The organism is Lapidilactobacillus salsurivasis (assembly GCF_054785215.1).
The window spans coordinates 1-230,686 of sequence record NZ_BAAABI010000001.1 but is presented as its reverse complement, the minus strand read 5'-3'; the positions used below and the strand labels follow the sequence as shown (position 1 = coordinate 230,686).

Here is a 230,686-nt window from a genome sequence, read left to right as displayed (position 1 = left end):
CGACTAAATCGTTATATTGACCGAGAATTATCCGATACATTCGAAATGAATAATTTCAAAGTGGAATCACCGTCACTGATCAATCATATTCAACGTTTTATTTTTAGGTATGAAAATAATATTCCGTTTCATGATTTAGATAGTGGTACGTTGATGGGCGAATATAAGAACCTATATTATGTTATTTTTACTGCGATTCAAACATTTCAGAACGGAATTTTTGAAGACGTTGAGGCATCAGAAGCAGCATTAATTACTTTGTATTATATTAATGAAATCGAGCAAAATGCACCGAAAGCCTTCAAATCGCCGCGGATTTTAATTATTTGTGGTGAAGGCCGTGCAATCTCCAGCGTGCTGAAGAGTAAGGTTAGCAATTTAATTGATTCTGATCATATTGATACAACTTCGGTTTTTAAATTTGAAGCACCGATGGTAGCACATTACGATTTGATCATTTCAACAGTGCGCTTGCCCGAGGTTGATTCTGAAAAGATTCTTTATTCGGATAAGGCGTTCTCGGACGACTTCTTCGTGCAGATCAAACACCGGCTTCTCGCGAATGGGTATTCATTCATTCCTCGTCGACTGGGGAAATTATCGCAAATCATGAATGCTATTTCTGAAGAAGTCCATGTTGAAATCAACATGACCAAGTTAGAGTCAAAAATTATTAAGATTTTAGCATCGAATTTACTGGAGGAAGATCAACCCAATCTACCCGACTTTATCTTTGATTCGACCATGCTAAAGTATCACCAGTCACAACAAACTTGGCAGAGTGCTATCCGGCTTAGTGCCAGTGAACTTCTAGCCAAGAAATCAATCGATCCGAAATATACTGAGAAAATAATCAGTAATATTGAAAGATTTGGTCCATACATGATTATTACACCAGGGATTCTACTGGCCCATGCTGGCGAGCAAGACGGGGTTATCAAGAATGGCTTCAGTATGCATGTGTTTCACAATCCGATTGCTTTTCCTGGGAAAAATGTGTTTCCTGTCAGTGTAATTATCACGATTGCAGTTAAGGATCATCGATCATATCCCGTGGTTGAGAAAATAGTTCAATGGGTCCTCGATGATGAAACAATCTTTTCATTAACTGATGAAGAAAATAGAAAGCGGATTGAGAATAAAATCAACAATATTCTGCGGATTCAAGAGGTGCAACATGGAAATGACGACTGAGGAAATTTCATTCGCATTGATTTCAAAAGCTGGAACTGCATTCACGATGCTGGTTGAGGCTTTGCAAGATGCGCGCGAAAAGGATTTTGAAAAAGCGGCGGTGAAAAAAGCCGAAGCGGAAACATTAATGAATGAGGCTCATAATCTTCAGACGGACTTAATGGTAAATGAGGTAAATGGTGAGGGTAATGAAATCAATGTTTTACTGATTCATGCTCAGGATACGCTGATGAACACCATTTTAATGTCCACAATTGTAGATGAATTCATAAAACTTTATAGGTTAGAGGAGAAATAATGGAAAATTTGTCGATTTGTTTAGCATGCAATTTAGGTGCTTCCACAAGTATTCTAGTAAAAAAAATGAATGAAGTTGCAGCAACTAGTAAAAAATTAGCAGCGGTCCAACTGAAAATCGATGCTATTCCAGCCGGAAATATCAGTATGGAGACAGCTAAGTCATATCAGGTGATCATGTTAGGACCTCAAGTTGGACATCGACATCAGGAAATTGAACAAAAGGTTGCCGGGTTAGATATTCCTGTGGTTGTAATTGATGCGGCAGATTACGGCAGTATGAATGCCGCAAATATTTTAAAAGAGGCAATCTATCAAATTAAAACTCATAATTAAGGACTGATAGCATGACCTTAGACAGACTAAATCGTTCAGTAAGCAAAATTCAAATCAAAATTATGCCAGTCTTAGGGAAAATTGAGAGTAATCAGTATTTCAGAAATATGAAAAATGCTTTTCTATATTTCAACTATATACTGTTAGTTTCATCAGTGATTGCAATTGCCAAACAGTTGAATCTGATGTTTATCCATAATCACTCGTTCGAGTTGCTGGTTTCAAAGGCTTTACTGTTATTGACTAATAATTGCGGTTGGTTATTTTTAGCCATTTTATGCTTTTTACTTTATCGCGAACACGGGAATCTGTATTACTATATTTGCAGCTCTGTAGTTTATCTATTGGTATCTGGAGAACATCTAAGTGATGCTAGAACAGAATTATTATTGCTACCGCTTCTGGCCTTATTAGTTGGTTTTGTACTGATTACTGGTTATCAATTTATACTAAAAAGTATCAAGAAAAGGCTGAATATTCCAATGAAGTTTTTAGACAACCTGTTGCTCATGCTTTATTTCGGTTTTGCCTTTCTCGGATGCTATCTGTTAACTAGATACTGGAGTCAATTAGGAATTAGGAACGTAATCAATGAAATCAATATTGATAATCCGTTTATGGTTTTCTTGATAGTTTTTCTTGAGACGTTCCTTTGGTACATCGGAGTCAATGGCTATGGGATCTTGGCACCAGTAGTATTATTGTTCGCGACCAGTAATTTGAATGCGAATTTTCATGCAATGGCACTTGGGGAAACACCGAAATATATTTTTACTCCTAACTTTTGGGATTACTTCTTAAGCGCCACTGGAGCTGGAATCACTGGTGCACTAGTCATCCTTACATTGCTAAGCAAAAAGGCTAAGTTGCGGCAATTAGGACGATCATCAATTGGTGGGGCCTGTTTTTCAGTATCTGAGCCAATTATTTTCGGTATCCCAGTTGTAATGAATCCCTACTTTTTCTTTCCTCTAGTAGTGGGAACACCAATATTAGGCGTTGTTCAGTGGTTTGTTTTCAAAATGGGATGGGTCGCACTCCCGACCTATTTTGTTGCGGATATGCCGTTGCCGTTTGCTGCTCTCTTAGCAACTTTGGATTGGCGGTCGCTAATCTTAACACTGGGAACGATTGGATTAGCGACATTAATGTATTGGCCATTTTTTAAAGCTTTTGAAGCAAATTATGTTGAAACAAAAGGTAGTCATAAATATGATGATTTAGATTTAGATTTTTAGATTCTCGGAGAATTAGAATAAATGACAAAATCATTTTTAAAGATCTTTTTTGGAAATTCCATACTGGGATTGGCATATGCAAAGTTAATGGTACCAAATAAAATTATAAATGGCGGTGTTACAAGCCTATCCTTGATATTCAGTAAACTAACGACTCTAAACATCACGATATTTACAAATGTGATCACAGTAATTTTACTAGTTGTTTCATTTGTCTTTTTGGGAAAATTTTTCTTTTTTTCATCGGTAGTCAGTAGCGTATCGTATCTCTTTTTCTTCAATCTCTTTTATCGGTTGCCATTCACTTTACACACTAACCTTGTGATAGATTTTATTCTGGCCGTATTAATGATTGCAACTGGCTATTATTGTTGCCTGTCAGAGGACTCATCTACTGCTGGATTGGACGTTTTTGCAGTTGTTCTGAATCGGCGGTTTCCTAAGTTTTCTGTGGCAGTTTATCTACGTTACATTAATTATTTAGTTTTGATTTTAGGATTGTTTTCTTATGGAATAAAGGAAGTACTTTTGGGTCTATTATTCAGTTATTGTTTTACTAAAGTGGTGGACTTTTTTATGAAGCGAGATAAGACACCTACTGATCTTGTTTCTTGAAAGAAAAATATTGGAGGAATCATCAATGAGTTTGTTCTATCTTAAAGAAAAGCTATCGGCTCGGATTGAAGAGCTGGCAGGATATCGGTTTTCAGAAGTCGAATCATTCTCTGACTGGACGGTACTTGAGGACAAGACGAAGGAAGAAAAATATCCACCGCATGATTTCTCTAAGGCAACACCATTTAATCTTGGAGACTCATGGGAGGGACGAGATTACTATCTGTGGGTTCGGCGGGAGATTGATTTTCCTGATCAGGATAACTTATTTCTAGTTCTTGATTTTGGTCATACGGGTGGAGGCTATAGCTCCGGCTTTGAATCGTTACTATTTATCAATGGCAAACCGTATCAAGGCGTGGATTCAAACCACAAAGAAGTTAAGATTTCTAATGAATTACGAGGTCAGAGGGTTGAAATAGTTTTGAAGCTTTGGTCTGGTCTGGAGGGGGGCGGGGAACCCCGGATTCAAACTCATGTATTTAAACAGGCCGCTATTTGTCGGAAAATGGTCGTTGTTGATCAGTTGTTTTATTATGCGGATGCAATCAACAAAACAATCAATCAGTTGAGTACAGACAACCCAATTAAGTATAAATTATCTGCCGTGTTGAATGAGTCCATCAATGAAATCAATTGGTCCCAACCAAAAAGTAAAGAATTCTACGAATCAATTGATCTAGCCTTTTCGAAGGTAAATGAAGGAATTGGAAATATACCAAAGGAAGAGATGGTTACAGTAACAGCGGTGGGTCATACGCATATTGACGTGGCCTGGTTATGGCGATTAAAACATACTAGAGAGAAAGCCGCGCGAAGCTTTTCAACGGTATTGCGGTTAATGGATGAGTATCCTGAATATGTTTTCTTACAGACTCAACCCCAGTTATACCAGTTCGTTAAAGAAGACTACCCAGAAATATTCTCTGAGATAAAGAAAAGGGTAAAGGAAGGCCGATGGGAAGTTGATGGAAGCATGTGGCTGGAAGCAGATTGCAATATTCCATCTGGTGAATCTTTGACACGCCAAATACTCCACGGCGCGAAATTTATTAAAGAGGAATTTAATCAGGACATCCACTACCTATGGCTACCAGACGTTTTTGGATATTCATGGGCGTTGCCACAAATCTTAACCAAATGTGGTATTCATACTTTTATGACCACTAAAATCAGTTGGAATCAGTTCAATCGGATGCCTCACGATACATTCAAATGGCGTGGCATAGATGGTTCAGAGGTTCTAACTCACTTTGTAACCACCCCGGAACCTGGAGAAGAGAATTCTTGGGAGTCAAATTGGTATTACACTTATAATGGCGAGTTAGAACCAGAGACCGTTTTAGGCGTATATGATAACTATCGGGACAAAAACATCAATAGTGAAATGCTGATTTCATATGGGTTTGGTGATGGTGGCGGCGGCGTGGGTCGCGATATGCTAGAAAAGCGACGGGTGTTGGATAAGATTCCTGGCTTACCAAACGTTAAAACTGGGAAGGCAGCAGATTATTTCGATAGATTACAGGAGACCTTCAAAAATACGAAAGAATATGTTCACACTTGGGATGGGGAATTGTACCTTGAGTATCATCGCGGAACATATACATCCCAGGCTTATGTGAAGAAAGCCAACCGCCGGAGCGAACTCATATTACGGCAACTCGAGATTCTATTTTCATTAATGGAAATGTCCGGGCAACAAAAATATCCGAAAGATGAAATCTTTTACATGTGGGAAGTAATCCTACGGAATCAGTTTCATGATATTATTCCAGGATCCTCGATCCATGAGGTATACCAGGACAATCATGTTGAAATGGAAGGCCTGTTCGAACAAGCAAGAAGCCTATTGGCCCCACTGCAGCCGACAAAAGATGATTTAGCAATCTTTAATCTGGCGAATTGGCAGCGCTCACAATTGGTGGAATTACCTAAGGTATCTTTAGGTCAAGTGTATGTTGATGAAGCAGGAAATCAGATACGATCTTATGAGAGCAATAATAAGCTGTTCGCACTGGTTGAAGCAGTACCTGCACTGGGTAAGAAAGTGTTAAAAGTAGTAAATGGTGAAAATGAGGCTAAGACTCCCCTACCTGTAGTGGCCAGTCATATGGGAATAGAAAACGATTCCTACTTAATCAGCTGGAATAAGGAAGGCCAACTTACTTCGATTTTTGACAAAAGGCTTGGCCGTGAAATTCTGAGTGGAACCGGAAATGTTTTTCAGTTATTTGAAGATAAGCCGATGAACTTTGACGCTTGGGATATCGATATTTATTATCAGGAAAAGTTTAAGGAGTTGGTTGCCGATCAGGTGACAATCAAACAGCCAAATGGCATTTTTCAGGCAGTTGAATTTTCGTTTAAATTTGGTCAGTCGATCCTTAAACAAGAAATGCGTCTATATCACCATACGCAGAGAATTGATTTCATTACCGATGTTGATTGGCAGGAGAGACAACAACTTCTCAAGGTCAAGTTTGATGTCGATGTTCGGTCGACGTATGCAACATATGATATTCAGTATGGAAATGTCCGGCGTCCAAACAATTGGAATACGAGTTGGGAGATGGCAAAGTTTGAGACTGTGGCTCATCAATGGATGGATCTTTCTCAACATGATTTTGGCGTCAGCCTACTGAATGATTCAAAATATGGTTGTGATGTTAAGGGTCAAAGAATGCGATTAAGTCTCCTAAAGGGCGCAATTTATCCGGATCCAACGGCAGATATTGGCAAACATCATTTTGTATATAGCTTATTCCCGCATCAGGGTGACTTTGTTGAGGGGAGAACTGTCCAGGAAGCGTGGGAAATCAATGAAGCACCTCTGGTATTGAGAAACACGACTGACCTACCGAAAATTGTAATCAGTGCTAAGGCCAACATTGTTGTCGATGCGTTAAAGAAAGCTGAGGATGGAAATGGATGGATACTGCGTGTCCATGAGTACGCAGGCGGGAGTGATGTTGTCTCAATGAATATTGAGACGCTAAAGTGGTGGAACGAAACAGACCTTTTAGAAAGAAACATTAGCGAACCCAGCGACTCGTCAATTGACCTAACTTTTGCGCCGTACGAGATCAAAACAATTCGCTTTGGATAATCCGTTCATCATTGTGCTCATAGTGTCACAGATATCTATTGAATTTAGGCGTTTTATTCGCGGAGCACTGAATGTTCATATGAGCGCATCAATAAACGTGAGTGGGTTTTCGGTGCGTTAAGTAGGGCTGATAACATAGAAGTTCAGGGTCTTTCGTAACGAGTGTCAGTCGTTGATGTCAGACCCTATCTTTTTGGAGAGGTGTAAACATGAATTTTTTAAAGCAACCGATTTTATTTCCGATAAATAGTAAAGTTCGTTTGGTTCAGTACATTTCAGGTGAAAACAGTGGGTTGAAGTATGTAGAATTCTCTGTTTATGAGATTGAACCGGGCGGTGAGGTTGATTATTTTGATTCTGGCAAAGAAAGTTGTGCCACTATTCTTTGTGGAAGGGTGACTGTTGAGACAAGCAGCGGAGAAGCATTTTCTTCCATTGGGACGCGTTCTTCTGTTTTTGACAAAAAACCGACCCATAGCGTTTACGTTGGAAAAGGGAACGCATACAAGATTATCGCTGAAACCAAATCTAGAGTGTTGATTGCGGCAACAAAGGCAAATAAGGTTCATCTAACACGGCTCATCAGTCCTGATGATGTCTTAATTGAAGTTCGAGGTGCGTATCAGAATAAAAGGTATGTACAGACGATATTGTCCGATCAAGATGCCATTAGTGAGAAGCTATTGATCGTCGAGGTTTATACGGAGGGCGGAAACTTCTCAAGCTACCCACCACATAAACACGACATTAGCAATCCGCCAGAAGAGTCTTTTTTGGAAGAGGCATACTACCATGAAATAAATCCGTCCCAAGGATTTGTGTTCCAACGTATTTATTCAGATGATCGTATGATCGACCAGACAATGTCGTGTACGAATCAAGATGTCGTTATTGTGCCGAGAGGATATCATCCTGTAGGAGTTCCCGATGGCTATACCTCGTATTACTTGAATATTATGGCTGGGCCTGATAAGCTCTGGCGTTTTCATGATGATCCGGAACATGAATGGGTAAAGAATCGGCAATGATGTTTCTCCAGTATGATCTGGATTGGTAATTGAGAGAGGAAGTTTATGAATGAGAAAGTTTGCTGTTGTCACGCTAGGAAGAGCCTGTGTTGATCTAAATGCTGTTGAAATTAATCGGCCGATGGAGGAGACAATTACTTTTAAGAAGTATGTTGGCGGATCACCGGCTAATATTGCCATTGGGTTGGCAAAATTGGGACAGTCTGTCGGGTTCATCGGAAAAATCTCGAACGATCAGCATGGCCATTTTGTAAAGGGATTTATGGAAAAGGCGGGTGTCGATACGACTCAAATGATACTTGATGATTCTGGTCACAAATCGGGTCTTGCTTTTACCGAAATCAAAAGCCCACAAGAATGTAGTATTCTAATGTATCGCGACAATGTCGCGGATTTATATCTTACTCCGGATGAAGTATCGGAGGAGTATATCAAAAACAGCGAGATGTTGTTGGTTTCAGGAACGGCTTTGTCACAAAGTCCATCACGAGAGGCGACTCTTTTGGCCATTGAGTATGCGCAAAAACATCAAGTGAAGGTTGTCTTCGAATTGGATTATCGGCCTTACACATGGAAGTCGAGTGAGGAAACGGCCTTGTATTATCGTCTGGTGGCCCAAAAAGCACATATTGTCATTGGTACTCGTGATGAATTTAATGTTCTCGAGCATAGTACCAATGGTAATAATCAAGAAACAGTGCGTAACCTTTTTCAGTATTTCCCAGAACTCATTGTCATAAAACATGGTGTTAAGGGTTCCTTCGCGTATCAAAGGAATGGAAGCATCACGCGTGGTTTTGCCTACAAGGCCAATGTTCTGAAAACGTTTGGAGCTGGAGATTCATATGCTGCGGCATTTTTATGTGCGTTGATTCAAAAGAAATCGATTGAACAGGCGCTGCAATACGGAAGTGCGGCCTCGGCTTTGGTTGTTAGTCGACATAGCTCATCTGAGGCGATGCCCAGTGAAGCTGAGATTGAACAGGTTATTGAAAATCAACCATGGGGAGATGCAAACGATGCCTAGAACAATCAGATTAACAACTGCACAGGCTTTAGTTAAGTTTTTGAATCAACAATATATTGTGGTTGATGGTCATAGGACCCCGTTTGTAAAAGGTGTGTTTCATATTTTCGGTCATGGGAATGTTCTAGGGATTGGTCAGGCTTTGGAACAGGATCCTGGTCATTTACAAGTTTTTCAAGGTAAAAATGAACAGGGGATGGGGCAAGCGGCGATTGCGTTTGCAAAAGAGAAACTCCGTCATCAAATTTTTGCCGTGACCTCGTCTGTCGGGCCCGGGGCGGCGAATTTGGTGACTGCAGCTGGAACTGCCCTGGCCAATAACTTGCCCGTATTGTTTCTTCCAGGAGATACATTTGCGAGTAGGCAACCTGATCCGGTTCTCCAACAGATTGAACAACCTCAGTGTCAAGGTATATCCACCAACGATGCTCTGAGGCCACTTTCACGTTATTGGGATCGGATTGAACGTCCTGAGCAATTAATGAGTGCTTTGACAAAGGCGTTCGAAGTCCTCACCAACCCCGTTAGCTCTGGGCCAGTAACACTTGCACTCCCGCAGGATGTTGAGGGGGAAGCCTATGACTACCCAGAGACTTTCTTTGCTGAGAAAACGTATTATAGTGATCGCAGGTCGGCCACGCAGAGAGAAATAGTAGAAGCCGTGAAATTAATTCGAAATAGTCAGAGACCAATAATTATCGTTGGTGGTGGTGCCAAGTATTCGGAGGCAGGTGATATTCTGCAGCAAATTTCTCAGACACACACGATTCCCTTGGTTGAAACACAGGCGGGTAAGTCAACCGTGTCATCGGAATACCATCTCAATTTGGGTGGTGTTGGGGTCACCGGGAGTGCATCAGCAAATAACATTGTTAGACATTCAGATCTAGTCATTGGGGTTGGAACAAAATATTCGGATTTCACCACTTCTTCTAAAACCGCATTTGATTCAAGCAAAGCCCAATTCGTTAATATCAATGTATCTCGTGTGCAGGGTTATAAGATGGGTGGAGTCGCAGTTGTGGCTGATGCGAGAACTGCGCTAATGCAGATTGAGAAAGAACTACCTGGGAGTTTTCATACACAGTATGGTGGTCTTTTAGAAGAAGAAATCCAGAATTGGCAGATTGAGCGAAATCGATTAGCGCACACCTCTTATGGCGCAGCAAATTACGTGCCAGAAATAAGTGAGCAATTTTCGAATGAAGTATTGACCGAATACGCAAAACGGTTACAGACTAATATTACGCAGACAGCTGCCTTAATCAAAATCAACCAAAGGATACCGCTTAATAGTGTCGTTGTTGGTGCCGCCGGTTCTCTTCCCGGAGATATGCAACGCCTTTGGCAGGCTCGAACGGTTAATTCCTACAATGTGGATTACGGTTATTCGACAATGGGATACGAAATTGCTGGAGCATATGGCGCAAAAATTGCACATCCGGATAAAGAGGTTTTTGCATTGCTAGGTGATGGTAGTTTTAATATGTTACACTCTGAATTGCTTTCAAGCATTCAGTATAAAAAGAAAATTAATGTTCTCCTATTTGATAATTCGGGATTTGGCTGTATTAATAATTTACAAATGGGGAACGGTATGTCTTCCTTTGGAACGGAGCTCAGGGACTATCAAGGCAAATTGATGACGGTTGACTATGCTAAAGTAGCAGAGGCATATGGCGTTGAGGCATATACCGTTGGCAGTCTGGACGATTTGGATGACGCGTTGGCCAAGATGATCGAGTCGGATCGAAGCACACTTGTCCATATCAGAGTATTACCTAAAACAATGTCCGATGGCTATTCCTCATGGTGGAATACTGGTGTCGCTCAAGTTACGGCCGACGGATCCACAAAAAATAGTCTACGGGAAAAAGGCGAGAAACTTACGGATGCCTTTGCCTATTAAATTACCTTAAGGAGACATTTAAAATGTATCAAATAACCATACCTCAAAAAATTATATATGGCGATAAAGCAATTGATGAAATTGGCAAGATCAGCGATTCGTTTGGTAGTAGAACGGTAATTATTACCGATAAATTAATCGTTTCATTGCATCTATTGGATAATATCTTAGCTAGTTTGAATGAGCAAAAGGTTCTTTGGAAGATATTCGATGGTGTCGATCAAGAACCGACCGATACCATTGTGAGTGAAGCATTGTCTTATTGCAAAAAGTACCGTTATGATTCAATCATTGCTGTTGGTGGTGGTAGTTGCATTGATACTGCAAAGGCAGTGGCAGTTTTACTTAATAATTCTGGCTCGTATGAAGAATTTGCTAATGGTAAAAAGGTTAATAATGCCCCAGTTCCATTAATCGCCATTCCCACAACCGCCGGAACAGGTTCAGAAGTGACAGATGTTACCGTGATTACCGATACTTCAGAAAATGTTAAATATATGATTAAACAGTATGCCTTCTTGCCTCAAGTTGCCATTGTTGATTCAATGATGAGTCGGACTAGTCCAGGTGCAGTTACTGCAGCCACGGGATTAGATGCACTGTGTCATTCACTGGAAAGCTATATTTCTAAGAAGGCGCAGCCAATCACTAAACTTTTTTCTTTATCGGCAACAAAATTAATTATGGAAAATTTGTTGATAGCCTATCAGAATCCAGATAATATCATTGCCCGAACAAATCTAGCAGAGGCAGCTTTGGAGGCCGGGATTGCTTTTTCAAATTCGTCGGTAACGTTAATTCATGGAATGTCCCGACCATTAGGAGCACTTTATCATATTCCACATGGTTTCTCGAATGCAATTTTACTCGAAGAGGTCATGAAGTTTACCAAACCACAGATAATTACGGAACTAGCGTCAATCGCACGGTATATTGATCCGGAAAATGATGGGACAGATGAATATTTGGCCGATTATTTCTTGTCAGAACTACACGATTTACTAGACAACTTGAAAGTGCCAAATTATCGAAATTTCAAAATTGATAAATCCGAGTTTCTGGATTCATTGGATAAGATGGCGAAAGATGCTATCGCCAGTGGTAGTCCTGCGAATAATCCATCGATACCTACGATCTCAGAAATAAAACAAATTTATTTGAAAAGTTGGAAAGATTAGCTAGGCCTTATTGCTTTTTGGGGAGGCATGTATATGGAAATGGGAATCGTAGTAGATTCACGCGGCTCAGAAGAATTAGCCAAATACCTGCTGACGATATTAGATCAGCAACAACAAGAGGCTTTTCCATCACATCAATCATTCAATCAAAAGGTTTCGATAACAGCCTGTTCAGATCATTCAATAATCGGTGGCTTAACAGGCGATATCGGTGATGAGAGTTTATATGTTTCGCTTCTCGCGGTTGATCCCGGGTATCAAAAGTGTGGTATCGGCAGTCAGCTGTTACGAGAGGTGGAGAAAGTTGCTCGCAAGTATCATGTTAGAAATATATTGTTATCTACGAGAAGTTATCAGGCTTTGGGATTCTATCAGAAAAATGGTTTCGAGATTTATGGAGAGCTTGCCGACATGCCTTTTTATGGTGTAGATACTTATTACTTGGTCAAGCGCTTGGCAGTTAAAGTGAGAAGATGAAATACGAATTTATGGATCGAGCTGAATATGATGAAATTCTATTAGTCGTTTGTATGATCCATGGTCGAGAATTGTGTGACACAAAATAACCCTGTTGAATTGTCGACAGGGTTATTTTATTAGGGCCTACAGCCCCAGTTGAGACCGCGAAATAAAAAACCACCTAGCAATAGGGTTCTCTCAAAGCGCCTATCCAAGATGTCGGTTGTACATAAGACGAAAATAGTGTTTCCGAATGTTGAATCTTTGCTTCAATCGTCCTGATGAGTCAGGATTATTCCAAGTATTCCGTATAATGTTAGATTGGAAATTTTCAGTCTATTAATTATAGGATCAGCCAAATATAATAAACAATTTAATAATCTGTCGATCTCAAATTCAAAATAAGTTAACAATTCTGCGTTGTTTGCCAATAATATTCTAGCATTAAGAGGAGTCTCCCTTTTTATCTTTGAATAATCTACCCACTTAAACTTTACGCCAACTGGAAAAATGGTTGTACCAGGTGGGTAGCTAATCAAAGTTTGCTTTGGCCGTTATTAGACTACTAAATTACCAAAAATTTTCGAAATATTGCTCTGAAGGAATTCGCTCAATGGAAGCGATCAGCGCTTCTTTTTGCTAAATATTCAAGGACAGAACTATGGACAGCTCGGCAATCTGTTGAGCGTGAATTTTTGCAGTCTGTTTATTGTGAGAAAACCAGTTTGAAATTTTGAACGTATCCAAGGCCAATTCTTCGTTCATTAAAACCTCATGCTTGATTGCTGTCATTCTCCATCAAAGCGCCGTTCCTGCAACCAACTAGCCAGCCGTAAATATTGGCGCTGACTGATGCGATTAGCGCGCCAAGATTCCAGAAGTTGGTAAGCAGCGTCAAAATTGTTTGTTTTGGTTTCTTGGAGGAGAGCTTGTTGATAGGAAACAAGACTAGTTTCGGCGTCGGGAAAGACGATGGTGACATCGTCGGCTCCGGCGCCTTTTTTCTTGGCTAGCATGTAGCCCAGTCCTTCGGCGAAGCTCTTGATTTGACGCATTAAAAAATCATTCTCATCGTTCATCGTGCAACATCCTGAGCTTGATTTGAATTTGCGATTAGCGGTAATTTTGTAATTCTTAACAGAGTAAGAATCACGAGATGTTGATTTAATAAGCCAATTATACCACTGAGGCGACTGGATGGATTCGGAGAGCGGGTTCCTTAGAGGTTGCTGCACCGATCAGTTCCTAGGAGGTAGTAGGTTATCGTTCAGGCCAGTTCAGGCATCTAGACCGCTGGGAAGATAATAATATTGGTCATCTCTGGCAATCAGCTCAACGTTGCTTTCAAAGTTGGCTAGATTTTGTTGCGCGGAGGAGTGGTCGCCGTGAAGTTGCGCTTGGATCGTCGCGCGCAATCCTGGGGCCAATGGCTTGTAGTTTAGATCTTCTTTAAAAAGACCTAGGGGTTTTGCGACTAAACCTTGAAATCCCGATTTGTTTAGACGGTTATGATCTAATTGAATCTTGAGGTGGTCAATCTGAGTTTCGTGCCAGTTGACAAGGGCCTGAGCGTTTGTCTGGGTGAGTTTGGTGTAGTCGGTCAACGCGGCTGTGGCCAATGCTTTGGAGACTTCACCTTGCCCCAACAGGTAATGAAGTTCCCCAATTTTCGCGATTAGGGCCATCAGCGCGTTTTGATAGCTAGTTAACGTAGCGAATTCGCTGGTTAGGGCTTGATATTGGTCGTAGTTAACTGTTGGATTCTGGGTGATTAAATCGGTGACGGTCAAATTGACTTGCTGGAGCAGCTGGGTTACCTCAGTTTCCAAGGTCTCCAAGACTTGTAATTTTCGTTGGGTCAAATTGCGATTACCGCTGATTTCCAGACTAAATTGCGAGATTTCGCCAGTCCGGGTAATCAAAGCCAAAATGTGGCTTTTGAATTCACGCTTTTGGAACTCGCTGACTTCCTGAAGCGTGTTGTTGATGTCCGTCAGTTTCGTATTGATTTCATCTAGATAATATTCGTTAACAATTAATGACCCAACAGCCATTACGGCGGCAAAAACATCGCCGGATGGTGTCAGATTCGTAGTTTGATTTATCGTCGTTGAGTCCACCTTTGTCAGCGTGGCCTGATGGGCGATTTTGCCATTTTTTCGGGTGAAACCGCGGAACGTGGTTGGATTATTCTTGACATGGGCAAGTTCACTGCCGGCGGGAATGTTGATCCGATAGAGGTCCCCGGTGTTCGAAAGTTGCTTGGCGCCGGTTGCACTAGCGTGTTGAGCGACAGTGATTAAGGCTGGAAAGGCAGCGTTGATCCGGGCGATGAGCATCGCATCCTTGATTGGCGCCAGTCGTTTTTCTTGTTGCTGAGAAAGTTGGATTTTCTCCACAGGCAGCGGTTCGCCATTGATCAGCGCCTTGATAGCGGCTGGGTTCTGTTTGTGTTGCCGCGGTGAAGTTTGGGGGTTGGTGACGTTGCCCCTATCCGATCGCCATTTGTACCATCCAAAAATGGCGGTATCAACAACGATGCCGATCAGAATAATAATGAGTGTATTTTCCATTTAATTCTCCTATCTGAGCCTGACCTTACCAAATCATTCGTTTTATTATAGCATGTTCAGTCAGTTAATCCCGTGAAAATTCTTGTTAACGAACATTGGCTGGACCAGCAAAACTGTTCGTATGCTAGCAAAAATCAAAATAGCCCGTCGTCCTCGAAATGAGCTCGCTGTGCGCTGTGTCCTTATTCGATTCGTTCTAACATTTGGTAAATGGCCCAAATAATTGCTAGGCTAATGCCCAAAGCCAACCCGTTGTGTTCCGCATTGAAACGTGTTCGCCGACCTAGCTTCTTCCGCTTAGCTACGCAACTATTCCGGAGGCACAGACCAGCCTCCAAAATAGTTGCTAGGCTAATGCTCAGGAGCTGCCCAGGTCGGCTCACACTCTGGCGTTGAAACGTGCTGCACACAACTGACTTTTCCGCTTAACTACGCCAGGCTTCTGGAGGCAAAGCCCAGCCTCCAAAATCCTGACTAGGTTAATGCTCAAAGTCAACCCGTTGTGTTCCGCACTCTGGCGTTGGTGGGCTGTTCATTTGTCAGGCGGAAGGTCGGGCTGGGGGTGAGTCAGCCGCGATATTATTCTTGGCGACTCTGCCGCCTAGAATAAGGCTCAGCTTTGAGATTCGCGCGGGTTTCGCGAAGCTCAAAGTGATGCCCGCCGCGTTCCACCACCCCCAGCCCGACCTGGAGCCCCACCACATCCGCCCGCCACCAACGCCCCGCGTAGCGCCAGCCGCGGTACCACATTGCAAGCAGCTACCTGGGATCATTTCAAGTCTAGGTGAATTTCCGCCTAAATTAGCTGGTAAGTGCTATAGTTAGTTTATCGATTTTTTTGCTGAGAGCTGAGAATGGAGGTCAACGATGACCAAAACAACGAAGCGAGTGCTGGCCGATAATTTGAAGATCATGATGACGCAGCAGCCACTGGCGCACATCACGATCGACGCGCTGACCAAGCGAGCGCATGTCAACCGCAATACGTTCTATTATCATTTCGAGGATATTTATCAATTGTTAGAGTGGACTTTCGATCAGGAGATCGTTACCCAGATCCAAACCAATTTGTCCGCCGCGAATTGGCAGGAGAAATATCAACAAATGTTGACTTATGTTCAGGATAACCGCGACTTTTGTTTGGCGGCGGCGAATTCGGTCGGGCGGCATTTTTTGGAAAACTTTCTCTATTCAGTTGGGGTTCTAGTGGTGCGGCCGGTGGTCAAGGATATTGATGATCACTTGGCGCCTGCGGTCGCTGACGCCATCGTCGATTTTTATGCGGGCGCTTTGGCGGCGCAATTACTGCGGTGGTTGGATGACCAATTGCGCGAGACCGAAGCGCAAATGTTGGCGCGGGCCAAGTTGATGTTGCAGGGGACGATCGAATTGATCGTTCAGAAATCGCTTGATGAAAGTGATTCGGCGGCGGATCACTAGAATGTTTTACGCTTGAATTTTTTGGGGGGAGCACTAGTGAGGCCCCTTAAGTGCGTCCGCTTTTCTACAGTTAGAGCACAATAAATTTCCTATCAAAAAACAGGTCGAGCGACGTTCACTCGATCTGCTTTTTAATTTAGGCGCCCAGTTTGGCGGTTATTACGGTTTAGAGACCTTGACCATTAGTTAAGGTCTCGCGAATATAAACGGGTTGCTCAGCGGCCGCCGAATTATTGGTCGCCGGGGCATCACCGCAGTGTTCGTTGATCGCGGCGGCGATGGTGTGACCGAAACGATGGCCAACATAAATACCAGCGGCCAACACGATGGGGACCAGGATCAAATTCTTATGTTTCATGAGAAAACCTCCTTCAAAATCAATACAGATAGCTACGAGCCAGCTTAAATCAATTTCGCGTCATGCAATAATTGTTCGATATAGGTGCCTTTGACTTTCTTCAAGAGGGCACTGACGCCCAGCTGTTCCGCTGAATTTAATGGTAATTCTTGCAGGGATTTGTGGTCGTTCAAATAATAAACGGCTCGCATCAAGACCCGCACGTCGAAGGATGAATCAAAGACTTCGGGCACGCCCCGATCCACATTCAATAATTGATAGACGGCTTCCATCGCGGTCCGGACGGAATACTCGGTAGTGAAAACAGTATCTCGTTCCGTTTCCGCAAAGTTACCAATAAAGGCCAGGTTGGTTGACCCAGTTGGCACAACCAGCGGCCGGTCACCTGTGGACCGTGGCATGAAGTAGCTGGTGATGTAAGGCATGTGTTGGGGAATCGAATTGGCATCGGCGGCGATGTCGGCGATGTCATCGGTTGGTACGCCGATATGGTACAGAAATTCCTCACAGATTTCCTGACCGGTACATTCGGTGATCTTCTTATGAATATAATTACCAGGTTGATCAGAGAACAGACCATATAACCAAACAATCAATTCATTGTCTTTTTGTTGTTGGAAATGGGGCTGGCGGCTGATGGAGATGCCTAACAGCCAATTAGAATCGCGAATAGTTAGGGGACCACTGGTGACGATCGAGCCACTGTGGGGATCTTTGCCAGTGATTTTCTGAATGTAAGGAACGATGCGATCATCGCTGAAGGTACAAGTGGCGGACATGACCCAGTTAGCCGCCGGGATGTTCCGATAAAACTTCTCTGGATGACCTAACGCTGGTTCCTGTTTGGCTAAGTTTTCCCACAATTGCCAGCTGGCGCCGACTTCGTGTTCCATTGGCGCCGGATGATCGTTGTCGCCATAAGTGGTACTCTCGGTGATCGAACCATTGGTGACGAAAACCAGATCGTTTGGTGTCAGCGGAATCGTCGTCGCTTTACCCGCAACGGTCAAGTCGATTTGGGTGGCGGTCAGGCCGTGATTGTCGTGATTCAATTCAATGTTGTTGACCACCGTGTCAAATTGGAAGTCCACGCCGCGATCTTGCAGGTACTTGATCATGGGCTTGACCAGCGATTCGTATTGATTATATTTCGTGAACTTCAAGGCGGACATATCTTGCAACGTTGCGACGTGGTGAACGAAACGCATCAGATAACGGCGCATTTCCGTGGCGCTGGCCCATGGTTCGAAGGCGAACATGGTTGACCAGTACAGCCAGAAGTTACTTTGGAAGAACTCCGGACCGAAAACATCGTTGATTTTAACATCTTGGAGATCAGCTTCCGGCGTCATCACCAAATCGATGATTTCTTTGATGGCTTGTTTGGATAAGGTCAACTGACCATCGCTGGCCAAACGTTGACCGCGATTTTCAATGACCCGGCAGGCGGACTTGCTAGGATCCTCTTTGTTGAGCCAATAAAATTCGTCCAGCACAGAAACTTTCGGGTCCTCCAAGGTCGGGATCGAACGGAACAAATCCCACAAGGTTTCAAAATGGGGCTCCATTTCCCGACCGCCACGAATGATGTAGCCGCGGCTGTTCAGAATACCATCCATGCTCCCGCCAGGTAGGCTGAGCTCTTCTAGAACGTGGATCTTCTTTCCTGCCATTTGACCATCACGAACCAGAAAAACCGCAGCGGCCAGTGACGCCAGACCAGATCCAACTAAATAAGCCGATTTTTGATCGACATTTTCCGGCTTTTTCGGCCGTGCAAAAGCTTCATAATTACCATTTGAATAGTACATATGTTGCCTCCTTAGTGTGATTCCTCGAATCACTTGCCTCTAGTCTAGAGCGATTTACCAGCAGCAACAATGGACAACTCAGCATGTTTGTCCAAAAATCAGCAGGGCAGCAGCTCTAATCACCACACCAATGAAGACCGCCACCACAACGAGATCTCAATTAAAAAATACCCCATAACGCCCAGTTCAAGCAGCGAATCCGATCAGAAAACGAGTCCCTAAGCCAAGCCCGTAAATCGACAAAGAAAATTTGAAAAAACACTTGCCTTCTACCTACTACAACGTTGTAGACTAAAATCAGAGTGTGAGGCGACCTGCACAGCTTCTGAGCATTAACCTAGCTAGGATTATGGAAGCGGGTTTCGCTTCCGGAATCCTAGCGTAGTTAAGCGGAGGAAGCTAGGTCGGCGAACACGTTTAAAATCAGAGTGCGAGCCACCCCGGGTAGTGCTTGAGCATTAGCCTAGCAACTGTTTTGGAAGTGGTTTTACTTCCGGAACAGTTGCGTAGCTAAGCGGAAAGCACTGGGGTGGCGAGCACGTTTAAAATCAGAGTGCGAGCCGACCTGCACAGCTTCTGAGCATTAACCTAGCTAGGATTATGGAAGCGGGTTTCGCTTCCGGAATCCTAGCGTAGTTAAGCGGAAGAAGCTAGGTCGGCGAGCACGTTTCAATAATGCCCACGGCTTGCACTGCGAGAATCGGGGTGAGCTCGCTGTGGGCGTCACTTTGAGCTTTTCGGAAGGACGCCGAAAATCTCAAAGCTGAGCCTTGGTCTAAGTGGCAAAGCCACTAAGACCAATTTCACGGCGATCTCACCCCGATTCTCTCCGCTCCAGCCGCTCAACGTTTTAATAGTCGTTTGAGCACTCACGCTAACTGGCAAACTATGGCCAATTGCTGAGGAACCACGCAATTAACTGCCGTGGCTAGTGGTTATTATCTTAAAATTGGCGACACAGGCAAAGCTTGTTTCGTGAATGTGGTCTGGGTTGTCCATGAAGTTAGTCAATCGTATGTTGCCCGCAGCTTACGGTATCCTATTCATTCAGGTGCTCACGCCGACTGACGATCTCTGTCCAATTGAGAAGCTCCATGCAATGGATAACCGTGATTAGTTGGTTTAATCAATAATTGCGTAGTTAAGCGGAAAGCACTGGGGTGGCGAGCACGTTTAAAATCAGAGTGCAGAGCGCAACGGTTTGACTTTGAGCATTAACCTAGCCTGACCTTTGGAAGCGGGTTTCGCTTCCGAAGATCAGGCGTAGTTAAGCGGAAAAGTCAGTTGCGCGGCGCACATTTAAAATCAGCGCTCACCCATCTTAGCGGTTAGGTCGGCGTCCATTTATCGAAAAGGAGTGTCTCAGATGAAAGCAGGAATTTTTGTTAAACCTGGTCAAGTTGCAGTTGCGGAGGTGGCCAAACCCGAATTGGAAAAGCCAACCGACGCGATCATCCGCGTCTTGCGGGCTTGTGTTTGTGGGTCGGATCTGTGGTGGTATCGGGGGATCTCGCAACGGGCCGCCAATTCGTTGATCGGTCATGAGGCGATCGGCATCGTCGAGTCAGTGGGGTCCGCGGTCAAGGCCGTTCAGCCTGGTGATTTTGTGATCGCGCCGTTCACCCATGGGTGTGGGCATTGTGCCGCCTGCCTGGCTGGTTTTGATGGGGATTGTTTGAACCGTGAAGCTGGTGGCAATGGTGGTTATCAAGGCGAATATCTCCGCTTCACTAACGCGAATTGGGCGCTGGTCAAGGTGCCCGGCCAACCCGCCGATTATACGGACGCACAATTGAATTCGCTTTTGACCCTGGCTGATGTGATGGCTACGGGTTACCACGCTGCCACTTCCGCCGAAGTCAAGGCTGGCGATACGGTGGTTGTGATGGGCGATGGCGCCGTAGGGTTATCCGGTGTGATCGCGGCGAAATTGCTGGGCGCTAAGCGGATCATCGCCATGAGCCGCCACGAAGATCGTCAAAAATTGGCCCGGGAATTTGGCGCGACGGACATTGTGCCTGAACGGGGCGATGCGGCAGTTGCTAAGGTGCTGGCCCTGACTGCCAACGCTGGCGCGGATGCGGTTTTGGAATGTGTGGGGACCGAACAGTCTGTTGCGACCGCGGTCAAGGTCGCGCGTCCCGGCGCTGTTGTTGGTCGTGTCGGTGTTCCCCAGCAAGCCGAGATGAATACCAATGATTTGTTCTGGCGTAATGTTGGGTTGCGCGGCGGGATCGCTTCCGTGACCAGCGATGACAAAGCCGTTTTGCTGGAGGCGGTGCTAACTGGAAAAATCGAGCCCGGCAAAGTCTTCACCCAACGCTTCGACTTGGATCAGATCCAAGCTGCCTATCAAGCTATGGATCAACGTCAGGCAATCAAATCCTTGTTGATCATTAGCGAAGCGTAACGATCCAGCGAGATTCGCGGGGTTCAATCTCAATCACGTTATTTTCCGGTCAGCACGTCGAACGCGTGCTGACTTTTTGTATCCATGGCCGTCTTGTGGCCTAGCAAAAACCGATTACCGCTGAAAGACCAGCTTTGCCTCGCGAAAATGCTGGCTTGACCAGTACGACTGAAATAAATTTTGAGAAAGCGTTGACAACCTGGCCGTAAGGGTTTATTCTATAAATGAAAACGGAAACGTTTCCAAAATCAATCGATCACAGCAGACTTCCAGTGGTATCAAGATTTCCACTTTTTTATTGGGTTAAAGTGGAAACGTTTCTAAAAGGAGGAGGAACTATTGGAAAACAGTTCAGAAATTCAGAATCAGCAATCGCTCAAGGCGACGTCTGGGGTCAGAATCAGTAAATGGACCAAGACGAAGAATCGACTTAAACGCGATAAATGGTTATACGTCTTGTTATTGCCCGGCGTGATTCTGACAATCATCTTTAAGTACTTTCCAATGTATGGCGCCATTATTGCATTCAAAGATTACAATCCGATGTTAGGAATCACGGCTAGTCCTTGGGTCGGCTTGCAACACTTCAAAGATTTCATTTTTTCACCAAATTTCAGTATGTTATTGACCAACACCTTGAAAATCAGTATTTATGGGCTATTATTGGGCTTTTTGCCGCCAATCATTTTGGCGATTTCGCTGAATCAGATCATCAGTAAGAAGATTCGCCAGAAACTGCAACTGATTCTCTATGCCCCCAACTTTATCTCGGTGGTCATCATCGTGGGGATGCTGTTCTTGTTCTTGTCCGCGAACGGTCCGATCAATAGCTTGATCACGAAGATAACGGGGCATCCGATCTTGTTCATGTCGAATCCTGGCTATTTCCGGTCGATCTATATTCTTTCCGGAATTTGGCAAGGCATTGGCTGGTCATCAATTCTGTACACGGCAACCTTGGCGGGGGTCAATTCGGATCTTTACGAAGCAGCCAATTTGGATGGGGCTAATATTCTTCAACGGATCTGGCACATTGATTTACCTGCATTAAGACCGATCATGGTCATTAACTTTATTCTTTCGGCAGGCAACATTATGAATGTCGGCTATGAAAAGGCGTTTTTGATGCAGACCTCAATGAATATTCCCACCTCTGAGATCATTTCCACTTATGTTTACAAAATCGGGCTGCAATCCGGGGATTACGCGTATTCAGCAGCAGTGGGCTTGTTCAATATGGTGATCAATGTTGTCTTGTTGGTCATCGTCAACGGCATTACTAAGAAATTAAACGACGGGGAAGGACTCTAGGTGAACGCACATGGATATGCAAACGTATACCAAATTTGATAAACGCATCATGCGGGTCAACCGCATCATTATCGCCTTCTTGGTTCTGATCACGATCATCCCGTTGATTTACGTTGTGATTGCCTCTTTTATGGATCCGGCGACGCTGATCAACAAGGGCATCAGTTTCAATCCGCGTGATTGGACCACTCAAGGGTACCGTCGGGTTTTCGCCGACTCATCGATTCTGCGTGGCTTTATGAACTCGCTGTTCTACTCGTTCACTTTTAGTTTCTTGACGGTCTTAGTGACGATGCTGACGGCCTATCCGTTGTCCAAAAAGGACCTTGTTGGCCGCAATGTGATCACGATGTTCTTTGTCATCACAATGTTTGTTGGGGGCGGTTTGATTCCAACCTACTTGATCATCAAAGATCTGGGTATGCTGGATACACCTTGGGCCTTGATCGTTCCTGGGGCCGTTAATGTTTGGAATATCATTCTAGCACGGACTTATTTCAACGGGTTGCCGAAAGAGTTGTCGGAGGCGGCGACGATCGATGGGGCGAATGATCTGCAAATCCTTTTCAAGATCATGTTGCCCCTAGCTAAGCCGATCATGTTCGTCTTGTTCTTGTACGCGTTTGTTGGGCAGTGGAACGCCTACTTCGACGCCATGATTTACTTAAAGAATCCCGACTTGCAACCTTTGCAACTGGTGTTAAGAAATATTCTGATCCAAAATCAGCCTTCCCAGGATATGATCGGCGCGAATACGGCTATGGCCGAAATGAAACAAATTGCGGAGTTGATCAAGTATTCAACGATCGTTATTTCCAGTTTACCGTTGATCGTGATGTATCCATTCTTCCAGAAATATTTTGATAAGGGCATTTTGGTTGGCTCGATCAAGGGCTAGACCAAAAAAAGGAGAGAGAAAAATGAAGAAAAGTATTCTTGCGTTATCATTACTTGTTGTTACGGCGCTGACCCTGACAGCATGTGGTAAATCTGGGGCTGCTGCGTCAAAATCCAGTCCAGATTATGAATTGACTAAGGTCAAATTACCATTGAAGAAGAAAGTAACGTTGAAAATGATTTCCCAAGGAGCAGCGTTGGCCCCTAAAGATCCTAATAGTAAACTGATCTTCAAACGCTTGGAAAAAGATACGAATGTGCATATCGACTGGACCAATTACAATGCGGATTTTGCAGAAAAACGAAACTTGGACATTGCCAGTGGTGATTTGCCTGACGCCATCTTTAACGCTGGCGCAAGTGATTATGATCTGTTGAATTGGGCGGATAGCGATGTCATTGTGCCGGTAGAAGGCCTGATCGACAAATATATGCCTAATCTGAAGAAAATATTCGCCGAGAATCCGGAATATAAACAGTTGTCCACTGCGCCAGATGGTCATATTTATTCATTCCCTTGGATCGAGGAATTGGGTAAAGATAAGGAATCGATCCATACGGTCAATGACATGGCCTGGATCAATACAAGTTGGCTAAAGAAATTAGGCTTGAAAATGCCGACCACGACAGCCGAATTGATGACGGTTTTGCAGGCTTTCAAGACCAAGGACCCTAACGGCAATGGGAAAGCCGATGAAATTCCGTTCTCCTTTATCAATAATGGTGGCAATGAGGATCTGAAATTCTTATTTGCGGCCTTTGGTCTAGGGGACAATGATGACCATTTGATCGTGGATAATAAGGGGAAGGCAATCTTTACGGCGGATAAACCTGGTTATCAAGCGGCAATTAAGTATTTTCACGAGATGTACCAAGCGGGCCTGATCGACTCGGAAGCATTTGAACAAGATTGGAATACTTACGTAGCCAAGGGTAAGGCTCAGAAGCTGGGGGTTTATTTCACCTGGGATAAGACCAATATCACGGGGGATAATGATGATTATGATGTGTTGCCAGTCTTGGCTGGCCCGAGTGGGGAAAAGCATGTGACGCGGACGAATGGGATGGGCTTCTCACGGGATCGATTTGTGATCACCAGCGCCAATAAGAATCAAGAATTGACCGCACGATGGGTCGACAAAATGTATGAACCGTTACAATCCGTTCAGAATAACTGGGGCACATATGGCGATAAGAAGCAGGCCAATATCTTCGAATTGAAGGATGGGATGTTACATCATTTGCCCCTCAATGGTACGGCACCCGGCGAATTGCGGCAAAAGACTGAAGGCGCTGGTCCGTTGGCTGTGCTGAACAGTTACTATGGTAAAGTGACCACAATGCCAGATGATGCCCAATGGCGCCTGAACTTGATGCATCAGACTTACACGCCATATATCACCAATGACAATACTTACCCTAAGGTTTTCTTAGATAAGAAGGATACCGACCGTTTGGCAAAAATCGAAACGGATATGTGGGATTATATTTATCGTAAGCGGGCTGAATGGATCACCAATGGCAAGATCGATAAGGAATGGCCAGCGTATCTCAAGGAACTGAAACGAGTTGGGCTTGATGATTGGTTGCAGATCAAACAGAAAGGTTATGATAAATTTGTGAAGGGGGCCAGTGCCAATGATTGAGCAGCATAATTTGCTGGCCCAAGCTAACAGCTTCGTCGAACATCAGCGCAATAAGGTCAATCCCCGATATCGGAATCACTATCACTTGATGGCGCCAGTCGGCTGGATCAATGACCCCAATGGTTTTATCTATTATCGCAATGAATACCACATGTTTTATCAGTATCATCCTTATTCGGCTGAATGGGGCCCGATGTATTGGGGACACGCGAAATCTAAGGACCTGATCCATTGGGAACACTTACCCATTGCGCTGGCGCCAGATCAATGGTACGACAAGGATGGTTGCTTCTCAGGCAGTGCCTTTGAGTATGAGCAACGGCTATATCTGATGTACACCGGTCACCGCGTGGAAGCTGGGGTAGCCTATCAAACGCAATGTCTCGCCGTTTCTGAAGACGGGGTTCACTTTGAGAAGTTGACTAGCAATCCAGTGATCAGTGGGACGGAATTAGGATCAGTCGGTGATCTTCATGATTTTCGTGATCCAAAGGTCGTTATTCATGATCATCGCTTTTACGCGCTGGTTGCATCAAAGACAGCAGATCAACGGGGGCAGGTCTTGCTTTTCACCTCAACGGATCTACTGAAATGGGACTATCAGAGTGTTTTGTTAGCGGGTAATGCTGACCAGGGTGTGATGTGGGAGTGCCCGGACTTCTTCGACTTGGATGGTCAGACGGTATTATTGGTCTCACCAGTCCAAATCAAGGCTCAGGGCCAAGAGTATCAGAATATTAGTTCGACCGTTGCTTTTATTGGCGCGATGGATTGGGCCAGCGGTCAATTTAGTCCGCAAACTTATCATGAGGTGGACCATGGTTTGGACTTCTATGCGGCCCAAACCTTGGTTGATAGTCGTGGCCAGCGGATCATGATGGCTTGGATGCAAATGTGGGGACGAACGATGCCCACCGCCGAGCTGGATCATCATTGGTCGGGGTCCATGACACTACCGCGCGAACTGCATATTCGCGATCAACGCTTATTACAAAAGCCGTTAACGACTATTTATCGTGATCTTGAATATAGCTACGGCTCAGAGAATATTGAAGTGACGACACAGCCGGTGACCTTTCATAAGTTGGTGCAAGAGAATACTTATTTCCAGGCCGTGATTGATTTGACTGCGGCGCAACGCTTTGAGATCGACTTTGCCAAGAGCCACAGCGGCTGCTTGAAGATGATCTATGACCAGTCCCTGGGCACCTTCACCCTTTCCCGGAAACAAATGGGTTATGTGATCACCGGAGACGAGCCAGGTGCTCATGATCAGCGGACCGTGACGGTGCCGTTAGTCAGTGAGCAGCTAGTAATCGAGGTCTTTCGGGATACGAGTTCCCTTGAAGTTTTCATCAATGGGCTTGAGACGATGTCGATGACCTTCTATGAAGTTGAGCGGGGCGAAGATATTGAATTCACCGCTACTGGTCAGGCACGAATTATTTCTTTTGAGATTGGACGGGTTAAATCATGACATTATATGGTGCGATCGAGGCAGGCGGAACTAAATTTGTTCTGGCCGTCGGTGACGAGAAATATCAAATCGTTGATCAGTTGACGATTCCCACTGAAACACCAGCAATTACGATGGCCGCAACGATTGCGTTCTTTCGAAAATATCGATTGACGGCGATCGGTCTGGGGACATTCGGTCCAGTTGATCTGAATCCGCAGTCCCCCACATACGGCTATATCACGAACACACCTAAGCAAGCTTGGGTCAATTATCCAATCGTCGCGACGTTGACCGCGGCGTTGCAGATACCGGTGATGGTCACCACCGATGTTAATGTTTCGTGTTATGGGGAATACTTTTTTGGTAATGCGCAGCAGCTCAAAAGTTGCCTGTACTATACTGTCGGAACAGGTATCGGTGCTGGGGCGATCAATCGCGGTCAAATCGTCGGCAACTTAGCACATCCGGAAATGGGGCATGTTGCGTTGGCAATCGATCCTCGGGATACTTTTGCTGGTTGTTGTCCCTATCATGGTAATTGTCTGGAGGGGATGGCTAGTGGCACTGCCTTGACGCAAAGAACCGGGCAGTCGGGCCGAGCGATCCCGGCAACTGATCCAGCTTGGGAGTTGATCGAAAACTATTTGGGTCAAGCCATTTACAATGCCAGTCTAACCTTGGATCCGGAAGTGATCGTTCTAGGTGGTGGTGTGATGAAGCAGCCGCGGGTCATCGAAGGCATCAGACGAAAGTTTCTCGCCTTGGATCATGGCTATCGAACCATTGCCATAACCGACTATATTCAACCAGCGCGCTTGGCGGATCAGCAGGGCATCCTAGGTTGCTTGGTCTTAGCCATGGGGAAAGTCAATTGACACTAGCTAATCTTTAAACCTTACATTATACTTTGGTTATGAATGTGAGGGATCGCGGATATGAAAGTAACGATGAAAGAGGTCGCCAGATTAGCAGGTGTCGGCGTAGGAACTGTTTCTCGGGTGCTGAACAATGGCTCAGTCAAGGCGACCACTAGGCAAAAAGTTGAAGCGGCCATTGCTGAATTGGGCTACCAACCTGATTTTTACGCCCGGGGGCTGAAGACCAACCGAACGCAGACCGTTGCTTTGATTCTGCCCAGTGTCTGGCACCCTTTCTTTGCTGAATTTGCTTTCCGAGTTGAGAAAAGCCTCGAAGCACGGCATTACAAAATGTATTTGTGTGATTCAGATGGTAATGCAGAGAAAGAAAAGGATTATATTCAGTTGGTTGCTCAGAACAAAGTTGATGGGATCATCGGCATTACTTATTCTGACATTGATAAATACATTTCGAGTAACTTGCCATTTGTGAGTATCGATCGTTATTTTACTGAGGATGTCATTTATGTCACGGCGGACAATTCCACCGGCGGCAGAATGGCGGTTTCGGAGCTGGTCGCGCGGGGTTGCAAAAATATCGCCTATATCGGTGGCTATCAGGAAACCCCCAATGAAACGAAAAGTCGACGCAAATATTTTGAAATCGAGTGCAACGAGCGCGGCCTCAACTACCATGTCCTCGATATGTTGGAGCCCATCACTTGGCCAAATCTAGTGACGCAAGTGGTGGCATTGATCGGGCAACATCCAACCATTGATGGGATCTTTACGATCAATGATGGGATGGCCTTAGATGTGATCAGGATTTTGCGCCGGCAGGGCTATCGTATTCCGGAAGACATACAGGTCATTGGCTTTGATGGTCAGCGGATCAATGATGGCGCTGATTATCTGGTTTCAACGATTGCACAGCCGGTCAAGGAGATGGCCGAGCAGGCGGTGGCGCGCTTGATCGCGGTGATCGAGGGTCAAACCGTCCCACAACGCACGGTCTTGCCGGTGCATTTCGAGGACGGGGGAACAACGAAACCACGGCAAATCGACCTGAAGTAAGGGGCAAGCGCCAACGATTACGGTTATCAATAGTGGCAACAGTAAAAGACCAGCTCATCTGAGCTGGTCTTTTACTCTCGGATTAAAGGGACTAGCGCTATTTCAAGCAAAATACGATCACCCTTTTGCGCTGGAGACTAATGAGGGCGCTTTGATCCGTGATTTCTCCGCGGGAACACCATGACGCCTAAGCCTAACAGGGCCCCACTAAGCAACAGCATGCCTAGTTGCTGATTCCGCCTGTTGCGGGTCTCGGCAGTCTGGGGCAGTCGATCGGGTGCGCCAGGTTCAGCCCCGGTCGCAGGCAAAAGTGGCCGTTCAGGATCCACCGTGGTTTCGTCAGGATCGGCCTGATTGTCCTGCTCAGTCCCGTCATCGCCAGAATCATTCTCGATATCTTGATCATCATCAGGCTCTGGTGCGATCGTGTCGTCGTCACCGTCGTCGCCGTCATCAGGTTGTTCACCGTTATTGTTCCCATCGTCACCATCATCGGGACTTTCGGAACCGCCGCCACCGGGAGTCTCGGAACCGTCACCTTCATCAGGCACTTGCCCCCAAGGCACATAGGTTGCTGCCCGTGGTGATTTGTTGTATAACGCCATCAATTTCTCATTGGTGAAAACCGCAGCGTCATCGTCAATTTGTTGCCATTTGCCGTCTCGTCCCGAGGATTCCGGCAGGCCAACCGCGGTCGTTAATTTGGTGGTTGCACCAAGCTTCAATTTTTTCAAATTAACGAGGCCAGTCAGCATCATATCCAGTCCATCGTCGTCTAGTTGCGTGGTGGTCAGCCCCGAAATGTCCAAATCTTCCAGTTGACTCAAGCCACTAGGCTCACCTGTGTTCAAATTTATCGATGCGAACATGCCCATCGCAGTGGTCAAGTTTCCCGTCTGGAAGTGGCTGAGGTCCAGTCGATGTAATGAATTGGTGTTTAAAAACATCGTGTCCATGGTTTTGGCATTGCTCGTATCCAGACCGGTCAAATTTATCGATTCCAAACTGGCGCAATCAGAGAAGGTATGTGACAAATCACCTAGCGGCTTATCCGCAAAGGGTCGAAGATCTAATGCGGTCAGGCTTGAGCACCCTGAGAACATTTGATCCAATGAATAGGAATAGGGTGGTTGTATCGGTGTGTCAGACAGCGAGGCAAAAGCACTCAAATCCAGGCTCTTTAGCTGTAAGCAATCGGTAAACATGCTATAAATCGCCGCAGCCTGACTGAAATTGAAATGCGTGATATCTAACTCTGTTAATTTGGAACACCCTTCAAACATGGCACTGAAGTTCGTGACCTGAGTGGTGGTCATTTCATCTAAACCAACAATTTCGGTTAGGGTCTTGGTCCCAGCGAACATACCAGGCATATAAATAGCGGCACTAGTATCCAAAGGTGAGACATCTAAACTTGTTAGGCTCGAACAACCCGAGAACATTTGTGAGAAATCGGTGGCGGCACTGGTTTCAAAATGGGTCAGGTCGATTGCTGGCAGTGACGCGCAATCGTTTAAGAGATAGCTCAGATCATTGACTTGGGCTGTTTGTAATTGCGAAATATTTTCAAGGACGGTCAGAGACCGCATATTATCGAAAAGGCCGGCTAAACTGCGAAAAGTACCCGTACTATCCGTTGTTGCCTGGGCAGTCACGGGACCCTCAAAAACAACTTTTTGAATCTTAGCTTGCTTGCTTAACCAAGGTAATTTGGAACGCTGGGATGGATCGGTGATATTGTAATCAAAAGCAATCTCGCCTAATTCACCGCCACCTAGGTAAAGCACCAATGTTCCAGCTTGATCCTCCAGACGCCAAGCGACCGTTCCGAAGGTGCCGTTCTCCAAAACTTGGTCTGTTTCCGAAGTTACTGGTGTGGGCGTTTCGGTGGTCTGTGATTCGGTGATCTCGGTGGACGCGGTGGTGCCATGGTCACCCTGATCGGCCTGTGCTTGTTCGTCAAGTTTTGCCACTGTCGCCGTAACTGAGGGGACCGGAACTGGGTCCGTTGTGATCGGTGTTGCCACCAGCTGATCGCTGCCAGGGATAGACTCAGCTGATTGTAAAGTGGCATTGCTACGAGGCTGGGTGTTGCTTGTTGCGCCCTCTGATGGCGATGTCGTGGCCGTCGCCGCCAAAATCGTGGCCGCTGGCACAGTGATCGGATTGGATAACATCAAGCCGCAAAGACAAAACCAGCCAGCATAAAGCAGTCGTCGTGGTTTGTTCACGGCGACCGTTTGCTGGCCAGCGAGTGGTGGTTGCTGTTTAGTTTTCATGGTTTCCCCCTGTTTGTGTCAAAGCCGATAATCAAATTCTTCCCCAAACTTTGCCGAAACATAGCTAGACATAATGCTTGCAAGCTAAACATAGCAGATGACCAGAAAAAAGTAAAGATTAATGCCGTGGAAACGCTGTGGGTGGACTTGCCAGCGAATGTGCGCGCGGCAAATCTTGATCGGTCCGCGCAGATCATAGAAGAACGGGCTGGATTGGCTGTAATTTGTTGGGGAAAGTTGTATAATGAATCTATTAATTTTTCTCATCAAATTATTATTATTGGAGGCAATCATGACAGAAACAACGCGTTTTTATCAGGCATTTCAACCAGACCATTACCAAGTTTATCTCGACATCGATCGCGGCACGAAGGTGATCAGCGGGAAAACCACGATCAGCGGGCAGGCGAGCACGGCCCAAATCGCGATCCATCAGAAGGATCTGGCAGTGACCACCGTTGTCGCAGACGGCGCGGCAGTGCCCTTTACCTTGGATCAAGCAAATGATGCCCTGCGGATCGCATTACCACAAGCAGGCGCTGTGTCCGTGACGATTACCTATACCGCGCCGTTGACCGACACGATGATGGGGATCTATCCTTCCTACTATGAATTGAACGGTGTCAAGGAACAGATCATTGGGACGCAATTTGAAACCAACGCTGCTCGGCAAGCCTTCCCCTGTGTGGATGAACCCGAAGCCAAAGCGACCTTTGATTTGGCCATCAAATATGATGAGCGACCAGGCGAAACCACTTTGAGCAACATGCCAGAACTGCGCGTGGAAAATGGCGTCCATTATTTTGCGACCACGGTTAAAATGTCGACATACTTGGTTGCCTTCGCGTTTGGCGAGTTGCAAAGTAAATTGACGACGACCAAGAGTGGCGTTCAAGTCGGTGTTTTTGGCACGAAAGCTCATGTGGCCAAAGAACTGGATTTTGCTTTGGATATTGCCAAACGGTCGATCGAATTTTACGAAGACTTCTATCAAACACCTTATCCACTGCCCCATTCTTGGCAGTTGGCCTTACCTGACTTCTCCGCCGGCGCGATGGAGAACTGGGGTCTGGTAACTTATCGCGAAGCCTACTTGTTGATCGATCCGGACAATACGGCCTTACAGATGAAGCAGTTGGTCGCGACGGTGATCGCCCATGAATTGGCCCATCAATGGTTTGGCGATTTGGTGACGATGAAGTGGTGGGATGATCTGTGGTTGAATGAAAGTTTTGCCAATATGATGGAATACGTGGCAATCGACGCGATCGAACCAGATTGGCATGTTTGGGAATTATTCCAAAAGTCTGATGTGCCGGCGGCTTTGACGCGGGATGCCACGGACGGCGTGCAATCTGTCCATGTTACGGTGGAGGATCCAGCCGAGATCGATTCCTTGTTCGACGGCGCCATCGTTTACGCCAAGGGGGCGCGGATGTTGGTGATGGTTCGGGCACTGTTAGGCGATGAGGCTTTGCGAGCTGGTTTGAAGAATTATTTCGCCGCCCATCAATATGGCAACGCCACCGGGGCTGATCTGTGGGCAGCTTTAGGCGCGGCTTCAGGAATGGATGTTGGCGCGATCATGCAGTCTTGGCTGGAACAACCAGGCTATCCAGTGGTCAGCGCCAGCGTGGTTGCTGGACAATTGACCGTTAGCCAGCAACAATTCTTCATTGGCGCTGGTCAAGAGTCTGGCCGCCAATGGCAAATCCCATTGAACAGTAATTATGACGCCGCCCCAACGATCATGACTGAGAAGCAAGTTGTGCTCGGCGATTATGCCACCCTGCGCGCCGCGGTGGGCCAGCCGTTCCGTTTGAATGTAGGGAATAATTCTCACTTTATCGTCAACTATGATCAGACGTTATTGGCCGATCTTTTGCAACAGGCGCCAGCAATGGACCCGATCTCACAATTACAGATTTTGCAAGACTTGCGCTTACTTGCAGAAGGACACCAGATTTCCTACGCTGACTTAGTGCCACTTTTACCAAAATTCGCCAACAGCGCCGCGAGCCTGACCAACGCGGCCTTGTACCGAGTGGTGAACAACCTCAAGAAATTCGTTCAACCAGACTCCGCCGCTGAGAAAAACTTACAGGCGTTTGTCGATCAGTTGAGCGCTGGGCAAATGGCGCGGTTAGGCTGGACGGCCCAAGCCGGTGAATCGATCGATGACCAAATGACCCGACCATTTATTTTGGACGCGGCTCAATACGCTAAGAATCGGCAAGCCATTGCGGCGGCACACGAGATTTTCAGCGCGAATCAGGCTGATCTGGGGTCCTTGCCGGCGGAAACACGGCCGTATATTTTGGCCAATGAAGTGGTCCATTACGGCTCGGCAGCACTCTTCGACCGCTTGTTAGCGGATTATCGTCATTCCGCTGACGCCAGCTACAAGAGCAGCCTGTGCTTCGCGTTGACCAAGACGCCGGATCCAGACTTGATTGCCCGACTGGTAACCGCCTTTGAAGATGCGGACACCATCAAACCTCAAGACCTACGAGCTTGGTACAGCAATGTTTTGAATAACAAAGCTGGTCAACAAGCGGCTTGGGACTGGTTGCGCAACGAATGGTCCTGGCTAGGAAAAACCGTTGGTGGCGACATGGAATTCCCAACCTACATCACGGTGACCACAAGCGCGTTCCGCACCCCAGAGCGGCTGGCTGAATTCAAGGCTTTCTTTGAGCCGAAAATCAACGAGTCCGGCTTGATGCGGGAGATCAAGATGGATACCAAAGTGATTGAAGGTCGCGTCGCCTTGATTGCTGACGAACAGGCGGCAGTCAATGCTGCTGTAGCAGCTGTTGTTGCTAAATAACATTGTTGGATAGTATTTGAGTTGCTTGCTTAGATTGCAGGTGTGGTGGGTTTGGATGGGAACGCAACCTCCTAAGGACGTTTGTCGTGGCTGGAACGCAGTGGGCATCGTTTGAAGCCAATCCGCAAGCCCAGCGGCTTGTCTTCAAATCGAGCCTTATTCTAAGCGATAAATCGCTAAGAATAATCTCACCGCTGAGCCACACGTCCTGAGGCGGTTGCTAGGCAGAATTGATCCTATCTGCAATTAAGGCGAAGGATTTGACGAAGTGGTTTCGCAAGCGAGAGATTAAAACAATCGCCAATTTTTTTGATGGTGCGACAATGCCAACCGATTCGGATCAGGAGTTCGGGATATTTTGCGTAGGCTGAGCATCTCTACTTGTTTCCGTAACAATCCGTGCATGGAAAACGACTGATTCGACTGATACATCAAGAACTTGACTTTGTTCATCAGACAGACTGTACCGGTGTTACCAATTTAAAGCTTGTAACCACTAACCATGGTCGCCAATTGCGTGGCTCCCCATCAATTGGCAATAGCTTGTTGCCAGACGGCGTGAGTGCTCAAACGGCTGTTAAAACGTTGAGCGGCTGGAGCGGAGAGAATCGGGGTGAGATCGCCGTGAAATTGGTCTTAGTGGCTGTGCCACTTAGACCAAGGCTCAGCTTTGAGATTCGCGGGTTTTGCGAAGCTCAAAGTGACGCCCACAGCGAGCTCACCCCGATTCTCGCAGCGCAAGCTGCGGCCAAGCTACTTTTGCTAGGCCAATGCTCAGAAGCAATTCAGGTCGGCTCACACTCTGTCGCGGAGCCAGATTATTTTTGGTGAAGGGGCTTTACAATTCAGACGAATCTGGTAAGATTAAATTCACAGAACAAAAAAACAAGAAGCAAGACAAGTAAAACTCGCCAGCCTGACAGTGAATTGGGAATAGTGAAAACCCAACCAGTGCCTGCCCCGTTTGAAAAACACTTGCTTAGTTGCTCGTCAAAATGATCCGCGGATCAAAGTAGGTCGAGCCGTTGCCGGTACGTTACCATCGGTGGTGTATGTTTGTACACTATTGAGGTGGTCTGTTCGTGAACAGGCAACTTGGGTGGTACCGCGAAGTCTTTCGTCCCTAGATTTAGGGATGAGAGACTTTTTTTTATGGAAAAATCGAGGAGGAAAATGCAATGAAATTAGTGATTCCCACGGCCTATGACCCCAAATTGTCGATACCAGAAACGCAAAAAGCGATTCGTTTTATTCGGGAGACTTTCCAGGATGAGTTTGGTCGGGAAATGAATCTGTCCCGGCTGTCGGCGCCGATGTTCGTTGACCAGGCGACAGGGTTGAACGATAATCTGAGCGGTGTGGAGGAGCCGGTCCATTTCACCATGGCGGATCTGCCGGATCGACGGATCGAGATCGTTCATTCGCTGGCGAAGTGGAAACGGGTCGCCTTGAAGCGTTATGGTTTCAAAATGCACGAAGGCTTGTACACCAATATGAACGCGATTCGTAAGGACGAGGAGCTGGATAATATCCATTCGGCTTACGTTGACCAGTGGGATTGGGAGAAAATCATCGCCAAAAACGAGCGGACCTTGACCACGCTAGAGGAAACGGTCCAGACGATTTTTAAAGTGATCAAGCATATGGAACACGAAGTTTGGTATCGCTATCCGCAAGCGGTCCATCATTTGCCTGAGCAGATCCATTTCGTGACGACGCAGGAATTGGCGGATCGTTATCCTGATTTCAATGATAAGGAACGTGAAAATGCGATTTGTCGCGAACTGGGGTGTGTTTTTCTCATGCAGATCGGCGGTCGCCTGCGCAATGGTGAACGTCATGATGATCGCGCGCCGGATTATGACGACTGGCAATTGAATGGCGATATTCTCTTTTGGTATGAGCCGTTGCAAATGGCCTTGGAGATTTCCAGCATGGGCATTCGGGTGGATCAGGATTCGCTGGTGTCGCAATTGCGGGAACTGAATTTGGAGGAACGGCTGCAATTTCCTTATCATCAACAGGTTTTGAATCACCAATTACCATACACGATCGGCGGCGGGATCGGCCAGTCGCGGTTGTGCATGTTGCTGCTGGGCAAAGCACATGTTGGTGAAGTCCAAGCGAGTATTTGGCCGCAAGCGATGTTGGATCAATGTGCGGCCAAGCGGATCCAGATCTTGTAAGTGAATCTAAACGTTGATTGGGGTCTGATGATCAGAATTTTGTAGCGATAGTGTCAAAATACGGTATTTTGAACGGGAAACTCGTTTGAAATACCGTATTGCGAATGAATGACGGTGGGCTTTTTTATTATTTAAAAATTTTCTGCCAAGCGCTTGCCTTCGTCTTACTCTAAGGGAGTAACCTAAGCTCATTGTTAAAGTGAAACAAAAACGATGGAGGCACATGAGATGAAAACAAGAGAAGTCATGATTGTAACTGGCGCTGGTCAAATCGGCCTGGCGATCGCCCGGCGAATGGGTGTGGGGAAGAAAATTATTTTGGGTGACAAGGTCTTGGCCCATGCCCAAGCGATGGCTAAAATCCTGAACGAGGCGGGTTTTGATGCGCTGCCGGTGGAATTGGATTTGGCGTCACGGACGTCAATCAAACAGTTGCTGGCTACCGCTCAAAGTTTTGGCGTGATCAAGTCCTTGGTGAACGCGGCTGGTGTTTCGCCAAGCCAAGCGTCGATCGAGACGATTTTACAGGTCGATCTTTACGGCACGGCGGTCTTACTCGAAGAAGTTGGCCAGGTGATCGCACCCGACGGTGTTGGCGTGACGATCTCCAGCCAATCAGGCCATCGCATGCCGGCGCTAACGGCGGCGGAGGATGAACAGCTAGCGTTGACGCCGACCGAAGAGCTCTTGGATTTGCCCTTGTTACAACCAGAACAGGTCCGCGATTCGTTGCACGCTTACCAATTGGCTAAACGATGCAATGAGAAACGCGTGATGGCCGAAGCAGTCAAATGGGGTCAACGGGGCGCGCGGTTGAATGACATCGCGCCGGGAATCATTGTGACACCGCTAGCCTTGGATGAGTTCAATGGTCCGCGTGGCGATTTTTACAAAAATATGTTTGCTAAATCGCCGGCAGGGCGCCCCGGCACCGCTGATGAAGTCGCGAATGTGGCCGATTTATTGATGAGTGAGTCGGGAGCTTTTATTAGCGGGTCCACTTTCCTGATCGATGGTGGCGCCACCGCCGCTTATTTCTATGGACCCCTGCGACCTGGAACAACGAATTAAGCGTGCTACTGCCTTATTGCGGAAAGAATCTCAGGATAAATTAGATACACGAAAGCATGATCGTCGGTTGGCGAGCATGCTTTTTTTGAACCTGTGCTTGATTGCGGGTGTAGTGGGTTTGGGTGGGGACGCAACCGCCTCAGGACGTTTGTCGTGGCTGGAACGCGGTGGGCACTGTTTTGAGCCAATCCGCAAGCCCGGCGGCTTGTCTCAAAATCAGGCCTTATTCTAAGCGATAAATCGCTAAGAATAATCTCACCGCTGAGCCACACGTCCTGAGGCGGTTGCTAGACAGAATTGAGCCTATCTGCAATCGAGGCGAAGGATTTGATGAAGTGGTTTTGCGAGGTAGAGGTCAAACCAATTGCCCACTTTTGGGGTGGTACGGTAACACCAACGGGTTCGGATTAGGAAGTCAGGACATTTTGCGTAGGCCGAACATCTCTATTTGTTTCCTTAATGATTCATGGGTGGAAACTGACTGATTCAGCTGATTCATCAAGAACCTGTCCCAGTTCATCAGACAGACTGGACTGGTGTCACCGATTTAAAGCTGGTGACCACTACCCAAGGTCGTCAATTGCGTGGCTCCTCATCAATTGACCATAGCCTGCCAGTAGGCGGGAGCGCTCAAACGGCTGTTAAAACGTTGAGCGGCTGGAGCGGAGAAATTCGGGGTGAGATCGCCGTGAAATTGTCCTTGGCGGCTCTGCCGCTTAGGACAAGGCCTGATTTTGAGACAAGCCGCGCACTTTGCGGATTGGCTCAAAACAGCGCCCACAGCGAGCTCACCCCGAATTTCGCAGCGCAAGCTGCGGACATCATAGAAACCATCAGAGTAACGTTGATCGCATTAAGGCAAACACCGGTTCGACATTATGTTACAATCATGGTAGCAATTGAGTGACGGTCAGGTTTTGATAAGTTAGGTGATTATAATGAAACAAGCGTCCTTGTTCGATGGCGCCAATGATAACAATACGCCTTTAGCCAATCGAGTGCGGCCAGATACATTGGCGGATTTCGTGGGGCAACAACAATTACTCGGTCCTGGCAAGCTGTTGCGCAAATTGATCGATGAGGATCAACTGAGTTCGATGATTTTCTGGGGGCCACCCGGTGTGGGCAAAACGACTTTGGCCCGGATCATCGCCCAGCAAACGGCTTCGCAATTCATTGATTTCAGCGCAGTTACCAGTAGCATCAAGGATATTCGTAAAATCATGGAAGAAGCGGAGCTCAATCGGGAGATCGGCCAGCGCACGATCGTCTTTGTGGACGAGATCCATCGCTTCAATAAAGCCCAGCAAGATGCGTTTTTGCCTTTTGTGGAAAAGGGCAGTATTATTTTGATCGGCGCGACGACAGAGAATCCCTCCTTTGAGATCAATTCGGCGCTGTTGTCTCGGTGTAAGGTTTTCGTGCTGAAATCATTGACGGTGCCGGATCTTGAACAGTTGCTCCAACGGGTGATCACCCAGCCGACCAGCTTTCCCGGTGTGACCGTGACCATGGATGCCGAGGCTTTGCGAATGTTGGCGGAATTTGCCAATGGCGATGCGCGCGTGGCTTTGAATACCTTGGAAATGGCCGTGCTTAACGCCGATCAGAGTCATCAACGAGTTCGGTTGGATAGCGCGGCGTTAGACCAGTTGATCAACACGAAATCCTTGCGCTATGATAAACACGGCGAGGAACACTATAATATTATTTCGGCGTTGCATAAGTCAATGCGCAACAGTGATGTGGACGCCGCGATCTATTGGCTGGCGCGCATGCTGGCCGGTGGCGAAGATCCCCTTTATATTGCCCGTCGCTTGGTTCGTTTTGCAAGCGAGGATATTGGGTTGGCGGACACCCACGCGCTGACCTTGGCCGTGACGGTGTTCCAGGCTTGCCAGCAGATCGGCATGCCGGAATGCGAAGTTCATTTGACGGAAGCGGTGATCTATTTAGCGACCGCGCCGAAATCCAATGCGGTTTACCTGGCCAATGCCCGCGCGAAGAAAGAAATCAAGCGGACGGGCAATCTGCCGGTACCTTTGCAGATCCGTAATGCGCCGACGAAATTAATGGCGGACTTAGGTTATGGCGATCATTATCAATATGCCCACGACAATGCCGACAAATTAACGACGATGAAAACAATGCCGCCGGAACTAGCGGGGCATCAATATTATGAACCAACCGAACAAGGCAACGAAGCGCGTTTCAAGAAGCGGCTGGCCTATTTGCAACAGTGGCACCAACAACATGACCAGCCGACACCGTAAACAAATGTCGAGCCATTAATGCTGGTGACGATTAAGCGCCGGCGCCGGTCTCGCTGAGGCGCTGAAGTGCCAACGAGAGTAATCACGCGTGAAGCCGGGTGACCAATCACAGAACAGAGGGAAAATATGGCGACAATCAGTGTTGAACAAACTTTATCGATCAGTAATCACCGGGTTTTTGCGGCGGATCTCAACGAACACGAAACCGTTTTTGGCGGTAAAATCTTGGCGATCGTTGACGACAACGCCTCGATCCCAGCCTCACGAGTGGCGCGAGTGGAAACCGTCACCGCGGCCATCGATCGCGTTGATTTCATCCAGCCCTTTCGCTTGCAAGACTCGCTTTGCGCCGAGTCTTATGTGACGGGGATCGGTCACCGGTCGATCGAAGTTTTCACCAAGATCATCGGCGAGCATTTACAAACAGGCCAGCGCTTCTTAGGGCTGACGTGCTTTGCCACCTTTGTGGTGACCGAACGTGATTTGGTTCTACCACAACTAGTTGTGGCTGGCGAAAATCAGGAGTATCAAGCACTTTGTCAAGGTTACGCGCAACGACAAGCGGCACGGCGCGTTCATTTACAAGCACAAGCGGCTTTCCGTCAACAAATCAGTCTAGATCTGCCCTGGCAGCGTTAAATTTACGTGCGCAATGGGCATTGTTACTAGGCAGTCAACACTCGAGGTCCTTATGAAAACAAAATTAACTTTACAACTAGAAGCAACCTTGTATCAATTTTGCTTGGAGCAGGGCGCCTATGTGGTGGAAGAAGTGGCGATGCCCGCGGATCAGGGCATTGTCGACACTCTAAGTTATCAACAGTTGGCCAACGGCGAGGTCCAGTGGCGCTGCTACGAATTGAAAGTGACCAAGGCAGACTTCCATTCGCAAGCCAAACTGTCCTTCATTGGTCACTATAATTACTTCGTCCTCCCGCAAAAACTTTACGAGCAAGTCGCCGGGGAGATCCCTAGCAAAGTTGGCGTCTTGATCTATCGTGCTTTTGACCAAGAAGCCGTGGCGCTGGCCCCACAAACCTTGCGGGCGCCAGGTTTCTTAACGGTGGCGAAAAAAGCACAGTATCAAGAACTACAGGTCGACGAACAGGAGCTGACCAGTCACTTCATCAGCTCGTTGTTTCGCGAGGTCGACAAGGCCAAACGGGTGGCCAAGGGATTGCAACTGTATTCTGATGACCAGTTGTATAAGGAGTTACGCAAGCGGTCCCAGGTGGGCTATGATGTTTACCAACCGGAGGCCAATTTGTTCGATCGCTTCAATGAAGAACTGGAGGATGAGAAGTTGACCGCGCTGCAAGAAGAGTTGGACGCGCGCAACGCGGAATATCAAGCGTTACAATTGCAGTATCGCCAACTACAACACCCAGATCTGGGCACGCAACTATGAGATATTTCCCATATTTACGTGGCCGCATGTATGATTTGCGCGGATTAAAAGCGTTGGTCACCAATGGCGAGCTGGCGCCGCAGATCGTTCCGATAATCGAACCAGTCCGTGATTCCCGCGAGTTGCAACAAACAGTGGCGGCCTTGATCACGGCCCGCCATCCCTTTAGTGTGATTGCTAACCCTCAAGTCAGTGTTTACGGTTTGAATAGTGAGAAACTTTATCCGCTGCCTGACTTTAGCCAATTGCCTTTTTACTACCCTAGCGCGATTTTAGCGCCGGACTTTAGCCATGACTTCTTGGAGACTGGCCCGAGACAGCGGAGTTTGTTGATCGCGCCGAATTACGAATTGTTGCGCGCTTATGCGGCGACCAATGTGTTCCAACAAGTCAGTGGTATTTTGGTGCCAGATGAAGCTCGCTTGCGTCAACTGGCGGGGACGAAGGCTTTGGCGCTGACCGACCCCATGCCGTTTGTGGGTCAGGTTGAGGACTACGCCACCTTGCCTGATGCTTTTTTCGCGCCGGCTAATTGGTGGCGCACGATCCCTGACCGTGAAGGCTTTGGTGACTATGGCATCAGCGGCAGTTATTATTTCGACAAGGGAATGCCGTCCCGCGCCATCGCCATCCACATCGTTTACGTCACGGCGGATGGCAGCTTGCGCGTCCACCATTTTATTTCCGACAGCAACGCCACCATGTCCGGGCAAAAGCAGAAATTCTTTGAAGCCTTGGCCAAGCTGGCTGTCTGGGTGCCGGAACATTTGCGTGGGTTGAATCAAACACCAGCCTTATCAGCTTTACTAGCCTACCACACTCAACAAAAGTTTCCTGGATTGGGCATCGTTAAGCAACTCAGTTTGATGCATCATTTGCAGCTGATGGGACGACTGTTGAACAGCTGATTAGTGTTAATGGGGGTTCTTTGTTGAGAGTTGGTCTTGTATAATTAACTTATAGAATGCTTTTTGGAGGACTGGAAATGACAAGTAATTTTGAGTTTCTAAATCAAGATTCAGATACGCAAGCCTTCTATAAACTCGCGGAAGAAGCCGAAGAACACTATTTGAACGCGTTTTTTGCTGCTGAATTTGTTGCAATTCGGAAGATTGGCGAGCAAGTAGTTCGCGATTATTTGGATTTATATTATGTCAATGTGCCAAGCATGGCGTCGTTTAATGATTGTCTCACATTATTGCGCGGTCGGACACAAGCTCCACGTGATATTATCGATAAACTATATGGAATCAAGCGCTTCGGAAATAGTGCTGCTCATACAATTACTCACGTTTCAAAAGCGGATGGACTGCAGGCGCTTAGGAATGTTCGGGATATTTTATTGTGGTTTGCCAGCTATTTGCAAGGCAGCGACGTGAATGTCTCGGAATTTCAAGAACCGAAAAACAAACTTTATCAGACTTCGGAACGAAAACTTATCTACGTTCAGAGCCCGGAGGATAATAAGAATCTGTGGCCGGCATATACCGGCTTGGAAAAAGTCGGTGATGCTTCAGTTGATGACTTTGAGGAAGATTCTCGACCGAATAGTGATTATTTACGATCTGAGGCGGATAAACGCGTTCGGCAGTATATGAACACTGCTGGAGTGCCCTATAAAATTTGGTGGGCTGAATTAGCCTACCGAAAAAAAGATCATAGCTGGTTTCGTGATTACGATGTCCATGATGTTCTTGAACGTTCAGGGGTTAAGCATACGGAAATAACCACAGGTAATGAATGGTTCAAAACCGATGTAGAGACGGTCAAGGCGGCTATTAAAGCCGTCAAGGAAGGCCGTCAATCAATTAATGCGGTAAAAAACAATTCTGAAGTAGTGATTCGACTTCGACCAGAACAACAAGAAGCGGTCAAGCAGACGAGAGAGGTCTTAAAAAAACATAACGAAATGTTGTGGAACGCTAAAATGCGTTTCGGAAAGACTTTGACAGCGCTACAGTTGATTAAGGAAGAACATTTTGCTCATGTCTTGATTATGACTCACCGTCCGGTTGTGAATGACGGTTGGTTTGAAGACTTTAATAAAATCGGTCTCAACTCATTGGGGTATGTTTATGGGTCGAAGTCAAAAGGAGAAACTCTAGAAACTCTGAGTAAGCAGACCTCACCTTTTGTTTATTTCGCCAGCATTCAAGATTTGCGTGAGTCGGCGGTATTTGGTGGTAAATATCCTAAAAATGAACTAATTACTAAGATTGATTGGAATCTTGTAATTATTGACGAAGCGCATGAGGGCACACAAACGGATTTGGCTCAAAAAGTCATTGATAGTGTCGTCAAAGAGCAGACCAAGTTGCTTGAATTATCGGGAACACCGTTTAATTTGCTCGATCAGTATGATGAGGATCAGGTTTACACTTGGGACTACGTGATGGAGCAAAATGCCAAAAAAATCTGGTCGCAAAATCACCCCAATGAGGTCAACCCCTATGAAGGTCTTCCGAAAGTTTCAATGTATACATTTGAAATGAAGAAGAGTTTCCAGGATGCTAATTTTCTCGATATTGACCATCAGTCCTTTAATTTTAAAGAATTCTTTCGTGTCGAAGAGAATGGTAGCTTTACTCATGAATCTAAGGTTAAGCAATTTCTTGATAATATTACAAATTCTGATCAACGGACAAACTATCCGTATTCCACGGAGCTCTTCCGTAGTCGGTTGCGACATACATTGTGGGTTTTACCAGGAATCAAAGAGGCCTGTGCGTTAGAACGATTATTGAAACAACATCCAATTTTCGGCAAAGAATATCAGATTATTAATATCGTTGACCATGATACGCGAGAAGAAGTTGAGGCCAGTGAAAATGATGTTCACCGGGTTCTCGCGGCAATCACTAAAAATCCAATGGCAACCAAGACAATTACCCTGACAGTCCGTAAATTGACGACTGGTGTCACAATTAAACCGTGGACAGGTGTGTTATTCTTAGCCAATACTAACAGCGCCATGCAATACCTACAGGCCGCTTTTCGCGCACAGACGCCCTATCAAGAAGAGCATTTTGGCCGCAAGACTAATTGTTATATCTTTGACTTTGCTCCAGATCGTGCCTTACGAGTCATGGCTGAATCGGCGCAAATGAATACAGGCGTGGGAAAACTCATTTCTGGCGCACGCAAGAATGCGATGGGCCGACTGCTGAATTTTCTGCCAATAATTGGTGAGACCGGTCAAGGTATGCAGGAATATCAAGTTGATTCCTTGCTGACGAAGTTGAAACGCGTTTATGCAGAAAAAGCGGTTCGGACAGGCTTTGATGATGACTCGATTTATAGTGATGAGTTATTGAAGCTGGACAAGCAAGATTTGAATGACTTCAATGACTTGAAGGCTCTTGTTGGCTCGACACCATCAGAGAAGAAAAAAATCAAAATTCCTGTTAATGAGCAGGGCTTATCCAATGAGGAATATGAACAAGCTGAGAATGCTAAAAATAAGAAACCGCGTGAGCGGACGCTAGAAGAGCAAGAAGCGCTTGAAAAACTAAAACAGCAGAAGAAACAACGGCGGGTCATGATTTCAATTCTGCGAGCGATTTCAATTCGTATTCCGTTAATGATTTATGGAATGGATATTGACTTGGAACAAGACGTGTCTTTCATTGATTTTGCCAAACGCGTTGACGATAAATCGTGGGCAGAATTTATGCCTAAAGGTGTTACCAAGGAGAAATTCCGCCGTTTTGCGAAATATTATGATGGCGAGGTATTTATTGAAGCGGGTCGCATTATTCGACGCCGAGTTAAAGAACTCGATACGCTAGATCCAATTGATCGGGTTGAGAAGATTGCTGCCTTAATGGGTACTTTCAAGAATCCTGATAAGGAAACAGTTTTAACACCTTGGCGTGTTGTTAACTTACATTTAGGCAAAACTATTGGCGGACTCTCCTTCTTTGATAGTGATTATTCGGACTCGACTCGCAACGGTCTCAGTACGCAGTCATGGGTGACAACAGATATAACTGATCGCGCCTTTGACCCAGATAGTCGTATTCTAGAAATCAATTCCAAAACAGGACTGTATCCGTTGTATGCTGCGGCATCGTTGTATTGGCGTGCCTTTGAACGGATGAATGAGGAACGTGCTGGCAAGTTTGATTTTGAGGATGAGCTCAATCTCTGGCAGGATATCCTAAAGAATAATGTTTATGTGTTGGCCAAGACCCCAATGGCCAAAACGATTACTGAGAAAACATTGTCAGGATACCGGAGTACAAAGATGAATATCGCCTATCTTGATAATATTGTTGAGGACAGTAAAAATAATTTGTCAGGTGTCGTGCAACAGATACAGGAGAGAATGAATCTTATGAAATTTGATGTCGTGATTGGAAATCCACCTTATCAGGAAGCTGCTAAGGGAGAAAGTACAAGATCTGAACCAATATATTATTTGTTTATGGAATTGGGGTACAAACTGGCCACCATTGCAACTTTTATCACTCCAGCACGCTTTCTCTTTCAAGTCGGGCAGACTCCTAAATCTTGGAATACTAAGATGTTAAAGGATGATTATTTTGAAGTTACATATTACGAGGAGGACAGTTCGAAAGTCTTTCCAAATAATGATATTAAGGGCGGTGTTGTTGTTACCCTACGAGACTCGAGTATACGAAAAAAGAGTATTGGTGTATTTGCTCGAAATAATGAGTTGAAGAGTATTCTTCCAAAGATCGATAGTGGGGGGCGTAAACCAAACATGGATTCGCTTGTATCTTCTAGAGGAATGTATCGCTTTACCACTGAATTCTTTGATGATATTCCTAATGCATCGAAGAAACTGGGGCGTGGGACAGGTAACATGATCGTGTCTAATGCATTACAAAAATTCCCAAAGGTATTTGAGGATGTGAGTGGTCACTATCCCCAATACAAGGTGCTTGGTCGATTAAATAGTACACGTGTATATAAGTATATTGACCAAAGATATGTACAAGATACTGATTATACGGATTGCTATAAAGTTGTTGTACCGAAGGCAAACGGAAGTGGAAAATTTGGGGAGAGGTTGGCCGAACCGGTAATTGAAGGTCCACAAGAAATTAGTACTGATTCATTCATAAGTGTTGGGAAATTCGAGAAAGAATCTGAGGCGAAATCATTACTGAAATATATTAAGACGCGTTTCTTAAGGACACTGTTAGGTACGTATAAAGTTACACAGGATTCCTCAAGGTTTGTGTGGGGAATGGTACCCCTTCAGGATTTTACGTCAAATTCGGATATTGACTGGAGCAAGTCTGTTGCTGAGATTGATCAGCAGCTTTATCGAAAGTATGGGTTAAATCAACATGAGATTGATTTTATTGAGACCAAAGTTAAGGCGATGGACTGATGGCGGAACGTTTAATTAAGTCTAAAGCACGTGTGCGCAGTCATGGCGAGGTATTTACTCCAAAACGGATTGTTAAACTGATGTTAGATCAACCTGGGGTAAGGGAAGCAAGCGAGACGTTAGATAAGACGTTCTTAGAACCATCTGCTGGGGAAGGCGCGTTTCTAATCGAAATCCTTAAACGCAAGACAAAAGTTGCCCTTTCTTCTAGTCACACTAGGTCGGAATATAATCAAAACGTCTTGATTGCGCTGAGCTCACTTTACGGAATAGAGTTGTTGCAGGATAATGTTAAGATGTTGGCAATGAACATGTACGCAGAATTCGAACAAGCCTATCAGAAGGGGTGCTTAAGTCTAGGTGTGCCACCAAACCCCCATGTATTACAGAGTGCTGAAACAATTATCCGAGCGAATATGGTTCAAGGAGATTCACTGAAACAAGTTAACAATTTGGGACAACCAATTGTGTTTAGCGAATGGAAGACACTTCCAACGGGGAAGAAAATTGTACAGGTACAGCGAACAGAATACACATTGGAGGCTATCTTAGAAGGTGGAGGCCCAATTGGGCAGGCATCCGCGTCAATTGATCGAGAAATCGATCTTTTTGCTGGCACGGGTGAATTTGATGATGCCGATGATCTGGAGACTCCCAATGAGGTTCCTCAAACTTTCTTGCCAGTCAAGTATGTTGACATCTATCGAGAATTGTTAACTGAACCTTAAAAATCGTAAAATTAAATTAGTCGGTGACAAAGCCTTGTGCGTCACTGGCTTTTTATTCAGAAAAGGAGTTGGGACTCAGTGGCAGTCACCTTCAATCAACTAGAATTTGACGACTATTTAACGGCGTTTACAGCAAGTCTGGATTATCGCGAATTACAGCGCAACGATCAAAAGCAAGTGGCTCAAATCGTGATGTTCCTATTTAAAGGTGCGCCGCAAAAATTTGGCTGTTCCTTTGACGCGCTGACGTTGGAGCAGCTACTTGAATTAGCGCTGAACCTCCAACCTCAGCCGTTGTTCCGCAAACAGGTCAAGGCTTTCCCCCAGGTGCTCAAGGCGACGTTGCGCTACCAGCAGTCACCCTTATTGGTTCCGATCCGTGATTGGTTAAAGACTAATAAACAGGAGCTAGCCGCCAGCCAACACTTGGCCGTGGATCGTCGGTTAGGAGACTGCTTGGCCACTCGGGTTCACCGGCAGAACGTTGATCCACTAGTGACCACGTATCTACCGAATTGGCTGGCCCAATTCGCCCAAGATCCCCTGATTGCTGCGATCCTACTAGACCAGCAACGACAAGCGACCACTGACTTGCAACGTTTCTTCCGAGAAATCCAGCGGCAGACAGGGTGCAACGCCTTGAAAGCTCCCAAGCAGCAAGTTAGCGCGGTGATTGAGAACCTGTACCCGGCTACCGCCGCTGAAACCCGGCGTCAGTTTTGTCTGAGTCTGTATTTGTTTCTCTATTTGATCAATGACAATTATAATTTGGCCGCGTCAGCCATGAGCGGCGCGGTAGCTGCCTGGTCCGCAGCCGTTAATCATGTTTCGAAAGATCACGGCGGGACCTGGGGGAACAAATTTTATCACGAACTTCAGGTAGGCTTGGCACAGGTCGGCGGCCTTCATCGCCTGCCTGCCAATCCTCGAACGGTCTTTACCCGCGCGGTCAAGAGAATTGAGGTTCGCGCTGATTGGTCAGATCATGATGACGAGTACGTTGACGCGGAAATACGGCGTTTAAGCGGAGAAGACAATGTCGAGCCCTTCCCGGCAGCGGAAACTCGTGATGAGGAGTTACCATTTTGAAGTGATGCAACTAGAGCCTTTGTGAAATCGAATGATTGTCCTGACCTCTCTCCCATCACCGTTTGAATCCGAAATACATCGGTCCAGATGCTTTTTTTGGGCGTTGGTCATTTGTCTTTTTGCTTGCAGTTACTTTGAACTAAGAAATTTTTGCGGTATGATATAGTTATAAGTTTGTGAGTTATCCGGCCATCATTTGAGAAATTGACCGGATTTCTGGGTAGGGGGCATTAATGGCATTGCCTGGGAGAAGCCAGCAATCTCGCAATGGCCAAAGTTGCGAAATAGTAACAACCGTTTGAGCAATAATGTGAATATCTATTTTTTCAAAATAATTCGAAGGATCAGTGAGAATATTATGCTAAAACCAGATTTTCAAACAGTCAATGATCAGTGGGAAGCATTCGCCCAGAGTTCTGAGTATGCCGGCCTTTATAAGTATGAGCAGCATGAGGCGGAGGAGATCATTGCCGCGCTATCGCTGACGGCGATGTTGAAATTCAACGAGCAATTGGATCTTCTTTCCGTTGAAGAAATGGATGCGCTTTGTTTCAATTACGCTCCGGATGGTGGAACGAAGAAAGCAGATGCCAAGGCGTTTCCTGGCTTAGTGTTGGCCTACCTGCGTTATATTCGCTGGCCGGCGCTCAATCAATTCACGGTGCGTTTGAAAGGTGAAAAGGACTTGCTGGCGGCGAGTCAGAGCTCTGGGGTGGACCTCAAGTTAGATGCGTTGGTGACGTCAACGCAGGCGCAAACCACATCAGATTCCGTTGAAAAAGGCGCCCAGCTGGCGAAACATTATTTACCGTTGTGGTTGACTCTGTTTGATGATGATTCGTTGATGCAAACCATGATGACAGAAGCGGAGCGAACTCACGCTAAGAAGAATTTAACTCAGTTTTTCCAATATTTCGCACAGCGCCCGGCGCAAACGCCTTTTCAAGCCAGTGCTGCAGAAGTTGAGGCCGCAATTCTTGCTGTAATTCCAGCAAAGTCACAGCCGAAATTAGAAAAATTTTGTCGGGCATTGTATCTGTTGCTTTATCTAGTTGGTCGTAATTATAATTTAAAAAAGCCATTGATTCGCCAGGTTTATGCCAATTGGTCGCAGGCGGTCGCCGCAGTGCTAGTGGATCAGGGGGCTCATTGGGACAAGAAGTTCTTCAAAGACTTGCAAAATGGGGTTGGGAGGGAACCGTTCCCCTATGAGCTCAAGCAAATCAAGGGCGTACCTGATAGTTCCCTAGATATGATCCAACTTTTCTACAGCCAGCTCCTCACGAACATTGATCTATCTTCTTTGCTTGACGAGTACGACGCGGATGACACAGACGATACAGATGACGAAAACGATTTTGAAATGCAGAGGCTACAACCGAATTTCCCACCGAAGTTGATGATCGATCAACTAACCGATCAATTGGATAAACTTATTGCTGATAACCATTTACAGGTGAGGGATGATGGTTACGGACGCAAGACGCTTAAAAAAATGCCGAAGAAACTCGAAACAACAATCATGGTTCTTGAAGACGAGCGCCGCTATTGGGTCCGTCAATATCTGGTTGATGAATTCTTGTTGTTCCTTCCAGATAACGGTTTGACACAAACGGAGCGTTCCATGGCGCCTGCGATGATCCAGCAGCTCGACACCTTAGTTAACCGGTATACCCAAGAGACCTTAGCGGGAATGAATGCCACTGGCTGGAATTTCTTTACCCACGTTTTGTTGCCGGTTGCCAATTTGAGCCCAGATGGGGTAAAGGCAGTTAGTCCAATTATGGCCGCGTTTTACGATTTTCTTGAAACAAATGATTTTAGTCCGAACGGCCGCCAAATAGCGAAAAACATCAAGCGCGATGCCACTAAGTTGACGGCCTATTTAACGGATGATGAGCAGCGATTGAAAGCGGCGCTGTTTTTGATGGTGGGACCTGTGGACTATGGAAATATCAATGATCCGCAGGTTTATCAAGATTATGAAGCCCAGCTTGGGTTGTTCCAAGATGACTTTGAAGATGAGGATGAAGAGCCATCGTCGTTTGTGCCCAAGTCGAATCCACACAAGATCGTTTCCTTCAAAAAAAATAAGAAATCGAAGAAACGGAAAAAGAAATAATGCCGCCAAGCCACCGCGTCTGCGGAAAAGCTTCACTGGGATTGATTGTTCTTTCCTCAGCAAATAAGGCAAAATAAAATAGCGTGACCGCTCTGAAGTCATCAAATGCGCATGACAGTGCACATGGCATGATAGAGCGGTGGCGCTATTTTTTCGTTCTGACGAGGGTTCTTGTCAGCTGGTTTTGACCGTGGTTCCTGGTTCGTTTTTTAGGAATTTTTGGTGATCAGGGCCGGATCCGACCCGTGCAGACGCTGTTACCAGCCGAAGAGATGGCTGAACGTGCCACTTTCCCACATGACATACAGACCTAGCAGGAGATACACGATCGCGGAGATCCAGCGGCCATATTTGGCCAGGACGGCGGCGATTCGAGGTAGGCGGACCAGTTCGTAGCCAATCAGGCAGAAGAGACTTAACATCACAAGAAAAGTGAGGAGGACCACGCCGATTTCTCCGGCTGAGAGGGGGACGAACAGGGGCACATAAATGCCGATATTATCCGCGCCGCAGGAACTAGCCGTGATCAAAATGACATTTAGCATCAGGCTTCGCTGGTGCTTGATTTTCTGCTGGATCGCATCTTGATCGTCATCGTCAGGTTCGATCAGGAGACGGATCCCCAAGTAAATCGGAACCAGCCCTAAGAAACCCAACAGCCAAGTCGCCGGGACGAAATGGAGCACGAAGGCCATGATCAAAGCGGTGCCGACGAGAATGCTGGTGCCGAGAAGATCACCCCAGTAAATGGTCCAACGGTCGCGCCGATTTTTGGCGCGGCCAAAGAGAAGCATCAAGATGATTAGATAATCGATACTGGTGGAAATGTAGGCAGTAGCGCCGGTAATGATTAAATTTAGCATTAGCTTTGCCTCATTTCTGCTGACTGGAACAGGCCAATGGAGTCGTGGCCGTCCAGTTCAAGGCTGCGCTGACTCGATCGATTTCCTGAAGAAGTACGGTGATCTCAGGTGAACTCAAACGGTAAAAACAGTATTTCCCGGAGCGACGTTGTTTGATCAAGCCGCAATCTCGCAGGCACGCTAACTGTTGCGAAATATTTGATTGACTAGTCGTGCCGATCTGTGCGGTCAATGTATTGACCGTGGCCTCGCCTTGGCTGAGTCGCTCCAGAATCGTTAGCCGCGTGGGATTGTTTAGTGCGTGGATCACTTTTTGTTGTAGGTTGGTCGTCATGATGTTACAGGTCAACTCCTTAAACCGGTTGCCGCTGAATCATGGTTAATTTGCGGCTTAAATTAGCATCAACATATTAACATTTATTAATATGTTCTGCAAGCTTACCTGCGGCCTTCAATTCCCAATCCACGGACTCATGAGCTTCCGCCTAACAAGTCCACCCTAACAAGCCCGAACAGGACGATCAGGCGTGCCAAGATCAAAGAAGCCTTTTTAGTATCAGTCCTGGCGGTGTCCGCGCTATACTAGCGATAGAAAAGGAGGGGGCAGCATGCTTGAAATTACCCTGAGGCCGGTTCAAGAAGTGGAACTAGGCACGGTTTGGCAAATGCAACAGCAAGTTTTCGCTACGCCTCGCCCGGATCAGTTGCCGTTCGTTGATTCCTTGGCTCAAATCCATTGGCGCTTTCGGCACCCACAAAATCACTACGATTTCATTTGCCTGGGTGGCCAGCGGATCGGTTATTTACAACTTCAGCGGGATAAAACCGGCCAACGCGTGCAAATCAGACCGTTGGTGCTGTTGCCAGCCTTTCAACGGCGTGGAATCGGGCGTCATGTTTTAACCTTGCTGGAAGAGCAAACCCCTGAAATTGAAATTTGGCGCGCCAGTTTGCCCTCGTCCAGCGCCGCCCTTGCTTTATTTGCAAAGCAAGGCTATCGGCAGTTGCGTCCGGGGCATTGGCAAAAAACACGGGATCAAATCTGACTCAATTACGACAGAAAATCATGGTTGCTGGAATTATGGGAGGCATCATCATGAAAAAAGAGCATTCAACGACAGATGATCAGGAAATGGCGGAAGTCCACCGGAAGTTACAGGAACTTCACCAAGATGATGGTCCCAAATTGAAAGATCATTTAGATGTTTTCGACGATGCGGTGATCGCCATCATTATTACCGTGATGGTGTTGGAAGTGCCGCTACCAGATCAGACAGTGGGCAGTTATAAGCTCTTCATGCGGGCTATTTTGATTTTTCTCATCAGTTTCTTCATGGTCGCCAATTTCTGGTACGAGAATCATCAAACCTTCGCGATCCTGCCGCGAGCGGACAAGAAATTTCTCTTAATGAACTTCGCGTTTCTGGCGGCGTTATCGCTCTTGCCACTGTTGACCAAGTGGCTCATGCAGCAACCGACGAATTTAGCGGTCGCCAATATGGGGTTGGACTATTTGGTCATTAATATGTTGCGGCGGTTGATGGTCAATCACACCAACCGCGAACTTTTCGGAAAAACCGGGGCGGCGCGCGCGTTTTTCGATCAAATCACCCGTTGGCGTATTATTGGTGGCTTTCTGTTGAACATCGCGTTGATCGGGGTGGCCTTCATTCAACCGGCAGTAGCGATGATTTTCTACCTGGCGTTGCCGATTATCTCATTTGTTTTTCCTAGTGATCGGGTCAAATAGAGCCGGAGTCAATCATTTTCGGAGTCATGTAACGCCGTTATAACGTCTAAAAAGCACAGCCGTCACGCGACTGTGCTTTTTAATGTTTGCTGTTCTTAAGTTAATTATTGACCGCTCGCGGATCAAGGCTAATTGATTTTTCGCTGCGGATTAAGTAGGTTCATGGGATCAAATAAGGCTTTGATTTGATGCTGTAGCAAATCTACTTCGGGACCAAGTTCCTCGTTGTTCCATTGATTTTTCAATAAACCGACCGCATGTTCACCAGAGATAGTGCCACCTAAGGCGAGCGCTTTGCGGAACATTAGTTGTAGCGCCGTTATAACGGCAGCGGGCACTTCGCTTTCACCCGTTGGCCAAACAATGGTGGGGTGGACATTACCATCGCCAGCGTGACCGGCAGTGTAAATCGTCAAGTCCAATTGGGTCGCAATTTGCTGGATATAGTCGATCATCTCGGCTAGTTTGGACAAAGGCACGGCCATATCTTCCATCACGTGTTGGCCATTAGCGAAAACCGCTGGCAACATATCACGGCGCAACTTCATGATTTGCGCGGCCTTGGTAGCGTCAGTCGTCAACTCTAAATGCTGTGCGCCGTTTTCCTCAAGAATCTGTTTCGTAGTTGCCAGGATCAGGTCATTATAGCTGTCCAGCCGTAAAATCAGCATGGCGCCACTGTTTTCCGCGTAGTGGGTCCCTTCATAACGGTCCAAAGCCGCCACGGTTGGCGCATCCAGAGCCTCCAGCATGGCCGGGTAAGCGCCGGATCCACGGAGTTTCGCGACGGCTTGAGCCAAGGTGGTCATATCTTTGAAGAAGGCCTGGCCAGTCATCGCACCGCCAAGGGGAATCGGGAACAGCCGCACAGTGATTTCGGTAATGATACCCAAGGTTCCTTCCGAGCCCACAAAGAGCTGGGTCAGGTCATAGCCGAAAGCTTGTTTCAACGAACGACCGCCTAATTTCAATTCCCGTCCATCGGCCAAAATAACGGTTAGCCCGAGCACCGAATCTTTCGTGGCGCCATAACGAACGGTACTCATCCCCCCCGCGTTAGTGGAAACATTGCCACCAATTGACGAGATCGGCTTTGAGCCAGGATCGGGCGCGTAAAAGAGGCCCTGCGCACGAGCGGCCTTGTCCAAATCTCCGTTGATCACACCGGGTTCAACGATTGCAATTTGGTCGATCGGATTGATTTCCTTGATCCGGTTCATTTTGGCCATTGAAAGGACAAAACATCCGGCAATCGCGTCAGACCCAGAAACGGTACTTGTGGCCGTGGTTTCGGGAACGATGGGAATATGATATCGCCGGGCCGTTTGTAAAACGCCTTGAACATCGGCGGCAGAAGTTGCCTCGATGTAAGCCAGCGGCAGACCGCTGGCAAGCTGGACCCCATATTGATCGTTCTCATGGGCCTTGAGTGTGGTCACGTCGCTGTGAACGGCGGTGGCGGTCACATGTTGGCGCAGATCACTGATGATTTCATCATCCGTATAAGCATTGAATTTAACCATTGAATTCCTCCTGAGCCAGGCAGGTTTCTGTCAGCTTATCATTAATTGATTATGGTTACTTTAGCACCATGATGTTGATTGTCAAGCATAAAAGCGCGCCAACCGCAGGGAGCTGCATGAAAGTAGATTGTCCGCAGCTTGCGCTGCGAAATTCGGGGTGAGCTCGCTGTGGGCGTCACTTTGAGCTTCGCAAAACCCGCGAATCTCAAAGCTGAGCCTTATTCTAAGCGGCAAAGCCGCTAAGAATAACGACACGGCGATCTCACCCCGAATTTCTCCGCTCCAGCCGCTCAACGTTTTAACAGCCGTTTGAGCGCTCACGCCGTCTGGCAAGCTATGGCTAATTGATGAGGCGCCACGCAATTGACGACCGTGGCTAGTGGGCACCTGCCTTAAATTGGTGACACCAGTATAGTCTTGTCTGATGAACTAGAGTAGATTCTTGACGACTCAAATAAATTGTCCAATTTCCAATCAACACACGCTTGAGGTTGTCAGGCAAGGTTTTTGGCGCTACCCGAAATGTACCGACTTTCTAGTCCAAATCCGTTGGCATTGCCGTACCACAAAAAGTGTGATGAGTTTTGACCACCACACTTGCAAAACCACTTTGTCAGATACGCAACTTCAATTGCAAATAGGCTCAATTCTGCCTAGCAACCGCCTCAGGACGTGTGGCTCAGCGGTGAGATTATTCTAAGCGATAAATCGCTAAGAATAAGGCTCGATTTGAAGACAAGCCGCGGCACTTTGCGGATTGGCTTCAAACGATGCCCACCGCGTTCCAGCCACGACAAACGTCCTGAGGCGGTTGCGTCCCCACCAAACCCCACCATACCTGCAATTAAGCGCAGGGTCAGAGAATCAAAACCAAACGCCTAAATCAATTTCACGCGGAGGATTTAGACTTTTTTGTTGCAATTACAACAAAAATAATTTAAACTAGAACTCAGCTTGGAAAGGCGGCGCGTGTAATGACGGAAGTATTGAGAAAAATTGGGGAAGTGGCACGGATTTTTGATGCTGTGGCGAATTTAGAATTCAAAACGCTTTCCCTAACGCGGGGGCAGTATCTTTATTTAGTGCGGATCGCTGAGAACCCCGGGATCATTCCGGAACGTTTGGCGACGATGGTCAAGGTCGATCGAACCACGGCGGCGCGGGCGATCCAGAAGTTAGCGCAAATTGGTTTGATCGAGAAAAGAAATGCCGCGAGTAATCAAAAGAACCGGCAACTTTTCGTCACTGAGGCGGGCCAACAAGCGGCTGATTTGATCCAGCGGGAGAATTTATTGTCGGAAACAACGGCACTCCAGAATTTCTCCGCAGAACAGACGGCGGTGCTGGAGGCTAGCTTAGATCAACTCTTAGAAAACGTGCGCCCCCTCTGGTTAGCGGCTAAGCAGGGGCAAACGCGTGACTATTAAGGAACGCAACGACTTGACATTGCGTTATTGCGTTATGACTACGAAAGCAGGTAAAAAGATGGCAACTTTGCAACAATGTACTTTAAATGATTTGAAGACGCTCCAACAATTGAGTCGCACGACTTTTACGGACACGTTTGCCGGCTCCAATGAGGTCGCGGACCTGAATGATTATTTGGATCAGGCTTACGCCACCGCCAAATTGACCGCAGAACTGACAAATCCGAATTCGTTCTTTTACTTCCTTAAAGTGGCTGGCGCGACCGTGGGTTATTTGAAACTTAATGTTGGCGCGGCTCAAACTGAACAAGTCGCCGAAAACGCTCTAGAGGTGGAGCGCATCTACATTTTACCAGCGTACAAACGTCATGGGTTTGGTCGCCAATTGATTGACCAGGCTGAAAAGCAGGCGCGCCAACTGGGTAAAACGGCGTTATGGTTGGGAGTTTGGGAGCACAATGAGGCCGCACGCGCCTTCTACGGAAAAATCGGCTTTCGTCAAGTTGGCAGTCATGTGTTTCAGTTAGGCGCTGATCCACAAACCGATTTGATCCTCGTCAAAACCTGGTAATCCCTGGCCTGAAAGCGGGCGTTACTGCTTGGGTGTGTACGGGGCGACCACCGGCGAAAGTAGCTGGACCAATCTGGCGGAATCTTTGCGCGACCCGCTGCGTCTGCGGCCGTGACCTAAATAGTGTATAATGGGATTGAGTTATTAATTGTTAGCTGCGCGAGTAGACCAATTTTCGCGCAGGGGATGACTACTTAGGAAAGGTGAGGTTATGGCAAGTCCAGTGAATAAACCATTGTATAAGATTGGCTTATACGAAGAGAACGAATTGAATAAGCATTTCCACGAGGATCAAGTTCTGCCGTTTTACTCCGAGTTGTTGGGACATGTGGTGCGGGGGCGGATCACCAAGAAATATCGTTATTCCTGTATGATCGATATTTCCCACTCAGAAAAGGCCTCGGCGTTTCAGAAGGAACAATATAATTCGCGCATCGTGGTCAGTTATCGTGATTTGCAAACGGACATGACGCGTTAGTCAACGGCGATCATCCGCGTCTTAGCGGTTTGAAATCAGTTTGGTACTAATAGTTAACAAGAGGGATGGATCGAATGGAATTTTATACATTACGAGACGGCTTACGTTTGCCGAAGGTTGGTTTCGGAACTTACCAGTTGAATGGCGCTAACGGCGCTAATGCCATGGTTTCGGCGTTACAGCAGGGTTATCGCTTGCTGGACACGGCTTACAACTATGAAAACGAAGGCGCGGTTGGCGCTGCGATCAAACGGTCGGGCTTGCCCCGTTCGGAAGTGCTGGTGACTTCTAAGCTGCCAGGGCGTTATTACAACACAGATCAAGCAATCACGGCGTTACAAGAATCGTTATACCGTAGCGGTCTGGATTATTTCGACTTGTATCTGTTGCACTGGCCGAATCCACAGCGGAACCAGTATGTGGAAGCCTGGCAGGCCTTGATCATGGCCAAGAAATTTGGGCTGGTTCGCTCGATCGGGGTCTGCAATTTCTTACCGGCACATTTGGACCGGCTGCAGGCAGAGACGAGCGAAATGCCAGTGGTCAACCAAATTGAATTGCATCCTTATTTCAACCAGGCTGAACAACGGGCCTATGACCAAGCCCATCACATTCTGACTGAGGCGTGGAGTCCCTTGGGCCGCGCCAGTATCATGCTTCAAGATCCACAATTGCAGACATTGGCGACTCAATACGGCAAGAATGTGGGCCAGCTGATTTTACGGTGGCAACTACAGCACGGCATTTTGCCGATTCCTAAGTCGGCTAATCCGGTTCGACAGGCAGGCAATCTGCAGGTCTTTGACTTCACGATCAGCCCCGCGGACATGGCGATCATCGACGGCTTGACACGTGCTGATGGCCGGAGCACCAATCAGGATCCGGCAGTTTATGAGGAGTTTTAACGGCAGGACCACCTTTGAAGTTTGACTAGAAAATCATCGTCAGGACTCGTTTCAGGCGGCGATTTGCGTTAAGATTAACTTATTGAAAGCAAGGGGGTTCTGGTCATGCTGATCTATATTTGTTGCGCTGGTGGTGCCACCTCCAGTCTGTTCTGTAGTCATATTGCCCACGCGGCTGACCCAGAAATGATTCATTTCGATGATTTAAAAACGTTGTTGGCTGATTATGACGCTTTAAGTCAACGCTACCCTATTCTGATCGGGTACGGTAGCGAGCAATTGGTGGATTGGCGCAATGTCGCGACCATGTTTCAACCTCATGTCGATCAGGTCTTCGTTTGTCCACAGGTCCGCTATCGGACGCCTGTATTGCGGAAAACGCTGGCGCCAGTGGGGATCCCCGTTGATGATTTGGATATGCGGATGTTTGGGACGATGAACGGTGAGCTGGCGTTGCAAACAATCATTCGCAACACAAAACCGCGACAATCAACGGCGGCTAGCACCCCACCCCAGCTTTGACCAGCGGGCACGACAAGTTTGCGATTTTTTTCATGACGATGTAGAAGGCTGCTCAGTTCAGCTTTCTTTTTTTCGGCCAGAACCAAGTTTTGTAGCGGCGGTGGGGGCCCGTCTTTCGCCCTCTCTTTCATAAAAATCGCCGATGCAGCTGCTTTCTCCCGAATGTGTTCCAGCTGGCCGCCTGGACTTCTTTGGCGCCAGCCGCTGGCGCAGTCATCGATGCTGATGTGCTATAATAATAACAAACTTGTGGAAGACATCGGATCATTAAAATGGAGGTCGCGTTCGATGAACCAAAACTGCCTTATTTGCCAGCGCATCGCTCTGATCGAGGCGCATAAGAATCCATATTTTGTTAGCGAAATGGCTACTGGTTATGTTGTGATAGGGGACACCCAATATTTTCCTGGATATACACTATTTCTGGCCAAGGAACACGTGACGGAACTTCATCTGATGCCCGAGAAATTGAAACTGCAATTTCTACAAGAGATGAGTTTGGTCGCCGAAGCGTGTTCGCTCGCTTTCCATGCGGATAAGATGAATCTGGAGCTGCTGGGTAATGGGGACGCGCACGTCCACTGGCATTTGTTCCCCCGACATAACGGCGATACACCAAAACCTGGGCCGATTTGGTGGGTCGATCCTGCGGTCATGTATGCGGATGAAGCCGCGCCGACAACCGCAGCCTTAGCAGAAATGAAAAGCAACTTACAAAAAGCGCTGGCCACTGTTGCAGCAAAATATGCAAAGTAAGTCAGCGGTTCCCGGAACCGAATAATCCTGCCCAATAAGTAACCGCGTTAGTTCTGCCGCTGCCTGACGTCCAGCCCGTGAATGATCATGGTAACGCGCAGTTGGTGGGTCCAGGTTTGGTGCGCGCCGTTTCGTCTCGCGGCGCTTATTTTTTTGAAAAAAATAGGTGAATCTCGTAGGGTCATCGCGAAATTTAGTGTAGAATGGCTGTATTATCATGTTCTGAGATAGGTGGAAAAATAATGACCAATCGATATCGCAGTGTCTTTGATATTATCGGCCCGATCATGATCGGACCCTCCAGCTCGCATACAGCCGGCGCGGTGGCGATCGGTCACGTGGCGAATCGGTTGTTTCACGCGCCGATCAAAACCGTCCGGGTGCGTTACTTCGAGTCTTTTGCCCAAACGCATCGGGGCCACGGGACTGATTATGCGGTGATTGCCGGTGTTTTAGGCTTTGATCCGGCCGATCGGCGCGTTCCCAACGCGGTGGATCTGGCGCGGCGCCAAGGAATTGAGATTACTTTCATTGAAGATCAACATCCTAGTCCGATTGGTCACCCGAATACGGCGGCAATCACCTTAGAGAATGGCGAGAAATACTTAACGGTTTGGGGTTGTTCCGTAGGTGGCGGCGCGATCGAGATCCGCAAAATCGATTTTAATGGTTTGATTTTTGAGCCGCAAGGAAGCCTGCCACTGATTTATGTGGAGGCGGAGCAGGCCATTGGTAAGGCGTTGGATCAGATTTTCGGCGCGAATTATCGGTTGCCGCGGGTGACCTTGACTCGCGGACGGCATCACATTTATCAGCTGGATCTGTTGGACAAGCCTTTCCCGGAACAACTGGAGCAGGCGCGGCGGATCAGTCAAGACTTGATCTCACTTTAAGGATAGGGCAAATATTATGTATGAAACAATTGCGGATTTGTTGGCAGCCGCGGCGGCGCAACAGCAGCCAATCTCAGAATTGATTATTGAACAAGAAATCAAATTGAGCCATAGTAGCCGCGAGATCATTTGGGCCACCATGGGCAAAAACCTGGAAGTCATGCACGAAGCGGCGATCAAGGGTGCCAGTGGTGCGGGAGTGACTTCAGCCACCGGGATCAGCGGTGGTGAAGCGGTTTTGTTGAAGAAATATCGGGAGAAAGGCCAGTCCTTATCTGGGGATACGATGTTGTTGGCCATGCAAAATGCGGTGGCGACCAATGAGGTCAATGCCGCAATGGGCATTATTTGCGCCACTCCTACGGCTGGTTCTGCCGGGACTTTACCTGGTGTTCTCAGTGTGGTCACCGAACGGTTACATTTACAGCGAGATGATCAGATTCGCTTTCTTTTCTGCGCCTCGGCGTTTGGAATGATCGTGGCTAATCAGGCGATGATCGCTGGCGCTACTGGCGGTTGCCAAGCGGAAGTGGGTAGCGCCTCGGCCATGGGTGCCGCGGCCGCCGTGGAGGTTGCTGGTGGCACCCCAGAACAGGCGGCTCAGGCGTTTGCGATGGCCATGTCTAACCTGCTGGGGCTAGTCTGCGATCCCGTCGCCGGCCTAGTTGAAGTGCCCTGCATCAAACGAAATGTGGTTGGCGCGGTCAATGCGTTAACGGCCGCCGATATGGCCTTGGCTGGATTGACCAGTCAGATCCCGGCCGATGAAGTGATTCTGGCAATGAAACGGATCGGGCAGAATCTGCCCGCTAGTTTGCGGGAGACTGGGTTAGGTGGCTTGGCCGCGACACCGACCGGAATCGCCTTGAAAATGAAGATTTTCGGTCAGGATGTTAGTATCCATCCCGATGACGAAAAAAACGACTCAGCCCGCGAAAGTTAGCCTAATAACCAGCGCCGGCCGCTTACCAGCGTCAGCTCCAAAACAGCCTTGTCCACGGATCATACCGGGGACAAGGCTGTTTTGTTTGATTTTCGGTGGTATTTTTCAACTGAAACGCCTCACTTGTTACGACCCAAAGCACAGTCAAGGGTGGGTGTCATGGTTCCTGATGGGGCGTGTCTGGCGGTTGTTTTGAGGTCGCCGCCAGTTGCTGTTGCCGCTTCGATTCATGATTTTGCCACCAGCCGATCATCCCAGTGGTCAACGGCACAATCAGCAGCACGCCAATAATCGATTCAAGCAGAACCAAGACTTCTTGGACGAACAGTTTATCGTTGAGCAACTTGTTCAGACCGTAGTTTAGCCGCAGGTACCAAATAAATAGCGCCAAGTTGCTCCCGAAAAAACCAAACAGAATCGTATTGATGGCTGTCCCGAGAATATCCTGCCCCATCTGGCGGGCGCTCCGTTGGTAAGCGGCAGGTTCGATCGTTGGCGTTTGTCGCAGTAATTCCAGTAAACCCGCGTTCATCGCCACCGCCGCCTCGGAAATCGCGCCTAGCGTGCTGAAAACCGCCACCAGCGCCGTGATCAGTAGGTAATCAATGCCTGGCGCCGTCGCTAAGCCGATCAAGTCTTCGTCATCTTGATCGCCTAAACCAAAGGCCTGACCCAGCCAGGTCAATCCTAAAATCAGCAGAACAATGATCACCGTGACCAAGAGGGAACTGAGGAAAGCTTGATCGGCCAACTTTTGTTCGTTGGTGCCCAGATAAACGATCGTCGCCAGTTTCAAGGGAATGAAAATCGCCGCGATCAGCCAAATATTCGCGCCGCCAGCGATCAACCAAGCGGCCATCAAAATCAGGCAGAAATTGATCAAGATACTTAGGTAACTTTTCAGCCCGGCCGTGCCACCCACCAAGACGATCAAGACTAACAAGACCAAAAGCAGCGCTGTCATCGTACTCATTGCGCCTGCGCCTCCTTGGTCAGTGGCCGTAGTAAGAAGCTAGCCAGCGTCGCGATCGGCACGGTCAAAACGATCCCGATCGCGGAGATCAGACTTTGCAGCACACCAAGAGACAGCGTGTATTCAAACGTGTAACTGATGGTGTTGTTGTCGCGCAAATAAAGAATTGTCATCGGCAGCGCCGCGGCCATGAAAATCAGGAAGAGTACATTGATCAACGGTCCCATGATCTCCCGCCCGATCGTCAAGCCGCTGTGCCAAAGCTGCCGTCGCGTCAGTTGAGGATTGTGTTCCCAGAGCTCACTTAGACTGGTTACGATATCCGTTGATTCGTCCATGACAGCGCCCAGCACACCCAACAACGTTTGTCCCAAGAAAAGCGAGCGTGGACTTTGCGTCGCGTAAGCAACGGCCATGTAGGTAATGCCTCGTTCGTTGGTCACACGCATGATCCCATAACTTAAGCCAAAGGCCAGCAACAGCGCGCCGATCGTACTAAGTAACATCATGACCATTTTGCGCCGCCAGCCTTGGTAAATAATAAAGGTCACCGTAGCGAAAACAATCGCTGCCGAACTGTACAGCAGAATCGTGGCCGTGCCATTACGCCAAATATCTAAGCGGAGCGTCACCAAGAATAGCAAGCAGTTGACGGCCACCGATAGTAAAATCAACCAACTTTTCTTGGCTAGGATCGCCACCAAAATCAAGGCGGTCAACGTTAGCGCCAGAATCAGGACCCAATCCCGTTTTGCGGTGAGAATATTCGCTTTACCTTGATGGGAAAATTGGACGTAGACACGCTGGTTGTGATAATAGCGCTGATTGATCAATTGCGAGGCGTCGTAATCATTGAGTACTTGGTAGGTCCGACCTTGATGGGACCCATTGAGAATCCTGAGTGTCAGCCGTTGTTCGAATTGGGTGTCTTTGTTCTGATATTGATCGGTCTCTGCCTGGTGGCTAACTGACTGGACCCGCGTTACTTGTGCTAACGTGCCCTGGCCCAGTGGATGCTGGTATGCCCAAAACGTGACGATGATTCCTAAAATGGCGATGAGCAACAACGCCGTTCGCTTCTTTGTTAATTTCATTTGCTCGTCCTATCTGATCTAGTGTGCATAAATCGTTCTAATTATTTCGTTATACGCCAATTGACAGGTACCTGCAAATCATCGCTTCGAAGTTTTGCAAAAATTTGGAATGATGTTAGGTTGGTCGTGGCTGGCACTTCGCAGATAAAAGTAGCTTGTCCGCAGCTTGCGCTGCGCGTGGCGTTGGTGGCGGGCAAGTGTGGTGGGGCTCCAGGTCGGGCTGGGGGTGGTGGAACGCTGCGGGCACGATTTTGAGCTTTTCGGAAGTGCACCGAAAATCTCAAAACTCGGCCTTATTGTAGGCGATAAATCGCCAACAATAATATCGCGGCTGACTCACCCCCAGCCCGACCTTCCGCCAACGAGTAAACGATCCACCAACGCCACGCTCCGCTCCAGCCGCTCAACGTTATCATAGTCGTTTGAGCACTCACGCCGACTGGCAAGCTATCGCCAATTAATGGGGAGCCACGCAATCCACAGCCATGGTTAGTGGTCACCAGCTTCAAATTGGTGACGCCAGTACAGTCGGTCTGATAAACAAAGCTAGTTCTCGGTAAATCAAATGAATTGGTCGGTTTCCACCCAGTGTTTGTTAGGGAAATAAGCAGAGACTATTCAGCCTACGCAAAATATTCCGCCCTCCTAACCGAATCAGTTGGCATTGCCGTACCACACCAAAAGTGAGCAGTTGTTTTGACCTCTAGCTTGTAAAAGCCACTGCTTCAAATCCTTTGCCTCGATTTCAGATAGGCTCAATTCTGCCTAGCAACCGGCTGGGACTGCGCGGCTCAGTGGTGAAATTGTCCTTGGCGGCTTTGCCGCTTAGGACAAGGCCTGATTTTGAGACAAGCCGCGCTTTTTGCGGATTGGCTCAAAACAGCGCCCACCACGTTCCAGTCCGCAACAGCAGTCCCAGCCGGTTGCGCTTACGCGCAACACCCACTACTCCCTGCAATTAGGCCAGAAATCCGCAACAGAAGCAGCGTCCTTTTAGCACCGGAACGCCCACTAAATTTCCTTTGCAATTCCGCGTAAAAACCTGTAAGGTGAGGGAGTAATCAAACAAATAATCTATGAATAAGTGAGGGATTCTTATGATCGTAACAACAACAACGTCTGTCGAAGGACGGACGATCACAGCCTACCGCGGTATTGTGTTTGGTGAGGTCATTACTGGGATCAACTTCATGCGTGATATCGGCGCCAGTCTCCGCAACGTTTTCGGCGGGCGGTCTCAAGGTTATGAAGAAGAATTAGCTGAGGCACGGACGGAAGCGCTGGACGAAATGGCACAGCGCGCGCGTGATATGGGCGCGGATGCGATTGTTGGAATGAAGATGGATTATGAGGTTTTGGGCGCGGATAATGGCATGCTGATGGTCACTTGTAGTGGGACTGCGGTCGAGCTCAGCAATTAAATCATGACGGTTCAGGATAAATATAGGCAAGGGGAGTTTTCGTAAAAGTGACACCGATTAAATTGATTGCTTCAGATTTGGATCGGACGCTCTTAACAGATGCCGGGGAGTTTCCTCCGCATCTTTTTCAGCGGATCAAGGAATTGAAGGCGGTTGGGATTGAGTTTGTCGCCGCCAGTGGTCGACCGTTGTATACATTGCAGGATATGTTTGCTGCCGAGGCGCCGGAGATGGCGTTGATTGCCGATAATGGTGGGGTGATCACCGTTGATGGTCAAGTCATCAGCAAAACATTATTACCGGTGGCGGCTTATCAGGAAATGGTGACGTTTGTTGAGCGTCAAGGCCTTGGGTTTCCGGTGATTTGCGCCTTGGAAGGGGCTTATTTGAATCGGCGCTATGAGGCCTATCGGGCGGAAATGGCCAAGTTCTATACGCAAGTTTTCTTCGTGGATGATCTGGGCGCGATTGCGGCGGAAGCCAATAAAGTCAGTATTTATTTCCCCAAGATGGATGCGGTGGCTCAAGTTAAAGCGATCTATCAGCCGACTTTCGGCGACCGTTATGCGGTCACAGTTGGTGGCCCTGCTTGGGTGGACATCATGCCCCAAGGTGTCGATAAAGGGGCGGCGATCGTTGAACTGGGTCAGCATTTAGGCATCACGCCGGCTGAAATGATGGCGTTTGGCGACACATTGAATGACGCAGGGATGCTAGCCGCGGTCAAATACAGTTATTTGGTGGCTAATGGCGATGACTTCATGAAAAAGTACGCCAATTATCGCACTGCCAGTAATAATGATTATGGGGTTTTGCAAGAGATCGATCGGGTTTTGGCGGCGGCTAGAGCTGAATAACCAGCTTGACCGTTTCAATTTGGGTCAACAAAAATAGATACCCCGGGGTATCTATTTTTTGTTGGCCTCAAGATCCTGGACGATTTGATGGAAGTCGGTGCCGGAATCGAGTTGGCTATTGTTATAAAAAGTCGCGGCGTAGTTACGCCGGTATTGACTGGGTGTGACTAAATTTCGTTGTTTGAAAACGCGGGTGAAGTAGTGGGCATCTGGGAAGCAACAAGTCCGGCCAATTTCTTCGACCAATTGATTGGTAGTCAACAGGAGGTATTTGGCCAGATCAAGCCGAGCATCGGTCAGGTAGGCCTTGATCGTCGTGCCAAATTCCTGTTTAAAAATACGATTGAGATAGTCCGGGTTGAGGTGGAAATGCAGGGCGATTTGCGGCAAGGTCAGCGTATTTTTCAAATTAACGCGAATCCATTCTCGGATTTGGAACAAGGTCGGTGCCAACAATTGTTGCTGTTGCAGGCGATAGTCATTGGCCAGTTCAATTAGGGCCAGGGTTGTTTGATAATCTCTTAGATCTGGGTGGTCGTTTCGCCGATGACCGCGGTCAAGTAGTTGTTGACCAGCCAGCAAGCTACGGGTCGGATCTTTCAGCTGAAATAAACGGGGCAAGGCAATGATTCTTGGTGTGGTGGCAGCCTTGGACACGATATTTGGGAGCTGACCGCTGAAATGGAACCAGAGAAACTGGGCGGTGCTCTCGCAGGGACGATCACCATCAATCTGTGTTTGGGGCGCTAGACAAAGAACCTGACCTGCCTTGAGCGTGACCGGTTGCTCAGCAATCCTGAGGAAAACCGTCCCAGCCAGACCGATCATGATCTCGGTGTTGTCATGCCGATTGGGCGTGTGGCGCCAGCCGGGCTGTGCCATAAATTTGCCGCTGTTCAGATAGTGAACGGGTTGAGTGATATCGAAATAATTGAGGTCGATCATGGGAAATCTCCTAAAGAGGTCGTTTTTGTCCTCTTTTTCTGCGTGATTGGTTGTATTGGTGAGCGGCAGGACTGATTATACTAAGGCTAACAGTGAAAGGTTAGGGTGATCAGGGTGCAAATCGAGCAAGTCAAGGTCCAAGACGAATTCTGGGATCACTATCGCCGAATTGTCCAAACGGTGGTGGTGCCATATCAGTGGCAGATCATCAGTGATGAAGCCACGGTCAAAATAGAGCGGGCCAATGGCAACTCGTCTGATATGGTTCAACAAAGTCACGCCATTCAAAATTTGAAAATTGCGGCCGGTTTGGCTCAGGGACATTTCTATGGCGAATGGTTTCAGGATTCAGATGTTTATAAATGGTTAGAAACGGTTGCCTATACTTTGCGCTATGCACCTGATCCTGACTTGGAGCAACAGGCGGATCAAGTGGTGGCCCTGATTGGTCAGGCACAGCAGGCCGATGGTTATTTGGATACCTATTTTCAAATCGAGCGTCCCGAGCGCCGCTTCAAGCATATTTCCAAAAGCCACGAATTATATTGTATGGGCCACTATCTCGAGGCAGGCGTGGCGTATTTTAAAACCACCGGTAATCAGCAAGCTCTGGAGATCGCGCTTAAAATGGCCGACTGTCTGGCACGCAATTTTGGCCCCGAGCCTGGGCAACTTCATGGCTATCCAGGCCATCCGGAGCTGGAACTAGCCTTAACGAAATTGGCAGAGCTGACGGGAGCAAGTAAATATCTCGATTTAGCGGCATATCTGATTCATCAACGGGGAACCAAACCGAGCTTTTTTGCTGGTCAAAACAAGCTGAATGTTGGGATTGACGAAGGCTACTGGCCGGGGGTCGAGCCGACTGCGGATCATTATCAGGATCGCGTTCCGTTGATGGCAATGACCCGTGGCGAAGGCCACGCTGTGCGCATGGCCTACTACTAGCTGGTGCAACTCGGGTGGCGTTACTGACGCATGACCAAGCACTTCTGACTGCGTGCCAACGGCTGTGCCGCCACATCAGCGAAAAGCAAATGTATCTGACTGGTGGCGTGGGATCAACGGCCAATGGTGAGGGCTATACGTTCGATTATGATCTGCCTAATGATACGATGTATTGCGAAACTTGTGCTTCCTGTGGCATGGCGTTTTTGTCCCAGGCATTGCTTCAAGCGGACCCAGAAGGCTGGGTGGCCGATCTCTTGGAAACCGAACTCTATAACGGCACCATCAGTGGGATGGCGCTAGATGGTCAACATTATTTCTACGTGAATCCCTTGGAAGTGGAGCCCCAGGCTTGTCGCTTTGATCCACAAAAGGCGCATGTTAAAGCGACTCGTTCAGCGTGGCTAGGGTGTGCTTGCTGCCCGCCCAACTTGGCTCGCCTGATTGCCTCTGTCGATCAATTTATTTATTCCATTAAGGATGAGACCATCTTTAGCCATTTGTTCATTGGAAATGAAGCACGCTTTTCCAATGGGGTGCTGATCAAGCAGTCGGGACACTATCCTTGGTCGGGCGAGCTTGCCTTCCTGATTGACAATCGGTCAGGAAAACAGGATCAAAAGGTGGCCATCCATGTCCCGGCTTGGGCGGCAGAAGACTTCGAAATTCTTAACGATGGTCCGGCCATCAGTTCAGAATTACAGTCAGGATATTTACGGTTCACTGTCCCGGCCGGCTGTTGCTGGCAGTTTGAATTGAAGTTAGCAATGCCGGTGAAGGCGTTACGGGCCGTGCCTCAGATCAAGGCTGATTTGGGTAAGGTCGCGCTCCAACGTGGGCCGGTGGTTTATTGTGCCGAAGAAGTTGATAATGGTCCCGCGCTGCAGCAATTACTGTTGGCAAGTCAGGCTGGGTTCGCCCATCACGCTGACCAGCAAACCTTTGGGATCAGAACCGAATTGATTACGGCCCAGGGATGGCGGCGTTCAGTTGACTCGCGTCAGCCACACCGGCCGTATCAATCTGACCCAATCCAGACAAGTGAACCGCTAACGTTGACCTTTATTCCCTACTTTCTCTGGGCCAATCGCCGCGTTGGCGAAATGACCGTTTGGCTCCCAGAGGCAAACACCACTTTATTTTCGACCGCGCACCAGCTGCATGACTAGTTTAAAAAATGATCAGTGGAGGCCAAGAAAACCTTCACCGATCATTTTTTTGGTTGCTGAATCGTGCTTCGTGCAACTGTCTTTTCTGCTTAACTTCGTCAGGCTTCTGGAAGCGAAGCCCGCTTCCAAAAGTCTGACTAGGTCAATGTTCAAAGTCAAACAGTTGCGCGCCGCGCTTTACGCCTCAAAGCCGTTGTTCTTGCTGGCGTCAGCGAACCAACGACCAGATTGTTTGATGGTTTTGACTTGGGTGTGGATGTTCGTTGAAATCAGGCCATAGCGGTTGCGATAGGCGTTGGCCCAAGACCAGCAGTCGATCGGGGTCCAAACGTGGTAGCCGAAGCAATTGGAACCAGCTTCGATGCCCTTGTGCAGCCAAGTCAGGTGATCGTGCATGAATTTGATCCGGTAGTCATCGTTGACCACCCCATTGGCATCCATAAAGCGTTCTTCTCGAGAAACGCCCATGCCATTTTCGGAAACGAACCAAGGAATATTGTGGTAGTCATCGCGAACGGTCAAGGCGATGTCATAAAGGGCCTTGGGATAGATCTCCCAACCTTTATCCACGTTCATCACCCGGCCAGGCATTTCATAGTTGTTGAAATACTTGGACGGCATCCAATCGGTTAGACTATCAGGCGAGATCTCAGGCCGCTGAACGCGGAAGGGATGGTAGTAATTGACCCCAAGCTGATCGATCGTCTGCTCCCTGATCAGTTGCAGTTCCGCCGGCGTCGCTTGCCAAAGAACGCCATCTTTCTTCAAGGTCGTGACTAATTTCTCGGGGAAGTGACCATTGATCGCAGGATCCAAGAACAATTTGTTGGTCCACAGATCGGCCATTTCAGCGGCGGCTTGGTCGGCGGGATCCGCGGAAGCAGCGTAGGCTGGGGTCAAATTCAGAATGATCCCGATTTTGCCATCGTTGTTGTGGTCCAGACCGCGATATTTCGCCATCGCCTTGGCTGAGGCCAAGGAGAGATTATAAGCGACTTGGACAGCCTTTTTCCCATCAACGATCTTGGGGTAGTGGAATTGATAGAGATATTCGCCATCCACGATGACCATCGGCTCGTTGAAGGTGAACCAATTCTTGACCCGATCGCCGAAGAGTCGGAAACATTGCTCGGCATACTTGGCGTAAAGGTCGGTGACATGCTTGGATTCCCAACCGCCATAACGGTCATAAAGTTCGACGGGCAAGTCAAAGTGATGCAGGTTGATCACAGGGGTAATGCCATTGGCAATGAATTCATTGATCACGTCATTATAAAAGCGAACCCCATCTGGATTGAGACTGGCCGTTTCGAAATCATCGATCAAGCGGGACCATTGGATTGAGGTCCGGACCGTATTCAACCCAACTTCCTTCATCAACTTGATATCCTCGCGGAAACCATGATAGAAGTCCGAAGCTGTATCGGGACCAACATAATTATAGAAATCCTCGGGGGTAATATCGTACCAATGATCGAAGACGTTCACATGTTGCTTATTGAAGCGGCCTTCGCTCTGCGGACCTGATGTGGCGGCACCCCACCAGAAATTATCTGGAAATGTTAATTTCATGTCAAAACCTCTTTCGATTAAATTTTAGGTGATGCTTGCGGATCAGCAACGGCCTTTATGGCGAATAGCTGGCTAGCAAAGTCGTGCGGTTGCGGGCGATTCCAATAATCTGCCGTCCGTTCACTATAATCTTCACTGAAAATGATCCCCAGGTTCATCAGTTCATCACCGTGCACGAGGATCGGCTGGCTGAGCTGGTAGTTGGCATCGATCCGAGCCAATTGATAGGTTTGTTCCGGAACTAGCCCCTGAAGACGCAAGCGGCGATAAGGTGGGTTGGCAGGACTGAGGATCTGGTAAGCGGCGATCAACCCTTGACCACTTTGGCGATCATAAACTTGCCAAGCTGGTTGGTTCGAGGTGAAAGGACTGGCCAGCCGCGTGAACTCCCCGGTCAGCAGTAAATGCTGTTGCTGCTTAACAAAAGCAATTTGACGTTTGATCTGAGCCAATTCCGCCTCACTTAACTTCGTGATATCCAACTCGTAACCGAAAGTCCCAAACATCGCCACATCACCCCGAGTTTGGAGCGGCGTGACCCGCCCAACTTGATGATTCGGCACTGCGGAAACATGGCTGCTGATTGCTTGAAGTGGATAACCTAGCGAGGCGCCATATTGGATCTTCAGACGCTCGATCGCATCGGTATCGTCACTGGCCCAAGCTTGGGGCGCGTAGTACAGCATGCCCGCATCGAAACGACCACCACCCCCAGCGCAAGATTCGATCATCAGTTCAGGGAAGCTCTGCGCCAGCAGACTGTAAAGATGGTACACCCCCATAATGTAACGATGGTAGAGTTCTCCTTGTTGCCGCGCCGACAGATAAGGAGAGAAGGCCTCGGAAATGTAGCGATTCATGTCCCATTTAAGATAGTCGATTTTTGTGCTGCGCAAGATCGCGGCCATTTGCTCGAAGATTGCCGTGACGACTTGCGGGTTGCTAAAGTCTAAAACATATTGATTGCGTCCGTGGGAAATTTTTTTGTCAGGATGACCTAAGCGCCATTCCGGGTGGGCCTGAAAAAGTGGCGTGTCGGTTGAAATCATTTCCGGTTCGAACCACAGGCCAAACTTCAAGCCTAATTGATGGATCGCGCTCACCAAATGAGGCAGACCCGCCGGCAGTTTGTGACGATCGACCGTCCAGTTCCCTAGCGAACCATTATCACTATCCCGCCGGCCAAACCAACCGTCATCCAGGACGAACAAATCGAGTCCCACCGCTTGGGCCTTAGTCGCCAGTTGCAACAATTTGGTTTCATTGAAGTCGAAGTAGGTGGCCTCCCAATTGTTGATCAAGATCGGTTTAGGCTGATCCGCCCAACGCTGATCGATCAAATGCCGCCGATAAAAGTCATGAAACTCATGACTCATCCCATTTAGTCCAGTGGTGGTACAACTCAAGACCACTTCCGGCGTTTGGAAACTCGTTCCTGGCGTCAGTTGCCACGTAAATTGTGTCGGTGAGATCCCCAGCGACAGGCGGGTAACCGCGTAATTATCCACTTCGACCTGCGCCAAGAAGTTGCCACTATAAAGGAGTGCGGCGCCATAGACTTGACCTTGTTGTTCGTCAGCGTTGGTGGCGGCTAAGGCGATGAAGGGATTGTGCTGATGACTGCTGGCGCCGCGATCACTGTCGATGCTCATCCGACCGACCATCAAGGGCCGCCGCTCGATCTGCATCTCTTTGGCCCAAGCGCCATGCAAATGAATCAAGTCATAATCAGCGCTAGGCAGATCAAGATTAACGCTCAAGGCCTTGGTCAGTTGGTAAGTCGTCTCACTTTGCAGTGAATTACTGAAGGTGCTACTGCGAATGATCAGCGCGTTGGTCGTGTTGATCGTGTAATGTAATTGCAAGGTGAGCGGCGAATTCTCATCGCGCAAGGTGATCGTCAAAGTAGCCGCAGTTTCATCATCGTAACGGGCGTGGGGCAGCTCACCAAGATCAGGATAACCTGGCGTGATTTGATAGCTGACATATTTAAAGGCCGTGATCTCGTCACCGTCAGGATAACGAATCGCGTAAGCCCCCTGACGGAAATCAGTCGTCCCAAAAACAGGATATTCTTGCCGGATCGCTTCCAGAGAGGTCGTATAATTACCCGTCAATAAATTGTTGCCCGGTCGGATCTCCCGCTCGTTCAAATGACCATCAAGGCTGGGTTGCTGGATCCGTGGACCATAATAGTAGTTTTCCAATTGACCGATCTTCGGAATCACCCGAAAAAGGTAGCTGATCTTGTCATTATGAAGGTGGAAAACCAAGTGTTGTTGATCTACTTGAATCAAATCAGTCGTCTGCATCAATAAAGAATCCTCGAATCTGATCGCTGACCTTCGGCAAATACTCATGCCCGTATTCTGGCAGAACAAGTAAATGCTTCTTAGCCGTGATCTTATTATAAGTTGCGAATTGGGTGATCGGTGGCACGGTGGTATCTTGGAGCCCCATGGACCAGTAAACCTCACCACGGATCCGAGACGCTAAGTTCTGAATATCGATATATTCCAAGGTGTGGAAAATCTCGGCTTCGCGCTGATGAAGCGGATCGCGAAATTGGAACCAATAAGGAATCTCCTCGAAGGCTGACGTTTGCGCGCCCATTTGATAGGCTTTGCGATAATCGGATAAGAACGGATAACTAACTTGGATCCGATAGATCTCAGGCACCAAACTGGCGCAAGCAATAGCGAGCCCACCACCCTGGGAAGCCCCCGTCGCATAAACCCGCTCGCGATCGACCCCAGGATAATTCATCAAGATCCGCGCCGCTTGGGCCGTATCCAAGAAAACACTGCGATAATACAGCGCCTCTGGACCGGCCTCCATCCCGCGAATGATCAAGCCTTTCATCGCGTCACCTCGAGGCACCGCCGCCATTTCCGACGTGCCACCTTGGCCCCGCGCATCCATCGCCAGAACCACATACCCTTCCGCGGCCCAACCGAACTTGTCTTGATAATCTCCAGAGTCACAATGATAACCGTGAAACATCACCATGCCCTTATGTGCTTGACGCGCGTCATAATTCTTGGGCAGAATCAGCTGACAGTGAATCCGCGCCCCTTGCACGCCAGCAAAATAAAGATCATAGGCCTGCGCGACCCGTGACGGAATCGCAACAGGCGCCGTCGAATAATCCAGCGGCAAAGCCTGCATTTCCGCCAAGGCCCGATCCCAAAAGTCATCGAAATCATCAGGCTTTTGCGCACTCCCAGCATACTTTTTACCCACTTCAAGATCGATCATCATTTAACCCCTTTTCAAATCCCATTTTGGTCAAGTTTTAGTTTCAAGAATAAAGTACAGCGTTTTCATTAATTAGTATAGACTATTAAAATGCGATGTCAATAAAATGTCTGAAAATCATCGATCCGAACGAGGAGGTATAAAAAAACCGTCAACATCAGGTCGGCGGTTTGGCGGCATAATTAGAAGGTCAGCAAAGCTTTTAGACATTTCCTTGATTGATATCCAAAACCGTATAACTGCGTGCGTCGTAACGGTTACGTGAAAATGAGTACTCAAAAGGAGTGCCATCTGAAAGCCAAGCAACCTGTTCAACCTCCAGAACCGGATCATTTGGCTCGCACAACAAATACTTGATATCATATTCATCTGCAAAAATCGCATGGATTTTTCGATAAGCACCACTTAACTTTAGGCCAACATCAAATTTCAGATAGTCGTAAATTGAATGATAGAGAATTTCTTCAGAAAGGTTTGGCATTAATTTTTGCGGCATGTAGGTATGCTCAAGCACATAGGGCTTATCGTCAATGAGTCTCAGTCGAATGATATCAAAAACAGGTTCGTTTTTGTTGAGCTTGAGGTGACTTTGAAGTTCTTCGTTCGGAAAGAGAATATCAAAACGAATAATCTGGCTGGAAACTCGATCTTGTCCGAAAAAAGCTGTTAGGCCACGGTGTTCATCAGCGGGAGAGTTGGTTTCAATTTTTAAGGAAATGTCGCCCATAACATGCGTGCCATCACCGCGACGAGTATATATCAATCCTTCCATAGCCAGTGTATCGAGCGCCTTCTTAATCGTCATTCGACTAACACCAAATTCTTCGGCAAGCGATACTTGATCAGGCATTAACTCGTTAGGTTGATAGTCTCCAGCATTGATACGTTTTCGTAGATGATTGGCAATCTGTTCGTATTTAGGTGTTTTCTTCATCGTGCTTGCTCCTGTATCTTTATTAGATTTTCATATTCGTGATAAGTGCAACTAAATTTATCATACCAGATTTGTTTATTTACCGTGATTGAAAAGCCTAATTCTTTTAGACATTTCAAAACACATCCTTGCTGTATGATATGGACCTTTCCATTGGTCACCAATTGGCAAAGGATGGCCAATTGAGTCCGTTCGTAACCCATTTGTCTCAGTTCGATAGGCAAACCACTCGCTATTGTCTCTAGAATCAACCAACCAACGCCTAATATAGGCCCAAGTTTCGGTGGCATCTTTTAAATACATTGTGTTAGAGGTGCGTTGATATTGCTGGTAGAAACCGGTTACTGCCTCTGCTTGAATCCACCATGTCTTTGTTCGATTCATTTTTCCCGATCGCAGGGTGTCATTTAGAGCACCGAAAGATGAGTCGCGTCCTTGCGCGGCGACATTGTGTGCGAGCTGCTGCAACGTTGCGCTTAACTTTTGGTCTTTGATATTGACTAAGTCTAGTGCCTCTGCCAAAAGCCAGCTGGTCTCAATGTCATGGCCGAACGAAATGTGATCATCAATGGGTTGCCAGTCGGAAGTGAATTCTTGATAACAAAATCCGTGATTGGTGATGATCACGTCGCGAAAAATGGCTAGTAGTGAGGTGACGGCGTTTTTGACTGCGGCATCATGTTCACAGCGATAGAGATTCGCAAAAGCTTCTAACAGGTGCAAATGGGTATTCGTCGTAAAGACCAAATTGGGTTGTGGTGTGGCCACCTGGCTGATTGCCTTAGGCTGCCAAGTTTTGGTGAACTCTTCGTGATATCCAGGCCTATCCTGGATGCTGGCATGATCAGTAATCAAATTAAAAGTTTGTTTCGCTAATGTTAACGCCTTAATGCTGCCGGTTGCTAGGTAGTACTCTGATAAACCATAGATGGCAAAGGCCTGAGCGTAAAGATGCTTGATAGGATTGATTGGCTTGCCCAGATAGTCGACTAACCAATAGATTCCGCCATCAGCCTGGTCCCAGAGGTGTTGCTCGATGAAGTCAAAGGCCTGATCGGCACATTGACGCCAGCGTTGATCCTTGGTTAAAGCAAATGCTCGAGCGTAAGTCCATAAGTAGCGACTGGTCATGACACCGCCCTTGACGGCATGAGGTTGTTTCTGCTGGTCGAAATCAATTTCGCCAATGAAGCCGCCAAACTTTGGATCGATCATTTGCGACCAGAAGGTTAGGATTCGTTCTGCTTCTAAACGGAAATCGAGGTCATTCATACTTTGAATCACTCATTTCAAAATAAATGTAAAGATCAATCTTGCAATTGTCTATATTTATTATATACTAAAGCTAGATTTTTGAAAGCGTTTTGAGTCATTTATCTTTTGAATGGCAAATCTGGGAATATTTGAAAGGAAGTGGTCTGATGGAGGCAATCAAAGGCGTGACATTTGGTTATATGAGTCAACGTGGTGAGTGGACTTCGGCTGCCGCGGCAGAATCATTAGCATTGATGCAAGCGCGAACTAGTTGTAATACGGTGATCCTACCAGTAGTTGTTGAACAGGCAGATCCGTTTAGCGTTGAGATCAATTGGCGGGATGAAACGGTTCTGGCCGATGCAGAGGTACTGGCGATGGCCCGATTAGCTGGAGGTCGCGGACTAAACGTGATTTTGAAGCCGATGGTCAATTTAACCGATGGCCATTGGCGGGCCTTGATTAATTTCTTTGATCATCCGGCACCGTGTGAACCTAGCTGGGATCAATGGTTTGCCGCTTACACTGAGTTTATGTTGCATTACGCCAACTTAGCCGAACAGATGCAGGCGCAGATGTTGGTGATCGGTTGCGAGTTGGTCAATACAGATCGCCGAGAGCAGGAGTGGCGTCAATTGATCAGCCAAATTCGCCAGATCTATCACGGATTGATTACTTATAACTGTGACAAATACCAGGAAGATGGTGTGCAATGGTGGGATGCGGTCGATGTGATCTCAAGCTCGGGTTACTATCCGATCAATGATTGGCCAGCCCAATTAGCGCGAATCAAGAAAGTTGTGGATCACTTTGATAAGCCGTTTTTCTTTTGTGAGGCGGGGTGTCCTAGCCGCCATGGTAGCGAATATCTTCCCAATGACTGGACGCTGGCAGGCGAAGTTGATCTCACCGCTCAGGCAGAATGGTATAGGTCAATGTTTGACCAGACCGCGCAGCAAACTTGGGTGCGTGGTTTTGGTCTTTGGGATTGGAAAGCGCAACTTTATCCCTTGAGTGAAGCAACCAGTAATGATGATTATGCCCTTTACGGCAAACCGGCAGAGCAACTTATCAAAAATAAATATGAACTTTTTAAATAAAAGACTACACAAATGAAAATCAATGTGCTATCATTTTACCTGAAAGCGATTTCCAATCATTAGGAGGATGTTAGAATGAAAAAGCGTTTAGCATTATTAGCAGGCGTTTCAGCAGCACTCGTTTTATTATTGGGCGCATGTGGCAGCAAAGATTCAGGCTCTGGCTCCGCAAAGGATAAGACAGAAACAATCACCTTCATCAACCACAAGACCGACTGGACCACTAACGGCAAGTGGAAGGCGTACATGAAGGAGTTTAACAAGAAATATCCTAATATCAAGGTTAAAATCGAAACGATCACGGATTACGCTGGGCAAATGAAGACTCGGATGAACTCCGATCAATATGGTGATTTATTCATGTTACCTGATACCATCAAGCCGAAAGATTATGCCCACTTTGTAGAACCTTTGGGTAAGAAAGCAACATTGGAAAAGAAATACCTAGGCTTAACGAATAAATCATATAATGGTACGACTTACGGGATCCCCTCGCAACTGAACGCATCAGGGATGGTCGTTAATATGATGGTCTTTAAAGATGCTGGGATCAAGACATTCCCAAAGACAACTGAAGGATTCATCAAGGCCTTGAAGACAATCAAGGAAAAAAATCCTGAAGTAACGCCGTTGTACACGAACTATGCGGCGGGTTGGACTTTGGCAAACTGGGATTTCACGCGCCCAGGTATCACTGGCGACAAGCAAGTTACGAATAAACTTTTGACTGATAAAGCACCGTTCACTAAGGGTAAAGTGATGTACACAATCTATGACACTTTATATCAAGTTGCTCATGACGGTCTGATCGAATCAGATCCGACGACCAGCGATTGGGAACAATCAAAAGTCGACATGGCCAATAACAAGATTGGTGTGATGGTCTTAGGCAGCTGGGCTGTTCCCCAAGTTCAAGATGCAAACAAAGAAAATGCGGATAATATTACTTTCCAAACCTTCCCAGCCACTGCTGAAGATGGTGATCAGTATATTAGTGTCGGCGCCGACTACAACTACGCAATCAATGTTCACAGTAAACATAAAGCTGCGGCACGGAAATTGCTGAACTGGTTGGTCAATGATTCTGATTACGCCAAAGATAATGGTGGTTTACCAACCTTGAAAGGCGCTGAGTATCCGGCAGCTCTGAAGTCAATGCAAGAATCTGGTGTGAAGCTGATCGAACCAGCCGCGGCACCAAAAGGTAAAGAATCTCTATTCTCCGAAATTGATGATGCTTCTGAGATCGGTCTTGATACTACAGATAAGACAAAACAACGGATCATTGAAGCAGCCGTCGGTAACTCTAAGGAAAGCTTTAACGATATTATGAAAGATTTGAATACGAAATGGGCGGACGCCATTAAAACCGTTGGCTCAAACTAATTGAAGCGATTGCTAAAAGTCGAGGTATTTCGATCGAGAATCGAGATACCTCGTTTGGGATAGTGGCTGATTGTCTGTTCATGACAGGGACACTAACATTAAAGATTTTCAGAACGGATTACCGCTCTAGAGATATACTGTTTCAATCAAATCGAGTATCAAGATAAGATTTAGCGCTCAAGTAACGTCACTATTTTTTGCTTGCGGCACTGTGAATGAAGGGTGTGTTTAGGTTGAAAAATTCAAAGTCAGGAAGTTTTGACTACCGAAAGCAGAAGAGACTGATTGTGGTTCTGTTTACTGTGATTCCTGTGATTCTGTTACTGGTTTTTTCGTATTATCCGTTGGTTAAGATGATTCAATATAGTTTGACAGACTGGGATGGGTTTTCACCTTCGAGTAATTTTGTGGGCCTGAAAAACTATAAAACGGTTTTTACTAATCCAACTTACTTTTCCGTATTCCGAACCAGTTTGTATTATTTCATCGCGACTTTCTTTCAATTAGGGTTCGCCCTGTTGTTTGCGACTTTGCTTTCGTTTAAAGTAAAGTTCGCTAATTTCTGGAAAGGGGTTCTTTTCTTCCCTTATTTGTTGAATGGGGTTGCGATTGGGTTCATTTTCCTATATTTCTACAAGCAACAGGGGACCTTGGACACTGTCATGAACTTCTTCGGATTACACAATCAGATCAAGTTATGGTTAGGCGACCGTTCGATCAATAATATTTCGCTGGCATTCACCTCGGTTTGGCGTTACACCGGATTCAACTTCTTGATTTTTCTGGGAGCGATTCAGTCGATCAATCCAGAGGTTTATGAGGCCGCGGAAATGGACGGCGCTAACCGGTGGAATCAATTCAAGTATATTATTATTCCAGGAATCAAAGAGATCCTGTTCTTGAATATTATTCTTGGAGTTAGTGGCTCCTTGAGCGTCTTTGATATTCCTTATATTATGACAAGTGGTTCCAATGGGACCAATACTTTTGTGATCCAGACCATTGATACGGCCTTTAAATATAACAAGCTAGGTTTGGCCTCGGCGATGGCAATCATTTTGTTACTGATCGTTATTGTTGTCACGGTAATTCAGAGAGTAGCTACGAGAGAAAGGAGCGCCAATTAAGATGAAAAAATTTACAGTATCAGCTTTCTTTAAATATCTGATCCTAGTTATTGGCGCGATTATCGCAATCCTCCCAATTTTAGTTGTCTTTATCGGGTCCTTTAAGTCGAACAATGAATTTTTGACTAGTGGTGTATTAAGTTTTCCGAAGCATCTGGATTTCAGTAATTACAAAACGGCCTTTGTTAATGGTCAGATGTTGGTTGGCTTCAAGAATACGGCGATCATCTTTGTTATCAGTATGGCCGGTAAATTATTACTAGGTTCAGCCTTCGCTTATGCGATCAATCGCTTCGATTTTAAGTTGAAAAAGCCAATCATGAGCTTATTCATGGTGGCGATGTTAATTCCTGCAATCACCAGCCAAGTTGCGACTTTCCAGTTGGTCAATAGTATGGGCTTATTCAATAAAATCTGGTCTGTGATCATCTTGAATCTAGGAACCGATGTGGTTTCGATTTATATCTTTATGCAATATTTGAATGAGATTCCTGTTTCACTAGATGAGTCGGCCTTCCTTGATGGCGCGAACTACTTTCAAATTTTTGGCAAGATAATTTTGCCCAACTTGAAGGCACCAATGGTTACTATTTTGATCATCAGTGGTGTGCAAATTTATAATGATTTCTATAATCCCTTCTTGTATATGCCTGATCCAAGTTTGAAAGTGATCTCAACGGCGCTGTTTGCCTTTAAGGGACCATATGGGACTAATTGGCCAGTTATTCTGGCGGGTGTGGTCATCGTGATCCTACCAATCTTAATTGTCTTCCTAGCCTTACAAAAGTACATTTATAATGGTGTGGTTGGCTCAGTGAAATAGATTTGTTTGCGAAGGGAGTTGCCTATTGTTGAAAAAGCCTAGTAAATTAGTTATCGCAGTCGAGAAGTTTTATCAGTTAGTCAAAACCTCCTGTTTATTTTGGTTAAATCTATTACGGGGGTTTCTGGTCTATGGCTGGTTACCAGCTGGCTTTTATGCAGGATGGTATTGGCAACGACCGGCCGAAGGTGCGAAGTATCAGCGACATGCTTATCATTTTAGCTTACCAAAGCAAAATCTGCTGTCGTTTCTAGCTACACTTTATCTGGGTAGTATTTTCTTTCTGGGCCATTTCTTAAAGCATGTCCGGCAAGTAGCTATCGGCTGGCAACTCTTGTTACTTGTTTGGATGTTAGCTGGTGCCTTATATCTTGTATACCTGACGGCTTTGGTCTGGTACTTACGGCAGAAGCAACGCATCGAAGGTCAGGAGTTTTTGCAGGCCTTAGTGATATTGGTGCAAAAGCCGCTAACAAGTCTAACCTTGCTTCTGTGTTTAACTGCTTTAGTGTTCCTCGCATACTTGAGCCTGCCACTATTTCTCTTGCTGGGTCCTGGTGGTTATGTAGCGTTGACTGACGCAATTCTTGCTCGGACCTGTGATTTGACAGTTGCTGCTTGAGCGAGGCTGTGAAAATGAAAAGAGCTTGTTTCGCCTTGGAGCGAGACAAGCTCTTTTCATACTTAGAAATATCAAGCGCGTCATCAGTGAAAACCGTAATTGCGAGGAGCGATTGAAGGTTGCTTGGCTCTGATGAAGCTTAATGCGAGTGGGTTGGGTGAATGGGGCGCAATTCCTTCTCGGTAGCGTCATTTTATGAAAAATGTCGAATGTGCGTCGGGCAATCTGCGATTAGAGGATAATCTCCCGAGATAAAGCCGCCAGTAAAGACTTGATAACCTTATTTGGCGATTAAGCAAATAGAGCTATCCTATTGGAAAAATAAGAATTGTCCCACTTATCCTTCTTAAAAATAAGCGAAAACATTCGCACTCGTAGGGCCCAAGTGCTAGAATAAGAATGCATTAGCAAAACGAATGGAGGAATTTCATGTCAGTTTTAACTGAGACTTATACATTAACGAACGGTGTCAAAATTCCTAAAGTTGCTTTTGGGACATGGCAGATTCCTAATGGTGATCCTGCTTATAATTCCGTCAAAGTTGCTTTGGAGAATGGTTATCGTCATATCGATACCGCCAAAGCATACGGTAATGAGAAGAGTGTCGGCCAAGCGATCCGGGATTCTGGGATCGACCGCAAAGATATCTTTGTGACATCGAAATTACCAGCGGAGATCAAGACCTATGAAGGTGCGTTAAAGGCTTTCGATGAAACAATGGCTGATCTAGATATTGATTATTTGGATCTTTACATTATTCATGCACCATGGCCATGGAATGAAATCGGCAAGAATTGCGATCAAGGTAATCTTGATGCTTGGCGGGCTTTAGAAGAGATTTACGCCAGTGGTCGTGTTCGTGCCATTGGGGTTTCCAACTTTGCAGTTCGGGATCTAGAGAATCTGTTACCTAACGCTAAAGTCAAGCCAATGGTCAACCAGATCCAATATTATGTCGGGTTTACCGAACCTAAGATCACGAAATATTCTGAGGATAACGGTCTGTTGATCGAGGCGTACTCACCATTAGCAACTGGTCGGATGTTGACCAATGAACATGTGGTGGCGATTGCTAAGAAATATGACGTTACCACAGCTCAATTGGCGATTCGTTTCTGTATCGAGAATGGCGCTTTGCCATTGCCTAAAGCGGTGACCCCAGCTCATATCGTCAGCAACAAGGAACTTGATTTTACCATTTCAGCCGAAGATATGGCTGTCTTGAACAGTTTAGCTGATACGACTAATGGTAGTAATCATAACCCAACACAAGGTTAGTCATTAAACAAGGTTAGTCATTAAATCATTTGCATGATCCATTTCAAAAGACCCAGTCGATCCACGAAGCGGCAAAGTTAGTCATAACTTTGGTGCTCAATGTGATTGACTGGGTCTTTTTAGTGTGTGGAACAGAGTTTGTAAAGAGATTAACGTTTTGGTTAATGTTCAGTTCTTAATGATTAGCTATAGTAAACATTAAACTTGATATCCTGATCATGATTGCCGAAGCCGCTACCGAAAAGTGTGACGCCACCTACATGGTTAGCGTTATCTTTGACTTGGATCCGAAAGTCCCAAATGTCATTTTTACCGTCGAAATCGTTGATGCTCACGTCAGATAGGGCGTCACCATCAATGTAAGTGCCGTTGTCCTTGGTTAACCGTAACGTCTTGAGTAAACCATACTGGTTAATGTTAGTTGGCCACCAATCAGGTGTGTATTTACCTCGAGCGTCGCCGAAATCACCAGGACTAGTCCAAGTGCCTAATTCCGTCCCATTCAAGGAGAAGGTGATATCGGAAGGCCATTCATTATTTGTAAACGGAAATTCAGAAGAGATCTCGAAACTGATGTCGATTTGTTCTAGACGCTCATCTGGCTTGAGCAGATTGGGCGTTTTATATTCAACGAAGCCTTTGGTGAACCAAAGAATCCCCGCATCCATCCGTTGCGCATCCATGAAGAATTTAGGCTCATCAACTTCGCCAATGAAGCTTTCGCGCGTGGCCAGACCACAAGTGGGGGCGACATTATAATCAACATAGTGACCAACCGGAATTGAGGCCGTATGCGTTTCAAATGAATGGTAGATTTTCTGAGGAAATTCCACGTCAATATGGTCAACCTTAAGAATTGAAATTTTCTGAATGCCTGATTTCCCGGGAACACGTTCGGTTTTGATAATGCCCGCTTGCTCCAATTTATTGACGTGTTTGGTGACGATCGCACTACTTAGCCCTAAGCTAGCAGCCAATTCCTTGATGTTCATCTTATTGGTTGAGAGCAGCTGGATGATTCTGAGCCGGACATCGCTGGCCAGCGCTTCATAGACAGGTAGGGAAGCTGAAGAGATATCTAATTGCATGATATTCACGTAACCTTTTCGTTTATTATTGCTTATGTAATTAATATAAACGCTTTGGTTACAGTTAGTCAAGCCAAAAGTAACGATTTCAGTTAACTTTATCGTTGATGTAATTATATGAATAAAAAACACGAATTACCAAAAGGTTATTGACAGCGATTTCAAAATGGGGTATATATAATGGTGTAGTTAATTAAAGGAGGCAAACAGATGAAAGGAAAACTTATCTTGGATACGCGAGCACGAGTAGCCAAGATTGATCCACGTATTTTTGGGTCTTTCATCGAACATATGGGTCGGGCGGTTTATACAGGTATTTACCAACCGGATTCACCATACGCCGATGAGGATGGTTTTCGCAAGGATGTCATTGAGCTGGTCAAACAGCTTAACGTACCGATCGTTCGTTATCCTGGTGGTAATTTCGTTTCCGGTTATAACTGGGAAGATGGTATCGGACCAGTTGCGGATCGCCCTAAACGTCTTGATTTAGCCTGGCGAACTGTTGAAACCAACGAATTCGGATTGCACGAGTTCATGAAGTGGGCCAAGAAAGTTGATACCGATGTGGCGATGGCCGTTAACTTAGGTACTCGCGGGATCGATGCCGCACGTCATTTAGTTGAGTACTGTAATTTCGATCAAGGTACTTATTATAGCGACCTGCGCCGTAAGAATGGTGCCGAGCAACCATTCAACGTTAAAACTTGGTGTCTGGGCAACGAAATGGATGGCCCTTGGCAGATCGGTCATAAGACGGCCGATGAGTATGGACGTCTCGCGGAAGAGACCGCTAAGGCGATGAAATTAGTCGATGAGAATATCGAACTCATTGCGTGCGGAAGTTCAGCCTTAGATATGCCAACATTTGGTTCATGGGAATCCACTGTTTTGGAACACACGTATGATCAAGTCGATTATCTGTCGTTACACCGCTATTACGGCAATCGGGATAATGACACACCTAATTATCTCGCTCAAAGTCTTGATATGGATGATTTTATCACCGGTGTTCTGGCGATTTGTGATTCGATCAAGGCCCGGAAACACAGTAAGAAGACCATCAATCTTTCTTTCGACGAGTGGAATGTTTGGTATCATTCGGATCAACAAACGGCTGATAATCAGCCATGGCAGATTGCTCCGCACCTATTAGAAGATATTTATAATTTTGAGGATGCCTTGTTGGTTGGGACTTTACTGATCACGTTATTGAAGCATGCAGATCGGGTGAAAATCGCTTGTTTGGCACAACTTGTCAATGTGATTGCGCCGATTATGACCGACGAGAACGGGGCTGCGTGGATGCAATCGATTTTCTTCCCATTCATGCAAGCGGCTCAATATGGTCAAGGCACTGTTTTGACTCAGATCCAAGATTCACCGGTCTATTCAACCAAGCAATTTGATCAAGTGCCATATCTGGAGAGTTTGGGTATTTTAAACGATGACGAAACTGAACTAACAATTTTTGCGGTCAATCGTTCAGATCAAGAAAGTCTTGAGCTTGATTTAACAGTTACTGACGGTTTCGTCATCGATCATCAATTGCTGTCCACCGAATTTACGGGTTATGGTATCAAAGAAACAAATGAGAATGGGCAAATGGAGATCCGGAATAACGACAATGTGACCCTTTCTCGGGAAACTGCACAGGCAACATTGAAACCATTGTCATGGAACGTCATTAGATTAGCAGTAAATAAAGCATAGGGAGTGCTGGAAATGAAGATTTGGAAAAAAATTGGGTTAACCATGTTAAGTTTAGCAACAGTATTAGCTTTAGGCGCATGTGGAAAAAAAGCAGAAGATAAAACAATCGTCTTCTGGAACCCATTGACCGGTGATGATGGGAAATATATGAATAACATCGTTGCCGACTACAATAAGACTAATCCTGAATACAAAGTCAAGGCAGTTGTTACCTCAGATATGTATACCAAGATTAATACAGTTATGAACTCAGGTAAGGGTGTACCTGATATGACAATCATCCATGCGGACCGGATTCCTGGCTACGTTAAGCAAGGACTCTTGGAACCAATCACAACATGGACCAAGTCTCAAAAGAGCTTGAAAGGTTCTAACTATTTGTCCGAGGCGTGGAATGCAGGAACAATTGACGGCAAACAATATTCTGTACCGTTGGATATTCACAGTAGCGCTATGTATTATAACAAAGATCTACTGAAGAAATATGGTGTTGAGCATTGGCTTGATGATGGCATCATTACAATCCCAGAAATGCTTGAATTAAAAGGTAAGATGAAAAAAGGCGATTATGTTGTCAATGACGCTTTGATTTCATGGGTAATCCTTGCCGAATTGAATAATGCTGGTGGCGATGTTAAGGATGCTGATGATAATCCAACCGTTAATACACCAGAAATGAAGAAGGCTATTGAAGCAGTTAAGTCGATTGCTGATGCCGGCTTGATGACCAAGTATGGCACAGACGGTTACTTGAAGTTCCAATCACAACACGTTTTACTTTCTACTGACGGTACTTGGACATCAACAGCGCATTCTGCGGTTAAAGGACTCAACTTTGGGGTAACCAATGTTTACTCACTTAATGCTGATAAATTTACCAACCGTGGTTCTTCTCACGAGTTTACCATGCTGAAGAAGTCGAAGGAAGAACGCTCAAATGCCAAAGAGAAAGGCATCGCTAAGTTTGTTGCCTACATGCGGAAACATTCTATTGAATGGGCAAAAGCGGGTCAGATTCCAGCAAGTAAGCAAGTCAATGAAAGTAAAGAATACAAAGATAATTATATGCAAGCGTTCTTCACCTCAACGCCAAAAGAAACAGAGTCTTTAAAGATCTATACCTATGTTTATTATCCAGAAGTTCAAGAATCATTGGATAAGTATGCTGCTGATATGGTTCATGGCAAGATGGACGTTGATAAAGGTTTAGCTAAAGCACAGAAATATGTCGATGATAAGGTCAAAGAGGCCGAAAAAACCGAAAAATAGTACCGACTGATGAACCTGAGGATGGTGCGAAGAAATTCGCACCATTACTTATTATTAGTGATACTCCATTCGAAGGAGGAATTATTGGATGAATAAGAAATTAGCTAGCTTTCTGAAAACGACAGCTTTTATCGGACCACATCTGATTCTATTCATTGTTTTTATCTTATTTCCAACTGTCTATGGTATCTATGCATCTTTCACCAAGTGGGATCTTGTCAATAGTCCAACATGGGTTGGCTTAGATAACTATCGGACAATTTTATTTAATAGTAAGTCTACGTTTCATTTCCAATTTACCAACGGGCTACGGAATACATTATGGTTTGTTGTAATCAGTGTGCCATTGCTGATCATCATTCCATTATTGATTGCCTTGGCTTTACAGAATAAGGGTGTTAAAGGAAAAGGCTTTTTCCAAGCTGTTCTCTATATTCCTGGTCTGATTTCAATTTCCGCGGCCGCTTTGATTTGGGCATTGATTTTCAACGAGCAGTTAGGGATTGTTAATAACGTTTTTCATTCGGGAAAGATATGGGCGGCCCAGCAACCCTATGCATGGCTCCTAATCTTTATTCTGACCATCTGGGGTGGCGTTGGTGGCAACATGATTATTTATCGATCGGCGCTGAACGGGGTCTCACAGGATCTGTATGAGGCTGCGGAGATGGACGGTGCTGGAAGTATTCGTAAATTCGTTAGTGTCACTTTGCCATCAATTAAATTCCCGTTGATCTATACATTTGTAATGACAACGGCTGGAGCCTTTAATGTTTTCGGTCAACCGCTGATGATGACAAAGGGTGGCCCAAAAGAAAGTACCAACGTTCTGATTATGTATATTCGTAATTTGGCCTTTGGATCAGGGATTCCAATTGCCGGAATGGCATCAGCTATGGCAGTTTTATTGGGCTTGATTATCTTGGTGGTTTCCGCCGCTCAATATTATGTCATGAACAAACAATCTTAGGAGGCAGTATTGATGAAAACAAAAAGTTATCGGATTACGCAATTCCTAAGCTATCTCTTTTTGATTGTGCTTTGTGTCATTTGGGTAATTCCAATCGTCTACGGATTTACAACATCATTTCGTTCGCAAACAGAAGTGGTTTCAACGGGGTTCCGGTTATTACCAGTTAACTGGGTTGTTGAGAACTACGTCGCTATCTTTCAAGATACGTCAACAGCGCCAATTGTCCGCTGGTTAGGTAATTCACTCTTTATTGCTACAGCACATACGCTTTTGGTGGTTGTAGTAGTTTCTGTGACCGCTTATGGTTATTCACGCCTTCAGTTCAAGGGCCGCGATGCATTATTCTTCACCCTATTGGGTATTTCGATGTTCCCTGGGGTTGTCAACTTAATCCCATCGTACAAAGTAATTGAGTCATTGAATTGGGTCAATACTGCATGGGCTATGATTATCCCGGGGTTAGCTGGAATGGGGAACATCTTCTTGACCCGTCAATTTATGAAGGGAATCCCCAAGGAATTCGATGAGTCGGCCCGAATCGATGGAGCTGGAGATTGGACCATTTATTCCCGCATTATTTTGCCATTGATCAGGCCAGTCCTGATTGTCTGTGCCCTGTTCTCGTTTACAGGCTCGTGGAATGATTTCCTGTGGCCAGTTATTGTTTACAGTGATGTTGATAAGATGCCTGTTACTGCCGGCCTTTTACTTTTGCAGGATATTTATGGTAATTATCGGATGATCGGACAACTGATGGGGTCAGCGTTCTTAGCAATTATTCCAACTTTCTTGCTGTTCTTGTTTGCACAGAAATATTTCTTGGAATCAATGAATCTGAACTCTGGTGTCAAAGGTTAGTTAGGAGATAAATCATGTCACGGAAATTAGAAAGAATATTACTTTATATCGGTTCCGGTTGGAATTTTGTGCTCTCAATCATTACGATCTTGGGCTACTCACTGTGGTTTCGGAGTGCGGGGTCAGCCAACATTCAGGCGAATGGCAAGAATGTTGCTTTCAATAGCAAGCTCCTAGATAATGTTACGACAGTTATTATGGTCTTCGGTCTGGCTATTTTGGTCGGCGCGCTGTTTAACTTTTACGTTGCGCGTCACGTTAAAGATGGTGTTGTTCAGAAGAAAGTAATGATTTGGATTGCAGTTTGGGGAATTCTTAATCTGGTTTCTAGTGACCCGATTGGTTTCGGTATTTATTTAATTACGTTTGTCATTTATTTTTCTAGAAATAAAGCTATCAAAATGACAAATGGTGTCACGGAATAGCTTGGAACTTGGGAGATTTAGTTAGTGTGAAAGAAGAGATTAAACAACCAATCGTCCTACAACGGGCGGATCCTTGGGTCTACCTGCACACAGATGGTTATTATTATTTTACCGGCTCTGTTCCGGGATATCAGGAAATTGAAGTTCGGCGGGCGCGGACCTTGGCTGGATTGGAAACTGCTGAACGGGTCGCTGTTTGGCACGCGCATTCGACAGGTTTGATGAGTCAGTTGATTTGGGCACCGGAAATTTTATACTTGCAAGGTAAGTGGTATATTTACTTTGCGGCTGCCGATCAAGATGGCGAACGGGATGCGCAACATCATCATCGCATGTTTGCGATCGAGTGTGATGAAGCCTCGCCAATGACGGCTCATTGGATTGAGCGTGGTCAAGTTGTGACGGATCAAGATAGTTTCAGTTTGGACGCGACGGTTTTTGAGTTTCAACAGGAACTCTATTATGTCTGGGCCCAACAAGATCCTGCAATTCCTGGTAATTCAAATCTGTATCTGCAAAAAATGACCAATCCATGGACGTTGACCGGAAAGAAACTATTACTGTCAATTCCTGAATTTCCTTGGGAGAAGATTGGTTTTTCAGTCAATGAAGGTCCCGCTGTTTTGATCTCCCACGGTCGCGTGTTCATCACTTATTCAGCCAGTGCCACAGACGAGAATTATGCGGTCGGCCTGCTCTGGGCAGATGAGCACAGTGATTTACTTGACAGTTATTCATGGCATAAGCTGGAGCACCCGGTCTTTAAGAGTTCTAGCAAGAATCATTTGTTTGGACCGGGACACAATAGTTTTACCAAAACACCTGATGGTCAGCAAGATGTGATCGTTTATCATGCACGTCCCTATGATAATGCGGGGATCGAAGGCGATCCTTTGGATAATCCTGACCGGCACGCCTACGCCCAGACGTTTACTTGGGATGCCCAGGGATTCCCGGTCTTCGGCGAGCCAGGTGACAATTAGCAAGATAAGGAGAGAAATATGTCTAAAATCATCGTTAATGATCAACGCCAACGCGGAAAAATCAGCAAATACCTGTATGGTCAATTCGCGGAGCATCTAGGCCGCTGTATTTATGAAGGCCTCTGGGTTGGTGAGGATTCGCCAATTCCAAACGTCAACGGGATCCGCTCGGATGTTGTTGCAGCCTTAAAGGACATTAAGGTGCCTGTTTTACGTTGGCCTGGCGGTTGTTTTGCTGATACTTATCATTGGCAAGATGGCATTGGTCCACGGGAAACGCGGAAGAAGATCGTCAATACGAACTGGGGTGGTGTCGTTGAGAACAACCATTTCGGCACTCACGAATTCTTCGAGTTGGTCAAGCAATTGGGAACTGAAGCCTATATCAATGGCAATGTCGGCAGCGGTACGGTTCAAGAAATGTCTGATTGGGTCGAATATATGACCTTCGACGGGATTTCGCCAATGGCAGATCTGCGGGCGCAAAACGGACATGAAGCACCTTGGGATGTGAAGTTCTTTGGTGTTGGTAATGAGAGTTGGGGTTGCGGTGGTAATATGCGGCCGGAATATTATTCCGACTTGTACCGTCAATATCAAACCTTTGTCCGCAATTATAATAATGACAAGCCAATTTACAAAATCGCTTCGGGACCGAATATCGATGATTATCATTGGATGGATGTGTTGATGCAAAACGCGGCACCATTAATGGATGGGATCAGCCTCCACCACTATGCATTAGCATCTGAATGGGAAGACAAGCGACCAGCGTTAGGATTCCCGGAAAATGAATGGTTCTCTTTGATCAAGAGCGCCCAGAAGATGGACGAGCTGATCAGTAAACATAGTACGATCATGGATAAATATGATCCAGAAAAACGGGTCGGGTTGATCGTCGATGAATGGGGTTCTTGGTTGGCAGTTGAACCAGGAACGAACCCAGGCTTCTTATATCAGCAAAATACGATTCGGGACGCGATGATCGCGGCAATCACTTTGCATATTTTCCAGAAACACGCTGATCGTGTTCAGATGGCGAACATTGCCCAAATGGTCAATGTTTTGCAGGCGATGATCCTGACTGACGGCGACAAAATGATCAAGACGCCAACCTACTATGTCTTTAAAATGTTTGTTGATCATCAAAATGCGACGGCACTAGATACCTTGGATGATTTGGCCGCGACAACTAGTGCCTCAGTTTCAAAATCAGCCAATGGCTACCTTGTTTCACTCTGCAATTATAGTCTGGATGCGGCCGATGAGATCAGTCTTGAGTTCGATCGTCCGGTCACTGCTTTGACAGGTGAGATTTTGCAAGGGGCAACGATGGATCAGCACAATGATTTCACGACACCTGATGCAGTCCACACAGTTGCCTTCTCAGCTGCGACACATCAAGCGCACACGGTCACGGCTACGATTCCGCCAATGAGCGTTGTGACCTTACATGTCCAGGCGTAACGGAAACTGTGTGCGTTGCGACTTGCTTGATGAACTGGCGAGTCAAGATGTTGCGGCCAATATCGCAGAGCAGTTAAGTTTGGAGGTTGGCAACCTGGTTGATCCAGAAATTCGAGATCAGCGTTTGGTAATTTGCCAATCTTGTCCCTTTTTCCAAAACGGAACCTGTTTGAAGTGTGGCTGCTATACACAATTTCGGGCCAGCTTAAAAAATAAAACATGTCCTGAAGGGCGCTGGTGACAAAGGCTTCATCGGCCATGAGCCGTTGCACCGGTGAGCAGCTCGGAAGGCGGAATGTCAATGTGCGGACTCAGGGATAAACCTGGGTCCGCTTTTTTATAAAAGAAAAATGAGGAGATTGAAATGTCAGAAAAACAACAAAATGATTGGGTCGACGCCCATTGGGGGACACGAGGCGTTCATGATCCTACTATCATTCAAGCGGATGGTCATTATTACATGTTCTCAACCGACACCCATGTTGCCGGCCAAGCGACGCATGGCATTCAAATTCGTGAATCAACCGATTTGGTGCAATGGCAGTTCGTGGGAACAGCCTTCGATCATGTGCCGATCGTGGCGGCAAATTGGGCGCAAGCGACCGGGCTCTGGGCACCCGAAGTAATTAAAGTGGGTGATCAATATCGGATGTACTATGCCGCGTCAACTTTTGGCAGCCAAGTTTCCTGTATTGGCTTAGCCACAGCCCCACGACCAGCCGGCCCTTGGACACCCCGTGACTTGGTGATCAAAACCGATGGTGGGCAAAATGGTCAAAACGCGATCGACGCTAATGTGGTGACCGCCGCAGATGGTCGCCAATGGTTACTTTATGGGTCGTTTTTTGGGGGCATTTTTCTAGTGGAGCTAGACAGCACGACCGGATTAACGAAGTATCCCGGTGACTTTGGACAACGGATCGCTCAACGGCCGCGGGCAGCACAAGATGGTGCCATCGAAGGTTGCTTTATTCAGTATCGTCCCGACCAAGGCTACTATTATTTGTTCATGTCCTATGATTCATTGACCTGGTCCTATCATGTGCGTGTAGCCCGTTCGCGACAAATTACAGGTCCCTATCATGACTTCAATGGTCAGGATGTTTTCTATCCTCAAGGTGAGCGATATCAGGAAATCGGGACGAAAATTCTGGGAAGTTATCAATTCGCAAATGAATTTCCTTGGTTCGGCCCAGGGCACAACTCGATTCTGACCAGTGGTGACCAAGATTTCATGGTGCATCATGTTCGTTGTCAACCAAATCAGAACGATTCCTATGGCATGATCCGCAAAGTATACTGGTTGGAAAACGGCTGGCCAGTGGTGGATCCAAATTACTATAAATCAACGACGGATAATCATCCACTAGCCGCCAGTCCGGCCGAAATTGGCGAAATCATCTGTTGGCCAAGCACCTCAGAACTGATTCCGAGCCATCAGATCCCACTGGATAGTGGCTTTTACGCTAATCTAGACAGCTATCGTTGGATCACCAGCTGGGATTGGGAGCAGCAGTGTGCAGCGACATATTTGATCGGCTTAACTAAAGCCGGCACCGGCCTTTGGGTCAAAGCCCACTAAAAAAATCAATCACCAAGGCTTCAGTTGCACGTGCAACCCGAAGTTAAGGTGATTGATTTTTTTACACCACTTTTTGATGGCTTCTGAAGTGGCCCTTATTTTTTCTTGTCCTAATGTTGATGACGGTACTCAGTGGGCGCGACGCCTTCCCGTTTCTTGAAGAGGTAGCTGAAATAATTAGGATCATTATAGCCAATGTCCATGGCAATTTCGGCCAATTTCTTGTTGGTGCCCGTCAAAAGAACTTTGGCCAGTTTGATCCGTTTATCGGTTAGATACTCGATGAAAGTTCGGGTCATTGATTGGGAGAAGATCGTACTGAAGTGAGCCGGACTTAGGGAAACGGCCTCGGCAACCACGGTCAGCGAAATGTCCGGATCGGTGTAATTCTCATTGATAAAACGAATGGCTTGGTTGACAACGCTTTGATATTTGGGGATGGCCGATTGGACTTTGTTGTCCAGCAAGTAATCGACCATTTCGCGGATCAGTTGTTCGAAGGCGTGATTATTACTAGAACTGGTCAGTAGATCATCTAAACTGGCGCTATCCTTGAACTTGGTCCCGATTTGATCCTGCTTTTTCTTGATCATGCCACTGAGTTCAGTTAGAACGAAGAAACGCCGCATTCTGGTGCGGTCATAATTGGCCTGAGGTTGCATCAATTTGGCGATCAATTTCTCCTTGTTGTCCTCGGTCAGATCGGCGATCTCATTGGCAAGGTCCATTTTGAAAGGGTGGGTGGGCGAAAGCTCGCCCTCACGCATGTTATCCTCATAGCTAATGATTTTCTCTACGCGGACTTGACCATAGCTGGCCAGCAATTCTTGGGCTTGCTCGAACGAAAAGGAGATATCACTTAGGCGATCAACGACGGGACCGATCCCCACGGCCAAGTCATCTTGGTCAGACCGGTCCAGCACGTGGATCAGTGTATTGGCGATTTGGTAACTCTTTTCCAAGACAGTTTCTTTTTGGGCGTCGAAAATCAGAAATTTGATGTATTTTGATGAGGAACAGGAGAAAATAATGCTCTTATCTTTGGCGAATAGATAACTGAGATAATCATTGAGCTGCTCAGTGTCTTGACCATCATGGGGTAAGCTGTTGGTTGCTAGCAGCACCACGCTTTTCTTACCGACGATTGAGCGGTCGAATCCTCGCGCAGTCGCAATTGCGTTTGGCATAGCCAGCTCACCTTTGAAAAGCTCGTTGAGGAAGAGATTCTTCTTGAGGTCGATCAATAAACTGCTATCAGAGTCCGGTTTCGGGGCTGTTTCGTGTTGCTGATCTAAGATTCGAACAACACGAGCTAAGGTGTCTTGAAGTTCTTGGGGTTTGATTGGCTTGAGCAGGTATTCATCCGCGTGGACTTGCAGCGCGACTTTCGCATACTCGAATTCATCGAAGCCGCTAATGAAGATGATCCGAGTCCAGGGCAGCACTTTTCTGGCTTCCTTGGCGAAGGTCAGTCCATCCATAAACGGCATGCGAATATCTGTCAAAATAATATCTGGTTGTAACTCCATAATGGCGGCCAATCCCATTTCCCCATCGCTGGCCTCACCAGCGAAGCTAAGGTTCAGGCGATCACCGAGTTTCATGATCTGTTGGCGCAATGTTTCCCGAATCAAATGTTCATCTTCGACAATAAAAACTTTATACATTTAGGTCATCTTTCTCCTTCTTGGGTACCGTTAATATGACTGTTGTTCCTTGCCGATAAGCACTGGTGAAGTTGATCCCGGCGGCATCGCCATAGTACAGTAACAACCGCTTGTTAACATTATACAGGCCATAACCAACACTGAAATCCGAATCCAAGCCCTTCGCTAGCTCTTGTTGGATCGTGTCAAGTTGGTCGGGCTTGACACCGATTCCATTATCTTGAACGGTGAAAATCAAATTTTGGTCGGTTTCACGGGCGCGCACACTGATGTGACCGACGCGGCGAATATACTTTGTCCCATGGTAGACTGCGTTTTCAACGATTGGTTGGAGAATCATTTTGAGGACTTGATTATCCTGCAGCTCGGTTGGAACGTCAATGTCATAGTCCAGCATTTCCCCGTAGCGGATCTTGAGAATGATCAGATAATCATGAACGTGCTGGATCTCCGTGGCAACAGTGATCCAATCACGGCCTTTACTTAAAGAAATCCGAAAGAAATCGGATAGGGCATAAGTTGTCCGCTTGGCTTCATCGTATTGTTCTTGCTCGATCAAGGAAACGATGGCGTCCAAGCTATTGTAAACAAAGTGCGGGGTGATCTGCGCTTGCAAAACACGGACTTCACTTTGGGCTAAATAGTATTGCTTCAGCGCATTTTCTTCTAGCAAGCGTTCCAAATTATCGGCCATGGTATTAAGACTCAGGGTTAAGGATGACAATTCCGGTGTTGGAGGTAAGGGGAGTCGGTAGTTGAAATTCCCTTTGGAGATTTCATTAGACATGGTGATCACGTCATCCAAGGGCATTTCGACCTTGGTTTTGAGGAAGCGGCGATTGCGGCGTGACAGATAGAGAATAATCAAGATGATCACGAACATTAGAACGCTTAAGAAAATCAGTGAATGAAATAATTCGTTATTTTTCTTACCGGCCAGCTTGATTTCGACACCCACATATTGTTGGAGGATATCAGAGAGCAGGCTAGTCACCGACTCCACTTGGACCATGATTTCTTTGTTCTTGTCATAGGCCTGATCATCATGTTTGATATTGTCGATGATTTCGTGTTGATGGTCGACCAAAGTATCAAGCACGCGCGACGTGACCTGTAAAATACTGACCTCTTCGCTGGTCGTTGTGTTGACCCGTAACTCGTTGGTTTCCCGGCGTAATTGCTTGATGATATTCTTCTTCTCGTATTGTTTCACGGAGATTTGGCCACTGACTAAATTCCAAAGTTCCTCACGCACACGGGTGTTGACACTGGCCGTGATCTTATTCGCGTTCTGGACATTGGTGATTGTCCGCTGGTAGATCAAGATCTGCTGCGAATACAGAATGACACTGGTGATCAACGGCAGGATGGCAAAGATCAACATCCATTTATTCACTTGACTAAAAATCTGCTTTAGGCTGGGATTCTTCTTATGATTATTTAGCATGGCACACCTAATAATTTCTCGTGGGCACTTTGTCCGCGTTTGATTCCGAGAAGGTTGTCTCTGGCATGTAGATTTCGTGAGGAACCTGTTGGCCGGCAAAATAACGGTTCAAGGCGTTGACCACATACCAACCTGCATCGGGATTACACTCGACAACACAATTGACCTCGCCAACCTGAAGTTTGCGAATCATGTTTTCCTGGGCGTCCACCGTTACGATGATCAGGTCCTTACCAGGTCGAATTTTTGTCTGCTTGATGGCTTTCAGTGCGCCCAAGGTCATTTCATCGCTATGGCTGAACAGGACATCAATTTGACTTAAGTCGTGGTTCTTAATGTAGTCTGCCATGACCTCCTCACCTTTTGCACGAGTGAAATCACCATTGATCGTAGCAGTGATATGCGCCCGAGGATCACGACCAATGGTATCAGCAAAACCCTCCTGACGCAGCTTGGCCGCAGAGGCGTCGGCAGTGCCATTAAGCTCAAGAATCTTGATCTGACGTTGTTTACTCTTAGCAAAATGGTTTGTTACATAGAGTCCGGCTCGCTGGCCTTCCGCCTTGAAGCTTGAACTAATATGAGTGAGATAGAGACTCTGATCATTGACCTCTAAATGGCGATCAACCACCACAACCGGGATTTTTGCCTTTTTAGCCTCTTTTAACACGGGTTCCCAACCATGTTCTGTTAACGGCGCCAAAATGATCAGGTCAACTTGGTAGGCGATAAAGGTCCGGACATCTTGAATCTGTCGTTCCTGATTCTGATAACCATTACGGTACATCACTTCATAATTATCACGTTTCAGCTCAGTCCGAATCGATTTGGTATGAAATTTCCGCCAGGAGCTTTCGGTTCCCGATTGCGAGAAACCAATCACTGGTGACTTGGTGACCGCTGTTTTGGGTTTGACCGCACAGCCTGCCAGTAATAGAAGCAACAAGATCAGCAACAGGGGAGAATAGTTTCTTTTTTTCATGATCATGCCGGCGCCCTTTCTTGATAAACGGTGACGATACCTCTAGTTTAGCAAAAAAAGCGCTTCAATTTTACTATTTATCGGATAAATTTTTTATTTCAGGAATTGGATAAATAAATTTAAGAGATTCGAAAAAAATTTAAGAAGATGACGCACTGACCAAACAATTTCAAGACGAATTCAAAAAAATAGTCAATGTAAGCGCTTTATGAATCAGCTATACTTAGAGACGAAGAAAAAATTTAGCACTTGGAGGTTTTGGGACATGAAGTTTAAGTTTAGTTTCAAAAAAATGATTGCCATGGCTGCACTGTTAGCAGTGGGCGTTGGTGCTTTGGCAGGCTGCAGTTCTAAATCAGATTCAGGTTCGGGGTCGAAATCCAGCGGCGATAAGGGCTATGTCGGGATTGCGATGCCAACGAAATCGGCAGAACGTTGGATCGCCGATGGGAACAACATGGTCAAGGAATTGAAGAAGTTGGGCTACAAGACTGACTTGCAGTATGGCGAGGACAAAGTCGAGAACCAAGTTGCCCAAATCGAAAATATGATCACGAAAGGTGTCGACACCTTGGTCATCGCTTCGATTGATGGCTCAGCATTGACTGACGTTTTGGAGAAGGCACATAAGGAAAACATCAAAGTCATCGCCTATGACCGGTTATTGATGAATTCCAAATATGTTGACTACTATGCAACTTTTGATAACTTCGGTGTTGGGGTGTTACAAGCTTCTTATATTGAGGATAAATTAGGCCTGAAAGATGGCAAAGGTCCTTACAACATTGAATTCTTTGGTGGTTCACCTGACGATAACAACGCTTTGATCAACTACAACGGGGTTATGTCAGTCTTCAAACCTTATATCAAGAGCAAACAATTGGTTGTTCCTTCAGGACAAACCAAGTTCAACCAGATCGCCACTTTGCGTTGGGACGGTTCAACTGCCCAAGCACGGATGGATAACCTGTTAAGTGCAAATTATACGGATAAGAATTTGGATGCGGTGCTTTCACCATATGACCCAATCAGCTTAGGAATCATTTCCTCATTGAAGGGTGTTGGTTATGGCTCCAGCAGCAAGCCTTTACCAGTTATTACTGGCCAAGATGCAACAGTTGCCGGTGTTAAGTCGATCATTGCAGGCGAACAAACCCAAACGATCTTCAAAGACACTCGGACATTGGCAAAGAACACGATCGAAATGATCAAAGCCATCTCTGCAGGTAAGAAAGTGCCAGTTAATGACACTAAGACTTATGATAATGGTGTCAAAGTCGTTCCTACCTATCTTGCAAAACCAGTTTCTGTTGATAAAGAAAACTATAAAGCTGAATTGATCGATACTGATTATTATACGGAAAAGCAGTTAGAAAAATAGCTGACTTAAGTCGGAAGGGATCGAATCTAATTCGATCCCTTCTCCTAATTTATGGCGATAGATCGGCAAAGGGTTGGCGCGATGTATCACTAAGTTGAGTAAGAAGGATGGGAAAAGATGGCAGATTATATTCTAGAAATGAAAAACATCATCAAAGAATTCTCTGGCGTCCGGGCCTTGGATAATGTTAATCTCCAAATCGAACGCGGGGAGATCCATGGTCTTTGCGGTGAAAACGGCGCTGGCAAATCAACACTGATGAATGTTTTGAGCGGGTTGTATCCTTATGGCACGTACGATGGCGACATTATTTATAACGGTGATACTTGCCAATTCAAGAACTTGCGCGATAGCGAGGACAAAGGCATCGTTATTATTCATCAGGAGTTGGCCTTGAGTCCGTATCTATCCGTCAAAGAGAATATCTTTTTAGGCAATGAACAAGCCAAACACGGTGTGATCGACTGGGACATTACGGAAAAGAAGACCGTGAATCTTTTGAAAACAGTGGGCTTGCATGTTAGCCCCAACACCTTGGTTTCACAGATTGGTGTGGGTCAGCAACAATTGGTGGAGATTGCCAAAGCTTTCTCCCGGTCAGTTAAATTGTTGATCTTAGATGAACCGACTGCGGCTTTAAACGAAGAAGAAAGTGCGAACTTGCTGGATTTGATTCGTGAGTTCAAGAAACAAGGGATTACCTCGATTATTATTTCGCATAAGTTGAATGAAATCGTTAATGTGGCGGATCGGATCACCATCATTCGTGATGGTCGGACGATTGAAACCTTGAACCAAGGAGAAATCAGTGAAGATCGGATCATTCGAGGCATGGTTGGACGTGAATTGACCAATCGATTCCCTGACCATCATCCGAACATTGGTGAGATCCATTTCGAAGTCAAGGACTGGGTCGTGCACCATCCGATCGATAGCAGCAAAGTTGTTGATCAAATCGATGAAATGAATATTCGTAAGGGCGAAATCGTTGGTATTGCCGGATTGATGGGTGCTGGCCGAACCGAGTTTGCCATGAGTGTTTTTGGGCACTCCTACGGTAGTAATATCAGTGGTCACGTCTATAAAGATGGTCAGGAAATTTCGGTGAAGGATGTGGCGACGGCAATCGACAACGGCCTGGCCTATGTTTCAGAGGACCGGAAAGCAGTCGGACTGAATTTGTTAATGGATATTCGGGAGAATACCTCGATTGCTAGTCTAAACAAGATCAGCCATCACGGCATTATCGATAAGGATGAAGAAATTCGTTCTGCTGAAAAATTCCGCGACAAAATGAGTACCAAAGCTAGTTCGATCAATCAAAACGTTGGTAGTTTAAGTGGGGGGAATCAGCAGAAAGTCGTGCTTTCGAAGTGGCTGATGACCGAACCGGACATCCTATTCCTGGATGAGCCAACCCGTGGGATCGACGTTGGCGCGAAGTATGAAATTTATACTTTGATTGAAGAAATGGCCGCCTCAGGCAAGAGTATCTGTATCATTTCCTCGGAATTGCCTGAAATCATTGGGATGTGTGATCGAATCTATACGATGAACAATGGGCGCTTTACCGGCGAAGTTTTACGGAAAGATGCAACGCAAGAAAGATTGATGAGTTTGATGACCATGGAAGGAAAGCGGGTACTAGCATAATGGAGAATACGACAAACGAGCTCAAAACTGAGAAGAAAAGTTTAGGTATCAAAGATAAAGTTATGGATGTTTTTAGTCGCTATAGCATGGTCATTATTCTGATCGTCCTACTGATCGCCTTTCAAGTGATGACTGGTGGGATCTTCTGGCGGCCTTTGAACATCACCAACTTGGTTTTACAGAACAGTCATATCTTGATCTTGGCCGCAGGGATGTTGCTGGTCGTTTTACTGGGACACGTTGACTTATCCGTCGGTTCCGTCATGGCCTTCGTTGGGGCCGTTGCAGGCTTGATGATGGTCAATAACAAAATAAACCCATGGGTGACCGTGGCAGTTTGTTTGGTTTTAGGCGCCGTTATCGGGGCTTGGCAAGGATTCTGGGTCGCTTATGTGGGTATTCCAGCGTTTATCGTTACGCTGGCTGGCTTGCTGATGTTCCGTGGCTTGACTCAGGTCGTGTTAGGCGGACAATCACTGGCACCATTCCCAACCGTCTTCCAAAAGATCTCGACGGGTTACTTGCCTGACTTTGTTGGTGGCGAGCACATTCATTATTTGACTATGTTGTTAGGTGCGATTCTGGCGGTTGTTCTGATCATTGGTCAATGGCGGACGCGGCAACATCATAAAGAGAACTTATTTGAAGTTGAATCAATGTTTGCCTTTACTTTGAAGGCTGTTTTCACCGCATTGGTGATCATTGGCGTTACTTATATCTTCGCAGCTTATTCAGGCTATCCGATCATTTTGGTCATCTTAGGGGTCATCGTGGCAGCCTATGGTTTCTTGACCAACAAAACAGTTGCCGGGCGACAAATTTACGCCACAGGTGGTAACCGCAAGGCTGCTGAATTGTCAGGGATCAAAACAAAGAAAATTACGTTCTGGGTTTTTGTTAATATGGGCGCCATGGCCGCTTTAGCTGGGTTGGTTTTGGCCGCACGGTTGAATGCCGCAACACCACAAGCAGGGACTTCGCTTGAATTGGATGCAATGGCTGCGGTTTACTTTGGTGGCGCTTCGACTTCCGGTGGTATCGGGACGATCCTCGGCGCGATCGTCGGTGGTTTGGTCATGGGTGTCTTGAACAACGGGATGTCAATCATGGGTGTCGGCGTTGACTGGCAACAAGCGATCAAAGGTCTGATCCTGTTGCTGGCGGTTGTCTTGGACGTTTATAACAAGAAAAAGAAGATTGCGTGAGGGTAGATAATGGCAGAGCATACGAAAAATATCTTATTGATCTGTACGGCTGGCATCACGACTGGTTTATTGGTCAAGAACGTTCAACGCTCCGCGGATGCCCGTGGGCTTGATGTTCACGTTTATTCTGCGCCAGCGATCTTAGCGGATCAGATTCTCAAGAACGAGCGGGTCGATGCCTTAATGATCGGACCACAATCCAAATATGAGATTGAACGCTTGCGAGATTATCTGACCTATCAGGCGATTCCGTATAAATTGATTTCTAACGAGGATTACGAAACACTGAATGGTGAAGCCGTTCTCCAAGAGAGCGTTAAGCTATTGAATATTGAAATCTAGTTGAGAGAGAACAGCTTAACTTGATTAAGGATCAACGGTTGTTGGAGCTTGAAGAGTCGCAAACTTGCGGCTCTTTTTTGCGATTTATCCGGACAAATCGCCAAATTATTGATTTATTGATTGTCAAAGGTTGGCCGGACAGTTATACTATGGCTATCTGCCCGTTATCTGTTCATTGCCTTGGCTGTCGAGCAAATTGGGCGTTCACCACGAAATAATTTTCGAGAAATGTAGGTCCATAATGGAAAATAAGTATGAGATCGTAAAAAAAAGTCTGTTAGAACAGATCCTAGCAGGAAAATATGCGGTCAATGATAAGCTGCCGACCGAGTCGGAATTGATGAAACGCTTTGAAGTTAGTCGTTATACGGTGCGACGTGCCGTTGGCGACCTGGAAAATGATCATTATGTTTACCGCATCCAGGGTGGCGGTATTTTTGTGGACGATTGGGTCCAACAACAAGAAAGTCGGCCACTGAAGAATAAGATGATCGGGGTTTTGACGACCCATATTGCCAACTATATTTTCCCCAATATTATTACGGGCATCGACCGGACAATTTCAAAAGCTGGCTATTCCCTGCTACTGAGCAACACGCAGAACAACCCAGAAAAAGAGCGAAAGAGTCTGATGAAAATGATGGAGAACAATCTTTCGGGATTGATCATTGAGCCGACCCAAAGCGCGTTGAATCAGACCAATTTTGATCTCTATGAGAAATTGGCGACCTTAAAGCTACCGCTGCTCTTCATCAACGCACACTACAATCAGCTGGATTTTCCTTATTTAGAAATTGATGATCAGGCTAGCGGCCGGGAATTGACCAATTATTTGTTTGAGCAGGGGCACCAACGGATCTTGGGTGTTTTCAAAACTGATGACTTGCAGGGCGTTCACCGAATGAATGGCTTTATCACTGCTTATCAGCAACAGGCCGGGGAACCTTACCTGAGCGAATCGATCATGTTTCGCACTGCTGATAACATGGCGACGGTGTTCAAGCGCGTCAAGACTGTGTTGGATCGGCCCGAGCGTCCGACAGCGATTGTTTGTTACAACGATCAATTGGCCATCCAATTGATTGCTTTCGTTAAGTCGCTGGGGTTCAAGGTGCCCCAGGATATTTCCATCGTTGGCTTTGATGACTATCAATTATCGGCCTATGTGGATCCACCACTCACTACCGTCGCTCACCCCAAGGAACAATTGGGACATGATGCTGGCACGGCCATCTTGGCGCTGATCAATAAGAAGACGGTCACACCGCTTGTCTACCCTCCACACTTGGTGATTCGCCATTCAGTCAGGGATTTGACGGCACGCTAGCCGCTGAGACCGCCACACCCAATGGTGACCGCCGGCCTAGGTCAGCTGGAGGTCATGCCGCGCTGCAACACGCCCGCAATTACAGCCACTTTCGTAGAAGTGCGGGTTGCCAATTTTAATAAATTTTGACGGATAAATAATTTTACTATTGACTTATACGGACAAAAATATTAAACTCATCTTGTAAGCAGTTACAGGATGAGTTTTTATTTGACATTGATTTGGTAATTAAGGAGGTTTTCCATTGTTAGAAAATCTAAAAAAAGAAGTTTATGAAGCCAATATGTTGTTGCCTAAGTATGACCTCGTTACGTTCACTTGGGGCAATGTCAGTGCGATCGATCGGGACAAAGGTCTATTTGTGATCAAGCCTAGTGGGGTAGATTATGAAACCTTGACGCCGGATGACATGGTCGTGGTTGACTTGGATGGCAACGTGGTTGAAGGCAAGTTGAATCCCTCAAGCGACACGCCGACGCATACCGTGCTTTACAATGCCTTTCCTGAGCTTGGCGGCATTGTGCACACCCATTCACCTTGGGCGGTCTCCTTTGCGCAGGCGGGGATCGATTTGCCAGCCACCGGGACGACCCATGCGGATACTTTCTACGGACCAGTTCCCGTTTCCGATGCGTTGACGAAAGCGGAAATCGAATCGGACTACGAAGAGAACACGGGTAAAGTGATCGTGCGGACTTTCGCTGAGCGGGGCATCAAACCGATGGATGTGCCGGCGGTCTTGGTTCAAGATCACGGTCCTTTCACCTGGGGCGCGACGGCGGCGAAAGCTGTTTATAACGCGAAGGTTTTGGAAGTTGCAGCGGAGATGGCTTACCATACCATGATGTTACAAGGACATGGCGATGTTTCCGTCCCACAATATTTGCTCGATAAGCATTATTATCGTAAGCATGGTGCCAACGCTTACTATGGCCAAAAGAAAAATTAAGTTACATTGAAGGAGTGTTTTTAAATGTTAGCAGTACCTGAATATCGTTTTTGGTTCATCGTTGGGAGTCAAGCGTTATATGGTGAAGACGACTTAAAGGCCGTTGAAAAAGATGCCCGCGAAATCGTGAAGAGTTTGAATGACAGTCAGGAATTACCTTATCCAGTCGAATTCAAGGAAGTGGCGATCGATGCCGCGACGATCACTTCAGCAATGAAGGAAGCCAACTTTGATGATAGCGTCGCTGGGGTCATCACTTGGATGCACACCTTCTCACCAGCAAAGAATTGGATCCGTGGGACGAAGTTGTTGCAGAAACCATTGTTGCATTTAGCGACTCAATTCCGAAATGATATTCCTTGGTCAACAATTGACATGGATTACATGAACCTGAACCAAAGTGCTCATGGGGATCGGGAATATGGCTTTATCAATGCCCGCTTGCGTAAGCATAACAAGGTTGTCTATGGCTTCTGGGGTGACCAAGAAGTTCAAAAAGAAATCGCCGCTTGGATGGATGTTGCCGTTGGTTACAACGAAAGCTTCAAGATCAAAGTTGCTCGCTTCGGCGATAACATGCGAAATGTTGCCGTCACTGAAGGCGATAAGATCGAAGCGCAGATCCAATTCGGTTGGACCGTTGATTATTTCGGGATCGGTGATCTGGTTGCCGAAATGAAGTTGGTTTCTGACGAAGCGATCGATGCTGAATATGAGGACCTGGAAGCACGTTATGACTTGGTTCCAAGCGCTGGCGACAATGATCCTGAATTCTTCAAGGAACATGTCCGTGAACAATTACGCGAGAAGATCGCCATGGAACGTTTCTTTGAACGCGGCGGTTACTCAGCCTTCACCACCAACTTTGAAGATCTTTGGGGGATGAAGCAATTGCCTGGCTTGGCAGTTCAATTATTGAACCGTGAAGGCTATGGTTTTGCCGGCGAAGGTGACTGGAAGACAGCGGCCTTGGATCGTTTGTTAAAGGTTGTTAGCCACAATAAAGAAACAGGCTTCATGGAAGACTATACCTTGGACCTGCGCCATGGCCATGAAGAAATCCTCGGCTCACATATGCTTGAAGTTGATCCAACCTTAGCCAGCACGAAACCACGGGTCGAAGTTCATCCATTAGGGATCGGCGATCGGGAAGATCCTGCTCGGTTGGTCTTCGATGGCTTGGAAGGTGACGCGATCGACGTGACCGTCTCTGACTTCGGCGACGAACACAGAATGATTGCTTATGAAGTTGAGGCGCGTAAACCTGAAGCACCAGCACCACATTTGCCAGTCGCCCGGCAAATCTGGGTACCAAAGGCTGGCCTGAAGCGTGGCGCCACTCAATGGATCGAAAATGGGGGCGGCCACCATACCGTCTTCTCACGTGCCGTAACTATCCAACAGCTAGCTGACTTGGCCAAAATGTTCGAACTTAAATTTATCAACATCGACTAATGACTTCTAAAAATCCTCCTAAAATTTAAAGTAGTTAACCCAAATCTGTTGATAAATGGACGAACATACACCTTTTGTCCATGAAGCAAGAAATACACCGGAGAAAGAGCTGGGACAAAGCTGAGCAGCTTTGTTTCCAGCCTTTTTTCTATTAAAACTTGATTATTTTGCCAACAGGTCATTGACCTGAACTTACGACTATCAAGACACTTAAGAATGGAGTGCTTTAATCATGACAACAATCAACGCGGATCTGCAGGCCGGCCGTACGGCTTTAGGAATCGAGTTAGGCTCGACTAGAATCAAGGCGGTTCTGATCGATTTGAACAACGAAACTATCGCCTCGGGCAGCTATTCATGGGAGAACCAGTTCGTGGATGGCTCTTGGACATATCCTTTGGACCAAGTTTGGCAAGGTATTCAGGCCAGCTATCGCCAGTTGGCCAGCAATGTTTACGAGCAATATGGCGTTTCGCTGACGAAGATCGGGGCGATCGGAGTCAGTGCGATGATGCATGGCTATTTGGCCTTCGACGATCAAGATCAATTATTGGTGCCGTTCCGGACTTGGCGTAACAACAGCACCGCAGAAGCGGCCGAGCAGTTGACGAAGCTGTTTGACTTCAACATTCCCCAACGTTGGAGCATCGCCCATTTATATCAAGCGATTCTCAACCAGGAAAGCCACGTGAAGTCCGTTAACTATTTGACCACGTTGGCCGGCTATGTGCATTGGCAATTATCTGGCGAGAAGAATCTCGGCATTGGTGATGCATCAGGTATGTTTCCGATCGACGAGCAGACCCATGACTATGATCAAGGCAAAATCGAACAGTTTGAACGTTATACCAATGTTTTAGGGTTCAACTTCAAGTTACATCAACTTTTGCCAAAGGTGTTGGTGGCCGGACAAGTTGCCGGGCATTTAACGGACAAGGGCGCGCATTTGCTTGATCCTAGCCAAACACTTGAAGCCGGGTCCTTGTTAGCGCCAGCTGAAGGCGATGCCGGTACGGGGATGGTTGCGACCAATAGTGTTCGCAAACGTACCGGGAATATTTCCGCAGGGACCTCGGCCTTCTCGATGATCGTGTTGGATCAGCCTTTGAAAGCCGTCCATCGCGATATCGACGTCGTGACCACACCTGATGGCGCGCCTGTGGCGATGGTTCATACCAATAACTGTACTTCTGATATCAACGCATGGGTCGGCTTGTTTCAAGAATTTGCCGCGAGCATTGGTCAAGAAATCGCGCCAGATCAGTTATACGCGACCCTCTTCAAAGAATCGACTAAGGGCGCGGCGGATTGTGGCGGTTTAGTCAATTACGCTTATCTTTCCGGGGAAAACATCACCAACGTGGAAGCCGGACGGCCTTTATTCGTGCGGACTCCCAATAGTCAATTCAACTTGGCCAACTTTATTAAGGCCCAATTGTATTCGGCTTTTGCGCCGTTGAAGATTGGTAATGATATCTTGATGAAGGAGGAGCAGATCCAAGCCGATACCATGATCGCTCAGGGTGGTATTTTCCGGACACCGGTGATTGGTCAACAAGTCTTGGCCGATGCGCTGAACACGCCCATCACCGTGATGAAAAACGCCGGCGAAGGTGGACCATGGGGCATGGCGGTGCTAGCAGCGTATCTGTTGACGAATTCTCAACTTGACTTGGCCGACTATTTGGCACAACAAGTTTTCGCACAACCGCAAAGCACGACGATCGCGCCTAATGCAGCTGGGGTCAAGGGCTTTGACGACTTTATCGCGCGCTATCAACAAGGCCTAAGCATCGTTCAAGGGGCCCAAGTTTTACCGGATCTGGAACGGAATTAAGTTTCGAAGCAGCACGATATCAAGAACAAATCAGCATTGTAGGAGTTGGGTAGTTTTGAGGAGAAAATTTAATCGTAAATGGACCGCGCTGATCGGGGTAGTTTTTAGTTTGTTAGTTCTCGTTGGTTGTCAGTCGAAGCCGGCAGCTGTTAAACAAAAGCTGACGGATCCGGACTTCAGCGATGCGGTCGTTCATGATCCATCGGTCATCAAGGCGGACGGGCAATATTACACGATCGGTTCGCACATGCAAATGGCTAGCACCAAGGATTTCATGCACTGGAAGCAATTGTCCACTAGTGTTAATGATCAAACTGCTTTTAAAGATATTCAAACTAATTTAGCTGATGTTTTTGAGGATGCTAGCACGGCGACATTATGGGCCGGCGACATTGAACGGTTAGCTGATGGTAAGTATTATATGTATTATTGTGCCTGCGAGGGGGATAATCCCACCTCGGTCCTTGGCTTGGCGGTCGCTGATCAAGTGACAGGTCCTTACAAGAACAAGGGTGTTTTCTTGCGGTCTGGCAATGCTATCAAAGATGACAGCGAATATGACGCGACGAAGCAACCCAACGTGATCGATCCCCACACCTTCCATGACAAGGATGGTAAGCTGTGGATGGTTTATGGATCCTATTCCGGTGGGATCTTCATTTTGAAGATGAATGAGACGACCGGTCTGCCAGAAAAAGGTCAAGGATACGGTAAACGACTTCTGGGCGGCAATCATTTACGCATTGAAGGTTCCTATGTGCTGTACAACAAGCAAACGGACTATTATTACTTATTCCTTTCCTTCGGTGGTTTAGCAGCCGATGGCGGGTATAATCTGCGCGTCGCACGCTCAAAGCAACCAGATGGGCCTTACAAGGATGCTCAAGGTCATAATTACCAAAACCTGCGCGGTGCCGACGGGACAACCTTTGACGATGACATCATCAAGCCCTACGGTGTCAAAATCATGGGCAATTACACTTTAGACACCAAAGAGCCTTATCAATCTGGCTATGTCTCGCCTGGTCATAATTCGGCGATCTATCGGCCTAGTGATCAGAAGTATTTTCTGATTTTCCACACGCGGTTCCCTAGTCAAGATGAAGTTTATGCGGATCGAGTTCATCAAATGTTCTTCACCAAGGCAGGCTGGCCGGTGGTGACACCATTACGTTATGCAGGTGAAACCAAGGCGAACTACGCTTTGAACCAAGTGATCGGTGATTATCAAGCCATTCAAATGAATAAAACGATCACGGCCGATGTGACGACCCCAACGAAGCTAACCATTACGAGTCGGGGCAAGATCAAAGGTACCAAAGCAACGGCAAGTCTTGACTTCAAAGACAATGGGCAGGAAAGCATGGTGACGCTCGGTCAGAAAGTTTATCATGGCTATTTCATTTCGCAATGGAATGAGTATGCTAATAAGCAGACCATGTGTTTCACTGGAACCGATCAAAATGGCGAACCACTGTTCCTAGTCCGCAAGTAAGGCAACGAAATCGCGATTGGCCACTGGTGCCAATGGCGATTTTAGCGGTTTGCGGCCCGGTTGATCAATCGTTGTCACAGAGAAAGTAGGTTAGTTATGTCACATTTAGATTTTGCAGCAACACCACCAATGGGGTGGAATTCCTGGGATTCCTATGGCGCCTCAGTTCGAGAAGATGAGGTCAAGGCCAATGCGGATTATTTGGCGGCCAACTTGAAAACATATGGCTGGGAATACGTGGTTGTCGACATTCAGTGGAGTGAACCCACGGCCAGCTCGATGGTGTATCATAACTTCGCCCCATTATGTATGGATGACTATTCGCGGCTGATCCCGGCCACCAATCGCTTTCCTTCCGCCGCGGACGGTCAAGGGTTTAAACCGTTGGGAGATTATATCCATGGGCTTGGCCTGAAATTTGGGATTCATATCATGCGGGGGATTCCCCGCCAAGCCGTTTATCAAAATACGGCCATCAAGGGCACTGATCTACGAGCCCGGGATATTGCCTTGAATAATATTTGTTTATGGAATCCGGATATGTATGGCGTGGATGTTAGCCAAGCGGCCGGGCAACGCTACTATGATTCCTTGTTTGAGTTGTACGCTTCATGGGGTGTTGATTTCATTAAGGTCGATGATATTTGTGACTCCCGCTTTAACCATGACGCGTTTAAGGCTGAGATCCAAGCCATCCATGATGCTATTGCCAAAACCGGGCGTGCCATCGTTTTGTCGTTGTCACCGGGACCAGCCGCGCTGAAAAACGGGACCTTCTTCCAAAATACGGCCAATATGTGGCGGGTCACCGATGATTTTTGGGACAATTGGGATTCGCTGCGGACGATGTTTGATCGAGCCGCCGAGTGGTCACCGTTTGTCCGACCTGGTAATTGGCCGGATTGCGATATGTTGCCGCTGGGGCACTTACGGGTACGCGCTGATGAGGGGGCCAATGATGATAATTGGACTCACTTCACGCCGGCAGAACAATACTTGTTGATGAGTTTGTGGACCATTAGTCGCTCTCCGTTGATGTACGGGGGGACGCTGCCCGACTTGGATGATTTCACCAAAGGTTTGTTGACCAATCGTGGGGTTTTACAAATGCATCATGAAGTGGTTGAACGGCGGGAAGTTTATCGGGATCCAGCTTGGATCGTTTGGCGGGCGAATAGTGCCACGGCCAGTTATCTCGCTTTCTTCAATATTTCAGAACAAACCCGCGACTTGCCTACTGCGCTTAAGCATTTGGCCACCACCGAGCAGGCCCAAGATCTCTGGCGGAACCAACCAGTCGATTGGCAACAAACGCAATCGATTGCCACTCACGGTGTCCTCCTAGTTCAAGAGTGAGCGCCGACCTGCATTGCTTCTGAGCATCAGCATGGCAATGCTCTAGAATGTGGTGGGAGTCGGTTAAACGGTGCTCATTGATTTACCTGATTGACAAAGATGTTGAGCAGATTTGGCAAGCAGATACTTGATGACGCGACGATCTGCACCTCGCCGCGCGTTTTGAACCAGAGCGAATATAGCGGGTTGCCTTTGAGCGTAGAAGTGAGTTGTGCGCCGCACGTTATAAAATAAGGGTTAGGTAGGCTAGCAGAATGATTACTAAGCTTCATAATTTAGATAAATACCTCGCGGAATTTTTAGGTACTTTTGTGATGATGATTATCGGCACGGGCTACTGCCTCTTTATTGGCAGTGACAATCCGTATTTCGTCGCTTTGGCCTTCGTCCTTCCGATCCTAGTCATGATTTTTGCGGTGGGCGATCTTTCTGGCGCCCATTTCAACCCCGCTGTTTCCTTGGCCTTTTGGCTGGTTCATCAGTTAAGTGGGCGCGAATTTGTGGGTTATCTAGTCGCTCAGTTTTTAGGCGCCACGGCTGCTTCTGGGCTGCTACGGAATTGGACCTTAGCCGCCGGGTTGTCAGCCCAACATTTGGGTGAAACCGATTTTTCAATCAATGCCGGGAGTGCTTTCTTGATCGAAATAACGATCACCTTTATCTTAGTTGGCGTGATTCTATTCGTCACCGACGCTGATTTTGGTCATCCTGAAGCTGGGCCTTGGGTGATCGGGGTCGTTTTAGGTTGCCTGATCATCCTTGGGCAGAAACTAACTGGCGCCTCCTTGAATCCGGCACGTAGTTTTGGACCGGCGATCTTTCTCGGCGGGCAGGTGCTACGTCACTATTGGCTGTATGCCTTGGCACCATTGGCCGGCGGCGCGCTGGCGGCGTTGGTTTATCAGGTGATCAAAGCCAATCGCGCCTAAAATAGGCGTGAACGGGTACCGGCGGGTCACCCACCGATCGGTGTAGGAAATTTGCCGGGGCCGGTTGCTTGACCGGTTTGTTGGTCGGCCGATTATTGAGCCAAGGACCATGGCAGTGATGCTGGGCCCAAAATGAAAAAGAAATATTGAAACATCCACAATAAAAGGTCTAGAATTCCTGGGTGAAATCATCTTTCAATACCCAAAATTCTAGACACAATAAAAGAACCATCGCGACTTGAAACCTTGAAGTCGTGATGGTTCTTTTCATTGGGGCGGTGGTTGGTGCTTTGAGTTAAGCTTGGTTCAACCAAACTCGCATTTCTCCAGCTTGGCGATTGGCCCAAGCAAAATAAGGAATCAAGGTAATTGCTTGGGGTTGGCGGCTGCGGGCTGACTTCCTGGCATAAAGCGGCGCGTCTGCTGCCGGTGCGCTCACTTTAGTTGCGGTTGTCGTTAAACTCTGCAGTTGTGGCAGTGCCAAACCCCGAGCGTCCGAGTGGATCCGGAAAGTTGGTTGTTCAGGCAGTGAAAGCCAGGCAAGGTTCTTCCCGTTGTCGGCTTCCTCAACGCAATAGACCAATGGACCACGTTGGACAGCAACTTTGCCTAAGTCGGCCGTCACGCGCGGATTGGCTTGGACGGTCCGCACGCTCATGTCGAGCTCAACCGTGATCGTGGTGGTGGCCGACCAAGTTTTAGTTAAGCAAAGGTAGCCTTGCTCCAAGGTGGTGGCGCTAGGCTGGCCGTCAACTTGGACCTGGAAGTTGGCCTGAGACCAAGCTGGAATCCGCAATGCCAGGGTGAAGCGTTGCGGCGTCGCGGCGGTGACTTGGTAAGTGATCTGACCGGACCAAGGATAATTACCCTGTTGTTCGATTTGCAGGCCATTGCCGAAATCCGCCCGGTTGGCGATAAATTGGTTGCTATAAATCGTTTCATCCTTGACGGTATAAATATACTGATCGACTGAGGCAATCAGGCGCGCCAGATTCGGTGGGCAACAAGCGCAGCCAAACCAGGCGGGCCGTTGCACTTTGACATGGGATTTCGTCGGATCTTGCGCGCTGGCCTGCGGGTCGACCTCGAGAGGATTGACGTAGAAGAAGTGTTGCGCGTCCAGGCTCATCCCGCTGATCGTGCCATTGTAAAGTTCGCGTTCCATGACATCAGCATAATCGCCTTGAGGTGCCATCTTCAGCATTTGTTGCGCGAAGAAAACCATCGCGCAAGAGGCACAGGTTTCACAATACATGGTGTCATTCGGCAAGTCATAATCATAAGTAAAGGCCTCCCCAGCCACCGTTGCGCCAATGCCGCCAGTGACATACATTTGTTTTTTGACAATATCTTGCCACAGCCGTTGACAAGTCGCTGCCAGTTCCTTGTCCTGAGTTTGGCGCGCCACATGGGCCATTCCCGTCAATAAATAAGTCATCCGCACAGCGTGACCTTCAGCATGGTCCAGTTCACGAACGGGACGGTCGTTTTGGAAATAACTTTGGGCTGGATCTGGCTGTTGTGGAAAGGGAAGCGTTAAGTGCTTGTGCTTATTTTGGTCGTTTTGTTCCGCGAAAAAGTTAGGGGTCTGTTGGCCACGCTGATCGATCATGTAGGCGGCCAAATCGCGGTAACGGGGCTCGTCTGTGACGTCAGCCAGTTTCGCCAGGGCCAGTTCGACCTCCGGGTGACCAGGATAGCCATGCAATTGTCCGGGTTTTGGACCAAAGTGACTGGCAATACAATCGGCCATCTTGGTGGCGATCGTCAATGCTAACTGATTTCCGGTCGTTTCAAAATAAGCGATCCCCGCCTCAATGTAATGCCCCATACAGTAAAGTTCATGACTAAAACTAATATGCTGAAACTTCTCGGCCGGTGCCTGCAATTGGAAAAAGGTATCTAAATAACCATCTGACTCTTGCGCTTGACCAATCAAGTCGATCAAGTCATCGGCGATGTTCTGTAAGTGTTGATCTGGCTCATAACGAAGTGCATAGGCCACGGCTTCCAGCCATTTGTAAACATCAGAGTCTTGGAACCAAAAGCCATAAAAGTCACCCGTTGCCTGCCCCGCGGCGATTTTTAGATTCTGAATGGCGTGGCTTTTTTCAGTGACGTTATATGAGTTAGCATTCTCTTGTTCGATTTGGACCGTCGCGTCGTCGTTGATCACCGACCACTGGTAGGGAATCATCACGGTCTTGACCAAATGACGATATTGTTGCCAAAAGGTGTCGGTTATTTTGATTTCAGGTTGTAGCATGGGGTGGAACTCCTTTCGATGGTAACTTCATTATTTAACTTCATTGTAATCGCTTTTCTTAACAAGAAAAACTGCTATAATCGAAGAGAAAGTGGACAAATCCGATATTGAAAATGGAAGGGGGATCAATTTGGCTGATTTACTGATCGATTGCCAGCGACCGGTGCGCTATTTGCAAAGTGGCCAATTTAGCGCTGAGTTAGGCTGGCGCCATCACTTATTTACCCACCAAGCTGATACCGAGGTGATCATTGGCTTGAGTGGCCGAATCCAATTGGCCATTGGTAGCGAACAATTCAAAGTTGAGGCCGGCGATGTGCTGACCGTTTTCCCTTTTGAAAGTATTGTTGGGACGTTGGCGACCGTGACCCCAAGCCAATTCATCTGGTTTCACTTTATCCAAGATGGTAGCTACCAAGTCGTCGCCTCCGGGAACACCGGTACGCAAAAGTCTCAGACTGTGGGCGGGCAAGCAGCGAACAATCAACCCACAGGACCCACGCCGTCTGAGCTAGCGGCGACCACGTTACGCATACCGCGATATTTTCATTTGGCGCAACAAGAAAAGGTCTTGATCGCGGCCAAACAGCTGTTAGATGTAGCGCACAGTCCATATTTCGCCCAAATGGCCGAAAACTATCAAGCAACGATGCTACTGATCGAGTTGGCCAATGCCAGTTGGCAAGAGCGCCAAGGCATTTCCAGCAACCAAACCTCCCTCAACGAAATCAAAGAATGGATTCGGGTGCGGATGGACCAAGACCTGCGTGTCGCCGCCGTGGCGGCGCACTTTGGCCTAAACCCCGATTACTTAACACGCCGGTTCAAGCAAGAGTTAGGGGTCAGCGTTAAGGCCTATATGAATTCGGTCAAACTGGATTGGGCCAAATATTTACTTTTAACCACGCGACTGAGTGTGGCTGAAGTCAGCCAACAAGCCTATTTCCAAGACGCCAAATATTTCATGCGCTTCTTTAAGCAACAAACCCGCTTAACACCGAGCCAGTATCGCCATGCCTACACCCATACTTTCTTGAATAACCAGCAAGTGGATCCTGGGGTGGACATAAGCGCCGCGCTGGCGCGTCAGGATTTAGAATAAATTCGGTTGTTGCGGATCATAGGCTTGACGGCTTTGTTCAGTGTTTGGACTGATTTAGTTGTTTGATTTCTATTCTTGAATCTGCGTTTGATTGCAGGCTTTTGGTGGGTGTTGCGCGTAAGCGCAACCGGCTGGGACTGCTGATGCGGACTGGAACGTGGTGGGCGTCGTTTGAAGCCAATTCCAAAAGCGGGAATTGGCTTCAAATCGAGCCTTGTCCTAAGCGGCAAAGCCGCAAAGGACAATTTCACCACTGAGCCGCGCAGTCCCAGCCGGTTGCTAGGCAGAATTGAGCCTATCTGCCATCGAGGCGAAGGATTTGACGAAGTGCTTTGGCAAGCTAGAGGTCAAAACAATTACCCACTTTTTGGGTGGTACGGCAATGCCAACTGATTCGGATTAAAAGGTCGTGACATTTTGCGTAGGCTGAACATCTCTACTCGTTTCCTTAACAATTCTTGGGTGAAGAACGACCGATTCAGCTGATTCAGCAAGATCCTGTACGAGTTCATCAGGCAGACTGCACTGGTGTCACCAATTTAAAGCTGGTAACCACTAACCATGGCCGTCAACTGCGTGAAGCCTCATCAATTGACCATAGGTTGCCAGTTGGCGTGAGTGCTCAAACGGCTGTTATAACGTTGAGCGGCTGGAGCGGAGAAATTCGGGGTGAGATCGCCGTGAAATTGTCCTTGGCGGTTTACCGCTTAGGACAAGGCCTGATTTTGAGACAAGCCGCGCACTTTGCGGATTGGCTCAAAACAGCGCCCACAGCGAGCTCACCCCGAATTTCGCAGCGCAAGCCGCGGCCAACATTGAAACATCTTCACCGCCAGCTTCGCAAGCACATTAGGCAGATGACGCCCCAGCAACACCAAGCCAATTTTGGGGAAATCAATGATTTACTAACGTTACTAAAATAACCTTGTTTTTTCCGGTGAAAAGGTTATCATTTGGTTAGTTGGTGTTACAAACAAACGCACTGAGAACACCACATTTATAATCTATTCAATTATGGAGGACCTGTAATGAAATATCATAATCCTATTATTCCTGGATTCCATCCGGATCCAAGTGTTTGTCGCGTTGGCGATACTTATTATTTGGTGACTAGCTCGTTCAATTATTTCCCAGGTGTTCCCTTATTTGAGAGTAAGGATCTGTTGAATTGGCATCAGATCGGACATGTGTTGAATCGAAAGGAACAATTACCTTTAGCGACCTCATCGACATCGGGCGGGATCTATGCGCCGACGATTCGTTATCATCAGGGTCGTTTTTATATGGTGACAACTAATGTTGATCATGGTGGCAACTTCTTTGTCTGGACAGATGATATTCATGGCGCTTGGTCAGATCCAATTTGGGTCGATCAGGACGGCATTGATCCTTCATTTTATTTCGAAGGGGATCATGCTTATTTCATGAGTAATGGCACCGATGATGACGGCGTGAATGGCATCGTTCAATGTGAACTCGACTTAACGACCGGGCGGAAATTGAGTCCGACTCGGTGTATTTGGCAGGGTAATGGGGGCCGTTATTTGGAAGGTCCGCACCTATACCAAATTGGAAAAACCTATTACTTGCTGGCATCTGAAGGCGGTACGGAATATGGGCATATGATGGTGATGGCTAAAAGTGATCAGTTAGCTGGTCCCTATCTCTCAGACCCACATAATCCGATCTTAACAAATCGTGATCTAGGCGGGTATCAGATTCAAGGTTGTGGTCATGCAGATTTGGTTGATGACCCGCAAGGTAATTGGTGGCTGATCCATCTGGCCTTTCGCCAATTGGATCAATACATTCAACACCACATTACCGGTCGCGAGGTTTACTTAGTGCCGGCGACATTCGATGAGAGTGGTTGGCTGCAGGCTGGTGATCAGGGGACGACGCGCGCTGAGATGACGGGTCCTGGTCAAGCGCTGCAACAAGATCAACATCGCCGCTTTGATTTTACCAACACAACCATTGGTCAGGAATGGGTTTATCTTCGCAATCCAGAGCTGGCAAATTATCGCGTCGATCAGCCCACCTGGCAATTGCGCGGAAATGAAGTGACGCTTGCCGATCCGCAAACGTCACCGACAGCCTTGTTTGTCCGTCAAGATGAACTGGATTTCAATTATGCGGTCACTTTAACTAGCGCGGCCCAAGAGGCGGGAATCACGGTTTATATGTCAGAAAATCAGCACTATGAGTTATTGTTGCGCCCGACTGACCATGGCATCGAGTTATTACGACGGTTATCCTTAGGTGACCTGGTACAAGAAGACCATCAAACAATTTTGGGACCAAATGCCCAGCCACAACAGGTGCGGTTGACCGTGACGGGAAGTAATTATCACTACGGTTTTAGCGCTACAGTTGCCGGAAAGCAATACGATTTGGGACAAGCTCAAACTAAGTATCTTTCAAGTGAAGTTGCTGGTAATTTCACCGGTGTGATGCTGGGCTTGTTCGCCCAAAAACCCGCGGCAACGTCTGTTTGGAGCACATTTAGTGATTGGCGTTATCAGTATTAGCAATTCAGTATTAGTAGTTCAGTGTTTGCAGTTCAATCTTAGCGATCATAAAGATGGAGGTAGTAATTTGAGTAACTCTTGGGCACGTCAGCAAGCAGAAGCCATTGTCGCACAATTGACTTTGACCGAAAAAATCAGTCTTTTATCAACTTCGCAATCTCCGATTCCCCGGTTTAATTTAGGGGAGTTCCATATCGGTGGCGAGGCCGCGCATGGTATCGTTGATCGGCAGAAGTATCAGACGACCTCATTCCCTATTCCGCTGACACTATCGCAGACTTGGAACCCAGCTTTGATGGAAAAAGTCGGCGCGGTCGTTTCAGATGAGGCGCGGGCGTTATACAACACCACCGGTCGTCAGGCATGGCTCATGCCATGGGCGCCAACGGTTGATTTGGAGCGTGATCCGCGCTGGGGCCGTAATGAGGAAGGCTATGGCGAAGACCCGTATCTGACGGGACAGGTCAGTGGCGGCCTGATTCGTGGCTTTCAGGGCTCCGATCATTTCTTGAAAATGGCGGCGGCGCCGAAACATTTCTTTGCGAACAACAATGAGATCAATCGAGGAAGTACGTCGAATACAGTCATTCCCACAATGAAACATGAATACTATTTGAAACCCTTTATTTTCGCCTTTCGGGATAATCACGCGCAATCAATGATGACCGCCTATAACGGGATCAACGGCATTCCCGCGATGCAATCACCTGAAATCCAGCGGCTGAAGGATCAGTGGCAAATGGATGGCTGTGTTGTGACGGATGGTGGGGCCTTGACCCTCAATCTTGAGGATTATCACTATTATGATCAGCCAGCCGCAGCGGTGGCCGATGCCTTGAAGAAGGGGATCGACTGTTTCGTTGATGATAAAGACAAGGTCGAGACCGCGGCACGTCAAGCGCTTGACCAAGGCCTGATCGATGAAACCGCGATCGATCGCGCAGTGACCAATACCTTGAAAGTTCGCTTAGCGTTAGGCCAAGACGGGGCGGCAACGCCGTATGATCGGCTGAATGCGACTGACATTGGCACCGCGGACCACGATTTATTGGTGCAAAAAACATATGCCGAAGGTACGGTTCTGTTAAAAAATCAAGGGAATTTGTTGCCACTGGATCCCCAACAAGATGTACTGGTCACGGGGCCGCTAGCCGACCGGTTCGTTCGCGATTGGTATGCCACGATTCCAGAAAATCGGGAAACTGTTCAAGCGGGGATCAGCCACTTATTAGGCGATCATTGCCGCTATGTTAATAGCAATGATTATGCCGAATTGACGTTGGCTGCGGCCTATCCGACCAGCGAGAAACTCAACGGGCATGTCTTTGAGATTGAACGTTGGAATCAAGGCTTGGTCTTCTTCCGTGATCAACAAAGCCAGCGTTACTTGCGTCTCAACGAACAGGGTCAATTAGAGTTAGGCAAAACCGAGGTTTACGATTGGGTCGTGCGGGAAGCCTTTTATCTGGACGGCGCTGGTCAGTTCTATGCCTTGGATCATAATTTCAATGCCAGTGATATCAACAGCATGAGCGCGGCGGGCATCCTGAAGCCAGCAGTCGGGACGGTCAAGATCGTTGAATCTGGGCTGGCTCGAGTTCGAGCCTTAGCCAATCAATTCCCAACGGTTATTTTGGTGGGCGGCAACCATCCCCTCGTGAACGCTCGGGAAACGGAAGATCGCAGTAATCTCGAATTGCCGGCAGAGCAAGTCCAATTGGCGCAAATGCTCGCCACAACGTCGGCTCAAGTGGCCACCCTGATTGTTGGCGGCTATCCTTTCCTGACCGACCAATTGCCGACCCAGGCACTGTTGTTTACAGGTTATGCGGGTCAATCCTTAGGCACCGCCATGGCCAAAATTATTTTTGGTCAGCTGGCGCCAACGGGCAAATTGTCGCAAACCTGGTATGGCCGCAACTGGCACATGCCGCGTTTAACTGACTATGATATTGAACAGACCCAGCGCACCTATCAATACGCGCCGATTGAACAGATTGCTTATCCCTTTGGCTTCGGGCTAACTTATGGGCAAATTCAATTGAAGCAGGTCAGCAGTCAGCGTCAGGGAACCGATTTGACTATCAGTCTAACCCTGACCAATCCTGACGCGAATGCTGTTACCGAAACGCCGCAGGTCTACTTGCAAGCCAGTGGCATTATGGGGCGGGCCAATCGTAAACAATTGTTGGCCTTTCAAAAGACGACGTTAGAAGCTGGCGCAACGAAGCAATTAGACTTGACCTGTGACCTGAATGACTTTGCTTGGTTCGACCCGCAGTCGCAGCAATTCTACTTCCCAGAGGCGTCTTATCACTTGGAAGTCGGGTTCGCGGCCACGGATGTTCAGTACCGCTTACCGCTTGATTTGGGCACGGCCAAGCCCGAACATCGCTTGACCAATCTGGCCGCCGTTAATTTCGACGCCTACCACAACATCTAAATCACTAGCAAAAAAACTCAGTATCAGCTACTGAGTTTAGGTCAAGATGGGTATGTGGTTTATCGGGATCTAGAGCTCCGCCGCGGGCATTTGGCGTTGGTTTTGTCCGCGCAAGCCAGTGGGACTCTGAAGTTAACGGATCTACGGACTGATCAAACACTGGGGATTCTGCATTTCCATGATCAGGAGCAAGAACAAACATTACGATTATTAATTCCGGAAAATAAAACGGTTGATTTAAAGATTGAGACTGCTATACCAGTCATTCTCAAAAGCTTAAGCAGTGAAAATCAATAAACTTTTAGCGGTGATCGGTAAATAGTTAGTAAAGTGTATTTACAAATCGAATTTTAAGGAATATAATAAGCCATGTTGATAGAACGCTTACATCAACACTCAGAAATAAAGCGGATCAGGCCGCATATTTCGTTAAAATTCTTTTGACGATGAACGACTTGATGTATACGACGAAAGCCACACCGAAGATGAGAAACATCACCCGCGCAAAGTTGGAAACGTAGACCAGCGCTAACGCTGAGGCATCGATCGCCAGTAACAAGAGTGTTTGGAAGAAATTGCTGATCGCAATCAAGAACGCATTCTGGTAAGTCTGGCGAATCGTGTTTTCAAAACGACCGATCAACGGGAAGAGCAATTCAGTTAGAAAAGCAATTAAGACCAAAACAATAATCAAAATGATGAAGATTGGTTGAGCGACAACTGAATTGAATTTCCGCCAGAAGGCGATGTTGAAGCCAATGATGGCGACAACGGCCGCCAGGATGATGAAGATCAACGAGCCCTTTTTGAAATTTTTCCGGAATGATTCCCAGTAGTTCTTGACTAAGGGGAGATCCTCATTATCAATGTATTTCAGCGTGGTGGCATAAAGAGCCGCTAACGCCGGGCCGATCGTAAAGATGGGAATACAGGTGATCAGGAACAAGACATTCAGACCGGTAAAACTGAATAAGGTTCCCATGAATCTGAAGAATGAGCTGTTGGTGTTGAATTTCATATTAAGCTTCCTCGCTTTGTTTTTGAGTAACGCATGTAACGGTCTATATCTTAACTTAAGTTTTTACGGTTTTGCAAGTGATTTTGTGCTAGGAGGATTATCATGCAAGAAGCATTGAATGATACTCAGGATTTGAAAAAACAGAAAAAAGAAAAGCAACGCGCCAAGAATCGTCGTGGCATACGGCTCTTCTTGCTGATCGTCCCATTCCTGATTTTAGTTTTGCTATTTTCTTATTACCCTTTATTCGGGTGGGTTTACGCGTTCTTTGATTATCAACCACCAATTCCGCTGCGCGATAGCCAGTTTGTTGGTTTGAAATGGTTCGCGATGATGGTTCAGAACAAGACGCAGTTGCATCAGATCGGCCAAGTTCTGGCCAATACGTTCGCCATGAGTTTCTTGAATATCTTAACCTCATTCTTGCCAGTGTTGTTCGCGATTGGCTTGAACGAGATTCGCAACAAGCATTTCAAGAACGTGATCCAGACTTTAACAACGTTACCTAACTTTATCAGTTGGGTGCTGGTTTACTCAATCGCGTTCGCCATGTTCTCTAGTAGCGGCATGGTCAACACTTTGTTGCAAAATGTCCACTGGATCGCCGAACCAATCAAGTGGTTGGACAGTGATGCGCACACTTGGCTGAAGATGCTTCTTTGGAACTTGTGGAAGGGTCTAGGCTGGGGTTCCATCATGTACTTGGCGGCGATTTCTGGGATCGATCCGGAACTTTATGAAGCTGGCCGGGTCGATGGCGCGAATCGGTTACAATTGATTCGCCATATTACCATTCCTGCCTTGATGCCAACATACTTCGTTATGTTGATGTTAGCTATTTCCAACTTCCTGTCAAACGGGATGGACCAATACTTTGTATTCCAAAACGCCTTCAACTTGAAGCATATCCAAGTGCTCGACCTTTACGTGTATAACGTAGGTATGGGGAACAATAGTTTATCACTTGCGACTGCCTTGTCGATGTTAAAGAGTTTAGTCAGCGTTGTCTTGCTCTATGTTGTCAATCTGGTTTCCAAGAAGACACGGGGCGCGTCGATCATCTAATTTTTTCGAAGATGTCAAGTGATATTAGGAGTGTGTGAATAATGAGTAATATCGAAAAAAATGAAGTGACCTCAGGTGAGCGCGTTTTCCGGGTACTGAATATCCTGTTCTTCGTGATCTTCACCTTGATCTGTGTCTATCCTTTCTACTATTTAATCATTAATAGTGTTTCCGCGAATAACTTATCCGCGGCCGGGGTCATCAACTGGCTGCCTAAGAAGATCCATTTCCAAAACTATGCCGAAGTACTGAAGCTCGAGGGCCTGCCCTTAGCTGCCTTGGTTTCTGTTGGTCGGACAGTGATTGGGACGGTCTTGACCGTGATTGCATCCGCCTTTCTGGGGTTCATGTTTACCCAGGAGAAGATGTGGCATCGTAAATTCTGGTACCGGTTCGTGGTTGTGACCATGTACTTCAACGCCGGGATCATCCCAATGTTTATTACCATGAAGAACTTGCACTTAACGAATTCCTTCTGGGTTTATGTTTTACCAGCTGTTGTGCAACCATTCAATATCATTTTAGTTAAGACGTTCGTTGAATCCTTACCGAAGTCGCTGGAAGAAGCGGCAGAGCTCGATGGCGCGACAACGATCCAAACGTTCTTTAAAGTTATTTTACCAAGTTGTACGCCAATCTTGGCTACGGTTGCGATTTTTACCGCCGTTGGTCAATGGAATTCATTTCAGGATACTTTAATTTATATCACAGATCAAAGTCTCTATTCTCTTCAATATTTGCTTTATCAATATATTAACCAGGCCAGTTCCTTAGCGGCTATGGTTAAGAATAGCACGGGAGGTGCACTGAATCTGGGGGCGATTGCCACGCAGCAAACGCCGACATCAATTCGAATGACTGTTTCGATCATTGTAGTTTTACCGATCATGTTTATTTATCCAATGTTCCAGAGATACTTTGTTAAAGGGATTATGCTTGGAGCTGTGAAGGGTTAGTATCATTAGGAGGTATAGGAATTATTATGAAGAAGAGCAAAATTGCATTATTGGCGACGGCGGCTGCTGCGATTGCCTTGATCTTGGGCGGATGTGGCAAATCATCAGAAACATCAAATAAAACTGCCGCAGAAAAAGACGATGGCAAATTAATGAAGATCACCGTCTATGATGATTTAGCAAACTACCAAGGCAATGCCAAGGGCTGGTTCGCTAAGATGGTTAAAGATAAGTTCAATATTGAAATGAACATCGTCGCGCCAAACGTGGCCGGTGGTGGGAGCACTTTGTTTGATACCCGTTCTGCGGCTGGTAACTTAGGTGATATCATCATCACCGGTTCTGGTAATGGTCGGGCAAAGAAGTTAGTCAAGGCCGGTTTGATTTCCGATATGACCCCTTACTTAAAAGGGATGAAGTATATCAAACAATATTCTGGCGCTACTGATGCTTTGCAGAAGGTCGCTGGTCAAACTAGTGGTGTTTGGGGCGTGCCTAGTTCCGTTAGTTCTGCGTCACCAACTTCCTCTTCAGAAGGGACCGAACCAACTTTCGGACCTTACATTCGTTGGGACTATTATAAGAAGATTGGCTATCCAGCAATCAACAACATGGATGACATGGTTTCTGTTTTGAAGGATATGCAGGCAGAGGCTCGTAAAGAGAACCCTGGCAAGAAGATTTATGCGTTATCTCTGTTTAAAGACTGGGATGGCAACATGATGAACAATGCCAAGCAACCTACTTGTTTCTATGGTTATGACGAATTAGGTTTCGTTTTGGCGAAGGCCAATGGGGATGATTTTCAAGATATCACCCAAACTAATGGACAGTATGTGAAGGCATTGCGCTTCTTCAACAAGGCTGAACAAGCTGGTTTGGTTGACCCAGAATCATCGACACAAAACTACGATACCATGTACGCTAAGTATCAAGAAGGTAATGTCCTCTTCTCCTTCTGGCCATGGTTGGGGCAAGCCGCTTTCAACACAACTGCGAATAAAGAAGCAGGTAAAGGCTTCATGATCGCGCCTTTGAAGAACATGAAGATCTTCTCTTATGGGAATACCACTAATGGGACGCAAACCTTTATCGCTATTGGTAGCAAGGCTAAGAACAAGCAACGCTTAGTTAAGTTCATCAACTGGCTCTATTCTCCAGAAGGTGTCGCAGCTGCTGGTGCTCAAACTGGTGGTACTTCCGGTCCTGAAGGTTTAACTTGGAAGATGAAAGATGGCGAACCTGTTTTAACTGATTTCGGTAAGAAAGTCTTCTTGGAAGGCGGCGCAAACGTTCCTGCTAAGTGGGGCTCCGGTAAATATACTGATGGTGTTTCGCAATTGAACTACCCTGCAGTCGCTCCTAATGACATTAACCCTGAAACAAAGTACTCATATAGCTACACGTTGTGGCCATCTGTATTGAAGGCGACTAAGACAGCGCTTGATACTGACTGGTCTGACCATATGGGTGGGGCAACCACAACAATGGACTACTTGAAGAAGAACAAGAAGATTTTGGTAGCGCCAGGCGCAAGCTATGTGACTCCAGAAGAATCCTCAGAAATTTCTTCATTACGTGGTCAAATCAAGACGCAAATCGTCAACGAATCCTGGAAGATGGTCTTTGCAAAGAATGATTCTGAATTCGATAGCATGTTGACTTCAATGCAGAAGACGGTCAAAGGCTTGGATTATGCTTCAGTTTTGAAAGTTGATATGAAGAATGCCAAGGATCAAAACAAAGAACGTGTCGCAATTAAGAAAGAATACGCTAACAAATAATCGTGATTGCTTAAGACGATTTTGGCCTTAACAGTTAGCAAACTTGAGGGTCAACACAATTATTGTGTTGACCCTCAGTTTATGAAGGAGATATTGTTCACCATGCTACTAGAAAAAAATTCGACAATTGTTTTTGCCGGCGACTCGGTCACTGATTGCGGTCGGACCTATGAGGCGGAGCCAGCTGGTTGGGGCTCGTTCGGCGATGGTTATGTTAGCCTGATCAATGCGGCGTTGGTCGCGCTCTATCCGGAATATCGGATCAAGGTGATCAACAAAGGCGTTAACGGCGACGATATTCTGAAGTTGGCGGCGCGCTGGCAAAAGGACGTCGTGGCCTTTCAACCGGATTATGTCTCAATTCTGATCGGGGTCAACGATGTTTGGCGTCACTTCGACGATGCCGCTTTTCAGCATCGCGCTGATTTAGTGGATGAGCAACGCTATCAGTCCACCTATCAGCAACTGATCGACCAGACGAAGGCGCAGGCGAAGCAGATTTTCATCATGAGTCCGTTCATGTTCGACTTGAACTTGCAAGATCCCATGCGCGCGCTAGTGCAGCGGTACGCCGCAATTGCCCGTGAGTTGGCAACTAAGAATGACTTGATTTACATCGATATTCAGGCCGCGGTCGATCATTTCCTTCAAAGCACTTCCAGTTACATCGTGACGGCCGATCGGGTTCATCCCAACCTCAAGGGACATATGTTGGTCGCTAATCAATGGCTGAACGCCGTTAACTATGATTGGAGAAGAAGCTAATGGTCAAAACAGTCGCAGAAATCAAGGCTATCAATGAAAAAGGAAAGTACCAGGCAACGTGGGCGTCCTTAAGCCAATTCAAAATGCCCCAATGGTTTATGAACGCGAAATTTGGGATCTTTACCCATTGGGGTTTGTATACCGTGCCTGAGTACCGCAACGAATGGTATTCGCGGAATATGTATATCCAAGGCTATCCGGAATATGAACATCATCGAAAAACCTATGGTCCTCAAGATCGATTTGGGTATCAAGACTTTATTCCCCTATTTACCGCTGAGAAATTTAACGCGGAGGAATGGCTGAAAATCTTTAAGAATGCTGGCGCCCGCTATTATTTCCCGGTTTCTGAACATCATGATGGCTTTCAAATGTATCAAAGTGAGTTGTCCCATTATAACGCTTACGAAATGGGACCGAAACGCGATGTGATCGGTGAGTTGCGGCAGGCGACGATTGGCGCTGGGCTGCACTTCTGTACGTCGAATCATCGGGCGGAACATTGGTGGTTCATGAGTCATGGTCGCGAATTCAAAAGTGATATCCACGAACCTATGAAAAAAGGCGACTTTTATTGGCCGGCCATGCCGGAACCGAATAATCAGGATCTCTTCAGTGAGCCATATCCGACGACTGAGTATTTGGACGATTGGTTGATGCGCGTGGTCGAGATCATTGATCGTTATCAACCTGAGCTGTTGTACTTCGACTGGTGGATTCAGCACGAGGCTTTTAAGCCATATATCAAGGAATTGGCCGCCTACTATTACAATCAAGGCGTGGCCTTGGACTACCCAACTGGGATCTGTTTCAAATATGATGGGATGGCTTTTGGCACCGGCATCCCTGACGTGGAGCGAGGCGGTTTCGCCGACGCGAAGCCGTTCCACTGGCAGACAGATACCGCGATCGCCAATAATTCGTGGTGTTACACCACAACTTTGGAATATAAAACGGCTAACGAGATCCTGATCAATTTGATCGACGCTGTCAGCAAGAACGGTAATCTTCTATTAAATGTCGGACCGAAAGCCGATGGATCGATCGCGGCCAAGGACCAAGCGTTGCTGGCGGCCGTCGGTGACTGGCTGCGGGTCAATGGTGAGGGTATCTATGACAGTGAAACTTGGAAGATCATGGGTGAAGGTGAGACCAATATTAGTGGCGGCATGTTTGAAGACCTGTCCAAGCTGAAGTATCACGCGAATGATATTCGTTACACCGCCAATCATGGCTCGGTTTATGCTTACGTGCTCAACCCAGAAGGTCAAGCTGAAGTTGTTTTACAGGCGTTTCACGCGTTCGATGAGAAAGATGAGCCCACTTTCCACGGGGTTTTGGCCGGAGTTGAACAGCTTGGCGTTGGCCCCGTCGATTGGCGGATCACCCCGCAAGGCATGGTCGTTAAAATCAAACCAAGCGCCGATGATCGTCCTGTTGGTCTTAAAATCATATTGGAGTAGGTAGAATAATGAAATTAATTGAAGAAACACTAAAAACTGATTTTTCAGATAGCGCCAAGTTTTATGGCTATATTTTAGATAATTCTGAAGAGATGGATCCTCAGCGGCAGCGGCCTAGCGTCTTGATCTGCCCTGGTGGCGGGTATGTGATGACCTCTGATCGTGAAGCGGAGCCAATCGCGATCAAGTTTCTCGAGCAAGGTTTCAATGCCTTTATTCTTCGTTATTCTGTCGCGCCAGCGCACTATCCCACGGCTTTGATCGAAGCGGCGACGGCGATGACGCTGATTCGGAATAACGCGGCCGCTTGGCATGTTGATCCGAACAAAATCATTATCGCTGGTTTCTCTGCCGGTGGGCATTTAGCAGCTAACTTGGCGACGGACTGGCAACGGGAATTTCTGGCGGGATCTGGTTTTGATCCGGAAATGATTAAACCTAATGGCTTGTTCTTAGGCTATCCGGTGATTACGGCGGGCAAGTACGCTCATGTTGATTCGTTCAAGAACTTGCTAGGAAAAGGCTATGATGATCCTCGTTTGCGTGATCGCGTTTCGTTGGAGAAGCGGGTCACAGCGGCGATGCCGAAGACGTTCTTGTGGCACACCTATACCGATGATACGGTGCCGATGGAGAACTCTTTGCTATTCGCGCAGGCGCTGCGAGAACAAAACATTCCTTTCGAATTGCACATTTTTCCAAATGGTGGGCACGGTTTAAGTCTGGGTATCAAGGAAACGGCGATTCCCAATGGCTATGGCGTCGAACCAGCGGTCAGTGTTTGGCCCGAACTCTTCAAAACATGGGTCGCCGAGAATATCTGATTGCGCGGCGGTTGCCAGTTAGTGCCCGAATTATATGAAACGAAAGTGGGAGCGTCATGAAATATCTTTGTTTTGATGTTGGTGGAACTTTTGTAAAATATGCTGTCTTTGACGAGCAAGCCAACTTTCTTGAAAAAAATAAATACCCAACAGATTGCTCAGAGCCAGAACGTTTCTTCGCGAAAATGGCGGGGATCGTCGCTCAATATAGCGATTTGAGCGCGATCGGCTTAAGCTTCCCAGGCTTCATCAATACTGTAACTGGAGTCGCTGTTCGGGCGGGAGCCTTATATCAACTTGATGGTCAGAATATCATTGCTGGTCTGCGGGCGCAGCTAAAGTCAGAGATTCCGATCGTGGTTGAAAACGACGCGAAATGTGCCGCTTTGGCGGAGAAACTCAATGGTAATGCCCAAGATGTCCATGATTTCGCGGTGATCACCCTAGGAACCGGTATTGGTAGCGGCATTGTAATCAACAATCAGATTCTCCATGGCGCTGGTTATCGGGCTGGTGAATTTGGGATGATGATCACCGATTATACGGCGCATGGGTTCGCGACCTTGCATGATTTGGCCTCAACCAGCGCTTTGGTTAAGCGCTATGCCGAAGCTAAGGGGCTGGCGGTCAAGGATGTTTCTGGTGAACAGATCATGAATGATCTTTGTGATCCCGAAACCAAACAAGTTGTTGAAGCATGGGCGCAGTATGTGGCCATCGCGATTTTCAACATGGTGGTCACCAACGCGCCACAACGAATCCTCATCGGTGGCGGCATCAGTCAGAATCCTCGGGTTTTACCGTTTATACTGGCGGCGCTGACCAAGATTCGTTTCTGGGAGGACTATCATGTCGAAGTCGCTACCTGCGCTCATCATAATGATTCCGGCCTATTAGGCGCGCTTTATTTGGCCAAAACAGCAGTTCAGGAGGCGTAAAATGTATTATCAAAAATTAGATGAATTCCCCCAGAACTTCCTCTGGGGCGCGGCGTCGGCGGCTTATCAGATCGAAGGCGCTTTTGACGAGGCTGGCAAAGGCAGGTCGATTTGGGATACTTATGCCCACACCCCTGGCAACACCTATCAAGGAACGAATGGCGATGTCGCGGTCGATCATTATCATCATATGGAAGAAGACGTGGCGTTAATGGGGAAGATGGGACTGAAAGCCTATCGTTTCTCAGTGGCTTGGAGTCGCGTGATCCCTGATGGTGAAGGTGCGGTCAACCAAGAAGGACTGGATTTCTATCGGCGGTTGATCAAGGCTTTGCGGGCCAATCATGTTGAACCGGTTTTGACCTTGTATCATTGGGATCTACCTCAAGCGCTCCAAGACAAGTATCAAGGTTGGGAGTCACGGGAAACAATCGCGGCTTTCAAGAAGTATTGCCAAGTTTTGTTTGCGGCGTTTAAGGATGATGTGAAGTATTGGGTCACCTTCAACGAACAAAACGTCTTCACCTCAATGGGCTATCGTTGGGGCACCCATCCACCCAAGGTAATGGACATCAAGCGGATGTATGCCGCTAATCATATTATTAACTTGGCTAACGCCGAAGCAATCAACTTGTTCCATGAAATGGTTCCCAATGGGCTGATCGGGCCCAGTTTCGGTTATGGTCCCGTTTATCCGCTAACTGGTGATCCGAATGATGTTTTGGCGTCGGTTAACGCTGATGACTTCAATAATAATTGGTGGCTAGATGTCTATTGTCGCGGTGAATATCCCTTCTTTATGATGAAGCAGTTGCAACGGATGGGAATCGCGCCGGTCGTCACTGCCGCGGATGACCAGTTGTTAAAGAGCGCGAAGCCCGATTTCCTCGGGGTCAATTATTATCATGGTGGCACCGTTCAAACCAATCGTTTACAGAAACCGGTCGCCACGGACCAGCAAGCCAAGGACTTCTCGGCCACTGACCCCTATTTGATGCAACCAAAGGCAGACCAAGCCCAGTCTCCAGAGATTCCAGCGTTCAATTCCGTTGCCAGTCCTTATTTGGCGAAAACAGAATGGGGTTGGGAAATCGATCCGGTGGGATTCCGCGTTGCCCTGCGTCAAGTCTATGAGAAATATCGTCTGCCGATTTTCGTCACGGAGAATGGGCTAGGAGCAGTCGATCAATTGGTCAACGGCCAGATCGATGACCAGTATCGGATCGATTATTTACAAGCCCATCTGTTGGCGATGAAAGAGGCCATCACTGATGGCGTTGCAATGATTGGTTATTGCGCTTGGTCGTACACGGACCTACTCAGTTGGTTGAATGGCTATCGGAAGCGTTACGGTTTCGTGTATATCGATCGTGATGACAATGGTCCCAAGGAATTGAAACGGATCCCTAAGGCAAGTTACTACTGGTATCAGCGGATCATCGCCGAGAATGGTCACCAAATCGTCGCGCGGCACGACTGAACAAAATCGTGTGTGTTCATACGCAAGGTTGGATTATGAATTGATATGTTTAGCGTGGCGTGATCAATCAAAAAGCAGGTGTAAGCGTTGTTTTTTTCCTGTTTTCAGGCATTAAGTAACGAACAGATGCAATTCTAGGTACTTCTGTTATATAATATTCAGAGTGAATGATATTCTTGCACAAACCCGAGCAAAACGTCAGGGGTTGGGCGAACAATGTTTTTGAATGACAGTTATCTTGATGATGACCGGGTTCAAGCAATGTTGTGATTCACTTATTCAACATTAAGACTGTCTGCGACAACGAGAATTACCGATAAACCGGTTTGGCTTTTTGTTAAGGGTACAAGCGAATAGAATTGAAACAAATTTAGAAATTCAGGATGACCTGATGAGGGCACATCGGGTCATCAGGTCGCGAGACGTTGATTGCCGTAACGACAATGATCTCAGTTTGGTTCTTTAAACTATAAGTTTGTATTTTTGCGGATGTTATTAGCTGTTGAGTGAATAGAACACTAATAAAGGACGTGTGAAATGCAATATAAAAAAAATCTTGTGCGCGTTCTTAATGAACAGCGTGTGCTCCAGCAAGCCTTTAACTTCGGACCGATCTCCCGTAGTCAGATCTCCAAGAATCTTAAGCTGAATAAAGTGACCGTCTCTGATATCGTTGCCAGCTTGATCGATCGCCGCTATCTGCTCGAGTTGGGTCAGGGCGATAGTACCGAGAATGGTGGGCGTAAACCGACGATTCTCGAGTTCAATGCCCAGCTGGGCTATGTCATCAATTTCGACCTAGGTTATGATTATATCGATCGGATGTTCAACCTGATGGACGGCCGGGTAATCAGCCTCGAGCGGTATCCAGCGAAGGATATGTCGATTGATGATCGCCTGGAGCTAATGACCAGTTTGATCCACACTGAACTGCTGGATGATCAGATTCCGTTGCGTGGTGTTTCGATCGCGATCCACGGGATCATTGATAAGAACCAGATCCTCTACGCGCCTTTTATCGATTTCAAGGGCTTGGATGTGGCTAAGATCATGGCGGATAAGTTGGGCGTTCCCGTTTTATTGGAGAACGAAGCGAATTTATCCGTGATTTATGAGCGTGACTTCGAAAGTAATGATGACATTGATAATATTATCTGTATCAGTATCCATAAGGGGATTGGCGCGGGAATCGTGATCAATAACCATCTTTATACAGGTAAGCATGGCGAGGCCGGTGAAATTGGCCATACAATTATCTATGATCACGAATTTCGTCGCCGGCGCGCGCCGAACACAATTGAGAGTTATTGTTCGGAAGACGCGATTTTGGATATGATCCGTGAGGTTAAAGGGCAGCCAACTTTAGGGACCAACGAAGTCGTGGCCTTATACGCGCAACATGATTCCGATGTGGTGCAGATCTTAGATGATTTCTGCTTCTATATCGCCAACATTATTTACAATACCATTGTTACATTGGATCCGCGTCGGGTCGCGTTGAACTCGAATTTGATCGCGTTGATTCCGGAGTTGTTAGGTAAAATCAAGGCGAATATCCCGCATTTGACCAACGATGAGACACAAGTTTACTTGGTTGATGATGTCCGCAACGCGACGCTGTTGGGTGGGTGCTCGTTGATCATTCAACACGTGCTGAAAATGCAAAGTGGCCAATTAGCGTTTCGCCGCTGAAATAATTTAGTTGAAATAGCCAAAGAAATTTGGCTATTTTTGTTGTGCTTTGTTTGGGAAAGCGCTATACTATCCTTGTAGGTAAGTTAGTTATACAAACAAACTAAAAGTAATCATCATCATTTGGAGGTTCTTTTCAATGACAAAAACATATTTCCCTAATGTCAACAAGATTCCATTCGTTGGAACTGGTGACTTGAAGTCTGGCTTTGGCTATCATTATTATGACGCTGACAAAGTCGTTGGCGGCAAGAAGATGCGCGACTGGATGCGCTTCTCAGTGGCTTACTGGCATACTTTCGGTCAACAATTAGATGATATTTTCGGTGCAGGGACCGCGATTCGTCCTTGGAATGGCTTGACTGGGATGGACTTAGCTAAGGCCCGGGTCGAGGCTTCCTTCGAGTTCTACGATAAGATGGGCGTTGATTTCTTCTGTTTCCACGATCGTGATGTTGCTCCTGAAGGCGACACTTTACGGGAAACCAACAAGAATTTGGACGAAATCACTGATATGTTTGTTGACTACCAGAAGCAAACTGGCATGAAGGTGCTTTGGAATACAGCGAACATGTTCACCAATCCACGGTTCGTTTCAGGGGCGGCATCATCACCATTCGCGGATATTTTCGCCTATGCGGCTGCGCAAGTTAAAGAAGGATTGGATACTGCTAAGAAGGTTGGCTCGTCAAACTATGTATTCTGGGGTGGCCGTGAAGGCTATGAATCACTGCTGAATACAGATATGAAGCGCGAACAAGAGCATTTGGCGAAATTCTTCCATATGGCGGCTGATTACGCCAAAGAGATCGGTTACGAAGGTCAATTATTGCTGGAACCAAAGCCTAAGGAACCAATGATGCATCAGTATGACTTTGACGCGGCGACGACGATTGCCTTTATGAAGACTTACGGCTTGGACGGCACTTATAAGTTGAACTTGGAAGGTAACCACGCTAACTTGGCTGGCCACAGCTATCAACATGAGATTCGGACAGCGCGGGAAGCTGGCTTATTAGGTTCATTAGACGCTAACCAAGGTGATAAGTTGATTGGCTGGGATCTGGATGAATTCCCTTCAGATCTTTATGAAGCAACTTTGGCGATGTATGAAGTTGTCGAAAACGGCGGCTTAGGCAAGGGTGGGTTGAACTTCGACGCGAAACCACGTCGGTCATCCTTCACACCTGAGGACATGTTCTATGCGCATATTGTCGGGATGGATACCTTCTCAGCGGGCTTGTTAGTTGCTTTGCGCCTGAAAGAAGATAAAGTCTTCGAAAACTTTATCGCTGATCGTTATTCAAGCTACGACGCTGGGCTCGGCGCTGACATTGAAGCAGGTAAGGTTGACTTCAAGACGCTCAACGACTATGCCATCGACAAGCCACAATCTGTTCTGTTGGCCGCAACGAAGTCTGGCCGTATCGAAGAACTGAAAGATACTTTGAATCACTATATCATTGACACCTTGAAATAAGCTTGGTGTCCACCAACCTAAATTTACCTAAAAAAGTTTGAAAACACCCTGAGAGTAAGGCAATGACGTTGCTTTGACGCACGAAAGCTGTGGCAAGAGCAGATTGAGTTAATCGGTCAATCATTGCCTTACTCTTTTTGTGGAGAAAAAGAGGTTGAATCATGAAATATGTAATTGGGGTCGACTTGGGCACTAGCGCCGTTAAGGTCCTGCTCGTCGATCAAAACGGCACGGTTACCGCCCAGGCAAGCGAAGCCTATCCGTTGCAACAACCAGCACCAGGCTATAATGAGCAAAATCCTGATGACTGGGTTCAAGGGACGTTGACGGCCATCAAGCATTTATTAGCCACTAGTGGCGTCACGTCCAGCGAGATCGAAGGGCTTAGTTATTCTGGGCAAATGCACGGGTTGGTTCTGTTGGATGCGGCGGGTCAAGTTTTGCGACCAGCAATTCTTTGGAATGACACGCGGACGACGAAACAATCCGAAGAAATCATGGCGAAAATGGGCCCGCGCTTTATTGAGATTACCCGTAACCGTCCCTTAGAAGGCTTCACGTTACCGAAAATTCTATGGGTCAAGGAAAATGAACCAGATATTTTCGCTCAGGCGGCGACCTTTGTTCTACCGAAAGACTATGTCCGCTATCGGATGACCGGTCAGTTGAACATGGAATTATCTGACGCGGCGGGGACAGTGCTCCTGGATATCGCTAAAAAGGAATGGAGCAGTGAAATTTGCGCGGCGTTTGAGTTGCCTTTGTCGCTGTGTCCGCCGTTGGTTGAGGCGACCACCAATGTGGGAACCATCACGGCAGAATTTGCCCAAGCATCTGGCTTATCCAGTCAAACCGCTGTTTTTGGTGGCGGGGCGGACAATGCTTGTGGCGCGATCGGCGCCGGGATTTTGCATCCTGATCAGGCAATGTGTAGCATCGGCACCTCTGGCGTTATTTTGACGTACGAGCCTGATACAACCACTGATTATCATGGCCAACTCCACTTCTTCAATCACGCGGTGCCTAATAGTTTCTATTCCATGGGGGTCACCTTGGCGGCGGGTTACAGCTTAAGTTGGTTTAAGCAAACATTCGCGCCGGACGCGTCGTTCAATGATTTCGTGGGGAGCGCGGCCACCTCAACCATCGGCGCTCACGGTTTGTTATTCGCGCCGTATATAGTTGGCGAACGGACACCATACGCGGACGCGAAGATTCGTGGGAGCTTCATTGGCATCGATGGTAAACAGGTGCGGGCTGATTTCGTGCGCGCGGTTTTGGAAGGAATTGTCTTCTCCTTTAAGGATATCTTGGATATTTACGAAGCCAATGGCAAGAACTTCAAACAATTGGTTTCTATTGGCGGCGGCGCCAAAAGTCCGTTATGGTTGCAGATCCAGGCGGACATTTTCAACAAGGATATTGTCCGCTTAGAAAGCGAACAAGGTCCCGGTTTAGGCGCGGCCATGTTAGCCGCCGTCGGTTTGGGATGGTTCGATAGCTTAGCGGCTTGCGCTGATTGCTTTATCGCGGTCAAGACGATCTATCATCCCGTCGCTGAGCACGTAGCTAAATACGCGCAACTGCACCAAATCTATCAACAAATCTACCCGCAAACGAAAGGCATTACCGGCGCATTGCTTGCTTATGAGGAACAACAATGAGTTGATTTGACCATATCGAAAAGAAGCCCAAATTCGATTTTGAATTTGGGCTTCTTTATTTTCATTTAAGTCGATTCTTAAAACCTAATCTGATACTTGGTTTGATAATGTTGCCGGTCGCCATCTTGCAAGCTGAAGTCGCCATATTCGTGGTCGAAAATCGCGTTTGGCGCGATTTGGGCCTCGAGGGCGACACCGACGTATGGTTGGCCAGTTTTAGAGAGATAAGGCTGATCAGGGCCAAAGCCGTTGGCAGTGAAGAGGACGATCGCGTTGCGTTGGGAGAAAATCGAAACGCTGATGTGATTCGTCGGGTGACTGAGCACGGCGATGGGGTCGTTGTCAGCGTGGCGGTCGATCAAGTAAACATCGTCGATGCCCTTTTCCGGAATGTCTTGAAGGCCATCAATGGCGGCTCCCAGTGTCTTCTGGGTTTCAAAGCCATAAGGTGTGTCGGTATTGACCAGCGTCTGTCCTGTGGGGATTTTTTCAGTGTCAAGAGCTAGGCGGTGGCTGCTCTTTAAGAGCAACGTCAGGTTCTTGATGTTCTCGTCGCCAGCGTTGAGATTGAAATAGGCGTGGTTGGTTGGATTGAAGACGGTCTCGCCATGACTGAGAACATTGTAATCCAGGAGGACTTGATTGTCGTCGGTCAAGGTATAAGTTAAGGTCACATCCAAGTCGCCAGGGAAACTATCGGCGGCGCTGGTAATTTTGTGCGTGAAGATGATTTGGTTGGCAACGACTTCACTGTCCCAATTGATTTGGTTGAAACCGTGAGGCCCACCGTGGAGGGTATTTCGGCCCTCGTTCGCCGCGACTTGATAGTGGTGGTCGCCAATCTGGAATTGACCTTGGCCGATCCGCCCGGCAACGCGGCCAATGGACATATTTAAATAGTCATTCGTCGCTTGGTAATCAGCAATCTTGGCGAAATTCAAAATCAGGTTCTGCGGACCAGCCGCGGTTGGGACCAAGAGTTCATACCAGTTAGCGCCATATGAGAGACACGAGATCGTCATTTTGTTGGCGTTAGTCAGTGATAATTTGTAGACCGGTTGGCCATCAACAGTATCAAACAGTTCTTTATTTGTAATCATTAAGATGTAACTCCTTTCATTCACAGTTAAGTCTAAGCAATGATTGGCGTGATGTCAACGCTTCCGCGGCGATTAGTCGTTGCTTTTTTCGTGACTGAAAAGCGGCTTAGCTCTGGAGATAAACCAATTTGTTAACGAACCAGGTCAATGATTTCCGCTGGTCGGGATAAGAAGTAGTCCATCTCTTGAAATTGACCATGATCATGGGCGCCCCAACTGGCTAGCGCGAACTTAACGCCAGCGCCGTGGGCACATTGCATATCATAGGCGGTGTCACCGATATACAAAGTCTCATGAGCAGGGATTTGGCTTTTAGCCAACATTTTCAACATGGGGTCCGGGTTAGGTTTATGCTTGGCGGTATCGTCGGCGGTGACAATTTGCGTGAAGTAGTCATCAAGTCCTCGCGACTTAAAGTCGATACTCATGTCGTATTGATTCTTCGAAGTGACCACGCCAATCGCGACATCATATTGTTGCAACGTTTTCAGCGTATTGATAATGCCTGGGAAAACTTGCACCAGGTCCTTGTATTTGGCAAAAGTCTGATGCCATTCATCGAGCAACCCGGGGACGTCTTTTTCCGGAAAACCTAGCTGAACGAGACCGTCATAACCCGGAATGCCGTAAATCGTCACAACTTGGTCGTAGGTGTAAGCCCAACCATGCTGCTGGTTCAAGACATCCAACAGGGCATCCATATATGCCCGTTCCGTGTCGATCAGTGTGCCATCAATATCGAAAACAACATTTTTAATCAAGGGGAGAACCTCCAAATTTATATTCAAACCTGATGCTATTGTAGCATGTTTTGCCGACGCTCGTAGCGATGAAATGGCGGCAGCGGAGTCGCAAAGTTGTTTGACGCCTGTTTTTTTGCTTTAATTGAAGCAGATGAAAAGTAAGAAAGTGAGTGGGATAGACATGAAAGGTTTAGTAGTAATTGATTACACCAATGATTTTGTGGCCAGTGATGGCGCTCTGACCACCGGCCAACCAGGACAGGCGATCGCGCCAGTGCTGCTTGCCACCACCCAGAATTTCATTTCAACTGGTGATTTTGTGGTGATGGCGGTTGACGGCCACGACCCCACTGATCAATATCATCCTGAGAATAAGTTGTTTCCACCACACAATGTCATCGGCACACCAGGGCGGGAGCTCTATGGTCAACTGGCTGTGCTGTATCGGGAGCAGCGGGATAAGATTTACTGGTTGGATAAACGTCATTACTCGGCGTTTTGCGGAACTGATTTGGATCTACGCTTGCGGGAACGACGCATCACTGAGCTACACTTAGTTGGGGTCTGCACCGATATTTGTGTGTTACATACAGCGGTGGATGCTTATAATTTAGGCTATCAAATCGTTGTCCACCAACAGGCTGTGGCTAGTTTCGATCCGGTGGGTCATGAGTGGGCCCTGCGTCATTTCCAAAATACCCTTGGCGCCGAAATCGTTTAGGCGATTCTGAATTGGATCGCAATCTTACTGGGTTGTCGGAAATGGCAGTTCCGGGTAAAAATAACCGCGCTGTCCGCGACTTGCACAGTGCGCTTCCGCCGAAGCGCGTCATCAGATCCATTCAGGTTCTTGAAAAAAGGTTAAGGGTTGTTTGCGAATCAACAATTACCCTACAGTTCTAGCACCGCAAATGATATAATTTAATCAAAATTGTAAATGAGGTTACTTAATGACAGATTGGTTACTACGCTTTGTTAAGGGCATCTTTATTGGCTCTGGTTTTATTTTGCCTGGGGTCAGCGGTGGTGCTTTAGCAGCGGTTTTTGGTGTGTATGAGCGCATTATTTCCTTTCTTGCCCATCTAACACGTGATTTCAAGAAAAACGTGCTCTTCTTTGTTCCCCTGGGGTTAGGCGGGATCGCCGGGGTTTTTCTGTTTTCCTTTTTAGTTAGTTACGCCTTTAAATTTGAAAACTTGATTCTCTGGTTTTTCGTTGGCGCGATTGTCGGGACCGTTCCAGCTTTATGGCAACAGGCTGGGCGTGAAGGACGTGGCGCCAAGCACTGGTGGATCATGGGAATCACCTTTGTTGTTTTCCTGATTTTCTTGCTATTTGGTAAAGAGTTATTCGGTGATGGTGTGGCCCAAAACTTTGGTACCTGGGTCTTGGCCGGAGCGCTGATTGGGTTAGGCGTGATCATTCCTGGCCTAAGTCCGTCGAACTTCCTGCTGTATATGGGCATGTACGACTCAATGGCGGATGGCATCAAGCAGCTGAACTTCAGCATCATCCTTCCTTTGGCGATTGGCGGAATCGCGTCGGTGCTGCTGCTGTCGAAAATTGCCGACTATATTTTCAAGAAGGCCTATGCGGAGCTCTTCCACTTCATTTTGGGCGTTGTCTTCGCGTCAACCATCATGATCATTCCCTTCGGCGCGAAATACACGGGCTCAGGAATCTTGATCGCAATTCTCATGTTTATTGCTGGAACCGCCCTAGCTTATTGGATGAGTCAGTTAGAAAATAAATATCAGGCGGATTAATCAGTGGATTGGCTGATTGGTATCTGAGTGATGACTATGATTTTTAAGGTAATGGTGCTATATTATAATTAAGTTTTAACCATTTTAGGGAGATGAGCCCATGCGCAAGCTACTGCTGTTTCTAATTCCTGTCGTCGCGGTCTTTTTCTTGTCAGCCGCCTTTGTTACGCGTGCAATCACCAAATTAGCTGATTACCCGAACTGATTGGTCTAGCTTGGCGGATCAATGATCATGAGAATAACGATTGCTTGAGATCAGTTTCTGATAACTGATCTTTTTTTGTTCAGAAAAAGCGCTGCGAATAATCGGTTCGCAACGCTGATAAGCGGAACTATTTTGGGTGATCATGCAAGATTCACTGAATCGGTCTTTCAGAAGCAATTTGTTCATTTGGGTTCGTCGCGCCTACGATCACGCTTTGATGGGGAACTTGTTGGTGAGATCCAGGTCTATTTCGCGACCTTCACGAGTTTGACGCCGTAACTTGGCAGGGTGATCTCGCCGGGCGCGACGGCCTGTTGGTTCAGCAGATCAGTGCCTTGATAGGGCCAAGCTAGTGTTTCTTGCGCCGGGCCATTGTTGATGACGAAATAGTAACGCGCGTCGGCTTGTTGGCGGCAAGTGATCTCAACGTTGGCCGGTGTGGCGAAATGTTCCCAGTCAAATTGATCGATCAGCTGACCAACTAGGTGGTCGATCCCCGCGGCTGCCAGTTGTGTGCCCACATAGTAAGCACTCCCTTGGCCAACTTGGTGATTGGTGACGACTGGCGTTTCAGCGTAGAATTCGCCGGCGCCATAATGGGCCAAGGCTTGCGCGCCTTCTAGATGCATAATGTCGCAGATCAATTCGCATTCATAAGTGCTTTGGTCGGTGAAAACGACTTGCCCGTGCTTTTCAGGTGGTAAAGCATCGAATTCTTCGACCCAAACACCCAATAATTCTCGTAATGGGCCAGGGTAGCCACCGATAAAGACGTTATCATTGCGATCAACCAGGCCACTCATGAAAGTGGTCAGGAAGTGGCCGCCATGCTTGACATAGGTGGTCAGATTCTCAGCCACGCCAGGCTTGACCATATATAAGACTGGCGCCACAACTAAATCATATTTGGCCAACGCTGCGGCGGAAAGATCGGTTGGAATCAGATCAACGGCGATGTTTTGGCGATAAAAGGCCGCGTAGTATTGTTGGATTTGGTCAACATATTTCAAACGAATGTTGGGACCACTAGCATATTCTAAGGCCCAATAATTCTCCCAATCAAAAATCAGCGCGACTTTGGCTTGGGTGCGCGCGCCAAGAATGTCGCCACCTAATTGAGCCAATTCATGACCCAGCGCGGCTGTTTCATGGAAGACACGGGTCTGATCAGTATCTGCGTGGCTAATCACGGCGCCGTGAAATTTCTCGGTTGCGCCTTTAGATTGCCGCAATTGGAAAAATTGGATCGTGTCAGCGCCATGGGCCATCGCCTGGTAGCTCATGGCACGCATTTGGCCCGGGCGTTTCAGCGAGTTGTAGGGTTGCCAATTTTGCTGTGAGGGTGTTTGTTCCATCAGCATGAAAGGATCGCCGTTCTTCAGTCCGCGCATCAAGTCGTGTGTCATCGCGGTGAAACTGCTGGGTGTATTGTAGGCAGGATAGTTATCCCAAGAAACCAGATCCATTTCCTTAGCCCATTTGAAATAATCTAGATCCTTGAAGGTGCCCATCAGGTTCGTTGTGATTGGCGTCTCGGGGTCAAAGCGACGAATCGCTTGGCGTTCGTCTTTGTAATTTTGGAGAATGCTGTCGGACATAAAGCGGCGATAATCGATCGAAAGTCCGGCCAAGGTTGAGTTATCGTAGCCAATCGCGTCACCAAGGTCGTTAGGCGGGAAAATTTCACTCCAGTCATAAAAGGTGTGACCCCAAAAATGGGTGTTCCAGGCCGCGTTGACCGCGTCTAAAGTCTTGTACTGGCGCTTGAGCCAAACCCGGAAGGCGGCGGCACAATTGTCGCAGTAGCATTGACCGCCATATTCGTTCGAAATATGCCAGCAAACAATATTGCGTAAATGACCGTAACGCTCGGATAATTTCGCGGCCAATTTCTGACTGTAATAGCGGAAAGTGGGGCTGTTGGGACAAGCGTTATGCCGACCGCCGAAACGGTGATGACGTCCTTCGAAATCAGTCCGCGTAACATCGGGATAGCGTTCTGCCATCCAGGCTGGTAAAGCCGCGGTCGATGTCGCCAAAACAATTTCAAAGTGGTTCTCGGTCAAGAGTTCGATAATTTGATCTAAAGTTGAGAAATCGTAACGTTCTTCTGATGGCTGCAATTGGGCCCAAGAAAAGACGTTGATCGTGGCCTCGTTGATGTCGGCCTTGGTCAACAATTGCATGTCCTGATACCAAACTTCTTTCGGCCATTGTTCGGGATTATAATCACCGCCGAATAAAATTCGACCGAATTTCTGTGATGCGCTCATGGCTTGCCTCCTAGCAATATTTGAACCTTAACTAGTTACGTCCGGGGATAATTGACAGAAATCAGCGAACCAATGACTAGTTAGACTCTTATTTCAGCTTTCATCCCAGATTCTAGCTGACAATCGTTCAGAAATGTCGTACAATTTGAAGATAAACTATCGGTATTTGAACATTTTTTGCAAAAAGTGAGGGACCCTTATGCGAGTTGTTTTCACGCAGATCAATGCGCACTTGCCGCTTTATTTAGAAAGCATCGGCTATGACTGGCATCAGGAAACGGTGATGCGCGCGCATGGTTATGGCTACTACCACTGGCTCCAAACAACGCGCGGTCAGGGAATTTGTCATGTGGGTGGTCAGACGTTGACGTTGACTCCTGGCGATGCGATTTTACTTGGTCCAGCAATTCCCCATGACTATTGGGCGGCTGAAGCCAATCAGTGGGACACACAGTATTTAACATTCGGTGGACCGGCAGTCGGCGCGATTTTGGGGCAAAACTTGGTGGATTACCAGATTTTTCGGCGGACGGCACCGGCCTTGCGCCATTTTATCGCCGATTATGGGCCACAAGTGACGACGACCACAGACCCCAATGAACTTTCGCTACTGATCTATCGGTTTCTCCTTTTATTAAAGCAAACACGCGAAAGTGGCCAACAGCTTAAACGTCAATATGCCGCTATCTTACAGGCGACCAAACAGTATTTAGACCAGAATTACCAGCAAAACCTGACCAATCAAGAGTTGGCGCAACACTCAGGTTTCTCCTCACAACATTTGAATCGCCTTTTCAAACAGGCGTATCATGTGACGCCGCTGCAATATCTCAACGATTTGCGTTTGCGCAACGCGCAGACGCTGTTGTTGAGTCAGCCGCAATTGACCGTTGAACAAATTGCGATTCAGACCGGCTTTAGCAGTGCCAGCTATTTCATTGCCCAGTTTCATCAGCAGTTACAAATGACCCCGCGGCAGTTTCGGCGCTTGCATTGATCCTGCGCTGGGACCGTAAATGTGGTATGATAGTAAATCGCTAAAAGTCTTTGGTGATTGGTTGCCATGCCGTGGTTTTGAAGTCACGGGCTCTATTTTTGAACTTATACTTGATTGCAGGTTTGGTGGGTTTGGTGGTGACGCAACCGCCTCAGGACGTTTGTCGTGGCTGGAACGCGGTGGGCACTGTTTTGAGCCAATCCGCAAAGACCGCGGCTTGTCTCAAAATCAGGCCTTATTCTAAGCGATAAATCGCTAAGAATAATCTCACCGCTGAGCCACACGTCCTGAGGCGGTTGCTGAACAGAATTGAGCCGATCTGCAATCAAGGTAAAGGATTTGACGAAGTGCTTTTGCAAGCTAGAGGTCAAAACAATCGCCTTTTTTGAGGTGGTACGGCGATGCCAACTGATTCCAGAGGCATGGACGCTATTCTTGAACCTGGGCTAGATTGCAGGTTTGAGGTGGTACGGCAACACCACGGATTTGGATTTGTTGGTTGGCACAGTTTGCATTTGTTTGGACATCTTTACCTGTTCCCTAATCAATCCTTATGTCGAAACCGGCCAATTCAGTTAGTTCGCTGAGAACTAGCTTTGTTTGTCAGGCAGACTTCGCTGGTGTCACCAATTTAAAGCTGGTGACCACTAACCACGGTCGTCATTTGCGTGGATCCTCATCAATTGGCGATAGCTTGCCGGATGGCGTGAGTGCTCAAACGACTGTTATAACGTTGAGCGGCTGGAGCGGAGCGTGGTGTTGGTGGTCCGTTTGCTTGGCGTAAGGTCGGGCTGGGGGTGAGTCAGCCGCGATATTATTGTTGGCGATTTATCGCCTACAATAAGGCCGAGCTTGAAGATTTTCGGTGCACTTCCGAAAAGCTTCAAGTCGTGCCCGCAGCGTTCCACCACCCCCAGCCCGACCTGGAGCCCCACCACATCCGCAATCCACCAACGCCACGCGCAGCGCAAGCCGCGGCCAAGCTACTTTTCATCAGGCAGTTCCAGCAAAGTTGTCAGCAGTCAGAATGATCAAAATCAGATAGGAGTGTCGCGAGTGTACGCATCGAAAGAACGACAAGCAGAAGAACAGCGGGTCCGCCAAGTAGCGGCTACGATCCAACGCGAACTTGAGCAGAATCAACAAAAGCTGACTAACGCCGCCCAAGAAACCCATCAAATTGAGTTGAATTATGGCGATACCGCTAAGATCAACACCTTAGAAGTCGATGACCGCATGGAAACCAACGCGGCCGTCCAACAGCAAAAGCAATTGGTGGCCTTAGCGGTTGAAAATCAGACGATTTTAGCTAAACGGCAGCAACGCCTGCAACGTTTGGCCCAATCGCCTTATTTTGGGCGGATCGATATTGCGGAAGGCACCGATCAAGATACTCTTTATATTGGGACCGCAACCTTGATGGATGATCAGGATGAGGATTTCTTGGTTTATGATTGGCGCTCGCCGGTGGCTGGCGTCTATTACAATGGCACCTTGGGTCCAGTGACCTATCCCACACCACTGGGACCGCAACGGGTGGAATTGCAACGCAAGCGGCAGTTCACGATCAAGGCGGATCGGATCACGAACATGTTTGATACGGATGAAACTGTTGGTGATGAGGTACTACAAGGTGTTTTGGGCGCGGCCGCCAGCCTGTATATGCAAAACATTGTCGCCACGATCCAGCGCGAGCAAAACGAAATTATTCGGAACACCAGCGCGGATGTTTTGGTGGTCCAAGGCGTCGCGGGCTCCGGGAAAACTTCGACAATTTTGCAGCGGTTGGCATATTTGCTTTATCATAGTCGGAAGCAATTGGCCGCGGAACAGGTCATCATGTTTTCGCCGAATCATTTGTTTAGCAATTATATTTCGCAAGTCTTACCCAGTTTAGGCGAGAAGAATATGCGCCAAGTTACCTTACATGAGTTCTTGGAAAAGCGGTTGTGGGAAGTTCAAGTTGAGCATCAATTTACTCGCTTTGAGAAAGATCAGCGTTCGTTACCAGCGGCGACGCGTAAGTTGCGGCAATATTTAGAGAGCACGACAATGATGACGCGGTTGCGCGCGGTGGTCCAGCAACCCAATTTCTGCCCGCGCTTTACCGACTTACTGCTGGCTGGAGAGCCGATCTTGACGCAAGAGCAGATGCAGGCGCTCTGGCAGCAGCTGCCAGCTTCTTTGACAGTGGCGGATAAGTATCAGCAGACGAAAAACAAGCTGATTCGTTTGCTCCAGCGTCGCGTCCGCCAAGCGATTGGGACGGATTGGCTTCAGGAACAGTTGGAGAGTTTGAGTGAGCTTGATTATTTATCATTAAGCGCTGGCGCAACGTTTACCAGTGATGCCGAGGAACGCTACACCCTGGGAAAGAAACTCGCGCAACAACATTTCGCGCCGATTTATGATGCGATTTATAATGATTTCTTTTTGGACCTGGAGCAACAATATTTAGTTTGCTTGCGGCAGGAGTGCCCCGCCGGAGTCAGCCCGGTCAGTTGGCAAGCGCGTACGGAGACTGTGGCCAGCAACTTTGAACGTCATCACGTGGCGCTAAGTGATACGGCGCCGCTGCTGTATTTGCGAGATCTAATCACCGGTGGGGGACAAAACCATCAGATTCAATATTTGTTTATTGACGAAATGCAAGACTATTCGCCGGCGCAATTGTTTTATATTCATCACGCTTTTCCCGTGGCGAAATTGACGTTATTGGGAGATGGCGCCCAGGATCTATTTGCCCATGAGACTCTCCGCGGTGAGCTTTTACCGGCGCTAAAACAACTGTTTCCGCATCAGAAAATCAAGGTTTACTCCTTGAATAATAGTTATCGCTCGACCCAACAGATCACCCACTTTGCCAGTGCTTTGTTGCCAGACGCGCCCCAGATTCTCGCGTTCAATCGTCCGGGACCGCGCCCGAAACTGCTGGTCTGCCAGCGGTTGCTTGACTTGAATCAGCAAGTTAGTCGGGCCTGTCGCGACCTCTTGACCCGGGAAACAATGGTGGCGGTATTGACCAAGACTCAGCAAGAGGCCGAACAGATTTACGCGACCTTACAGGTGGACGCGCCGGTGACGTTGATGACCGAACAAACCCACCATTTACAAACTGGGGTCATGATCATGCCCATCTATTTAGCCAAGGGCCTGGAGTTTGACGCGGTCATTGGCTATAACGTCTCCGCGGACTTGTTCAACGCCGCCAACGACGCTTATATCTTGTACACGATCGCTTCGCGGGCGATGCATGAGCTTTGGCTGATCTCCTTGGGGGCGCCGACGCCGTTGATTACCCAACTGGCCCCGGACCTTTATGAACGGACCAATGCTTGAAATGCCGACCAGACCGCCTGATGAACGGGTGGTAAGTTGTGTCAGCTCCTGCGCTGGTCAAGGATTGATTTATGAATTTTTCTACTAAAAAAACCACCTCCTATGAGATGGTTTTTTTAGTAGCTGTAACTTTTCAAGCGAATTTCAGGGGATCAACTTAGCCTAAGACAATGAATAAGATCGCACTGAAAATATTTAAGAAAATCGGGACGGTGAGATTGTTGGTGCGCAGGTAACTTAGGGCGAAAAGCCATCCAAAGGAGGCTTGAAGGAAAGCGGGCATGAACCAAGGTTGAAATTGCAATAAGGCGAATAAGAGACCACTGAGTAGCATACCTAAAACGATATTCAGGTGACTCTCAACCCGGAAAAAATAATTGAAGAAAAAGCCGCTAACCAAATATTGATTGACGATTGGCATCAAAATCCCACTCATGAGAATATTCAGCCAGAAACCCATGTCAACCACCTCGAAGCCCGTTGCTTCTTGACTGAACACTGGGAGTTTACCATCAACTTGAAGCCAGGCAATCAGTAAAGTAAGCCCACCTACCGCTAGAAACATCACGATCACGAAGCCAAAGGCATTGTTGAAAACGTCACTTAATGAATTGAGTCGATCGGAAAAGTAGCGCTTCTCCAAGTTGAATTGACGAATAAAAAAGAGTAGCGTCAAAGCCGCGATGCTAAAGAAAAGTAGTCCAAAAAGCCCGGATATTTTATTTTGGTCAAAGGTCATGTTGCGAAGCCAAGTGGTAACGATTGCTAAAGCAAAGAAGATAATGAAGCGGACACTGTTGCCTAATCGTGATGCTGGACTTTTCATTGTTTACCCATCCCCAACTTAATTGTTATCACCTAAAATCATACAATAGTCAGCGTCAGAATGCGACACTTACCACCATAATTAATGAAGAACAAAGATTTTGACCACGTTTATTGGGGCCGGTTGGCTGGTGGCACAATGGCAGCAGCATCAGGTTGTCGAACTGTCGAAATAGGCTAGGCGGGCTGCTTGTGGGGGGCGATGCGCTGAGCGGCGAGGTGTTCCTTAGGTAGTTTGAATATGGCGTAAATCATCGATCAGGAATTCATGGCCGTTGATCAGCACGCCAGCTTCTGTAAAGCCGGTCACGTTGCCGCTGATTTCTTCGACCTTGTCGTCGTTCAGCCGAATCGTATTAAGTTGCAGCGTCACAGTCAAATGTTGATTGAAGGCGGCCAAGAGCAACTCCGTTAATTCTTGGCGTGATTGCTGCGCTTGTTGGCTGACGATTTTCGTGGCTAAGTGCGCCTCTTTTTCCAGCTGTTGGGTATGGTCACTTAAATAAAAGCCGGCCCACTTTAGCATACCGCGGTCCTGATACTGCTTGAAGAAACTGGTCACCGTGCGGTCAAAATCCTCACTCATAACTGTTGCCGCCGTTATGACCGCCGACTAAGCCAGCGCGCTGGATCGCGGTGCCGCCTTGCATTAAACTACTGGCCTTGACGATTGTTTTAAAGCCATAACGTTGCCGTAATTGATCGACCACAAAATCCCGTCGGCGTCGTTGCACCTGTGTTTGCGTCGTTTCGAAGAAATTCAGTTGTTGACTGCGATCGGCACGCAACGCGCCATAACTGACGCTGAGATTGCGCAAAGGCGCCCCGTTCCAGTGAGCGCGAAATAGTCCCAGCACGACTTGAGTCAGTTCGGCGTTTAAATTAGTTGGGGTTATTTTCGCCTGATGGGAGGAGAAAGAACGCCCGGTTTTCGTCGACTTCTGCGCTTGACCCAGCGCGATCGTGACTAAGCCAGTTTGCAAGTGCCGCTTGCGGATACGCGCTCCAACTTGTTCAGCGATCTCCCGGAGGACGACCTCAATATCGGCGGCTTGATTGTAGTTGCGCGGTAGCACCTGCGAATTGCCATAACTTTTGCTGATGGGGTGGTACTTCTGAGCGATGATACTCCGATCGATCCCCCAAGCGGTGGCGAAAAGCTGCGCCCCAATGACCCCCATATTGGCTTGAAGGGCGTAGGGATCCGTGTGCGCTAGTTGATACATGTTGGTGATTCCCAGCTTGCCTAACCGAATTGCGGTCCGTTCACCGATTCCCCAAACATCAGTTAAGTTTTGAATCTGCCAGATCGTATCTGGCACCGTTTGATAGTGCCAAGTCGCCATTAGCGAGTGACTATGCTTGGCTTCAATGTCCATGGCCAATTTCGCCAAAAGCGGGTTGTCGCCAATTCCAACCGTGGTATAAACGCCGACTTTAGCGCGAATCTCTTGTTGGATCTTGCGGGCGGTTTCTTGCGGACTGCGCCCGTAAAGTCGCCAAGACTGGGTCAAATCCAGCATCGATTCGTCAATCGAGTAAACATGGATGTCTTCACGCGCCGCATATTTTTGAAAAATGGCGTTGATTTCCAAATTCTTCTTAATATAGAGATTCATTCGTGGCGGCACCTTTAATAACCGCGGATCATCGGGCAATTCGTAGTAGCGTGAAACATTGCTGATCCCATATAACTTCTTGGCCATTGGCGAAGCGGCCAGCACTAAGCCACCGCCGCCAGTATTGGGTGCTTGAGAAACAACAACTAGAATTGATTTAAGCGGATTGAGCCCGCGCTCCACACTCTCCACGCTGGCGTAAAATGACTTGCTATCGATCATCATGATCGTGCGGACAGGCTCCTGCTGATAATCGAACATGAGATGGCCTCCAAAATATACGAACATATGTTTGCTTTAATAACTCCAAATTACACCTTTTTGGCAGATTTTGCAAGTACCGATATTGTCAATGATGGATTCGATAGGATTAGAAGCAGTCGCTTGCTATTTTTGAATTGATGGGGAACGGATCGGTTGAGTCACTTGCGCCTGCAAAGCCAGCGCAAGTGACTCAAACAAACGCGGCAAAACCAAAAAATCACCACCAAAGAGTGATGATTTTTAGCGAGTTGCCAGGGACGATTATTTGTCGGCGGCGAGGTTTTCCGTGAAAAAGGCGGTGAATTTAGCGAAAGGAATCAAATCGCTTTGATCATATAGATCGGTATGTGTGGCGCCGGGGACAATGACTAATTCTTTAGGATCTGCTAGACGTTGATAAGATTCCTCAGCCATGTACCGGGAGTGGGCCTTCTCCCCAGTGACGATTAGCACTGGGCGCGGCGAGATTTGCTCGATGTGGGCCTGTAGCGGGAAATTATAGTAGCTGAGCGGGGTGGTAGCTGTCCAAGCGGCGGCGGAATTGATTGAGCGGGGATGGAAAGCGCGGCCGCGATAATAATTGAAGAACTCGGTTGTGACTGGGTCGGCATCAGCTGGTAGTTCTTCTGAGAACAGTTTATCCGCCTCAATGGGCTGATCATCAGCGGTGAAGGGTAACTCGTGGAGGCCTGGAGCCGGTTGCCCCTTTTCGGCGTCGCGCCAGCGTTGCTCAGCTAGCAATTGCTTTTCGATCGCGCGTTGTTTGGCTGTCTTGCTATGATTCAAACCAGCCCACATGGAATCGGCCATGTCGTACATAACAGAGGTGGCGACGGCTTTGATCCGCACGTCCACAGAGGCGGCGGTGAGGACATGGCTGCCCAGTCCGCAAATCCCTAAGGCGCCGATCCGTTCACGGTCAACGAAATGTTGAAGCCCGATGAAGTCGACGGCCGCTGAGAAATCCTCAACGAAAATATCTGGTGAAGCGACATTGCGGATCGAGCCAGAACTCTCGCCCGTCGTTGACTGATCAAAAGCCAGTGTAACGAAGCCGTTTTCGGCCAGCGTTTGAGCATACAAGCCACTTGATTGTTCTTTGACCGCGCCAAAGGGACCAGAAATCACGATGGCGGCGTAAGTTTGGCGCTCGTCAAAATGTAAGGGCAAATATAAATGCCCAGCTAAATTGAAGCCATAGCGATTATTGAAACGCACATTCTGGACGTCGATTTGGGGATTTATTTTGAAAACGCGGGTATCGTTCGCTAATTTACTCATGGGTGGGACTCCTTTATTTGTTTGGCAGGGAGGAAGCTTGACTAATTAGACGGTTTGTTCGATTGGACGAATGATCAACTCGTTCAAGTCAACGTTGGCTGGTTGGGTGAGGGCGAAGACCACGGCCTGGGCGATGGCGTTAGGATCGATGCCAATCTCATTTTCAGTTGAGATTTCTGCTTGCTGATATTCGGGATTACGGACGGATTTGTAAAGTTCAGTATTGACCGCCCCTGGGGAAATGAGCGTTGTCCGAATATGATTCTGATGTTGTTCTTGGCGGAGGCCTTCCATGATGGCGCGCACTGCGAATTTGGAGCCATTGTAAACGGCGTAGTTAGGGACGACCACGTGGCCGGCAACGGAATCAGTTGCTAAAATATGCCCAAACCCCTGTTTGACCATGATCGGTAAAACGGCGGCGATGCCATTCAAAACGCCCATCACGTTCACATCTAGAATCTGTTGCCATTCCGCACGGGCGCCGTTGATCAAAGGATTGACTGGCATGACCCCGGCGTTATTGTAGAGAGCGTCGACTTGGCCAAAGTTGCTGACAGCCAAGTCAACTAGGCTTTGGACTTCGGCAAAATTTGTCACATCTGTCTGTTGGATCAAAATCTGTTCGTGGGGAAATTCGGCCTTAAGTTGCTCCAGCCGATCGCGACGGCGAGCCCCGATCACGAGTTTGGCATGTTGCTGAGCTAATAGCCGCGTTGTGGCCGCGCCGATACCACTGGAGGCTCCGGTAATAATAACGACTTTATTTTCAAGTTTCATTCTTTTCGATCCTTTCTTGACTTGCTATGCCGCTGAGCTGATTGCAGCTAGTCAGCTGCTTGTTATCACTGAATTTGCAGGGATGTTGTGGCTAACGATCGCGCCAGCCATGATGATCGGCGCTGACCAACGTTGGGGCTGTCCCTGGGGATCCATCTGGTAGCCGGTGGTCAATAACATGGCGCCAGCGCCGATCTCGACATGGCTTTCAATAGTGATCAGATCCTGGTCGGCCAAGGTCACATTCTGCTCGATCAGTAGACAGCGTCCCAGTTTGAGATGACGCCCATATTCCGTATAAAATGGTAGCCGGATCTGACTAGTGGGATCTAACGGGTGACCAAGGATCTCACCTAGTAACTGCCGGATCTCGCCGGGACAAGCATAATCGTAATTTAAATGTTGCAATAAACGCTGATTTTGCGCGATCAGTCGGTCATCAAGATTGCTTTCTGATACTGCCAATATTTTCACCTGCCCTTGCTGGATCAACTGAACAAATTCAGTATAAGGGGACTTGATTTCAATGTAAAATACTTATAAAATATCGTTATAAATAACTTTTTGTTATATCTAGGAGGCGCTGTTAATGGAACTACGCGTTTTACGTTATTTCTTGGCCGTGGCGCAAACACGGAATATTACCCATGCCGCGCGGCAGCTCTTGATCTCGCAACCGGCCTTATCGAAGCAATTGGCCGATTTGGAAAAAGAATTGGGAACCACCTTATTCATTCGTGGACATCGCCAGATCACACTCACTTCGGCTGGAGAGTATCTCCAAGCGCGTGCGGTGGAGTTAGTCGGATTAGCGGATAAAACAATGGTCAATCTTCGCGCCGACCAAGTTATTAGCGGCGAATTAACCATTGGCGCCGGTGAAAGTCTAGGCATGCAGCGGATCATGCGGGTCCTCAGCCAGTTGACGCAAGATTATCCTGATGTGAAGATCCATTTGCGCAGTGGTAATGCCGCAGATACCGAAGCGCAATTATCCAAAGGGGTGCTTGACTTTGCCGTGATCATGGGCGAACGACCACTGGAACAATATCATTATCTACAGCTCCCGGAACGTGATCAGTGGGGCGTGGTCATGCGGCGAACAGATTCGTTGGCGCAACGAGCAGAAATTCGTCCGCAAGATTTGTGTCAGTATCCCTTAGTGCTCTCCGAACAAGCGGTAAACGCCCGTCGCTTTCAAAGTTGGTGGGGAAATCTAGGCCCACAAATGCAGATTCTGGGCACCTTCACCTTGGTCTTCAACGCGCAATTACTGGTGCGCAATAGCGGCGCTTATTTACTGACCTTCGATCACCTGATCGATACCTCTGCCCATAGCGAATTGGTCTTTCGTCCTTTAACACCACAGCTAACCGAACCAATTACTGTGATCTGGAAGAAAAACACCGTTCAGTCTAAAGTGGCGCAGTTGTTTGTGGAGCGGCTTCAAGCAACGTTGGCTTGAGTTGGTCGGGATTAGTGGTTCTTATTCTTGAACCTGCGCTTGATTGCGGGTAGGGTGGGTGTTGCGCGTGAGCGCAACCGGCTGGGACTGCTGATGCGGACTGGAACGTGGTGGGCGCTGTTTTGAGCCAATCCGCAAAGATCGCGGCTTGTCTCAAAATCAGGCCTTGTCCTAAGCGGCAAAGCCGCCAAGGACAATTTCACCACTGAGCCGCGCAGTCCCAGCCGGTTGCTGAACAGAATTGCGCCTATCTGCAATCGAAGTTGGGTATCTGACGAAGTGGTTTGGCAAGGTAGTGGTCAAACAACTGCTCCTTTTGAGTGGTATGGCAATGCCAACGGATTCCGGAAGTCTTGAAAGTGTGCTGGGAGTTGGTGGAGACGCAACCGCCTCAGGACGTTTGTCGTGGCTGGAACGCAGTGGGCGTCGTTTGAAGCCAATCCGCAAGCCCAGCGGCTTGTCTTCAAATCGAGCCTTATTCTAAGCGATAAATCGCTAAGAATAATCGGTTCTTTCTAAACTTTGGCGAAGACGTGATCAACACTGATATAGCAGCTTTCAAGACGACGAATAAATACTTCAACTAAATAAATTGGAGCGATAGGAAATAAATGGCCACATCAAGCCAACCTATTATTTAATGTTGAGTGTTGCAATTTCTCAAATTCTAGAAGCAAGGCTCTCGATTATCGAGAAAATTTAAGGCCATTCGCCAAACGTTAGAAAGAACCGAATAATCTCACCGCTGAGCCACACGTCCTGAGGCGGTTGCTAGGCAGAATTGAGCCTATCTGCAATCGAAGTTGGGTATCTGACGAAGTGGTTTTGCGAGCTAGAGGTCAAAACAATTGCCCATTTTTGGGGTGGTACGGAAACACCAACTGATTCGGATTAGGAGGTCGAGACACTTTGCGTAGGTTGAACATTTTTACTCGTTTCCCGAACGATTCATGGTTAGAAATCGGCTGATTCAGTTGATTCACTGAGAATCAGGCCTGTTCATCAAACAAACTGTACTGGTGTCACCAATTCAAGGATTGTAACCACTAACCACGGCCGTCAACTGCGTGGATCCCCATCAATTGGCGATAGCTTGCCAATTGGCGTGAGTGCTCAAACGACTGCTATAACGTTGAGCGGCTGGAGCGGAGAAATTCGGGGTGAGATCGCCGTGAAATTGTCCTTGGCGGCTTTGCCGCTTAGGACAAGGCTCAGCTTTGAGATTTTCGGCGCCCTTCCGAAAAGCTCAAAGTGACGCCCACAGCGATCTCACCCCGAATTTCGCAGCGCAAGCCGCGGCCAACATTGAAACGCGTCTAGCGTCTTCCGCTTAACTACTTCACCATCCCGCCGTAGGGCCCAATCCCCAGTTTTTCGCTTTTGCTCTTGACTTTTAACAAGTGGCTGGCTATGATAACCTTAATATCATGCCGATTCGGTCTAGAAAGTAGTAACTGACGTGGCGCGACAAACAGAGAGTGGTAGCATGCTGAGATTACCATAGTCGCGTATCAGTGAATGGATTCTAACGTAGTCAGCGGCGCAAGTCCTGACGGTGGTTGAAGCCTTAATTCAATCGAGTTGATCCTGAGTTAGCGGTTGCTGACGAGGATAATTTAGGTGGCACCGCGGAAGATCGTCCTATTGTAATTGGAATAGGACGGTCTTTTTCTATATCATCATGATAGGTTTTCCATGGCAACATCGAGGCAATAGGTCCAGCGCACATTAATAATTGGAGGTTTTCAAATGGCAAAGAAAGTTATTCTGACCGCAGATCGGCCGACGGGTAAATTACATATCGGACATTATCTTGGGTCACTCAAAAATCGGGTCGCCCTGCAAAATTCAGGTGAGTATCAAACCTATGTCATGATCGCGGATGTTCAGGCTTTAACGGACAACGCCCGTAATCCGGAGAAGATCCGGAATAGTTTGATCCAAGTGGCCTTGGATTATTTAGCGGTGGGGTTGGATCCGGCGAAGTCAACGATTTTGGTGCAGTCGCAGATTCCGGCTTTGAATGAATTGACGATGTATTATTTGGACTTGGTTAGTGTGGCGCGGCTTGAACGTAATCCGACGGTCAAGACCGAGATCAAGCAAAAGGCGTTCGGCCAATCGATCCCTGCTGGCTTCTTGGTTTATCCGGTTAGTCAAACCGCTGATATTACAGCGTTCAAGGCGGATACAGTGCCAGTTGGCGATGATCAAGAACCGATGATGGAACAGGCACGGGAACTTGTGCGGACATTCAATACCACGTATCAAACGGATGTATTAGTTGAGCCTCAAGGTTATTTCCCACCTAAAGGTCAGGGACGTTTGCCAGGGTTGGACGGCAACGCCAAAATGAGTAAATCGCTGGATAATGCGATTTATTTGGCTGATACCGCCGATGAATTGCGGCAGAAGGTGATGTCAATGTACACGGATCCTAACCATATTCATGTGAGTGATCCCGGTCAAATTGAAGGCAATATGGTCTTTACTTATTTGGATGTTTTCGATCCGGACAAGACGAAAGTGGCGGAGCTTAAGGCGGAGTATCAACATGGCGGGTTAGGCGATGTGAAGATCAAGCGTTACTTGAATGAGGTCTTGGAAACGGTCTTAGGGCCAATTCGGCAGCGCCGGGAGCAATATGCCCAAGATATTCCAGCGGTTTACGACATGCTCAAGCAAGGTAGCGCCCAGGCCAATGAAGTCGCCGAGCGTACTTTGCAAGAGGTTCGTGAAGCGATCGGGTTAAACTATTTTAAATAAAGCAACAGGTTCGGCAGGTTAACAGAGGTCCTTTCAGCATTAAGGCACATTCTGAAGTTTAAAGAGGTCAAGTTATGGCAAAAGAATTAGCGTCATTAATGAAAAACGAGTTGGCTGACGTGGAAGCGTCAGCGATTCTGCAATTTGATAAAGACATTTCCCAGATTCCTGGAATCGTGAAACTGACCCTGGGAGAACCGGATTTCAACACCCCCGACCATGTCAAAAAAGCTGGGGAGGCCAGTATTGCTGCCGATCATAGCCATTATACGCAGTCACCGGGGTTACCCGCCTTGCGTCAGGCCATCGCGGCTTTTCTGGCGAATAAATATCGGGCGCATTATGATCCGGAGACTCAGATCATTACCACGATTGGTGCATCCGGTGCTATTTATGCGTCGTTGACCGCGATTTTGAACCCTGGTGATGAAGTGATCGTCCCCATTCCGACATTTCCTCAATATTTACCGATCATTAAACTGAATGGCGCCACACCGGTGTATATCGATACGAGTGTGGATAATTTCGTGTTGACACCAGAGAAGTTGGCGGCGACCTTGGCGGCACATCGGGATAAGGTCAAGGCAATTGTTTTGAACTATCCGACGAATCCCACGGGCGTTACTTACCGGCGCGCCGAATTAGAGGCTTTCGTCGCAATTTTGCGGCAGTATGATATTTTCGTGATCAGTGATGAGATCTATAGTGAATTGACGTATGGCGCGCCCCATGTTTCACTGGGTGAACTCTTGCCAGATCAGACCTTGTTGATCAACGGCGTTTCTAAGTCGCATGCCATGACGGGCTGGCGCATCGGATATGTGGCCGGTCCAGCGGCGGTCATCGCCAAAGTTGGCTTGGTCCATCAATTGACGGCCACCGCGGCGGCGACAATGGCGCAAGAAGCGGCGCTGGAAGCCTTGCAAGCTGGCCCCGACGACGGGTTGAAAATGCAGGTCGAATATCAGTCACGGCGGGATTATTTGGTTCAGCAATTGAACGAATTGGGCTTTACGACGGCTAAACCGGCGGGAGCCTTTTATGTGTTCGCGCGGATACCAGAACGTTTCGGTCATGATAGCTTGGCCTTTGCTTATCGCTTGGCGAAAGAAGCGCAAGTGGCCGTCATTCCGGGTTCAGCCTTTCCGGCGGGAGAAGGATACTTGCGGATCAGCTATGCCGCCAGTATGACTAAGCTGGAAACGGCTTGCCAACGGTTAGCGGCCTTTGTCGCGGCTAATTGAGTGTTTGCTCTAAATCACAGACTCGAAATCAACTTACAAGGAGCGAGTAATCCTATGAAAATTCAAATGTATTCTGTTCGACCTGACGAACAAGCCGCCATTGAACAATGGGCCAATGCACACCATGCCGTGATTCGAACCACCACTGAACCTTTAAACGAAACCACGGTCAAATTAGCGGTCAAATGTGACGCGGTGGTGCCGGCGCAACATGGTGCGATCACTGCGCCTGTATACCGACAATTAGCGGCGCAAGGAATCAAAATCATCGCCCTGCGAATTACGGGCTACGATATTATTGATTTCGCCAGCGCTCAAGCCAACCAGATCCAAGTCACCAATGTCCCAGCTTATTCCCCTCGTAGCGTCGCGGAAGAGGCTTTGACGCACACCATGTTATTGTTGCGTCATTTGAAAGAAACTCAAATGCGCATGGTCCAAGGGGACTTCTCTTGGGGTGGCCTAGAAGCCTTTGAAATCCATAATTTGACGGTGGGCGTTTTAGGCGCTGGCAAAATTGGGGGCACGGTCGCGCGGATCTTTAAGGCGCTGGGTGCGCGAGTGATCGCCCATGATCTCGTCCAGCGGCCCGAACTAGCGGACACACTAGATTATGTCAGCTTCGATGAATTGCTAGCGCAAAGTGACGTGTTGACGATCCATACCAATTTGACCCCATTGACGACCAAAATGATTGACGCGGCCGCGTTGAAACAAATGAAGCCAACCGCGTTGTTGATCAATTGCGCCCGGGGACCGATCGTCGATCTAACGGCGTTACGCGCCGCCTTGGATGCCGGAACGATTGCGGGTGCTGGCTTAGACACGATCGAAGCAGAGACCGGGATTTTCGGCGTGGATCTGCGCGGGAAAAAGCACGACTTAGCCGCGGTCAACGATCTACTGGCACGACCTAATGTTTCCGTGTCACCACACATTGGCTTCTATACCGATCAGGCGGTGAAGAACATGGTAGAAACGGCCTTGAATGATGCGGAATTACTATTCCAAGGCCGGCCTTGCGCGCATTTGGTTAGCGGGGATTAACAACTTGGACCACTCTGAATAGAGCCACAGTCATGAGACGGTTGCTCGGCAGAATTGCGCCGATCTACAATCGAAGCGAAGAATTTGATGAAGCGATTTGGCAAGCTAGCGGTCAAAACAATCTCCTTTTTAGGGCTGGCACGGCAATACCAACGGGTTTGGATCAGGCGGCGGGACACTTTGCGTAGACTGAATATCTTTACTTGTTTCCTTAACAATTTCTGGATTGAAACCGACCGCTTCAGTTGATTCACTGAGAATTAGGCCTATTCATCAATAACTTGTCCCCGTTCATCAGACAAAATTGCACTGGTGTCACCAATTTAAAACTTGTAACCACTAACCATGGTCGTCAATGGCGTGGATCCCCATCAATTGACAATAGCCTGCCAGTCGGCGTGAGTGCTCAAGCGGCTGTTAAAACGTTGAGCGGCTGGAGCGGAGAAATTCGGGGTGAGATCGCCGTGAAATTGGTCTTAGTGGCTTTGCCACTTAGACCAAGGCTCAGCTTTGAGATTTTCGGTGCCCTTCCGAAAAGCTCAAAGTGACGCCCACAGCGAGCTCACCCCGAATTTCGCAGCGCAAGCTGCGGCCGACATTGAAACGTGTTCACCGACCCAGCTCCCTGCGCTTAGCTACGCCAGTGTTCCGGAAGCAAAGTACAGCTTCCAAAACACTGGCTAGGCTAATGCTCAGAAGCTGCCCAGGTCGACGAACGCTCTATTTTTTAAATGATCAGGCCAAGGTCGAGGACGCAATCGTTTTCGGCCTTTTCTGTTTCGTCAGGCGGTAACTTTTAGGCCTTTGGAAATTACCATAACGCCGTTACAAGCAAACGTAACGGTTAGGCTGAAAGGTAAGCTGGCGCTTTTTTATGGATTAAAGTATCCTTAATTATTCGGGCAAACCGCTTTCTTTTTTACAGTTACATGCTAAAATATGATACATGACATTAATACTGGATTTGCTCAATTACGGAGAGGAATTTATCTAATGAAGAAAAATAAAACAAAACAAGGGTGGCTAATTGGTCTAGTGATTGGACTAGTTGTGCTGATCGGCATTGTGGTCGGCATGTACAACAGTCTGGTTAAATCTGAACAGGCGGTCGAGTCTCAGTGGAGCCAAGTTGAAACGGTGCTACAACGGCGTTATGACTTGATCCCCAACTTGGTCAACGCGGTCAAAGGGAGCATGAAGCACGAAGATAAGGTCTTCAGTGAAATCGCCACAGCGCGGAAAGCTTATGGCAGCGCTAGCACCACTAGTGAGAAGATCAAGGCTAACGCCCAATTAGACCAATCTGTTGGCACCTTGGTCAGCGTGATTGGCGAGAATTATCCCAAGCTACAATCCAATGAAAATGTGCAAACTTTGATGACGCAGTTGGAAGGTTCAGAAAATCGAATTTCAGTAGAAAGACGGCGTTACAATCAAGCGATAGAAGCTTATAATAAGTCAGTTGCTACTTTTCCTAAGAATCTGATGGCGGGAATGATGGGCTTTGAAAAGAAGACTTACTTCAAAGCTGATACGAATGCCAGCAAAGCCCCGGTCGTTGATTTAGATGACTAGGGTGAGCGCGCGGAGCAAGATGGCGCGACAGTTTAAATTTTCAGGGTTATTCACGCTTGTTTTATTGGGCTTGTTCTACTGGTTATTACCGGCTAGCTCAGTTGCGGCGGCGCTACCGGCGAACCCTGATCAGAATTATTATGACCAGGTTGGTGTGCTGACAACGGCCACAAAATCATTAGTAACCCAGAAGAATGCGGTTTATGCGGCCTCAACGCAACGACCCCAGATCATGTTGGCCGTCATTAAAAGTACGGATGGCGATAGTATTGACAGCTACGCGCCGGACCTGTTCACCAAATGGGGTCTAGGTCAGAGGAGTCAAGATAACGGCGTTCTGATTCTGTATGCGGTCAATAATGGCCAGCGTAATGTGCGCATCGAAGTTGGTTATGGCCTCGAGGGTGAATTGACGGATGCGCTTTCCGGTCGGATCTTGCAGAAATCCAAAAGCAAGTTGAAGTCGAGCGACCCAGCGCAAATCAATCAAGGTTTGCAGCAAGTCTTCAATAGTGTTGCAACCGTGATCGACAAGAAGTACGATTTTAAAAAAGACAAGAATACTCTGACGAATCAAGAGTACCAACAACTGCGCCAGCAACAAAGCACTACCGGCGATTGGAGCGACCATCTGTGGACGATCATCGTGATCGTTGTCGCGGTGATTTTCCTCATGGGTGGCGGCGGCCGCGGTGGTCGTGGCGGTGGCGGTATGTGGTGGCTTTGGGCCTTACTCGGTTCGGGCAATCATAATAATCGTGGCGGCTTCGGTGGCGGCGGTGGTTTTGGCGGCGGTTCCGGTGGTGGGTTCTCCGGTGGCGGCGGCTCATCAGGCGGTGGCGGCGCATCGATTTAGCCAAGGGGTTCTAGGGGGATTTATTTTGCACGATTTAACAAAAGGCAAACCGATTAAACAGATTATCTACTTCACGATTCCGCTGCTGATCGGTAATATTTTCCAGCAGGTCTATACCTTATCTGATACGATCATTGTTGGGCGCACGATTGGGGTGAAGGCCTTAGCGGCGGTAGGGGCGACTGGGAGTTTGTCGTTTCTGATCATCGGGATCGCGCAAGGAGCGACCAATGGCTTTGCAATCATTGCCGCTCGCCGCTATGGTGCCGGCGATTTCAAGGGGATCAAGCGCAGTTTCGCGACAAGCATCGTGATCAGCGCGGGACTTTCTGCGATTTTGTCGGCGATCAGTATGACGTTTTGTGGACAGATCCTACGACTGATGCAAACGCCGGCGGATATCATCAATGATTCTTACACGTTTTTGGTGATCCAGTTTGCCGGGATCTTTATTATTGTCGCTTACAACCTGTTTGCCAATATGATCCGCGCCATGGGGGATAGCCGCACACCGTTAGTCTTTCTGGTGATCGCCTGCGTTATCAACATTGGCTTGGAATTATTGTTTATCGTGGTCTTTAAGTGGGGCATCGCGGGCGCGTCTTCCGCGACGCTGTTGGCCGAGCTTATTTCGGCCGTTTTGTGTTTGTTATACATTTATCGTCGTTTCCCGTTGCTCCAGATTCATCGGAGTGATTTCAAAATCTCCTTACAAGAGATCAAAGATCATTTACGCTTAGGCCTGCCAATGGGTTTTCAATCTTCAATCATTGCGCTGGGACAGGTGATCTTGCAATTGATGCTGAACACCTTAGGCTCAAACGCGGTCGCGGCATATACTGCGGCTGGGCGCATCGATGGGTTGGCGACCATGCCAGCCATGTCATTTGGGGTGACGATGGCCACCTTCGCCGCGCAAAACTTAGGCGCGCGTGAATTCGGTCGGATTCGGACAGGGGTACGGCAAACGTTGCTGGTTTCGGTGCTTTTCTCAGGCTTGACGGGCTTGCTGATTATTTACTTCGGCCGCCCCTTAGTTAATCTATTCATTGGCAACGGACAGCCCGTCGTGACCGCCACGGCGCAAACTTATTTCCACTTCAATAGCAGTCTCTACTGGCTGCTGGCGATCCTGTTCGTGGTTCGGTATACCTTGCAGGGCCTAGGTCAAAGTTTGGTGCCGACCTTAGCGGGGATCATGGAGTTACTGATGCGGGCCTTTGCCGGGTTAGTGCTAATTCGCCTATTTGGCTTTGCCGGCGCCAGTATGGCAAATCCACTGGCCTGGATCGGGTCGCTCCTGGTTCTAATCAGTTCGTACGTGCGAACGATGCGGCATTTGCGCAGTTTGGAACGCGAGCCCGAGCGGCAGAATGACTTGACCCGAACCTTACCTTGATTTTAAACTAAAAAGGACTGTTTCCCGATTTACCAGTGGGAAAAACAGTCCTTTTTTTACTTGCCGGTGGGCCAGCTTGCGTGGTTAGACGGCCGGGGTGGGCTATCCGTTTATCCGCCAATCCCAGTCCGGTCGCTTCTAGACCAGTCGATCTCAGTCCAGTCGATCCTAGTCCAGACTGGCTTAGTCCCGTTTAATCAGGCTGACCATTATCTTGGTCAAAGTAACTCAGGCTGAAGCGATCAGGAATGAAGCGACTTTGAGTATATTCAAACATTAAGCCATTGTCGCTGAAAACCAGGTCCTCCATTACACCAACGCAATTGTAGCTGCCTAGTTCAAGATAAGCGTAATCGTCTGGTGTCGCCGGCATGACCGTGAAACTCCGCTTAGCCGCGATGATCTTGAATTTTTCTTTGCGAAAGTAGTCGTAGATCGACCCAGCAACGATTTGCTTGGAAAGGGCCGGGACTTGATCGGCCCGGAAGAAACTGTGGTCCCAAATCATCGGATGCCCATCAAACACACGAATCCGATCAACCAGATAAAGAACCTCGTCGATCTCAAAAGGAAGTTCGGGGGCGTTCTCCGCGGTAACAATGATCTTCTTGAAATTCGCGATTTCGGTTGTCGCCATTAAGTGGTTGCTTTCTTTGATAGCCCGTAAACCGTTGAAACCGCGGGCGCCGAAAGACCAACGGGGACCGTTGAACGATTCCAGGATCACCACACCACTGCCTTTAACACTATAAACATAGCCACGGTCGCTGAGTAAGGCGATCGCGCGCCGAATCGTGTTTCGACTGGTTTGGAACTCTTGGGTCAAGACACTTTCTGTTGGTAGGGTATCTTGGTAGACTCCCGTGTTGATCCGCTGTTCCAGTTCTTGATAAATGTGATGAAATTTCCTTGCCGCCATCCTAAATCATCCTTTATGCGTTTATTTGAATTGAATCGCTTGATCGGACCAGCCAACGTCATTCGCCCCGTGCGCCAAGCCACTGGGCCGCCACGAAAACCATATTTAACAAAAAGTAAGTGGTTCCAATCAATAAGTCATGATAACATTGCTTGAATTTGGTGTCTAGTTGCGTTCAAGCGAAAAACCAGTTGTTTTATTAGAAACGCTGAAACCCAGCTCCCCGGAAAAATGGTTATTTTACCGGGAAAGCTGGGTTAACAACCCTAATCTTCTTGACAGCACTTGACCAATGTTGGCGCCAATTCTTGGGCTAATAACTGGCCGATTTTCGTGGCGCCGCTAGGTGAGAAGTGCAGGTGATCGCCACAATCATAGGCTGGCGCCAAGGTGGTCACATCTGAATTCAGGGCAACTTGACGCGCTAAGTCGAAAGCATTGGGCAAGGTGAGCAGGTAGCGATTGACGGTTTGCCGAATCGCTTCTTTCGCCGGCGTCCAGGAACTCACTTCGAAATTGCACGCGCCCTTGAATGGGGTGATCGTCAAAGGAATGAAACTGACTCCACGACGTTGACAAACCTGATAAAGCTGGCTGATCCCCCCGATCAGCGCAGCCGCAGTCGGCAGTTCACTTGGTGGCGCGCCGGCACCAGGATGGAACAAGTCATTGACTCCCTCGAGAAACACCACCACATCTGGACGGCTACAGAGCACATCACACATGAAGCGTTCTTTACCAGCTGGGCCGAAGCTGTCATTCCATGGCGATTGCGAGTCACCGGCGCGTAACAGGCGATTGCCGGAAATGCCCGCGTTGAACGTGGTGATTTGATTGGGATAATTCTGATAGAGTTGTTGCGTCAAGGCGCTGGTGAACAAGCCTTGATTGACCAGCGAATCACCGAAGAACGCGACGGTTCGCCGTGGTTGTGCCGTGGTCACTTGAATATTGTCCACACCATAGAAGTAGTTGCGCTCCAGCAAATTCGTGGCGCTGGTCACATTGACCAAGTAGTGGGCCAATGTACTGGCCAAGGAGTTGATGCGGTTGCGAGTATTAGTCGCCTGCAGTGCCAAGTAGAATGGTTGCCCCGCCCGGATGGGAAACTGTACAGGGTCACTCCACAAGGTTCGACCGGCCTCAACTAGCACTTGGCGTTGACCATTAAACGTGAGGTTGACGGCATCCTTGAGATCCGGGGTAGCCGCGATCTGCAAACCCTTGATTTGTAAGGGAACCTCATCGAAGCGATTATTGAGCTCAACACGCAATTCCTCCCCCGAGACATTGTGTTGATAGCACGTGATCTGTTGTGGCACTGGCCGATACGCTAAGTTGTGGAAATTTGAAAAGAGATGTTTCCAAACAATTGTTTGCGGCATCTACTCACCTCCTTGAAGGTCCAGGGTGGTTGACTTAAATCTGTTCCTCCGCCGGGATCGTGTCTTCCTCAGTCACAGTTCGCCGGGCTAAAACGCGTCCGTAAGCGTAGGTGGTTCCTAGGGAAATAACGAAGGCACCAGCCATGATCAAATAATGCCATGGCCAGAACTGCGCCGGAATGATTACGAAGGATAATGGGCCGCTTGGTCCTAAGGAGACTGCATACTCTTTGAAGACCATGATCATGGCGCCAGCTAATCCAGCGGTCGCGATCGAGCAAACGAAAGGATATCTGGCTGGAATCGTGACCCCAAACATGGATGGTTCTGTGACGCCGAGTAGCGCGGAAGTCCCCGCGGAAACGGCGATACTCTTTTGTTTCTTGTTCCGGGCCAGCATCGCCATGGCAAAGTCGGCGCCAGCTTCAGCGACACAGACGATGGTAATGATTGCCAGCATCGAGCTTTGTTGTGTGGAAGCAATCAGCTGGATATTGACGGCGATAAAGGCATAGTGCATCCCCGTGACCACCAGCGGCTCCCACAATAGACCGAACAATAACCCCGCCAAGATCGGGCTAGCGTTGAACAACGCCATGACGCCATCTGTGATCCAAGTGGCGATTTGGTTCATGACTGGTCCAATGACCAAGAAAGTCAAGAATGAGGTGATCAGGATCGCTACTGGCGCGACCACAATCAATTGGAGCACATCCGGAACGACCTTCTTCAACCACTTCTCTAGGAACACCAGCACCCAGGAAGCGACTAGCGGTGGCAGCACAGAGTTTTGGTAGCCTAATTTCATAATGTTAAGGCCAAAAATGTTCCAGTATTCTGGTTTGACCGCGCCTGAGATGACACTGGCCATTTGTGTGCCGGTCAGCAGCTCAGCGTTGATCAACACCAAACCTAGCAAGATCCCGAGCATCGGATTTCCGCCGAAACGCTTGGTTGCGGACCAGGCGACTAATACAGGAATATAGGTGAAGGCGGTATTGGCCACCATCAGGATCATATCGGCCAGACCTTTGATTTGCGGGTAGGTCACCACCAGCGCCTTTGGTCCAAAAATCCCAGAAGCGGTCAAAATATTGCCGACACCCAGCAAAATCCCGGCGCCAACGATTGCTGGCAGCAACGGAATGAAAACATCAGAGAAAATTTTGAGACCACGTTGGAGAAAGTTCTCTTTGGATTCTTCAACTTTCTTCAATTCTTCCTTGTCCGCTTGTTGCAGTCCTGTTTGTTGTTGAACAACATCGAACAGTTTATCAACTAGACCTGGGCCAATCACTACTTGGAATTGCCGCCCGGCTTTAAAGCAGCCCTTGACCAGGTCAACATTCTTGAGTGCCGTCTCATCGACCTTGCTCTCATCCTTTAATACAAAACGCAGACGGGTAACACAGTGAGTCAGTAGTTCAATATTGGCACGCCCGCCGATTGCCGCAACAATCGCTGTTGCCGCAGGTTGTAAATTTTGGGCCATTTTTCTCCCCCCTTGGGATAAACGCGACCAACTAGAAAAAATAAAGGCAATATTGAAAACAAATAAGAAAAATTGAATAAAGGGTTAAACAAGTAATATCACTTGTTTAAACAAATAATACAATCAATCGCTTTTCTTGTCAAAGAAAACGCTTTATTGTTTTCTAAAATCCAACCGACCGCGAGCTGGCAACGGTGCTGGCAAGTGCTTCCGTGCTGGTCGCAAACAGGTTGCCGCCCACAAAAAAACCGCCACCGCCAAAGAATTTGGTCGCGGTGGTTAGATTAACCAGGGGCCAGGCGTTAGCAGTAGTCGGTTTGTTTTGCGCATAAAAGAAAAAATATTTGGCAGAGATTAAAGGGGAAACTGCCGCGTTGGCGTATTTACCATTTAGGCGCTCAAAATCGCCTAAATGGATGGTTAAGGCAGATCGTTGCCAGCTGCTAAATAAAGATCATACCATTCTGTCCGCGTCAATTGAACTTGGTCCGCTTCACAGATCTCAGCCAGACGATGAGGATTGGTGGTGCCGGCGATGACTTGCATGCTGGTTGGCAGCCGCAAGATCCAGGCCGCCGCAACCGCATTGACATTACTGTCATATTTCGCGGCAAGTTTTTGGAGCATTTCATTCAGTTTCGGGAACTTAGGATTATTGATGAAGACACCTTCGAAGAAGCCATATTGGTAAGGGCTCCAAGCCTGGATGGTCATATTGTTCATGCGGGAATATTCATACAAGCCACCGTCATGATCAATACTGCGAGCGTCGGCCATGTTGGTATGGAAGCCAAAGTCGATCATTCCAGTGTGCATCAAACCAAATTGTAACTGGTTGATCACCAATGGTTGTGCCACGGCCTGTTGCAACAATTCAACTTGTAACGGGTTGAAGTTACTGACCCCGAATTCTCGGACCTTGCCTGCTTTTTGCATTTCGAAGAAGGCATCAGCGATTTCGTCTGGTTCCATTAAGGCATCAGGCCGGTGCAAAAGCAAGAAGTCAACGTGATCCAAGCCCATCCGTTCCAGACTTCCATCGAGGGCTTCGACTAAATGAGTCTTTGAGAAATCATATTGATTTTGACCAATGCCCGCCTTCGTTTGCACGAGAATATCATCACGGTTGATCGAGGAAGCGGCCAGCGCATCGCCAAAGCGACGTTCTGAATCACCACCACCATAAATATCCGCATTGTCGAAGAAGTTGACGCCATGGTCAACCGCCGTTTCCAAAAGGGTCACCACTTCGGCAGTTGTCTTCTCGGGGATCCGCATCAGACCTAGGGCGATTTCTGAAGCGTTGATGTTATCTAAACCAATACTAACTTGACGCATGATATAAGTTCCTCCTTATTAAGCGCGACTAGGAATGAGTAATTTAGCCGTGGTAATCACTTGTGTTTGAGCCAATTGCCTAAATTCGTTGTACCAATAACCCGCTTGCAGCGGCAATGTTTGCCGCAACGCATATAAAGTCAGTTCATATTGGTGATCTCGGTCAGGTGGCTGAGGTCCAGTATAACGCTGATTGGTGCGCGGGTCTAAATTATGCACGAGGCGCCCGGCGGTACTATTACGTCCCTGGACAAAGTCGCCGCCGATTTGGCTGGCATTCTCGGGGATCCGCGCCAAATCTGGCGCGAAATTGGCGGCCAGCCAGTGGATCCAAACAAATCCACCAACGGGCACCGCGTCAAAATCCAGCAAGGTCAAGGCCAAGCTGGCCGTACCCGCGGGAACATCACTGACGGTGATCTCCGGTGAGATTATCGGATAGCCAGCAATCATTTCGTTGGCGGCAGCGTATTTTCCATAGCGGTCAGGCAAATAACCCTGCGCTGTTAAAGATACTGATATTTTCATGAGGCGCTCCTTACTAACGCTGACAGATGCGTTATAATGAGAATAATGACATAAAACCCACAAAGGATGAGTGAATATGAAACCTGAAGAACAATTAAGTGCAACAGTCCAGACGTTATTGAATCAGTGCCGGGAGCAGATTGCGCCGCATACGTTGAATTTGTTAATTAGCGGACCGGACTCGTTAACGTTGAATCCAACTGCTTCGCAAATCGTTAAAGATCAAGAAGGCAATTATGTTTTGACGGTCCCCAATCCACGCTTTGCTAACTTCATTGTAGCGCATGAATTGTTACATTTACAACAGGAAACCAGTCAAAGTATTCAAGTTGGTCCAGTTGATGATACCGATAAGCAAATGGCGAACTTTTTGGCTGTGTTTGGTCAAATTATCTTGGAAACAATTCTGCACCAAGCCATGTTACCACGATTGAAAGCAATGGGTGTTTTGGATCAACCGGCCCAAAACGCCATTCGGGAATATGCCAGCGCTAATTTGATGCACGATGATGACTTGCCGGCTGGGAGTGAGGGCTCTACAGTGACTGGCAACGTGTTACAGATTGTGGGCGCGCGTGTCCTCTTAGACGCAGAAACTCTTGCGGACACTAGCTGGAGTGCTGATTTCCCTCGAGCTTGGTCGTTAGCGCAAACCTTGCAAGAAACTTGGCTGGAGAAACCCTTAACGACCAATCGCCAATTGCGGGCAGCGTTGATGCGGGTTTTGAATCTGTTCATGGATAAGAAATTAATTGACGAGCAAATCGATTTAGGCCGTCATTTAACCGTGACCGCGGTTCTTTCTCCCCGAGAATTAAATCTGAAGGTCAGCCAATTATTCCACTTCTATCATCAACCTGAACCTGAGTTGGCCGATTTATATTTGCTGCTGGGTGATAAAGATGAGCAGTGTGTTGGCACCTTCAAAATCCCAGTTGATCAGCAAGGCTCAGAGGCGATGCATGAGCGTTACGAACAGCGGGTCGAAGATTTCCTTAACGAGCATCAGATCGAATACGCCCAGCGCGACGGCCACTATTTACCGGAGCAATTTCCCGGTGAGCAGCATGAATGAGTTGATTGCGGCGATCAAACAGGCGCAACGGATTACTTTCTTGACTGGAGCGGGCGTCTCGACACATTCGGGCATTCCCGATTACCGCTCCAAAACCGGCCTGTATGCTGGCGCTGCCAATCCGGAATATTTGCTGAGTCATGAGAACTTGACCCAGCATCCCCAAGCCTTTTATGAATTTGTGACTAAACGGATGTATTTTCCCGCGGCGCGACCAAATTTGATTCACCAAGAAATCGCGGCGTTGTGTAATGAGAAAGGGACGCTGGTGACGCAAAATGTTGATGGTCTGGACAAACAGGCAGGTAATCAACATGTCATCGAGTTTCATGGGAATCTGTACGATTTGTATTGTCAAAAGTGTGGTCAAGCGGTTAGCTATGAGGACTTCGCCCAGGACTATCATCATCAAATCGATGGAGGGATCATTCGGCCGCACATCGTTTTATACGGGGAGTCGATTGCGTCGGAAATCTTGATGAAGTCGGCTCAGGCGATTGCTAACGCCGATTTGTTATTGATCGTGGGGACGAGTTTTCGGGTCTATCCCTTTGCCCAACTGATTCAGTATCGTCAAGCCGAGACGCCGATTTATGCGATCAATCGTGAGAGTATTGCCGCACCAGCGTCCGTTCGCCTGATCCAAGACGATGCGCTGACGGTTTTTGAAGAAATTCGGAAGGGGTTGGAAACATGTTAGAGCAAGAACGTGCCGAAATCGACCAAATCGATCAGCAATTGATGCCGTTGTTGGCCCAACGGTTACAGGTGGGCCAACGTATCGCCGCCGTTAAGCACCAGCATCAGCTGCCACTAGTTGATCGGCGGCGCGAGGCCCAAGTTTATGAGCAAATTGGACAACGCGTTCCCGCCGAACAGGCCGAATATGTTCGAACGCTGTACGCCGATATCTTATTAGTTTCCAAGCAGTATCAGGCTCGATTGATCAAGGCGTGGCAGGATGAGGCAGATGGTCAGTCGGCTCCTGACGCCGACCAATCCAAGCTCAAGTGAGTTGGTCCGATCAGCTCCTGACTAAGGCTTAATTGCGGTCGTGATGACACGAACGCCACCCCAATTTTTCGGGTCAAATTGCCCGCCGGCCATCAAAAAAACGCAACCCCAGCCAAAGGGAGTTGCGTTTTTGATTTGCCTGGCATCCAGAGCACGTTTCGAGCGTGGGCGCTTAGGCGTCATAAAAGCCTAAGATCGCAATGGCGACCATGATGCCGCCCACGACGATATATTGTTTGGTACTGAGTTTCTCCTTCAGGAATATGCGCGCCAGAATGATCGAAACGATACTGTACGAAGCAATCATTGGCGCGGCGATGATCGACTTAGAAGCCATCGCGCCAACGTAGAAGAATTGACCTAAAGTTTCGAAAATCGCAGCTAGACCACGATATTTTTCCTTGAAAACATTGACGGTTTCCTTCTTGACGAAGTGCAGGTAAAGCCAAACTAGGATCCCCACGAACAAGAAAGTCAGTTCGTAGCTCATGTTGGCCTGATCTTCAGGCAAGATCTTCTTGTAATCTAGGTAAACCCCATCGAGGTATGTGCCCATCGCATCTAGCAAGGCATAGATCACGGGGAAAATAATCGCAATGGCACTGATGCGGTACTTCTTATCGACTTTCTCACCGCTGGCTTTTAGCTCAGCATCTGCGGACTGTTTCTCAAAGATCCCTAGCAAAAGCATTCCCAAGATGATCATGAACACGGCGACCCATTCTAGAGGCGCCATATTGCCATGCATAAAGAAGAAGGAAAGTAAGACGACAAAGGCGCCAGAAGAATTGCTGATCGGGCTGGAAATCGACAATTCAATATAACGCAAGCCGAAATAGCCAACCGCCATTGATAAGATATACATGGAAGAAACAGGCAGATAAACAAGCAAGTTCCGCCATTGATAATCGATGCCCTGATAAACGCCGTAATAAAGGATCGCGTGAAGCCCCATGACTAAACCGACCATGATCACGGTTTTCAAGGCACTATTTTGCTCCTTTTCGTTGTTGCCGATTTTGTAGAACAGGTCGGCAGTTCCCCAAGCAAGCAAGGTAATCAGTGCTGGTAAAAACCACATAAATGAGTTGCCCCTTTTCATTTCATTAACTTTTTGTCAACGTCTAGAATAGAATAGCGAATCTGGTGGGAGGCGTCAATGGTCTATCGCCTTTTTTTGCTGAAAATATGGCAAGTTATTGATTGTTGTCAGGCGCGCCTAATTATTGGCCGACTGGAAGTAGCTTGCTCGTGGCCGGTGTCATAATTGCGACACTAGACGAAAAGTAGCTTGGCCGCAACTTGCGCTGCGCGTGGCGTTGGTGGAACGCTGCGGGCACGATTTTGAGCTTTTCGGAAACCCGCCGAAAATCTCAAAACTCGGCCTTATTGTAGGCGATAAATCGCCAACAATAATATCGCGGCTGACTCACCCCCAGCCCGACCTTCCGCCAACTAGTAAACGATCCACCAACGCCACGCTCCGCTCCAGCCGCTCAACGTTATAACAGCCGCTTGAGCATTCACGCCGACTGACAAGCTATGGCTAATTGATGAGGAGCCACGCAACTGACGACCCTAGTTAGTGGTTACAAGCTTTAAATTGGTGACACCAGTACAGCCCATCTGATGAACAGAACTAGTTCTCAGCGAATCAACAGAATCGGTCGATTTTCATCGGGGATTGTCTAGAGAGCAGGTAAAGATGTCTAACGAATGTAAAGTGTCCCGACATCCTAATCCGCATCCGTTGGTGTTGCCGTACCACCTCAAAACTAGTCGATTGTTTGACCTCTAGCTTGCAAAACTACTTCGTCAAATTCTTCGCCTTGATTGCAGATAGGCGCAATTCTGTTCAGCAACCGCCTCAGGACGTGTGGCTCAGCGGTGAGATTATTCTTAGCGATTCATCGCTTAGAATAAGGCTCGATTTGAAGACAAGCCGCCGGGCTTGCGGATTGGCTTCAAACGATGCCCACCGCGTTCGAAACAGAGTGCGCAGCGCAACGGGTTGACTTCGAGCATTAGCCTAGCGACGGCTTTGGAAGCGGGCTTCGCTTCCGAAACCGTTGCGTAGCTAAGCACAGAAGTCAGTTGCGCGGAGCACGTTTCCAGCCACGATAAACGTCCTGAGGCGGTTGCGTCCCCATCCAAACCCACTCAAATCTGCCATCAAACGAAAAATCATGAATAGGACCCGGTTGCGCTTACGCGCAACACCCGCGCGAACCTGCAATCATGCGAAAAAACAGCGGCCACTCCACTGAGTAGTCGCTGTTTCGTATATTGTGTGGTTAGCTCGAACTGGTGGGTAAGCTTGCGCTTAAGCCAGTTTCTTAAAGACGGGAATCTGGTTCAATGGGGCCGCCGCCATGATCGTTTGTTCACCGCTGTATTCATGTTGGTCGTTAACGTTCACCCAACGACCAGCCGGCAAGTAAACTTCGCGTTCGCTGATGCCGGCGCGAAGAACGGGCGCGACGAGGTAATCGGAGCCGAACATATATTGATCTTGTAATTCCCAAGCATGAGCATCATCAGGGAATTCATAAAACATTGTCCGCAATAGTGGCGCGCCTGTTGCGCTGGCTTCTTGGAACAATTGCTCGATATATGGCTTCAAACCGTCACGAATCTGCAACTGATCCTTCATGATTGCAAAAGCGTCCTCGCCATAGCTCCAAATTTCGTTGTCATGACCGGTGTAAAGACTGCCACCACCATGATCGGAATCAGATAACGCCGGAATATCATGGGGGCCGCGATCACCATGCATTCGTAGGAATGGAGTGTAGACCGCAAATTCGAACCAACGGATCAGCAATTCCTTAAAGGCGGGATCATTGACGTCATCGGTCATAAACCCACCAATGTCGGTGGTCCACCAAGGAATTCCGGCCAGTCCCATATTTAAGCCGGCGGATAATTGATCTTCTAGGGATTCAAAGGTACTAGGAACATCGCCTGACCAGATCAAAGTGCCATATTTTTGGCTGCCGGCCCAACCGGAGCGCACCAAGTGTAGTTGTTTCTTAGCGGGATCGTCGGCGGTGATGCCATCTTCAAAGGCTTGCACATATAATTGAGGGTAAATATTGGTAACTTCAAGCGCTGGTCCTAAGTAGTAGCGGTAATTATCGTAGTCATAGACCGCGTAGTCTGGCTCGGCGTTATCCAACCAGAACATATCGATGCCGTAATCATAGTAATTAGCCTTGCATTTCGCCCAAATAAAGTCACGTGCAGCTGGATTGGTTACATCGATCTCCAAGCAATCGCCTTGGAAATCATAGGTTTGGATTGAGCCGCGTTCGGTCCGAATCAGGTAGCCCTTTTCAAACATTTCTTCGAAGTTCTCGCTCTTGCGGTCAACTGATGGCCAAACGGAAACCACAACCTTGGTGCCCATGGCGTGGAGTTCGTCACACATGGCTTTAGGATCTGGCCAGTATTCAGTATCGAAATGCCAGTCGCCTTGGCGCGTCCAGTGGAAGAAGTCAATGACGATCACGTCCAGCGGTAGCCCCAATTCCTGATAATGACGGGCAACTTTGAGGACCTCAGCTTGGGTGCGATAACGTAATTTCGATTGCCACAAGCCTAACAGACCATCAGGTAAGGCAGGGGCGCGACCGGTCACCGCGGAGTAATTCTCCACGATTTTAGCTGGCGTATCAGCCACGGTGATCCAATAATCCATTTGTTTCGTGGCGTCCGCGTGCCATTCAGTCATGTTCTTACCGAAGTTGACTTGGCCGATACCTGGGTGGTTCCACAAGAAGCCATAGCCTAAGCTAGAAACGGCGAAGGGCACAGTGACTTGCGAATTACGTTGAGCCAGCTCTAAAGTACAACCTTTGAGATCCAAATATTTCTGTTGGTATTGACCCATTCCGAAGAGTTTCTCGCCATCATTGGGGTCGAAACGAACGGTCAAGCCATAATCGCCGCCGATAATTGGTTTCCAATCGCGACCGATGATCTTCAAACAACGGCTTTCATTGCTTTCAGTGCCAAAATAGGAGCGGAAGTATTCGCGAAGAATCAGTTGACCATCGCGGAAAAAGGACAAGACTCCCGCCGCATTGACTGTTGCCTGTAAACGGCCATTGACGATGTTCGCGGTGCCGTCGTTTTCATTGATTTCAATGTCAGCTTGTCGTTGCGCTGGCGCAACTGGTTGGCTTAAAGCCCAATCGTTCGCGGTGAATTCAGGGTATTCGGTTGCTCGGATCCGCAACGCATCCTGACCCCAAGCTTCTAAACGCAGTGTTTCATTTTGGTGACCAACGATCAGGGCACCATCTTTGATTTTGTATTGCATGATTAACCTCCCGTGAGTTAATGACGATTAACACAATGATGACGTAACTACTTGGCACACGTTTACGCCTCTAAGGTTAATATAGCTATCTTATCGCTAAAAGGCTATAATAAAATTGACTTAAAGTAACACAATATTGCGCAAAAAGGATAAATAAATGTACGGAGAAGAACTGAAAGAACTCGAACCACATGGCACCAAGTTGTTTCCGTTACGGGTCCATGATTTTTGCTCGGATCCCACGGTTATTGAGCGGGTCGCCACTCATTGGCATTCAGAATTTGAGATTCTCGTCGTAGTCAACGGACAAGGGGAACTGCATTTGAATGGCGCTTCTTATCCACTCCAAGTGGGGGATGTGGCGGTCATTCAACCAGATCAATTACACGCGATGAGCGCGCCCATGGCGGTCCCGTTTGATTTCTACGCGGTCGTTTTTGATCCGATTTTGTTACAATCGGCGGTGCCGGACAGTATTCAGCAGCAATATTTAAGTGCCCCGCTTCAAGTGCCACCGGTCTTGCCACCGACCGCACCGCTAGTGTCGCAACTAAAGGCGGAATTGGCAGTGATCCAGCACGACTTCGATCAAAGCGCGCCGGCTTATATGTTACGAATTAAGGGCCACCTCTATTTGGTTTGGGCAATTCTGGCACAGTTGGCGGAAACCGCCCACGTTAAAGTTAATTCTGGCGGGATCGCCGTGGAACTCACGAAAACAGTGATCGCCTTTATTCAAGCAAATTATGAGCAACCGCTGACGCTGAGTTCGTTGGCGACGCGCTTTAATTTGAGCAAAAGTTATCTCTGTCGTATCTTCAAACGGACAACCAAGATTGCGTTGACCGATTACATCAATATCTTGCGTATTACGCAAAGCACGATCCTGTTGAAGACCACCACCGATTCAATCAGCGCGATCGCCAGTCATGTCGGCTTCAACAATGTTTCTTATTTCAACAAGATTTTCCACCGCCGGTTGCAACTTACGCCAACCGAGTACCGCCGGGCCGCCATCGCGCCAACGTTAGGCGAATGACTCGAGTGATCAACAGTTGCAGCTGTCGTGGTTGGATCACAGGACAACAAAAAAACAGACGTGGTTAGCGTCTGTTTTTTTGCTTTTTTAGGGGAGGAAGCAAATTAAGCGTTTTGATCAACCCGTTGTTCGTCTTTAGCTTTTTGCACAATGGATAAAGTTGTATCTTTATCGAAGAAGTGCGCTTTGTTCAAGTCGAACCCGAGTTGCATTTCTTCGCCAGGTTTGTGGTAATCACGCGCGTCAACTTTCGCAACGTATTCAGTATCACCTGATGTGACGTAAAGCATTGATTCAGCACCAAGTAATTCAGAAACGACAACTTTACCTTTAACAGTTGCATCAGGGAATGTTTCTAGGAAGGCACCTTCAGTATGGATGTCTTCAGGACGAACACCTAAAGTCAAGTCCTTACCATTGTAACCATCTGCGTCCAAGATCTTAGCGCGACCTTCTGGAACGTTTAAGCGTAAGCCATCACTATTATCAGTCAAAACACCATTTTCATAATGGACTTCGAAGAAGTTCATAGCAGGTGAGCCGATGAAACCAGCGACGAATCTGTTCTTAGGCGTATCGTAAACTTCAGCAGGAGTCCCGATTTGTTGAACTTCACCCATTGACATAACAACGATCCGGTCAGCCATGGTCATCGCTTCTGTCTGGTCATGGGTTACGTAAATCGTAGTTGTGTTCAAGCGTTGGTGTAATTTAGCGATTTCAGCACGCATTGTGACACGTAACTTGGCATCCAAGTTTGATAAAGGTTCGTCCATCAAGAAGATAGGCGCATCACGGACGATCGCACGACCTAAAGCGACACGCTGACGTTGACCACCTGACAAAGCAGCTGGTTTACGTTCCAGATAATCAGTCAAGCCTAAGATTTGTGCAGCTTCGTCAACACGTTTCTTGATGTCAGCTTTTTCGTATTTACGTAATTTCAAGCCAAAAGCCATGTTATCGAAAACAGTCATATGTGGATACAAAGCGTAGTTCTGGAAGACCATGGCGATATCACGATCCTTAGGAGCAACGTCGTTCATGACTTTGCCACCGATCTTTAAGTCGCCTTTCGTAATATCTTCCAAGCCGGCAATCATCCGCAATGTTGTTGACTTACCACAGCCTGAAGGCCCAACGAATACGATAAACTCGTGATCATCAATGTGTAAATCAAAGTCGGATACGGCGAAATTATCTTCTTCAGCATTTGCATAACGTTTGTAAATGTGATCTAAGTCTACTTTAACCATTTAGAAAAACACCTTTCTTTTTCGAGTACGCTTATATCATAAAAGAAAACGATTTCCTAGACCACCCTATTTCGCACAAAAAAGCGTTTTTACCATTGTGCAACATGACCAAAGGCGCCGTGGCACTAGTTGAAATGGCTTAACCACGGCGCTTTGATGACATGTGGACCGTGTTCGTCATTGAAACACGCCTGCCAATCAGTTGCCGCGTTCTCTTTCATAAATAGTTCGCTTGAAATTAGCTCGGTTCCGCCAGATAATCATGTTAGAACAGCAAGGCTGTTGGCAAGGGCAGGAGCCCCATGAAAGTAGGTGGAAAGATTGGATTTGATCGGTTTAACAACCTGGACAGAACATCCCCGGCTGTTTCCCGGTGTCAAGAAACCAACTTTAACAGAATATAGTCGCGTTTTTCCCGTGGTTGAGTTGGATACGTTTTTCTATGGTTTGAAAGACGTCAAGATCGTCCTGAATTGGCAGACTCAAGTTGCGCCGCAGTTTCAGTTCATTGTCAAGCCACCGCGCGAACTAACGCTCCATGAAGCGCCGGCCTCCGGTGTCAGTCTGGCCCAAATCTATCAGCAGTTCTTGGCGACGATTGGGCCATTACAGGAGCGTGGGCAATTGGCGGGTGTTTTGATGCAATTCTCGCCGAACTTTGGGTTGTCAGGTTCAGCACTGGATTATTTAGCGTTTGCGCGCAAACACTTGCCTAGATTGCCGATCATGATTGAGTTCCGTCATCGTAGTTGGTATGATCCCCGTTACTTCGATCAAGTGGTGGAACGGTTCCGCGCCTTACAATTGACTTTAGCGATGATCGATCAGCCTGATATTGGCGCTGACAGTGTGCCGTTGCGGCCAGTGGTGACCACCCCACAACTGGGCTTTTGGCGGTTTCACGGTCGTAATGGTGTGAACTGGGCCAAGAAAGGGTTTGGCGGTAAGACGGGACGAACGTTATATCATTATTCTGAAACCGAGTTACAAGAATTGGCCACATTGGTGAAAGAGTTTTCGTCCCAAGTCGCGCGTAATTACATCATTTTCAATAATAACTCTGGCGGTGATGCCGCAGAAAACGCCTTACAATTTAGTCAAGCATTGGGGCTGAACTATCAACGTCCAGGGGGGCAACAGTTGGATCTGTTTGAGTGAAAGTAGCGGTCACCTTTCTGAAAAATCAAGATCGGCTAGGTCATTATTTCCAACGCGTTATATGCTATAATAAACTCTGAATATGCTTCGGCATGTTAAATTCGAACTTAGAGCAGTTGGAGGTTTTTTTCGTGGCAAAACCAACCTATTATATTACAACACCGATTTATTATCCTTCAGGAAAACTAACGATCGGTAATTCCTACACCACCATCGCGGCTGATTCTTTAGCACGCTACAAGCGCTTAAAGGGTTACGATGTGTTCTTCCTGACCGGAACAGACGAGCACGGGTTGAAGATCGAACAAAAGGCGGAGGCTCAGGGGATTTCACCTCAAGCTTACGTTGACAAGATGGCGGCGGACATCAAGCAGCTTTGGCAAAAACTGGAAATCACCAATGATAAATTTATTCGGACCACGGATGATTATCACGTCAAAGCCGTCCAAAAAATCGTGGAGCGCTTGATTGCGCAAGGCGATGTTTATTTGGGTAAATACACCGGTTGGTATTCTGTTTCTGATGAGGAATATTTCACGGAATCTCAATTGGCTGAAGTTTATCGCGACGATCAAGGCCGGGTTATCGGCGGCAAGGCGCCGTCCGGTCACGAGGTCCAACTGGTCAGCGAGGAATCGTACTTCTTCAAGATGAGTAAATACGCGGATCGTTTGTTGAAATATTATGATGAGAATCCCCAATTTATTCAACCGGAGTCGCGGAAGAATGAAATGATCAATAACTTCATTAAACCGGGCTTGGAAGATTTGGCGATGTCACGGACAACGTTTAATTGGGGTGTGCCGATTCCTAGCAATCCGAAGCACGTGGTTTATGTTTGGGTCGATGCGTTACTCAACTATATTACCGCGCTTGGTTATGGTTCAGATGATCAGACCTTGTTTGACAAATACTGGCCAGCGGATGTCCATTTCGTCGGCAAAGAAATCGTGCGGTTCCACACGATTTATTGGCCGATCATTTTGATGGCGCTGGATCTACCTTTGCCTAAACAGGTCTATGGTCATGGCTGGCTGTTGATGAAAGATGGCAAAATGTCCAAGTCCAAGGGGAATGTGGTTTATCCGGAAATGTTGGTGGAACGTTACGGTTTGGACGCGTTGCGCTATTATTTGATGCGGGCTTTTCCTTTTGGTCATGATGGGATTTTCACCCCGGAGGATTATGTCGATCGGATCAACTTCGATTTGGCGAATGATTTGGGGAATCTCCTGAACCGGACCGTGGCGATGATCAACAAGTACGAGGCTGGGCATGTCCCAACGGAATTAAGTGATACCACCGGCTTTGACCAGAGTTTGCGGGAGACGGCCAATGCCACGATCACCGCTTATGACGAGGCGATGACCCATTATCAATTCCCAACGGCGCTAGAGAAGGTTTGGCAACTGATCAGTCGGGCCAATAAGTACATTGACGAGACTGAGCCTTGGGTTTTGGCGAAAGATCCAGCTAAAGCTGCCGAATTGGCTAACGTGATGGGCCATTTGGCGGAAAGCTTGCGGATCATTGCGCTTCTGATTCAGCCGATCATGACCCATGCTCCGAAGAAGATTTTCGCCCAATTAGGGTTGCAGGATGCTGAGTTGGCGGAAACCAGTCCAATCTTCGGTCAATTCCCAGCAGGGCGTGTCGTGGTTGAAAAGGGGACACCGATTTTCCCACGGCTTGACCGTGACGAAGAAATCGCCTATATCAAAGCCCAGATGAGCAAGGAACAAAAACAACCGGCCGCGGCTAAACCGGCCGCGCCAGTTGCTGAACCAGCGGCGAAACCAGAAATCAAGTTTGACCAATTCGATCAAGTTGAGATCAAGGTTGCGCAGATCTTGGCCGTTGAGAAAGTCAAAAAGGCTGATAAATTGTTGAAGTTCCAATTAGATCTAGGAAACGGAGAGCAGCGGCAGATTCTATCCGGCATCGCGGAATTCTATCCCGAATTCGATCAATTGGTTGGGCAGAAAGTCTTAGCGGTAACTAATTTGGCGCCCCGGAAGATTCGCGGTGAAGTCTCCAACGGGATGTTACTTTCGTCAGAAGACAGCCAAGGACAGGTGCAACTGGCTTTGGTTGGCGCGGAGCATGCCAACGGCGCGTTGATTGGTTGATCAACCAGCGAGCCATCAGTTGATAAAAGGTAGCGGATCGCTGAAATCAAGGGGTTACAATGGTTAAAATTTTTGATACACATACACATTTAAACGATACGCCTTTTGCTGGTCAAGAGGCGTCTTTTGTGCGCCACGCCGCGGCATTGGGTGTGGTCAAACTGGCCAATGTTGGTTCTAACCAAACATTAAATGAAGGGGCCTTACGGTTAGCGGCGGAATTTCCCAATGCTTACGCGATCATTGGCTGGCATCCGGATGACGCGAAGGATTATGATACCGCGGCGGCGGCTTGGTTACGCGCGAATTGCCAGCGATCAAAAGTAGTGGCGATTGGCGAAATCGGGTTGGATTATCACTGGGATGCGTCACCGCGACCCGTTCAGCGGCAGGTTTTCGCCGCGCAACTGGCTTTAGCTAAAGCGCTTGATCTGCCAGTATCGATCCATTCTCGTGATGCTTTGGCGGACACCTACGCCATCTTAGCGGCGGCGCAACTGCCGCCCCAGCGAATCATTATGCACAGCTTCAATGCGCCACCAGAATGGGTGCCGAAGTTTCTAGATTTAGGGGCCTATCTTTCCTTTAGTGGGGTGATCACGTTCAAAAACGCCGCCTACTTGCGGGAAAGTCTGGCGCAAGTTCCCTTGAATCGTTTATTAATTGAAACAGATGCGCCATACTTGACGCCAATGCCCCATCGCGGACAGCAAAACGAACCTGGTTATACGCGTTATGTGGCAGCAGGAATCGCGCAAAGTTTGAGCTTACCGCTGGCAACGATTGCCCAGCAAACATACCGGAACGCGTTGCAAGTTTTTGGTTTGGAGGATAGCGAATGATTCAAGAAGTGATCATCGTGGAAGGACGCGACGATACGCGGCGACTGCGGGAGGTTTTTGGCGCGGTGGACACCATTGAGACACGGGGATCAGCGGTTCCGCCTGCGATCTTGCAAGAAATCAAAGCTGTCGCGGAGAAACGGCCACTAATCGTGCTGACCGATCCCGATTTCAATGGTGAACAGATCCGTAAGAAGGTGCTGGCCGTGGCGCCGAACGCCAAGCAAGCGTTCTTGCCACGCAGTCAGGCTCGGCCACAAGGAAAAGGAAGCTTGGGCGTGGAACATGCCAGTGCGGCGGATCTACGGGCTTGCCTGGCCCACGTTCTGACCACGGATCAGACATTTGTGAGTCAGCTTAGTCGCCGTGATCTGGTGGCGGCGGGGTTGATTGCCGGACCGGCGGCGAAACAGCGGCGCGAGCGGCTCGGTGATCTGTTGCACATCGGTTATGCCAATGGCAAACAACTTTTGCCGCGGCTTCAGATGTTACAAGTTTCCGCCGCGGATTTCCAACAGGCCTTGCGACGATTGGAGGACAATGATGACTAATCAACCACAGCGACTTGATATCGCCGATCCAATCCGGACCAACGCGATTTTGCATCAGTACCATTTTGAATTCAAGAAGAGTTTGGGCCAGAATTTCCTGACCAATCGGCCCGTGATCGCGGGGATCTTGGCGGCGGCGCAGCTTCAGCCAGATGACTTGGTAATCGAGATCGGTCCCGGGATCGGTTCGTTGACCGAACAGTTGGCACGTGAGGTTCAACAAGTGATTGCCGTGGAGATCGATCAACGCTTGATCCCGATTCTTGAAGCAACCTTGGCGCCTTATGACAATGTGACAGTGGTCCACCAAGACATTCTGCAGACGGATCTGGCGAGTCTAGTGGCCGCCCACACTCAACCTGGCTATGGCCAAATCAAGGTTGTGGCCAATCTGCCCTATTATATTACGACCCCGATCATGTTTAGCCTGATCAATGGCGTGACCCAACCAGATGTGTTGGTGCTGATGATGCAAAAAGAAGTGGCGCAACGCATTATTGCCCACCCTGGTCACAAGGATTATGGTCCCTTGAGTATCAGCACCCAACTGCAAATGCAGGCGGAAATCGACCAAATCGTTCCGAAAACGGCCTTCGTGCCCCAGCCTAATGTGGACTCGGCCGTCTTGCGGCTACATCGTTACGCGCAGCCACCTTATCAAATCGTGGATCGTCAACGTTTTGACCAAGTGGTTCAGGCCAGTTTCCAACAACGGCGCAAGAATTTGCAGAATAATTTATTACGGCTGGTCGGGAAAGACCAGAAAAGTGAGTTATCTGCTGTTTTTAGTCAACTGGGGTTAGTGGGCACATTACGGGCCGAGCAGTTGGCGATTCCGGATTTCATTGAATTGACCGCGGCGCTGGCTGATTTTCGCTGGAGCAAATAAGGGTGATGCGCTTTCCGTTCTGGCGAGGCTGAGAATTTAATTTTAATCTCATTTTTTAATAAACTTGAAAAAATTCACAATTTGTGCTATACTTAAGCCCAAGGAGTGAGGCCAATGCCAATGTCATTATCAAGCATCAAGCATCAACTTGACGATCATATCGGTCAACGGTTGACGGTAGTTGCCCAGGCAGGACGGAAAAAGATTACCAGACGTCATGGCACTTTGAAGGAAACTTATCCGGCAGTCTTTATCGTTGACTTGAATCAGGATGAGAATTCTTTTGAACGGGTTTCTTACAGTTACACCGATTTACTAACCAGATCGATTGAGATCGAGTTCGACAATAGTTCTCTTACAGCTGAATAGTTACTGGTCGTCGTATTTTCATTTGGATTTACAAGCAGTCAAGTCGGGCACGCAGGTGTTCGGCTTTTTTTCTAACCTTTTTTTAAATGATTGCGGTGGCGGGGACATTCGTGGGTCGCGACTAGGTGGGTGCTGGTCGTTGGCGGACGGTCAGTGACAGTGGATCCGGCGCGCTCGTGGTACAATGACGACAATAGAGAAATGTGGTGAAAACATGGAAATCAGTGAACAGGCGCCAGCTAAAATCAATCTGGGGCTGGATCTGCTCTACCGCCATCACAACGGCGCCGAAGAATGGCGGATGGTTTTGTTGGCAGTGGGTCTGGTGGACACAGTACGAATTCAACCGGATCCAACTGGTCGCATTCAAGTGACGACCAATCGAGATTTCTTGCCGGTGGATCAGCGCAATTTAGCTTATCGCGCGGCCCAGTTACTGCAGCGGCGCTTTGATTGTCGCCAGGGCGCGAAAATCGAAATCATCAAACGGATTCCGGTTTCGGCTGGTCTGGGGGGCGGGTCAGCGGATGCGGCCGCGGTGCTTCGGGGTTTGAATCGGTTATGGCACCTACAACTATCTTTAGCGGAATTGGCCCAGTTGGGGGTGGAATTAGATGCCGATGTCCCTTTCTGTGTGTACGCGACGCCTGCTGTGGTCAGCGGTCAAGGTGAACGGGTCGAACCTTTGGGACTGGTGCCGAATTTTTGGTTGGTCTTGGTCAAGCCCCAGGTCAGCGTCTCAACGACTAAGCTATTAGCCCAAGTGTCATTGACCCAATTGACTCATCACCCAGACATTGCTGGGATTTGCGCGGGATTGCGTCAGGGGGATTGGCCGATGGTGGCGCGGGGGATGGCCAATAGTTTAGAAGAAGTCACCAGCACTCAACATCCGCAGTTATTGGTGATCAAGGAGCGTATGCTGCGAGCGGGCGCACTGGCTGCGCAGATGAGTGGCACTGGTCCAACGATGTTCGCGTTGACCGCCAAGCAGTCCCAGGCTAGGCGGATTTATAACGCGATGCGGGGATTTTGCGAGGAGGTTTACTTGGTTCAACCGCTGAGTTTATTACCCTTCCCAATAAAAAGCGAACGATTTAGCAAAAAATAAGTAAATTGTCTAGAAATTTCAACTTATTATCGGTATAATTGAGCTAATAATTCGAGGAGAAGATAATAATGAAAGTAAGGCGTAGTGATCGGTTGATCGACATGACCAGTTATCTGTTGGACCACCCCCGGGAATTGATCTCCCTGCCGTTTTTCGTGCGGCGCTATGATTCGGCTAAATCGTCGATCAGCGAGGATCTGGCCATTATTAAACGAACTTTTAACGCGCGCGGTTTGGGGCGTGTACAAACACTTCCTGGCGCGGCTGGTGGGGTGCAGTATCTGCCTGGTGTTAGTCAGAGCGGCGCAACGGATTTCCTGGGAATGATGGCCCTGAAATTAGCCGAAAAAGAGCGACTATTGCCCGGCGGCTATCTCTATTTGTCCGATTTACTTGGTAATCCAACTTATTTGCGCATGATCGGGCGGTTGATCGCGGCGCTTTATGTTGATCAACAGGTCGACGCGGTGATGACGGTGGCCACTAAGGGCATCCCCATCGCGCAAAGTGTGGCCACTTGCTTAGGTGTTCCTTTTGTGATCGTGCGGCGCGACGCGAAAATTACCGAAGGCGCCACCGTCAGCGTGAATTACGTCTCTGCATCCTCCTCACGAATCGAGAAAATGGAGCTCTCCAAGCGTAGTCTGCCCGAGGGCGCGAATGTGGTGATCGTCGATGATTTCATGAAAGGCGGCGGGACGATTCACGGAATGCATGATTTGCTCAAGGAGTTTGAGGCCGAGTTAGTCGGTATTACCGTTTTTGCTGAAGCGACTTTTGCGGGGCAACGGGTGGAAACAGAGTACACCTCACTGTTGAATGTGGTGGCCGTGGACACGCACGCCAGCGAGATCAAAGTGGAGTTAGGTAATTATCTGGACAAATTGGCCGCGGTCACTTCGGATCAGGCCTGAATTCAGCCCTGGGTTGAAGGCTAGGGTGGTTAGTAAGTTTTGGCTGTTAAAGTTGTTTCTGGGAGTTTGGAAATCGTGGCAGATTTCCAAACTTTTTTTACAGTTATTTTGATCGAGCGTTAGGAGAGCATCCTTTTGCCATTGTCAGTTTTTGGGATAGCGGTCATCAAACTGATTTGGAGCAGGCGGTCGGTAAAATTCAGGTAGCGTCAAAAACCATGCCTTAAAACTTAAACGAAGGTTGACTTGAAATCGGCCAATCTGTTTGCGCCATCAAAAACCTACGCCAGTTCATCAAACAGACTGCGCTGGTGTCACCAATGTAAAGGTGATGACCACTAACCACGGTCTTCAGTTCCGTGGCTCCGCATCAATTGACCATAGCCTGCCAGTCGGCGTGAGTGCTCAAACGACTATGATAACGTTGAGCGGCTGGAGCGGAGCGTGGCGTTGGAACGTGTTCGCCGACCTAGCTTTTTCCGCCTAGCTAGGTTAATGCTCAAAGTCAACCCGTTGTGTTCCGCACTCTGGCGTTGGTGGCTGTTTATCCGTTTGGCGGAAGGTCGGGCTGGGGGTGAGTCAGCCGCGATATTATTCTTGGCGGCTTTGCCGCCTAGAATAAGGCCGAGTTTTGAGATTTTCGGTGGGCTTCCGAAAAGCTCAAAATCGTGCCCGCCGCGTTCCACCACCCCCAGCCCGACCTGGAGCCCACCACATCTGCAATCCACCAACACCCTGCCTTTTTCCATTGAGTTTATTTTGCGATTAAGTTATGATTAACATGATTCAAGAGTCAAAAATCTCTAAATTGGTTTACTGAAGGGAAGCTTATTATGTCAGGGCGTTATACCGTTATTTTAGCAGCTGGTCAAGGAACACGAATGAAGTCGAAGTTGTACAAAGTATTGCACCGTGTTTGCGGCCGGGCCATGGTCGATCATGTATTGACGCAGGTCGAACAAACAAATCCAGAGAAAATCGTGACGGTCGTGGGTCATGGGGCTGAAGCGGTCGAAGAATTATTAGGTGCGCGCAGTGATTATGCCTTTCAAGAAGCACAGTTGGGGACTGGACACGCGGTTTTGCAAGCGGAGGCGAAACTAGGTGCTTTGGCCGGGATGACGTTGGTGGTCAATGGCGACACCCCGTTATTGACGGCGCAAACCTTTGAGAAATTATATGCTTATCATCAAGCGAAGGGCGCCAAGGCGACGATTTTGACCGCCCATGCCAGTGATCCCACTGGTTACGGTCGCATCATTCGCAATGAATTAGGCATTGTCGAAAAAATCGTCGAACAAAAAGATGCTACTAAAGAAGAGGCGGCAGTGACTGAAATCAACACCGGCGTTTATTGTTTTGATAATCAAACCATGTTCAAGGCCCTGCACCAAGTGACCAATCATAATGCCCAAGGTGAGTATTATTTGACCGATGTGATTCAAATTTTGAAGGATCAAGGCGAGATCGTCGCCGCTTACCAAACGCCTGATTTCAACGAATCGCTGGGCGTGAACGATCGCGTGGCGTTGGCGCAGGCCACAAAATTGATGCAACGGCGGATCAATGAAGCTCATATGCGCGCGGGTGTGACGCTGATCGATCCTGAAACTGCCCACATTGACGCGGATGTGCGGATCGGTAACGATACGATCATTGAAGGCCAAGTCAATTTGAAGGGCAAAACAGTGATTGGGTCCGATTGTTATATTGGCGCGAATTCTGAGCTGACCGATAGTATTTTGGCTGATCATGTTCACGTGACCAGCTCAACGCTGGAGCAGGCGCAAATGGCTGCTGGTTCTGATATTGGCCCGAACAGCCATTTACGGCCCCAGGCAATCATTGGCGCGGATGTGCACATCGGTAATTTCTGCGAAGTCAAAAACGCGACGATTGGCGCCCGTACTAAGGTCGGCCACTTGAGTTATGTTGGCGACGCGACCCTGGGCAGTGATATCAATGTTGGCTGTGGTGTGGTTTTTGTTAACTACGATGGTGTCCACAAATTTCATAGTGAAGTTGGCAGTCACAGTTTTATCGGCAGTAATTCCAACATTGTCGCGCCAGTTAAATTAGCGGATCATAGTTTTGTGGCGGCGGGTTCAACCATCACCGATGACGTGCCAACACGGGCTTTGGCCATCGCGCGGGCGCGCCAAACGAATAAAAATGACTATTGGCAGAAATTACCCCTTGCTCAGGACCCCGAATGGCATTAGAATTTAGGTAGTGTGTAAAAATAGGAGGAAACAATGACAAGTAGTTGTGCTGATTCAAAACTGAGGATTTTTTCGTTAAATTCCAATAAGCCTTTAGCGGAAAAAATCGCGGCTGCAGTTGGTGTACCCCTGGGTAAGTCATCCGTAACACGTTTCTCTGATGGTGAGATCCAAATCAACATCGATGAGAGTATTCGTGGTGCCGATGTTTTCCTGATTCAATCGACCTCAGCGCCGGTCAATGATAATTTGATGGAATTGTTGATCATGATCGATGCGTTGCGCCGGGCTTCAGCCAGAAATATCAATGTGGTGATGCCTTATTACGGCTATGCGCGTCAAGATCGTAAGACGCGGGCACGGGAACCGATCACGGCGAAATTAGTCGCTAATATGTTACAACGCGCTGGCGCTGATCGGATTTTGGCATTGGATCTCCACGCTCCCCAAATTCAAGGCTTCTTTGACATTCCGGTTGATCACTTGGTTGGCTCGCCGTTATTGGCGGATTATTTCCTGGCGAATCACTTGGATGAGAATGCCGTTGTTGTTTCGCCAGACCATGGTGGTGTTGGCCGAGCACGGAAATTAGCGCAGTTCTTAAAGGCGCCGATCGCGATCATTGATAAGCGTCGGCCACGGGCGAACGTGGCGGAAGTCATGAACATCATTGGGAAGGTTTCCGGTAAGCGGGCCATCATTATTGATGATATGATCGACACTGCCGGGACAATCACTTTGGCGGCGCAGGCCCTCATTGACGCTGGCGCTAGTGAAGTTTATGCGTCTTGTACCCACCCAGTTCTATCTGGACCAGCAATTGAGCGGATCACCAAGTCACCAATCAAGAAATTGATTGTGACTGATTCGATCAATTTACCGCAAGAGAAGGTCATCGATAAAATGGTTCAAGTTTCAGTTGGGCCATTAATGGGCGATGCGATTCGCCGGATTTATCATGATGAACCGGTGAGTCCATTGTTCATCAATCGTTATCAGGGCCACAACCAAAATCAATAAGTTTTCGACCACAAAAGGACCACAGCCAAGAAAAGGCTGTGGTCCTTTTGACTCGAGATTTTGGGTCTAAAATCCTAGCGCAAGTTTTATCGGCTTCTTGGTAAAATCAATCTAGTTGGACCCTTGTATATTTACTAGAAATCCATTGCTGGCCACCAAGATTATACCAGATTTCTGCGCCGTTGCTGGCCTGGGCGAAAACGCGCCAGCGCGATTGATGGGGGAGTTTGTTCCAGGTGGCCAGCTGCCGGTGGGCGCCATAATGATTCCAAAGCGCGATACCGTAACCTGGCAGATAGTTGATAGTGGCGACGCCTTTTAACTGCGTGATGTGATAATTATCGCGGGGTGGCTCTGCTAATTTGAGATACTTAGCTTGAACCCATTGCTGACCGCCAAGATTGTACCAAGTTTCGTCTGCGCGGCTGGCCTTTTCAAATATCTGCCAACGGGATCGATGAGGGAGCCGTTTGACTTGTCTTCGACCGTAAACCAACTGACGGGTGTCTCGAAAATCGTCCCAGACAGCAATCCCATAGTTGGGATGATATGCGACGGTGCCAATGGCATTCATGGGATCAACTTGCCAAGTCGTCGTTTCGCGGATACGCTGATACCGATAAATGATCACCACTGTACCTGAACGGAATGTCCCGGTCGCGTTGCTGGGATTCGCTGTCAAGGTATAACCGGCAAATGATGTCGCCTTGGTTTGATAAGCGGTGCCCACGATACCTCGAAGATGGGCTGGGGCTTGAAGATCTTGACCGTCTGGATCTAGGTACTGAACTTGGACATCACCCATGTTGCTTGGATGTGGCGGTGTTCTTTTCTGGTAGTGATAAGTAACGGTCGAACCCACTTGATCACTAAAAGTGCCGCTAGCATTGGTTGGGCGAGCCACTAAAGAGTAGCCGGGAAATTGTTTGCCTATTGTTGTATACGGATCGCCATAGAACTTGCCTGCGGGTGAAATTGTTTCTGTGTCCAGTAGCGTGTGCGCTTGATCATCGACTTGATAATTAACGGTAATAGCAGCTGCAGGATTGGCGTCGTAGTAGTAATAAATGTCACCCCGATCCTGGTTGGAACCCGTCAATGGCTCGGTATCGGTGACAGTCTTGCCAGCGCCGTCGATCTTCGTGGCGTCAACATGATGCGCTTTAGAAACGGTGTAACCGGGGATCTCCCGATCGACTAGGCTGGAAAGATCATAGGTGCTAGGAGTGGTTGTATTTTGCTTGAAATCAATGTATTGATTGAGAAAAGGAATCTGAGCCAGTTCTTTTCTGGTGGTCGTATTGTGTGGATTGGCGATGAAGTGAATCGTTGTAGCTGGAATTGCCTGCTTTAAATCGACCTCTGTACCTGCAAACATGACCTTTTTAATGGCATCAATGGGCGCTTCCGAACCAAGCATATCATTGTGAACAACACCACCTAGTTGCAAACTGATCCCATAAGAAATAGATATTCCAGATCGATAGGAAGAGCCGAGTTCCAATGACATCTTGCCGTTGATGGTATCGTTATAAGGAAAGTTACTGGGATTTTCGCTATACTTACCAATGGTCCCCTGATTACCGTGCCAAAAGAATTGGTCGACAAAATATCGTTGTGGATAGTGACTAACGTGATCATAGTGTGGAGAAAAAACTGAGGCGAAAATATATTTCTTAAAGATTTCAGCCATTTTCGGATAGGGCTGACCATTGGCGTCAAGAATCTCATTGATTCCGTAAGTCGTTGTTTCTATATTGGGATCAGTATTGTCCTCGCTGAAATAGATGCTTAGTCGCGTGTTAATTTGTCTGCCTTGAACTTGAATATTTGGCGCTGCTACCAATGCGCCTAGTAAAAGCGCAATCCCTAAACTTAAACAGCGCCAGTGACGTTTACCTAACTTCAATCGTCCCACCCCTAAGTTTTTTTGCAACGTGGTCTCCACCCCAGCGGTTTCCACTTAACTACGTCAAGCTTCTGAAAGCGAAACCCGCTTCCAAAATCCTGGCTAGGTTAATGCTCAGAAGCTACCCGGGGTGGCTCACACTCTGCTTTGAATACGCGCTAATAATAGCATGGTCTCGTGATGAGACAAATACTTATTCCCGCTGATTTATCAACTTATCTGACGACTTTTTGTCAGATAAAAACGTAACAAAAAACTGATGATCATCAAGCTGCTTGGCTTGATGATCATCAGTTCTTTGCGAGACATTTCTCAATTATAGTTGACGGTGTTCCGATGCTTGCTCATCTTTGGTGGCTTGTTGCGCCGCCAATAAATCGCGGATTTCTTTCAAGTATTGTTCATCAGCAGGAATGGCTTCTGGCTCTGGCTCGGCTTGTTTGGTGGTCAGATCTCGTAATTTGTTAAATGATTTGACGATCAGGAAAATCACGAACATCATGATCAGAAATTGAATCACATCATTGAGGAAACTGCCAATGGTAAATTTGGCGGCGCCAACTTGAAAGGAAATTGAGGACAAATCAACGGATCGAGTAAAGATCCCAATCAAGGGACTGAGAACGTTTTTGGTTAGGGAAGCGACTAGACCGTTAAAGGCGCCCCCGATCAAAACACCAATGGCCATGTCGATCACACTGCCACGAGAGATAAATTCACGAAATTCTTTGATCATTGTTATTTGCTCCTTTGAAAGTTAAATTTACGCGTGTGGGTCAACTAGGCAGTCGTTGCGTAAGAAGGTTTGAAATTCCTGATATAGTGGTTCGAACAGTTGCAGCTCTTCAGGATGGATCATTTCTCGAGGGAAGAAGAAGCGCTCGTCACCGGTACTTTTTCCCGTGATTGCCGCGACGATCGGACTGACCGTGGAAAGTTCTTCCAAGGTGCCGTCCGGTTCCATCAGCTCGATTTGCGTTTTCGGCTCCTTGGAAGAAGGATCATAGGCGTCATAGGGCAAGTCGTAGCTGTCATTGACGGCTGTGTAATATTGGGGATTGAATCCAGCCGCCTCGATCAATTCTTGCAGATGAGGCAGCAAGTCACGGGTCTCTGGGGTGAAGCGGACCGACTTCAATGGCCGCCGATCGAGAAAACGAGAGGTCAAGTCGCGTAGGATATCATCAGGATGGTCTCGCCACAAGGTGAAGTAGGTGGTTAAGACACCGTCATCTAACCGCAAATAGTCTTGCAAAGTGAAGTCATCTTCGAGGAACGGAACTAATAGGGTAGGGGTCTGCTCGTGGTTTAGCTGACCGTGTTCGTAAAGATATTTGGCTCGATGGAGTAAGTGGTCGAGAATTACTTCCATTGAGCGACTGACCGGATGGAAATAGACCTGCTGGTACATTTGAAACCGACAAACAATGTAGTCTTCCACCGCGTGCATCCCACTGGCCTCGAAGGCGATGCCATTCCGATACGGACGCATCACCCGTAAAATTCGGGTCAAATCGAACATGCCGTATTTCGTGCCGGTATTATAGGCGTCGCGCAACAAGTAATCCATCCGGTCGGCGTCGATCTGACTGCTGATCATTTGGACGACTTGGGGATTGGCGTATGTCTTGCCGATCACGCTGGCGACCTTTTCTGGGAAATCTGGGCCGATGCCGCGCAAAACCTGGTTGACTTCTGTTTCAGGAGAGGTCAAGATTTGGCGAGTGATCGCCTCGTGATCCGTCCCGAAAATGTGCTCAAAAGTATGGGAATATGGACCGTGACCGATGTCGTGGAGCAGGGCCGCGCATAAGGCGACCAGACGTTCCTCATCGTCATGCCACAAATGATCTTCAGGAGTCTTCGAAGGATAATTACGCTGGAAATTGTTACAAATCTGCCGCGTGATTTCATAAACGCCGACACAGTGAGTAAAGCGAGAATGCTCCGCCCCATGAAAAGTATACGAGGACGCGCCTAATTGCTTGATGCGCCGTAACCGTTGAAACTCCGAGGTATTGATCAAATCAAGAATGACTTGATGGGTCACATGAATGTAATTGTGAACGGGATCGCGGAGAACCTTTTCCCGTGGTAACATGATTGGTTTTTCCATTGCTGACAACTCCTTCATTTAATCGTGTTCGCCGCCCCAGCGCTTTCCGCTTAGGTACGCCCGGCTTCCAGAGGCAAGGCCCTGCCTCCAAAATCCTGGCTAGGTTAATGCTCAGAAGCTCCCGGGGTGGCTCACACTCTGATTTGAAACGTGTTCGCCGCCCCAGCGCTTTCCGCTTAGCTACGCCATTGTTCCGGAAGCAAGGTGCGCTTCCAAAACAATGGCTAGGCTAATGCTCAAGCGCAACCCGGGGTGGCTCACACTCTGGTTCATGCGGATTGTTTTTCACTGGATCGGCTGATTGAGTTCGACCAGCGCTTGTTGTGCTTGGTTAAAGTAAGTTTGATATTCTGGTTCCGCAAGTAGGTCCATGAAACGCAGTGGGTCCAATTCGGTGTCTTGAGTCTGCAGACCCTTTTGGATCATTTGCAGGGTTTCGTGAACTTTCAATCCCGGAAGGAACGCCGCTAACGTGGTCATGACTTGCGGGTCGACCGCTGGGAAAAGTGGCGGTTGCCCACCACTAGCCTGATAGAAAGTACGCATCAATTCACCGCGTTGAGGTTGATCGCCGTTGACTCCTAAATAGGCCATGATCGCGGTCGCTCCGCGGCTGCGTCGTTGGGCGATGCCGGCGACTTTTTGCGTGCCCAGACTGAGATCGAACGTTCCTGGGCAATATGACGTGGCCACTTCGCCAGGAACCAGCGCCAACTTCTCGGCGGTGAAGCCGGCTTGTAAGAGCGCGGTCATCATTTGATAGCCTTGGTTGATCGTCACTTGGTAATTGGGTGGTAGAATCAGCGAGATGTTTAGGATACCTTGATCACTGGGGATCCCCAGGCCACCTGCGTTCCGGAAGAAGTAGCGCCAGCCCGCCTGATCAAGACCTTGCAAACCTGCGGATAATTGGGGCAGTTGCCGATCACGTAGCCCTAAGATCACGGTCTGTTCAAGGGTCCAGTAATGAAGTAACGGGCGGCGCGTCCGTTGTACCAAGCGCATAAACGCTTGCGTATCCGCAAAAGCGTCTAAACTTCTGTCAGGTGGATAATGGGACTGCAGGACATCGACGACCGGTGTCGGATTTTCAAAAATGATGATGGTCACCTCACAAACTAAGCTAGCCTTAGTATAGCGTAAACCCGGTCTTCAGGGCAAAAAACATGCTATTTTTTTGGGTAATTGTGGTCTAGGCAATTGCTCGGTGGTTAAGCACAGCAGACAGTTGCGCGCAGCACGTTTAGGTAGAGTGCGGAGCGCAACGGGTTGACTGCGAGCATTAACCTAGCTAGGATTTTGGAGGCTGGTCTTCGCCTCCGGAAGCCTAGCGTAGTTAAGCACAGCAGACAGTTGCGCGCAGCACGTTTCAATAAAGTGCGCACGACCGGTTGATTTGCTATATAATTAAAGCGATGGAGAAAAGAGGCGGTAGTATGCTTGATTTAACAGCACCAATGCCTGTGCACTTACAAATGTCGACCCGGATCGAACAGGCAGGTGAGATCACGGCCCATCATTTCGATGAACCAGGTCAATTGGTCCAAATGGGGTCGACCTTGTATTTGCGTTATCAGGAACGCGATCCGGAAACTGGCGCCCAAACGCCGGTCACGATGAAGATCCAGGGAGATGGGTTGGTGATTTTGACCCGGGGGCAAGCGGATCTGCGGTTACAATTACATTTTCACCCGACGGAGCGAATGACCACGGCTTACAAAACGCCTTATGGCGAGATTCCAGTCACGACAGCCACCACGCTGATGGAAAGTCGCATCAAAAGTGAGCCATTACATGGCGAAGTCGCGATTGATTATCAACTTTTTTCTGAAAAAGAACTGTTGGGAAAATATCAATTACGATTGATTTTCAAGGCTTAGTCGAGTATTATTAAGGATAGACTGCTGAAAGGATGTGTCCCCCCAAATGGAATTAGATGTTTTTGCGGGCCAAAAAAAATCCGAATTGTCACTGATCGAAGTTGCGCATGCCATGCTGGAAGTGCAAGGTGAAGCGATGCCTTTTGCGGATATTGTCAACCAAGTCCAACAGTACTTGGGTAAGAGCGATGAAGAAATTCGTGATCGGTTAGGACAATTTTATACTGACTTGAATATGGATGGCAGCTTTATTTCTTTAGGCGAGAACGTTTGGGGGCTACGGGAGTGGTATCCATACGAATCCGTAGACGAAGAAGTCAACCATCCTGAAGATGACGAGGAGCGCCCACGTAAGAAGCGTCGCCGCAAGGTCAATGCCTTCTTGGCCGATGTTTCTGACGATGATGACGTGATCGATTACAACGATGATGACCCAGAAGATGAAGATGATTCTGACGACGACGATGACGACGCCATCGAGGTTACTGACGAAGATGACGATGACGACAGCGAAGAAAGTCATCCCGCTGACTTCAAGCCAAGCCTGACCGATCTTGACGACCCTGACGATAATGATGACAGTGATGAGTTGGATGATGGGATCGAAGGACAATTATCTGAATTCAACGATGATGAATTGGTTGACGACGGTGATGCTGACTTCAGTTCTGACGATGACAGCGCCGATGACGATGATCATCACGACGATGCCGATGATGATGACACCGACAAATAATTGAACTTGAGTAATTTTTAAATCGACCCGTGCCAGTAAGCTAGTTCTTGCTGACACGGGTTTTTTGTGCCACCAAAAGCGGGTGACGTCAAGGTTCATCCTGACCAGCTCTACTTAGTAATAAATAGTAGTTGACAGAATTGATCGCGCGCACTATACTGGTTCAGTACTTAGTAATACTAGGTAAGGGTGGCAAGCCTTTTTAAGAAAGGAAGACGAGGTTGACAGGAATGACCGAATTACTAAAAGGGGTCCTTGAGGGCGTTGTCCTGCAAGTGATCCAGAATAGTCAGGAAACCTATGGCTATCAAATTACCAGCACCTTGATCGAGTTGGGCTTTCAGGATATTGTCGAGGGGACAGTATATACCGTTTTACTCCGGCTAGAAAAGAAAAATCTCGTGACCGTTGAGAAAAGAAAATCAACTGTGGGACCCGCGCGCAAATTTTATCGGTTGAATGACGCCGGGGTCGCTTACTTGGCTGACTTCTGGCGGAAGTGGGCCTTCCTGGTAGCTCAACTGGTCAAAATCAAACATTAGCCCAGTGCTCGCTGGTGAAAATAGAAGCCTGATTGAAACATGATGATGGAGGCAGTGAAGAATGAATTTTTATGATAAAGTCACAGGTCATGATATGACGAAGTTACAGCTGGCGTATGATCAACGGATCGCCCAATTACCTCAGGATTACCAAAGTGTTTGGCGCGAGCTGAATCAGGAGATTTGGCAGTTCACCGATTTCTCCGGTCGTAATCTCTATCCAATCTTGGCCGATGTGGTCGGATTGTTCGAAGAAAGCGCGGCGGAGGGGCTGGCGGTCAGCGCGGTTATCGGGTCCAGTCTCAACAACTTCATGACGGAGTTGGCCCACGTTGAAGGCGCTAAAGATTATCGCGATAAACTGCGCGCTCAGCTCAACCAGACAATCGCCAAGAAATTAGCCAAGGAGGAAACACGATGAGTTTGAAGCAAGTTTGGGCGGAAAAGAAAGAATGGCGCGATCTCCAAAAGCGCGCCGCGGCGTTACCCACCCGTTACGCCATCGTCTACCAAGAAATCCAGAAATATCTCATGAAAGTCGATCCAATCAATCTGGCGAATGATTTTCAACCCTTGAATGAGCTGTTGGATTTGTTTGAGGATGGCGCCCGCCGGCAAAAAGATGTCCTGGCGGTGACTGGTCAGGATGTGGCGGCCTTCGCTGACGGTTTGATTCTGACGGATCATCCGTTCTTGGACGAGTGGCGGCAACAAGTGAATGATCGCCTTTGAAAGAACCCAATTTCGGTTTGCGAATTTCAGCTTTATTGCAAGTGTTGCAGTTGTGAGCGTGATATTCCCAAGGAATAGGGCAGCTTTCCCGACGAACCGACACTGGTGATTCCTCCAGGAAAATAGGAAGTTGTCAGTTTTCCTTGACGAACGGGGAAAATGTTTGTAGAATATCTTTTGGGCGCCTTACATTTCGTAATGCCAATTGACCAAGCTCCCTATTCAATGAATAGGGGGCTTGTTTTATATTATTTCCCCGATCAGGATGAAAAGGAGCGTCAGTATGACCAAATATATTTTTGTTACCGGTGGAGTTGTTTCATCGCTTGGAAAAGGGATCGTTGCCGCCTCACTAGGCCGTTTACTGAAGAATCGTGGCTTGAAGGTGACCATGCAGAAGTTTGATCCCTATATCAACATCGACCCTGGCACCATGAACCCCTATCAACATGGGGAAGTTTTCGTTACTGATGACGGGGCGGAGACCGATCTTGATCTCGGCCATTATGAACGTTTTATTGATAATGATTTGAATAAATACTCTAATGTCACAACTGGTAAAATTTATTCCGAAGTTTTGCAAAAGGAGCGCCGTGGTGATTACAATGGCGCGACTGTTCAGGTCATTCCGCACATTACCAATATGATCAAGGAGAAGATCATGCGGGCAGCAACCACGACCGACTCCGACGTGATCATCACGGAGGTTGGCGGGACCGTTGGTGACATTGAGTCCTTGCCATACTTAGAAGCGTTGCGGCAAATGAAATCTGAGGTTGGCGCGGAGAATGTTGTTTATATCCACACGACTTTAGTGCCATACTTGCGCGCAGCTGGTGAAATGAAGACCAAGCCAACCCAACATAGTGTGAAGGAATTACGGGGCTTGGGGATCCAACCCAACATTCTTGTGGTCCGCACGGAGGAACCAATTTCCCAAGATATGCGGAATAAGATCGCGCTTTTCTGTGATGTGGACCCAGAAGCTGTAATCGAATCGTTGGATGTGGAGACGCTCTATTCGATCCCGTTGAATCTGGAGAAGCAGAAGATGGATCAGATCGTGTGTGACTATCTCCATTTGACCACACCGGCGGCCGATCTCAGCGAGTGGCGCGAGTTGGAACACCGGGTGCAAAATTTACATCATCACACCAAGATCACCTTGGTCGGGAAGTATGTTGAGTTGCAGGATGCTTATATTTCCGTTTCCGAGGCCTTGAAACACGCAGGCTACTTGTATGACTCAGAAATTGAGATCGAGAAGATCCAGGCCGATGACGTGACCGCTGAGAATGTAGCGGAACTCTTGGGCGACACTCAAGGAGTCATCGTGCCCGGTGGTTTCGGTAATCGTGGGTTGGAAGGCAAGATTCAAGCAATCAAATACGCGCGCGAAAACAATGTTCCCTTCCTGGGCATTTGTTTGGGGATGCAACTGGCCTGCGTAGAATTCGCCCGCGATGTCTTGGGTTACGCTGACGCTGATTCGACCGAGGTTGACACCAACACCAAACATAAGATCATTGATTTGATGCCTGATCAAAACGATGTGGAGAATATCGGCGGCACCTTGCGCTTGGGTCTCTATCCATGCAAACTGAAGCCAGGGTCCGTGGCCGCGGCGGCTTATGATCACCAAAGTGTGATTCAAGAACGCCACCGGCACCGTTATGAATTCAACAATCAATATCGCGAAGAAATGGCGGCTAAGGGCTTTGTTTTCTCCGGCGTTTCGCCAGATAATCGGTTGGTTGAGGTAGTGGAACTTCCTGAAAAGAAATTCTTCGTGGCGGCTCAATACCACCCAGAATTCCTTTCCCGACCAATGCGACCAGAAGGACTCTTCAAAGCCTTCATCAAGGCTGCCTCTGACTTACCAGAACAGCCTTGGTAGGCTGAAAATCAGCTAAACGCAAGCCTGATTAACGGGTTGTCTTGACCGCTAGGTGGCTGATTGTCGAATTTCTGTTGGGATATCGCGACCACGCGCTTGCGTAAGAGTGGCGATGATGATATTTTTATAGGCTATTTTGACCCTGATGCTAAGGTCAAAATAGCCTATTTGTTTTCAGAAAATAAAAAACGCCGGCTCACTCAGGCTGGGCAAATTGCACAGTTATTTCCGAACCCCTTCAGGCAAACTGACAAATAATAAGGGCGTTGTTTTCACCGTTACAGCGTTATATTAATTTAATAACGGAAGTGGTGACCCCTTGTAATTTCAACGATAATTCTTTATGATAGGTATTGATGACTTGACTAGTAAAAAAGTCATTGAACCATTTCTTTGTGAACGCAATCAATTGAAAAAGTACTGAAAAAAACTTAAAAAAACATACTCAAGACGATAAGGAATCAGCTATAATGAAAAAAATGATTATCCACGGTGGAAAGCGTCTAACCGGTGAAGTCGTTATCGGTGGTGCTAAGAATAGTACAGTCGCGATTATTCCTGCTTCGATTCTTTCAGAATCAAAAGTCACACTTGATGGCGTACCCGGCATTCAAGATGTTGATAACTTACGTGATATTTTAACTGACATGAACGTCACTTCAGAAGTAACCGAGCAAGGCCTGGAGATCGATCCGACCCAGATCATCTCCAAACCGTTGCCCAACGGTAAAATCAAGAGTTTACGCGCTTCTTACTATTTCATGGGGGCATTATTAGGTCGTTTTGGGCGGGCGATCGTCGGGTTGCCCGGTGGCGATGACATTGGACCACGACCGATCGATCAGCATATCAAGGGCTTTGAGGCATTAGGGGCCACCGTTAGTAATGAACACGGGGCCATGTTTATCCAAGCGCCAGATGATGGGCTTCACGGCGCTAAAATTTATTTCGACATGGTATCCGTTGGCGCCACCGTCAATGTTATTTTGGCTGCAGTTCGCGCGACGGGCACGACGATTATTGAGAACGTGGCTAAGGAGCCGGAAATCATTGATCTAGCGACGTTCTTGAACAATATGGGTGCCAAAATCCGGGGCGCGGGCACCGATACGATCAGAATTGAAGGCGTGCCCCATTTATATGCGCGTAATGCGCACACGATCATTCCCGATCGAATCGAGGCGGGAACTTATTTAGCGATGGCTGCGGCTTGTGGCAACGGCGTGACCGTCCGAAATATTATTAGCGAACATTTAGATTCATTTCTGGCCAAGATGGAAGAAATTGGGGTTCGATTTGACATCGTGGAAGATAGCATCTATGTCTATCCCACTGGCGACCTGCAAATGGTGACGATTAAAACCATGCCCTATCCTGGGTTCGCCACTGATCTGCAACAACCGATCACCCCACTATTGCTGAAGGCTCAGGGTGAAGGGATGATTGTTGACACACTTTATCCGCGGCGGGTTCGCCATGTCCCTGAATTAGTGCGCATGGGCGCCAACATTTCCGTGGAAAATGACGTGATTTTGTTACACCATACTGATCAGCTTCAGGGGACCGATGTAACAGCTGATGAGATTCGGGCCGGGGCGTCGTTGATGATCGCTGGCTTGATGGCAGAAGGAACGACGACGATCCATAAGGTGGAAAACATTTTGCGGGGCTATGACCGGGTGATCACCAAACTTCGCGGTCTTGGGGCTGATGTGGAAATGGTTGACGAAGATGAGCCCAATAGCACGTTGACCAGCGCCGAAGTTTTTCAGAAAAAAGCATTGTAATGAATCCCTTTCCGTGCTAATATCTTATATTGTCAGACTACTTACGAATATGGACTCTAGGTTAGCAAATAACTTAGGGAAAAGGAGCTAATTATAATGAAAAAAGGAATTCATCCAGATTTCCACGAAGTTGTTTTCATGGACTCAGCAACAGGTTTCAAGTTTCTTTCAGGTTCAACTAAATCCTCAAAAGAAACTGTCGAATTTGAAGGTCAAGAATACCCATTGATCCGGGTTGAAATCTCATCAGATTCACATCCATTCTATACTGGCAAGCAGAAGTTTACTCAAGCCGATGGTCGTGTAGACCGCTTCAACAAGAAGTATGGCTTCAAGGATACTGGCGCTGGCGCTAAGTAATCAAGAATCGGTTTTAATGTGGAACCACACCGCGTTTAGCGGTGTGGTTTTTTGTGTTTTTCGGCACCTAGTCGACTTATGGTGGAAAGAATAAAAAAATAAACCGCGGCTGCGGTTTATTTAGAAGGAGTGTGGGCCAAAACGGGTTAGCTCCTGAGCATTAGTCTAGCAAAAGTAGGTTGCGCTACGCGTGGCATTGGTAGATGGCAGATGTGGTCGGGCTCCAGGTCGGGCTGGGGGTGGTGGAACGCTGCGGGCACGACTTGAAGCTTTTCGGAAAACCACCGAAAAGCTTCAAGCTCGGCCTTATTGTAGGCGATAAATCGCCAACAATAATATCGCGGCTGACTCACCCCCAGCCCGACCTTCCGCCAACGAACGAACGGACCACCAACGCCATGCTCCGCTCCAGCCGCTCAACGTTTTAGCAGTCGTTTGAGCACTCACGCCGACTGGCAAACTATGGCCAAAACCACGCAATTGACGACCGTGGTTAGTGGTATAATCTTTAAATTGGTGACGCCAGCACAGTCTAACTGATGAACAAACCTAGTTCTCGGTGAATCGACAGAATTGAACGGTCTTTACCCATGATTGTCTAGGGAGCAGCAAAGATGTCCAACCCACTTGATGATCACAGCGTTGCAGATGCCCATACCAACAGATTACTTTTCTCGTTGAGAAATAGCATGAATGATTCAAGCTAATGCTATTTCAGCAGCAATCACTGGTTCTGATGTTGAAAATAGGCATCGACGATTTCCTTGATCTTACCAACCTGACCAGTAACGAACAACGTCGCCGGTACTTTGATTTCAGGAAGCTGCTTCTTGTTGTCGAAGTTGGCGATTTGGTCAGGGACGACTAAGGCATCTAACGATTCCGCTGTATCGGGATCGAAACCGATCTCATACTCATCATCGAATACTTGATGGAGCTCTTGGCTCAGTTTCTTATCGAATGGACTGGCGAGATTGGCATAACCCAATGATTGGTAACTCGCGTATAAGACAAAAACAATTTTTTTCATTTCTTTCTGCTCCTTACTTGATTTTTGACCCCAACAGCTACGCGAAGCGGGCAGAGATAACAATGGTAGCGCTTGAATGACTACTTAGCTTCTCGTATACTGATCATATAACCATCACAAATTATAGCATGCGGATTTGCGAAGCTTTGAATTTGTTAAGTCTTTTGACATGGAATGACGTTTCAGGTAGCTAGAGGGGAAGGCAACGATCATGACTCATGGTGAATTGATCAAAAAACTTCGGGTTGAACGGGGGCTCACCCAAGCAGAACTGGCTGAAGGAATTTGCAGTCGGACGACATTATCTGTTTTCGAAAATAATGGGACGTACCTTAGCGCCGAGATCCTATTCAAATATTTAGACCGTTTAAATGTCCTGCCCAATGAATATATGGCAATGATCGCGGCCAATGATCAAGTTGGCCTGCCTGAGCTTCCCGCTAATAAAGACTATCTGCTCCGGAAAATCGAGAGTTTGATCTATCAAGGGAAAAGCTTATCCCTGCATGAATCTATTAGGGGATTTTACGCGGCGTACGCCTCTGATCATGATGTCTTTTACCTATACTTATTGATTCAAATCGAAAGCGCACGTTCGTTGCAGGTAACTGGCCGGGTACAGCTCAATCCAGAGCTGATCGCTGATGCGAAATCATATTTAACTCGGAGCGAGAGTTTTCACAGCTTTGACTTGTTGCTCTTTACCAGCGTCTTGCACACTTACACGGCCGAACAACAAGCGGAGTATTATTCTCAGATCATCACGAAACGACTGCTCAGTGCCTACGATCGACCTGAATACAGCGCCCTAACCAAATTTATCATTCGAGCAATCACGTTGCGCCTGGGCAATCAGGATTATGAACGGGCTAGACAATATTTAGGTGACTTACGGGAAATCACCAGACGATTCCCCGACATGGACTGTCACTTGCTTTTTATGATTCTCGATGAAAAGTTAAATCAAGGCAATCAGCAGTTGGCCCAACAGCTTTTTGAGACACTAAGAATGATCGCAGTTAATGATCAACTTGATCCTGATATAGAGATTATTGGCTACTTACTTAACAATGATGGGTCCGGTGATGGAGCAAACAGGCGCTGTTCCGTCTTCAACTAGAGCGCCTTTTGTTTTAAGCCGCCAACTCAAGCCAGCTTAGCTTCAAAGGATCCCTGCTATCTTTTTTGGAAAAATTTTCTAGATTTTATTTTGTGCAACGATTTCATCGGGATTCGTGGGAAAAGGTCTTTTTGCAGATTCGGATTGGGTTAGGTGCTAACTAGAAAGCTGCAGTGGGTATCCAATCAAATGGTGCCCTGAACCGAATAAAATCGCATCTCACGGGTAAGGCTCCCGTTCAAATTGATTATTGATAAATGAAACAATAGAAAATTTTGTCCGCTTCTCAACGACCTTGCCCCGGTATATTCATCCGGGGAAGGTCGTTTCTTGGGTCTGAACGATCATGATGATTGAAGTGTGCGATTTCCATGTCAAAAAACAGTCATAGCAGGGATTTTCAAATCAATTCGGCTAAAGCTGGCTTTTTCTGTTTATTCATCTAAAATTTGCCCAATTTTTTTGATGTTGGGGACTAGGTCAGCCCATAATAAGTAGGTATGGCCACAAACTTTGGTCGTCATACCCATTGGACATAGCTCGTCAGTCAGCGGGAGTGCTTTAACGATTACGATAACGTTGAGCGGCTGAATGGAGCTCTCTGCGAAGCGCGTAGTGCAAGTCGCGGACATCATCAAAACATGTAGAGTACAACTGCTTTCTGCGCTGATACGCAATTTGTCACAGATTGTCTAGCGCCAATCTGCAACAAATCGCTAGTCGTGCTCAAAAGCAACCCGTTGAGCACAGCACTCTGATTTGAAACGTGCTGCGAGGTGCAGACCGCTGCGCCTTAAAGTATCTGCTTGCCCAATCCGCTGCGCGGCTTAGTCAATCAGATAAATTAATGCTCACGGTCTAATCGCACCTCTCCGCACTCTGATCTGAAACGTGCTCGCTGGCCCAGCTCCCTGTGCTTAGCTACGCAATTGTTTCGGAGGCAAAGTGCAGCTTCCAAACCAATTGCTAGGCTAATGCTCGGGAGCTACCCCGTTGTGCGCTGTATTTTAATTTGAAACGTGCTGTGCGCAACTGACTTCTGTGCTTAGCTACGCAATTGTTTCGGAAGCAAAGACCGGCTTCCAAACCAATTGCTAGGCTAATGCTCGGGAGCTACCCGGGCCAGCTCGCACTCTTTATATTTTTTGCTTTCTTTTCTGGTACTTTTCTTTTATACTTAAGGCTTGAGAATCAGATTAGCTGTATTCTGGCGGAAGCTTCTGCTGGGGGCAAGCTTGAATTTGGGTGGAACCAAAAGGAGGACAATAAGATATGAAACTTTACCTCATGTATGGTGGTCGGACCGTTGAGCACGATGTGACTGTCATGAGTACTCGATCTGCGTTGAGCGCGGTCGATTACCAAAAGTACGAGGTTATTCCGATTTATATCACGCGTCAAGGTTTGTTTTTGAAGGGGTTGACCCTCACCGCACCGGTCGCGGCTGAGACTGCATTGAAACTTGATGCGGCTGAGCAAGCGGCATGGCGCCCTGAGCCGGATCACTCTTTAGGCACTAAGTTTGATTTCGCTGAGTTGGCTGGACAAAAAGATTGTGTTGTTTTTCCAATGATCCACGGAACTTGGGGTGAAGACGGCACGATCCAAGGTTTGCTAGAAGTTTTGGATGTCCCTTATGTTGGCTCGGGTATTTGCGCGTCAGCAGTGGGCATGGACAAGATCATGGCTAAAATCGTCTTTGATGAATATCAGATCCCACAAGTGCCATATCTTTCGGTCTTGGCGGTTCATTATCGTGACGTGGACAAAGCGGCGCAGATCCGGGAACAGATCGCAACAGAAATGGGTTTCCCAGTTTATGTCAAAGCGGCTAACGCTGGCTCTAGTATTGGGGTCAGCAAAGCTGAAAACAGTGAAGAATTAGTCGGCTGCTTAGCTGATGCTTTTACCTATGATGATCGGGTCGTGGTCGAAAAGGCGGTGCCAAAAGCGCGGGAATTAGCGGTCAGCTTGTTAGGAAATGATGATCCTAAGGCATCGATCGCTGGTGAGATCGGGAAGAAGCAAGACTTCTATGATTATGAGTCGAAGTTTATCGATGGCTCGACAAAGTTGATCATTCCGGCGCCGATCACGGCGGACCAATTGGCTGAAGTTCAGAAGTACGCGGTGATGGCTTTTAACGCGGTCGGCGCGGCGGGCTTGACGCGGGCTGATTTCTTCCTTGATCAAGCAGGTCAAGTTTGGTTGAATGAGATCCAAACGATGCCTGGCTTTACGCAATTTTCGATGTACCCATTCTTGTGGCAAGCGAGCGGTGTCCCTTACCCAGAATTAATCGATCAATTGATCCAGCTTGGTCTGGAACGCTACGCTAGCAAGAAGCAAACAGTGGCGAACAAATAGTTTCAACGATTGAAACAGGCGATTGAAGCGTGCGCATTTTAATTGGGTTGTTCTAAAATATGAGGTTTGAATTGAGAGGTTCCAAGCATAAATGAAAATGACATTATCTGAGATCGTTCAGGCAATTGGGCTGGATGTTTCAGAAACTCAGCAGCGTCAATATCAAAACACGGTTGTAACGAGTATTTGCATTGATAGTCGCCAAGCGCGGCCCGGCAGTCTGTTCGTGCCGTTGGTTGATCAGCGTGATGGCCACGATTTCGTGGGGCAAGCGCAGACAGCGGGCGCCGTCGCGACTTTCTGGCAAGCGGGTCATCCAGGTCGACCAACCAATCTCCAAGTGATCGAGGTTGCCGAAGTTTTACCTGCTTTGCAGAAATTGGCCCATTATTATTTATTGAAGGTCAATCCAAAGGTGGTCGCGATTACCGGAAGCAACGGCAAAACGACCACCAAGGATATGATCGCGGCGATTCTGGCCAAGCAACATAACACGGCCAAAACCCAGGCCAACTTCAATAACGAAATCGGCGTGCCCTTAACGATTTTGGGGATGGAAACCAATACCGAAGTGTTGGTCGTGGAAATGGGGATGGATCGTCCTGGACAATTGCAATTTCTCAGTGACTTGGTCGAGCCGGATGTGGCTGTGATCACCATGATCGGGGAAGCGCATATCGAATTCTTCGGCACTCGTGATAAAATCGCCGATGCGAAAATGGAGATTACCCATGGTCTGAAAGAGGACGGGTTGTTGATTATCAATGGTGATGAGCCATTGTTGACGACGCGCGCGGCGACGTTTGCGCCGCGGACTTTCGGATTCAAGGAAGAAAACTATCTTTATCCGACTGCCATGACCTTGACCAAGAATCATAGCGAATTCTCAGTCAATCGCTGGCCAGAAGTTAGTTTCACCGTGCCGATGATTGGCGAATTCAATGTTTTGAACGCATTAGCGGCGCTGCTAGTTGGTCGTCATTATCACGTTTCACCGGACGAAATGGCTCAGGCCTTAGCGCACTTCCAGCCTACTGAGAACCGGACTCAATGGTTGACAGGCGATGCTGGCGAGGAGATCTTGAGCGATGTTTATAATTCAAATCCAACGGCTGTTCGGGAAGTCGTTGAAAGTTTCATCAAGGTTGCTGCCAAGGGTCGTCATGTTGCGGTTCTAGGGGATATGCTGGAATTGGGCGAGCAAGCCGAGAAACTCCACGCCAATCTGGCCAGTGAATTAGATCCGCGTCATATTGAAGAAGTTTATCTCTATGGTGATCTGATCAAGTCTCTGGATCAGCGGTTACGTGGCGTTTACCCGCCAGAAGCCCTGCACTATTATCCTTTGGGTCAACAAGAAGCCTTGATTGCCGATTTGAAAAATGATTTACACTATGGCGACATGGTTTTGCTTAAGGGCAGTAACGGGATGAAATTGAAAAAAGTTGTGCAGGCTTTGTTGTAAGCGCAACTTCATTGCAGAAAAAGACAAGAAAGCGTTGTTCGCTTTCTTGTCTTTTTCACTATGCTGGCTTTTTGAAACGTGTTCGCCAACCCAGTGCTTTCCGCTTAGCTACGCCATTGTTCCGGAAGCAGGGCGCGCTTCCAAAACAATGGCTAGGCTAATGCTCAAGCACTACCTGGGTTGGTTCACACTCTTTTTTCTGAAAACAAGCGGTTTACTTCCTTGTGGTTTCCAAATGAAAATGGTAAGATATGTAGAACACTGATTAGAACAGTGTGATTGAAAAAAGTGATTACAAACAGTTATGAAAGTTGAACGGATGTCTCCTGCTGTGATGTGATTGTTTTTTTCGAATCCAGAGGAGGACATTTTTTGAAATTTTCAGAACTTAATTTAGAACCAGATTTACTCGAGGCTGTTGAACGCGCTGGCTTTACCGAAGCGACACCGATCCAAGCTGAAACCATTCCCTTGGTCTTAGCTGGTGATGATGTTTTGGGTCAGGCCCAAACTGGTACCGGTAAAACAGCGGCGTTCGGCTTGCCATCTTTGCAACACGTTGACATGGACGATCCGCAGATCCAAACGCTGGTCATTTCCCCAACCCGGGAATTGGCGATCCAAACTCAAGAAGAAATGCAACGTTTAGGCGCGGCTAAACATGTTAAGGTGCAAGTCGTTTATGGTGGTTCCGATATCAGCCGGCAAATTCGTAATTTGAAGAAGAAGCCGCAGATTTTAGTGGGAACACCTGGTCGTTTGCTTGATCACATCAATCGTCACACCGTTAAACTTGATGGCATCAAGACCATCATTTTGGACGAGGCTGACGAAATGTTGGATATGGGCTTCGTGGAAGACATTGAAAGCATTTTGAGCCATGTGCCTAATCAACATCAGACGTTACTTTTCTCAGCGACCATGCCGAAACAGATCATGGGCATCGCTGAACGCTTTATGCACGATCCGAAAATCATTAAGATCAAGTCAAAGGAATTGACTGCTGATTTGATCGATCAATATTACATCCGTTCAAAAGAATTCGAGCGTTTCGATATGATGACGCGCCTCTTCGATGTTCAAAATCCAAAGCTGGCCTTGATCTTCGGCCGGACCAAACGCCGGGTCGACGAATTGACCAAGGGCTTACAGGCTCGTGGTTATAAAGCCGAAGGGATTCATGGCGATTTGACCCAACAGAAGCGGATGAGTGTGTTACGTCAGTTCAAGAGTGGCGAATTACAATTCTTAGTTGCAACCGACGTGGCTGCCCGGGGCTTGGATATTTCCGGGGTGACTCATGTTTACAACTACGATATTCCCCAAGATCCTGATGGCTACGTCCATCGGATCGGACGGACAGGTCGTGCCGGTGCGGCTGGCGTTTCCGTTACTTTCGTCGCTGGCAGCGAAATGGGTTATCTGCACGCGATCGAAGATTTGACTCGGGTTCGGATGACGCCATTGAAGCCAGCGACGGCTAAAGAGGCATTCCGGGGCCAACTGCATGCGGCCTATGCGGAAGTTGATCAGTTGATCGACACTGCTGACCTGGAACGTTTCGCTGGCCCAGCGCAAGAATTACTCGAAAAATATACTCCAGAACAATTGGCGGCGGCTCTATTGCGGTCCCAAGTTAAGGATCCAAGCCAAGTTCCTGTGCACATCGCACCAGAGCGGCCATTGCCATCACGGAAAGTCTCCAAGCCGCATTATGGCAACAAGCGGGGCGGCGGTTCCCGCTCCAGCTACAATCGTCGTGGCGATCGCAGTCATGGTGATCGTGACCGTTCTCGCGGTGATCGCGGCGGTGACTCTCGTGGTCGTCGCTCCGGTTCCGGTAACGGTGGCAGCCGTCATCAAGGCAGCAACAATGGTGGCAAACGTAATTTCACCATTCGTAAGAATCCAACTGCATAAATCAAGCCATGTAAGCCCGTTACCTGACGCTAGCGGGTCAACTGGGAAAGTCTGACAAGGTCAGGCTTTTTTTGTTGGAGGGAAATGCAACTTGTCATGAACAATTCTCACCTTTCATTTAACTAAAGTGAATCAAATTAATGCGGATCAATGGTATAATAAAAAAAGCATCCGTTGATTGCTGGCACCTGATCAGTTGGACTGGGCAAAGGGCTTTAACGCGGATGCGATAATTAGGCGAATAAAAAAGTCCCCACCTTCGCGGTATGAGACAGCGGCGGTGAGGCTGGGGAACAGGGTCAAATCATTCGCTTTTTGGCGTGTGGATGGTTAGACTAACAGTGAAGGTGGCGATCGAGATGATTGCAGGTTTAGGTGTTGATATTACAGAAATCGCGCGAATCGCGGCGGCAGTCGAGCATAATCCTAAGTTTGTGGACAAGGTTTTGACGGCGGCGGAAATTGCCCAATTTGACGAATTACGCGGTCAACGGCAGCGAGAATACTTGGCGGGGCGCTTCTCAGCCAAAGAGGCCTTCGCAAAGGCAATGGGCACTGGGCTGGGGCAAGTCAAATTGCATGATGTCACCATTATCAACGATAATTTAGGCAAACCTGTGATCAGCGAACATCCCTTTGCTGGACGGGCCTTGGTTTCGATTTCCCATACCGCAACTTTAGTAATGACAGAAGTAATTTTGGAAGAAGAATAGAGAGGATTTCCCGTGCAAACATCATATTTACGACCAACTTATTTAGAAATTGACCAACAAGCAATCTATGACAATGTGCATCATGAGCGGGAACGATTACCGCAATCAAGCGAGCTCTTCGCCGTGGTCAAGGCAGATGCCTACGGTCACGGCCTGGTTCCCGTGGCTCGTGTTTGCCGCGCGGCTGGGGCTAGTGGTTTTTGTGTAGCAACCTTGGATGAAGCCTTGGTCTTGCGCGAAGCCCAGATCGTGGAACCAATTTTGGTGTTAGGGGTGACAAGTGTCACAACCGCGGCGATTGCTGCCAGCCAACATATTTCGTTGACTGTCGCCGACCGCGACTGGCTGGCCGCTGCCGCACAGACACTGGCGGACAAAAATAATTTACCACCATTGGCGCTGCATTTAGCGACAGATACGGGCATGGGCCGGATTGGCTTCACGGAACCAGCCGAGCTCCAAAAGGCGGCGGCGTTTGTCTTGGACCACCCAGAGACGTTCGTTTTCGAAGGAGTCTTTACCCATTTCGCCACGGCGGATCAAACGGATTTGACGCACTTCCAGCAACAACAAGCGAAGTTCAAGCAAATGCTGGCAGTCTTACCAGCAAAACCACGCTACATTCATTGCGCTAATTCGGCGACCAGTCTTTGGCACGAAGAGTTGGCGATGAACATGATCCGTTTCGGTATCGCTTTGTATGGCCTAAATCCGTCAGGAACGGTGATTCCAGCGCCGTATCCACTAAAACCAGCTTTGGCGCTCTATAGCGAACTGGTTTTCGTCAAGGAGATCCACGCTGGCGATACGGTGGGCTATGGCGCCGCCTACACAGCACCGGCAACGGAATGGTTGGGCACCATCCCGATTGGTTATGCGGACGGCTGGTTACGCCGCATGTCGGGAATGGCCGTGTTGATCGAAGGCCAACGTTGCCCGATTGTTGGCCGGGTCTGCATGGATCAAATCATGGTCAAAATGCCTGAGAAGTTTCCGGTTGGTAGTAAAGTGACCTTGATTGGCCGTGATGGCGCTGATGAAATCACGATCCAGGAAGTCGCCACCTATGCGCAAACCATCCATTACGAAATTGCCTGTGGTCTGGATAATCGCTTACCCCGGCATTATTTACCCTTTGATCCCGATTAGCGGTGATTTGATTCGTTACTGATTCGCGGTTTGATCTTGCTGATTAGAGCACCATTACCCCAGTCGAACTTTTCCCAGTTCAATGCCGCCAACAAGATACCTGGCTTGGCGGCGTGACAGCACCATGGTCACTGTGAAATCAATTGAGTCGGTTCGTCGACCTGATTTGAAGCTGGGGCGGTGACTGCAGTCAGCGCGAACAATAATAAACACGCGGCAATCAAGCTGTGTTACAATAGTAACAACATGAAGACCTGATCCTGTCTGAACCAGCGCGTGTTTGCGTGTTGGCGCTAGGCGGGATCGTTTTTAGAAAAGTTGAGTGAGCGTATGGAACAAGAAATTAAACGCGGAGACATTTTCTTCGCCGATTTGTCGCCGGTCGTCGGTTCGGAACAAGGCGGTTTGCGACCGGTTTTGATTATTCAAAATGATACCGGCAACCATTTCAGCCCCACGGTGATCATCGCCGCGATCACCGCCAAAATCAGTAAACCTCGATTACCAACTCATGTGGGGCTAACGCCTGATCCTGATGGCGTCGAGCGGGATTCGGTCGTGCTACTCGAGCAAGTGCGCACGATCGATAAACAACGCCTGCGGGCTCAAGTTTCCCACCTAGAACCAGCGCGAATGGCGTTAGTTGATCAAGCGCTGTTGATCAGTCTAGGGTTGACACCAATGGCATAACTACATAGTATCGGAATAGTGTTGTGATCGATTTACGGTTTGATCAGTCTAGGGAAATTGACCTAGGCTTTTTTGTTGGTGGCAGGTTATTTGGTCCTGATTGGGAAAACTCATGAACTTGAGCGGGGGCCTGTTGCGTGCCGCACTCTGAAACGTGCTGCGCGGTGCAGACCGCTGCGCCTTAAAGTATCTGCTTGCCCAATCCGCTGCGCGGCTTAGTCAAGTAGATAAATTAATGCTCACGGTCTAATCGCACCTCTCCGCACTCTGATTTGAAACGTGCTGCGAGGTGCAGACCGCTGCGCCTTAAAGTATCCACTTGCCCAATCCGCTGCGCAGCTTAGACAAGTAGAGAAATTAATGCTCACGGTCTAATCGCACCTCTCCGCACTCTGATTTGAAACGTGCTGCGCGACCTAGCTTCTTCCGCTTAGCTACACAACTATTCCGGAGGCATAGGCCGGCCTCCAAAATAGTTGCTAGGCTAATGTTCAGAAGCTGACCAGGTCGGTTCACACCCTGGTGTCAAAACGTGTTCGCAACAATTTATCCCACTCCCTGATCAATTTCTGGGTGGCAATCGGTCGATTTAGCCAATTCATCAAGATGCTGTCTCAGTTCATCAAGCAGGTTGTACTGGTGTCACCAATTTAAAGCTGGTGACCACTAACCACGGCCGTCAATTGCGTGGCTTTCCATCAATTAGCAATAGCTTGCCAGTCGGCGTGAGTGCTCAAACGGCTGTTAAAACGTTGAGCGGCTGGAGCGGAGAAATTCGGGGTGAGATCGCCGTGAAATTAAATGAGAGCGTGGAACACAACGGGTTGCTTTTGAGCACGACTAGCAATTTCACTGGATTGATGCAGTCAATCCAGTGAAATTGCGTATCGGCGCAGAAAGCAGTTGTGTGAAACGCGTTTTTGGCGGCTTTACCGCTTAGGTCAAGGCCTGATTTTGAGACAAGCCGCGCACTTTGCGGATTGGCTCAAAACAGCGCCCACAGCGAGCTCACCCCGAATTTCGCAGCGCAAGCCGCGGACATTATCATTCACCATAAGCTCCAGCAAAAGTCCCCCAAGGCAGAAAAGGGGGGCTGACGCTGGGCAAGGCAAATGCTACAATGGTAATGGTCCCAGAAGAGAAATAAATATTTTTGGTAGAGATAAGGAGCAGATAAAATGGTAGAACGCTTGATCAGTGCGCAATCATCAGAGGTATTAGCAATGTCCGCGGCAGAATTAAAAACAGCCATCCAGGCCAGTGAAGGTCGGGTCATGTTATCCGAGGATGTGGTCACGGCACAACCGCTAGCGGAGACAATTACCAATGCGGAGGTTGCCAGCGCGTTTGGTGCGGATTTGATTCTATTGAATCTGTTTGACGTGGAACGGCCATTTATTTTAGGCTTGAATGAAGGCGAGGACTCCTTAGCCAATGTTCAGCCTGATCCTGAATCAGTTCATAAATTGAAACATTTGATCGGTCGGCCGGTGGGCTTGAACTTGGAACCGGTCAATCCGCACGCGGCCATGTTGTCGGATCAGTTCGAAGTCAGCCAGGGTCGGCAAGCAACGGCGGCTTCCTTCCAGAAAGCGGCGGCGTTAGGGTTCGACTTTGTTTGTTTGACGGGCAATCCTGGTAGTGGGGTCGATAATGATGCCATTATTAAGGCGCTCAAGGTCGCCAAGGCCAACTTCCCCGGGCTGATTATCGCCGGCAAAATGCATGGTGGCGGCGTTAACGAGCCAATTATTGATGAGGCTGTTCTCAGTGCCTTGATTGAAAATGGCGCGGATATTATTTTGGTTCCAGCGGTGGGGACGGTCCCCGGGTTCACTGACGCGGAATTGTTGCAAGTGGTTCGTCAAGCTCACGCTGCTGGCGCCTTGGTAATGTCGACGATCGGAACCAGCCAAGAGAGTGCCTCAACCAGTGTGATCGAACAATTGGCGATCCGCAATAAGATTTGTGGCGTGGACATCCAACATTTAGGTGACGCGGGTTACTCTGGCGTGGCACCGGTGGAGAACTTTATCGCGATGAGTAAAGCGATTCGTGGGCAACGCCATACCCTGAACCGGATGGCACGTTCGGTTAACCGTTGATTTCAAAATGATGACGGGGCAATGATTGTCTGATTTCCGAATAAAAATAGGAGCCGCATCGGTCAAAATCGACCGTGGGGCTCCTATTTTTTGAAAACATTGCTGCAATTGATTGCGGGACTTATTTGTTGGCTTGGCGTTTGTTCTTCACAAAGAAGAACAGGCCCAGACTGATTCCCAACAGGACGATTCCTGAGAGAACAATTGTTTTCACCATTGACTGATTTTCATGTTCATCAGCTTGTGGGAGGTTATCTGTATTTTTTTTGGATGTTTGCGACTTGCCCGTTGCTGAGGAAGCTTTCTTGCTGGAAGTTTCCTTGCCGGTCGACTGATTGCCAGCACTGCCTAAACGTTGATAGATCAAAATCGTGGTCTTATCTTTGGCGGAACCGCTACCTGCTGGTTCCGGGCCGGTGAAACGCAGGTATTCATAGCCAGGAATGTTGAATAAATTACCGGTATAAGGCTGTCCGTAGGCTGGTCGAGTTGTGTAATCAGCGTGGATCGTTTTGCCTTTGGTGTCTTGATATTTCAAGGTGATCAAGCCACATTGGCGGTTCATCAAGGTCCAGACTGATTCACGTGCGGCGTCGACTTCGTTAGGTTTAGCTTGGTTTTGGGCCAACAGGTTTTGCAGCTTCTGTGTCGCTGTTTTAACTTCAGCCTTGGCCTGAGCAGACATTGTAGGGTCAACGGCGAATTTATCGGCGTAATCAAGCGCGCCTAAAGCCTCTTCAACGGCCATCGCTAATTTCGGTTCAGCCGTCATTATGGCTAGGGGATCATAGTCGGGCAGGCTGGCGGTGCTGGCAACACCAGCGGCGCCCAGGAGAACTTGGTTGACGGCTAAAGGAGACGTGGCTTGATCGATTGCTTTCCGTTTGGTAGCTAACCAGCTGCTCCCTAGTTGTTGAGAATGTTGATAATAATAGCGAGTGGCTGCGGTCGTTGCCCAACCCTGAGCAGTATCTAACATGCTGTCACCAAGTCCGGTTTGGAGGCAATAGGCGGTGAACAGATCGGTTTTAGTGATCAGGAAATCACTGGCAGTAGCCTGAGTCAGTTCTTTAGTGGTATCAGCATTGGCAGCAGGACCCACAAACAAAGTCTTGCCTGCCTTGGTGAAAGCTGCTTGCAACAGTTTGACCGTTTGAGCTTGCGTGCTGGTCAATTTGGTGCCAGCTGGTAAAGCTAAGCCGGCCAGCGTCGTTGGTTGTACTTCAGTCTTGATCAGTTCCTGCGCTAAAGCCGTCACGACAGTTGCCGTTGGAATTTCAGTAGCGGTGGCCCAATCGCCTAATAATTGCTTTAGCGTCACGGCCTGATAAACTTGCGTCCCTTGTGCCGCCCATTTGGTGATTTGACCAGATGTTTGCAACTGTTGCTTGAAACTGGTTTGTTGCGCAGCAGTTAGCGTATCCAGCGGGTTCAAGACAATTTGTTGATTGCCCACTGGTAATTGGTCCAAAGTAAGCCAACTACCCGAAACCGCCTTATCTTGTGCCACTGGATAATAAAGTGTTGTCCCAGTGACTGTTGCTGCCGATCTTGCTTGTAAGACATGGGTTGGTTGAGCCCGCAACCCTAATGTCATGATGACCGCTAACCCAATGGCTAGCAGTGCCCGTGTTTTCTTCATTATGCCCTCCCGTAATGCTTCTGAAATATTTGTAACATAATTGTAACTAAAGTATAGCATACCGGTTATCTGAATGAAAGGGCTTATTCAGATAGTAACAAATAATGTTACCAGAAAACCCTGGTGTCAGCTTGCGGGGCGCTTCTTCTAGTGACGATATCAAAAAAACGAGCCTCGCGGTTTTACGCGAGACTCGTTTGTCTGGGTCTGAGTGTGGCTATTGTTCGCCAGCGGCAGGGTACTAAAGCGCGTTCTTCTCGTTGCGGATCGTTTCCCCAGTTTGCAGGTCATCGATTTCGACGACGCGATATTGCTTGCGCTCCAAACGGTCAACGATTTCGGCCAAGGTTTTTGGCTTGAGGCCTGCCGGTAGTGTGATCAATGTTCGCCGAACAAAGGTGCCTTTTTTCGCATCTAAAGTTAGGATACCGGCGATCGAAGTATACTTGGAAATGATCTTGGACATTTCAAAGAGGTCGCCTTGTTGTCCCGTCGACATAATTGTCAAAACATAACTGCCGATATTCAAATTCCATGCTTCTGATAACATCCCTAGTAATTTCGCGTGGGTTAGGATACCATAGAAATTATGGTTTTCGTCTAAGACCGCGATGTACGGCAAATCCTTGATATTGAAAAAGACCTTAAAGAAAGGTGAATCGATATCAATGGTTTTCGTGGCATTCTTGAGTAAGTAAGTCACAGGTAGTTGCATATTGCCGCCTTGAGATTTATGGCGGTAGATATGCATTTTATAAATATTCCCGCGGAAAATACGGCCGCTTTCATCGAGAATCGGCACGCACCGGAAACCAGAATCTTCGAGGATCTGTAGCGCTTCCTCTAAGGTGGCATTCTCCTTAACAGTGGTGAGTTGATCTTTCTTCAAAACTAAGGTCTTGATTAACATGGGACTCCTCCTCAAACAAACGTCTTATCGCTGTAATCATAACATAAAAACGGAAATTTTAAAATATATGAGAAGTTTATTATACCACTAATCGGCAGTTTAATGTGAGGTAAATGAGAATATGCGCAATGAAATGATGGATCAACCAGTAATCGCGTCTGACGTACTGAAATTTATGCGGATGCAGCCTTTGCCACTGAGCCCACAACTAGAACGAATCGAGCAGGATGCAACCACTAGTCGGATCCCGATCGTGCCGCGAGAAACAGCGGTTTATTTATATCAAGTTGTTCAACAACATCAGCCACAACGAATTCTGGAAGTGGGCACGGCCATCGGTTTTTCCGCCGCGTTATTTGTTGAGGCCAGCCAACGGCGCGCTCAGGTGACCACAATCGACCGCTTCCCAAATTTTTATGAGCAGGCGCAAGCCAATTGGGCAGCATTGGGTTATCAGGAGGATATTGATTTACTGATTGGCGATGCCGCCGATATCTTGCCAACCCTGACTGGGCCTTATCAACTGATTTTTCTTGATGCGGCCAAGGCGCAGTATATCAAATTCCTACCAGAAGCCCTGCGTCTCCTGGCACCAACGGGCATGCTTTTGATCGATGACGTGCTCCAAGGTGGCAGTGTTTTTGCCGCCGATAGTACGATTCGTCACCGAAATAAGGGGATCCATCGGAATCTGAATCGCCTTTTTGACAGCGTCTATCAAGATCCGCGACTGTTGGTCAGCATGTTGCCATTAGGTGATGGGGTCTTACAAATTACCTGGCGTGACTCGACCGACGTGGCGGCATCACGTCACGCTTAACATAAGTTACAGACCGACAACAACGAATAGTATGCAGAAAGATAAGGTGCTTTCATGGTTAAATATTTGGCGCTGTTCCTTTTGATTGCACTTATGCTGATACCTATTGGCGTTAAGAAACACAATAAAAAAGTGTTTATCACTGTCCTCACAGTTGATAAGCACTTTTTTAGTCATGAAATTGATTTAGAAAACGATGACGGCTGTTCCTTTAGGCACTAGTTCGAAGACTTGCGCCATGACCTTGGGTGGCGTGTTGATACAGCCATGGGAGCCATGAGTCTTGTACCAGTCGCCACCATACTTCGGTTGCCAAGAAGAATCGTGGATGCCAACGCCGGTGGTATCGATTGGCATCCAATAGCTAACGGGTGAGGCGTAACTACTGCCATCATTATTCTTCCCTTTGAGGGTCGAATTCCGTTCCTTAGCCCAAACGGACCAGACGCCGACCGGAGTATCCTGCCCGGGCTGGCCAGTGACGATATCTGTGCTAACCTTCAATGCGCCATTGATATAGACATACATGTGTTGGTTGACTTTATCAACTTCGACATACGTATTGCCAATATCTGTGCCATCTTTAGAGTAGCCACTACCTTGAATCGTTGGTGTCCGCGTAAAGTCTTTTCCAGCTAAAACCACGCTGGTCAAATTAGCGGTCTCGGCGCTGACGTTGATACTCCAGCCGTAGATTCCTGCAGGAACTGAAACGATCCCCCGTTTAGTTGACTGGAAACGTCGGGTCTTATTATAGGTGGCATACTTGCTATTTAATTCCCGAAGATAATTACCGACGGAGGTCTGATCTAAGGTTGGTTGCCCATTCTGATAAGTCAACCAAGTACGGATCATGCTCGAGGTGATTTTTTCGGTCTGCCCAGCAATCGTATAGGTCCCGGAGACCTTTTCGATCTTAGCGACTTGCTTGAGTGCTGTTTGCATCTCGCTGGAGCTCTTGGTAATGGCTGGTTTGATGTAAACACTAGTTGCCTGAATCTGACGTTGCCCTTTGCTGATGGCGGTTTTCATCGAGCTCATCAGTTTCTCCGCGTCGATTTGATTACCTTGAACTTCCGCCTTGATCTTGAACCCGTTATCGGTTTTGATCAGCGTCGCATTCTTGGTCACCGAACGATTCTGGTTCAGGGATTGCGTGGTCTTATTGACGAACGCCTGAAGATTTGCCGTACTGTATGTGACGTTATTCTTCGTTTGGTCTGTCCCGGCTTGGACTTTCGAACTCAAGGCCCATGAATTCTGTTGGGCCATGATCTTCTTCAAGGTGGTGCCAGTTTGCTGGGTCAACCCCAATTCCTTGCCACTGATCGTCGCCAATTCTTTCTTGTCATCGAGCAGTTGATATTGAGAATTTTGCAATTCGTCGGTCAACTTTTGCTTGGCCTCAGCGTAAGTCAATTTACTGATATTGACATTTTCCACTTCTGTTTTGGGCAGAAAATGATCCTGATAGTAAACCCCATGATGGATGTAAAGCCCACCAAAAAGTAAAACAAGACCGAAACTCGCAGCCGCTAGAATGATTTTGTTTTTCTTTCGCATCAAGAAACACCTGCTTTTTCATTTACTTGTGATAAGTCTATTGTAACAGCTTTTTCGGCGACACCCTAATATTCCTGCTTCCCGACGACATTATGTCTACTGTCGAAAGCGGTGCGAAAGGGCGCCACATCAGAGTTACAATGGTCTATAACGAGATTGTAACACATGTAATATATTTGTAAAGGTTCGATTTGAACCATTGCTTTCTTCGTTTCAGTAAAAACGATGTTCAGACGAATAAAGGCTGAACCAAAACATTAAAGTTTTGATTCAGCCCGATATTGCAATATAAGCGCAAGTTTCTAACGCGAAGAGATTATTGACGAGTTTCGATTTCGCCCTTAGCGAAAGCGTCATCCAAAATCTTCTTCAATTGTTTAGCAGATGCTTGCATTGATTCTTGTTCGTGGTCAGTTAATGGAATTTCCAAGATGTTTTGGATCCCATCACGGTTGATCACGGCAGGACTACCGATATAAATATCGCTTAAGCCATATTGACCATCCATATAAACAGACAATGGCAAAACAGCGTTCTCGTCATCGAGGATCGCCCGAGTGATCCGAGCTAAAGCCGTAGCGATACCATAGAAAGTAGCGCCCTTCAAGTTAATGATCGTGTATGCCGCGTCACGAACTGATTCAAACATATCAACCAATTTAGTTTCATCGATCTCAGGATGTTGCTTGACCCATTCAGCAATCTTGATCCCAGCGATGTTAGCGTGTGACCAAACTGCGAATTCAGTGTCGCCATGTTCGCCCATGATGTAGGCATGGACGGAACGCGCGTCAACGTTGACCAATTCAGCGATTGATTGACGTAAACGAGCAGTATCCAAAGAAGTACCAGAACCAACGACACGTTCTTTAGGGAAGCCTGATAATTTCCAAGTCGCGTAAGTTAAAATATCAACTGGGTTAGCAGCAACTAAGAAGATGCCTTTGAAGCCAGACTCAACGATTGGATCAACGATCGACTTCAAGATCTTCAAGTTCTTGTTGACCAAGTCCAAACGAGTTTCGCCTGGTTTTTGAGGAGCGCCGGCAGTGATGACAACAACGTCAGCGTCTTTAGCGTCTGAGTATTCAGCAGAATAGATTTGTTTAGGTTGGGTAAATGGTAATGCATTAGAAAGGTCAATCGCATCACCCTTGGTCTTGTCCTTAGCGATATCGACAATTCCGATTTCTTGGGCGATTCCTTGTAATACTAACGCGTAAGCATAACTAGAGCCGACAGCACCGTCGCCGACCAGCAATACTTTTTGGCGTTCTTTGATCTTTGCGTTTGACATGTATAATTCATCCTTTCGTGTGTGAACGTATTTACTTTGTAAGTATAACACATTTACGACTGTTTGGTAGAGAAAATTACCCACAATCATGAAAAAGATTAAATGGCGGTTTCCGTTATTGCTATCACAATGTTTCAGCTCTGGTGAAAAATATAAAAGATAATCAGAAAACGTTTTCAGTAAAATTTCACAGTTTGGTTAGTACACTTTATTGTCGCTGTATCAACAAACTGACCCGCCACCTCCTTACCTGTATAGCTATTTCTGTTGGCCCAAACCGCACATTCACCCACATTATACCGATTCTCGCGCGATAAGTGGAATAGAACGACTTATTCAAATTACCAAGAAACAGTCATCGACCTGCTCCTATCATTCGGGCCTGCAGTTATTTGAAATCAACTTTGATGGCGCATTGATATTTGAGCCTGATTGCTGTGGGGGTGTGTTGGTTGGGTTCAGGTGTGACAGATTCAACAGATTCAGTGGATTCACAATTTTGTCTTATTTCTTCAGGTAAGCTGTGCTGGTGTCACCAATTTGAAGATTGTAACCACTAACCACGATCGTCAATTGCGTGGCTCCTCAGCAATTGACCATAACTTTGCCAGTTGGCGCGAACGCTCAAACGACTGTCAAAAACTTGAGCGGCTGGAGCGGATCGTGGTGCTGAAACTTGTTAACCTGCCTATCTGGTTGCTAGGCAGAATTGAGCCTTTCTGCAATCAAGGCGAAGGGTTTGGCGAAGTAGTTTTGCAAGCTAGAGGTCAAAACGATGGCCCACTTTAAGGTGGTACGGCAATGCCAACTGATTAGGATCAGCTGGTTGGTACAGGTTGCGTTGGTTGAACATCTTTACCTGCTTCATAGACAATCATTGGTGAAATCGACCGATTCGGTTGCTTCATCAAGAACCTGCCCCAGTTCATCAGACAGACTGCCCTGGTGTCGCCAATTTAAAGCTGGTGACCACTAACCACGGTCGTCAATTGCGTGGCTCCTCATCAATTGGCCATAGCCTGCCGGATGGCGTGAGTGCTCAAACGGCTGTTATAACGTTGAGCGGCTGGAGCGGAGAAATTCGGGGTGAGATCGCCGTGTCGTTATTCTTAGCGGCTTTGCCGCTTAGAATAAGGCTCAGCTTTGAGATTCGCGGGCTTTGCGAAGCTCAAAGTGACGCCCACAGCGAGCTCACCCCGAATTTCGCAGCGCAAGCTGCGGACAAGCTACATTAATCAAGTTCCGCCTCCAAAATCTTTGCTAGGCTAATGCTCAGAAGCTACCCGGGGTGGCTCGCACTCTGTTATTGAAACGTGATGCACGCAACTGACTTTTCCGCTTAACTACGCCAGACTTCCGGAGGCAAAGACCAGCCTCCAAAACTCTGGCTAGGTTAATGCTCAAAGTCAACCCGTTGCGTTCCGCACTCTGTTTTTGTGGGCGAGTTGTGCTATAATTTTGTTACGGAACTGGGGTTTGCCTAAAAAACGCCAGCTTTTTGTGATGTGGCCACTGGATCATTGCAGTGGTTATTTGTGGTTAGTGATCACAGCGGCCGTCATCAACATGAAAGACGAGGTAGAGAAATATGAAAATGATCGTTGGGTTAGGCAACCCAGGTAGTAAGTACGCCCACACCAAGCACAATGTTGGTTTCGATACGCTGGATCAGTTGGCGCAAGCGTTGCAGGTATCAGTTAGCAAGAATGAATTCTCGGCGTTAACGGGCACCTTGAAGGTTGGTTCGGAAAAGATCATGCTGGTCAAACCGCTAACTTATATGAATGATTCAGGTCGGGCGGTTGGTCAATTGGCCCAATATTATCAGTTTTATCCCGAGGAAATTGCGGTGATCCAGGATGATCTTGATTTGGCCTTGGCCAAGCTACGTTTACGGACCCATGGTGCTTCCGGTGGGCACAACGGGATCAAGAGTATTATCAGCGCTTTGGGAACTGATCATTTCAACCGGGTCAAGATCGGGATCCAACATCCCCAGCGGCAGAAAGTGGTTGATTGGGTTTTGTCGCCTTTCACCGGGGATGAACGGATCGCGATTGAACAAACGATGGATCGCGCCACCACCGCGCTTAGCAAATGGAGTGTGGATGATGTTGACTTTGCGGCGTTGATGAACGAATTTAATTAGGCGGCCGGAAATTAGCCTGGCCGCTGATGGATTTCTACTGGTAAACCACAAAGGAGGCAGTCATTTGTGGATCTGATCGATTATTTCCAAACTCAAACGAAAATGGCGACGCATTTCACCGATTGGGCCGCGCCAAAACGTCGCTTGGTGACCGGTCTTAATGGCTCGGCGGAAGCTGTTTATTTGGCGGCAATGGTTCGTAGCCAGCAAGCGCCGGTTTTGTTTGTGACCGATAATGGGTTTCACGCCAATCAATTTGTCGATGATCTGACCGCCTTATTGGGGGACGATCAGGTCTATTATTTTCCTGTTGAGGAAGTTATCGCTGCGCAGGGGGCGACAAGTTCGCCGGAGTTTCAAAGCTTGCGGATCGAGGCCTTGGCTTTTTTGTTGAGCCAGCGGCCGGGAATCGTGGTGACGTCGGTGGCGGGGGCTCGCTATCAGTTGCCTGTGCCAGCAACTTTTGCGGCGGCGAAATTGGTCTTGCGCCAAGATGAGGATTTAGATCTGACCCAACTACCGGAGCAATTGGTACTGATGGGTTATCGGCGGGAGAAGTTGGTCGCCAATCCTGGGGAGTTCGCGATCCGCGGGGACATTATCGATATTTACCCGTTGATGGCCGCGGATCCGGTCCGGCTGGAGTTGTTTGGCGACACAATTGATGGCATTCGTTATTTCGACAGTGCCAGTCAGCGCAGTATCGAGAATCTAAGCGAGCTGACGGTTTTGCCAGCGACAGATCTGCTGGCCGATCAAGCGACCCGCCAAGCTACCGGGCGCGCCTTGGCCCAGGCGGTCACTCAGGCCACTGCGGCATTACCGAAGAATAAAAAGAAGGAACGAGCCGCCTTAACGGAGCATTTCGCGCCGACAATCGCGCAGTTCAATGAAGGCATTTTGCCGGAGAATGCGGGCCTGTTCGTCGACTTCCTATATAAAGAGACCACGACCATCAGCGCTTACTTGGCGACAACCGGCTTTGTGGTCTTTGACGACTATGCCCGGTTACTGGAGAAAACCGATGCGATGGACGCGGAATTAGCCAGTTGGCAAACGGATCAGCTGGCCTTGCAGCATTTATTGCCCGACCAGCAGTTTCGCCCAGATTTCCGTGAGGTCAACCGGCAGCTCCAACAACGCCAGCTCCACTTGGCCCTGTTTCAAAAAGGGCTAGGCAGTCTGCGCTTTGAACGGATCGAGCAGGTCCAGATCCGCACGGTCCAGCAGTTCTTCAGTCAAATGCCCCTGATCAAAACCGAAATGGATCGGTGGCATAAGCAACTGCGGACTGTGCTGGTCTTGATTCCCGAGGCTGGCCGCCGCATTCGCTTGCAACAAACCTTCGCTGATTTTGAAGTTCAGATCGCTTTGACCGAGCAGGACCAGATCCAGCCCCAGGCACTGCAATTGATCGCCGGCAGTTTGCGAAATGGATTTGAGGTGCCAGACGCAAATCTCGTGGTGCTCACGGAGCGGGAGCTGTTCAATCGCATCAAGAAGAAGACCCCACCGCGTCGTCAGACAATGGCCAACGCCGAGCGACTTCGGAGTTACAACGAGCTGAAGCCTGGCGATTACGTGGTTCACGTCAATCACGGGATCGGTCGGTTTGAGGGCATGCAAACCATGACCGTGGATGGGGTTCATCGTGATTATTTATCGATTGCTTACCAAGATAACGCGAAGCTCTTCATTCCCGTCGATCAGCTGAATTTAGTTAGCAAATATGTGTCGGCTGAAGGTAAGGAACCGCGGATCAACCGGCTTGGTGGTAGCGAGTGGCAGAAAACTAAGCAGAAGGTGGCCAGTCGGATCGAGGATATCGCGGATGACTTGATCCAGTTGTATGCGCAGCGCCAAGCGGAAAAGGGGTTTGCTTTTGCTGCGGATGATGATTTGCAGCAGCAGTTTGAATCGGAGTTTCCTTATGTGGAAACGGCCGATCAATTACGGAGTACGGCGGAGGTCAAGGCCGACATGGAGCGGGCGCAACCAATGGATCGGCTTCTAGTCGGCGATGTGGGTTTTGGTAAAACAGAGGTCGCGTTGCGCGCGGCCTTTAAGGCGGTCATGAGTAACAAACAAGTGGCCTTTCTAGTGCCGACAACGATTTTGGCGCAGCAACATTTCGACACGATGAAGGATCGGTTTACCGATTTCCCAATCAGAGTGGCGATGATGTCCCGCTTCCAAACCGCGGCGGAAAATCGCGAAACGATCAAGCGGTTGAAGAATGGTCAGGTCGATATTGTTGTGGGCACCCATCGAATCTTGTCCCAAGATGTCCGCTTCGCTGATTTGGGACTTTTGATCATTGACGAAGAACAACGCTTTGGCGTCAAACACAAGGAGAAGCTGAAGCAGTTGAAGGCGTCGGTGGATGTTTTAACGCTGACGGCCACGCCAATACCGCGGACGTTGCATATGTCGATGTTGGGCGTGCGTGATCTATCGGTGATCGAAACGCCGCCAACCAATCGCTATCCGATTCAGACCTATGTGATGGAACAAAACGCCGGGGCGATTCGTGAGGCGATCCAGCGGGAAATCGAACGCAACGGGCAGGTTTTCTATTTGCACAATCGGGTGGATGACATTGAGCGGACGGTTGATCAACTGCAAGCCTTAGTCCCGGAAGCGACGATCGCCTTCGCTCATGGGCAAATGACTGAAAATCAATTGGAAAACGTCATTTATAACTTTATCAACGGTGATTATGATATTCTAGTAACAACCACGATTATTGAAACTGGCGTCGATATGCCCAATGCCAATACTTTGATTGTGGAGAACGCGGATCGTTATGGCTTATCACAGCTATATCAATTGCGCGGGCGAGTAGGCCGTTCCAGCCGGATTGCCTACGCGTATTTTATGTATCAACAGAACAAGGTTTTGACCGAGATTGGGGAGAAACGCTTGCAGGCAATCAAGGACTTTACTGAATTGGGCTCCGGCTTCAAAATCGCGATGCGCGACTTGTCAATTCGTGGCGCCGGTAATTTGTTAGGCAAGCAGCAACATGGGTTCATCAATTCGGTCGGCTTCGATCTTTATTCGCAAATGTTGAACGCGGCGGTGCGGCAACGCCAACATCAACCGACTGCGCCGCAGACAGATGCGGAACTGGTTTTGGATGTGGAAGCCTATCTGCCTGAGGATTATGTTGAAGATAGCCGGCAGAAGATCGAGCTGTATAAGCGGATCCGTCAGGTGGAGTCAACCGACGAATTAGCGGAGATCCAAGCTGACTTGATTGACCGGTTCGGTGATTATCCGGAGCCAGTGGCCAACTTATTGCTGATCGGTCATTTGAAAATGCTGTCCGATCGGTTGTTGCTGCAAACGATCAAACAAGATGGTCGCAAAGTCATCGTGACCTTTAGTCCAGCGGGGACCAAGCGGTTAAATGGTGAGGAACTATTCGCCACGTTCGCGGTCTTGAATTACCATGTGGATGTTAAAATCACGGAGACCAAGTGCTATCAAATCACGATTCAACTAGACCGACCGTTACCACCAGCGGCTAAGTGGGTGGCGGATCTCATCAAATTTCTCGAAGCAGTGCAAAAAACAGTTTTACTGAAAAATAAAGGAGTCGATCAACATGCGTCTTGATAAATATTTAAAGGTTTCTCGTCTGATCAAACGACGGACAGTTGCTAAGGAGATTGCCGATAAAGGGCGAATCACGATCAATGGTAAAGTGGCTAAATCATCCAGCGACGTGGGAATTGGCGATGAACTTAGCTTGTTGTTTGGCAACAAGACCCTGGTCGTCCAAGTGACCCGCATCGTCGAGACCACTAAAAAGGCTGATGCGGAAGAAATGTATACGGTCATCAGCGACACACCGCGGGTCTAGATTTCAATCTGAGCAGGTTTAAGGTTGATGCTGTGGTTTTTCAGTTTTTTGGCGGATCGGGCGCAACTTTTCGTCCGGCGTATGCTATACTCAAAGGTAGATGTCGTCGCACTGTGGTCTGAGGGAGTGAGCACATGGAAGCACCAAAACGTCGCTTTGATTCGAAAATCACCAATCTCAATAATCAGTATATTCAGGAACAACAGGAACAAGAAGCGTTGGCCAAACATCAACGTTTCGTTCGCCGGGTCCATCGCCGGCGCCTGCTGTTTTTAGGCGTGCTGGTGCTGATATTCGCAGCTTTGCTGGGTAATCAGTGGTTGCGTTCGCAGCGGACCCAGCGGACTTTACAGGCGAATATTGCAGTGCAACAGCAGAAGCTGAAGAAGGCACAGCAGCAGCAGGAGGATTTGCAGATCCAGGTCGATCAGTTACACGATGCTGACTATTTGGATAAGCTGATCCGCTATAAATATGATTATTCGAAAAAAGGCGAGGTTATTTTCACATTGCCTGATAACGAAGGACAGACCACGTCGTCAAATCCCAAAAATTAGTTTTAAATGGATTTGTTCGGTGGTATACTAAGATAACAATAAGTGGTATCCAAGGAGGATTTTGGGGTATATGGCAGTTGAAATTGGGTCGAAAGTTACTGGTAAGGTAACTGGGATCACCAACTTCGGAGCATTCGTCGATCTAGGTTCTGGTAAAAGCGGGCTGGTTCATATCAGTGAGATCTCTAATCAATATGTTAAAGATATTCATGACGTGTTGAGCGTTGGCGATGTTGTGACAGTAAAGGTTGTTTCAGAACAGAACGGAAAGATTGGTCTATCGATCAAGCAGGCTAGTGAGGAACAACCTGCCGCCGCCACCCACGCGAAGCCGGTCCATCATGATCGGCCGCGCCGTGAGCGACATGAATCAGAAGGTAGCAACAATAATTGGCGTCGGAACAACAATAATAACAATGGTGGTCATCCAGGCCATCAGGATTTCGATAGTATGTTGTCTGGTTTCTTGAAAGACAGCGAAGATCGCCTGACTGCGATCAAACGTAATACTGAGGGCAAACGTGGTGGCCGTGGCGGTCGCCGGAGCTAATCAGGATGTAATGGGTAAAGATAAGACGTGCCCCGCTATTTTGGCGGATCAAGGTCGACTTGTTTTTACCTTTTTTGATTACAGTGAAAACGAAGAGAAGGGGAGCGGTTCATTGCAAGCATCATTGTCAACTCGGTTTGCGCGCCATTGGGCAACGATGACGGCGAAGTTATCGCCGCTACCATCGGTTGTGGTGGCCTTTTCCGGTGGGGTTGATTCGGTGGTATTGGTTGAATTGTTGCGCTCCTTGCCCGCGGCTCAACGGCCCCACCTGAAATTGGCGTACTTCAATCATCAGTTGCGCGCCGACAGCGAGCATGAAGCGGCTTTTGTGCAACAGTTTGCCCAACAGCGCCACTTGCCGTTGGTCACAGGTCGCTGGCAGCGTGAAAAATCAACGCCAGTGACCGAGGCCAATGCCCGGGCGGCCCGTTACCAATTCTTGACTGCAACTTTAGCGGCAGAGGATCATCCGGTATTACTGACGGCTCATCATCAGGACGATTTGTTCGAGTCGATCTTGCTGCAATTGATTCGCAGCGGTGGTGTGGCCGAAATGCCCGGGCTGCAACCGCAGATGCCCTTTGCCGGTGGGCTCTTATTACGGCCCATGTTGCCCTTTAGCAAGGCGGAAATTCGGGCATACGCGCAGGCCGGCAAGTTGACGCATATTGAAGATGGCACCAATCAAACCATGTTTACGCAACGGAACCGGTTGCGGCTTACGGTAGTTCCAGAGTTGAAGCGAGAAAACAACCAATTATTGGCTCATGGCAGCCGCTTTGCGACGGAATTAGTCGCGCTGCGGGAACTGGCTGCCCAGACCACAGCCAGCGTGATTGATGCCATGGCGGTCATGCTGACGGAAACTGGCTTACGCGGTCAATTGCCGCCAGCGTTGACTGGCTTGTCTCCAACGGCGGCGCAGATGGTTTGGCAAGCTTTCTGGCAACGGTATTTTCCACAGCGACCGCGGCTCAAGCAAGGGGTGCTGCAAGCATTAACGCGGCTGACCCAGGCGGCTCAAGGTCATCATCAGGTGGATCTGGGACAAGGGTGGCAGTTGCAGCAGTCTTACCAGAAGTTCAGGATTTTAACGCCAACGGACCCAGTGGCGCCTGGCACGACCGCGGCCGCCGCAAGTCAGGCGGCGCCAACTGGGCAAGCACTACCACTAGATCAGTGGATCCAGGTTGCCGGTGGGGCGTTGGGCGCTTTTACTTCCAGACCCGACGTCGATATTGATCTAGCCGGCTCACATCAGGCGATTATCCAAGTGCCCCCAGCGACCACAACCTTGTGGTGGCGGTATTCCCAGCCCGGCGATTGCTTAGAGTTGGCTCAAGGTCAGCATCAGAAATTACGGCGGCGTTTGATCGACGCGAAGGTTCCTTTGGACCGCCGTGCGCAGCTTTGGCTGTTGACAGCGGCCAATAAAATCGTCTGGGTTGAGAATATCTTCAATTATAAATTGTCGAAAGCCCCAGAAACTGCTAAAATCATTTATGTATTGTGGCGACACGATCAGTAGCCAAAACAAATACCCATTTTAAGGAGAACGAGATGCGCGAAGATATTGAAAAGGTCATTGTTTCCCAGGGGGAGATCCAGGAAGCAGTTGCTCGACTTGGTAAAGAGATCCAAACTGATTATGTTGGAAAGGTGCCGATTTTCATTTGCATCTTGAAAGGCGCGGTGGTCTTTATGACGGATCTGATTCGCGCTTATGATGCGCCAGCGGAAATCGAATTTATGGATGTATCCAGCTATGGTGATGCTTTCGAGTCCAGTGGCGAAGTCCGGATCTTGAAAGACTTAGATATTCCTGTCAACGGTCGTGATTTGATCATTGTGGAAGATATCATTGATACTGGTCGGACCTTGGAAGCGCTGATCAAGTTGTTGAAGACGCGCGGCGCTAGCTCGATCAAGATCTGCTCATTTCTTGATAAGCCAGCGCGCCGTTTGATCAATGTTCATGTCGATTATACCGGCGTGCTCGTTCCCGATGAGTTTCTGGTCGGCTATGGTCTTGACTACAAGAATCAGTATCGTAATCTGCCTTATGTGGGCGTTCTGAAGCCAATCATCTATTCTTGATTTTTTGGACAAATCAAGGTCTTAGTTATTGGTCAAAAATGGTCAAATATGGTATGATTACAGCATTCGATTATGCTCAATCAATCGATTTATTCAGGAGGTCATAAATGAAAAATAACCGTAATCGCCTATTAAATAGCGGTTTGTTTTACATTTTGATGTTTGTTGCCATCGTTGCGGGGATCAGTTTCTTCTTTAATCGCGGGAACAGTGGCAATACCCAAAATGTCAGCACGACCAAGTTCGTGACAGAATTGAAGTCAAATAAAGTCAAAGAGTTCACAGTTCAACCTGCCAATGGGGTCTACTCGATCCGTGGCGAGTATAGCAAGCCGATTACCAAGAAAGCATCAAGTGGTGCGCTTTTTGGTGGCACAACCTCGACTGTGGTTACTGGCTTTACGACATCTTTACTGCCTAATGATGGGTCGTTGAAGCAAATCACTGAATTGGCGCAAAGTGAGGGTGTGACGATGCACGCCCAAGAAGAGTCACAATCCAGTGTTTGGATCAGTTCGCTCTTCATGCTGCTCCCAACGATTTTGCTCTTCGTTTTCTTCTATTTCATGATGAATCAAGCTGGCCAAGGTGGCGGCGGTGGCGGCAATGGCCGTGGCGTCATGAGTTTTGGCAAGTCTAAGGCTAAACCAGAAGACCCCCAGAAAAACAAAGTTCGTTTCTCTGATGTCGCTGGCGCTGAAGAAGAGAAACAAGAGTTGGTCGAAGTTGTTGAATTTCTGAAGAACCCGAAGAAGTTCAGCGCCTTAGGAGCACGAATTCCCAAGGGTGTTCTGCTTGAGGGGCCTCCGGGTACTGGTAAAACATTACTTGCCCGCGCGGTTGCTGGCGAAGCAGGCGTGCCGTTCTTCTCGATCTCTGGTTCTGATTTCGTCGAAATGTTCGTCGGTGTTGGGGCTTCACGAGTGCGGGATCTGTTTGATAACGCCAAAAAGAATGCGCCAGCAATCATCTTTATTGATGAAATCGATGCTGTCGGTCGTCAACGTGGCGCCGGCATGGGTGGCGGTCATGATGAGCGGGAACAAACCTTGAACCAATTACTGGTTGAAATGGACGGGTTTACCGGCAATGAAGGCGTCATCGTCATCGCGGCCACGAACCGTTCTGATGTTTTGGATCCGGCCTTACTACGTCCTGGTCGTTTTGACCGGAAGATTTTGGTCGGGCGTCCTGACGTAAAGGGTCGCGAAGCCATCTTGAAAGTTCATGCCAAGAATAAACCATTGGCCGATGATGTTGACTTGAAAGTGATTGCCCAACAAACACCAGGTTTTGTCGGGGCCGATTTGGAAAACGTTCTGAACGAAGCTGCCTTAGTTGCTGCGCGGCGGAATAAGACCAAGATCGATGCTGCCGATGTTGATGAAGCCGAAGATCGGGTGATCGCGGGACCGGCGAAACGGGACCGGGTCATCAGTACGAAAGAACGCACGATGGTGGCTTACCACGAAGCCGGCCATGCTTTGGTTGGGTTAGTGTTGAGCGATTCCAGGGTCGTTCGTAAGGTGACGATCGTGCCGCGTGGCCGCGCTGGTGGTTATGCGATCATGTTGCCGCGTGATGATCAGTTCCTTTTGACGAAGAAGGAATTGAACGAGCAAATCGTTGGTTTAATGGGTGGCCGGACGGCGGAAGAGTTGATTTTCAACTCGCTATCGACCGGTGCGTCGAATGACTTCGAGCAGGCAACCCAAATCGCCCGCGGGATGGTCACTCAATATGGGATGACTGACCGTTTAGGGACGGTTGCCTTGGAAAGCGAAGGTCAGCCATTCGTTGGTGCCGAATACGGCCAACGACCACCATACTCGGAAACAACAGCGGCGGCGATTGACGATGAAGTGCGCGAGATCATTAACGCGGCTCATGATGAGGCGCGCGAGATCATCAGCAGCCATCATGAACAACATAAGCTGATTGCTGAAGCGTTGCTTAAGTATGAAACCTTGGATGAAAAGGAAATTCTTAGTTTGTTCAACGATGGCAAGATGCCGGAACGGGATAGCAATTTGTATCCTAGCGAGCACGCGCAGACGTTTGAAGAAGCCAAGCGTGCCTTGGAGCAAAAGGACGCGCAATCTGATCAGTCAGAGAGCGCGGATCAGCCGAAGGACGGCGACGCGAAAGCGGCCGACCAAGCGGACCAATCAGCGAAGAGTGAAACCGATCAGCCTAAGCAGGACACACCGGCTGCAGAGCAGGAGCCGACCGAGCCTCATACCGAGGCGGCCGCTCAGTCTGAACCGGCGAAACCCGCTGACTCAGCTACGGCAACTACAAGCTCTGATCCAAGCAGTGAAAGTGATCAGACAGCAGATAAGAATGCTGACTCAAAGCAAGATGAGCCTAAATAGTTTTCGTTTGAAGCCTGAATGGCAACATTCAGGCTTTTTTGATCGGCCGGTTCTGGGCGATCCATTTGCAGTTGCTAGCATTCTGTGAAAAATGAATGAATCGAGTTGACTGGTATTTTTTGTGAAAATACGCTAATATACTAAGTTAGAGTTTTCAGAAATGAGGGATTGAATTGGCAGATCATCTTATCAAAGCAATTACCACTGACGGCGCCTTTCGAATGTTGGCGGTTGATGCCAGCGCCTTAGTCGGTTCGGCTCAGCGGCGTCACGATACTTGGCCCGCTGCGACCGCTGCCTTGGGGCGGACCTTGACGGGCACGTTGTTGCTGAGTAGCGCCTTGCTCAAAGAACCTGAGACAATGACGGTTCGGATCCAAGGCGACGGTCCCGTGGGCATGATCGTGGCGGATGGCAACGCCAAGGGGCAAGTGAAGGGGTACCTTAGCCATCCCCAGGTCAATTTGCCCGCGACGCCATTAGGCAAAATCGATGTGCGTCGGGCGGTCGGTACCCAGGGATCATTAAGCGTGACCAAAGATCTTGGGTTGAAGGAACCTTTCACCGGGCAAGTACCCTTGGTTTCGGGCGAAATTGCCGAAGATTTTACGTATTATCTGGCCAAGTCAGAACAAATCCCGTCGGCCATGGGGTTATCGGTCTTTGTTGATCCCGACGGCAGTGTGGCAGTGGCTGGTGGCTTTCTGATCCAGACTTTGCCCGCGGCGACGGCGGAACAATTGGCGGCGTTGGAAAGCAGGTTGCAACAATTGCCGCTAGTTTCCGATCTTCTACGCCAGGGACAAACACCAACGCAATTGTTACAGCAGATTTTTGGCGTGACGCCGATCAAGGTGTTGGCTGAGATGCCGGTTAGTTTCCACTGTGATTGTAGCAAGGACCGTTTCAGTCGAGCCTTGGCGACGCTATCATCTAGCGAATTACAAGCGATGATCACCGAAGATCATGGCGCTGAAGCGGTTTGTAAGTTTTGCGGGGCCCACTATCAGTTTAGCGAAACCGAACTACGACAAATCATTGCAGCAAAGACGTCATCAAAGTAATTGTCAATTAACCGGACTGCTTTGCGTTGGTAAATGAGTCTTTCTCGAAAGTAAATTGGCGATCAGTTGGTTCTGGCGAAGTTAATGCTTGGATTTTAGCCTTTTTTCGAGGGTGAGGTTGCGTTCACCCTGGTTTTTTTGCTAAGATTAAGCGAATCTAGATTAGGAGCGTTAAAAGTAATGGAATGGCAGATCGGAAATGTGACGATTCCTAACCAAGTTGTTGTCGCCCCAATGGCGGGGATCACCAACTCGGCGTTTCGAATGGTTGCCAAAGAGTTCGGCGCGGGCTTGGTTGTTTGCGAAATGATCAGCGACCGCGGCATCATGTATCACAATCAGAAAACATTGGATATGTTGTTCGTGGATCCGCAAGAACATCCCATCAGTATTCAGATTTTTGGTGGCACGAAGGAAACCTTGGTCAATGCGGCGAAGTTTATTGATCAGAATACCAAGGCGGATATCATTGATATCAACTTGGGCTGCCCGGTTCCCAAAGTCACGAAAACAGACGCCGGGGCCAAGTGGTTATTGGACCCGGACAAAGTTTATGAGATGGTGGCAGCTGTCGTGGCCGCCGTTGACAAACCGGTCACGGTCAAGATGCGAACAGGTTGGGATGATGATCACATTTATGCGGTCAAAAACGCCCAGGCGGTTGAGCGGGCTGGGGCAGCGGCCTTGGCGATGCACGGGCGAACCCGGAAGCAGCTTTACATGGGGCACGCCGATTGGCATATTTTGGCGGAAGTGCGGCAGCATTTGACGATCCCGTTCATGGGCAACGGCGATGTCCGTACCCCCGAAGATGCCAAAAGAATGTTAGATGAAGTTGGCTGTGACGCGGTCATGGTCGGGCGTGCGGCGCTAGGAAATCCTTGGGTGCTGCGGGCGATCGAGCATTATTTGGCTAGTGGTGAATTATTACCGGAACCGACACCCCGGGAAAAGATTGCGACGGCTAAGGAACAGTTGGCCCGGTTGGTCGCGCTTAAAGGTGAGCAGATCGCGGTTCCCGAATTCCGCCAACAGGCTGCCTATTATTTGAAGGGGATCCCCCGGGCCGCCAAAACCAAGGCGGCCGTAAATGAAGTTTTGACCCAGGCGGAAGTCGATCGGATTTTTGATGATTTCGTTGTTAGTTATGAAGCAAGAGAAGCCGAAAAAGCGGCGCAATAAGGATAGAGAGAGGTAGTATCAGTGGCAAATCAGGGAAATAAGCTTAGCAAAGCCGATAAGGAAATGAATGATCAATTGGTCGTACGGCGGGAGAAAATGGAGGCCTTAAGGGAACAGGGAATCGATCCTTTTGGCACGGCCTTCAAACGGAGTCACTTGGCTGAACAACTGCACACCGAGTTTGGCGACACCGCCAAAGAAACGTTGGAGGCAGAAGTTCCGGTAGTGACGATCGCTGGGCGCATGGTCTCTAAACGTGGTAAAGGTAAGGTTGGCTTCGCGGATCTGCGCGATCGGAGTGGCCGGATCCAAATCTATGTCCGCAAAGATGTTGTGGGTGAAGAGAACTACCAAATTTTCAAGAAGGCGGATTTAGGCGACTTTCTTGGCGTGACCGGTGAAGTCATGAAAACCGATACCGGCGAATTGACGATCAAGGCAAGTCACGTGACCTTTTTGACCAAGGCCCTCCGTCCGTTACCCGATAAGTATCATGGACTCAGCAATGTTGAGCAGATCTATCGGCAACGTTATTTGGACCTGATCGCCAACGAGGATAGTTTCGACCGGTTCATCAAGCGGAGTAAAATCATTAAAGCTGTGCGGGAATATTTGGATAATCATCAGTTTACCGAAGTTGAAACCTCATCTTTGCACGTGCAGGTTGGTGGCGCCAATGCCCGGCCATTCATTACCCATCACAACGCGCTAGATATTGACCTTTATTTGCGGATCGCCCTTGAATTACAGCTGAAGCGGCTGATTGTTGGGGGCATGGAACGCGTTTATGAAATCGGTCGGGTCTATCGTAATGAAGGAATCGATACCCGCCACAACCCTGAGTTCACGATGTTGGAGACTTACGCGGCTTATTTCGATTTCCGTGATGTCATGGACGAAACTGAAGGAATTTTCCGTTACGCGGCGCAAAAAGTTTTGGGTAGTGGCAAGTTTACGTATCAGGGCCAGGCAGTTAATTTGGATCAACCTTTTGACCGTATTCATATGGTTGATGCGATCAAGAATCAAACCGGGGTCGATTTCTGGCAACCGATGACTCTAGCGCAGGCTCGCCAAGTGGCTGACGAGCATCATGTCCACTATGAGGCTTATTGGGAAGTTGGTCATATTATCAATGAATTCTTCGAACAGTTCGTGGAAGAGACCTTGCAGACCCCGACTTTCGTTTATGGTCACCCAATCGAAGTCTCACCATTAGCGAAGAAGAACGTTGACGATCCCCGCTTTACGGATCGGTTTGAGCTCTTTATTTTAGGCACGGAATATGCCAACGCCTTCTCCGAATTGAACGATCCAATCGATCAACGGGCCCGCTTTGAAGCCCAGGAAGCAGAACACGAGGCCGGTAATGACGAGGCGCATGGCGTCGACTACGACTTCATTGAGGCGTTGGAATACGGCATGCCACCAACAGGCGGATTAGGAATTGGTATTGATCGTTTAGTGATGCTCTTGACTGACGCGCCATCGATCCGTGACGTGTTACTCTTCCCAACGATGCGGCCTACCGCAGAGTAAAGCATGATTTAAGGGCGGTTTTGCGCCTGAATGCTCTATTTTCAGAAAAAACAAAAAAGATTTATCACCGATTTTGGTGGTAAATCTTTTTTATTGTTCAGGAATCAAGCAATCTTTTAGTGGGTAACGTGAGGCAAATAATCCGGCGCCGGCTATTGACGAACTTAATTTCAAAAGGAGCCATTTAAGTTCGTATTTGCGGCTAAAAAATAAGTGTTGACGAATCAGCTGGAAATTGATAAGATAGTTTTTGTTGCGAAATAGCGATTATCGAAGCGCTTCATTCATTGTTCTAACAACCTTTTCTGAAAAAGTTGTTGACAAGGAATTGACCGCGTGCTAAGATATAAAAGTTGCTTTTGCGACAAGGTAGACCTTTGAAAACTGAACAAAGTTTCGATAAATGTGCAGGGTCGATAACGATTTCGGTCGTTATCTACAAAGAACATTTGCGAAGTCAATTCGCTAGTTAATGGATTTAAAATTGAGTCTAACTCAAACTTTTATATGAGAGTTTGATCCTGGCTCAGGATGAACGCTGGCGGCGTGCCTAATACATGCAAGTCGAACGAGTTTCGACATTTACGGAAGATGCTTGCATCGGAAGAAAATG

Annotated in this window: 208 protein-coding genes and 1 rRNA gene (1 of these 209 cut by a window edge); 154 read left to right on the top strand and 55 right to left on the bottom strand. The window is 47.8% G+C overall.

What is annotated here, in order from left to right:
- The 11 genes from ACYVSB_RS01045 to ACYVSB_RS00995 all read left to right on the top strand — a co-directional run.
- A protein-coding gene (locus ACYVSB_RS01045) for a PTS sugar transporter subunit IIA (protein ID WP_461218079.1) crosses the window boundary here: on the top strand, window positions 1-1,194 show its 3' portion. Its footprint begins 834 nt before the window's first position; 1,194 of the gene's 2,028 nt are visible here — the last part of the coding sequence; the start codon falls outside the window, past its left edge; the stop codon is at window positions 1,192-1,194.
- Complete coding sequence (locus tag ACYVSB_RS01040; RefSeq protein WP_461218078.1) at window positions 1,178-1,492, top strand: PTS lactose/cellobiose transporter subunit IIA; 315 nt, start codon at window positions 1,178-1,180, stop codon at window positions 1,490-1,492. The genes ACYVSB_RS01045 and ACYVSB_RS01040 overlap by 17 nt, the downstream gene beginning before the upstream one ends.
- Window positions 1,492-1,827, top strand: coding sequence for a PTS sugar transporter subunit IIB (locus tag ACYVSB_RS01035; RefSeq protein ID WP_461218077.1), 336 nt, complete (start codon window positions 1,492-1,494; stop codon window positions 1,825-1,827). Before ACYVSB_RS01040 ends, ACYVSB_RS01035 begins: the two co-directional genes overlap by 1 nt.
- 11 nt (window positions 1,828-1,838) lie before the next feature.
- A complete protein-coding gene (locus tag ACYVSB_RS01030; RefSeq protein ID WP_461218076.1) occupies window positions 1,839-3,065 on the top strand; it encodes a PTS transporter subunit EIIC in 1,227 nt (408 codons plus the stop codon).
- A gap of 21 nt (window positions 3,066-3,086) precedes the next feature.
- Entirely contained in the window at window positions 3,087-3,680 is a 594-nt protein-coding gene (locus tag ACYVSB_RS01025; RefSeq protein ID WP_461218075.1) for a YitT family protein, read from the top strand.
- A 25-nt stretch (window positions 3,681-3,705) separates the two neighbouring features.
- The gene (locus tag ACYVSB_RS01020) at window positions 3,706-6,789 is read left to right on the top strand and encodes an alpha-mannosidase (RefSeq protein ID WP_461218074.1); all 3,084 of its coding nucleotides are present in this window, start codon (window positions 3,706-3,708) and stop codon (window positions 6,787-6,789) included.
- 209 nt (window positions 6,790-6,998) lie between these two features.
- Window positions 6,999-7,817, top strand: coding sequence for a 5-deoxy-glucuronate isomerase (iolB, locus tag ACYVSB_RS01015; protein WP_461218073.1), 819 nt, complete (start codon window positions 6,999-7,001; stop codon window positions 7,815-7,817).
- A gap of 49 nt (window positions 7,818-7,866) precedes the next feature.
- Window positions 7,867-8,844 (top strand): 5-dehydro-2-deoxygluconokinase, encoded by a 978-nt coding sequence (iolC, locus tag ACYVSB_RS01010; RefSeq protein ID WP_461218072.1) that lies wholly within the window; start codon window positions 7,867-7,869, stop codon window positions 8,842-8,844.
- Window positions 8,837-10,753: a 3D-(3,5/4)-trihydroxycyclohexane-1,2-dione acylhydrolase (decyclizing) gene (gene iolD, locus ACYVSB_RS01005; protein ID WP_461218071.1), complete on the top strand. Its 1,917-nt coding sequence runs from the start codon at window positions 8,837-8,839 to the stop codon at window positions 10,751-10,753. Before iolC ends, iolD begins: the two co-directional genes overlap by 8 nt.
- Window positions 10,754-10,776: 23 nt before the next feature.
- The gene (locus ACYVSB_RS01000) at window positions 10,777-11,931 is read left to right on the top strand and encodes an iron-containing alcohol dehydrogenase (protein ID WP_461218070.1); all 1,155 of its coding nucleotides are present in this window, start codon (window positions 10,777-10,779) and stop codon (window positions 11,929-11,931) included.
- 33 nt (window positions 11,932-11,964) lie between these two features.
- On the top strand, window positions 11,965-12,408 hold the full coding sequence (locus tag ACYVSB_RS00995; RefSeq protein WP_461218069.1) for a GNAT family N-acetyltransferase: 444 nt from the start codon (window positions 11,965-11,967) through the stop codon (window positions 12,406-12,408).
- Window positions 12,409-13,178: 770 nt separating this feature from the next.
- On the opposite strand, the gene ACYVSB_RS00990 is transcribed toward ACYVSB_RS00995, so the two are convergent.
- A complete protein-coding gene (locus tag ACYVSB_RS00990) occupies window positions 13,179-13,469 on the bottom strand; it encodes a hypothetical protein (protein WP_461218068.1) in 291 nt (96 codons plus the stop codon).
- A 198-nt stretch (window positions 13,470-13,667) separates the two neighbouring features.
- Entirely contained in the window at window positions 13,668-14,963 is a 1,296-nt protein-coding gene (locus ACYVSB_RS00985; RefSeq protein WP_461218067.1) for a hypothetical protein, read from the bottom strand.
- An 867-nt stretch (window positions 14,964-15,830) separates the two neighbouring features.
- Between ACYVSB_RS00985 and ACYVSB_RS00980 the strand changes: the two genes are divergently transcribed.
- Window positions 15,831-16,403 carry a TetR/AcrR family transcriptional regulator C-terminal domain-containing protein gene (locus tag ACYVSB_RS00980; RefSeq protein ID WP_461218066.1) on the top strand — a complete coding sequence of 191 codons (573 nt, stop codon included), beginning with the start codon at window positions 15,831-15,833 and terminating at the stop codon, window positions 16,401-16,403.
- A gap of 166 nt (window positions 16,404-16,569) precedes the next feature.
- Here the strand turns inward: ACYVSB_RS00980 and ACYVSB_RS00975 are convergent, their stop codons facing one another.
- From ACYVSB_RS00975 to ACYVSB_RS00965, 3 genes are all read right to left on the bottom strand, one after another.
- Window positions 16,570-16,761, bottom strand: a complete 192-nt coding sequence (locus ACYVSB_RS00975) for a hypothetical protein (protein WP_461218065.1) — start codon at window positions 16,759-16,761, stop codon at window positions 16,570-16,572.
- A 44-nt stretch (window positions 16,762-16,805) separates the two neighbouring features.
- Window positions 16,806-18,572: an oleate hydratase gene (locus tag ACYVSB_RS00970; protein WP_461218064.1), complete on the bottom strand. Its 1,767-nt coding sequence runs from the start codon at window positions 18,570-18,572 to the stop codon at window positions 16,806-16,808.
- 723 nt (window positions 18,573-19,295) lie between these two features.
- Entirely contained in the window at window positions 19,296-19,487 is a 192-nt protein-coding gene (locus tag ACYVSB_RS00965; protein WP_125600004.1) for a hypothetical protein, read from the bottom strand.
- Between the two features lie 451 nt (window positions 19,488-19,938).
- Here ACYVSB_RS00965 and ACYVSB_RS00960 point away from each other — a divergent pair, with 451 nt between their 5' ends.
- From ACYVSB_RS00960 to ACYVSB_RS00930, 7 genes are all read left to right on the top strand, one after another.
- On the top strand, window positions 19,939-20,982 hold the full coding sequence (locus tag ACYVSB_RS00960) for a zinc-dependent alcohol dehydrogenase family protein (RefSeq protein WP_461218063.1): 1,044 nt from the start codon (window positions 19,939-19,941) through the stop codon (window positions 20,980-20,982).
- A 399-nt stretch (window positions 20,983-21,381) separates the two neighbouring features.
- Window positions 21,382-22,293, top strand: a complete 912-nt coding sequence (locus ACYVSB_RS00955; RefSeq protein ID WP_225422187.1) for an ABC transporter permease — start codon at window positions 21,382-21,384, stop codon at window positions 22,291-22,293.
- Window positions 22,294-22,303: 10 nt separating this feature from the next.
- Window positions 22,304-23,191, top strand: a complete 888-nt coding sequence (locus ACYVSB_RS00950) for a carbohydrate ABC transporter permease (RefSeq protein WP_125599997.1) — start codon at window positions 22,304-22,306, stop codon at window positions 23,189-23,191.
- A 22-nt stretch (window positions 23,192-23,213) separates the two neighbouring features.
- Entirely contained in the window at window positions 23,214-24,836 is a 1,623-nt protein-coding gene (locus tag ACYVSB_RS00945) for an ABC transporter substrate-binding protein (RefSeq protein ID WP_461218062.1), read from the top strand.
- Entirely contained in the window at window positions 24,829-26,313 is a 1,485-nt protein-coding gene (locus tag ACYVSB_RS00940; protein WP_461218061.1) for a glycoside hydrolase family 32 protein, read from the top strand. Before ACYVSB_RS00945 ends, ACYVSB_RS00940 begins: the two co-directional genes overlap by 8 nt.
- Entirely contained in the window at window positions 26,310-27,170 is an 861-nt protein-coding gene (locus ACYVSB_RS00935) for an ROK family protein (RefSeq protein WP_461218060.1), read from the top strand. The genes ACYVSB_RS00940 and ACYVSB_RS00935 overlap by 4 nt, the downstream gene beginning before the upstream one ends.
- Window positions 27,171-27,230: 60 nt before the next feature.
- Window positions 27,231-28,226: a LacI family DNA-binding transcriptional regulator gene (locus tag ACYVSB_RS00930; RefSeq protein ID WP_461218059.1), complete on the top strand. Its 996-nt coding sequence runs from the start codon at window positions 27,231-27,233 to the stop codon at window positions 28,224-28,226.
- Window positions 28,227-28,363: 137 nt separating this feature from the next.
- Here ACYVSB_RS00930 and ACYVSB_RS00925 read toward each other — a convergent pair whose 3' ends face one another.
- Window positions 28,364-30,505 carry a BspA family leucine-rich repeat surface protein gene (locus tag ACYVSB_RS00925; protein ID WP_461218058.1) on the bottom strand — a complete coding sequence of 714 codons (2,142 nt, stop codon included), beginning with the start codon at window positions 30,503-30,505 and terminating at the stop codon, window positions 28,364-28,366.
- 292 nt (window positions 30,506-30,797) lie between these two features.
- Here ACYVSB_RS00925 and ACYVSB_RS00920 point away from each other — a divergent pair, with 292 nt between their 5' ends.
- The 5 genes from ACYVSB_RS00920 (at window position 30,798) to ACYVSB_RS00900 (ending at window position 36,592) form a co-directional block, all read left to right on the top strand.
- Window positions 30,798-33,335, top strand: a complete 2,538-nt coding sequence (locus ACYVSB_RS00920; protein ID WP_461218057.1) for a M1 family metallopeptidase — start codon at window positions 30,798-30,800, stop codon at window positions 33,333-33,335.
- A gap of 86 nt (window positions 33,336-33,421) precedes the next feature.
- On the top strand, window positions 33,422-33,547 hold the full coding sequence (locus tag ACYVSB_RS00915) for a hypothetical protein (protein WP_263853232.1): 126 nt from the start codon (window positions 33,422-33,424) through the stop codon (window positions 33,545-33,547).
- 187 nt (window positions 33,548-33,734) lie between these two features.
- Window positions 33,735-34,166, top strand: a complete 432-nt coding sequence (locus ACYVSB_RS00910) for a hypothetical protein (protein WP_461218056.1) — start codon at window positions 33,735-33,737, stop codon at window positions 34,164-34,166.
- Between the two features lie 347 nt (window positions 34,167-34,513).
- Entirely contained in the window at window positions 34,514-35,521 is a 1,008-nt protein-coding gene (gene asnA / locus ACYVSB_RS00905; RefSeq protein WP_261805949.1) for an aspartate--ammonia ligase, read from the top strand.
- A gap of 228 nt (window positions 35,522-35,749) precedes the next feature.
- Window positions 35,750-36,592 (top strand): SDR family oxidoreductase, encoded by an 843-nt coding sequence (locus ACYVSB_RS00900; RefSeq protein ID WP_461218055.1) that lies wholly within the window; start codon window positions 35,750-35,752, stop codon window positions 36,590-36,592.
- Between the two features lie 5 nt (window positions 36,593-36,597).
- Here ACYVSB_RS00900 and ACYVSB_RS00895 read toward each other — a convergent pair whose 3' ends face one another.
- Complete coding sequence (locus ACYVSB_RS00895) at window positions 36,598-36,864, bottom strand: hypothetical protein (protein ID WP_461218054.1); 267 nt, start codon at window positions 36,862-36,864, stop codon at window positions 36,598-36,600.
- Between the two features lie 284 nt (window positions 36,865-37,148).
- Here ACYVSB_RS00895 and ACYVSB_RS00890 point away from each other — a divergent pair, with 284 nt between their 5' ends.
- The 9 genes from ACYVSB_RS00890 to ACYVSB_RS00850 all read left to right on the top strand — a co-directional run bounded on the left by ACYVSB_RS00890 (window position 37,149) and on the right by ACYVSB_RS00850 (window position 49,574).
- A complete protein-coding gene (locus ACYVSB_RS00890; protein WP_461218053.1) occupies window positions 37,149-37,499 on the top strand; it encodes a hypothetical protein in 351 nt (116 codons plus the stop codon).
- Between the two features lie 31 nt (window positions 37,500-37,530).
- Window positions 37,531-38,865 carry a replication-associated recombination protein A gene (locus ACYVSB_RS00885; RefSeq protein ID WP_461218052.1) on the top strand — a complete coding sequence of 445 codons (1,335 nt, stop codon included), beginning with the start codon at window positions 37,531-37,533 and terminating at the stop codon, window positions 38,863-38,865.
- Window positions 38,866-38,991: 126 nt separating this feature from the next.
- Window positions 38,992-39,504 (top strand): acyl-CoA thioesterase, encoded by a 513-nt coding sequence (locus tag ACYVSB_RS00880; RefSeq protein ID WP_461218051.1) that lies wholly within the window; start codon window positions 38,992-38,994, stop codon window positions 39,502-39,504.
- A gap of 52 nt (window positions 39,505-39,556) precedes the next feature.
- Complete coding sequence (locus ACYVSB_RS00875; RefSeq protein ID WP_461218050.1) at window positions 39,557-40,273, top strand: hypothetical protein; 717 nt, start codon at window positions 39,557-39,559, stop codon at window positions 40,271-40,273.
- Window positions 40,270-41,181, top strand: a complete 912-nt coding sequence (locus ACYVSB_RS00870; protein ID WP_461218049.1) for a sce7725 family protein — start codon at window positions 40,270-40,272, stop codon at window positions 41,179-41,181. Before ACYVSB_RS00875 ends, ACYVSB_RS00870 begins: the two co-directional genes overlap by 4 nt.
- A gap of 77 nt (window positions 41,182-41,258) precedes the next feature.
- Window positions 41,259-45,635, top strand: a complete 4,377-nt coding sequence (locus ACYVSB_RS00865; RefSeq protein ID WP_461218048.1) for an Eco57I restriction-modification methylase domain-containing protein — start codon at window positions 41,259-41,261, stop codon at window positions 45,633-45,635.
- Entirely contained in the window at window positions 45,635-46,363 is a 729-nt protein-coding gene (locus ACYVSB_RS00860) for an N-6 DNA methylase (protein ID WP_461218047.1), read from the top strand. Before ACYVSB_RS00865 ends, ACYVSB_RS00860 begins: the two co-directional genes overlap by 1 nt.
- Before the next feature lie 78 nt (window positions 46,364-46,441).
- Window positions 46,442-47,452: a hypothetical protein gene (locus ACYVSB_RS00855; RefSeq protein WP_461218046.1), complete on the top strand. Its 1,011-nt coding sequence runs from the start codon at window positions 46,442-46,444 to the stop codon at window positions 47,450-47,452.
- 358 nt (window positions 47,453-47,810) lie between these two features.
- The gene (locus ACYVSB_RS00850) at window positions 47,811-49,574 is read left to right on the top strand and encodes a hypothetical protein (protein ID WP_461218045.1); all 1,764 of its coding nucleotides are present in this window, start codon (window positions 47,811-47,813) and stop codon (window positions 49,572-49,574) included.
- 257 nt (window positions 49,575-49,831) lie between these two features.
- On the opposite strand, the gene ACYVSB_RS00845 is transcribed toward ACYVSB_RS00850, so the two are convergent.
- The gene (locus ACYVSB_RS00845) at window positions 49,832-50,437 is read right to left on the bottom strand and encodes a CadD family cadmium resistance transporter (RefSeq protein ID WP_461218044.1); all 606 of its coding nucleotides are present in this window, start codon (window positions 50,435-50,437) and stop codon (window positions 49,832-49,834) included.
- 10 nt (window positions 50,438-50,447) lie between these two features.
- Window positions 50,448-50,771 carry an ArsR/SmtB family transcription factor gene (locus ACYVSB_RS00840; protein WP_461218043.1) on the bottom strand — a complete coding sequence of 108 codons (324 nt, stop codon included), beginning with the start codon at window positions 50,769-50,771 and terminating at the stop codon, window positions 50,448-50,450.
- Window positions 50,772-51,045: 274 nt separating this feature from the next.
- Between ACYVSB_RS00840 and ACYVSB_RS00835 the strand changes: the two genes are divergently transcribed.
- Both ACYVSB_RS00835 and ACYVSB_RS00830 read left to right on the top strand, forming a co-directional pair.
- Window positions 51,046-51,483 carry a GNAT family N-acetyltransferase gene (locus tag ACYVSB_RS00835; RefSeq protein ID WP_461218042.1) on the top strand — a complete coding sequence of 146 codons (438 nt, stop codon included), beginning with the start codon at window positions 51,046-51,048 and terminating at the stop codon, window positions 51,481-51,483.
- 50 nt (window positions 51,484-51,533) lie between these two features.
- Window positions 51,534-52,187, top strand: a complete 654-nt coding sequence (locus tag ACYVSB_RS00830; protein WP_461218041.1) for a TMEM175 family protein — start codon at window positions 51,534-51,536, stop codon at window positions 52,185-52,187.
- A 128-nt stretch (window positions 52,188-52,315) separates the two neighbouring features.
- On the opposite strand, the gene ACYVSB_RS00825 is transcribed toward ACYVSB_RS00830, so the two are convergent.
- A complete protein-coding gene (locus ACYVSB_RS00825; RefSeq protein ID WP_461218040.1) occupies window positions 52,316-53,710 on the bottom strand; it encodes an FAD-binding oxidoreductase in 1,395 nt (464 codons plus the stop codon).
- Window positions 53,711-53,791: 81 nt separating this feature from the next.
- Entirely contained in the window at window positions 53,792-54,097 is a 306-nt protein-coding gene (locus ACYVSB_RS00820) for a hypothetical protein (protein ID WP_461218039.1), read from the bottom strand.
- 587 nt (window positions 54,098-54,684) lie between these two features.
- Here ACYVSB_RS00820 and ACYVSB_RS00815 point away from each other — a divergent pair.
- The 8 genes from ACYVSB_RS00815 to sdaAA all read left to right on the top strand — a co-directional run bounded on the left by ACYVSB_RS00815 (window position 54,685) and on the right by sdaAA (window position 60,205).
- The gene (locus tag ACYVSB_RS00815) at window positions 54,685-55,137 is read left to right on the top strand and encodes a MarR family winged helix-turn-helix transcriptional regulator (protein ID WP_461218038.1); all 453 of its coding nucleotides are present in this window, start codon (window positions 54,685-54,687) and stop codon (window positions 55,135-55,137) included.
- A 58-nt stretch (window positions 55,138-55,195) separates the two neighbouring features.
- Complete coding sequence (locus ACYVSB_RS00810; RefSeq protein ID WP_461218037.1) at window positions 55,196-55,708, top strand: GNAT family N-acetyltransferase; 513 nt, start codon at window positions 55,196-55,198, stop codon at window positions 55,706-55,708.
- Between the two features lie 211 nt (window positions 55,709-55,919).
- The gene (locus tag ACYVSB_RS00805; protein ID WP_461218036.1) at window positions 55,920-56,186 is read left to right on the top strand and encodes a hypothetical protein; all 267 of its coding nucleotides are present in this window, start codon (window positions 55,920-55,922) and stop codon (window positions 56,184-56,186) included.
- 74 nt (window positions 56,187-56,260) lie between these two features.
- A complete protein-coding gene (locus ACYVSB_RS00800; protein WP_461218035.1) occupies window positions 56,261-57,091 on the top strand; it encodes an aldo/keto reductase in 831 nt (276 codons plus the stop codon).
- Between the two features lie 105 nt (window positions 57,092-57,196).
- Window positions 57,197-57,613, top strand: a complete 417-nt coding sequence (locus ACYVSB_RS00795) for a PTS sugar transporter subunit IIB (RefSeq protein ID WP_461218034.1) — start codon at window positions 57,197-57,199, stop codon at window positions 57,611-57,613.
- Window positions 57,614-57,901: 288 nt separating this feature from the next.
- Window positions 57,902-58,369, top strand: a complete 468-nt coding sequence (locus tag ACYVSB_RS00790) for an HIT family protein (RefSeq protein ID WP_461218033.1) — start codon at window positions 57,902-57,904, stop codon at window positions 58,367-58,369.
- 242 nt (window positions 58,370-58,611) lie between these two features.
- Window positions 58,612-59,262: a serine dehydratase beta chain gene (locus ACYVSB_RS00785; protein WP_461218032.1), complete on the top strand. Its 651-nt coding sequence runs from the start codon at window positions 58,612-58,614 to the stop codon at window positions 59,260-59,262.
- Between the two features lie 16 nt (window positions 59,263-59,278).
- A complete protein-coding gene (gene sdaAA, locus ACYVSB_RS00780; protein ID WP_461218031.1) occupies window positions 59,279-60,205 on the top strand; it encodes an L-serine ammonia-lyase, iron-sulfur-dependent, subunit alpha in 927 nt (308 codons plus the stop codon).
- A 157-nt stretch (window positions 60,206-60,362) separates the two neighbouring features.
- Here sdaAA and ACYVSB_RS00775 read toward each other — a convergent pair whose 3' ends face one another.
- The 3 genes from ACYVSB_RS00775 to ACYVSB_RS00765 form a co-directional block, all read right to left on the bottom strand.
- Complete coding sequence (locus ACYVSB_RS00775) at window positions 60,363-61,178, bottom strand: YibE/F family protein (protein ID WP_461218030.1); 816 nt, start codon at window positions 61,176-61,178, stop codon at window positions 60,363-60,365.
- The gene (locus ACYVSB_RS00770) at window positions 61,175-62,272 is read right to left on the bottom strand and encodes a YibE/F family protein (protein ID WP_461218029.1); all 1,098 of its coding nucleotides are present in this window, start codon (window positions 62,270-62,272) and stop codon (window positions 61,175-61,177) included. The genes ACYVSB_RS00775 and ACYVSB_RS00770 overlap by 4 nt, the downstream gene beginning before the upstream one ends.
- A 293-nt stretch (window positions 62,273-62,565) precedes the next feature.
- Window positions 62,566-62,781 carry a hypothetical protein gene (locus ACYVSB_RS00765; protein WP_461218028.1) on the bottom strand — a complete coding sequence of 72 codons (216 nt, stop codon included), beginning with the start codon at window positions 62,779-62,781 and terminating at the stop codon, window positions 62,566-62,568.
- A 288-nt stretch (window positions 62,782-63,069) separates the two neighbouring features.
- Between ACYVSB_RS00765 and ACYVSB_RS00760 the strand changes: the two genes are divergently transcribed.
- The 3 genes from ACYVSB_RS00760 to ACYVSB_RS00750 all read left to right on the top strand — a co-directional run bounded on the left by ACYVSB_RS00760 (window position 63,070) and on the right by ACYVSB_RS00750 (window position 64,550).
- Entirely contained in the window at window positions 63,070-63,234 is a 165-nt protein-coding gene (locus ACYVSB_RS00760) for a hypothetical protein (protein ID WP_461218027.1), read from the top strand.
- Between the two features lie 135 nt (window positions 63,235-63,369).
- Window positions 63,370-63,693 carry a putative heavy metal-binding protein gene (locus ACYVSB_RS00755; RefSeq protein ID WP_461218026.1) on the top strand — a complete coding sequence of 108 codons (324 nt, stop codon included), beginning with the start codon at window positions 63,370-63,372 and terminating at the stop codon, window positions 63,691-63,693.
- 47 nt (window positions 63,694-63,740) lie between these two features.
- On the top strand, window positions 63,741-64,550 hold the full coding sequence (locus ACYVSB_RS00750) for a Cof-type HAD-IIB family hydrolase (RefSeq protein ID WP_461218025.1): 810 nt from the start codon (window positions 63,741-63,743) through the stop codon (window positions 64,548-64,550).
- A 51-nt stretch (window positions 64,551-64,601) separates the two neighbouring features.
- On the opposite strand, the gene ACYVSB_RS00745 is transcribed toward ACYVSB_RS00750, so the two are convergent.
- A complete protein-coding gene (locus ACYVSB_RS00745) occupies window positions 64,602-65,495 on the bottom strand; it encodes an AraC family transcriptional regulator (RefSeq protein ID WP_461218024.1) in 894 nt (297 codons plus the stop codon).
- A gap of 114 nt (window positions 65,496-65,609) precedes the next feature.
- Here ACYVSB_RS00745 and ACYVSB_RS00740 point away from each other — a divergent pair, with 114 nt between their 5' ends.
- Complete coding sequence (locus tag ACYVSB_RS00740) at window positions 65,610-66,443, top strand: beta-L-arabinofuranosidase domain-containing protein (protein ID WP_461218023.1); 834 nt, start codon at window positions 65,610-65,612, stop codon at window positions 66,441-66,443.
- A gap of 14 nt (window positions 66,444-66,457) precedes the next feature.
- Complete coding sequence (locus ACYVSB_RS00735) at window positions 66,458-67,612, top strand: glycoside hydrolase family 127 protein (RefSeq protein WP_461218022.1); 1,155 nt, start codon at window positions 66,458-66,460, stop codon at window positions 67,610-67,612.
- 177 nt (window positions 67,613-67,789) lie between these two features.
- Here ACYVSB_RS00735 and ACYVSB_RS00730 read toward each other — a convergent pair whose 3' ends face one another.
- From ACYVSB_RS00730 to ACYVSB_RS00710, 5 genes are all read right to left on the bottom strand, one after another.
- Window positions 67,790-69,184, bottom strand: coding sequence for a glycoside hydrolase family 1 protein (locus ACYVSB_RS00730; protein WP_461218021.1), 1,395 nt, complete (start codon window positions 69,182-69,184; stop codon window positions 67,790-67,792).
- Between the two features lie 17 nt (window positions 69,185-69,201).
- The gene (locus tag ACYVSB_RS00725) at window positions 69,202-71,496 is read right to left on the bottom strand and encodes an alpha-galactosidase (protein ID WP_461218020.1); all 2,295 of its coding nucleotides are present in this window, start codon (window positions 71,494-71,496) and stop codon (window positions 69,202-69,204) included.
- Complete coding sequence (locus ACYVSB_RS00720; RefSeq protein ID WP_461218019.1) at window positions 71,483-72,442, bottom strand: acetylxylan esterase; 960 nt, start codon at window positions 72,440-72,442, stop codon at window positions 71,483-71,485. Before ACYVSB_RS00720 ends, ACYVSB_RS00725 begins: the two co-directional genes overlap by 14 nt.
- A 202-nt stretch (window positions 72,443-72,644) precedes the next feature.
- Window positions 72,645-73,376, bottom strand: a complete 732-nt coding sequence (locus ACYVSB_RS00715) for a GntR family transcriptional regulator (protein ID WP_461218018.1) — start codon at window positions 73,374-73,376, stop codon at window positions 72,645-72,647.
- 75 nt (window positions 73,377-73,451) lie between these two features.
- Window positions 73,452-74,648: an AGE family epimerase/isomerase gene (locus tag ACYVSB_RS00710; protein ID WP_461218017.1), complete on the bottom strand. Its 1,197-nt coding sequence runs from the start codon at window positions 74,646-74,648 to the stop codon at window positions 73,452-73,454.
- Between the two features lie 149 nt (window positions 74,649-74,797).
- Between ACYVSB_RS00710 and ACYVSB_RS00705 the strand changes: the two genes are divergently transcribed.
- From ACYVSB_RS00705 to ACYVSB_RS00680, 6 genes are all read left to right on the top strand, one after another.
- Entirely contained in the window at window positions 74,798-75,730 is a 933-nt protein-coding gene (locus ACYVSB_RS00705) for a glycoside hydrolase family 113 (RefSeq protein ID WP_461218016.1), read from the top strand.
- A gap of 75 nt (window positions 75,731-75,805) precedes the next feature.
- Window positions 75,806-77,116 carry an ABC transporter substrate-binding protein gene (locus tag ACYVSB_RS00700; RefSeq protein ID WP_461218015.1) on the top strand — a complete coding sequence of 437 codons (1,311 nt, stop codon included), beginning with the start codon at window positions 75,806-75,808 and terminating at the stop codon, window positions 77,114-77,116.
- 215 nt (window positions 77,117-77,331) lie between these two features.
- Window positions 77,332-78,243, top strand: coding sequence for a carbohydrate ABC transporter permease (locus tag ACYVSB_RS00695; RefSeq protein WP_461218014.1), 912 nt, complete (start codon window positions 77,332-77,334; stop codon window positions 78,241-78,243).
- On the top strand, window positions 78,239-79,066 hold the full coding sequence (locus ACYVSB_RS00690) for a carbohydrate ABC transporter permease (RefSeq protein WP_461218215.1): 828 nt from the start codon (window positions 78,239-78,241) through the stop codon (window positions 79,064-79,066). The genes ACYVSB_RS00695 and ACYVSB_RS00690 overlap by 5 nt, the downstream gene beginning before the upstream one ends.
- 25 nt (window positions 79,067-79,091) lie before the next feature.
- On the top strand, window positions 79,092-79,688 hold the full coding sequence (locus ACYVSB_RS00685) for a hypothetical protein (protein ID WP_461218013.1): 597 nt from the start codon (window positions 79,092-79,094) through the stop codon (window positions 79,686-79,688).
- A gap of 429 nt (window positions 79,689-80,117) precedes the next feature.
- Window positions 80,118-80,966, top strand: coding sequence for an aldo/keto reductase (locus ACYVSB_RS00680; RefSeq protein WP_461218012.1), 849 nt, complete (start codon window positions 80,118-80,120; stop codon window positions 80,964-80,966).
- Between the two features lie 182 nt (window positions 80,967-81,148).
- On the opposite strand, the gene ACYVSB_RS00675 is transcribed toward ACYVSB_RS00680, so the two are convergent.
- Window positions 81,149-82,054: an ArsR/SmtB family transcription factor gene (locus tag ACYVSB_RS00675; protein ID WP_461218011.1), complete on the bottom strand. Its 906-nt coding sequence runs from the start codon at window positions 82,052-82,054 to the stop codon at window positions 81,149-81,151.
- 210 nt (window positions 82,055-82,264) lie between these two features.
- Between ACYVSB_RS00675 and arfA the strand changes: the two genes are divergently transcribed.
- From arfA to ACYVSB_RS00630, 9 genes are all read left to right on the top strand, one after another.
- A complete protein-coding gene (arfA, locus tag ACYVSB_RS00670) occupies window positions 82,265-83,767 on the top strand; it encodes an arabinosylfuranosidase ArfA (protein WP_461218010.1) in 1,503 nt (500 codons plus the stop codon).
- Between the two features lie 12 nt (window positions 83,768-83,779).
- Complete coding sequence (locus ACYVSB_RS00665) at window positions 83,780-85,036, top strand: extracellular solute-binding protein (protein WP_461218009.1); 1,257 nt, start codon at window positions 83,780-83,782, stop codon at window positions 85,034-85,036.
- A gap of 88 nt (window positions 85,037-85,124) precedes the next feature.
- Window positions 85,125-86,006, top strand: coding sequence for a carbohydrate ABC transporter permease (locus ACYVSB_RS00660; RefSeq protein WP_461218008.1), 882 nt, complete (start codon window positions 85,125-85,127; stop codon window positions 86,004-86,006).
- 12 nt (window positions 86,007-86,018) lie between these two features.
- Window positions 86,019-86,867 (top strand): carbohydrate ABC transporter permease, encoded by an 849-nt coding sequence (locus ACYVSB_RS00655; protein WP_461218007.1) that lies wholly within the window; start codon window positions 86,019-86,021, stop codon window positions 86,865-86,867.
- A gap of 14 nt (window positions 86,868-86,881) precedes the next feature.
- Window positions 86,882-87,292 (top strand): hypothetical protein, encoded by a 411-nt coding sequence (locus ACYVSB_RS00650; protein ID WP_461218006.1) that lies wholly within the window; start codon window positions 86,882-86,884, stop codon window positions 87,290-87,292.
- A 26-nt stretch (window positions 87,293-87,318) separates the two neighbouring features.
- Window positions 87,319-88,275 carry a glycoside hydrolase family 43 protein gene (locus tag ACYVSB_RS00645; RefSeq protein ID WP_461218005.1) on the top strand — a complete coding sequence of 319 codons (957 nt, stop codon included), beginning with the start codon at window positions 87,319-87,321 and terminating at the stop codon, window positions 88,273-88,275.
- Between the two features lie 18 nt (window positions 88,276-88,293).
- Window positions 88,294-89,742, top strand: coding sequence for an alpha-N-arabinofuranosidase (locus ACYVSB_RS00640; RefSeq protein WP_461218004.1), 1,449 nt, complete (start codon window positions 88,294-88,296; stop codon window positions 89,740-89,742).
- Window positions 89,729-89,983 (top strand): DUF6171 family protein, encoded by a 255-nt coding sequence (locus tag ACYVSB_RS00635; RefSeq protein ID WP_125597337.1) that lies wholly within the window; start codon window positions 89,729-89,731, stop codon window positions 89,981-89,983. The genes ACYVSB_RS00640 and ACYVSB_RS00635 overlap by 14 nt, the downstream gene beginning before the upstream one ends.
- A 123-nt stretch (window positions 89,984-90,106) precedes the next feature.
- The gene (locus ACYVSB_RS00630; protein ID WP_125597334.1) at window positions 90,107-91,324 is read left to right on the top strand and encodes an arabinan endo-1,5-alpha-L-arabinosidase; all 1,218 of its coding nucleotides are present in this window, start codon (window positions 90,107-90,109) and stop codon (window positions 91,322-91,324) included.
- Between the two features lie 110 nt (window positions 91,325-91,434).
- Here ACYVSB_RS00630 and ACYVSB_RS00625 read toward each other — a convergent pair whose 3' ends face one another.
- From ACYVSB_RS00625 to ACYVSB_RS00615, 3 genes are read right to left on the bottom strand one after another with little or no spacing between them, the layout of a single operon-like run.
- A complete protein-coding gene (locus tag ACYVSB_RS00625) occupies window positions 91,435-92,991 on the bottom strand; it encodes a response regulator transcription factor (RefSeq protein ID WP_125597331.1) in 1,557 nt (518 codons plus the stop codon).
- The gene (locus tag ACYVSB_RS00620; protein ID WP_125597328.1) at window positions 92,984-94,438 is read right to left on the bottom strand and encodes a sensor histidine kinase; all 1,455 of its coding nucleotides are present in this window, start codon (window positions 94,436-94,438) and stop codon (window positions 92,984-92,986) included. Before ACYVSB_RS00620 ends, ACYVSB_RS00625 begins: the two co-directional genes overlap by 8 nt.
- Before the next feature lie 7 nt (window positions 94,439-94,445).
- A complete protein-coding gene (locus ACYVSB_RS00615; RefSeq protein WP_125597326.1) occupies window positions 94,446-95,420 on the bottom strand; it encodes an ABC transporter substrate-binding protein in 975 nt (324 codons plus the stop codon).
- Between the two features lie 265 nt (window positions 95,421-95,685).
- Here ACYVSB_RS00615 and chvE point away from each other — a divergent pair, with 265 nt between their 5' ends.
- From chvE to ACYVSB_RS00560, 11 genes are all read left to right on the top strand, one after another.
- Complete coding sequence (chvE, locus tag ACYVSB_RS00610; RefSeq protein ID WP_225422133.1) at window positions 95,686-96,801, top strand: multiple monosaccharide ABC transporter substrate-binding protein; 1,116 nt, start codon at window positions 95,686-95,688, stop codon at window positions 96,799-96,801.
- 117 nt (window positions 96,802-96,918) lie between these two features.
- Window positions 96,919-98,454 carry a multiple monosaccharide ABC transporter ATP-binding protein gene (gene mmsA, locus ACYVSB_RS00605; RefSeq protein WP_125597322.1) on the top strand — a complete coding sequence of 512 codons (1,536 nt, stop codon included), beginning with the start codon at window positions 96,919-96,921 and terminating at the stop codon, window positions 98,452-98,454.
- Between the two features lie 62 nt (window positions 98,455-98,516).
- Entirely contained in the window at window positions 98,517-99,659 is a 1,143-nt protein-coding gene (mmsB, locus tag ACYVSB_RS00600) for a multiple monosaccharide ABC transporter permease (protein ID WP_461218214.1), read from the top strand.
- A gap of 9 nt (window positions 99,660-99,668) precedes the next feature.
- The gene (locus ACYVSB_RS00595) at window positions 99,669-100,001 is read left to right on the top strand and encodes a PTS sugar transporter subunit IIB (RefSeq protein WP_125597316.1); all 333 of its coding nucleotides are present in this window, start codon (window positions 99,669-99,671) and stop codon (window positions 99,999-100,001) included.
- Between the two features lie 241 nt (window positions 100,002-100,242).
- Complete coding sequence (locus ACYVSB_RS00590; RefSeq protein ID WP_125597313.1) at window positions 100,243-101,328, top strand: GntR family transcriptional regulator; 1,086 nt, start codon at window positions 100,243-100,245, stop codon at window positions 101,326-101,328.
- Between the two features lie 244 nt (window positions 101,329-101,572).
- Window positions 101,573-102,277, top strand: a complete 705-nt coding sequence (locus ACYVSB_RS00585) for an L-ribulose-5-phosphate 4-epimerase (protein WP_461218003.1) — start codon at window positions 101,573-101,575, stop codon at window positions 102,275-102,277.
- A gap of 24 nt (window positions 102,278-102,301) precedes the next feature.
- Window positions 102,302-103,732 (top strand): L-arabinose isomerase, encoded by a 1,431-nt coding sequence (gene araA / locus ACYVSB_RS00580; protein WP_461218002.1) that lies wholly within the window; start codon window positions 102,302-102,304, stop codon window positions 103,730-103,732.
- A 232-nt stretch (window positions 103,733-103,964) separates the two neighbouring features.
- The gene (locus ACYVSB_RS00575; RefSeq protein ID WP_461218001.1) at window positions 103,965-105,569 is read left to right on the top strand and encodes a xylulokinase; all 1,605 of its coding nucleotides are present in this window, start codon (window positions 103,965-103,967) and stop codon (window positions 105,567-105,569) included.
- Between the two features lie 55 nt (window positions 105,570-105,624).
- Complete coding sequence (locus ACYVSB_RS00570) at window positions 105,625-107,064, top strand: glycoside hydrolase family 43 protein (protein ID WP_461218000.1); 1,440 nt, start codon at window positions 105,625-105,627, stop codon at window positions 107,062-107,064.
- 96 nt (window positions 107,065-107,160) lie between these two features.
- The gene (locus ACYVSB_RS00565) at window positions 107,161-108,420 is read left to right on the top strand and encodes a glycoside hydrolase family 27 protein (protein ID WP_461217999.1); all 1,260 of its coding nucleotides are present in this window, start codon (window positions 107,161-107,163) and stop codon (window positions 108,418-108,420) included.
- A gap of 254 nt (window positions 108,421-108,674) precedes the next feature.
- The gene (locus ACYVSB_RS00560; RefSeq protein ID WP_461217998.1) at window positions 108,675-109,349 is read left to right on the top strand and encodes an MIP/aquaporin family protein; all 675 of its coding nucleotides are present in this window, start codon (window positions 108,675-108,677) and stop codon (window positions 109,347-109,349) included.
- Window positions 109,350-109,644: 295 nt separating this feature from the next.
- Here ACYVSB_RS00560 and ACYVSB_RS00555 read toward each other — a convergent pair whose 3' ends face one another.
- Window positions 109,645-111,615 (bottom strand): glycoside hydrolase family 127 protein, encoded by a 1,971-nt coding sequence (locus ACYVSB_RS00555; protein WP_461217997.1) that lies wholly within the window; start codon window positions 111,613-111,615, stop codon window positions 109,645-109,647.
- A gap of 130 nt (window positions 111,616-111,745) precedes the next feature.
- Between ACYVSB_RS00555 and ACYVSB_RS00550 the strand changes: the two genes are divergently transcribed.
- The 5 genes from ACYVSB_RS00550 to ACYVSB_RS00530 all read left to right on the top strand — a co-directional run bounded on the left by ACYVSB_RS00550 (window position 111,746) and on the right by ACYVSB_RS00530 (window position 117,691).
- Window positions 111,746-112,717 (top strand): helix-turn-helix domain-containing protein, encoded by a 972-nt coding sequence (locus ACYVSB_RS00550; protein ID WP_125597290.1) that lies wholly within the window; start codon window positions 111,746-111,748, stop codon window positions 112,715-112,717.
- A 171-nt stretch (window positions 112,718-112,888) separates the two neighbouring features.
- On the top strand, window positions 112,889-113,110 hold the full coding sequence (locus ACYVSB_RS00545; protein ID WP_125597287.1) for a hypothetical protein: 222 nt from the start codon (window positions 112,889-112,891) through the stop codon (window positions 113,108-113,110).
- 65 nt (window positions 113,111-113,175) lie between these two features.
- Complete coding sequence (locus ACYVSB_RS00540; protein ID WP_125597284.1) at window positions 113,176-113,640, top strand: hypothetical protein; 465 nt, start codon at window positions 113,176-113,178, stop codon at window positions 113,638-113,640.
- Between the two features lie 105 nt (window positions 113,641-113,745).
- Window positions 113,746-115,248, top strand: a complete 1,503-nt coding sequence (locus tag ACYVSB_RS00535; RefSeq protein WP_461217996.1) for a glycoside hydrolase family 43 protein — start codon at window positions 113,746-113,748, stop codon at window positions 115,246-115,248.
- A gap of 67 nt (window positions 115,249-115,315) precedes the next feature.
- Window positions 115,316-117,691 carry a beta-glucosidase gene (locus tag ACYVSB_RS00530; protein WP_461217995.1) on the top strand — a complete coding sequence of 792 codons (2,376 nt, stop codon included), beginning with the start codon at window positions 115,316-115,318 and terminating at the stop codon, window positions 117,689-117,691.
- Window positions 117,692-118,103: 412 nt separating this feature from the next.
- Here the strand turns inward: ACYVSB_RS00530 and ACYVSB_RS00525 are convergent, their stop codons facing one another.
- Window positions 118,104-118,709 carry a YesL family protein gene (locus ACYVSB_RS00525; RefSeq protein WP_461217994.1) on the bottom strand — a complete coding sequence of 202 codons (606 nt, stop codon included), beginning with the start codon at window positions 118,707-118,709 and terminating at the stop codon, window positions 118,104-118,106.
- A gap of 102 nt (window positions 118,710-118,811) precedes the next feature.
- On the opposite strand from ACYVSB_RS00525, the gene ACYVSB_RS00520 reads away from it, so the two are divergent.
- The 11 genes from ACYVSB_RS00520 (at window position 118,812) to xylB (ending at window position 132,820) form a co-directional block, all read left to right on the top strand.
- On the top strand, window positions 118,812-119,774 hold the full coding sequence (locus ACYVSB_RS00520) for an ABC transporter permease (protein WP_125597272.1): 963 nt from the start codon (window positions 118,812-118,814) through the stop codon (window positions 119,772-119,774).
- A gap of 41 nt (window positions 119,775-119,815) precedes the next feature.
- Entirely contained in the window at window positions 119,816-120,730 is a 915-nt protein-coding gene (locus ACYVSB_RS00515) for a carbohydrate ABC transporter permease (protein ID WP_461217993.1), read from the top strand.
- 26 nt (window positions 120,731-120,756) lie between these two features.
- A complete protein-coding gene (locus tag ACYVSB_RS00510; protein ID WP_461217992.1) occupies window positions 120,757-122,514 on the top strand; it encodes a type 2 periplasmic-binding domain-containing protein in 1,758 nt (585 codons plus the stop codon).
- A gap of 102 nt (window positions 122,515-122,616) precedes the next feature.
- Window positions 122,617-123,279 carry an SGNH/GDSL hydrolase family protein gene (locus tag ACYVSB_RS00505; RefSeq protein WP_461217991.1) on the top strand — a complete coding sequence of 221 codons (663 nt, stop codon included), beginning with the start codon at window positions 122,617-122,619 and terminating at the stop codon, window positions 123,277-123,279.
- Entirely contained in the window at window positions 123,279-124,742 is a 1,464-nt protein-coding gene (locus tag ACYVSB_RS00500; protein ID WP_461217990.1) for an alpha-L-fucosidase, read from the top strand. The genes ACYVSB_RS00505 and ACYVSB_RS00500 overlap by 1 nt, the downstream gene beginning before the upstream one ends.
- 8 nt (window positions 124,743-124,750) lie before the next feature.
- The gene (locus tag ACYVSB_RS00495) at window positions 124,751-125,566 is read left to right on the top strand and encodes an alpha/beta hydrolase (protein WP_461217989.1); all 816 of its coding nucleotides are present in this window, start codon (window positions 124,751-124,753) and stop codon (window positions 125,564-125,566) included.
- A 56-nt stretch (window positions 125,567-125,622) separates the two neighbouring features.
- Window positions 125,623-126,504, top strand: a complete 882-nt coding sequence (locus tag ACYVSB_RS00490; RefSeq protein WP_461217988.1) for an ROK family protein — start codon at window positions 125,623-125,625, stop codon at window positions 126,502-126,504.
- 1 nt (window position 126,505) lies between these two features.
- On the top strand, window positions 126,506-127,984 hold the full coding sequence (locus tag ACYVSB_RS00485; RefSeq protein WP_461217987.1) for a glycoside hydrolase family 1 protein: 1,479 nt from the start codon (window positions 126,506-126,508) through the stop codon (window positions 127,982-127,984).
- A gap of 537 nt (window positions 127,985-128,521) precedes the next feature.
- A complete protein-coding gene (locus ACYVSB_RS00480) occupies window positions 128,522-129,676 on the top strand; it encodes an ROK family protein (protein ID WP_461217986.1) in 1,155 nt (384 codons plus the stop codon).
- A 139-nt stretch (window positions 129,677-129,815) separates the two neighbouring features.
- Window positions 129,816-131,156: a xylose isomerase gene (gene xylA / locus ACYVSB_RS00475; protein WP_461217985.1), complete on the top strand. Its 1,341-nt coding sequence runs from the start codon at window positions 129,816-129,818 to the stop codon at window positions 131,154-131,156.
- Between the two features lie 161 nt (window positions 131,157-131,317).
- A complete protein-coding gene (gene xylB, locus ACYVSB_RS00470) occupies window positions 131,318-132,820 on the top strand; it encodes a xylulokinase (RefSeq protein WP_461217984.1) in 1,503 nt (500 codons plus the stop codon).
- 77 nt (window positions 132,821-132,897) lie between these two features.
- Here xylB and ACYVSB_RS00465 read toward each other — a convergent pair whose 3' ends face one another.
- On the bottom strand, window positions 132,898-133,920 hold the full coding sequence (locus ACYVSB_RS00465; protein ID WP_461217983.1) for an aldose epimerase family protein: 1,023 nt from the start codon (window positions 133,918-133,920) through the stop codon (window positions 132,898-132,900).
- 131 nt (window positions 133,921-134,051) lie between these two features.
- Entirely contained in the window at window positions 134,052-134,681 is a 630-nt protein-coding gene (locus tag ACYVSB_RS00460; protein WP_461217982.1) for an HAD family hydrolase, read from the bottom strand.
- Between the two features lie 163 nt (window positions 134,682-134,844).
- On the opposite strand from ACYVSB_RS00460, the gene ACYVSB_RS00455 reads away from it, so the two are divergent.
- Window positions 134,845-135,384 carry a cysteine hydrolase family protein gene (locus ACYVSB_RS00455; RefSeq protein WP_461217981.1) on the top strand — a complete coding sequence of 180 codons (540 nt, stop codon included), beginning with the start codon at window positions 134,845-134,847 and terminating at the stop codon, window positions 135,382-135,384.
- A gap of 229 nt (window positions 135,385-135,613) precedes the next feature.
- The gene (locus ACYVSB_RS00450) at window positions 135,614-136,429 is read left to right on the top strand and encodes a DUF368 domain-containing protein (protein WP_461217980.1); all 816 of its coding nucleotides are present in this window, start codon (window positions 135,614-135,616) and stop codon (window positions 136,427-136,429) included.
- Between the two features lie 450 nt (window positions 136,430-136,879).
- Here ACYVSB_RS00450 and ACYVSB_RS00445 read toward each other — a convergent pair whose 3' ends face one another.
- Window positions 136,880-138,907, bottom strand: coding sequence for a beta-galactosidase (locus ACYVSB_RS00445; RefSeq protein WP_461217979.1), 2,028 nt, complete (start codon window positions 138,905-138,907; stop codon window positions 136,880-136,882).
- Between the two features lie 199 nt (window positions 138,908-139,106).
- On the opposite strand from ACYVSB_RS00445, the gene ACYVSB_RS00440 reads away from it, so the two are divergent.
- Window positions 139,107-139,904, top strand: coding sequence for an AraC family transcriptional regulator (locus ACYVSB_RS00440; RefSeq protein WP_125597223.1), 798 nt, complete (start codon window positions 139,107-139,109; stop codon window positions 139,902-139,904).
- A 104-nt stretch (window positions 139,905-140,008) separates the two neighbouring features.
- Here ACYVSB_RS00440 and ACYVSB_RS00435 read toward each other — a convergent pair whose 3' ends face one another.
- Window positions 140,009-140,275 (bottom strand): hypothetical protein, encoded by a 267-nt coding sequence (locus ACYVSB_RS00435; protein WP_461217978.1) that lies wholly within the window; start codon window positions 140,273-140,275, stop codon window positions 140,009-140,011.
- A 182-nt stretch (window positions 140,276-140,457) separates the two neighbouring features.
- On the opposite strand from ACYVSB_RS00435, the gene ACYVSB_RS00430 reads away from it, so the two are divergent.
- Together ACYVSB_RS00430 and helD are read left to right on the top strand one after the other, a co-directional pair.
- Window positions 140,458-140,688, top strand: a complete 231-nt coding sequence (locus ACYVSB_RS00430) for a hypothetical protein (protein ID WP_461217977.1) — start codon at window positions 140,458-140,460, stop codon at window positions 140,686-140,688.
- Window positions 140,689-140,960: 272 nt separating this feature from the next.
- The gene (gene helD, locus ACYVSB_RS00425; protein WP_461217976.1) at window positions 140,961-143,243 is read left to right on the top strand and encodes an RNA polymerase recycling motor HelD; all 2,283 of its coding nucleotides are present in this window, start codon (window positions 140,961-140,963) and stop codon (window positions 143,241-143,243) included.
- Window positions 143,244-143,400: 157 nt separating this feature from the next.
- Here the strand turns inward: helD and ACYVSB_RS00420 are convergent, their stop codons facing one another.
- The 6 genes from ACYVSB_RS00420 to ACYVSB_RS00395 all read right to left on the bottom strand — a co-directional run bounded on the left by ACYVSB_RS00420 (window position 143,401) and on the right by ACYVSB_RS00395 (window position 148,477).
- The gene (locus ACYVSB_RS00420; RefSeq protein WP_125597215.1) at window positions 143,401-144,069 is read right to left on the bottom strand and encodes a CPBP family glutamic-type intramembrane protease; all 669 of its coding nucleotides are present in this window, start codon (window positions 144,067-144,069) and stop codon (window positions 143,401-143,403) included.
- 225 nt (window positions 144,070-144,294) lie between these two features.
- Window positions 144,295-144,654, bottom strand: a complete 360-nt coding sequence (locus ACYVSB_RS00415) for a hypothetical protein (RefSeq protein ID WP_125597213.1) — start codon at window positions 144,652-144,654, stop codon at window positions 144,295-144,297.
- Window positions 144,647-145,948 (bottom strand): Y-family DNA polymerase, encoded by a 1,302-nt coding sequence (locus tag ACYVSB_RS00410; protein WP_125597210.1) that lies wholly within the window; start codon window positions 145,946-145,948, stop codon window positions 144,647-144,649. The genes ACYVSB_RS00415 and ACYVSB_RS00410 overlap by 8 nt, the downstream gene beginning before the upstream one ends.
- A 264-nt stretch (window positions 145,949-146,212) precedes the next feature.
- Window positions 146,213-147,232 carry an alpha/beta hydrolase gene (locus tag ACYVSB_RS00405; protein ID WP_461217975.1) on the bottom strand — a complete coding sequence of 340 codons (1,020 nt, stop codon included), beginning with the start codon at window positions 147,230-147,232 and terminating at the stop codon, window positions 146,213-146,215.
- A 45-nt stretch (window positions 147,233-147,277) separates the two neighbouring features.
- A complete protein-coding gene (locus ACYVSB_RS00400) occupies window positions 147,278-148,012 on the bottom strand; it encodes an SDR family oxidoreductase (protein WP_461217974.1) in 735 nt (244 codons plus the stop codon).
- A gap of 51 nt (window positions 148,013-148,063) precedes the next feature.
- Window positions 148,064-148,477, bottom strand: a complete 414-nt coding sequence (locus ACYVSB_RS00395) for an LbetaH domain-containing protein (protein WP_461217973.1) — start codon at window positions 148,475-148,477, stop codon at window positions 148,064-148,066.
- A gap of 124 nt (window positions 148,478-148,601) precedes the next feature.
- On the opposite strand from ACYVSB_RS00395, the gene ACYVSB_RS00390 reads away from it, so the two are divergent.
- Window positions 148,602-149,477: a LysR family transcriptional regulator gene (locus ACYVSB_RS00390; protein ID WP_125597199.1), complete on the top strand. Its 876-nt coding sequence runs from the start codon at window positions 148,602-148,604 to the stop codon at window positions 149,475-149,477.
- Window positions 149,478-149,488: 11 nt separating this feature from the next.
- Here the strand turns inward: ACYVSB_RS00390 and ACYVSB_RS00385 are convergent, their stop codons facing one another.
- A complete protein-coding gene (locus ACYVSB_RS00385; RefSeq protein ID WP_461217972.1) occupies window positions 149,489-149,734 on the bottom strand; it encodes a hypothetical protein in 246 nt (81 codons plus the stop codon).
- A gap of 836 nt (window positions 149,735-150,570) precedes the next feature.
- Here ACYVSB_RS00385 and ACYVSB_RS00380 point away from each other — a divergent pair.
- The 9 genes from ACYVSB_RS00380 to ACYVSB_RS00340 all read left to right on the top strand — a co-directional run bounded on the left by ACYVSB_RS00380 (window position 150,571) and on the right by ACYVSB_RS00340 (window position 158,364).
- A complete protein-coding gene (locus tag ACYVSB_RS00380) occupies window positions 150,571-150,732 on the top strand; it encodes a hypothetical protein (protein ID WP_461217971.1) in 162 nt (53 codons plus the stop codon).
- Window positions 150,733-151,226: 494 nt separating this feature from the next.
- Window positions 151,227-152,243, top strand: coding sequence for a tryptophan--tRNA ligase (gene trpS / locus ACYVSB_RS00375; protein ID WP_125597193.1), 1,017 nt, complete (start codon window positions 151,227-151,229; stop codon window positions 152,241-152,243).
- Between the two features lie 74 nt (window positions 152,244-152,317).
- A complete protein-coding gene (locus ACYVSB_RS00370; RefSeq protein WP_461217970.1) occupies window positions 152,318-153,487 on the top strand; it encodes an aminotransferase class I/II-fold pyridoxal phosphate-dependent enzyme in 1,170 nt (389 codons plus the stop codon).
- Between the two features lie 54 nt (window positions 153,488-153,541).
- The gene (locus ACYVSB_RS00365) at window positions 153,542-154,534 is read left to right on the top strand and encodes a D-2-hydroxyacid dehydrogenase (protein ID WP_125597188.1); all 993 of its coding nucleotides are present in this window, start codon (window positions 153,542-153,544) and stop codon (window positions 154,532-154,534) included.
- Between the two features lie 281 nt (window positions 154,535-154,815).
- Entirely contained in the window at window positions 154,816-155,082 is a 267-nt protein-coding gene (locus tag ACYVSB_RS00360; protein ID WP_461217969.1) for a hypothetical protein, read from the top strand.
- Window positions 155,057-155,218, top strand: coding sequence for a hypothetical protein (locus ACYVSB_RS00355; protein WP_461217968.1), 162 nt, complete (start codon window positions 155,057-155,059; stop codon window positions 155,216-155,218). Before ACYVSB_RS00360 ends, ACYVSB_RS00355 begins: the two co-directional genes overlap by 26 nt.
- A 309-nt stretch (window positions 155,219-155,527) precedes the next feature.
- Entirely contained in the window at window positions 155,528-156,109 is a 582-nt protein-coding gene (locus tag ACYVSB_RS00350; protein WP_125597185.1) for a LemA family protein, read from the top strand.
- A 19-nt stretch (window positions 156,110-156,128) separates the two neighbouring features.
- Window positions 156,129-156,965, top strand: a complete 837-nt coding sequence (locus tag ACYVSB_RS00345) for a TPM domain-containing protein (RefSeq protein ID WP_125597182.1) — start codon at window positions 156,129-156,131, stop codon at window positions 156,963-156,965.
- Between the two features lie 25 nt (window positions 156,966-156,990).
- Window positions 156,991-158,364, top strand: coding sequence for an MATE family efflux transporter (locus tag ACYVSB_RS00340; protein WP_461217967.1), 1,374 nt, complete (start codon window positions 156,991-156,993; stop codon window positions 158,362-158,364).
- Between the two features lie 193 nt (window positions 158,365-158,557).
- Here ACYVSB_RS00340 and ACYVSB_RS00335 read toward each other — a convergent pair whose 3' ends face one another.
- The 5 genes from ACYVSB_RS00335 to ACYVSB_RS00315 form a co-directional block, all read right to left on the bottom strand.
- The gene (locus ACYVSB_RS00335) at window positions 158,558-159,283 is read right to left on the bottom strand and encodes a GntR family transcriptional regulator (RefSeq protein ID WP_461217966.1); all 726 of its coding nucleotides are present in this window, start codon (window positions 159,281-159,283) and stop codon (window positions 158,558-158,560) included.
- Between the two features lie 266 nt (window positions 159,284-159,549).
- Window positions 159,550-160,668: a GDSL-type esterase/lipase family protein gene (locus ACYVSB_RS00330; protein ID WP_461217965.1), complete on the bottom strand. Its 1,119-nt coding sequence runs from the start codon at window positions 160,666-160,668 to the stop codon at window positions 159,550-159,552.
- Window positions 160,669-160,702: 34 nt separating this feature from the next.
- Complete coding sequence (locus ACYVSB_RS00325; protein WP_461217964.1) at window positions 160,703-162,160, bottom strand: PTS transporter subunit EIIC; 1,458 nt, start codon at window positions 162,158-162,160, stop codon at window positions 160,703-160,705.
- Between the two features lie 420 nt (window positions 162,161-162,580).
- Window positions 162,581-163,498 carry an aldo/keto reductase gene (locus tag ACYVSB_RS00320; RefSeq protein WP_461217963.1) on the bottom strand — a complete coding sequence of 306 codons (918 nt, stop codon included), beginning with the start codon at window positions 163,496-163,498 and terminating at the stop codon, window positions 162,581-162,583.
- Window positions 163,499-163,516: 18 nt separating this feature from the next.
- Window positions 163,517-164,026: a YbhB/YbcL family Raf kinase inhibitor-like protein gene (locus tag ACYVSB_RS00315; protein ID WP_461217962.1), complete on the bottom strand. Its 510-nt coding sequence runs from the start codon at window positions 164,024-164,026 to the stop codon at window positions 163,517-163,519.
- A 76-nt stretch (window positions 164,027-164,102) separates the two neighbouring features.
- Here ACYVSB_RS00315 and ACYVSB_RS00310 point away from each other — a divergent pair, with 76 nt between their 5' ends.
- Genes ACYVSB_RS00310 through ACYVSB_RS00300 form a run of 3 tightly spaced genes read left to right on the top strand, consistent with a single transcriptional unit; the run spans window position 164,103 to window position 166,115 of the window.
- A complete protein-coding gene (locus ACYVSB_RS00310; protein ID WP_461217961.1) occupies window positions 164,103-165,101 on the top strand; it encodes a hypothetical protein in 999 nt (332 codons plus the stop codon).
- A complete protein-coding gene (locus tag ACYVSB_RS00305) occupies window positions 165,094-165,801 on the top strand; it encodes an NAD-dependent protein deacylase (RefSeq protein ID WP_125597159.1) in 708 nt (235 codons plus the stop codon). Before ACYVSB_RS00310 ends, ACYVSB_RS00305 begins: the two co-directional genes overlap by 8 nt.
- Entirely contained in the window at window positions 165,795-166,115 is a 321-nt protein-coding gene (locus ACYVSB_RS00300; RefSeq protein ID WP_125597156.1) for a chorismate mutase, read from the top strand. Before ACYVSB_RS00305 ends, ACYVSB_RS00300 begins: the two co-directional genes overlap by 7 nt.
- A 172-nt stretch (window positions 166,116-166,287) precedes the next feature.
- Here ACYVSB_RS00300 and ACYVSB_RS00295 read toward each other — a convergent pair whose 3' ends face one another.
- The gene (locus tag ACYVSB_RS00295; RefSeq protein ID WP_125597153.1) at window positions 166,288-167,196 is read right to left on the bottom strand and encodes an EamA family transporter; all 909 of its coding nucleotides are present in this window, start codon (window positions 167,194-167,196) and stop codon (window positions 166,288-166,290) included.
- A gap of 706 nt (window positions 167,197-167,902) precedes the next feature.
- Between ACYVSB_RS00295 and ACYVSB_RS00290 the strand changes: the two genes are divergently transcribed.
- Window positions 167,903-168,130, top strand: coding sequence for a hypothetical protein (locus ACYVSB_RS00290; RefSeq protein WP_125597150.1), 228 nt, complete (start codon window positions 167,903-167,905; stop codon window positions 168,128-168,130).
- 308 nt (window positions 168,131-168,438) lie between these two features.
- On the opposite strand, the gene ACYVSB_RS00285 is transcribed toward ACYVSB_RS00290, so the two are convergent.
- Window positions 168,439-170,439, bottom strand: a complete 2,001-nt coding sequence (locus ACYVSB_RS00285; protein ID WP_461217960.1) for a glycoside hydrolase family 31 protein — start codon at window positions 170,437-170,439, stop codon at window positions 168,439-168,441.
- A 157-nt stretch (window positions 170,440-170,596) separates the two neighbouring features.
- On the opposite strand from ACYVSB_RS00285, the gene ACYVSB_RS00280 reads away from it, so the two are divergent.
- Window positions 170,597-171,478, top strand: a complete 882-nt coding sequence (locus tag ACYVSB_RS00280; RefSeq protein WP_461217959.1) for an AraC family transcriptional regulator — start codon at window positions 170,597-170,599, stop codon at window positions 171,476-171,478.
- A gap of 104 nt (window positions 171,479-171,582) precedes the next feature.
- Here ACYVSB_RS00280 and ACYVSB_RS00275 read toward each other — a convergent pair whose 3' ends face one another.
- A complete protein-coding gene (locus ACYVSB_RS00275; protein ID WP_461217958.1) occupies window positions 171,583-172,734 on the bottom strand; it encodes an ABC transporter ATP-binding protein in 1,152 nt (383 codons plus the stop codon).
- 321 nt (window positions 172,735-173,055) lie between these two features.
- Between ACYVSB_RS00275 and ACYVSB_RS00270 the strand changes: the two genes are divergently transcribed.
- The 11 genes from ACYVSB_RS00270 (at window position 173,056) to ACYVSB_RS00220 (ending at window position 183,939) form a co-directional block, all read left to right on the top strand.
- Window positions 173,056-173,892, top strand: coding sequence for a DUF72 domain-containing protein (locus ACYVSB_RS00270; protein ID WP_461217957.1), 837 nt, complete (start codon window positions 173,056-173,058; stop codon window positions 173,890-173,892).
- Window positions 173,893-173,984: 92 nt separating this feature from the next.
- Complete coding sequence (metG, locus tag ACYVSB_RS00265; protein WP_461217956.1) at window positions 173,985-176,021, top strand: methionine--tRNA ligase; 2,037 nt, start codon at window positions 173,985-173,987, stop codon at window positions 176,019-176,021.
- 59 nt (window positions 176,022-176,080) lie between these two features.
- Complete coding sequence (locus ACYVSB_RS00260) at window positions 176,081-176,863, top strand: TatD family hydrolase (RefSeq protein WP_461217955.1); 783 nt, start codon at window positions 176,081-176,083, stop codon at window positions 176,861-176,863.
- Window positions 176,860-177,414: a ribonuclease M5 gene (gene rnmV / locus ACYVSB_RS00255; RefSeq protein ID WP_461217954.1), complete on the top strand. Its 555-nt coding sequence runs from the start codon at window positions 176,860-176,862 to the stop codon at window positions 177,412-177,414. The genes ACYVSB_RS00260 and rnmV overlap by 4 nt, the downstream gene beginning before the upstream one ends.
- The gene (rsmA, locus tag ACYVSB_RS00250; protein WP_461217953.1) at window positions 177,404-178,303 is read left to right on the top strand and encodes a 16S rRNA (adenine(1518)-N(6)/adenine(1519)-N(6))-dimethyltransferase RsmA; all 900 of its coding nucleotides are present in this window, start codon (window positions 177,404-177,406) and stop codon (window positions 178,301-178,303) included. Before rnmV ends, rsmA begins: the two co-directional genes overlap by 11 nt.
- Before the next feature lie 114 nt (window positions 178,304-178,417).
- Complete coding sequence (locus ACYVSB_RS00245; RefSeq protein WP_125597119.1) at window positions 178,418-178,672, top strand: Veg family protein; 255 nt, start codon at window positions 178,418-178,420, stop codon at window positions 178,670-178,672.
- Between the two features lie 214 nt (window positions 178,673-178,886).
- Window positions 178,887-179,783, top strand: a complete 897-nt coding sequence (gene ispE / locus ACYVSB_RS00240) for a 4-(cytidine 5'-diphospho)-2-C-methyl-D-erythritol kinase (RefSeq protein ID WP_461217952.1) — start codon at window positions 178,887-178,889, stop codon at window positions 179,781-179,783.
- Window positions 179,784-179,851: 68 nt separating this feature from the next.
- A complete protein-coding gene (purR, locus tag ACYVSB_RS00235; protein WP_461217951.1) occupies window positions 179,852-180,697 on the top strand; it encodes a pur operon repressor in 846 nt (281 codons plus the stop codon).
- A gap of 265 nt (window positions 180,698-180,962) precedes the next feature.
- On the top strand, window positions 180,963-181,184 hold the full coding sequence (locus ACYVSB_RS00230; protein WP_461217950.1) for a hypothetical protein: 222 nt from the start codon (window positions 180,963-180,965) through the stop codon (window positions 181,182-181,184).
- A gap of 346 nt (window positions 181,185-181,530) precedes the next feature.
- Complete coding sequence (gene glmU / locus ACYVSB_RS00225; RefSeq protein WP_461217949.1) at window positions 181,531-182,919, top strand: bifunctional UDP-N-acetylglucosamine diphosphorylase/glucosamine-1-phosphate N-acetyltransferase GlmU; 1,389 nt, start codon at window positions 181,531-181,533, stop codon at window positions 182,917-182,919.
- A gap of 33 nt (window positions 182,920-182,952) precedes the next feature.
- Complete coding sequence (locus ACYVSB_RS00220) at window positions 182,953-183,939, top strand: ribose-phosphate diphosphokinase (protein ID WP_461217948.1); 987 nt, start codon at window positions 182,953-182,955, stop codon at window positions 183,937-183,939.
- 106 nt (window positions 183,940-184,045) lie between these two features.
- Here the strand turns inward: ACYVSB_RS00220 and ACYVSB_RS00215 are convergent, their stop codons facing one another.
- The 4 genes from ACYVSB_RS00215 to ACYVSB_RS00200 form a co-directional block, all read right to left on the bottom strand.
- The gene (locus tag ACYVSB_RS00215) at window positions 184,046-185,848 is read right to left on the bottom strand and encodes a MucBP domain-containing protein (RefSeq protein WP_461217947.1); all 1,803 of its coding nucleotides are present in this window, start codon (window positions 185,846-185,848) and stop codon (window positions 184,046-184,048) included.
- A gap of 316 nt (window positions 185,849-186,164) precedes the next feature.
- Window positions 186,165-186,584, bottom strand: coding sequence for a large conductance mechanosensitive channel protein MscL (gene mscL / locus ACYVSB_RS00210; protein ID WP_461217946.1), 420 nt, complete (start codon window positions 186,582-186,584; stop codon window positions 186,165-186,167).
- 27 nt (window positions 186,585-186,611) lie between these two features.
- Complete coding sequence (locus ACYVSB_RS00205) at window positions 186,612-187,964, bottom strand: HD domain-containing protein (protein ID WP_461217945.1); 1,353 nt, start codon at window positions 187,962-187,964, stop codon at window positions 186,612-186,614.
- Between the two features lie 285 nt (window positions 187,965-188,249).
- Window positions 188,250-189,074, bottom strand: a complete 825-nt coding sequence (locus ACYVSB_RS00200; RefSeq protein WP_461217944.1) for a lipoyl protein ligase domain-containing protein — start codon at window positions 189,072-189,074, stop codon at window positions 188,250-188,252.
- 326 nt (window positions 189,075-189,400) lie between these two features.
- Between ACYVSB_RS00200 and ACYVSB_RS00195 the strand changes: the two genes are divergently transcribed.
- The 8 genes from ACYVSB_RS00195 to ACYVSB_RS00160 all read left to right on the top strand — a co-directional run bounded on the left by ACYVSB_RS00195 (window position 189,401) and on the right by ACYVSB_RS00160 (window position 195,898).
- Window positions 189,401-189,844 carry a YwiB family protein gene (locus ACYVSB_RS00195; RefSeq protein ID WP_461217943.1) on the top strand — a complete coding sequence of 148 codons (444 nt, stop codon included), beginning with the start codon at window positions 189,401-189,403 and terminating at the stop codon, window positions 189,842-189,844.
- A gap of 46 nt (window positions 189,845-189,890) precedes the next feature.
- The gene (gene rpoE / locus ACYVSB_RS00190) at window positions 189,891-190,580 is read left to right on the top strand and encodes a DNA-directed RNA polymerase subunit delta (protein WP_461217942.1); all 690 of its coding nucleotides are present in this window, start codon (window positions 189,891-189,893) and stop codon (window positions 190,578-190,580) included.
- Window positions 190,581-190,801: 221 nt separating this feature from the next.
- A complete protein-coding gene (locus ACYVSB_RS00185; RefSeq protein WP_461217941.1) occupies window positions 190,802-191,122 on the top strand; it encodes a PadR family transcriptional regulator in 321 nt (106 codons plus the stop codon).
- A gap of 61 nt (window positions 191,123-191,183) precedes the next feature.
- Window positions 191,184-191,543 carry a DUF1048 domain-containing protein gene (locus ACYVSB_RS00180; protein ID WP_461217940.1) on the top strand — a complete coding sequence of 120 codons (360 nt, stop codon included), beginning with the start codon at window positions 191,184-191,186 and terminating at the stop codon, window positions 191,541-191,543.
- On the top strand, window positions 191,540-191,854 hold the full coding sequence (locus tag ACYVSB_RS00175) for a DUF1048 domain-containing protein (protein ID WP_461217939.1): 315 nt from the start codon (window positions 191,540-191,542) through the stop codon (window positions 191,852-191,854). Before ACYVSB_RS00180 ends, ACYVSB_RS00175 begins: the two co-directional genes overlap by 4 nt.
- A gap of 283 nt (window positions 191,855-192,137) precedes the next feature.
- Complete coding sequence (locus tag ACYVSB_RS00170) at window positions 192,138-193,751, top strand: CTP synthase (protein WP_461217938.1); 1,614 nt, start codon at window positions 192,138-192,140, stop codon at window positions 193,749-193,751.
- Between the two features lie 470 nt (window positions 193,752-194,221).
- Window positions 194,222-195,538, top strand: a complete 1,317-nt coding sequence (locus ACYVSB_RS00165; RefSeq protein ID WP_461217937.1) for a UDP-N-acetylglucosamine 1-carboxyvinyltransferase — start codon at window positions 194,222-194,224, stop codon at window positions 195,536-195,538.
- Between the two features lie 96 nt (window positions 195,539-195,634).
- Window positions 195,635-195,898: a type B 50S ribosomal protein L31 gene (locus ACYVSB_RS00160; RefSeq protein ID WP_125597071.1), complete on the top strand. Its 264-nt coding sequence runs from the start codon at window positions 195,635-195,637 to the stop codon at window positions 195,896-195,898.
- A gap of 306 nt (window positions 195,899-196,204) precedes the next feature.
- Here the strand turns inward: ACYVSB_RS00160 and ACYVSB_RS00155 are convergent, their stop codons facing one another.
- Window positions 196,205-196,378: a hypothetical protein gene (locus tag ACYVSB_RS00155; protein ID WP_461217936.1), complete on the bottom strand. Its 174-nt coding sequence runs from the start codon at window positions 196,376-196,378 to the stop codon at window positions 196,205-196,207.
- A 244-nt stretch (window positions 196,379-196,622) separates the two neighbouring features.
- On the bottom strand, window positions 196,623-196,928 hold the full coding sequence (locus tag ACYVSB_RS00150; protein ID WP_461217935.1) for a hypothetical protein: 306 nt from the start codon (window positions 196,926-196,928) through the stop codon (window positions 196,623-196,625).
- Window positions 196,929-197,139: 211 nt separating this feature from the next.
- On the opposite strand from ACYVSB_RS00150, the gene ACYVSB_RS00145 reads away from it, so the two are divergent.
- The 10 genes from ACYVSB_RS00145 to ACYVSB_RS00100 all read left to right on the top strand — a co-directional run bounded on the left by ACYVSB_RS00145 (window position 197,140) and on the right by ACYVSB_RS00100 (window position 208,457).
- A complete protein-coding gene (locus tag ACYVSB_RS00145) occupies window positions 197,140-198,048 on the top strand; it encodes a helix-turn-helix domain-containing protein (protein WP_461217934.1) in 909 nt (302 codons plus the stop codon).
- Between the two features lie 1,272 nt (window positions 198,049-199,320).
- Window positions 199,321-200,415 (top strand): D-alanine--D-alanine ligase family protein, encoded by a 1,095-nt coding sequence (locus ACYVSB_RS00140; protein WP_461217933.1) that lies wholly within the window; start codon window positions 199,321-199,323, stop codon window positions 200,413-200,415.
- A 91-nt stretch (window positions 200,416-200,506) separates the two neighbouring features.
- Entirely contained in the window at window positions 200,507-201,880 is a 1,374-nt protein-coding gene (locus ACYVSB_RS00135; RefSeq protein WP_461217932.1) for a UDP-N-acetylmuramoyl-tripeptide--D-alanyl-D-alanine ligase, read from the top strand.
- A 372-nt stretch (window positions 201,881-202,252) separates the two neighbouring features.
- The gene (locus tag ACYVSB_RS00130) at window positions 202,253-203,800 is read left to right on the top strand and encodes a DEAD/DEAH box helicase (RefSeq protein ID WP_461217931.1); all 1,548 of its coding nucleotides are present in this window, start codon (window positions 202,253-202,255) and stop codon (window positions 203,798-203,800) included.
- 359 nt (window positions 203,801-204,159) lie between these two features.
- Complete coding sequence (gene acpS / locus ACYVSB_RS00125) at window positions 204,160-204,513, top strand: holo-ACP synthase (protein WP_461217930.1); 354 nt, start codon at window positions 204,160-204,162, stop codon at window positions 204,511-204,513.
- A gap of 12 nt (window positions 204,514-204,525) precedes the next feature.
- A complete protein-coding gene (gene alr, locus ACYVSB_RS00120; protein ID WP_461217929.1) occupies window positions 204,526-205,662 on the top strand; it encodes an alanine racemase in 1,137 nt (378 codons plus the stop codon).
- A gap of 330 nt (window positions 205,663-205,992) precedes the next feature.
- Window positions 205,993-206,352: a type II toxin-antitoxin system PemK/MazF family toxin gene (locus tag ACYVSB_RS00115; RefSeq protein WP_461217928.1), complete on the top strand. Its 360-nt coding sequence runs from the start codon at window positions 205,993-205,995 to the stop codon at window positions 206,350-206,352.
- 659 nt (window positions 206,353-207,011) lie between these two features.
- Complete coding sequence (locus tag ACYVSB_RS00110) at window positions 207,012-207,230, top strand: hypothetical protein (RefSeq protein WP_461217927.1); 219 nt, start codon at window positions 207,012-207,014, stop codon at window positions 207,228-207,230.
- Window positions 207,231-207,272: 42 nt separating this feature from the next.
- Window positions 207,273-207,449, top strand: coding sequence for a hypothetical protein (locus ACYVSB_RS00105; RefSeq protein WP_461217926.1), 177 nt, complete (start codon window positions 207,273-207,275; stop codon window positions 207,447-207,449).
- Window positions 207,450-207,530: 81 nt separating this feature from the next.
- Window positions 207,531-208,457 (top strand): DUF7916 family protein, encoded by a 927-nt coding sequence (locus ACYVSB_RS00100; RefSeq protein ID WP_461217925.1) that lies wholly within the window; start codon window positions 207,531-207,533, stop codon window positions 208,455-208,457.
- 121 nt (window positions 208,458-208,578) lie between these two features.
- Here ACYVSB_RS00100 and ACYVSB_RS00095 read toward each other — a convergent pair whose 3' ends face one another.
- On the bottom strand, window positions 208,579-210,099 hold the full coding sequence (locus ACYVSB_RS00095) for a MucBP domain-containing protein (protein ID WP_461217924.1): 1,521 nt from the start codon (window positions 210,097-210,099) through the stop codon (window positions 208,579-208,581).
- A gap of 241 nt (window positions 210,100-210,340) precedes the next feature.
- Window positions 210,341-211,009, bottom strand: a complete 669-nt coding sequence (gene cbpA, locus ACYVSB_RS00090) for a cyclic di-AMP binding protein CbpA (protein WP_125597037.1) — start codon at window positions 211,007-211,009, stop codon at window positions 210,341-210,343.
- 121 nt (window positions 211,010-211,130) lie between these two features.
- Here cbpA and ACYVSB_RS00085 point away from each other — a divergent pair, with 121 nt between their 5' ends.
- Window positions 211,131-211,829 carry an O-methyltransferase gene (locus ACYVSB_RS00085; RefSeq protein ID WP_461217923.1) on the top strand — a complete coding sequence of 233 codons (699 nt, stop codon included), beginning with the start codon at window positions 211,131-211,133 and terminating at the stop codon, window positions 211,827-211,829.
- 186 nt (window positions 211,830-212,015) lie between these two features.
- On the opposite strand, the gene ACYVSB_RS00080 is transcribed toward ACYVSB_RS00085, so the two are convergent.
- A complete protein-coding gene (locus ACYVSB_RS00080) occupies window positions 212,016-213,392 on the bottom strand; it encodes a L,D-transpeptidase family protein (protein WP_461217922.1) in 1,377 nt (458 codons plus the stop codon).
- Window positions 213,393-213,708: 316 nt separating this feature from the next.
- Window positions 213,709-214,689: an L-lactate dehydrogenase gene (locus tag ACYVSB_RS00075; RefSeq protein ID WP_125597029.1), complete on the bottom strand. Its 981-nt coding sequence runs from the start codon at window positions 214,687-214,689 to the stop codon at window positions 213,709-213,711.
- Between the two features lie 540 nt (window positions 214,690-215,229).
- Here ACYVSB_RS00075 and ACYVSB_RS00070 point away from each other — a divergent pair.
- From ACYVSB_RS00070 to ACYVSB_RS00005, 14 genes are all read left to right on the top strand, one after another.
- Complete coding sequence (locus ACYVSB_RS00070; RefSeq protein WP_125597026.1) at window positions 215,230-215,478, top strand: hypothetical protein; 249 nt, start codon at window positions 215,230-215,232, stop codon at window positions 215,476-215,478.
- 110 nt (window positions 215,479-215,588) lie between these two features.
- Complete coding sequence (locus ACYVSB_RS00065) at window positions 215,589-215,924, top strand: hypothetical protein (RefSeq protein ID WP_125597023.1); 336 nt, start codon at window positions 215,589-215,591, stop codon at window positions 215,922-215,924.
- A gap of 353 nt (window positions 215,925-216,277) precedes the next feature.
- Window positions 216,278-216,838 carry an aminoacyl-tRNA hydrolase gene (pth, locus tag ACYVSB_RS00060; RefSeq protein ID WP_125597020.1) on the top strand — a complete coding sequence of 187 codons (561 nt, stop codon included), beginning with the start codon at window positions 216,278-216,280 and terminating at the stop codon, window positions 216,836-216,838.
- Between the two features lie 66 nt (window positions 216,839-216,904).
- Window positions 216,905-220,459, top strand: coding sequence for a transcription-repair coupling factor (gene mfd / locus ACYVSB_RS00055; protein WP_461217921.1), 3,555 nt, complete (start codon window positions 216,905-216,907; stop codon window positions 220,457-220,459).
- Window positions 220,449-220,706, top strand: coding sequence for an RNA-binding S4 domain-containing protein (locus ACYVSB_RS00050; RefSeq protein ID WP_125597017.1), 258 nt, complete (start codon window positions 220,449-220,451; stop codon window positions 220,704-220,706). The genes mfd and ACYVSB_RS00050 overlap by 11 nt, the downstream gene beginning before the upstream one ends.
- 134 nt (window positions 220,707-220,840) lie before the next feature.
- On the top strand, window positions 220,841-221,263 hold the full coding sequence (locus ACYVSB_RS00045) for an FtsB family cell division protein (protein WP_125597014.1): 423 nt from the start codon (window positions 220,841-220,843) through the stop codon (window positions 221,261-221,263).
- Between the two features lie 70 nt (window positions 221,264-221,333).
- Entirely contained in the window at window positions 221,334-221,813 is a 480-nt protein-coding gene (locus tag ACYVSB_RS00040; RefSeq protein WP_125597011.1) for a S1 domain-containing RNA-binding protein, read from the top strand.
- 10 nt (window positions 221,814-221,823) lie between these two features.
- A complete protein-coding gene (tilS, locus tag ACYVSB_RS00035) occupies window positions 221,824-223,344 on the top strand; it encodes a tRNA lysidine(34) synthetase TilS (RefSeq protein WP_125597008.1) in 1,521 nt (506 codons plus the stop codon).
- A 32-nt stretch (window positions 223,345-223,376) separates the two neighbouring features.
- Window positions 223,377-223,913, top strand: a complete 537-nt coding sequence (gene hpt, locus ACYVSB_RS00030) for a hypoxanthine phosphoribosyltransferase (protein ID WP_125597005.1) — start codon at window positions 223,377-223,379, stop codon at window positions 223,911-223,913.
- A 107-nt stretch (window positions 223,914-224,020) separates the two neighbouring features.
- Window positions 224,021-226,288 carry an ATP-dependent zinc metalloprotease FtsH gene (gene ftsH / locus ACYVSB_RS00025; RefSeq protein ID WP_125597003.1) on the top strand — a complete coding sequence of 756 codons (2,268 nt, stop codon included), beginning with the start codon at window positions 224,021-224,023 and terminating at the stop codon, window positions 226,286-226,288.
- A 173-nt stretch (window positions 226,289-226,461) separates the two neighbouring features.
- Window positions 226,462-227,352 carry an Hsp33 family molecular chaperone HslO gene (gene hslO / locus ACYVSB_RS00020; protein WP_125597000.1) on the top strand — a complete coding sequence of 297 codons (891 nt, stop codon included), beginning with the start codon at window positions 226,462-226,464 and terminating at the stop codon, window positions 227,350-227,352.
- Between the two features lie 180 nt (window positions 227,353-227,532).
- Entirely contained in the window at window positions 227,533-228,534 is a 1,002-nt protein-coding gene (gene dusB / locus ACYVSB_RS00015; protein WP_125596997.1) for a tRNA dihydrouridine synthase DusB, read from the top strand.
- Window positions 228,535-228,597: 63 nt separating this feature from the next.
- Window positions 228,598-230,073, top strand: a complete 1,476-nt coding sequence (lysS, locus tag ACYVSB_RS00010) for a lysine--tRNA ligase (RefSeq protein ID WP_125597407.1) — start codon at window positions 228,598-228,600, stop codon at window positions 230,071-230,073.
- Window positions 230,074-230,576: 503 nt separating this feature from the next.
- Window positions 230,577-230,686 (top strand): 16S ribosomal RNA (locus tag ACYVSB_RS00005); the annotation flags it as partial.

Coding starts and splice junctions, on each gene's coding strand:
- ACYVSB_RS01040 (WP_461218078.1), top strand. CDS start 1,178: ATGGAAATGACGACTGAGGAAATTTCATTCGCATTGATTTCAAAAGCT.
- ACYVSB_RS01035 (WP_461218077.1), top strand. CDS start 1,492: ATGGAAAATTTGTCGATTTGTTTAGCATGCAATTTAGGTGCTTCCACA.
- ACYVSB_RS01030 (WP_461218076.1), top strand. CDS start 1,839: ATGACCTTAGACAGACTAAATCGTTCAGTAAGCAAAATTCAAATCAAA.
- ACYVSB_RS01025 (WP_461218075.1), top strand. CDS start 3,087: ATGACAAAATCATTTTTAAAGATCTTTTTTGGAAATTCCATACTGGGA.
- ACYVSB_RS01020 (WP_461218074.1), top strand. CDS start 3,706: ATGAGTTTGTTCTATCTTAAAGAAAAGCTATCGGCTCGGATTGAAGAG.
- iolB (WP_461218073.1), top strand. CDS start 6,999: ATGAATTTTTTAAAGCAACCGATTTTATTTCCGATAAATAGTAAAGTT.
- iolC (WP_461218072.1), top strand. CDS start 7,867: ATGAGAAAGTTTGCTGTTGTCACGCTAGGAAGAGCCTGTGTTGATCTA.
- iolD (WP_461218071.1), top strand. CDS start 8,837: ATGCCTAGAACAATCAGATTAACAACTGCACAGGCTTTAGTTAAGTTT.
- ACYVSB_RS01000 (WP_461218070.1), top strand. CDS start 10,777: ATGTATCAAATAACCATACCTCAAAAAATTATATATGGCGATAAAGCA.
- ACYVSB_RS00995 (WP_461218069.1), top strand. CDS start 11,965: ATGGAAATGGGAATCGTAGTAGATTCACGCGGCTCAGAAGAATTAGCC.
- ACYVSB_RS00990 (WP_461218068.1), bottom strand. CDS start 13,469: ATGAACGATGAGAATGATTTTTTAATGCGTCAAATCAAGAGCTTCGCC.
- ACYVSB_RS00985 (WP_461218067.1), bottom strand. CDS start 14,963: ATGGAAAATACACTCATTATTATTCTGATCGGCATCGTTGTTGATACC.
- ACYVSB_RS00980 (WP_461218066.1), top strand. CDS start 15,831: ATGACCAAAACAACGAAGCGAGTGCTGGCCGATAATTTGAAGATCATG.
- ACYVSB_RS00975 (WP_461218065.1), bottom strand. CDS start 16,761: ATGAAACATAAGAATTTGATCCTGGTCCCCATCGTGTTGGCCGCTGGT.
- ACYVSB_RS00970 (WP_461218064.1), bottom strand. CDS start 18,572: ATGTACTATTCAAATGGTAATTATGAAGCTTTTGCACGGCCGAAAAAG.
- ACYVSB_RS00960 (WP_461218063.1), top strand. CDS start 19,939: ATGAAAGCAGGAATTTTTGTTAAACCTGGTCAAGTTGCAGTTGCGGAG.
- ACYVSB_RS00950 (WP_125599997.1), top strand. CDS start 22,304: ATGGATATGCAAACGTATACCAAATTTGATAAACGCATCATGCGGGTC.
- ACYVSB_RS00945 (WP_461218062.1), top strand. CDS start 23,214: ATGAAGAAAAGTATTCTTGCGTTATCATTACTTGTTGTTACGGCGCTG.
- ACYVSB_RS00940 (WP_461218061.1), top strand. CDS start 24,829: ATGATTGAGCAGCATAATTTGCTGGCCCAAGCTAACAGCTTCGTCGAA.
- ACYVSB_RS00935 (WP_461218060.1), top strand. CDS start 26,310: ATGACATTATATGGTGCGATCGAGGCAGGCGGAACTAAATTTGTTCTG.
- ACYVSB_RS00930 (WP_461218059.1), top strand. CDS start 27,231: ATGAAAGTAACGATGAAAGAGGTCGCCAGATTAGCAGGTGTCGGCGTA.
- ACYVSB_RS00925 (WP_461218058.1), bottom strand. CDS start 30,505: ATGAAAACTAAACAGCAACCACCACTCGCTGGCCAGCAAACGGTCGCC.
- ACYVSB_RS00920 (WP_461218057.1), top strand. CDS start 30,798: ATGACAGAAACAACGCGTTTTTATCAGGCATTTCAACCAGACCATTAC.
- asnA (WP_261805949.1), top strand. CDS start 34,514: ATGAAATTAGTGATTCCCACGGCCTATGACCCCAAATTGTCGATACCA.
- ACYVSB_RS00900 (WP_461218055.1), top strand. CDS start 35,750: ATGAAAACAAGAGAAGTCATGATTGTAACTGGCGCTGGTCAAATCGGC.
- ACYVSB_RS00885 (WP_461218052.1), top strand. CDS start 37,531: ATGAAACAAGCGTCCTTGTTCGATGGCGCCAATGATAACAATACGCCT.
- ACYVSB_RS00880 (WP_461218051.1), top strand. CDS start 38,992: ATGGCGACAATCAGTGTTGAACAAACTTTATCGATCAGTAATCACCGG.
- ACYVSB_RS00875 (WP_461218050.1), top strand. CDS start 39,557: ATGAAAACAAAATTAACTTTACAACTAGAAGCAACCTTGTATCAATTT.
- ACYVSB_RS00870 (WP_461218049.1), top strand. CDS start 40,270: ATGAGATATTTCCCATATTTACGTGGCCGCATGTATGATTTGCGCGGA.
- ACYVSB_RS00865 (WP_461218048.1), top strand. CDS start 41,259: ATGACAAGTAATTTTGAGTTTCTAAATCAAGATTCAGATACGCAAGCC.
- ACYVSB_RS00860 (WP_461218047.1), top strand. CDS start 45,635: ATGGCGGAACGTTTAATTAAGTCTAAAGCACGTGTGCGCAGTCATGGC.
- ACYVSB_RS00850 (WP_461218045.1), top strand. CDS start 47,811: ATGCTAAAACCAGATTTTCAAACAGTCAATGATCAGTGGGAAGCATTC.
- ACYVSB_RS00845 (WP_461218044.1), bottom strand. CDS start 50,437: ATGCTAAATTTAATCATTACCGGCGCTACTGCCTACATTTCCACCAGT.
- ACYVSB_RS00840 (WP_461218043.1), bottom strand. CDS start 50,771: ATGACGACCAACCTACAACAAAAAGTGATCCACGCACTAAACAATCCC.
- ACYVSB_RS00835 (WP_461218042.1), top strand. CDS start 51,046: ATGCTTGAAATTACCCTGAGGCCGGTTCAAGAAGTGGAACTAGGCACG.
- ACYVSB_RS00830 (WP_461218041.1), top strand. CDS start 51,534: ATGAAAAAAGAGCATTCAACGACAGATGATCAGGAAATGGCGGAAGTC.
- ACYVSB_RS00825 (WP_461218040.1), bottom strand. CDS start 53,710: ATGGTTAAATTCAATGCTTATACGGATGATGAAATCATCAGTGATCTG.
- ACYVSB_RS00815 (WP_461218038.1), top strand. CDS start 54,685: ATGACGGAAGTATTGAGAAAAATTGGGGAAGTGGCACGGATTTTTGAT.
- ACYVSB_RS00810 (WP_461218037.1), top strand. CDS start 55,196: ATGGCAACTTTGCAACAATGTACTTTAAATGATTTGAAGACGCTCCAA.
- ACYVSB_RS00805 (WP_461218036.1), top strand. CDS start 55,920: ATGGCAAGTCCAGTGAATAAACCATTGTATAAGATTGGCTTATACGAA.
- ACYVSB_RS00800 (WP_461218035.1), top strand. CDS start 56,261: ATGGAATTTTATACATTACGAGACGGCTTACGTTTGCCGAAGGTTGGT.
- ACYVSB_RS00795 (WP_461218034.1), top strand. CDS start 57,197: ATGCTGATCTATATTTGTTGCGCTGGTGGTGCCACCTCCAGTCTGTTC.
- ACYVSB_RS00790 (WP_461218033.1), top strand. CDS start 57,902: ATGAACCAAAACTGCCTTATTTGCCAGCGCATCGCTCTGATCGAGGCG.
- ACYVSB_RS00785 (WP_461218032.1), top strand. CDS start 58,612: ATGACCAATCGATATCGCAGTGTCTTTGATATTATCGGCCCGATCATG.
- sdaAA (WP_461218031.1), top strand. CDS start 59,279: ATGTATGAAACAATTGCGGATTTGTTGGCAGCCGCGGCGGCGCAACAG.
- ACYVSB_RS00775 (WP_461218030.1), bottom strand. CDS start 61,178: ATGAGTACGATGACAGCGCTGCTTTTGGTCTTGTTAGTCTTGATCGTC.
- ACYVSB_RS00770 (WP_461218029.1), bottom strand. CDS start 62,272: ATGAAATTAACAAAGAAGCGAACGGCGTTGTTGCTCATCGCCATTTTA.
- ACYVSB_RS00755 (WP_461218026.1), top strand. CDS start 63,370: ATGATCGTAACAACAACAACGTCTGTCGAAGGACGGACGATCACAGCC.
- ACYVSB_RS00745 (WP_461218024.1), bottom strand. CDS start 65,495: ATGATCGACCTCAATTATTTCGATATCACTCAACCCGTTCACTATCTG.
- ACYVSB_RS00730 (WP_461218021.1), bottom strand. CDS start 69,184: ATGAAATTAACATTTCCAGATAATTTCTGGTGGGGTGCCGCCACATCA.
- ACYVSB_RS00725 (WP_461218020.1), bottom strand. CDS start 71,496: ATGCAGACGACTGATTTGATTCAAGTAGATCAACAACACTTGGTTTTC.
- ACYVSB_RS00720 (WP_461218019.1), bottom strand. CDS start 72,442: ATGATCGATCTTGAAGTGGGTAAAAAGTATGCTGGGAGTGCGCAAAAG.
- ACYVSB_RS00715 (WP_461218018.1), bottom strand. CDS start 73,376: ATGAAGAAAACACCTAAATACGAACAGATTGCCAATCATCTACGAAAA.
- ACYVSB_RS00710 (WP_461218017.1), bottom strand. CDS start 74,648: ATGAATGACCTCGATTTCCGTTTAGAAGCAGAACGAATCCTAACCTTC.
- ACYVSB_RS00705 (WP_461218016.1), top strand. CDS start 74,798: ATGGAGGCAATCAAAGGCGTGACATTTGGTTATATGAGTCAACGTGGT.
- ACYVSB_RS00700 (WP_461218015.1), top strand. CDS start 75,806: ATGAAAAAGCGTTTAGCATTATTAGCAGGCGTTTCAGCAGCACTCGTT.
- ACYVSB_RS00695 (WP_461218014.1), top strand. CDS start 77,332: ATGAAGGGTGTGTTTAGGTTGAAAAATTCAAAGTCAGGAAGTTTTGAC.
- ACYVSB_RS00680 (WP_461218012.1), top strand. CDS start 80,118: ATGTCAGTTTTAACTGAGACTTATACATTAACGAACGGTGTCAAAATT.
- ACYVSB_RS00675 (WP_461218011.1), bottom strand. CDS start 82,054: ATGCAATTAGATATCTCTTCAGCTTCCCTACCTGTCTATGAAGCGCTG.
- arfA (WP_461218010.1), top strand. CDS start 82,265: ATGAAAGGAAAACTTATCTTGGATACGCGAGCACGAGTAGCCAAGATT.
- ACYVSB_RS00665 (WP_461218009.1), top strand. CDS start 83,780: ATGAAGATTTGGAAAAAAATTGGGTTAACCATGTTAAGTTTAGCAACA.
- ACYVSB_RS00660 (WP_461218008.1), top strand. CDS start 85,125: ATGAATAAGAAATTAGCTAGCTTTCTGAAAACGACAGCTTTTATCGGA.
- ACYVSB_RS00655 (WP_461218007.1), top strand. CDS start 86,019: ATGAAAACAAAAAGTTATCGGATTACGCAATTCCTAAGCTATCTCTTT.
- ACYVSB_RS00650 (WP_461218006.1), top strand. CDS start 86,882: ATGTCACGGAAATTAGAAAGAATATTACTTTATATCGGTTCCGGTTGG.
- ACYVSB_RS00640 (WP_461218004.1), top strand. CDS start 88,294: ATGTCTAAAATCATCGTTAATGATCAACGCCAACGCGGAAAAATCAGC.
- ACYVSB_RS00635 (WP_125597337.1), top strand. CDS start 89,729: ATGTCCAGGCGTAACGGAAACTGTGTGCGTTGCGACTTGCTTGATGAA.
- ACYVSB_RS00630 (WP_125597334.1), top strand. CDS start 90,107: ATGTCAGAAAAACAACAAAATGATTGGGTCGACGCCCATTGGGGGACA.
- ACYVSB_RS00625 (WP_125597331.1), bottom strand. CDS start 92,991: ATGTATAAAGTTTTTATTGTCGAAGATGAACATTTGATTCGGGAAACA.
- ACYVSB_RS00620 (WP_125597328.1), bottom strand. CDS start 94,438: ATGCTAAATAATCATAAGAAGAATCCCAGCCTAAAGCAGATTTTTAGT.
- ACYVSB_RS00615 (WP_125597326.1), bottom strand. CDS start 95,420: ATGAAAAAAAGAAACTATTCTCCCCTGTTGCTGATCTTGTTGCTTCTA.
- chvE (WP_225422133.1), top strand. CDS start 95,686: ATGAAGTTTAAGTTTAGTTTCAAAAAAATGATTGCCATGGCTGCACTG.
- mmsA (WP_125597322.1), top strand. CDS start 96,919: ATGGCAGATTATATTCTAGAAATGAAAAACATCATCAAAGAATTCTCT.
- mmsB (WP_461218214.1), top strand. CDS start 98,517: ATGGATGTTTTTAGTCGCTATAGCATGGTCATTATTCTGATCGTCCTA.
- ACYVSB_RS00595 (WP_125597316.1), top strand. CDS start 99,669: ATGGCAGAGCATACGAAAAATATCTTATTGATCTGTACGGCTGGCATC.
- ACYVSB_RS00590 (WP_125597313.1), top strand. CDS start 100,243: ATGGAAAATAAGTATGAGATCGTAAAAAAAAGTCTGTTAGAACAGATC.
- araA (WP_461218002.1), top strand. CDS start 102,302: ATGTTAGCAGTACCTGAATATCGTTTTTGGTTCATCGTTGGGAGTCAA.
- ACYVSB_RS00575 (WP_461218001.1), top strand. CDS start 103,965: ATGACAACAATCAACGCGGATCTGCAGGCCGGCCGTACGGCTTTAGGA.
- ACYVSB_RS00565 (WP_461217999.1), top strand. CDS start 107,161: ATGTCACATTTAGATTTTGCAGCAACACCACCAATGGGGTGGAATTCC.
- ACYVSB_RS00560 (WP_461217998.1), top strand. CDS start 108,675: ATGATTACTAAGCTTCATAATTTAGATAAATACCTCGCGGAATTTTTA.
- ACYVSB_RS00555 (WP_461217997.1), bottom strand. CDS start 111,615: ATGCTACAACCTGAAATCAAAATAACCGACACCTTTTGGCAACAATAT.
- ACYVSB_RS00535 (WP_461217996.1), top strand. CDS start 113,746: ATGAAATATCATAATCCTATTATTCCTGGATTCCATCCGGATCCAAGT.
- ACYVSB_RS00525 (WP_461217994.1), bottom strand. CDS start 118,709: ATGAAATTCAACACCAACAGCTCATTCTTCAGATTCATGGGAACCTTA.
- ACYVSB_RS00520 (WP_125597272.1), top strand. CDS start 118,812: ATGCAAGAAGCATTGAATGATACTCAGGATTTGAAAAAACAGAAAAAA.
- ACYVSB_RS00515 (WP_461217993.1), top strand. CDS start 119,816: ATGAGTAATATCGAAAAAAATGAAGTGACCTCAGGTGAGCGCGTTTTC.
- ACYVSB_RS00510 (WP_461217992.1), top strand. CDS start 120,757: ATGAAGAAGAGCAAAATTGCATTATTGGCGACGGCGGCTGCTGCGATT.
- ACYVSB_RS00505 (WP_461217991.1), top strand. CDS start 122,617: ATGCTACTAGAAAAAAATTCGACAATTGTTTTTGCCGGCGACTCGGTC.
- ACYVSB_RS00500 (WP_461217990.1), top strand. CDS start 123,279: ATGGTCAAAACAGTCGCAGAAATCAAGGCTATCAATGAAAAAGGAAAG.
- ACYVSB_RS00495 (WP_461217989.1), top strand. CDS start 124,751: ATGAAATTAATTGAAGAAACACTAAAAACTGATTTTTCAGATAGCGCC.
- ACYVSB_RS00490 (WP_461217988.1), top strand. CDS start 125,623: ATGAAATATCTTTGTTTTGATGTTGGTGGAACTTTTGTAAAATATGCT.
- ACYVSB_RS00485 (WP_461217987.1), top strand. CDS start 126,506: ATGTATTATCAAAAATTAGATGAATTCCCCCAGAACTTCCTCTGGGGC.
- ACYVSB_RS00480 (WP_461217986.1), top strand. CDS start 128,522: ATGCAATATAAAAAAAATCTTGTGCGCGTTCTTAATGAACAGCGTGTG.
- xylA (WP_461217985.1), top strand. CDS start 129,816: ATGACAAAAACATATTTCCCTAATGTCAACAAGATTCCATTCGTTGGA.
- xylB (WP_461217984.1), top strand. CDS start 131,318: ATGAAATATGTAATTGGGGTCGACTTGGGCACTAGCGCCGTTAAGGTC.
- ACYVSB_RS00465 (WP_461217983.1), bottom strand. CDS start 133,920: ATGATTACAAATAAAGAACTGTTTGATACTGTTGATGGCCAACCGGTC.
- ACYVSB_RS00455 (WP_461217981.1), top strand. CDS start 134,845: ATGAAAGGTTTAGTAGTAATTGATTACACCAATGATTTTGTGGCCAGT.
- ACYVSB_RS00450 (WP_461217980.1), top strand. CDS start 135,614: ATGACAGATTGGTTACTACGCTTTGTTAAGGGCATCTTTATTGGCTCT.
- ACYVSB_RS00445 (WP_461217979.1), bottom strand. CDS start 138,907: ATGAGCGCATCACAGAAATTCGGTCGAATTTTATTCGGCGGTGATTAT.
- ACYVSB_RS00440 (WP_125597223.1), top strand. CDS start 139,107: ATGCGAGTTGTTTTCACGCAGATCAATGCGCACTTGCCGCTTTATTTA.
- ACYVSB_RS00430 (WP_461217977.1), top strand. CDS start 140,458: ATGTCGAAACCGGCCAATTCAGTTAGTTCGCTGAGAACTAGCTTTGTT.
- ACYVSB_RS00420 (WP_125597215.1), bottom strand. CDS start 144,069: ATGAAAAGTCCAGCATCACGATTAGGCAACAGTGTCCGCTTCATTATC.
- ACYVSB_RS00415 (WP_125597213.1), bottom strand. CDS start 144,654: ATGAGTGAGGATTTTGACCGCACGGTGACCAGTTTCTTCAAGCAGTAT.
- ACYVSB_RS00410 (WP_125597210.1), bottom strand. CDS start 145,948: ATGTTCGATTATCAGCAGGAGCCTGTCCGCACGATCATGATGATCGAT.
- ACYVSB_RS00405 (WP_461217975.1), bottom strand. CDS start 147,232: ATGAGTAAATTAGCGAACGATACCCGCGTTTTCAAAATAAATCCCCAA.
- ACYVSB_RS00400 (WP_461217974.1), bottom strand. CDS start 148,012: ATGAAACTTGAAAATAAAGTCGTTATTATTACCGGAGCCTCCAGTGGT.
- ACYVSB_RS00390 (WP_125597199.1), top strand. CDS start 148,602: ATGGAACTACGCGTTTTACGTTATTTCTTGGCCGTGGCGCAAACACGG.
- trpS (WP_125597193.1), top strand. CDS start 151,227: ATGGCAAAGAAAGTTATTCTGACCGCAGATCGGCCGACGGGTAAATTA.
- ACYVSB_RS00370 (WP_461217970.1), top strand. CDS start 152,318: ATGGCAAAAGAATTAGCGTCATTAATGAAAAACGAGTTGGCTGACGTG.
- ACYVSB_RS00365 (WP_125597188.1), top strand. CDS start 153,542: ATGAAAATTCAAATGTATTCTGTTCGACCTGACGAACAAGCCGCCATT.
- ACYVSB_RS00350 (WP_125597185.1), top strand. CDS start 155,528: ATGAAGAAAAATAAAACAAAACAAGGGTGGCTAATTGGTCTAGTGATT.
- ACYVSB_RS00345 (WP_125597182.1), top strand. CDS start 156,129: ATGGCGCGACAGTTTAAATTTTCAGGGTTATTCACGCTTGTTTTATTG.
- ACYVSB_RS00335 (WP_461217966.1), bottom strand. CDS start 159,283: ATGGCGGCAAGGAAATTTCATCACATTTATCAAGAACTGGAACAGCGG.
- ACYVSB_RS00330 (WP_461217965.1), bottom strand. CDS start 160,668: ATGCCGCAAACAATTGTTTGGAAACATCTCTTTTCAAATTTCCACAAC.
- ACYVSB_RS00325 (WP_461217964.1), bottom strand. CDS start 162,160: ATGGCCCAAAATTTACAACCTGCGGCAACAGCGATTGTTGCGGCAATC.
- ACYVSB_RS00320 (WP_461217963.1), bottom strand. CDS start 163,498: ATGCGTCAAGTTAGTATTGGTTTAGATAACATCAACGCTTCAGAAATC.
- ACYVSB_RS00315 (WP_461217962.1), bottom strand. CDS start 164,026: ATGAAAATATCAGTATCTTTAACAGCGCAGGGTTATTTGCCTGACCGC.
- ACYVSB_RS00310 (WP_461217961.1), top strand. CDS start 164,103: ATGAAACCTGAAGAACAATTAAGTGCAACAGTCCAGACGTTATTGAAT.
- ACYVSB_RS00305 (WP_125597159.1), top strand. CDS start 165,094: ATGAATGAGTTGATTGCGGCGATCAAACAGGCGCAACGGATTACTTTC.
- ACYVSB_RS00300 (WP_125597156.1), top strand. CDS start 165,795: ATGTTAGAGCAAGAACGTGCCGAAATCGACCAAATCGATCAGCAATTG.
- ACYVSB_RS00295 (WP_125597153.1), bottom strand. CDS start 167,196: ATGTGGTTTTTACCAGCACTGATTACCTTGCTTGCTTGGGGAACTGCC.
- ACYVSB_RS00285 (WP_461217960.1), bottom strand. CDS start 170,439: ATGCAATACAAAATCAAAGATGGTGCCCTGATCGTTGGTCACCAAAAT.
- ACYVSB_RS00280 (WP_461217959.1), top strand. CDS start 170,597: ATGTACGGAGAAGAACTGAAAGAACTCGAACCACATGGCACCAAGTTG.
- ACYVSB_RS00275 (WP_461217958.1), bottom strand. CDS start 172,734: ATGGTTAAAGTAGACTTAGATCACATTTACAAACGTTATGCAAATGCT.
- metG (WP_461217956.1), top strand. CDS start 173,985: ATGTTAAATTCGAACTTAGAGCAGTTGGAGGTTTTTTTCGTGGCAAAA.
- ACYVSB_RS00260 (WP_461217955.1), top strand. CDS start 176,081: ATGGTTAAAATTTTTGATACACATACACATTTAAACGATACGCCTTTT.
- rnmV (WP_461217954.1), top strand. CDS start 176,860: ATGATTCAAGAAGTGATCATCGTGGAAGGACGCGACGATACGCGGCGA.
- rsmA (WP_461217953.1), top strand. CDS start 177,404: ATGATGACTAATCAACCACAGCGACTTGATATCGCCGATCCAATCCGG.
- ACYVSB_RS00245 (WP_125597119.1), top strand. CDS start 178,418: ATGCCAATGTCATTATCAAGCATCAAGCATCAACTTGACGATCATATC.
- ispE (WP_461217952.1), top strand. CDS start 178,887: ATGGAAATCAGTGAACAGGCGCCAGCTAAAATCAATCTGGGGCTGGAT.
- purR (WP_461217951.1), top strand. CDS start 179,852: ATGAAAGTAAGGCGTAGTGATCGGTTGATCGACATGACCAGTTATCTG.
- glmU (WP_461217949.1), top strand. CDS start 181,531: ATGTCAGGGCGTTATACCGTTATTTTAGCAGCTGGTCAAGGAACACGA.
- ACYVSB_RS00220 (WP_461217948.1), top strand. CDS start 182,953: ATGACAAGTAGTTGTGCTGATTCAAAACTGAGGATTTTTTCGTTAAAT.
- mscL (WP_461217946.1), bottom strand. CDS start 186,584: ATGATCAAAGAATTTCGTGAATTTATCTCTCGTGGCAGTGTGATCGAC.
- ACYVSB_RS00205 (WP_461217945.1), bottom strand. CDS start 187,964: ATGGAAAAACCAATCATGTTACCACGGGAAAAGGTTCTCCGCGATCCC.
- ACYVSB_RS00195 (WP_461217943.1), top strand. CDS start 189,401: ATGCTTGATTTAACAGCACCAATGCCTGTGCACTTACAAATGTCGACC.
- rpoE (WP_461217942.1), top strand. CDS start 189,891: ATGGAATTAGATGTTTTTGCGGGCCAAAAAAAATCCGAATTGTCACTG.
- ACYVSB_RS00180 (WP_461217940.1), top strand. CDS start 191,184: ATGAATTTTTATGATAAAGTCACAGGTCATGATATGACGAAGTTACAG.
- ACYVSB_RS00175 (WP_461217939.1), top strand. CDS start 191,540: ATGAGTTTGAAGCAAGTTTGGGCGGAAAAGAAAGAATGGCGCGATCTC.
- ACYVSB_RS00170 (WP_461217938.1), top strand. CDS start 192,138: ATGACCAAATATATTTTTGTTACCGGTGGAGTTGTTTCATCGCTTGGA.
- ACYVSB_RS00165 (WP_461217937.1), top strand. CDS start 194,222: ATGAAAAAAATGATTATCCACGGTGGAAAGCGTCTAACCGGTGAAGTC.
- ACYVSB_RS00160 (WP_125597071.1), top strand. CDS start 195,635: ATGAAAAAAGGAATTCATCCAGATTTCCACGAAGTTGTTTTCATGGAC.
- ACYVSB_RS00150 (WP_461217935.1), bottom strand. CDS start 196,928: ATGAAAAAAATTGTTTTTGTCTTATACGCGAGTTACCAATCATTGGGT.
- ACYVSB_RS00145 (WP_461217934.1), top strand. CDS start 197,140: ATGACTCATGGTGAATTGATCAAAAAACTTCGGGTTGAACGGGGGCTC.
- ACYVSB_RS00140 (WP_461217933.1), top strand. CDS start 199,321: ATGAAACTTTACCTCATGTATGGTGGTCGGACCGTTGAGCACGATGTG.
- ACYVSB_RS00135 (WP_461217932.1), top strand. CDS start 200,507: ATGAAAATGACATTATCTGAGATCGTTCAGGCAATTGGGCTGGATGTT.
- acpS (WP_461217930.1), top strand. CDS start 204,160: ATGATTGCAGGTTTAGGTGTTGATATTACAGAAATCGCGCGAATCGCG.
- ACYVSB_RS00115 (WP_461217928.1), top strand. CDS start 205,993: ATGGAACAAGAAATTAAACGCGGAGACATTTTCTTCGCCGATTTGTCG.
- ACYVSB_RS00100 (WP_461217925.1), top strand. CDS start 207,531: ATGGTAGAACGCTTGATCAGTGCGCAATCATCAGAGGTATTAGCAATG.
- ACYVSB_RS00095 (WP_461217924.1), bottom strand. CDS start 210,099: ATGAAGAAAACACGGGCACTGCTAGCCATTGGGTTAGCGGTCATCATG.
- cbpA (WP_125597037.1), bottom strand. CDS start 211,009: ATGTTAATCAAGACCTTAGTTTTGAAGAAAGATCAACTCACCACTGTT.
- ACYVSB_RS00085 (WP_461217923.1), top strand. CDS start 211,131: ATGCGCAATGAAATGATGGATCAACCAGTAATCGCGTCTGACGTACTG.
- ACYVSB_RS00080 (WP_461217922.1), bottom strand. CDS start 213,392: ATGCGAAAGAAAAACAAAATCATTCTAGCGGCTGCGAGTTTCGGTCTT.
- ACYVSB_RS00075 (WP_125597029.1), bottom strand. CDS start 214,689: ATGTCAAACGCAAAGATCAAAGAACGCCAAAAAGTATTGCTGGTCGGC.
- pth (WP_125597020.1), top strand. CDS start 216,278: ATGAAAATGATCGTTGGGTTAGGCAACCCAGGTAGTAAGTACGCCCAC.
- ACYVSB_RS00050 (WP_125597017.1), top strand. CDS start 220,449: ATGCGTCTTGATAAATATTTAAAGGTTTCTCGTCTGATCAAACGACGG.
- ACYVSB_RS00045 (WP_125597014.1), top strand. CDS start 220,841: ATGGAAGCACCAAAACGTCGCTTTGATTCGAAAATCACCAATCTCAAT.
- ACYVSB_RS00040 (WP_125597011.1), top strand. CDS start 221,334: ATGGCAGTTGAAATTGGGTCGAAAGTTACTGGTAAGGTAACTGGGATC.
- tilS (WP_125597008.1), top strand. CDS start 221,824: ATGGGTAAAGATAAGACGTGCCCCGCTATTTTGGCGGATCAAGGTCGA.
- hpt (WP_125597005.1), top strand. CDS start 223,377: ATGCGCGAAGATATTGAAAAGGTCATTGTTTCCCAGGGGGAGATCCAG.
- ftsH (WP_125597003.1), top strand. CDS start 224,021: ATGAAAAATAACCGTAATCGCCTATTAAATAGCGGTTTGTTTTACATT.
- dusB (WP_125596997.1), top strand. CDS start 227,533: ATGGAATGGCAGATCGGAAATGTGACGATTCCTAACCAAGTTGTTGTC.
- lysS (WP_125597407.1), top strand. CDS start 228,598: ATGAATGATCAATTGGTCGTACGGCGGGAGAAAATGGAGGCCTTAAGG.